188 protein-coding genes, 3 tRNA genes and 3 pseudogenes (1 of these 194 cut by a window edge) are annotated in these 206,226 nt (G+C 70.6%); 104 read left to right on the forward strand and 90 right to left on the reverse strand.

Translation table 11 applies throughout. The features are described from left to right. Nucleotides 1-513: the 5' portion of a DoxX family protein gene (locus tag AB0J80_RS23255; protein ID WP_364708329.1), read on the reverse strand. Its footprint begins 63 nt before the window's first position; 513 of the gene's 576 nt are visible here — the first part of the coding sequence; its start codon is at nt 511-513; the stop codon falls past the left edge of the window. 118 nt (nt 514-631) lie between these two features. Between AB0J80_RS23255 and AB0J80_RS23260 the strand changes: the two genes are divergently transcribed. Then, a complete protein-coding gene (locus tag AB0J80_RS23260) occupies nt 632-1,072 on the forward strand; it encodes an N-acetyltransferase (RefSeq protein WP_364708785.1) in 441 nt (146 codons plus the stop codon). Here AB0J80_RS23260 and AB0J80_RS23265 read toward each other — a convergent pair. Further along, a complete protein-coding gene (locus AB0J80_RS23265; protein WP_364708332.1) occupies nt 1,069-2,271 on the reverse strand; it encodes an ATP-binding protein in 1,203 nt (400 codons plus the stop codon). The genes AB0J80_RS23260 and AB0J80_RS23265 overlap by 4 nt on opposite strands. Nucleotides 2,272-2,362: 91 nt before the next feature. Further along, nucleotides 2,363-3,058: a hypothetical protein gene (locus tag AB0J80_RS23270; protein ID WP_364708335.1), complete on the reverse strand. Its 696-nt coding sequence runs from the start codon at nt 3,056-3,058 to the stop codon at nt 2,363-2,365. Between the two features lie 152 nt (nt 3,059-3,210). Between AB0J80_RS23270 and AB0J80_RS23275 the strand changes: the two genes are divergently transcribed. Further along, complete coding sequence (locus AB0J80_RS23275) at nt 3,211-3,912, forward strand: A24 family peptidase (protein WP_364708337.1); 702 nt, start codon at nt 3,211-3,213, stop codon at nt 3,910-3,912. Here the strand turns inward: AB0J80_RS23275 and AB0J80_RS23280 are convergent. The 5 genes from AB0J80_RS23280 to AB0J80_RS23300 all read right to left on the reverse strand — a co-directional run bounded on the left by AB0J80_RS23280 (nt 3,909) and on the right by AB0J80_RS23300 (nt 11,213). Continuing rightward, the gene (locus tag AB0J80_RS23280; RefSeq protein WP_364708340.1) at nt 3,909-7,070 is read right to left on the reverse strand and encodes a UvrD-helicase domain-containing protein; all 3,162 of its coding nucleotides are present in this window, start codon (nt 7,068-7,070) and stop codon (nt 3,909-3,911) included. The two genes, AB0J80_RS23275 and AB0J80_RS23280, sit on opposite strands and share 4 nt — an antisense overlap. Before the next feature lie 161 nt (nt 7,071-7,231). Then, entirely contained in the window at nt 7,232-8,656 is a 1,425-nt protein-coding gene (locus AB0J80_RS23285) for a metallophosphoesterase (RefSeq protein ID WP_364708343.1), read from the reverse strand. Next, nucleotides 8,653-8,904, reverse strand: coding sequence for a MoaD/ThiS family protein (locus AB0J80_RS23290; protein ID WP_364708346.1), 252 nt, complete (start codon nt 8,902-8,904; stop codon nt 8,653-8,655). The genes AB0J80_RS23285 and AB0J80_RS23290 overlap by 4 nt, the downstream gene beginning before the upstream one ends. A gap of 81 nt (nt 8,905-8,985) precedes the next feature. After that, nucleotides 8,986-10,002: a GTP 3',8-cyclase MoaA gene (gene moaA / locus AB0J80_RS23295; protein WP_364708787.1), complete on the reverse strand. Its 1,017-nt coding sequence runs from the start codon at nt 10,000-10,002 to the stop codon at nt 8,986-8,988. 329 nt (nt 10,003-10,331) lie between these two features. After that, nucleotides 10,332-11,213, reverse strand: coding sequence for a fructosamine kinase family protein (locus tag AB0J80_RS23300; RefSeq protein WP_364708348.1), 882 nt, complete (start codon nt 11,211-11,213; stop codon nt 10,332-10,334). Nucleotides 11,214-11,284: 71 nt separating this feature from the next. On the opposite strand from AB0J80_RS23300, the gene AB0J80_RS23305 reads away from it, so the two are divergent. After that, on the forward strand, nt 11,285-11,773 hold the full coding sequence (locus tag AB0J80_RS23305; protein WP_364708351.1) for a GNAT family N-acetyltransferase: 489 nt from the start codon (nt 11,285-11,287) through the stop codon (nt 11,771-11,773). A 170-nt stretch (nt 11,774-11,943) separates the two neighbouring features. Then, on the forward strand, nt 11,944-13,323 hold the full coding sequence (locus AB0J80_RS23310) for a DUF4192 domain-containing protein (protein ID WP_364708353.1): 1,380 nt from the start codon (nt 11,944-11,946) through the stop codon (nt 13,321-13,323). A 200-nt stretch (nt 13,324-13,523) separates the two neighbouring features. On the opposite strand, the gene AB0J80_RS23315 is transcribed toward AB0J80_RS23310, so the two are convergent. Continuing rightward, nucleotides 13,524-14,405: an AraC family transcriptional regulator gene (locus tag AB0J80_RS23315; protein WP_364708356.1), complete on the reverse strand. Its 882-nt coding sequence runs from the start codon at nt 14,403-14,405 to the stop codon at nt 13,524-13,526. A 261-nt stretch (nt 14,406-14,666) separates the two neighbouring features. On the opposite strand from AB0J80_RS23315, the gene AB0J80_RS23320 reads away from it, so the two are divergent. Next, nucleotides 14,667-15,782: a serine hydrolase domain-containing protein gene (locus tag AB0J80_RS23320; protein WP_364708358.1), complete on the forward strand. Its 1,116-nt coding sequence runs from the start codon at nt 14,667-14,669 to the stop codon at nt 15,780-15,782. A 65-nt stretch (nt 15,783-15,847) separates the two neighbouring features. Here the strand turns inward: AB0J80_RS23320 and fdhD are convergent, their stop codons facing one another. Further along, nucleotides 15,848-16,675 (reverse strand): formate dehydrogenase accessory sulfurtransferase FdhD, encoded by an 828-nt coding sequence (gene fdhD / locus AB0J80_RS23325; RefSeq protein ID WP_364708361.1) that lies wholly within the window; start codon nt 16,673-16,675, stop codon nt 15,848-15,850. 319 nt (nt 16,676-16,994) lie between these two features. On the opposite strand from fdhD, the gene AB0J80_RS23330 reads away from it, so the two are divergent. From AB0J80_RS23330 to AB0J80_RS23340, 3 genes are all read left to right on the forward strand, one after another. Further along, entirely contained in the window at nt 16,995-17,594 is a 600-nt protein-coding gene (locus tag AB0J80_RS23330) for an NTP transferase domain-containing protein (protein WP_364708364.1), read from the forward strand. After that, on the forward strand, nt 17,582-17,854 hold the full coding sequence (locus AB0J80_RS23335) for a DUF6457 domain-containing protein (RefSeq protein WP_364708367.1): 273 nt from the start codon (nt 17,582-17,584) through the stop codon (nt 17,852-17,854). The genes AB0J80_RS23330 and AB0J80_RS23335 overlap by 13 nt, the downstream gene beginning before the upstream one ends. A 146-nt stretch (nt 17,855-18,000) precedes the next feature. Continuing rightward, complete coding sequence (locus AB0J80_RS23340; protein ID WP_364708369.1) at nt 18,001-19,089, forward strand: hypothetical protein; 1,089 nt, start codon at nt 18,001-18,003, stop codon at nt 19,087-19,089. On the opposite strand, the gene AB0J80_RS23345 is transcribed toward AB0J80_RS23340, so the two are convergent. Together AB0J80_RS23345 and AB0J80_RS23350 are read right to left on the reverse strand one after the other, a co-directional pair. Then, nucleotides 19,086-20,942 carry a beta-propeller domain-containing protein gene (locus AB0J80_RS23345; RefSeq protein WP_364708372.1) on the reverse strand — a complete coding sequence of 619 codons (1,857 nt, stop codon included), beginning with the start codon at nt 20,940-20,942 and terminating at the stop codon, nt 19,086-19,088. The two genes, AB0J80_RS23340 and AB0J80_RS23345, sit on opposite strands and share 4 nt — an antisense overlap. 36 nt (nt 20,943-20,978) lie before the next feature. After that, complete coding sequence (locus AB0J80_RS23350) at nt 20,979-21,437, reverse strand: Lrp/AsnC family transcriptional regulator (protein ID WP_364708375.1); 459 nt, start codon at nt 21,435-21,437, stop codon at nt 20,979-20,981. 67 nt (nt 21,438-21,504) lie between these two features. Here AB0J80_RS23350 and ddaH point away from each other — a divergent pair, with 67 nt between their 5' ends. After that, nucleotides 21,505-22,332 (forward strand): dimethylargininase, encoded by an 828-nt coding sequence (ddaH, locus tag AB0J80_RS23355; protein ID WP_364708378.1) that lies wholly within the window; start codon nt 21,505-21,507, stop codon nt 22,330-22,332. 43 nt (nt 22,333-22,375) lie between these two features. Further along, complete coding sequence (locus tag AB0J80_RS23360) at nt 22,376-22,945, forward strand: bacterial proteasome activator family protein (RefSeq protein WP_364708381.1); 570 nt, start codon at nt 22,376-22,378, stop codon at nt 22,943-22,945. Here the strand turns inward: AB0J80_RS23360 and AB0J80_RS23365 are convergent. From AB0J80_RS23365 to AB0J80_RS23380, 4 genes are all read right to left on the reverse strand, one after another. Next, a complete protein-coding gene (locus tag AB0J80_RS23365) occupies nt 22,940-23,749 on the reverse strand; it encodes an HAD family hydrolase (protein WP_364708384.1) in 810 nt (269 codons plus the stop codon). The genes AB0J80_RS23360 and AB0J80_RS23365 overlap by 6 nt on opposite strands. After that, on the reverse strand, nt 23,749-24,561 hold the full coding sequence (locus AB0J80_RS23370) for an HAD-IIB family hydrolase (protein WP_364708387.1): 813 nt from the start codon (nt 24,559-24,561) through the stop codon (nt 23,749-23,751). The genes AB0J80_RS23365 and AB0J80_RS23370 overlap by 1 nt, the downstream gene beginning before the upstream one ends. A 108-nt stretch (nt 24,562-24,669) precedes the next feature. Then, a complete protein-coding gene (gene serS / locus AB0J80_RS23375; protein WP_364708390.1) occupies nt 24,670-25,932 on the reverse strand; it encodes a serine--tRNA ligase in 1,263 nt (420 codons plus the stop codon). A 48-nt stretch (nt 25,933-25,980) separates the two neighbouring features. Further along, nucleotides 25,981-26,667, reverse strand: coding sequence for a hypothetical protein (locus AB0J80_RS23380; protein ID WP_364708393.1), 687 nt, complete (start codon nt 26,665-26,667; stop codon nt 25,981-25,983). A 66-nt stretch (nt 26,668-26,733) separates the two neighbouring features. Here AB0J80_RS23380 and AB0J80_RS23385 point away from each other — a divergent pair, with 66 nt between their 5' ends. The 3 genes from AB0J80_RS23385 to AB0J80_RS23395 are packed head-to-tail and all read left to right on the forward strand — an operon-like array spanning nt 26,734 to nt 28,363. Then, entirely contained in the window at nt 26,734-27,162 is a 429-nt protein-coding gene (locus AB0J80_RS23385) for an OsmC family protein (RefSeq protein WP_364708395.1), read from the forward strand. Nucleotides 27,163-27,211: 49 nt separating this feature from the next. Continuing rightward, nucleotides 27,212-27,574 carry a metallopeptidase family protein gene (locus AB0J80_RS23390; protein ID WP_364708398.1) on the forward strand — a complete coding sequence of 121 codons (363 nt, stop codon included), beginning with the start codon at nt 27,212-27,214 and terminating at the stop codon, nt 27,572-27,574. A gap of 54 nt (nt 27,575-27,628) precedes the next feature. After that, entirely contained in the window at nt 27,629-28,363 is a 735-nt protein-coding gene (locus AB0J80_RS23395; protein WP_364708401.1) for an AIM24 family protein, read from the forward strand. A gap of 156 nt (nt 28,364-28,519) precedes the next feature. On the opposite strand, the gene pheA is transcribed toward AB0J80_RS23395, so the two are convergent. The 5 genes from pheA to AB0J80_RS23420 form a co-directional block, all read right to left on the reverse strand. After that, a complete protein-coding gene (pheA, locus tag AB0J80_RS23400) occupies nt 28,520-29,476 on the reverse strand; it encodes a prephenate dehydratase (protein ID WP_364708404.1) in 957 nt (318 codons plus the stop codon). Between the two features lie 24 nt (nt 29,477-29,500). Further along, nucleotides 29,501-30,112, reverse strand: coding sequence for a hypothetical protein (locus AB0J80_RS23405; RefSeq protein WP_364708407.1), 612 nt, complete (start codon nt 30,110-30,112; stop codon nt 29,501-29,503). A 111-nt stretch (nt 30,113-30,223) separates the two neighbouring features. Continuing rightward, entirely contained in the window at nt 30,224-30,613 is a 390-nt protein-coding gene (locus AB0J80_RS23410) for an ACT domain-containing protein (RefSeq protein ID WP_364708410.1), read from the reverse strand. Between the two features lie 65 nt (nt 30,614-30,678). Then, nucleotides 30,679-31,149 carry a hypothetical protein gene (locus tag AB0J80_RS23415; protein ID WP_364708413.1) on the reverse strand — a complete coding sequence of 157 codons (471 nt, stop codon included), beginning with the start codon at nt 31,147-31,149 and terminating at the stop codon, nt 30,679-30,681. A 122-nt stretch (nt 31,150-31,271) separates the two neighbouring features. Continuing rightward, on the reverse strand, nt 31,272-32,009 hold the full coding sequence (locus tag AB0J80_RS23420; RefSeq protein ID WP_364708789.1) for a hypothetical protein: 738 nt from the start codon (nt 32,007-32,009) through the stop codon (nt 31,272-31,274). Nucleotides 32,010-32,335: 326 nt separating this feature from the next. On the opposite strand from AB0J80_RS23420, the gene AB0J80_RS23425 reads away from it, so the two are divergent. Beyond that, nucleotides 32,336-33,532, forward strand: a complete 1,197-nt coding sequence (locus tag AB0J80_RS23425) for an arginine deiminase (RefSeq protein ID WP_364708416.1) — start codon at nt 32,336-32,338, stop codon at nt 33,530-33,532. Nucleotides 33,533-34,064: 532 nt separating this feature from the next. On the opposite strand, the gene AB0J80_RS23430 is transcribed toward AB0J80_RS23425, so the two are convergent. Next, the gene (locus tag AB0J80_RS23430) at nt 34,065-34,952 is read right to left on the reverse strand and encodes a DUF5926 family protein (protein WP_364708419.1); all 888 of its coding nucleotides are present in this window, start codon (nt 34,950-34,952) and stop codon (nt 34,065-34,067) included. A 151-nt stretch (nt 34,953-35,103) separates the two neighbouring features. Here AB0J80_RS23430 and AB0J80_RS23435 point away from each other — a divergent pair, with 151 nt between their 5' ends. Next, entirely contained in the window at nt 35,104-35,742 is a 639-nt protein-coding gene (locus AB0J80_RS23435; protein WP_364708421.1) for a hypothetical protein, read from the forward strand. 35 nt (nt 35,743-35,777) lie between these two features. Here the strand turns inward: AB0J80_RS23435 and AB0J80_RS23440 are convergent, their stop codons facing one another. The 9 genes from AB0J80_RS23440 to AB0J80_RS23480 form a co-directional block, all read right to left on the reverse strand. Then, nucleotides 35,778-37,172 carry an ATP-binding protein gene (locus tag AB0J80_RS23440; protein ID WP_364708424.1) on the reverse strand — a complete coding sequence of 465 codons (1,395 nt, stop codon included), beginning with the start codon at nt 37,170-37,172 and terminating at the stop codon, nt 35,778-35,780. An 85-nt stretch (nt 37,173-37,257) separates the two neighbouring features. Continuing rightward, nucleotides 37,258-38,058, reverse strand: a complete 801-nt coding sequence (locus tag AB0J80_RS23445) for a glycerophosphodiester phosphodiesterase family protein (RefSeq protein ID WP_364708427.1) — start codon at nt 38,056-38,058, stop codon at nt 37,258-37,260. Then, nucleotides 38,055-38,390, reverse strand: a complete 336-nt coding sequence (locus tag AB0J80_RS23450; RefSeq protein ID WP_364708429.1) for a rhodanese-like domain-containing protein — start codon at nt 38,388-38,390, stop codon at nt 38,055-38,057. The genes AB0J80_RS23445 and AB0J80_RS23450 overlap by 4 nt, the downstream gene beginning before the upstream one ends. A gap of 15 nt (nt 38,391-38,405) precedes the next feature. Continuing rightward, nucleotides 38,406-39,599: an LCP family protein gene (locus AB0J80_RS23455; RefSeq protein WP_364708432.1), complete on the reverse strand. Its 1,194-nt coding sequence runs from the start codon at nt 39,597-39,599 to the stop codon at nt 38,406-38,408. A 161-nt stretch (nt 39,600-39,760) separates the two neighbouring features. Then, on the reverse strand, nt 39,761-41,050 hold the full coding sequence (locus AB0J80_RS23460) for an LCP family protein (protein ID WP_364708435.1): 1,290 nt from the start codon (nt 41,048-41,050) through the stop codon (nt 39,761-39,763). A 188-nt stretch (nt 41,051-41,238) separates the two neighbouring features. Beyond that, entirely contained in the window at nt 41,239-42,204 is a 966-nt protein-coding gene (locus AB0J80_RS23465; RefSeq protein WP_364708439.1) for an NAD-dependent epimerase/dehydratase family protein, read from the reverse strand. Nucleotides 42,205-42,275: 71 nt separating this feature from the next. After that, on the reverse strand, nt 42,276-43,943 hold the full coding sequence (locus AB0J80_RS23470; protein ID WP_364708792.1) for a cation acetate symporter: 1,668 nt from the start codon (nt 43,941-43,943) through the stop codon (nt 42,276-42,278). Further along, nucleotides 43,943-44,317, reverse strand: a complete 375-nt coding sequence (locus AB0J80_RS23475; RefSeq protein ID WP_364708442.1) for a DUF485 domain-containing protein — start codon at nt 44,315-44,317, stop codon at nt 43,943-43,945. The genes AB0J80_RS23470 and AB0J80_RS23475 overlap by 1 nt, the downstream gene beginning before the upstream one ends. A 108-nt stretch (nt 44,318-44,425) precedes the next feature. Beyond that, on the reverse strand, nt 44,426-45,013 hold the full coding sequence (locus tag AB0J80_RS23480; RefSeq protein WP_364708794.1) for a flavin reductase family protein: 588 nt from the start codon (nt 45,011-45,013) through the stop codon (nt 44,426-44,428). Between the two features lie 106 nt (nt 45,014-45,119). Between AB0J80_RS23480 and trpS the strand changes: the two genes are divergently transcribed. Beyond that, nucleotides 45,120-46,145, forward strand: coding sequence for a tryptophan--tRNA ligase (gene trpS, locus AB0J80_RS23485; RefSeq protein WP_364708445.1), 1,026 nt, complete (start codon nt 45,120-45,122; stop codon nt 46,143-46,145). Here trpS and AB0J80_RS23490 read toward each other — a convergent pair. From AB0J80_RS23490 to AB0J80_RS23545, 12 genes are all read right to left on the reverse strand, one after another. Further along, the gene (locus AB0J80_RS23490; RefSeq protein WP_364708796.1) at nt 46,139-47,731 is read right to left on the reverse strand and encodes an ABC transporter permease; all 1,593 of its coding nucleotides are present in this window, start codon (nt 47,729-47,731) and stop codon (nt 46,139-46,141) included. The two genes, trpS and AB0J80_RS23490, sit on opposite strands and share 7 nt — an antisense overlap. Further along, nucleotides 47,728-48,504, reverse strand: a complete 777-nt coding sequence (locus AB0J80_RS23495; protein WP_364708448.1) for an ABC transporter ATP-binding protein — start codon at nt 48,502-48,504, stop codon at nt 47,728-47,730. The genes AB0J80_RS23490 and AB0J80_RS23495 overlap by 4 nt, the downstream gene beginning before the upstream one ends. Nucleotides 48,505-48,596: 92 nt before the next feature. Then, the gene (locus AB0J80_RS23500; protein ID WP_364708450.1) at nt 48,597-49,358 is read right to left on the reverse strand and encodes a hypothetical protein; all 762 of its coding nucleotides are present in this window, start codon (nt 49,356-49,358) and stop codon (nt 48,597-48,599) included. A 92-nt stretch (nt 49,359-49,450) separates the two neighbouring features. Then, entirely contained in the window at nt 49,451-51,076 is a 1,626-nt protein-coding gene (locus tag AB0J80_RS23505; protein WP_364708453.1) for a cation acetate symporter, read from the reverse strand. Further along, nucleotides 51,073-51,480, reverse strand: coding sequence for a hypothetical protein (locus AB0J80_RS23510; RefSeq protein ID WP_364708455.1), 408 nt, complete (start codon nt 51,478-51,480; stop codon nt 51,073-51,075). The genes AB0J80_RS23505 and AB0J80_RS23510 overlap by 4 nt, the downstream gene beginning before the upstream one ends. A 45-nt stretch (nt 51,481-51,525) precedes the next feature. Continuing rightward, entirely contained in the window at nt 51,526-53,184 is a 1,659-nt protein-coding gene (locus AB0J80_RS23515) for a DUF4173 domain-containing protein (RefSeq protein ID WP_364708458.1), read from the reverse strand. 15 nt (nt 53,185-53,199) lie between these two features. Continuing rightward, nucleotides 53,200-54,258: an ATP-binding protein gene (locus AB0J80_RS23520; protein WP_364708462.1), complete on the reverse strand. Its 1,059-nt coding sequence runs from the start codon at nt 54,256-54,258 to the stop codon at nt 53,200-53,202. After that, nucleotides 54,255-54,953: a response regulator transcription factor gene (locus AB0J80_RS23525; protein WP_364708465.1), complete on the reverse strand. Its 699-nt coding sequence runs from the start codon at nt 54,951-54,953 to the stop codon at nt 54,255-54,257. Before AB0J80_RS23525 ends, AB0J80_RS23520 begins: the two co-directional genes overlap by 4 nt. Nucleotides 54,954-55,368: 415 nt before the next feature. Then, complete coding sequence (locus tag AB0J80_RS23530) at nt 55,369-56,109, reverse strand: LytTR family DNA-binding domain-containing protein (protein WP_364708468.1); 741 nt, start codon at nt 56,107-56,109, stop codon at nt 55,369-55,371. 37 nt (nt 56,110-56,146) lie between these two features. Further along, nucleotides 56,147-57,358 carry a histidine kinase gene (locus AB0J80_RS23535; protein ID WP_364708470.1) on the reverse strand — a complete coding sequence of 404 codons (1,212 nt, stop codon included), beginning with the start codon at nt 57,356-57,358 and terminating at the stop codon, nt 56,147-56,149. 48 nt (nt 57,359-57,406) lie between these two features. Then, nucleotides 57,407-58,966, reverse strand: coding sequence for a sugar transferase (locus AB0J80_RS23540; protein ID WP_364708798.1), 1,560 nt, complete (start codon nt 58,964-58,966; stop codon nt 57,407-57,409). A 195-nt stretch (nt 58,967-59,161) separates the two neighbouring features. Then, on the reverse strand, nt 59,162-60,022 hold the full coding sequence (locus AB0J80_RS23545) for a DNA-formamidopyrimidine glycosylase family protein (protein WP_364708473.1): 861 nt from the start codon (nt 60,020-60,022) through the stop codon (nt 59,162-59,164). 25 nt (nt 60,023-60,047) lie between these two features. Here AB0J80_RS23545 and AB0J80_RS23550 point away from each other — a divergent pair, with 25 nt between their 5' ends. Next, the gene (locus AB0J80_RS23550) at nt 60,048-61,235 is read left to right on the forward strand and encodes a glycosyltransferase family 4 protein (protein ID WP_364708476.1); all 1,188 of its coding nucleotides are present in this window, start codon (nt 60,048-60,050) and stop codon (nt 61,233-61,235) included. A gap of 14 nt (nt 61,236-61,249) precedes the next feature. Here AB0J80_RS23550 and AB0J80_RS23555 read toward each other — a convergent pair whose 3' ends face one another. The 3 genes from AB0J80_RS23555 to AB0J80_RS23565 form a co-directional block, all read right to left on the reverse strand. Then, nucleotides 61,250-61,957, reverse strand: coding sequence for a CDP-alcohol phosphatidyltransferase family protein (locus AB0J80_RS23555; RefSeq protein ID WP_364708801.1), 708 nt, complete (start codon nt 61,955-61,957; stop codon nt 61,250-61,252). A 226-nt stretch (nt 61,958-62,183) separates the two neighbouring features. After that, on the reverse strand, nt 62,184-63,245 hold the full coding sequence (locus AB0J80_RS23560; protein ID WP_364708479.1) for an iron-containing alcohol dehydrogenase family protein: 1,062 nt from the start codon (nt 63,243-63,245) through the stop codon (nt 62,184-62,186). Continuing rightward, nucleotides 63,233-63,964: a phosphocholine cytidylyltransferase family protein gene (locus tag AB0J80_RS23565; RefSeq protein WP_364708482.1), complete on the reverse strand. Its 732-nt coding sequence runs from the start codon at nt 63,962-63,964 to the stop codon at nt 63,233-63,235. The genes AB0J80_RS23560 and AB0J80_RS23565 overlap by 13 nt, the downstream gene beginning before the upstream one ends. A gap of 258 nt (nt 63,965-64,222) precedes the next feature. Here AB0J80_RS23565 and AB0J80_RS23570 point away from each other — a divergent pair, with 258 nt between their 5' ends. The 3 genes from AB0J80_RS23570 (at nt 64,223) to eccB (ending at nt 68,300) form a co-directional block, all read left to right on the forward strand. Beyond that, a complete protein-coding gene (locus AB0J80_RS23570; protein ID WP_364708485.1) occupies nt 64,223-65,317 on the forward strand; it encodes a PLP-dependent aminotransferase family protein in 1,095 nt (364 codons plus the stop codon). A 318-nt stretch (nt 65,318-65,635) separates the two neighbouring features. Then, a complete protein-coding gene (locus tag AB0J80_RS23575) occupies nt 65,636-66,781 on the forward strand; it encodes a magnesium and cobalt transport protein CorA (RefSeq protein ID WP_364708487.1) in 1,146 nt (381 codons plus the stop codon). A 67-nt stretch (nt 66,782-66,848) separates the two neighbouring features. After that, nucleotides 66,849-68,300: a type VII secretion protein EccB gene (gene eccB, locus AB0J80_RS23580; protein WP_364708489.1), complete on the forward strand. Its 1,452-nt coding sequence runs from the start codon at nt 66,849-66,851 to the stop codon at nt 68,298-68,300. Between the two features lie 67 nt (nt 68,301-68,367). Here the strand turns inward: eccB and AB0J80_RS23585 are convergent, their stop codons facing one another. After that, nucleotides 68,368-69,087 (reverse strand): hypothetical protein, encoded by a 720-nt coding sequence (locus AB0J80_RS23585; protein WP_364708491.1) that lies wholly within the window; start codon nt 69,085-69,087, stop codon nt 68,368-68,370. A gap of 128 nt (nt 69,088-69,215) precedes the next feature. Here AB0J80_RS23585 and AB0J80_RS23590 point away from each other — a divergent pair, with 128 nt between their 5' ends. Together AB0J80_RS23590 and AB0J80_RS23595 are read left to right on the forward strand one after the other, a co-directional pair. Continuing rightward, complete coding sequence (locus AB0J80_RS23590; RefSeq protein WP_364708493.1) at nt 69,216-69,746, forward strand: peptidylprolyl isomerase; 531 nt, start codon at nt 69,216-69,218, stop codon at nt 69,744-69,746. 26 nt (nt 69,747-69,772) lie between these two features. Further along, nucleotides 69,773-70,684 carry a rhomboid family intramembrane serine protease gene (locus AB0J80_RS23595; protein WP_364708495.1) on the forward strand — a complete coding sequence of 304 codons (912 nt, stop codon included), beginning with the start codon at nt 69,773-69,775 and terminating at the stop codon, nt 70,682-70,684. On the opposite strand, the gene AB0J80_RS23600 is transcribed toward AB0J80_RS23595, so the two are convergent. Continuing rightward, nucleotides 70,657-71,352 carry a VC0807 family protein gene (locus tag AB0J80_RS23600; protein ID WP_364708497.1) on the reverse strand — a complete coding sequence of 232 codons (696 nt, stop codon included), beginning with the start codon at nt 71,350-71,352 and terminating at the stop codon, nt 70,657-70,659. The two genes, AB0J80_RS23595 and AB0J80_RS23600, sit on opposite strands and share 28 nt — an antisense overlap. A gap of 104 nt (nt 71,353-71,456) precedes the next feature. Between AB0J80_RS23600 and AB0J80_RS23605 the strand changes: the two genes are divergently transcribed. After that, nucleotides 71,457-72,227: a PaaX family transcriptional regulator C-terminal domain-containing protein gene (locus tag AB0J80_RS23605; RefSeq protein WP_364708499.1), complete on the forward strand. Its 771-nt coding sequence runs from the start codon at nt 71,457-71,459 to the stop codon at nt 72,225-72,227. Nucleotides 72,228-72,234: 7 nt separating this feature from the next. On the opposite strand, the gene AB0J80_RS23610 is transcribed toward AB0J80_RS23605, so the two are convergent. Continuing rightward, on the reverse strand, nt 72,235-72,657 hold the full coding sequence (locus tag AB0J80_RS23610) for a PH domain-containing protein (protein WP_364708500.1): 423 nt from the start codon (nt 72,655-72,657) through the stop codon (nt 72,235-72,237). A gap of 22 nt (nt 72,658-72,679) precedes the next feature. Between AB0J80_RS23610 and AB0J80_RS23615 the strand changes: the two genes are divergently transcribed. Both AB0J80_RS23615 and AB0J80_RS23620 read left to right on the forward strand, forming a co-directional pair. Continuing rightward, entirely contained in the window at nt 72,680-73,810 is a 1,131-nt protein-coding gene (locus AB0J80_RS23615; protein WP_364708502.1) for an acetyl-CoA C-acyltransferase, read from the forward strand. A 58-nt stretch (nt 73,811-73,868) separates the two neighbouring features. Then, entirely contained in the window at nt 73,869-74,315 is a 447-nt protein-coding gene (locus AB0J80_RS23620; protein ID WP_364708504.1) for a hypothetical protein, read from the forward strand. On the opposite strand, the gene AB0J80_RS23625 is transcribed toward AB0J80_RS23620, so the two are convergent. Both AB0J80_RS23625 and AB0J80_RS23630 read right to left on the reverse strand, forming a co-directional pair. Beyond that, the gene (locus AB0J80_RS23625; RefSeq protein ID WP_364708505.1) at nt 74,312-75,187 is read right to left on the reverse strand and encodes a transketolase; all 876 of its coding nucleotides are present in this window, start codon (nt 75,185-75,187) and stop codon (nt 74,312-74,314) included. The genes AB0J80_RS23620 and AB0J80_RS23625 overlap by 4 nt on opposite strands. Nucleotides 75,188-75,189: 2 nt before the next feature. Continuing rightward, nucleotides 75,190-75,867 (reverse strand): transketolase, encoded by a 678-nt coding sequence (locus AB0J80_RS23630; protein ID WP_364708507.1) that lies wholly within the window; start codon nt 75,865-75,867, stop codon nt 75,190-75,192. Nucleotides 75,868-75,915: 48 nt separating this feature from the next. Between AB0J80_RS23630 and soxR (AB0J80_RS23635) the strand changes: the two genes are divergently transcribed. The 5 genes from soxR (AB0J80_RS23635) (at nt 75,916) to AB0J80_RS23655 (ending at nt 80,891) form a co-directional block, all read left to right on the forward strand. Next, a complete protein-coding gene (soxR, locus tag AB0J80_RS23635) occupies nt 75,916-76,356 on the forward strand; it encodes a redox-sensitive transcriptional activator SoxR (RefSeq protein ID WP_364708508.1) in 441 nt (146 codons plus the stop codon). A 163-nt stretch (nt 76,357-76,519) separates the two neighbouring features. Beyond that, a complete protein-coding gene (locus AB0J80_RS23640; protein WP_364708510.1) occupies nt 76,520-77,032 on the forward strand; it encodes a SigE family RNA polymerase sigma factor in 513 nt (170 codons plus the stop codon). Then, complete coding sequence (locus tag AB0J80_RS23645; protein WP_364708512.1) at nt 77,025-77,867, forward strand: hypothetical protein; 843 nt, start codon at nt 77,025-77,027, stop codon at nt 77,865-77,867. Before AB0J80_RS23640 ends, AB0J80_RS23645 begins: the two co-directional genes overlap by 8 nt. A gap of 32 nt (nt 77,868-77,899) precedes the next feature. Beyond that, nucleotides 77,900-78,577 (forward strand): hypothetical protein, encoded by a 678-nt coding sequence (locus tag AB0J80_RS23650; protein ID WP_364708514.1) that lies wholly within the window; start codon nt 77,900-77,902, stop codon nt 78,575-78,577. Nucleotides 78,578-78,650: 73 nt separating this feature from the next. Continuing rightward, complete coding sequence (locus AB0J80_RS23655) at nt 78,651-80,891, forward strand: molybdopterin oxidoreductase family protein (protein WP_364708515.1); 2,241 nt, start codon at nt 78,651-78,653, stop codon at nt 80,889-80,891. Here AB0J80_RS23655 and AB0J80_RS23660 read toward each other — a convergent pair. From AB0J80_RS23660 to AB0J80_RS23670, 3 genes are all read right to left on the reverse strand, one after another. Continuing rightward, nucleotides 80,883-81,287, reverse strand: a complete 405-nt coding sequence (locus AB0J80_RS23660; protein WP_364708516.1) for a hypothetical protein — start codon at nt 81,285-81,287, stop codon at nt 80,883-80,885. The genes AB0J80_RS23655 and AB0J80_RS23660 overlap by 9 nt on opposite strands. 10 nt (nt 81,288-81,297) lie before the next feature. Next, nucleotides 81,298-81,867, reverse strand: coding sequence for a hypothetical protein (locus AB0J80_RS23665; RefSeq protein WP_364708517.1), 570 nt, complete (start codon nt 81,865-81,867; stop codon nt 81,298-81,300). Nucleotides 81,868-82,330: 463 nt separating this feature from the next. Next, on the reverse strand, nt 82,331-83,698 hold the full coding sequence (locus AB0J80_RS23670; protein ID WP_364708519.1) for a hypothetical protein: 1,368 nt from the start codon (nt 83,696-83,698) through the stop codon (nt 82,331-82,333). Between the two features lie 252 nt (nt 83,699-83,950). Here AB0J80_RS23670 and AB0J80_RS23675 point away from each other — a divergent pair, with 252 nt between their 5' ends. Continuing rightward, entirely contained in the window at nt 83,951-84,451 is a 501-nt protein-coding gene (locus AB0J80_RS23675; RefSeq protein WP_364708521.1) for a DUF4913 domain-containing protein, read from the forward strand. A 111-nt stretch (nt 84,452-84,562) separates the two neighbouring features. Continuing rightward, complete coding sequence (locus AB0J80_RS23680; protein WP_364708522.1) at nt 84,563-84,916, forward strand: STAS domain-containing protein; 354 nt, start codon at nt 84,563-84,565, stop codon at nt 84,914-84,916. A 13-nt stretch (nt 84,917-84,929) separates the two neighbouring features. Here AB0J80_RS23680 and AB0J80_RS23685 read toward each other — a convergent pair whose 3' ends face one another. Beyond that, the gene (locus AB0J80_RS23685; protein ID WP_364708525.1) at nt 84,930-86,186 is read right to left on the reverse strand and encodes a PP2C family protein-serine/threonine phosphatase; all 1,257 of its coding nucleotides are present in this window, start codon (nt 86,184-86,186) and stop codon (nt 84,930-84,932) included. A 357-nt stretch (nt 86,187-86,543) separates the two neighbouring features. On the opposite strand from AB0J80_RS23685, the gene AB0J80_RS23690 reads away from it, so the two are divergent. Beyond that, nucleotides 86,544-86,786 carry a hypothetical protein gene (locus AB0J80_RS23690; protein ID WP_364708528.1) on the forward strand — a complete coding sequence of 81 codons (243 nt, stop codon included), beginning with the start codon at nt 86,544-86,546 and terminating at the stop codon, nt 86,784-86,786. Then, nucleotides 86,783-90,643 (forward strand): tetratricopeptide repeat protein, encoded by a 3,861-nt coding sequence (locus AB0J80_RS23695; protein WP_364708531.1) that lies wholly within the window; start codon nt 86,783-86,785, stop codon nt 90,641-90,643. The genes AB0J80_RS23690 and AB0J80_RS23695 overlap by 4 nt, the downstream gene beginning before the upstream one ends. A gap of 358 nt (nt 90,644-91,001) precedes the next feature. On the opposite strand, the gene AB0J80_RS23700 is transcribed toward AB0J80_RS23695, so the two are convergent. After that, a tRNA-Ser gene (locus AB0J80_RS23700) sits at nt 91,002-91,092 on the reverse strand. Between the two features lie 525 nt (nt 91,093-91,617). Between AB0J80_RS23700 and AB0J80_RS23705 the strand changes: the two genes are divergently transcribed. After that, nucleotides 91,618-91,713, forward strand: a complete 96-nt coding sequence (locus AB0J80_RS23705; protein ID WP_364708803.1) for an RICIN domain-containing protein — start codon at nt 91,618-91,620, stop codon at nt 91,711-91,713. A 28-nt stretch (nt 91,714-91,741) separates the two neighbouring features. After that, entirely contained in the window at nt 91,742-92,716 is a 975-nt protein-coding gene (locus AB0J80_RS23710; protein WP_364708534.1) for an NAD(P)H-quinone oxidoreductase, read from the forward strand. Between the two features lie 13 nt (nt 92,717-92,729). On the opposite strand, the gene AB0J80_RS23715 is transcribed toward AB0J80_RS23710, so the two are convergent. From AB0J80_RS23715 to soxR (AB0J80_RS23725), 3 genes are all read right to left on the reverse strand, one after another. Continuing rightward, entirely contained in the window at nt 92,730-93,161 is a 432-nt protein-coding gene (locus AB0J80_RS23715) for a GNAT family N-acetyltransferase (RefSeq protein WP_364708537.1), read from the reverse strand. Between the two features lie 29 nt (nt 93,162-93,190). After that, the gene (locus AB0J80_RS23720) at nt 93,191-93,886 is read right to left on the reverse strand and encodes a hypothetical protein (protein WP_364708538.1); all 696 of its coding nucleotides are present in this window, start codon (nt 93,884-93,886) and stop codon (nt 93,191-93,193) included. A gap of 112 nt (nt 93,887-93,998) precedes the next feature. Continuing rightward, nucleotides 93,999-94,430 (reverse strand): redox-sensitive transcriptional activator SoxR, encoded by a 432-nt coding sequence (soxR, locus tag AB0J80_RS23725; RefSeq protein WP_364708541.1) that lies wholly within the window; start codon nt 94,428-94,430, stop codon nt 93,999-94,001. Nucleotides 94,431-94,488: 58 nt separating this feature from the next. On the opposite strand from soxR (AB0J80_RS23725), the gene AB0J80_RS23730 reads away from it, so the two are divergent. Then, the gene (locus tag AB0J80_RS23730) at nt 94,489-95,019 is read left to right on the forward strand and encodes an NAD(P)H-dependent oxidoreductase (RefSeq protein ID WP_364708544.1); all 531 of its coding nucleotides are present in this window, start codon (nt 94,489-94,491) and stop codon (nt 95,017-95,019) included. 3 nt (nt 95,020-95,022) lie between these two features. Further along, nucleotides 95,023-95,619, forward strand: a complete 597-nt coding sequence (locus AB0J80_RS23735) for a hypothetical protein (protein WP_364708547.1) — start codon at nt 95,023-95,025, stop codon at nt 95,617-95,619. Here AB0J80_RS23735 and AB0J80_RS23740 read toward each other — a convergent pair whose 3' ends face one another. From AB0J80_RS23740 to AB0J80_RS23750, 3 genes are read right to left on the reverse strand one after another with little or no spacing between them, the layout of a single operon-like run. Continuing rightward, nucleotides 95,620-96,714 (reverse strand): acyl-CoA dehydrogenase family protein, encoded by a 1,095-nt coding sequence (locus tag AB0J80_RS23740; protein ID WP_364708549.1) that lies wholly within the window; start codon nt 96,712-96,714, stop codon nt 95,620-95,622. It abuts the gene before it with no gap. 11 nt (nt 96,715-96,725) lie between these two features. After that, nucleotides 96,726-97,910 (reverse strand): sigma-70 family RNA polymerase sigma factor, encoded by a 1,185-nt coding sequence (locus AB0J80_RS23745; protein WP_364708806.1) that lies wholly within the window; start codon nt 97,908-97,910, stop codon nt 96,726-96,728. Further along, complete coding sequence (locus tag AB0J80_RS23750) at nt 97,898-98,239, reverse strand: YciI family protein (RefSeq protein ID WP_364708808.1); 342 nt, start codon at nt 98,237-98,239, stop codon at nt 97,898-97,900. Before AB0J80_RS23750 ends, AB0J80_RS23745 begins: the two co-directional genes overlap by 13 nt. 278 nt (nt 98,240-98,517) lie before the next feature. Here AB0J80_RS23750 and AB0J80_RS23755 point away from each other — a divergent pair, with 278 nt between their 5' ends. The 3 genes from AB0J80_RS23755 to AB0J80_RS23765 all read left to right on the forward strand — a co-directional run bounded on the left by AB0J80_RS23755 (nt 98,518) and on the right by AB0J80_RS23765 (nt 100,815). Then, complete coding sequence (locus AB0J80_RS23755) at nt 98,518-99,321, forward strand: NlpC/P60 family protein (protein WP_364708552.1); 804 nt, start codon at nt 98,518-98,520, stop codon at nt 99,319-99,321. Nucleotides 99,322-99,335: 14 nt separating this feature from the next. Continuing rightward, nucleotides 99,336-99,992, forward strand: a complete 657-nt coding sequence (locus AB0J80_RS23760) for a GNAT family protein (RefSeq protein ID WP_364708555.1) — start codon at nt 99,336-99,338, stop codon at nt 99,990-99,992. 292 nt (nt 99,993-100,284) lie between these two features. After that, nucleotides 100,285-100,815 (forward strand): YbhB/YbcL family Raf kinase inhibitor-like protein, encoded by a 531-nt coding sequence (locus tag AB0J80_RS23765; RefSeq protein ID WP_364708558.1) that lies wholly within the window; start codon nt 100,285-100,287, stop codon nt 100,813-100,815. A gap of 57 nt (nt 100,816-100,872) precedes the next feature. On the opposite strand, the gene AB0J80_RS23770 is transcribed toward AB0J80_RS23765, so the two are convergent. Further along, complete coding sequence (locus AB0J80_RS23770; RefSeq protein ID WP_364708559.1) at nt 100,873-101,586, reverse strand: class I SAM-dependent methyltransferase; 714 nt, start codon at nt 101,584-101,586, stop codon at nt 100,873-100,875. 667 nt (nt 101,587-102,253) lie between these two features. Between AB0J80_RS23770 and AB0J80_RS23775 the strand changes: the two genes are divergently transcribed. Next, complete coding sequence (locus AB0J80_RS23775; protein ID WP_364708561.1) at nt 102,254-103,828, forward strand: hypothetical protein; 1,575 nt, start codon at nt 102,254-102,256, stop codon at nt 103,826-103,828. 35 nt (nt 103,829-103,863) lie between these two features. On the opposite strand, the gene AB0J80_RS23780 is transcribed toward AB0J80_RS23775, so the two are convergent. Next, nucleotides 103,864-104,586, reverse strand: a complete 723-nt coding sequence (locus tag AB0J80_RS23780) for a hypothetical protein (protein WP_364708811.1) — start codon at nt 104,584-104,586, stop codon at nt 103,864-103,866. 390 nt (nt 104,587-104,976) lie between these two features. Between AB0J80_RS23780 and AB0J80_RS23785 the strand changes: the two genes are divergently transcribed. After that, nucleotides 104,977-106,581: a peptide deformylase gene (locus tag AB0J80_RS23785; protein ID WP_364708563.1), complete on the forward strand. Its 1,605-nt coding sequence runs from the start codon at nt 104,977-104,979 to the stop codon at nt 106,579-106,581. Between the two features lie 36 nt (nt 106,582-106,617). On the opposite strand, the gene AB0J80_RS23790 is transcribed toward AB0J80_RS23785, so the two are convergent. Next, nucleotides 106,618-107,730, reverse strand: coding sequence for a globin domain-containing protein (locus AB0J80_RS23790; protein WP_364708565.1), 1,113 nt, complete (start codon nt 107,728-107,730; stop codon nt 106,618-106,620). Nucleotides 107,731-107,952: 222 nt separating this feature from the next. Next, complete coding sequence (locus AB0J80_RS23795; protein ID WP_364708567.1) at nt 107,953-109,158, reverse strand: hypothetical protein; 1,206 nt, start codon at nt 109,156-109,158, stop codon at nt 107,953-107,955. Between the two features lie 652 nt (nt 109,159-109,810). Between AB0J80_RS23795 and AB0J80_RS23800 the strand changes: the two genes are divergently transcribed. Next, nucleotides 109,811-109,901: transfer RNA gene (locus AB0J80_RS23800), tRNA-Ser, on the forward strand. A gap of 36 nt (nt 109,902-109,937) precedes the next feature. Then, a tRNA-Arg gene (locus AB0J80_RS23805) sits at nt 109,938-110,010 on the forward strand. A gap of 738 nt (nt 110,011-110,748) precedes the next feature. On the opposite strand, the gene AB0J80_RS23810 is transcribed toward AB0J80_RS23805, so the two are convergent. Both AB0J80_RS23810 and AB0J80_RS23815 read right to left on the reverse strand, forming a co-directional pair. Then, nucleotides 110,749-113,322, reverse strand: coding sequence for a BTAD domain-containing putative transcriptional regulator (locus AB0J80_RS23810; protein WP_364708814.1), 2,574 nt, complete (start codon nt 113,320-113,322; stop codon nt 110,749-110,751). A gap of 75 nt (nt 113,323-113,397) precedes the next feature. After that, a pseudogene (locus tag AB0J80_RS23815) lies at nt 113,398-113,553 on the reverse strand (helix-turn-helix domain-containing protein); the annotation flags it as partial. A 257-nt stretch (nt 113,554-113,810) separates the two neighbouring features. Between AB0J80_RS23815 and gntA the strand changes: the two are divergent. The 6 genes from gntA to AB0J80_RS23845 all read left to right on the forward strand — a co-directional run bounded on the left by gntA (nt 113,811) and on the right by AB0J80_RS23845 (nt 118,296). Continuing rightward, nucleotides 113,811-114,515 (forward strand): guanitoxin biosynthesis heme-dependent pre-guanitoxin N-hydroxylase GntA, encoded by a 705-nt coding sequence (gntA, locus tag AB0J80_RS23820; RefSeq protein ID WP_364708569.1) that lies wholly within the window; start codon nt 113,811-113,813, stop codon nt 114,513-114,515. Between the two features lie 23 nt (nt 114,516-114,538). Continuing rightward, entirely contained in the window at nt 114,539-115,009 is a 471-nt protein-coding gene (locus AB0J80_RS23825; protein WP_364708571.1) for a GNAT family N-acetyltransferase, read from the forward strand. 96 nt (nt 115,010-115,105) lie between these two features. After that, nucleotides 115,106-115,879, forward strand: a complete 774-nt coding sequence (locus AB0J80_RS23830; RefSeq protein ID WP_364708574.1) for an SDR family NAD(P)-dependent oxidoreductase — start codon at nt 115,106-115,108, stop codon at nt 115,877-115,879. Further along, the gene (locus AB0J80_RS23835) at nt 115,879-116,913 is read left to right on the forward strand and encodes a hypothetical protein (RefSeq protein ID WP_364708577.1); all 1,035 of its coding nucleotides are present in this window, start codon (nt 115,879-115,881) and stop codon (nt 116,911-116,913) included. The genes AB0J80_RS23830 and AB0J80_RS23835 overlap by 1 nt, the downstream gene beginning before the upstream one ends. A gap of 12 nt (nt 116,914-116,925) precedes the next feature. Continuing rightward, nucleotides 116,926-117,546, forward strand: coding sequence for a LysE family translocator (locus tag AB0J80_RS23840; protein WP_364708579.1), 621 nt, complete (start codon nt 116,926-116,928; stop codon nt 117,544-117,546). Between the two features lie 39 nt (nt 117,547-117,585). Then, the gene (locus AB0J80_RS23845) at nt 117,586-118,296 is read left to right on the forward strand and encodes an MOSC domain-containing protein (RefSeq protein WP_364708582.1); all 711 of its coding nucleotides are present in this window, start codon (nt 117,586-117,588) and stop codon (nt 118,294-118,296) included. Nucleotides 118,297-118,488: 192 nt separating this feature from the next. Here AB0J80_RS23845 and AB0J80_RS23850 read toward each other — a convergent pair whose 3' ends face one another. Beyond that, a complete protein-coding gene (locus AB0J80_RS23850; RefSeq protein ID WP_364708585.1) occupies nt 118,489-119,226 on the reverse strand; it encodes a PIG-L deacetylase family protein in 738 nt (245 codons plus the stop codon). Nucleotides 119,227-119,778: 552 nt separating this feature from the next. Between AB0J80_RS23850 and AB0J80_RS23855 the strand changes: the two genes are divergently transcribed. The 16 genes from AB0J80_RS23855 to AB0J80_RS23930 are packed head-to-tail and all read left to right on the forward strand — an operon-like array spanning nt 119,779 to nt 144,277. Continuing rightward, nucleotides 119,779-121,506, forward strand: coding sequence for a GNAT family N-acetyltransferase (locus tag AB0J80_RS23855; protein ID WP_364708587.1), 1,728 nt, complete (start codon nt 119,779-119,781; stop codon nt 121,504-121,506). Next, the gene (locus tag AB0J80_RS23860; RefSeq protein WP_364708589.1) at nt 121,503-122,747 is read left to right on the forward strand and encodes an aspartate aminotransferase family protein; all 1,245 of its coding nucleotides are present in this window, start codon (nt 121,503-121,505) and stop codon (nt 122,745-122,747) included. The genes AB0J80_RS23855 and AB0J80_RS23860 overlap by 4 nt, the downstream gene beginning before the upstream one ends. Further along, nucleotides 122,744-123,949: a Coenzyme F420 hydrogenase/dehydrogenase, beta subunit C-terminal domain gene (locus tag AB0J80_RS23865; protein WP_364708592.1), complete on the forward strand. Its 1,206-nt coding sequence runs from the start codon at nt 122,744-122,746 to the stop codon at nt 123,947-123,949. The genes AB0J80_RS23860 and AB0J80_RS23865 overlap by 4 nt, the downstream gene beginning before the upstream one ends. Nucleotides 123,950-123,957: 8 nt before the next feature. After that, on the forward strand, nt 123,958-124,971 hold the full coding sequence (locus AB0J80_RS23870) for a zinc-binding alcohol dehydrogenase (RefSeq protein WP_364708594.1): 1,014 nt from the start codon (nt 123,958-123,960) through the stop codon (nt 124,969-124,971). Continuing rightward, nucleotides 124,968-126,824, forward strand: a complete 1,857-nt coding sequence (locus AB0J80_RS23875; RefSeq protein ID WP_364708597.1) for a non-ribosomal peptide synthetase — start codon at nt 124,968-124,970, stop codon at nt 126,822-126,824. The genes AB0J80_RS23870 and AB0J80_RS23875 overlap by 4 nt, the downstream gene beginning before the upstream one ends. Then, a complete protein-coding gene (locus AB0J80_RS23880) occupies nt 126,821-131,380 on the forward strand; it encodes a beta-ketoacyl synthase N-terminal-like domain-containing protein (RefSeq protein ID WP_364708600.1) in 4,560 nt (1,519 codons plus the stop codon). The genes AB0J80_RS23875 and AB0J80_RS23880 overlap by 4 nt, the downstream gene beginning before the upstream one ends. Then, nucleotides 131,377-132,423 carry a MupA/Atu3671 family FMN-dependent luciferase-like monooxygenase gene (locus AB0J80_RS23885; RefSeq protein WP_364708602.1) on the forward strand — a complete coding sequence of 349 codons (1,047 nt, stop codon included), beginning with the start codon at nt 131,377-131,379 and terminating at the stop codon, nt 132,421-132,423. The genes AB0J80_RS23880 and AB0J80_RS23885 overlap by 4 nt, the downstream gene beginning before the upstream one ends. Then, nucleotides 132,420-133,736, forward strand: coding sequence for a condensation domain-containing protein (locus AB0J80_RS23890; RefSeq protein ID WP_364708604.1), 1,317 nt, complete (start codon nt 132,420-132,422; stop codon nt 133,734-133,736). Before AB0J80_RS23885 ends, AB0J80_RS23890 begins: the two co-directional genes overlap by 4 nt. Continuing rightward, the gene (locus AB0J80_RS23895; RefSeq protein ID WP_364708607.1) at nt 133,733-134,653 is read left to right on the forward strand and encodes a hypothetical protein; all 921 of its coding nucleotides are present in this window, start codon (nt 133,733-133,735) and stop codon (nt 134,651-134,653) included. Before AB0J80_RS23890 ends, AB0J80_RS23895 begins: the two co-directional genes overlap by 4 nt. Beyond that, nucleotides 134,653-138,729, forward strand: coding sequence for an amino acid adenylation domain-containing protein (locus AB0J80_RS23900; protein WP_364708610.1), 4,077 nt, complete (start codon nt 134,653-134,655; stop codon nt 138,727-138,729). Before AB0J80_RS23895 ends, AB0J80_RS23900 begins: the two co-directional genes overlap by 1 nt. Beyond that, nucleotides 138,726-139,841, forward strand: coding sequence for an acyl-CoA dehydrogenase family protein (locus AB0J80_RS23905; protein WP_364708613.1), 1,116 nt, complete (start codon nt 138,726-138,728; stop codon nt 139,839-139,841). The genes AB0J80_RS23900 and AB0J80_RS23905 overlap by 4 nt, the downstream gene beginning before the upstream one ends. A gap of 16 nt (nt 139,842-139,857) precedes the next feature. After that, the gene (locus tag AB0J80_RS23910; protein WP_364708615.1) at nt 139,858-140,502 is read left to right on the forward strand and encodes an FMN-binding negative transcriptional regulator; all 645 of its coding nucleotides are present in this window, start codon (nt 139,858-139,860) and stop codon (nt 140,500-140,502) included. Continuing rightward, nucleotides 140,499-140,765, forward strand: a complete 267-nt coding sequence (locus AB0J80_RS23915; protein ID WP_364708618.1) for a phosphopantetheine-binding protein — start codon at nt 140,499-140,501, stop codon at nt 140,763-140,765. Before AB0J80_RS23910 ends, AB0J80_RS23915 begins: the two co-directional genes overlap by 4 nt. A 34-nt stretch (nt 140,766-140,799) precedes the next feature. Next, nucleotides 140,800-142,731, forward strand: coding sequence for a carbamoyltransferase C-terminal domain-containing protein (locus tag AB0J80_RS23920; protein ID WP_364708621.1), 1,932 nt, complete (start codon nt 140,800-140,802; stop codon nt 142,729-142,731). Further along, a complete protein-coding gene (locus AB0J80_RS23925) occupies nt 142,728-143,774 on the forward strand; it encodes a methyltransferase (protein ID WP_364708624.1) in 1,047 nt (348 codons plus the stop codon). The genes AB0J80_RS23920 and AB0J80_RS23925 overlap by 4 nt, the downstream gene beginning before the upstream one ends. Then, on the forward strand, nt 143,771-144,277 hold the full coding sequence (locus AB0J80_RS23930; protein WP_364708627.1) for a flavin reductase family protein: 507 nt from the start codon (nt 143,771-143,773) through the stop codon (nt 144,275-144,277). Before AB0J80_RS23925 ends, AB0J80_RS23930 begins: the two co-directional genes overlap by 4 nt. Before the next feature lie 18 nt (nt 144,278-144,295). On the opposite strand, the pseudogene AB0J80_RS23935 reads toward AB0J80_RS23930, so the two are convergent. Then, a pseudogene (locus AB0J80_RS23935) lies at nt 144,296-144,761 on the reverse strand (transposase); the annotation flags it as partial. 430 nt (nt 144,762-145,191) lie between these two features. Here AB0J80_RS23935 and AB0J80_RS23940 point away from each other — a divergent pair. The 6 genes from AB0J80_RS23940 to AB0J80_RS23965 all read left to right on the forward strand — a co-directional run bounded on the left by AB0J80_RS23940 (nt 145,192) and on the right by AB0J80_RS23965 (nt 154,348). Beyond that, nucleotides 145,192-145,506 (forward strand): type VII secretion target, encoded by a 315-nt coding sequence (locus tag AB0J80_RS23940; protein ID WP_364708630.1) that lies wholly within the window; start codon nt 145,192-145,194, stop codon nt 145,504-145,506. A gap of 5 nt (nt 145,507-145,511) precedes the next feature. Further along, complete coding sequence (locus AB0J80_RS23945; RefSeq protein WP_364708633.1) at nt 145,512-147,923, forward strand: DUF6571 family protein; 2,412 nt, start codon at nt 145,512-145,514, stop codon at nt 147,921-147,923. Then, nucleotides 147,920-148,609 carry a hypothetical protein gene (locus AB0J80_RS23950; RefSeq protein WP_364708635.1) on the forward strand — a complete coding sequence of 230 codons (690 nt, stop codon included), beginning with the start codon at nt 147,920-147,922 and terminating at the stop codon, nt 148,607-148,609. Before AB0J80_RS23945 ends, AB0J80_RS23950 begins: the two co-directional genes overlap by 4 nt. A gap of 394 nt (nt 148,610-149,003) precedes the next feature. Beyond that, nucleotides 149,004-149,687: a hypothetical protein gene (locus tag AB0J80_RS23955; protein WP_364708638.1), complete on the forward strand. Its 684-nt coding sequence runs from the start codon at nt 149,004-149,006 to the stop codon at nt 149,685-149,687. A gap of 230 nt (nt 149,688-149,917) precedes the next feature. Then, nucleotides 149,918-153,013, forward strand: coding sequence for a DUF3427 domain-containing protein (locus AB0J80_RS23960; RefSeq protein WP_364708641.1), 3,096 nt, complete (start codon nt 149,918-149,920; stop codon nt 153,011-153,013). 309 nt (nt 153,014-153,322) lie between these two features. Further along, a complete protein-coding gene (locus tag AB0J80_RS23965; protein WP_364708644.1) occupies nt 153,323-154,348 on the forward strand; it encodes a beta family protein in 1,026 nt (341 codons plus the stop codon). Between the two features lie 446 nt (nt 154,349-154,794). Here the strand turns inward: AB0J80_RS23965 and AB0J80_RS23970 are convergent, their stop codons facing one another. Beyond that, entirely contained in the window at nt 154,795-154,965 is a 171-nt protein-coding gene (locus AB0J80_RS23970; protein WP_364708647.1) for a hypothetical protein, read from the reverse strand. A gap of 350 nt (nt 154,966-155,315) precedes the next feature. Between AB0J80_RS23970 and AB0J80_RS23975 the strand changes: the two genes are divergently transcribed. Continuing rightward, nucleotides 155,316-156,131 (forward strand): hypothetical protein, encoded by an 816-nt coding sequence (locus AB0J80_RS23975; RefSeq protein ID WP_364708649.1) that lies wholly within the window; start codon nt 155,316-155,318, stop codon nt 156,129-156,131. 45 nt (nt 156,132-156,176) lie between these two features. Here AB0J80_RS23975 and AB0J80_RS23980 read toward each other — a convergent pair whose 3' ends face one another. The 3 genes from AB0J80_RS23980 to AB0J80_RS23990 form a co-directional block, all read right to left on the reverse strand. Then, entirely contained in the window at nt 156,177-156,974 is a 798-nt protein-coding gene (locus AB0J80_RS23980) for a CAP domain-containing protein (protein ID WP_364708652.1), read from the reverse strand. A 182-nt stretch (nt 156,975-157,156) separates the two neighbouring features. Further along, entirely contained in the window at nt 157,157-157,747 is a 591-nt protein-coding gene (locus AB0J80_RS23985) for a VOC family protein (RefSeq protein WP_364708654.1), read from the reverse strand. Between the two features lie 30 nt (nt 157,748-157,777). Beyond that, entirely contained in the window at nt 157,778-160,399 is a 2,622-nt protein-coding gene (locus tag AB0J80_RS23990; protein WP_364708657.1) for a tetratricopeptide repeat protein, read from the reverse strand. 154 nt (nt 160,400-160,553) lie between these two features. Between AB0J80_RS23990 and AB0J80_RS23995 the strand changes: the two genes are divergently transcribed. Further along, on the forward strand, nt 160,554-160,820 hold the full coding sequence (locus AB0J80_RS23995; protein WP_364708660.1) for a hypothetical protein: 267 nt from the start codon (nt 160,554-160,556) through the stop codon (nt 160,818-160,820). Continuing rightward, complete coding sequence (locus tag AB0J80_RS24000; RefSeq protein WP_364708663.1) at nt 160,820-163,426, forward strand: S8 family serine peptidase; 2,607 nt, start codon at nt 160,820-160,822, stop codon at nt 163,424-163,426. The genes AB0J80_RS23995 and AB0J80_RS24000 overlap by 1 nt, the downstream gene beginning before the upstream one ends. A gap of 3 nt (nt 163,427-163,429) precedes the next feature. On the opposite strand, the gene AB0J80_RS24005 is transcribed toward AB0J80_RS24000, so the two are convergent. Both AB0J80_RS24005 and AB0J80_RS24010 read right to left on the reverse strand, forming a co-directional pair. After that, the gene (locus AB0J80_RS24005; RefSeq protein WP_364708666.1) at nt 163,430-164,347 is read right to left on the reverse strand and encodes a hypothetical protein; all 918 of its coding nucleotides are present in this window, start codon (nt 164,345-164,347) and stop codon (nt 163,430-163,432) included. Beyond that, nucleotides 164,344-164,802, reverse strand: a complete 459-nt coding sequence (locus tag AB0J80_RS24010) for a hypothetical protein (protein ID WP_364708668.1) — start codon at nt 164,800-164,802, stop codon at nt 164,344-164,346. The genes AB0J80_RS24005 and AB0J80_RS24010 overlap by 4 nt, the downstream gene beginning before the upstream one ends. A gap of 349 nt (nt 164,803-165,151) precedes the next feature. Between AB0J80_RS24010 and AB0J80_RS24015 the strand changes: the two genes are divergently transcribed. Both AB0J80_RS24015 and AB0J80_RS24020 read left to right on the forward strand, forming a co-directional pair. Beyond that, entirely contained in the window at nt 165,152-166,549 is a 1,398-nt protein-coding gene (locus tag AB0J80_RS24015; RefSeq protein ID WP_364708671.1) for a protein adenylyltransferase SelO, read from the forward strand. Next, on the forward strand, nt 166,549-167,265 hold the full coding sequence (locus AB0J80_RS24020; RefSeq protein ID WP_364708674.1) for a spermidine synthase: 717 nt from the start codon (nt 166,549-166,551) through the stop codon (nt 167,263-167,265). Before AB0J80_RS24015 ends, AB0J80_RS24020 begins: the two co-directional genes overlap by 1 nt. A 23-nt stretch (nt 167,266-167,288) precedes the next feature. On the opposite strand, the gene AB0J80_RS24025 is transcribed toward AB0J80_RS24020, so the two are convergent. Further along, entirely contained in the window at nt 167,289-169,517 is a 2,229-nt protein-coding gene (locus tag AB0J80_RS24025) for an MMPL family transporter (protein ID WP_364708676.1), read from the reverse strand. Nucleotides 169,518-169,892: 375 nt separating this feature from the next. On the opposite strand from AB0J80_RS24025, the gene AB0J80_RS24030 reads away from it, so the two are divergent. From AB0J80_RS24030 to AB0J80_RS24040, 3 genes are read left to right on the forward strand one after another with little or no spacing between them, the layout of a single operon-like run. Next, nucleotides 169,893-171,683 (forward strand): phosphatidylglycerol lysyltransferase domain-containing protein, encoded by a 1,791-nt coding sequence (locus AB0J80_RS24030; RefSeq protein ID WP_364708679.1) that lies wholly within the window; start codon nt 169,893-169,895, stop codon nt 171,681-171,683. Beyond that, nucleotides 171,680-172,339: a hypothetical protein gene (locus AB0J80_RS24035; protein ID WP_364708682.1), complete on the forward strand. Its 660-nt coding sequence runs from the start codon at nt 171,680-171,682 to the stop codon at nt 172,337-172,339. The genes AB0J80_RS24030 and AB0J80_RS24035 overlap by 4 nt, the downstream gene beginning before the upstream one ends. Continuing rightward, nucleotides 172,336-173,373, forward strand: a complete 1,038-nt coding sequence (locus AB0J80_RS24040) for an alpha/beta fold hydrolase (RefSeq protein WP_364708685.1) — start codon at nt 172,336-172,338, stop codon at nt 173,371-173,373. Before AB0J80_RS24035 ends, AB0J80_RS24040 begins: the two co-directional genes overlap by 4 nt. Nucleotides 173,374-173,375: 2 nt before the next feature. Here the strand turns inward: AB0J80_RS24040 and AB0J80_RS24045 are convergent, their stop codons facing one another. Continuing rightward, nucleotides 173,376-175,280, reverse strand: coding sequence for a nucleoside-diphosphate sugar epimerase/dehydratase (locus AB0J80_RS24045; protein WP_364708687.1), 1,905 nt, complete (start codon nt 175,278-175,280; stop codon nt 173,376-173,378). Between the two features lie 143 nt (nt 175,281-175,423). On the opposite strand from AB0J80_RS24045, the gene AB0J80_RS24050 reads away from it, so the two are divergent. Then, nucleotides 175,424-176,959, forward strand: coding sequence for a polysaccharide biosynthesis tyrosine autokinase (locus tag AB0J80_RS24050; protein ID WP_364708689.1), 1,536 nt, complete (start codon nt 175,424-175,426; stop codon nt 176,957-176,959). On the opposite strand, the gene AB0J80_RS24055 is transcribed toward AB0J80_RS24050, so the two are convergent. Further along, the gene (locus tag AB0J80_RS24055; RefSeq protein ID WP_364708690.1) at nt 176,931-177,533 is read right to left on the reverse strand and encodes a low molecular weight phosphatase family protein; all 603 of its coding nucleotides are present in this window, start codon (nt 177,531-177,533) and stop codon (nt 176,931-176,933) included. The genes AB0J80_RS24050 and AB0J80_RS24055 overlap by 29 nt on opposite strands. 123 nt (nt 177,534-177,656) lie before the next feature. Between AB0J80_RS24055 and AB0J80_RS24060 the strand changes: the two genes are divergently transcribed. From AB0J80_RS24060 to AB0J80_RS24115, 12 genes are all read left to right on the forward strand, one after another. Beyond that, nucleotides 177,657-177,896 (forward strand): acyl carrier protein, encoded by a 240-nt coding sequence (locus AB0J80_RS24060; RefSeq protein WP_364708693.1) that lies wholly within the window; start codon nt 177,657-177,659, stop codon nt 177,894-177,896. Nucleotides 177,897-177,918: 22 nt separating this feature from the next. After that, entirely contained in the window at nt 177,919-178,647 is a 729-nt protein-coding gene (locus AB0J80_RS24065) for an SDR family oxidoreductase (protein ID WP_364708817.1), read from the forward strand. A 1-nt stretch (nt 178,648) separates the two neighbouring features. After that, entirely contained in the window at nt 178,649-180,043 is a 1,395-nt protein-coding gene (locus tag AB0J80_RS24070) for an AMP-binding protein (RefSeq protein WP_364708696.1), read from the forward strand. After that, the gene (locus tag AB0J80_RS24075) at nt 180,040-181,125 is read left to right on the forward strand and encodes an acyl-protein synthetase (protein ID WP_364708699.1); all 1,086 of its coding nucleotides are present in this window, start codon (nt 180,040-180,042) and stop codon (nt 181,123-181,125) included. The genes AB0J80_RS24070 and AB0J80_RS24075 overlap by 4 nt, the downstream gene beginning before the upstream one ends. Next, nucleotides 181,122-182,390 carry an acyl-CoA reductase gene (locus AB0J80_RS24080; protein ID WP_364708702.1) on the forward strand — a complete coding sequence of 423 codons (1,269 nt, stop codon included), beginning with the start codon at nt 181,122-181,124 and terminating at the stop codon, nt 182,388-182,390. Before AB0J80_RS24075 ends, AB0J80_RS24080 begins: the two co-directional genes overlap by 4 nt. Then, entirely contained in the window at nt 182,387-183,043 is a 657-nt protein-coding gene (locus tag AB0J80_RS24085) for an acetyltransferase (protein ID WP_364708705.1), read from the forward strand. The genes AB0J80_RS24080 and AB0J80_RS24085 overlap by 4 nt, the downstream gene beginning before the upstream one ends. After that, nucleotides 183,043-183,462 (forward strand): 4'-phosphopantetheinyl transferase superfamily protein, encoded by a 420-nt coding sequence (locus AB0J80_RS24090; RefSeq protein ID WP_364708708.1) that lies wholly within the window; start codon nt 183,043-183,045, stop codon nt 183,460-183,462. The genes AB0J80_RS24085 and AB0J80_RS24090 overlap by 1 nt, the downstream gene beginning before the upstream one ends. 36 nt (nt 183,463-183,498) lie before the next feature. Further along, nucleotides 183,499-184,695: an aminotransferase class I/II-fold pyridoxal phosphate-dependent enzyme gene (locus AB0J80_RS24095; protein ID WP_364708711.1), complete on the forward strand. Its 1,197-nt coding sequence runs from the start codon at nt 183,499-183,501 to the stop codon at nt 184,693-184,695. Further along, the gene (locus tag AB0J80_RS24100; RefSeq protein WP_364708714.1) at nt 184,692-185,369 is read left to right on the forward strand and encodes a sugar transferase; all 678 of its coding nucleotides are present in this window, start codon (nt 184,692-184,694) and stop codon (nt 185,367-185,369) included. The genes AB0J80_RS24095 and AB0J80_RS24100 overlap by 4 nt, the downstream gene beginning before the upstream one ends. Nucleotides 185,370-185,405: 36 nt before the next feature. Next, nucleotides 185,406-186,467: an NAD-dependent epimerase/dehydratase family protein gene (locus tag AB0J80_RS24105; RefSeq protein WP_364708716.1), complete on the forward strand. Its 1,062-nt coding sequence runs from the start codon at nt 185,406-185,408 to the stop codon at nt 186,465-186,467. A gap of 64 nt (nt 186,468-186,531) precedes the next feature. Beyond that, nucleotides 186,532-187,785, forward strand: coding sequence for an oligosaccharide flippase family protein (locus AB0J80_RS24110; RefSeq protein WP_364708719.1), 1,254 nt, complete (start codon nt 186,532-186,534; stop codon nt 187,783-187,785). Continuing rightward, nucleotides 187,782-188,999: a glycosyltransferase gene (locus AB0J80_RS24115; RefSeq protein WP_364708722.1), complete on the forward strand. Its 1,218-nt coding sequence runs from the start codon at nt 187,782-187,784 to the stop codon at nt 188,997-188,999. The genes AB0J80_RS24110 and AB0J80_RS24115 overlap by 4 nt, the downstream gene beginning before the upstream one ends. Here AB0J80_RS24115 and AB0J80_RS24120 read toward each other — a convergent pair. Both AB0J80_RS24120 and AB0J80_RS24125 read right to left on the reverse strand, forming a co-directional pair. Further along, the gene (locus AB0J80_RS24120) at nt 188,989-190,293 is read right to left on the reverse strand and encodes a glycosyltransferase (RefSeq protein WP_364708724.1); all 1,305 of its coding nucleotides are present in this window, start codon (nt 190,291-190,293) and stop codon (nt 188,989-188,991) included. The genes AB0J80_RS24115 and AB0J80_RS24120 overlap by 11 nt on opposite strands. After that, entirely contained in the window at nt 190,278-191,861 is a 1,584-nt protein-coding gene (locus AB0J80_RS24125) for a hypothetical protein (protein ID WP_364708727.1), read from the reverse strand. Before AB0J80_RS24125 ends, AB0J80_RS24120 begins: the two co-directional genes overlap by 16 nt. 377 nt (nt 191,862-192,238) lie before the next feature. Between AB0J80_RS24125 and AB0J80_RS24130 the strand changes: the two genes are divergently transcribed. Beyond that, nucleotides 192,239-193,990 (forward strand): DUF4012 domain-containing protein, encoded by a 1,752-nt coding sequence (locus tag AB0J80_RS24130; RefSeq protein WP_364708729.1) that lies wholly within the window; start codon nt 192,239-192,241, stop codon nt 193,988-193,990. A 53-nt stretch (nt 193,991-194,043) separates the two neighbouring features. Then, nucleotides 194,044-194,673, forward strand: coding sequence for a hypothetical protein (locus AB0J80_RS24135; protein WP_364708732.1), 630 nt, complete (start codon nt 194,044-194,046; stop codon nt 194,671-194,673). A gap of 54 nt (nt 194,674-194,727) precedes the next feature. Here AB0J80_RS24135 and AB0J80_RS24140 read toward each other — a convergent pair whose 3' ends face one another. Then, nucleotides 194,728-195,501 carry a CPBP family intramembrane glutamic endopeptidase gene (locus AB0J80_RS24140; RefSeq protein ID WP_364708735.1) on the reverse strand — a complete coding sequence of 258 codons (774 nt, stop codon included), beginning with the start codon at nt 195,499-195,501 and terminating at the stop codon, nt 194,728-194,730. Further along, nucleotides 195,498-196,112 carry a DNA mismatch repair protein MutL gene (locus tag AB0J80_RS24145; protein WP_364708738.1) on the reverse strand — a complete coding sequence of 205 codons (615 nt, stop codon included), beginning with the start codon at nt 196,110-196,112 and terminating at the stop codon, nt 195,498-195,500. Before AB0J80_RS24145 ends, AB0J80_RS24140 begins: the two co-directional genes overlap by 4 nt. Before the next feature lie 36 nt (nt 196,113-196,148). On the opposite strand from AB0J80_RS24145, the gene AB0J80_RS24150 reads away from it, so the two are divergent. From AB0J80_RS24150 to AB0J80_RS24180, 7 genes are all read left to right on the forward strand, one after another. After that, nucleotides 196,149-196,835 (forward strand): response regulator transcription factor, encoded by a 687-nt coding sequence (locus tag AB0J80_RS24150; RefSeq protein ID WP_364708741.1) that lies wholly within the window; start codon nt 196,149-196,151, stop codon nt 196,833-196,835. Next, a complete protein-coding gene (locus tag AB0J80_RS24155) occupies nt 196,832-198,139 on the forward strand; it encodes a HAMP domain-containing sensor histidine kinase (protein ID WP_364708744.1) in 1,308 nt (435 codons plus the stop codon). Before AB0J80_RS24150 ends, AB0J80_RS24155 begins: the two co-directional genes overlap by 4 nt. Before the next feature lie 83 nt (nt 198,140-198,222). Beyond that, the gene (locus AB0J80_RS24160) at nt 198,223-199,035 is read left to right on the forward strand and encodes a lytic polysaccharide monooxygenase (RefSeq protein WP_364708747.1); all 813 of its coding nucleotides are present in this window, start codon (nt 198,223-198,225) and stop codon (nt 199,033-199,035) included. A gap of 74 nt (nt 199,036-199,109) precedes the next feature. Beyond that, nucleotides 199,110-199,613 carry a DUF305 domain-containing protein gene (locus AB0J80_RS24165; protein WP_364708820.1) on the forward strand — a complete coding sequence of 168 codons (504 nt, stop codon included), beginning with the start codon at nt 199,110-199,112 and terminating at the stop codon, nt 199,611-199,613. Between the two features lie 208 nt (nt 199,614-199,821). Continuing rightward, the gene (locus AB0J80_RS24170; protein ID WP_364708750.1) at nt 199,822-200,823 is read left to right on the forward strand and encodes a methyl-accepting chemotaxis protein; all 1,002 of its coding nucleotides are present in this window, start codon (nt 199,822-199,824) and stop codon (nt 200,821-200,823) included. 189 nt (nt 200,824-201,012) lie between these two features. Beyond that, on the forward strand, nt 201,013-202,260 hold the full coding sequence (locus AB0J80_RS24175; protein ID WP_364708753.1) for an MFS transporter: 1,248 nt from the start codon (nt 201,013-201,015) through the stop codon (nt 202,258-202,260). A 58-nt stretch (nt 202,261-202,318) separates the two neighbouring features. Continuing rightward, nucleotides 202,319-203,152, forward strand: a complete 834-nt coding sequence (locus AB0J80_RS24180) for a phosphoribosylaminoimidazolesuccinocarboxamide synthase (protein WP_364708755.1) — start codon at nt 202,319-202,321, stop codon at nt 203,150-203,152. A gap of 1 nt (nt 203,153) precedes the next feature. Here the strand turns inward: AB0J80_RS24180 and AB0J80_RS24185 are convergent, their stop codons facing one another. The 7 genes from AB0J80_RS24185 to AB0J80_RS24215 form a co-directional block, all read right to left on the reverse strand. Next, complete coding sequence (locus AB0J80_RS24185) at nt 203,154-203,321, reverse strand: hypothetical protein (RefSeq protein ID WP_364708757.1); 168 nt, start codon at nt 203,319-203,321, stop codon at nt 203,154-203,156. A gap of 13 nt (nt 203,322-203,334) precedes the next feature. Further along, a complete protein-coding gene (locus AB0J80_RS24190) occupies nt 203,335-203,613 on the reverse strand; it encodes a DUF3040 domain-containing protein (protein WP_364708760.1) in 279 nt (92 codons plus the stop codon). A gap of 74 nt (nt 203,614-203,687) precedes the next feature. After that, nucleotides 203,688-204,311 carry a malonic semialdehyde reductase gene (locus tag AB0J80_RS24195; RefSeq protein WP_364708763.1) on the reverse strand — a complete coding sequence of 208 codons (624 nt, stop codon included), beginning with the start codon at nt 204,309-204,311 and terminating at the stop codon, nt 203,688-203,690. A 74-nt stretch (nt 204,312-204,385) separates the two neighbouring features. Then, complete coding sequence (locus AB0J80_RS24200) at nt 204,386-204,736, reverse strand: helix-turn-helix domain-containing protein (RefSeq protein WP_364708766.1); 351 nt, start codon at nt 204,734-204,736, stop codon at nt 204,386-204,388. Continuing rightward, nucleotides 204,733-205,290, reverse strand: coding sequence for a hypothetical protein (locus AB0J80_RS24205; RefSeq protein ID WP_364708769.1), 558 nt, complete (start codon nt 205,288-205,290; stop codon nt 204,733-204,735). The genes AB0J80_RS24200 and AB0J80_RS24205 overlap by 4 nt, the downstream gene beginning before the upstream one ends. Beyond that, complete coding sequence (locus AB0J80_RS24210; protein ID WP_364708772.1) at nt 205,227-205,421, reverse strand: hypothetical protein; 195 nt, start codon at nt 205,419-205,421, stop codon at nt 205,227-205,229. Before AB0J80_RS24210 ends, AB0J80_RS24205 begins: the two co-directional genes overlap by 64 nt. Then, a complete protein-coding gene (locus AB0J80_RS24215; RefSeq protein WP_364708775.1) occupies nt 205,418-205,744 on the reverse strand; it encodes a hypothetical protein in 327 nt (108 codons plus the stop codon). The genes AB0J80_RS24210 and AB0J80_RS24215 overlap by 4 nt, the downstream gene beginning before the upstream one ends. Nucleotides 205,745-206,061: 317 nt before the next feature. Here AB0J80_RS24215 and AB0J80_RS24220 point away from each other — a divergent pair. Continuing rightward, nucleotides 206,062-206,226: pseudogene (locus AB0J80_RS24220) on the forward strand (helix-turn-helix domain-containing protein); the annotation flags it as partial.

The raw sequence follows: 206,226 nt of genomic DNA on the forward strand, positions 1-206,226 counted from the left end.
GGTCCGGACGGCCCGGCGGGCGGACCGCTGCGAACGGTCGACCGCACGGCTCACGGACCGCTGGGAGCGGTCGAGCGCGTGACTGGTCCGGTACCGCAGGCCCGGCTTGCCCTCGGTGTCCACCGCCGCCAGCAGCAGACCGCCCAGCAGGCCCAGGTTCTTGAGGAACTGCGTCTCGTGCTGACCGCGGTCGGGCTGCGGCATGGTCCAGAACGAGTGTCCCGCGACCGTGGTCGGCACCAGCCCGGCGGCGAGGACCGCGGCGGCCGGCCGGGTCATCCGGCCGGTGGCCAGCATCAGCCCGGCGGCGACGTCGCTCGCGGCCTTCAGCCTGACCAGGGATCGCGCGTCGCTCGGCAGGCGGGGATCCAGCTTCTCGATCATCGGGCCGACCTTGTCGGTCACCCGCTTCGCGGTGGCGACCTTCGAGTCGGGGTTGAGGACGATGCGGGCTCCGCTGACGACGAAGATCGCACCGAGCATGGCGCGGGCTGCGGCACGTACGGGCTTCATAGCCTCGTTATACCCGCGTCGCCCGATCTCCACCCGGTGGAAAGTCCGTAGTGTGCGACCGGTGGAGACTCCGTTCGGTGGTGAAACCCGTGCCGAGCGCCCGGGCGACGACAGCGCGATCCGGGCGGTGCTGACCGCGGCCTTCGAGACGGACGCCGAGGCGCGGCTGGTCGACGCGCTGCGAGACAGCGCCGCGTGGCTGCCCGCCCTGTCGGTCGTGGCCGAGGAGGACGGCCGGATCGTCGCCCACGCGCTGCTCAGCCGCATCGCCGTCGGCGCGGACCCGGCACTCGCCCTCGGCCCGGTCGCGGTGCTGCCCGCCGAGCAGCGGCGCGGGCTGGGCGCGGCGGTCATCCGGGACGTTCTGCGGCGGGCGGCCGACGCCGGCGAGCGGCTGGTGCTCGTGCTCGGCGATCCCGCCTACTACCGGCGGTTCGGGTTCGTGCCGGCCACACCGTACGGAATCACCAGCCCCTGGTCCGGCCTCGGCGACGCCTGGCAGATGCTGGCCCTGGCCGGCACCGAGGCGCACTACCCCGGCCCCTGGCATGCTTTCTAGGGCTGAGTGCGCAGGTAGCGTCCGAAGTGGGGCACGGTGAAGGCGACCGTCCCGCGCTCGCCGGAGTAGATCAGGCCCTTCTTGATCAGCGCGTCCCGGGCCGGGGACAGGCTCGCGGGCCGCCGGCCGAGCGCCGTCGCGATCTCCGAGGTCGGCACGGCCGCGTCCATGTCGTTGTCCGCCTCCCCGGACAGCGAGGCCATCGCGCGCATGTACTCGCGCTCGGCCGGCGTCGCCCGCTCGAAGCGCGAGCCGAAGAATCCCACGGCCAGCTCGGCCTCGGCCTCCGGGGCGGCGACCCGCACGTCCTCCGCGGTCACCGGCGAGGTGGGTGCGTGGTCCCAGGTCGCTTTCCCGTACGCCTGCACGAAGTACGGATACCCGCCCGACTTCTCGTAGAGCAGGTCGAGCGCCTTCGCCTCGTACTCGACGTCCTCGCGCGCCGCGGGAGCGCACAGCGCGAGGTCCGCCGCGATGCGGTCGAGCCGGTCGATGCGCTGGTAGCGGAAGAGCCGCTCGGAGTAGGACTTCGCCGCGGACAGCACCGCCGGCAGGTGCGGCAGGCCGGCGCCGACCACGATCAGCGGCGCACCCAGCTGCGACAGCTCGTGGCAGGCGGCGCAGAGCGCGGACACGTCCGCCGGGCCGAGGTCCTGCATCTCGTCGATGAACAGGGCGATGCCTGTGCCGACGTCGGTGGCCAGCGAGGCGGTATCGGTGAACAACTCGACGAGGTCGATCTCGATGTCGCCGGAGTCGGCGCGCCCGCGGGCCGGCGGCACGTCGATGCCGGGCGTCCAGCGGTCGCGGAGCTTGGCGTTCGCGTCGTTGGCGCGCAGGGCGAACGCCTTGAGCACGCCGAGCACCTCGTCGACCCGGTCGGGGTTGCGGTGATGCGGGGTGAGCTCGCGGATCGCCATGTGCAGGGCAGCCGAGACGGGGCGGCGCAGCGACTGGTCGGGGCGCGCCTCGATCTTGCCGGTGCCCCAGAGCCTCCCGATGGCGGCCGAGCGCAGGGTGTTGAGCAGGACGGTCTTGCCGACGCCGCGCAGGCCGGTCAGCACCAGGCTGCGTTCCGGGCGCCCGCGGGCCACCCGCTCCAGGACGACGTCGAAGGCGTCCAGCTCGCGGCCGCGTCCGGCCAGCTCGGGTGGGCGCTGGCCGGCGCCGGGCGCGTACGGGTTCCGGACCGGATCCACGGATAGCACCGTATCGGGCTGTCTAGCCCAAAAGCTAGAGTCCGGTATTCAAGCCTCGTATATCCAACTCTAGGGCTGACGCTAGAGAGCGCTAGTCGGCGCCATACTCCTTGAGGCAGAGCACGAAGTCGAGGCTGTCCAGCTCGCTGTCATAGAAGTACCACTTGGTGTACTTCGGAACCTTGCTGCACTTGTCCTCGGCGTCCGCCTCGCCCGAGGTCCGGCCGTCGACCCGCTTGAGCACCTGGAAGGTGCCCGTGGTGCACACCACGATCTTCAGGTCGGGGCTGTCGTCGGCGTTGCCCTGGTTACGGACGCACTGCCCCTTCTTGACGAAGCGGGCGTCCTCGCTCGTCTGCGGCTCCGGAGCGGCCACCTGGTTGGTCGCGGTCGTGGCCGGCACGGTCGGTCCCCCGCTGCGGTCCTTCGTCGAACTCTGCTTCGACACCAGCAGTGCGGTCGTGCCGAGCCCACCGCAGATCAGCAGGGTCAGCACGACGACCAGGACGACGATCGGCGTGTTCCGCCGCTTCGGCGGCACGGGCATCGGCGGCTGCTGCCACGGCGGCGGGTTGTTCAGCGGCGCGGCCGGATAGGGCGGGGGCGTGTACGACGACCCGGTCGGCGGCACCGACATCGGCTGCCCACCCCACGCGGACTCCGGGGCCGGCGACGCGGCCGTCGCGGCATCACCCCAGGGATCGGCGGGCTCGGTGTACGGCTCGTCGGACCCCGGCGGGCCCCCGTTCGGCCAGCCCTGGCCGGGGTACGGGCCGTTCTGCGACATCGGGTTCCTCCAGGCGGGATTCGCTGTACGCCACCGTAGCGTGCAGCCTCGCCGGTATCTCTCCCGGAATCGCGCCGACCAGCGCCCAACCCGTCCACCTGTCGGCAACCGGACGCGCCGGATCGGCGCCGACCCGGATACCGTTCCCGCCCATGTCCCTCTCGGTGGCCGCCTGCGCGGCCGTTTTCGGCGGTGCCGCAGCCGCCTTCCTCCCCCGCGTCGCCCACCGCCTCGCGGTCCCGCGTGGCACCCCCGCCCGGTCCGCTTGCGCTCACTGCGCCGAGCCCATCCCCGATTGGGTACGCGCGGGAGCCGCCTGCACCTGCACGGGGCGGCCGCTGTGGATCGTGACGACGGGTGCGCTGGCGACCGGCCTGCTCGGCGCCGCCCTGGGACCGTCTCCCCTGCTGCTCGTCCTGCTGCCGGCGACCGTGCTCGGCCTGCTGCTCGCCGTGATCGACGTCCAGTGCCTGCGTCTGCCCGACCTCCTGGTCGCCGCGCTGGCAGCCGGCACGGTCCTCCCGCTGACCGTCGGCGCCCTGCTCGCCGGGGAGCCGGGGCGGCTCGGCCGGGCCGTCGTGGTGGCGGTCGGCGGCGGGACGGCGTACCTGATCCTCGCTCTGCTTCCCGGCCGCGGCCTCGGCCTGGGCGACGTGAAGCTGGCGACCGTGCTGGGATTCGTCCTCGGCTTCGCGGGCTGGCCCGCGGCGGTCGCGGGCCTGGTCGCGCCGCACCTCATCAACGGACCGGTGGCCGTCGTCCTGCTGCTCGGGCGGCGCGCGAACCGCCGCACCGCGCTCCCGCTCGGCCCCGCCCTGCTGGCCGGAGCCGTGATCGGCCTGGCTGTGGGCTAAAGAAGGCGCAGCTGACGATCCTTGGGGCGGGAGGGAACGGTGTCGCCCATCCGCTCGAAGAGGCCGGCGTCGATCGCGTCCAGGAACGGCGACGGCGACTGCTCCCGCTCGCTGCCGTGCCGGAACCGCCGGGCCGCGTGGCTGACGTAGAGCCGGTCCTGCGCGCGGGTCAGCCCGACGAAGAACAGCCGGCGCTCCTCGGCGACGTCGTCGTCGGAGGGCGAGGCGCCCGGCCAGCGCAGTGGCAGCAGGCCGTCCTCGCAGCCGACCAGGAACACGACCGGGAACTCGAGCCCCTTCGCCGCATGCAGCGTCAGCAGGTTGACCGCCTCGGCGCGCGGGTCCAGCGCGTCGACCTCGGCCCCGGTCGCGATCTCCTGCAGGAACCGCGGAAGGTCGTCGCCGATCCGCTGGGCCAGCGGCATGAGCAGGTCGGCCGCCGTCCAGATGTCCTCGGGGGCGAGCTGCTCGGCGTCGAGGGTGGGAGCGGCGTACCGCTGGGCGAGGACCTGGGCGCCGAGCTTGACCCGGGCCGCCAGCGACCCGCCCAGGCCGTCCGCGTGCCGCAGCTCCCGGGCCAGCACCTGCACCCCGGGACGGTCGCGCAGGCGGTTGTGGGACCGCTTCTGCACCGGTACGCCCGCCCGCGACAGTGCGTCCACCACGGCTTGCGCTTGTGAGTCCGTACGGTAAAGAACCGCCACGTCCGAGAAGGACAGCGTGCCGGGCGCCACCGCGCGCGAGTCCACCCGGCCGGAGTCCAGCGAGCGATGCGACAACCCGCCGACCAGCTCGTCCACGGTCCGCACCACGAAGTCGGCCTCGTCCGCGACGCTCGCCGCGAAGTACCGCCCCACCAGCGGCGACTCGGGATTGACCCGGGCCGGATCCAGCCGCCGCCCGCTGACCAGCGAGCTCGGCGCGATGGCCTGCACGGCCGCCGCGAGAATCGGCGCCGACGACCGGTAGTTGCGGGTCAGCCGCACCAGCCGCGCATCGGTGAAGTCCTCGGCGAAGCGCAGGAAGTACCCGACGTCCGCGCCGCGGAACGAGTAGATCGCCTGGTCCGGGTCGCCGATCGCGCACAGGTTGCCGTCCGCGGGGCTGAGCAGGCGCAGCAGCTCGTACTGGGTGTCGTCGACGTCCTGGTACTCGTCCACGAAGATCCACTGCCACTGGCGACGGTACTTCTCCACCAGCGAGGGGTCGTCGCGCAGCAACGCCACCGGCAGCGTGAGCAGGTCGTCCAGGTCGACCAGATCCTGCTGGCGCAGCAGCTTCGTGTAGCCCGCGTCGTCGTCCCCGGCCTGCTCCCGCGCGGCGGCCCGCTCGGCGTCGTCGGCGATCCGCCACCCGGCGCCCAGCCCGGCCGCCTTCGCGTTCTCCTTCAGGATGGTCAGCCCGACCGCGTGGAAAGTGCCGACGGTGATGTCCTCGGCCGCCTCCCCCATCAGCGCGTCCAGCCGCGCCCGCATCTCCTCCGCGGCCCGCCGGGTGAAGGTGATCGCCAGGCAGCGGTGCGGAAAGACACTCATCTCCGCACACAGGTACGCGATCCGGTGCGTCAGCGTCCGGGTCTTCCCGGTGCCGGGCCCGGCGACGATGAGCAACGGCCCGCCCGGCGCCGACGCGGCAACCCGCTGCATGGCGTCCAGACGGTCGAGCAGCCCGGTGCCGACCTCCTCCATGCCGGCGAGCATCGGCTCGAACGGCTCGTGCGGCGACGGCGGCGGCTGGATCGGCGGGGCCGCCTTCTTCACCGGCTCCTTGACCTTGCGGACCGGAGCCCGCCCGATCGCCGGCTCCGTCCGCCGCTGCTGCGGCACGGGCACCGGCATCATGTCGAACAGCGTCTCGGCCTGCGGTGCGCTCTGCTTGTTCCGCAGCTCCCCCGGCTCGAAGAGGGTGATGACGCCGTACTCGCCGTCGTACCCGGGCACCCGCCGCACGTCCCCCCGACGCAGCCGGCCGATCGCCTCCTTCAGGCTGTCCCCGCCGTGCTGCCCGATCGCATCGAGCGGCACGGTGCGGAGAATGTCCAGCTCCGCACCGAGACTCGCGACCAGGTGGTGCAGCTGCCCCTCGACGGTCTTCGACTTCGGCCCGACCCCGTTGATCTCCCCCAGGATCTCGGCGAGCTGAATGAGATGCTCCACGCTCTGCGCCCGCGCCTGCGGCGCGTCACGGTCCGCGAGATCCTCGACCCGGCTCAGCACCCCCACGGTCAGCGGCTTGCCGCACTCCGGGCACCGCCCACCGGCCTCCCGGGTACGGGCAGGCTCCCAGTTCACGCCGCACGCCCGATGCCCGTCGGCGTGGTACTTGCCCTCCTCGGGGAAGAACTCGATCGTGCCGGCGAGAGTGGAACCGTCCTTGACCGCGAAGTAGTCCGGCGTACCCGTGAAAAGCGTGGCCTCCCGCCCGAGCGCGCCGGGCGAATGGGCGTCCGAGTTCGACACCAGCCTGTACCGGTCGAGGCTCGACACCCGCCAGTTCATCTCCGGATCGGACGAAAGCCCGGTCTCGACAGCGGTGATGTGCCCGGCGAGATCGGCGTAACAGTCCGCGATGGCGTCGAAGCCGCTCTTCGAGCCGAGCGCGGAGAACCACGGCGTCCAGATGTGCGCCGGCACCAGGTAACCGTCGGGACTGGCCTCCAGCACGATCTCGAGCAGGTCGCGCGAGTCGAGCCCCAGAATGGGCCGCCCATCGGCGGTCAGGTTCCCGACCCGCCCCAGCGCAGTGTTGAATCGCGCGGCCGCATCCAGGTCGGGCAGGTAGATCAGGTGGTGCACCTTGCGCGTACGGTCGTCCCGCTTGTAGATCGTGGAGATCTCGACACTGAGCATGAACCGGGCGGCCGGGCTCGCCTGAAGCGAACCGGGCAACCGCTGGGTGACGTCCCTCTCGGCGTCGGCGCTGAGCCGGAACAGCCCGGGCTCGCCGGCGGGCCGCAGGCTCTCCCGCAGATGGTCGAACCACGCGGGATGGGTGAAGTCGCCGGTGCCCAGCAGTGCGATGCCCTTGCGGCGGGCCCACCAGGCCAGGTTGGGGAGGGTGAGGTCACGGCTGCAGGCACGCGAATACCGGGAGTGGATGTGCAGATCCGCGACGTACGTGTCCGCGGCAACCGAGGACCCTGCGCTGTCCGAGGGCACGCTGCATCCTGTCACGTACGCGCCGCGCGTCAGAAGCCGCCACGCGCGAAGTGACATAACCGATCCGCGATTGAATCCTGGGGAGGTGGTCGGGGTGGCTCGGCCGATTCACTTCCAAGAGGTACGTAGCCCGCTGGGGTCGCTCCTGTGGTCGCTCTCGGTCAGGCGGTGCGGAGATCGATGACCGAGACCTGGGGTGGCGCACCGACCCGAACCGGCGGTCCCCAGAACCCGGCACCGTTGGTGACGTACACGGGCACGCCGTCGACCTTGCCGAGCCCGCTCACGACCGGCTGTTCCAGCTTGACCACCAGGTTGAACGGAGCCATCTGCCCCCCGTGCGTGTGCCCGGAGACCTGCAGGTCGACCCCGTAGGGAGCGGCATCCCGGGCAGCGATGGGCTGATGCGCCATCAGCACCACGGGCCGCGCCGGATCCCGGTCCCCGAGCGCCCGCTTGAAGTCCGGCCCGTCCCCGACGTCAGCCCCGCCGAGATCATTGACCCCCGCAAGGTCGAGCGCCCCGATCTCGAGCCGCTCGTTGCGCAGCGGCCGAACCCCCAGGCGACCGACCTCGGTGACCCACTCCTGGAACCCGGAGTAGTACTCGTGGTTCCCGGTGACGAAGTAAGCACCCCGCCGAGACGTGATGCCGGCCAGCGGAGCCGCGAACCGGCCGAGCTCGGCCACGCTGCCGTCGACGAGGTCGCCGACCACGCAGACGATGTCCGCGTCGACGGAGTTGATGAGGTTCACGATCCGCTCGGTGTGCCGTACCCCGGTCAGAGGTCCGAGGTGAATGTCGGAAACCACGGCGAGCCGGGTCCCGTCCATGGCCCGGGGGAGCTTGGCGAGCGGAATCTGCACCCGATCGAGCCGAGGACCGCTCAGTGCGGTCTTCACGCCGTACCCGGTGATGCCCGCGGCAGTGAGACCGGCGAAGATCGCGGCACCCCGAGCGAGCAGAAGCCGCCGCTCCACACCCGGCGAACCGGTGGCGCTCGGACCGACCTGGCTGTGGTCCCCTGCCACGCCGCCCGACTCACTGGGGGCCGGACTGTCTGTGCTTCGGTCGGCTGCAACGTCGCGCGGTGCTGTGCCGGTCGGGGTGTCTGGGCCTCGGTCGGCTGCGACACCGCGCGGCGCGTCAACGAAGGAGGCGTGGCCGTCCATGCCCGCGCCGGTGCCGGTGGAGGACGTGGCGGCATCATCGGCTTTCGCGCCGGCGTAACCGGTGGGTGCCGCACTTCGGGACTCCGCGTCGGCGCTTCTCGCGGCGGGCTTGGAGCGGGCGCGGATCCAGAGGTTCGCGGCGAGCCGCGGAAGCTCCAGCACCGCCAGCGTGACCAGAAGGTAGAACATCAGCGCGAGCCACAGGTATCCAGGCCAGGCCAGCCACTTCGCGTACCCGGTGCGGGTGCCGATGAGGGTCGCCGGGACCAGGATCGCCAGCACCACCATGGCCATCCCGCCCAGGCGCCGCGCCAGGCCGGGGCGGAGCGGGTCGCGGACGAGGCGCTTCCACAGGTACAGGTGGATCAGGCCGATGATGACGATGATCAGCCCGACGAACCCGAACAAGCTCAACCTCCTGCGAACGGTGGCAGGACGTCCACGGTCGCCCCGGCGGTCAGCTCCGCCTGCCGATCATGGCAGCTGAGCCCGTCCACCAAGAAGCTCGCGGCCTTGAGGACGACGGCGAGCCGCTCCCCGTGCCTCGCGACGAGCACGGCACTGAGCTCGTCGAGCGACGAGGCCGCGACGAACTCCTCCCGCACGCCACCGGCAGCCGCTCGGGCGCCCGCGAAGTACCGGACCTGGAGCACGTCAATCACCCACCGATCGCAGCCCGTAGTGGCGGCCGCGCTGATCCGCGGAGTCAGGCGCGGTTGTGGTGGGTTGTGTCGGCACGTGGTTCACCCGCCGATCGCGGACATCGGCCGGGCCGGCTGCAGGAACGTGGGGTCGTCGATGCCGTGGCCGGCCTTCTTGCCCCACATCGCGGCGCGCCACGCGTCCGCGACCTCGTCGTCCGAGGCGCCGCTGCGCAACAGTCCCCGCAGATCCGACTCGCCGGTGGCGAAGAGGCAGTTCCGCACCTGCCCGTCCGCCGTGAGGCGAGTGCGGTCGCAGTCGCCGCAGAAGGGCCTGGTCACGCTGCCGATGACGCCCACGCGCGCGGGTTGACCGGCCGCGTCCACATACCCGGGGACGAGCCAGGTCTCGGCGGGCGCGGTTCCACGTGAAACAGGATCAGGCAGCAGGCCGTACCGCTCGAGCGACGTCAGGATGGCCGCAGCGGTCACCATCTCGTGCCGGTCCCACTTGTGCTGGGCGTCGAGGGGCATCTGCTCGATGAACCTCAGCTCGTACCCATGATCCAGGGCGAACTGCAACAGAGCCGGCGCCTCGTCGTCGTTGATGCCTCGCATCAGCACGGTATTGATCTTCACGGGCGTGAGCCCGGCCGAAGCCGCACCGGCCAGCCCCTTGAGTACATCGGCGTGCCGGTCCCGGTGGGTGAGCTGCTGGAACCGCGACGCGGACAAGGTATCGAGCGAGACGTTCACCCGATCGAGCCCGGCGTCCCGCAGCGGCTGTGCCATCCGCTCGAGCCCGATCCCGTTCGTGGTGATGGACAGCTTCGGCCGCGGCTCGAGGGCGGCCGCCGCGGCGACGATCGTCACCAGCCCGCGCCGGATGAGCGGCTCACCCCCGGTGAACCGCACCTCGGTGACACCCAGCCGCTCGACCGCAACCCGGATGAGCCGCACCACCTCGTCGTCGGTGAGCTGCTGCTCCCGCGGCATCCAGGCAAGCCCTTCCTCAGGCATGCAGTAGGTGCACCGAAGGTTGCAGCGGTCGGTCAACGACACCCGAAGATCGGTCGCAACTCTCCCGAACCGGTCAGCAAGCACTCCATCCGCGCGCAGGGAATCCCGCGTCGGCACGGTGGGCAGGGCTAGCTCGGTCACTGGTCGAACCTAGCGCTTGGATACGACAATCGCCGGTTCGCGTACCGCACTGCAATACAGCCCACGCCGTATCGGTACCCCGCGCTGCCCAACCGGCTACTCACCCTCGCCTCTCCGGGCATGCCCCTCCTCGACCCCACTTCACCGCTTAGCTGCCGGCCGGCCGGCCGGCCGGCGGGCGAGCCGGCGTCGACGACGTCGACATCGCCGCTCTGCCGGCGTCGTCAGGGGCACGCACGGCGTCCTCGAGCGCGGCCCGAGCCCGGTCGGCCAGCCGCACGCCTGACCTACCTCCCCAGGACCGCGTCAGCCGCCGCCCGCACAGCGCCTCGGTACGCCTCCCCGAACGCCGCCGTGTGAACGAGCAGCAGGTGAAGCTGGTGCACCGCCACCCGCTCCCGCCACCCATCGCCCAGCGGCCACACCTCCTGATACGCCGAGATGATCGTGTCCAGATACGGCGCCCCACCGAAGAGCGCCAACTGCGCCAAGTCCGTCTCCCGGTGCCCGCCGTGCGCGGCAGGATCCACCAGCCAGGCTCGCCCGTCGGCGCCCCAGAGCACGTTCCCCGGCCACAGGTCGCCGTGGATCCGCGCAGGCGCCTCCTCCCCGCCGTACGTCTCGATCCCCGACAGGATCCGGTCGACGAGCGCGACGTCGGCCGGCGAGAGCGCGCCGCGGTCCGCCGAGATCCTCAGGTACGGCCTCAGCCGCCGTTCCGCGAACCACGCGCCCCACGGCCCGGACGACGGCGTGTTGTCCTGTGGCAGAGGCCCGATGAACCCCGTCCACTCCGCCCCGAAGCTCGAAGCCCCCGCGCGGTGCACCTCCGCCAGCTCTCGCCCGAACCGCTCGGCCGCCGCTGGGCCGGCCGCACCCGGTTCTACCCACTGAAGGGCCAGCAGCTCGTCGAGCGCCACGAACACCTCCGGGACCGGCACGGCACCCGCGTCCCGCAGCCATCGCAGCCCGGCCGCCTCGGTGGCGAAGAAGCCTTCCGGCGGCTTGCCCACCGGCCAGGTCTTGGCGAACAGCGAGAAGCCATCGTCCAAGGTCAGGCGCGATGCGCGGCAGACATCACCTCCTCCGACGGGCGTCTCACGGATACGTTGGTGCGTGAGAAATGTCGGGAGATGCTGCGGGTGCGCGCGCAGATACGGCAGATCCACCGCCTTATCTTCCACTTCGGGTTACGGCGTGCCCGATTCGGAGTCAAAATGTCGGCATGACACCTGTCGCTGTGCGTTCGTACCGGCCGAGCGACCACAGTTCCGGCCGCCGTCTGTGGGCTGAACTGACGGCGCAGCACAACCGGATGTACGGCGACGCGTCCGACGACGGTGGGGCCGGCTTCGAGGAATACCTCACCCGCCTCGACCTCGGCGGCTTGTGGGTTGCCGACCACGCGGACGACGGTGTGATCGGTCTGGTCGGCCTCATCATGCGCGGGCGCGCGGGCGAGGTGGAGCCCGTCGTCGTGACGGCCAGCCACCGCCACAAGGGAGTGGGCCGCAAGCTGCTGCGGCACGTCGCGCAGGAAGCCAAGAAGCGCAACATGCAGTCGCTGACGATCTCCCCCGCCTCCCGCAACGTGGATGCCATCCGGAGCTTGCACGCGGCCGGCTATGACGTGGTGTCGTCGATCGAGCTGACGATGGACCTGGACCGCCACGCACACGAGTGGCAGCAGGACGGTCTCGAACTGCACGAACTCCAATTCCGCTCCTGATACTCGTGCCGAAGCCGATCCGTCGCCGGCCCGGCGGCGGGTCGCGCTGCTGACAGAGGCAGCGTTCCACGGGCCGGGGGCCGCCCGGCGGTTATCCACATCGCGGCGTCATCCACAGGGCCGGGCTTTCGGCACGCGGCGGCCGGCCGTCATCGGCCACCGTGCTCGGCATGACGAAACTCAAGGTCCGGACGCCCGCCGACCTCATCTCCGCCGTGCCCTACCTGATCGGCTTCCACCCGGAGAACAGCCTCGTCGTCGCGGCGGTCAAGGGCTCCCACCTGGCCTTCGTGGCCCGCATCGACCTGCCGGAGCCCGGCGTCCCCGAGCTCGAGGCACGAGCGCCGATACTGCACCTCGCCACCCTGGTCGCCGAGCAGCAACCCGAAGGCATCACCCTCATCGGGTACGGCCGGCCGGCTCGCGTCACGCCCTCGCTCCTCGACCTGTCGAGTGCCCTGACCAAGGCCGGGCTGCGGATCGTCGACGAGTTCCGAGTGGCCGACGGCAGGTACTGGTCCTTCCTGTGCACCAAAGCCTCCTGTTGCCCCGAGGAGGGGACGCCCTGCGACCCGCCGGACAGCGTGCTGGCGGCCGAGGCGACCTACGCCGGGGCGGTCGCCCTGCCCAGCCGCAGCGATCTGGAGGCACAGCTGGCGCCCGTCACCGGTGACCAGCGCGAGGGGATGAACGAAGCTCAGACACGAGCTCTGGACCGGTTGGTCAAGCTCATCCCGAGCGAAGACGACGTGGCGCGCCCGTCCGCGGAGCCGGAACCCATCGGCCCGTTGCTGTCCGGGCGGCGCATGAGTCGGTGCAAACCCGAGGTTCTGCGAGCCGGCCGTGTCGCCGTCCGCGAGGCGGAGCGCCGCTACCGGTCCGGCGGGCGGCTGACGAACGACGAAGTCGCCTGGTTGGGGCTTCTGCTCGTCGCCACGGACGTCCGCGACTACGCCTGGGTTCGCATGGGCACCGACGACTGGCAGGTCGCCTTCTGGTCCGACGTCGTGCGCCGGGTCGAACCTGAGTACGTGGCCCCACCGGCGTCCCTGCTCGCCTTCATCGCCTGGCGCACCGGCCGGAGCGCCCTGGCTTCCATCGCGGTGGACCGAGCCCTCGAGGCGGATCGGGACTACGCGCTGGCGCACATGATCAACGCGGCCCTGTTCTCTGCGATCCCTCCGTCAGCAGTCGACGGATGGCCTACGCCCATCGGCGGCTGGGAAAGTCTCAGCGGTGAAACCTCGCCAGGCGAGGGCGGCGTGCAAAGCAGATGTACAAGCAACGGAACCGCAGATGATTCGGCCGAAGTGAAGGAACTCGGTGCACCTGGCGCCGCGGGCGTGGAGGGGGCCGGTACGCCGGGCGCGGCCGCGGTGCAGAAGGACAGTGCACCCGGCTCGGGAGAGGAAGAGGCCGGTGCACGGAGCACCATCGAGCTGAAGCGGCCTGGCAGACGAGGCGTGGCCAAGGGCAAGGCCGGCGGTCGACCGGGTGTGAGGGACGCCGGCCGAAGCAAGCGTCCCCCGTTCCCCCACCACCGAGCATGAGGACCACTGGGTCGGGTGGCCGACGGCTGACCGCATTCCGGAGCCACGGGCAGGGGGTCGAACTGTCGCTGGACCTCTACGGACACCTCGACCGCGAGAAGACCGTGCCCCGACAGCCGGGGAAAGTCGTGGCTACGAGATTCTGATCGCCACTCTGCGGCTGGCGTCTGAATGACACTTCCGGGAACAGGTACCAGCGTTCATCCTTCGGAGTTCCCGCTGCTCCGCTCGACCGGGATCCACAGTTGGGAGTCGGTCTCCGCGCCGACCTCCACCGGCTGTGTCCGCAGGAGCTCTGGACCTGTCCTGCTCGTGTACGGGTTCGAGGGGAACCATTGCGTGAACACGTCTCGCCACAGTTGCTGGAGGGCGCTCGGGTAGGGTCCGTGGTTGTCGAAGACGGCCCAGGTCCCGGCCGGTACGTCGAGGGCGTCGAGCTCCTCGGCGGCCGTCTCGGGACCCGTCACCACGCCGATCCAATAGTTCGCCTCGGCGCCCTCTTCCCGGCTGTCGGTCAGGTAGACCACCGCCGACAGAATCCCGTCCGGCTCCTGGCCGGCCAGTTCCTTCATCCGCGCGATCACCGGCTTGTCCAGGGCCTGCAGGTGCGCCGCGGCGGCCGCGTTGAGCCCCTCCGGCACGAGCGGAAGGCGGGCCTTCTTGCCGAGGACCCGGAACGACTCCTTCTCCACGATCCGGTAGCGCATGGTCGTGCTCCCCTCGACGACCACACGAAACGACATGCGCGGCTGCGCGGTGAGCACCGCGCCCGTGCGCCGGGCCTCACCCGGCCCGATGCCATGCACCGACCGGAAGGCCCGGGCGAACGCCTCGCCCGAGCTGTACCCGTACCGGACCGCAATGTCGAGCAGCGTCAGCTCCCCGGCCAGCACCTCCGCCCCGGCGAGGGTCATCCGCCGGCGCCGCACGTAGACCGGGAGCGGCATCCCGGAAAGCGCGGAGAACAGTCGCCGGAAGTGGTACTCCGACACCGCGGCGATCCGGGCCACCTCCGCCATGTCGACCTCCCGGTCGAGACATGCCTCCAGATGGTCCAGCGCCTTGTTCAGCCGCTCCAGCACGCCTGTCCGTCCTTCCTGCCCCTGCGTCTTCACCGCCGTACGCGGCCGCAGAGCCACAGCGGCCGACACCCGAACCCAAGCGGGAATCGCTCGCCGCGCCCGACGCCTCGGCGATCATCCGCGCGGCGGTCTGGCCGACGGCCCGACCGTGCGCCGTCATGTCCCGCGTTGGAGTAGAGAAGATGTGGTCGCTCCCGGCCCGATAAAACCCGTGCGGGTATGGTCGGGCGGAATCCGTGACCTGGCATGAGGCTTACGCTCATGACTGATGTTAAAGGGTTCTGCGAGTCGCGGTTCGAGGCTGTCCGGGCGGCCCTCGTAGCCTTGCTCAGCAAGGGCGAGGTGGGTGCCTCGGCGGCCGTCTACGTCGACGGCGAGCCGGTGGTCGACATCTGGGGCGGGTACGCCGATGCGAACCGCTCCGTAGCGTGGGAGCGCGACACCATCACGGGCGTGAACTCGACGACCAAGAACATGACCGCCCTGTGCGCGCTGATCCTGGCCGACCGAGGCGAGCTCGATCTGTCGGCGCCGGTCGCCGCCTACTGGCCCGAGTTCGCCGCGGCCGGCAAGGAGAACGTGCTCGTGCGGCACGCGCTGTCGCACACCGCGGGACTGCCGAACCTGTCCGGGCCGACGATCGTCGAAGAGCTCTACGACTGGGAGAGCGTGACGGCAGGGCTGGCCGCGCAGGCGCCCGAATGGGAGCCGGGAACGGCCGCCGGCTACCACGCACTCACCTTCGGCTTCATCGTGGGTGAGATCGTCCGCCGCATCACCGGCCGCAGTCTCGGCGAGTTCTTCGCCGAAGAGGTGGCCAAGCCGCTCGGCGCGGACTTTCACATCGGGCTCCCCACCGAGCATGACCACCGGGTCGCACCGCTCATCCCGCCGCCGTCACTGACCGACGAGTACGCCGCCAGCGCACCCGTCGGACCGGACAGCACCCGCCGGGAGAACACCGGCGTGGCGATCCGGGTCAAGGACGCCAACTCCCCGGCCTGGCGTCGTGCGCAGATCCCCGCGGTCAACGGCTTCGGCAACGCCCGCTCGGTCGCCCTGGTGCAGTCGGTATTGGCGAACCAGGGATCGGCCGGCGGCGTGTGGGTGCTGTCTCCCGAGGGTTGCGAGCCCGCGTGGCAGGACGTGTTCCGAGGCGAGGACCGCGTGTTGGGCACCCCGATGTGTTGGACGGCGGGCTTCGGTAAGTTCGGGAATACCTTCGGCTGGGGCGGCTGGGGCGGCTCGCTGGTCGCCAGCGACCCCGACTCACGTATGACGGTGGCCTACGTCATGAACCAGATGATCGACCGCGACCATCAGGACGATAACCGCGGCATGGAGATCATCATGGCCGCCTACAGCGGACTGCACTGACACGCTGCCGCCAGAGGTGCCAAAGCGCGGGCGACCGATTAATGGGCGCCGAAGAAAGAAGGAACTCAGACCGTGACTCGCTGCGACCCGGTGTACACGTTCATCGACCGGCCGCGCAGGAAGCCGACGAGCGTCATGCCCGCCTCGTCCGCCAGCTCCGCCGCGAGCGTGCTCGGTGCGGAGACCGCCGCGAGCAGCGGAATCCCGGCCATCCAGGCCTTCTGGGTGAGTTCGAAGCTGGCGCGCCCCGACACGAGAAGCACGTGCCCGGTCAGCGGCAGCCTGTCCTCACGAACCGCCCAGCCGACGACCTTGTCGACCGCGTTGTGCCGCCCGACGTCCTCGCGGAGCACGACCAGCTCACCGTCCGCCGTGAAAAGGCCGGCTGCGTGCAGTCCACCCGTACGGTCGAACGTCCGCTGAGCGGCCCGCAACTTGTCGGGAAGCTCGGCCAGCGTCCGGGCCTCAACCCCCGACTCGTCGGCCGCCACGTCGAACGGCGACCGGGTACGGACCGCGTCGATGCTCGCCTTCCCGCACACCCCGCACGAGCTCGTCGTGTAGAAGTTCCGGCTCGGGTCCGTGACCGGCGGCGGGACATGCGACCCGAGCACCACGTCGACCACGTTGTACGTGTTCGGCGTGTCCGTGCCGGCGCACAACTGCGCGGTGACGACATCGGACGCGGTGCGGATCACGCCCTCGCTGAGCAGGAAGCCCATCGCCAAGTCGATGTCCTGCCCCGGCGTGCGCATGGTCACGGCGAGCGGTTCCTTACGCAGCCGGATCTCCAGCGGCTCCTCCGCCGCCAGGTCGTCGGGCCGGCGGCGCGGTCCGGCGGTCCCGTCCAGGTCGATCCTCACCACGGGTCGCCGATGCATCGTCCGCGCCATACCGCCAGCGTAGGCCCGTTCCCGAGAAACGCTCGCCGGGCCGACCCGGCCATGGCCTCGTCGAAGCGCGGCCCGCCCACGATGGGACAGGCCCCGCCGCCCGCAGCCACCGCGACGCGCCACGGGCCACGCGCCACGGGCCACGGATCACACGCCACGCCCAGCGAAGGCACGTGCGTGCCACGGCACACCAGGCCGCCCACTCCCGAGCCCCGAACCCACCTCTCGACGCCCGCACTAATCGGGGCGAAACGGTGTTCTCCGGGCTGTCGGGCTCCGCACAGTCACGCTCGAGGGCTCGGCGGGATACGGTACGTACGTGGGGGGATTCGCGGCGGTGGTGTTGGCCGGCGGTGCGGCGCGTCGGATGGGTGGGGCGGACAAGGCTGCCATCCCGGTGGCCGGGCAGTCGATGCTGACCCGGGTGCTTGCCGCCGTGCATGACGCCAACCCCCAGGTCGTCGTCGGCCGGGTGCCTCCCGGCCTGCCCGTTCAGGTGGCTTCCACGAGTGAGGAGCCGCGCGGCGGGGGTCCGGTGGCTGCCACCGCGGCGGGGCTGGCCCTGGTGCCCGAGGACGTCAGCTTCACGGCGCTGCTCGCGGCGGATCTGCCGCTGCTGACCGGCGAGGCGATCGACGTGCTGCGGCTCACGGTCGAGTCGGCGCCGCTGCAGGGTGCGGTCTACCGCGACGCCGAGGGGCGGCGGCAGACGCTCTGCGGGGTGTGGCGTACGGCCGCCCTGCGTGAGGCCATCCGCAAGCTGGCCGAGGAGCGCGGGGACCTGCGCGGTGCCTCCATGCACGCGCTGCTCGAGCACCTGCGCTTCATCGAGGTCTCGTGGCGCCGGCCGGGGCCGCCGCCGTGGTTCGACTGCGACACCGATGACGACCTGCGGACCGCGGAGGAATGGGCCCGGTGAACGTTCTCGACGAGTGGATCAGGGCGGCCTCGGCCGAGCTGGGGCTGGACGCGGATGACGTGCCGCGCGGGGCGGTGCTGGACGTGGCTCGCGATGTCGCGCACAACGTCGTGCGCCCGGGGGCGCCTGTCTCGGCGTACTTGATGGGGCTGGCTGTGGGTCGCGGGGCGGACCCGGCGGATGCCGCGGCCCGGCTCAGCGACCTGGCACTGAAGTGGGCATCCACCGGCGGCACGGAAGAGGAAAGCCGGCGGCACTGAGGAGGAGAGCCGGCAGCACCGCAGAGGAAAGCGGCGGCGCTGAAGATCAGAACTAGCCGGCGGCGGCCGGCGGAACGGTCGGGAATGAGACGCGGCCGTTGCGCGGCCCGGTCGCTCGATAGGGTGGCGGGGCGGAGGTGACGATCATGACGGCGGAGAACACTGCTGACCAGCCCGAGGGCGTCCTGCTCGACGAGCCGACCACGGCCGACCTGCGGGCCAAGGTGACCGAGGCGTGGCGGGAGTTCGCCGCGGCGCTGGCCACGCTGCTGCCCACCCTCAGTTCCGGCGCGCATGTCGACCTCACCCTCGATCCGACGGCGTCGGGCACCGGCGACGCGGTGTACTCGGTGAGCATCCGTGTGCTGCCCGACGGGGTCATCGAGGCGCTGGCCGTCGGCAACGCCGGCCTTCCCGAGGGCTTCCGCATGGATCGTGCCTCGGTCGCCGACCTGGTTGCGCTGGGCTGGTCGCCGCCGGGGGTGCTGCCCGGCTCGCGGGACTCGTTCGGCCTGCGGACCACCACCGATGCGGCGAAGCAGCTGGCCACCGTCGTCTCGCGGACGCTGCGGGACGTGTACGGGGCGCCGCATCCCGCCTTCCTCGTCTACCTCGTGCACGACGAGGAGGACGAGCCGATCGAGACGGCGCCGCTGGCCACCGCGCGGCACGAGCCCTCGATCGACGAGGAGCTGAACCTCGACGACCTCGACGAGGACGGGGTGCTGTCCGAGGCGCTGGCCCAGGCCGCCGACGAGGTCGTTCCGCTGGAGGAGCGGGTGCGCACGGTCGTCGCGACGATGTCGAAGACCACCGTCGACCAGCTGCAGGTGGACACCGACGGTGACATCGGGATCCGGGCGGGGTCGGCGATGGTGTTCGTCCGGGTGCGGGACAATCCGCCGCTGGTCGACGTCTTCTCGCCGATCCTGACCGAGGTCGAGCCGACCGAGCAGCTCTACGTGAAGCTGTCCGAGCTCACCAACCGCATGCCGATCGGCCGGCTCTACTGCGCGCAGGACACCGTCTGGGCGTCGATCCCCGTTTTCGGCCGCAACTTCCAGGCCACGCACCTCATGCTGGCCGTCCAGGTCATGACCGGGCTTGCCGACGAGCTCGACGACCGGCTGCACGGCGAGTTCGGCGGCAAGCGCTTCTTCGGTGAGGGCGACAAGCCGGCCCCGGCCAAGGACGCGAAGGACGGCGACGACCACCGCACCGGCATGTACCTCTAGCTGGTCGGCAACCAGGCCAGCCGGTCCATCGTGGACAGGTTCGACGCCTGGAGCCCACCCTCGGACAGCGTCCACAGCACGTCACCGATGACCAGCGACCGCCGGACGGCCGACTGCTTCAGCGTGGCGATCTCCTTGACGCCGGAATCGCTCACCTGCAGCGCCGCCGCGCCGTCGGTGGTCGGCCTGCCCTCGGTGGGCGAGTACGCCGTCACGGGCACGACCAGCAGCTTCGTGGCGGGCCACCACAGCAGCGCGTGCGGGTCCCACTCGGCCTCCGACGAGCCGCCCGGGATCTTGTGCTGGGCCAGCCGCCGCGGCTCGGCCGGGTTCGACACGTCGAAGAGCGACACCTGCGTACCCTGCACCCGGCCGTTGGCGTCCGCCTCCTGGCCGACGCCGATGAGCCTGCCGTCGCCGGCCGGCTGGAGGTGGGCCGAGTAGCCGGTGATCTTCAGTTCGCCGGTGACCTTGGGCTTCGCCGGGTCGCTGAGGTCGACGCTGTACAGCGGGTCGGTCTGCCGGAACGTCACCACGTACCCGCGGGGGCCGATGAAGCGGACCGAGTAGATCTGCTCGCCCTTGCCGAGGCCGTCGACCACCCCGGTCTGCTTCAGCTTGTCGCCGTCCGGGCGGAGCACGCGTACGGCCGACTGCCCGGTGCCCTGGTTCGTCGTGGCTACCCGCAGGTGACCGTTCCATTCGGACAGCGCGTACTGGTTGATGAGGAAGCCGGGCACCGTGCCGGCCGCCGCGTACACGGGAGGCTGGTTGCCCGTGAGGGTGAAGCGGTAGAGGTCGGTCTCCTGCCGGACCGGCATCGCCGCCCGGCCCTTGAACATGTCGAGCCGCCAGCGTTGGTCGCTGGCCAGGTAGAGGCTGCTCGCGGTGGCGTAGACGGTGTCGCTGTCGGCGACCACCGTCACCGGGGTGCCGTCGCCGAGCTCCGGCTTGCTCAGGTCGAACGTCAGGACGCTGACCAGCGAGGCGCCGGAGAAGTCGGTCGGACGGCTGACCCGCCCGCAGTCGGCCCGGCCCTTCTGCGTCGTCCCGCCGGTGGTGACCTCCCAGGACGGCAGCCAGGCGCCGACGTCGGCCCGGTCGATGGCCGCACGGTTGAGGTCGACCCGGTCGTCGTCCTCGCGCCCGATGGGGTCGGGGAAGGTGATGCGCGGGGAGGTCCGCAGCACGATCCGTGCGGTGCCGTCGGTGAGGCGGGCGTCGACCAGATCGCCTTCGCCCTTGTAGCGGCTGATGATCCGTGGCTGGCCGGACAGGTCGACGGAGATCACCTGTGGGTCGTTCGTGACCGGCATCCGCTTGTACGTGACGTAACGGCCCATGCCGCCGGGGACGAGGACGAGCGCCACGTTTCCGGAGAGCAGCAGTTCGACGGGGCCCCCGGAGGCCTGGATGGGCAGAGCCAGCTTGCCGGTCTGCCGGCGGGTGGCCGCGTCCACCACGCGCAGGGTGCCGTTGTCGACCGTCACGATCCGGCGCCCGTCGGTCTTCACGATGTCCGGCTCGTCGGCGTCCGCTTCGTGGTTGTTCGTCCCGGAGTAAGCCGGCCCGGGAGGAGGGGCTGCCGCCTTGGCGCTGTCGGCGAGCGTGCGGGCCCCGCCGACGGCGACAGCTTCGGGCATCGCCCCGCTGCCCGGGAAACCGTACGGGCCGACGCTCGCCTTCGCCGCCCGCTTGAGATCCGCCTCGAGCTGCTGGCAGGAGTCGAAGGCGACGAGGCGCATCGGCCCCGGCGCGGGCGGAGGCGGGGTGGGACGGGGCGAATCGGCCGTGCACCCGGCGAGCGGCAACGTGGCGGCGATGGCGGCGCAGAGGACCAGACGGCGTGACATGGGGGTGGGACGCGGCGCGGCGGTCCCGGGTTCCGGCTAATTCGTCGCGGGCACCGGTGTGGGCATCTCGACGAGCCGGGACAGCACCACCATGCTGCGCGTGGAGGTGACGAACGGCTCCGCCCGCAGCCGCTCGAGGGCCTGCTCGAGGTGCCCGATGTCGGCGGCGCGCAGGTGCACGAGCGCGTCAGCCTGCCCCGACACCGTGTACGCACCGACGACCTCGGGATGCCGCCGGGTGGCGACGGTGATCTGCGCGGGAGTGGTGCGCCCGGTGCAGAAGAGCTCGACAAAGGCCTCCGTGGTCCAGCCGACGGCGGAGGGCTCGATGACGGTCGTGAATCCCTTGATGACCCCGCTGGATCGAAGCCGGTCGACGCGGCGCTTCACCGCCGGCGCGGACAGGGAGACCTTGGCGCCGATCTCCGCGTACGACGCGCGGGCATCGGCGACCAGCATTGCAATGATTCGCTTGTCTACGGCGTCCATGTGCAACGATTCGCCTCCGACGAGCAAGAGATTGAGCTGTTTCGGCCGTCCCAGCGTACCTACCCTTTACCTCATGAGCCACACGGAGCGCTTGCCGCGAATCAGGACATACCTCATGTGTGCCCCGGAACACTTCACGGTCGAGTACGCCATCAACCCCTGGATGGACGTCACCGTGCCGGTCGACCCGGAGCTCGCGGTCAAGCAGTGGCAGATCCTCCGTGACACCCTCACCGACCTCGGCCACACCGTCCACGTCCTGGAGCCGGTGCCGGGCCTGCCCGACATGGTGTACGCCGCCAACGGCGCGTTCTCGGTCGACGGCAAGGTCTACGGCGCTCGCTTCAAGCACCCCCAGCGGGCCGACGAGGCAGCCGCCCACAAGGCGTTCTATGCGGGTGGCCCCTGGACCTTCGCCGACCCGGTGCACGTCAACGAGGGCGAGGGCGACTTCGCCTACCTGCCCGCAGCGTACGGCGGTCTGATCCTCGCCGGTCACGGTTTCCGCACCGACCCGGCCGCGCACGCCGAGGCGCAGGAGGTCCTGGGCCGCCCGGTGATCTCGCTGAAGCTGGTCGACCCGGCGTTCTACCACCTCGACGTCGCCCTCGCGGCGCTGGACGACGAGAACGTCACCTACTACCCGGGCGCCTTCTCGGAGTCCTCGCAGCGCGTCCTCGCCCAGCTCTTCCCCGACGCGGTCATCGCCGACCGCGCCGACGCGGAGGCCTTCGGCCTCAACCTGGTGAGCGACGGCAAGCACGTCGTTCTCAACACCGAGGCGACGGCGCTGGGTGAGAAGATCCGCGCCGCCGGTTACACCCCGGTGCACGTCGACCTGAGCGAGCTCAAGCTCGGCGGCGGCAGCGTCAAGTGCGTGGTGGCCGAGCTACGCCCCTAGGGTCAGTGCGGCGTCGTGGTGCGTGCGAGGCAAGATGGATCGCATGACCGACGAGACCCGCACCGCAGACAAGCAGGACGACGGCTCCGTCATCGTGGTGGGCCCGGACGGCCGCCCGATGGGCACGGTGGAGTCCGACGGCACGATGAAGGCCGAGGAGCCGGGCAATCTCATCGAGCAGCCCGCCAAGGTCATGCGCATCGGCAGCATGATCAAGCAGCTGCTGGAGGAGGTCCGCGCCGCTCCCCTGGACGAGGCGAGCCGGGGCCGGCTGCGGGAGATCCACCAGCGTTCGATCAAGGAGCTGGAGGACGGCCTCGCGCCGGAGCTGCAGGAGGAGCTGGAGCGCCTCTCGCTGCCGTTCGACTCGGAGACCCCGCCGAGCGAGGCCGAGCTGCGCATCGCCCAGGCTCAGCTCGTCGGCTGGCTGGAGGGCCTGTTCCACGGCATCCAGGCGGCCCTGGTCGCCCAGCAGATGGCCGCCCGGCTGCAGCTCGAGCAGATGCGCGGCGGGCAGGGACGCCCGGCGCTGCCGATGGGGCCCAACGGCGTCATCCCCGGCATGCCGGGTGCGGGCGGCGACGGCACCGGCCGCACCGGCCAGTACCTATAGCCGGAACAGCTCCTCGAGGTACGCCGCTACGCCGTCCTCGTCGTTGGTGAGCCCGACCTCGTCGGCGACCTCCTTGACGGCGGGGTGGGCGTTGCCCATCGCCACGGAACGGCCTGCCCACGCCAGCAGGGGCAGGTCGTTCGGCATGTCCCCGAAGGCCACGACCTGCGCCGCCTCGACGCCTTCGCGCTCGCAGAGCCACGCCAGCCCGGCCGCCTTGGTGACGCCGGCGGCCGAGATCTCCACGAGCGCGGAGGTGGACGAGTGCGTGGCCTCGGCCAGCTCGCCGAGGGTGTGGCTGACCAGCTCGGCGAACTCGTCCGGACCGTGGTTCGCCGACCGGGCCAGCAGCTTCACCGCCGGCACCGACGTGAGTTCCTCGGGCGTGGTGAGCATCCGTACGGCCTGGTGCTTCACGTCCCAGTGCAGCGGCCACTTCTCCTCGTACCAGAAGCTTCTGCCGTCCTCGACCTCCACCGCGAGGGCGACGTCGGGGACGGCCTCGCGCAGCCGCTTGGTGACGTCGAGCAGCAGGTCGACGGAGAGCGGGGCGGCCCGGAGGATCTCGTCGGTGTCGGGGTCGTAGACCACGGCGCCGTTGGCGCAGACCGCCGGCAGCGGCTCGGCCATCTGGTCGTAGAGCTGGCGCAGCCAGCGCACCGGGCGGCCGGTGACGAGGACGGTCGGCACGCCGCGGCGGTGCAACCGGTCGAGGACGTCGATGGTACGGGGGCTGAGCGTGCCGTCGCCGCGGATCAGGGTGCCGTCGATGTCCGAGGCGACGAGGCGGAATGGCGCATGCATCACCTCGACAGTAGCCGGTCGAGGTACACCGCCACCCCGTCCTGATCATTGGTGAGCGTCACCTCGTCGGCGGCCTTCAGGACCGTCGGGTGCGCGTTGGCCACGGCGACCCGGCTCCAGCCCGCCCAGGCGAACATGGGCAGGTCGTTGGGCATGTCGCCGAAGACCAGCACGTCCGCCGGGTCGACGCCGACCGCCTGCGCGACCACGGCGAGGCCGGTGCCCTTGTCGACCTCGGGCGGACAGATCTCGACGTAATTGAGGCCGGCCTGGGTGACCGTTGCCACATCCACCGGGATGATGCGCTGCGCGGCGGCGAGCAGGTCGTCGACGTCGCGCTCGAAGGACCGGGCGAATGCCTTGATCACGTCGCCGGTGAGGCACTCGGCGCGGGTCCGGGGCTCGACCGTCACCGGGTAGCGCCAGGTCGGGTCGTAGTCGCCCCAGAGCGGGGCATCGTCGTGCTCCAGCGCCTCGACCATGACCGAGAGCGGGCCGACCTCGGCCTCCAGGTTCTCCAGGGCGATCTCGAGGTCCCGGCCGGGCACGCGCGCGCTCCGGAGCAGCGCCGACTCGTTCTGGTCGATGACCCAGCCGCCCTGGGCCAGCACGAGGAAGTCGGCGGCGCGGATGTCGTTGCGGGTCAGCTCGGTGAGGCGGGGCCCGCGGCCGGTGGCGCCGACGATGCGGATGCCGGCGGCCCGCACCCGGTGCAACACCTCGTGGGTGTACGCGGACACGGTGTCGTCGCTGCGCACGAGCGTGCCGTCGAGGTCGGTCGCGATGAGCTTCGGCAGACCGGGCTTGGCCATCTGAACCTCCGAGGGTGCGGCAACCCCCGCGGAGGGCGGAAGGAAAACGTTACACCGGCCCGGCTACCAGCTGCTATGACTTCCGGTAGCCGGACGGTGTATTAACCGTTAGCGAACAGGTTCGAGGATGTCTCGGCCGCCGAGATAGGGCTGGAGCGCCTTGGGCACGCGCACCGAACCGTCGGGCTGCTGGTGGTTCTCCAGGATCGGGATCAGCCAGCGGGTCGTGGCCAGCGTGCCGTTGAGCGTCGCCGCGGTCTGCGGGCGGCCGTCGGCGTCCCGGTAGCGGACGTTGAGCCGGCGCGCCTGGAACGTGGTGCAGTTCGACGTCGACGTCACCTCGCGGTAGCGGCCCTGCGACGGCACCCAGGCCTCGCAGTCGAACTTCCGCGCGGCGCTCGAACCGAGGTCGCCGGCGGCGACGTCGATCACCCGGTAGGGCACCTCGACCTTGGCGAGCATCTCCTCCTCCATGGCGAGCAGCTTCAGGTGCTCCGCCTCGGCCTCCTCGGGCTTGCAGAAGGAGAACATCTCCACCTTGTCGAACTGGTGGACCCGCAGGATGCCCCGGACGTCCTTGCCGTGCGACCCGGCCTCCCGGCGGTAGCACGACGACCAGCCCGCGAACCGCTCAGGCCCGCCGTCCAGGTCGAGGATCTCGTTCGAGTGGTACGCCGCCAGCGGCACCTCCGACGTACCGACGAGGTACAGGTCGTCGGCCTCCAGCCGGTAGACCTCGCTCGCGTGGCTGCCGAGGAAGCCGGTGCCCTCCATCGCCTCGGGGCGCACGAGCGACGGGGTGATCGACGGGGTGAAGCCGTGCTCCACCGCCTGGGCGATCGCCATCTGCAGCATGCCGAGCTGCAGCAGCGCCCCGACGCCGGTGAGGAAGTAGAACCGCGAGCCCGACACCTTCGCGCCGCGCTCGGTGTCGATCGCGCCGAGCGCCTCGCCGAGCTCCAGGTGGTCCCGCGGCTTCTCGATCTCCGGCCGCTCGCCCACCTCACGCAGCACGACGAAGTCGTCCTCGCCGCCGGGCGGCACGCCGTCCTGCACCGCGTTCGGCACGGCCAGGTGAGCGCGGCGCAACGCCTCGTCGGCTTCCGTCGTGGCGGTCTCCAGCGCCTTCACCTCAGCGGCGAGCTCCTTGGTGCGCGTCAGCAGCGCCGCCCGCTCGTCGCCGGATGCCTTCGCGACCTGCTTGCCGAGGGACTTCTGCTCGGCGCGTACCGCCTCGAACCGCTGGGTGGCCGCCCGCCGCTCCTCGTCGGCGCGCAGCAGCTCGTCCACCTTCTCCGGGGACTCGCCGCGCAGCCGCTGGCTGGCACGGAACAGCTCGGGGTCTTCGCGAAGCAGTCGCAGGTCAATCACGATTGATGAGCCTACCGGCGGCGGTGTCCGGTCTTCACCTCGATATGCCTAGGTGGGCTTGTCCCGGTTCTCCTCGGACGCGCTCCACGGCTGCGCCGGCGTGACGCTCAGCTCGAAGGGCGCGTCGGGCGGCTCTTCCTCCTCCTCGGCCGCCGGCCGCCGCCAGGACCACGCCGCCGGCGCCTCGGGGTCCCGGCGGCCGGCCAGATACAGGGCGAGCAGGACCAGGACGATGCCGACGGCGGCGCACCAGGGACCCCGGCCCATCGTGATCTCGATCTGGTCGTCGTCGAGGCCGCTGACGTCCAGCTGCCCCGCGATCCAGGAAGTCTCGTCCAGCGAGGACCACATCGCCGCGACGATGGCCAGCATGACACCGCCGGTGCTCAAGGCGGTCAGGCGGGCGTAGCCGCGCCCCGGCGCGGGGCCGAAGAGGGTGAGCACGACGCCGGCCGCCAGCAGGAAGAACCCGACCAGGTACGCCGCGCCCCACCCGTCGAGCTCCGCGACGCTGGCTCCGAACGTACGGGAACCGGTCTGGATGTCCCGGAACACCGTGGCGTCGATCTTGGTGACCTGCCATTCCGACACCAGCGACGCGAAGAGGGCCAGCGCGCCCAGGGCGGCGGCGAGCGGCACGATCCGCCGGTCGGTCGCCAGGCCGGTCAGGAAGCCCGCCCGGCGCGACGGCGGCGGCTCGGGCCCGAACTCGACCACGGCTGGGGACTCGGACATCCACCCATCATCGCCCGGCCGCCGTCCACCGGCCAGCTTCGCCGGGAATGGACTAGCGTCACGGGTATGCCTATTCGCACTGCTTCCGCCCGCTGGTCGGGCAACCTCACCGAGGGCTCCGGCACCGTCAAGACCGGAAAGGGCGGGTACGAGGGGAACTACTCCTTCAAGTCCCGCTTCGAAGAGGGCGAGGGGACCAACCCCGAGGAGCTCATCGGCGCCGCGCACGCCGGCTGCTTCTCGATGGCGTTCTCGAAGGCGCTCGCCGACGAGGGCTTCACCCCGGACTCGGTCGACACCACCGCCAAGGTCCACCTGGACAAGACCGACGCCGGCTTCAGCGTCACCCGCATCGACCTGGAGACCGTCGGCAACGTTCCGGGCGTGGACGCCGACACCTTCCAGAAGATCGCCGAGGCCGCCAAGGAGAACTGCCCGATCTCGCGCCTGCTCTCGCCGGGCGCGCAGATCACCCTGAACGCCACGCTCTCCTGACCCACGCGCCGCCCGCGTGCTCCACCCGCTCCCAGGCGGGTGGAGCACAATGGGCGGCGTGCCGGTCGAGATGAGCCGTGAACGCTTCGAGGAACTGGTCGGCGAGGCCCTCGACGAGGTGCCCCCCGAGCTGCTGAAGATGATGAGCAACGTGGTGATCCTGGTCGAGGATCTGCCCCCGGACGGCACGCTGGACCTGCTCGGGCTCTACGAGGGCACCGACCTGACCCGCCGCGGCTGGGACTACGCCGGAGTGCTGCCCGACCGGATCACCATCTACCGGCTCCCCACCCTCGCGGTCTGTGACACCGAGACCGACGTCATCGACGAGGTCGCCATCACGGTGGTGCACGAGATCGCCCACCACTTCGGCATCGATGACCAGCGACTTCACGAGCTGGGTTGGGGTTGAGACCTTGCCGCGAGGCCTTACTCTCTGCTGAGTCATCGCCTACAGGAGGACCTCATGCGCAGCGATCTGTTCTCGGCCGACAACCTCGAGAAGGAGTCGACCCAGCCGGGCCTGCGGCTCCAGAATTCCAAGCTGCTCAAGGCGGAGCTGAACGGCGAGTTCATGGCCCGCGTCGGCTCGATGGTCGCGTACCAGGGCCAGGTCCAGTTCGAGGCGCTCGGCTCCGGCGGCCTCGGCAAGTTCCTCAAGCAGAAGCTGACCGGTGAGGGCGTACCCCTCATGAAGGTCAGCGGCCGCGGCGACGTCTTCCTCGCGGAGAACGCCGCCGACATCCACCTCATCGACCTCGAGCCGGGCGACGGCCTCTCCATCAACGGCGCGAACGTCCTCGCCTTCGACTCGACCCTCAACTACGACATCAAGATGGTCCAGGGCGCCGGCGCGCTCTCCAACGCGGGCCTCTTCAACTGCGTCTTCACCGGCTACGGCCGCATCGCCGTGACCACCAAGGGGAGCCCGGTGGTGCTGACCGTCGACCAGCCCACCTACGTGGACCCGCAGGCGGCGATCTGCTGGTCGGCCAACCTGCAGACCGGCTACCACCGCGCCGAGCAGCTCGGCATCGGCACGCTGCTGGGCCGCACCACCGGCGAGCGCTTCACGATGAGCTTCGCCGGTCAGGGCTTCGTCGTGGTCCAGCCGTCGGAGGAGCCGCCGGGCGGTCTCGCCGGCGTCGCGCACGGCCAGCAGCAGCAGGGCGGCATCTTGGGGAACCTGCTGGGCAACTAGGTCAAGATCAAGATCAGAAGATCGATGTCGTAGCTCGGTGGGTGGTGCAGACCGCAACTCCCGTCGAGGCCGGGCCGGGGCCCAGCATTCGCTGGCCCTGGCCCTTCATTCTGCGTGAGTCGCCGGCCCGCCTCGCTTCGCATCGGCGCGGAGAACTCAGTAGGGCTCGCCGGTGCGGAGGCGGGTCAGCCAGGCGGCGCTGTCGGCGAAGTCGTCGTTGGTCAGGCCCGGTTGCGACGGCGGCGGCTCTTCCTGGGCCTTCTTGGACCAGCGGTGCCGCGGATACGAGCCGAGGAACCGCACCTCCGCGCAGATCCGGCGCAGGCCCTGCAGGGCCTCCCCCAGCCGCGGCTCGGCGACGTGCCCGGTGCAGTCGAGGAAGAACACGTACACCCCGAGCTGCTCGCCGGTCGGCCGGGACTCGATGCGGGACAGGTTGATCCCCCGGACCGCGAGCTCGGTGAGGACCGACAGCAGCGCACCCACCCGGTCGTGCGCGATCATGACCGCCAGCGACGTCACGTCGTCGCCGGTCGGCGGCGCGGGCGGGCCCGGGCGGGACAGCAACGCGAACCGCGTCACGGCGTCGGCGTGATCGGCGATCTTCTCGGCCAGCACGGTCAGGTTGTTCCGGGGCACCCCGATCGGCGCGCAGATCGCAGCGTCGTACTCCCCCGCCGCGGCGGCGAGGGCGGCGGTCGCGTTCGACAGCACGTCGACCACGACGGCGTCGGGGACATTGGTCCGCAACCAGTTCCGGCACTGCGCGGACGCCTGCGGGTGGGCCGCCACCGTACGCACCGCCGCGAGGGGTGTCAGCGAGGCCGAGGCCAGCACGAACTCGACCGGAAGCACCACCTCCCGGGTGATGACCAGCGGGCTGCCGGTGCCGAGCTCGTCCAGGGTGACCGGCACGGCCCCGCCCACCGAGTTCTCCAGCGGTACGAGCGCGGCGTCGGCCTCCCCGGCGCGGACCGCCTCCAGCGCCTCGGGGACGCTGCGGGCCGGCGTACGGATGCCTCGCTCGGCGGCGGGAATCGTCCGCAACGCCTGCTCGGTGAAGGTTCCCTCGGGTCCCAGATAGACGAAGCGGGTGGGTGGCGTACCGGGCATGCACCCACCCTAAGGCCCGGCCGGTCAGTCGCCGCAGGCGCGGACCCGGATCCCGGCCGGTGCGTCACTCCGCACCTTCTGGCTGCACACGTCGGTGCCGGCCTCGATGAGCTTCAGGGTGGCCGGCGCGCCGGTGGTCACCACGAACAGCGGCTCGTACTTGTCCTCGCTGTCCCGCGCCACGATCTCGATCGTGGCGAATTGCCACGTGCCCGAGCAAAATGGCCCGTCGATGACCTTCAGTTCCCGGTCCGGGATCCCGGCGGTCCCCTTGACCTTCGCGATGATCTGCGCCGCGGTCGGTCCGCCCGTGCACTTCGGCGCCGGAGACGGCCCGACCGTCGTAGGCGTGGTGGTCGCGGGCCGGGTCGTGGCGGTGGGCGGCGTGTACGGAAGGGTCGGCAGCGTCGCGGTGGGCAGCACCCCGGGCGGAACCACGCCGGTCGGCATCGTGGTCGGCACGGTCGGCACCACGGGCGGATAGCCGGCCCCCGACGTGGACGGGACGGCACTGCCGGTCACCCCGGGCGGCGCCGTCAACGGCGGCTCCGGGGGCGCCCCGCATCCCGCGGGGACCAGCAACCCACCGGTGGCCAGCAGCAGCCCGCAGACCCGGCGGCGAGAATCGCGCAGCACGGCCTCATGGTATGGCGTCCACAGTCGGACAATCGTCTCGATTCAGCCGCATCCACTCCGCGGCCGAGCACGGCCGGCGCATGGTCCGCGCAGTGATCGACGAGCTGGGCCTCAGGCAGTGACGCGGTGGCCGGCGGCCGTCAGCGTGTCCATCGCCTCGGTCAGGCGCACCTGCGGCACCAGCAGATAGTCCGTGTCGTACGTCGAGAAGGCGAAGATGTTCACTCGTGCGTCCGCGAGCGGCCCGGCCAGCGACGCCAGCACGCCCGTCAGGGCCAGGTCGAGCGGTCCCACGACGCGCAGGCAGCGCCAGCCGGCCTCGACCGTAGCGCCCTCGGGTGCGCGGTCGGCGGGGCAGATGACGGAGAGCTCGTCGGACGACCACGTCACGGAGATGACGCCCTTGTCGTCCGGACCGTTGCTCAGTGAAGCAGGCAGGGTTGATCCGGCTGGCAGCCGGCACACCGCGTACTCCTCCGGGAGCAGGTCTAGATCGAGCATGAGGGAACACTACGGTCCAGACCCGGTTCACCCCAATGGGTTACCGGTGCGGTGATCGCCACACGTCAGTAGCGGATGGCCGAGAAGAACGTCAGTGACGCGACGACCCGGGCGTTCTCGAGGATCGGGGTGGCGATCGCGTCGACCGTCACGTGCCGCTCCTCCTTGGGCGGCTGGATGCGCATCAGTCCGCGCGCCAGCCGCTCCGAGGTCAGGGCCAGCAGGGGCGGGATCTTCTCGATCTCCTGCTCCGTCAGGTCGCCGCCGCCCGCGGTGAAGTCGATGAGGCGCAGGGCCCCCTCGCCGCCGAGCAGGGGGCGGCCGACCACGTCGGCTCCCTTGCCGAGGCCGAGCAGGTCGCTGGCCGACGGGGACACGGCGACGATGGTGGAACTCACGTCGATCACCAGACACGGCTCGACGGCCTGCCAGACCGTCGCGGCCCACCGGTCGATGTTCGAGACGAACTCCGATTCGACCGGCGTACGCGCCTGGGGCACGAACGCTCCCGAGAGTGAGAGCTCGACGTGCGCCACCCGCACCTCCCTGTTGTCCGTGCCGTCCGGCTGGCTCGAATCCGGCCGGACCCTCCTTCGAGTGTCCGGCCGGTGTCGCTCGCGTCAAGCCTCGACGGCGAGCGGAGCACCCGAAAGGAACGTTACCGGCGGGTCGCCCGCTTGTCAGCGGCCGTTTGGTCGCCGCCGTACCACCGGTAGTCGCCGGTCGGCCGGTAAGGGGCGTTGGCCCAGGTCGCAGGGTGCTGCGCGACAGCTGAGAGTTTGCTGGCGGTGGCCGGCGAGATGCGCGCACCACCGGCGATGAGGAGCCGGTCGAGCTCCTTGTGGGTGGCGACCAGACAGTCCTTCGGCAGGCCGTGGACGCTGATGACGCCGGAGCCCACGAAGGCCAGCACGGGCGTCACCGGCACGGTCAGGCCGACGGCGGAGCTCATGGCACGGCCGGCGCGCTTGGCGTCGCGGCGGGCCTCGGCGACGTACGCGGGCCGCTTGCCGTTGATCTGCACCACGTCACCGGCGATCAGGACGCGGGCCCGGCCGTGGTCGGCGACCGTCACGGCGTAGACGCCGCCGGGGCCGATGGCGAGGAACCCGGCCCGGTCGTCGCTCGGGTCGTGCTCGTAGCCCAGCGAGTCCGTCCGCGGCCAGTCCACGATGTGCCAGGCGGGTCCGAGGCGGTCGAGGCGGGTCAGTGCGCGAGCACCGGCGGCCTCGAGACGACGGGCGTCACGTTCGGCGCGGCGGCGGCGGGCCCATTCGACGGGGCTGGGGCGTACCGGCTCGAGCGCCGTGGGCGGGGCGGTGCGGCGAGGGTCGATGGCGGGGGCTTGGGGGCGGTGAGGCACGGGCAGGGCGGGGCGTGCGGGGAAGACAGTCACTGCGACCTCCGGCAAAAGGTCCATCGGGCTCTCTTTCCACTACGGTAAGTGTCTGACCCGGTACAGAAGCAAGCCATCACACCGGAAAGAAAGCGGAATGAGTGGGGATGAATGCCGCATTCACGCACAAGCTCTTTTTCCGTATGGTGCATCACGCGACCTAGAGCTCCCCTGGGATCCGATCCGTCCTCGGTCAAGTTAGCGTGCCCTTAGCTGAAGCGCATCCATGTCCCGGATATCGGCGCAACGTCACAGCCCAGATGCGGACAGTGGGGACAAAATCGGCTCGCGAGGCCATCCAGCCGGTTAGGTCATAGGCTCAAGCCGTGCCTCCTTACGTGGACAGTGAAGTCGCCCGGCTCGCCACCGTCATGCTGCACCGCCCCGGCGCCGAGCTAGCGAGGCTGACTCCGAGGAACAACGACTCCCTGCTCTTCGACGGCATCCCCTGGGTCGGGCGGGCCCAGGAGGAGCACGACCGGTTCGCCCAGGCGCTGCGCGACCGCGGCGTCGAGGTGCTCTACCTCGGGGAGCTCCTCGAGCAGACCCTCGAGGTGCCCGAGGCGCGCGCCGAGCTCACCGAGGGCGTCCTGGCGGGACCCCGCCTCGGCGACAGCCTCCGCGAACGCGTCGCCGCCCACCTCGCCGACCTCGGGCCGCGCGAGCTCGCCCACGTCCTGATGGCCGGCCTGGCCCACGAAGAGGTCAAGCCCGGTCCCGGGAAGGCGGGCGGCCTGGTCTACGAGCTGATGGACCGGCACGACTTCGTCATCGACCCGCTGCCCAACCTGCTGTTCACCCGCGACTCGTCGGTCTGGGTACGCGACCGGGTGGCGGTCACCAGCCTCGCCATGCCCGCCCGGGCCCGGGAGACCACGCTGACCCGCGCGATCTACACCCACCACCCGCGCTTCGCGGGCACGGAACTGCTCTACACCCCCGGCCTCGAACACGTGGAAGGCGGCGACGTCCTGCTGCTCGCCCCCAACGTCCTGGCGATCGGGGTCGGCGAACGCACCACCCCGGCCGGCGCCGAACGGCTGGCGCGCCGGGTCTTCGCGGCCGGCCTGGCCCACACGATCCTCGCGGTGCCGATCGCTCAGGAACGCGCCACGATGCACCTCGACACGGTGTGCACGATGGTCGACACGGATGCCGTCGTCATGTACCCGAACGTCGCCGACACGCTGCAGGCGTATCCGGTCACCGCAGGCCCCGACGGCGAACCCGCGGTGGGCCCGGCAGCTCCGTTCCTGGTCGCCGCGGCGGAGGCGATGGGCATCGACCGCCTGCGCATCATCGACACGGGCCTCGACCCGGTGACCGCCGAACGCGAACAGTGGGACGACGGCAACAACACCCTGGCACTGGCACCGCGGCTCTGCGTGGCCTACGAACGCAACGTGGAGACCAACGCCCAGCTGGAGCGCGCCGGCATCGAGGTCATCGCCATCAGCGGCTCGGAGCTCGGCTCCGGCCGAGGCGGCCCCCGCTGCATGTCCTGCCCGGTGGAGCGGTCTTAGATCTTTTTTATAACTACGGGCACAGCACCGCCCCGTGACGCACGCCAGGGCGGTGCCGTCCCGGCCTTGCCGCGCCGCCATCCGGGCTGGATCGGTGGTCCGTCGCGGCGCTCCGAAGCCGGCTGAGCCGAGCCGTTGACCGCAAGCCGACCCAACCGACCCGACCGACCCACCCGGCCGGGCTCAACCGATCGGGCTCAACCGCCCGGGTCCAATCGCCCGGGTCCAATCGCCCGGGTCCAATCGCCCGGGTCCAATCGCCCGGGTCCAATCGCCCGGGTCCAATCGCCCGGGTCCAACCGCCCGGGCCCAACCGACGGGCCCGACTGACCCGGCCCGACCGACCCGACCGACCCGACCGACCCGGCCGACCCGGCCGACCCGGCCCGACCGAGGCGACTCAACCGGGCCGCTGAACCGGGCCGACCCACGCGGGCGGCTTTGCTGAGTTGGCCGGGGCGACGTTGGTGGGTGGCGGGACTTGGCCGGATCAGCTCGGCCGACGCTTCTCCAGCCGGGTCGGGGGGCTGGGTCAGCGGAGGGTGAGTTGGCGGCCTACCAGGCCCTGCTTGGCGCGGCGGGCGGCGCTGTCGAGGGGTCCCGTCTCGGCGAGGGTGTCCGTGTAGCGCTTGGCGAAGTCGGCCAGCGGCGCCTCCCAGTCGGCGCCTTCCGGCTCGCCGGGGACGTCCCACACGGGAACCAGCAGCCCGTGGGCGCGGAACATGCCGGCGAACTTGGTGTCCTCGCCGAGCAGCAGGTCGCCGGCCGCCGACAGCCGGGCGAGGGCGTCCAGCGCCGCGTCCTCGGCCTCGGGCAGGACCCAGCGGACGTGGGCCTTGTCCGGCACCCGGCACCAGTACGCCGCGTGCGCCGCCGACAACCGCACCGTCGGGTAGATCGACGCGTTCGCCCGCTCGAGCGACGCCTTCACGTTGGCGTCCTCGGCCTGCTCGGCGTCGAGCCAGTACTCGAAGCCGTCGTGCATCTCGATCTCGAGCGGCCCGTCGACGAGGATGTCCTGCAGCCGGGGGCCCTCGCCGGGCAGGGCGGGCACCGCCACGGTCGCGCCCGGCTGGGTCCGCAGCGCGCAGAGAACGGCCTCGGCGATGTCGCGGGACACGTCTCCGGACTGGATGTGGCGCTGGAGGCCGACGAAGACGCGGCCGTCCTGGCGGGTCATCGCGGGCCAGGCCATCGGGAGGACCGTGGAGAGGGTGACCGGGCGGTCGCCGTACTCCTCGACGATCTCCGGCTTGAGGGTCAGCGGCGCGGAGGCGGCCGGGACCAGTTCGCGCAGGGCGATCCACTCGGTCTCGTCGGCCAGGCCCTCGAACGGCCGGGCGACGAAGATGTCACGCACCTTCTGGCGCTTGGGCGCCGCGTCGGCGGCGGCTCGGGGGTTCTTTCGACGCTTGCTCACGGCGACCCAGCCTAGGCGCTGCCCCCCGGATCCGCGGTACGCGGCCCGCGTGTCCACATTGAGGGACTCGTCTGCCTGCCAGTAACCCTGAGACACCACAGGCCATGACACGGTGGTGCCGGCGTACGGGTGATCTCGTACGCTGCCGCGCGTGGGTGACTTCCTCGAGGCGACGCTGGCCCGTGTGCCGGACGGATTCGACCTGCCGGAGCCGCTGCGCCTGCTCTTCGCCTGGGTCGACGAGCAGGGTTTCGTGGTGAAAGGGCACGACGGGGATCTGTACGGCTCGTTGAGCGACAACGGCTGGGTGGGCACCTCGATCGAGTTACGTGGCTACACCGCCGAGCAGACCCTGTCGTACGCACGGTCCTGGTTCGACGAGTCGGTCCCGGATGCGGCCGCACGGTTGTGGCCGTTCGCGCAGACCGGCGGCGAGGGCTCGATGGCCGCGCTGTGGCGCGACGGTCAGGGGCGCGTCAGGATCGTTCATCTCGGTTCGGGCAGCGGTTCGCTGATGACGTGTGTGCTCGCCGACGATGCGGTCGACTTTCTCCGGCTGCTGGCGATCGGGTACCGGGAGATCTGCTGGAACGAGGAGTTCGGCGCGCCGCCCGAGCCGTGGGATGCCGACCACGAGATCGTCAACGCGCCCTATCGGGACTGGCTGCATCGCACCTTCGGTGTCACCGCCCCGGCGACCGGGCTGGACATCGTGTCGGAGCCCGCCGAGATGGGCGACGAGGACACCACGGACCCGTTCTGCCGCTGGGTCGACAACAAGGACGTTTGAGACGGTCACCGGCTCAGGACCGGCGCGTCCGGCCGTCAGGCGCGGGGAAGCCGGACCTCCGCCACCGTGCCGCCGCCTTCGCGCGGGCGTAGCGACACCCAGCCCTGCTGCCGTTCGACGATCCGCCGGACCAGGTAGAGGCCGAGCCCGGCGCCCGGGTGACGCCCGTTGTCGCCCTGCCAGTAGCGCTCGAAGGCGCGCTCGACGTGCTCCGGCTGCACGCCGATCCCCCGGTCCGCCACCCGGAACGTCACCGTGGTCTCGTCGGCCGCGGCCGTCACGGTCACCTCGGTCTCGGCGGGTGAGTACTTGTCGGCGTTGGTGGCCAGCTCCGTGAGGATCGTGGCGAGCGAGTCGCGGTCGCCGAACGCCTTCGGGAGGTCGCCCGGCAGGTCGTCGAGCACCAGTCGGCGGCGCAGGTCGGCGGGGAGTTCCCCGGCCGCCGCGCGCAACGCGTCCACCAGGTCGAACGGTCCGGGCGGGGGGCCGGTCACCTCGCCGTCGTCGCTGGTCGCCGTGAGCAGCCGGTCCACCAGGCGGGCCAGTTCGCCGGCCCGGGCGCCGATCACGCGTACGGCTTCCCGGCGTCCGTCCTCGCCGAGGGAGTCCCAGTGGTTCGTCAGCGTGTCGGCGTACCCCTTGATGGCGGTGACCGGGGTACGCAGCTCGTGGCTGGTGACCGCGACGAAGAGGTCGCGGTCCTCGTGGCGGCGGTCCTGGTCGGTGGAGTCGCGGAACGTCACGACGCGCATGGCGGGCGTGCGGGGCAGGTCGCCGGCCGTGACCTTCAGCCGCCGGCCGGTGGGGAGGCGGTGCACCAGGACCTGGCCGGGCGGTGGGACGGGGAAGGGCAGCCTCTGGTGCAGCGCCTCGGCGGCCGTACGCCCGGTGAGCCGTTCGGCGGCCGGGTTCCACAGTTGGACGACGCCGTCGCGGTCCACCACGGCCAGACCGTCCGCGAGGGCCGCCACGACCGGACCGTCGCCGTGCACGGGTAGGCCCGCCTGGGTGCCGTACATGTGGCCGGCGGTCGCGGCGAGCAGCTTGAGCACCGCCTCGTGGTCGGGAGTGGGACCGGCGTCCGAGCCGTAGGAGACATGCAGCGATCCGACGGTAACTCCGCCGACGGCGCAGCGTGCTCCGAGCGCGCGCTGCCCCTCGATGTGGCCGGAGAACACGTCGTCGCTCCAGGCGATGGTTCCGTGCGGGACGCGGCGGCCGAGGACCACGGCGCAGGTGCCGGTCGCGGCGATGATCCTGCTGTGACCGGGGCTGTACTCCGCGAAGCCCGCGCCCTGGACGCCGAGCACGTCCTGGGTGAGCCGGACGAGGTCGTTCAGCACGGCGAGCCCGGTCTCGCCCGCGTTGACCCGGTCGAGGAGCGCGAGTTGCCCCCGGGTCAGCGCGGCGTAGTCGGGTCCGTCCGGCATGTCTGCGAGTCTGCCTCGCTTCCGCCCGTTTGGGCAGGGCGCCAGGTGTGGATCTTGCCGATATTCGGGTGGAGAGTGTTCGGTGTCACACGCCCGGTGCGTTCTGGAGCCGGTCGATCACGAATCCGGGGCGGTCGGTGATGATCCCGTCCGCCCCCTGCGCGAGCACGAGGTCGAGGTCGTGCTCCTCGTTGACGGTCCACACGTACGTCTGCAGTCCGGCCGTGCGCAGGCTGGGCACGAGGCCGGGCCGGGAGCGGACCAGGCCGATGCCCGGACCGGCGATCCGCGCGCCGAACGGCAGCCGTCCGCGTCCCACCCCGGGCGGCAGGATCTCCAGCAGGTACACGGTCGGGATGCCGGGCGCCTGGGCACGGATGCGGCGCAATGCGAGCGCTGCGAAGGACATGACGGTCACCTGTACGGGCACGTCCGGCCCGGGCTCGGCCAGCCCGTGCCGGCGCAGCGTACGCACCAGCCGGCGCTCGACCTCGGCGCCGTAGCGTGACGGGTGCTTGGTCTCGATGAGTAACCGGACCTGCCGCCCGCTGCCGCGCAGCGCCTCCAGCAGCCGGTCGAGCGTCAGCAGCCGGGTGTGGTCGCCCACGGACTCGTCCAGCTCGGCCGCCGAGGCGTGCCAGGAACCGAAGTCGAGCGCGTCGAGCTCGGCGAGGGTCTTGGCGCTGACCCGCCCGCGGCCGTTGCTGGTCCGGTCGAGCCGCCGGTCGTGGACGCACACGAGGTGCCCGTCGCGGGTAAGCCGGACGTCGCACTCCACGCCGTCGGCACCCTCGTCGAGCGCCCGCAGGTACGCGGCGAGGGTGTGTTCGGGCAGCGCGTCCGCGCCGCCGCGGTGAGCGAAGACCAGGGGACGCGCGGGTCTCACAGGACGCGGGCCGGCTGCCCGTTCTCGCTGACGATCTCGCGCCCCTCACCGGCCCAGGCCTGCATGCCGCCGTCGAGGTTGCGCACGTTGTCCCAGCCGTTGCCCATGAGGTACGAGACGACCTGCCCGGAGCGCCCGCCGCCGCGGCACACGACGACGACCTCGGTGTCGTTCGGGATCTCGGCGATGCGCGCCGGGACCTCCATCATCGGCATGTGGTGGGCATCCGGCGCGTGACCGGCCTGCCATTCGTCGGGCTCGCGCACGTCGAGCAGGTAGGCCGAGGGCTCGACCTGGGCGGGCGTCACGCTGGGTACCTGTGGTCCGAACACGCCCCCAGAGTAGAACTACTTCTCGGTGGACACGACGTCCGGGTTGGCCAGGATGAACTCGGCGAGCTTGTCCTGCTTGACCGCCTTGTACATCTCCATGCTCTTGGGCGTGATGGTCTCCCGGCCGTTGCCGTTGCCGGCGAACGTGCCGTTGTTGGTCCGCAGCAGCACCATGTCGTTGGCCGCGACGCCCTTGAGCCCGAAGATGAAGTCGGCCACCGGAACGCCGCCGGTGTCCAGCACGAACGCCTTGCCCGCCGCCTTGATCAAGTTGTTGACCTTGAGCGGGTTGCTCAGCACGCCGCTGCTCGCCGCCTTCTTGGCCATCGCCTTGATGAGCTGCCGCTGGTGCTTCTGGCGGTCGTAGTCGCCGTTCTTGAGGCCGTACCGCTGCCGGGCGAAGTCGAGGGCCTCCCAGCCCTCCATGTCGCGGCAGCCCTTCTCGTACCAGATCTCCTTGTGGGTGCCGGCGGTCTTGCGCGCCTCGGCCAGGTACATCGGCTTGCCGTTGACGAGCTGCATGTGGTGCGACTTGACCCGCTGGTCGACGCACATGTGGACGCCGTTGAGCGCGTCGATCACGCTCTTGAAGCCGTTGAAGTCGATGATCGCGGCGCCGTCGAAGGTCATCCCCGTGTTGGCCTTGATGGTCTGCGCCATCAGCTGCGCGCCGCCGGCCCAGCCGCCGCCGTTCTGGGCGCCGTGGAAGAAGACCTCGGTCGCCTTGGCGACGCCGCCGGCGTACTTCGCCTTGGGGAACGCCGGGACCTGCATCTCGGTGTCGCGCGGGATGGAGACCAGGTACGCCTGGTCGTGGCTCGCCGGGATGTGCAGTGCCATGATCGTGTCGGACCGCAGGTCGTCCACGGCCCAGCGCTTGCGCGCGTCGACGCCCATGAGCAGGATGTCGACCGGCCCCTTGATGTCGCCGCCGCCCTCGGCCGAGTTCTTCTTCGTGCCGCCGAGCAGGTCGCCCTCGGTCACCGAGTTGGTCGCGTTGCTCACCAGCCACTTGGTGCCGACGACGCCGGCGCCGCTGGCGATCATCAGCAGCGCACCGAGGATGATCGTGAGCTTCGTCCAGAGCGGGCTCTTGCGCTTCCGGGGCTTCGGCGGCGTCGCGACGATCGGCGGACGGTTGTTCCGCTGGGGGCCACGACTGCCGTTCCGATCCGGCGACGACGGGCGCCGGGTGGTCTGGACGGTCACGTGCTCTCCAAGCGGTAGGGGTCAACGGCGGAAGTCACTGTACGTTCAACTTCGATCTCGTGCGAGGCCTCATCTGTTTCAGAGGGATACACGCACCGTTAACCACCACGGCGCGGGTGGCGATTACCGCCGACCCGCGCCGTTTGCCTGATTCTGCAGAGTCAGCCGCCCGACTGGTTCGACGACTTGGTGATGTTCGCCGCCATCCACTCGCCCATCTTGTCGGCAGCCATCGCGTCGTACATAGCCAAAGCCTTCTCCTTATCCGCCACCACGACGCTCTGACCGGCGATGGTCTCGCTGCCCTTGTTGGGGCTCGTGATGAAGGTGAGGTTCTCGCCCCGCAGGTTGCGGAACTGCAGCGCCATGTCGGTGAGGGAGAAGTCCTGGTCGGCGGTGATCGCCTTGGTGACCGACTTGAGGAAGTCGTTGAGCTTCGCGGGGTTGGTCAGCGTGCCACCGCTGGCCGCCTTGTCCATCAGCGCCTTCAGGAACTCCTGCTGGTGCTGCATCCGGGCGAAGTCACCGCGGGCGAACTGCTTGCGCTGGCGGATCCAGTCGAGAGCCTCCGCCCCGTTCATGTGCATCGTGCCCTTGGTGAACTTCCGGTGCGGCTTGTGGATCGAGGTGATCGACTGCTCCACCTTGAGGTCCACGCCGCCCAGCGCGTCGGTGACCTCTTTGAAGCCGCCGAAGTCGATCGCCAGCACGTGGTCCAGGTGCACGTCGGTCATGCACTCGACGGTCCGCACGGCGCGCGGCAGGCCGCCGAAGGCGAACGCGGCGTTGATCTTGTTGCGGCTGCCGTTGCTGCACTCGGCGTCGTTGGCCGACGGGATGTTCACCCACAGGTCTCGCGGGATCGACACGAGCTGCGCCGACTTGTGGTCCTCGGGGATGTGCATCACGATCAGCGTGTCCGCGCGCCAGGCGTTCTGCGACTCCTTGGTCGCGTCCGGGTCCCGCGAGTCGCTGCCGACCAGCAGGATGTTCAGCGCGCCCTCGACCTCCTTGACCGGCCGGCCGTTCGTGAGGTCCGAGAACGCGTCCGTGCGCTTCAGGTCGTCGTTGAGCCCGTTGGCGTACCCGTAGAGCGAGATCCCCGCGATCAGGCCGATGACGAGGACCGCGGCGCCGGCCACCAGGGCGATGCGGCCCCAGTGCGGCTTGCGCTTGCCCTTGTACGAGCGGCCACCCGGCCTGCCCCCGGGTCCCCGCGGCGGTCCCGACGGGCCACCCGGTCCGCCACCCGCGCCCCGCGGCGGCCAGTCCTCGGCTCCGTCGCTGTACGCGCGTCCGGCGGGCCGGTCGGTGCCGCCGTACGCGCGACCGCCGGCGGGACGCTCACCGTAGGCGCGGCCACCCGAGGGGCGCTCGCCGTAGGTGCGGCCCGAGCCGGGACGGCTGGTGCCCACGCGGCCGGAGGAGCCGGGTACCGAGGCACGGTTCATGGCGCCCGGCATACCCACCGGGCCCGGCACCGAAGCCCGGCCGGCGGGGCTACCCCAAGGGGACGAAGTCGCAGACATGGCTTCAGGTTACGTACCGGCATCCAGGCAAAGCGTGCATCGACACCGGCCCGGCACGAACGGAGGAGACAATTACCGTTCGTGAAACGTTCACTACCGTGGCGAATTACTCACTTCGCGAAGAAGTCGATCGTGCGGCGCAGGCCCTCCTCCGGCCCGACCTGCGGCTCGTAGCCCAGCAGGGTGCGGGCCAGCGTGAGGTCGGGGCGGCGCTTCTCCGGGTCGTCGGCCGTACGCTCGATCAGCTCGATGCGCGAGTCGCTGCCGGCCAGCTTCACGATCAGCTCGGCCAGCTGGAGCATGGTCATCTCGTGCTCGGTGCCGCAGTTGATCGGGCCGGTCTCCGTGGAGTCGAGCAGCAGCAGGATCCCGCGGACCAGGTCGTCGACGTACGTGATCGAGCGGGTCTGCGTGCCGGTGCCGTGCACGGTGATCGGGGCGTTGCGCAGCGCCTGCGAGATGAAGGTCGGGATGGCGCGGCCGTCGTCGGGCCGCATGCGCGGACCGTACGTGTTGAAGATGCGCACGATGGCAGTGTCGAGCCCGTGGAAGCGGTGGTACGCCATCGTCGCCGCCTCGGAGAACCGCTTCGCCTCGTCGTAGACGGCACGCACGCCGATCGGGTTGACGTTGCCCCAGTAGCTCTCCGGCTGCGGGTGCACGGCCGGGTCCCCGTACGCCTCGGAGGTGGAGGCCATCAGGAAGCGGGCGGCGTCCGCGACGGCCCGGTCGAGCAGCGTCAGCGTGCCCGCCGAGCCGACCTTCAGGATCTCCACCGGGAGCTTCGCGAAGTCGGTGGGGCTCGCGGGCGACGCCATGTGCAGGATGGCGTCGAAGCGCTCGGCCATCGCCGGGTGGGCCGGCAGGCCGTCGGTCACATCCGCCTCGATCAGCGTGAACCGCGGCTCCGAGGCGAGGTGGGCGACGTTGTCGGCCGTACCCGTCACGAAGTTGTCGATGGCGACGACCGTGCAGCCGCGGGCGAGCAGGGCGTCGACCACGTGGGACGGCACGAAGCCGGCTCCGCCGCTGACCAGAATCCGATGTCCCTCGCCGAACCGCTGCTGCACCGCCATGAGGGTCACTGTAGGCGACGGGGGCCGACCCGGAACTTCCGGATCGGCCCCCACCCTCTCACCGGCGGTGCTCAGTGCGCTCCGTGGCCGGTCAGCGACCGGACCTCGAGCTCGGCGTACTTGTCGGCGTCGGTCTCCTTGGACAGCACCGTGCCGATCCAGCCGCAGAGGAAGCCGATCGGGATGGAGATGATGCCCGGGTTGCTCAGCGGGAACCAGTGCCAGTCCGAGTCGGGGAACATCGCCGTGGGCGAGCCCGAGACGACCGGCGAGAAGAACACCAGGAACACCGCGGCGACGAGGCCGCCGTAGATGGACCACAGCGCCCCGGACGTGTTGAACCGCTTCCAGAACAGGCTGTAGAGGATCGCGGGCAGGTTGGCCGAGGCCGCCACCGCGAACGCCAGCGCGACCAGGAACGCCACGTTGAGGCTCTGCGCGAAGATCGACAAGACGATCGCGATGGCGCCGATGACGAAGGCGGAGATCCGGGCGACCCGGACCTCGTCCCGCTCGCCGGCCTGGCCGCGCTTGATGACGCTGGCGTAGAAGTCGTGCGCCACGCTCGACGACGACGCCAGGGTCAGGCCGGCCACCACCGCGAGGATCGTGGCGAAGGCAACCGCTGCGATGATCGCCAGCAGCACCGCGCCGCCGGTGTCGCCGCCGAGGTAGGTGATGCCGAGCTGCTGGGCGAGCTGCGGCGCCGCCGTGTTGCCCGCCTTGTCCTGGGCGGTGATCGCCTGCCCGCCCACCATGGCCGCCGCGCCGAAACCGAGGGCCAGGGTGAACAGGTAGAAGGTGCCGATGATGCCGATGGCCCAGAGCACGCTCTTACGGGCGATCCGGCTCGTCGGGACCGTGTAGAAGCGGGTGAGGATGTGTGGCAGGCCGGCCGTGCCCAGCACCAGGGCGATGCCCAGCGAGAGCAGGTCCATCTTGCTGTAGAAGGTCTTCGCGGCGTCGCCGGCCGTCTCGACGCCGTACCGGAGACCGGGTTCGAGGAACGCCGAGCCCTTGCCGGACCGCTCCGCTGCGTCGCCCAGCAGCGACGACAGGTTGAACTTGTAGTGCGCCAGCACGAGCAGGGTCATCACCAGGGCGCCGGTCATCAGCAGGAACGCCTTGACGATCTGGACGTACGTGGTGCCCTTCATGCCGCCGACCACGACGTACACGATCATGAGCGCGCCGACCAGGATGATCGTGGCGATCTTGGCGGTGTCGGCGTCCATGCCCAGGAAGGTGGTGCCGGGCTTGATGCCCAGCAGCAGCGACACGAGCGCGCCGGCGCCGACCATCTGCGCGATCAGGTAGAAGATCGACACGACGATGGTGGAGACGCTCGCGGCGGTCCGTACCGGGCGCTGCCGCATCCGGAACGCCAGCACGTCGGCCATCGTGTAGCGGCCCGAGTTGCGCAGGAACTCCGCGACCAGCAGCAGCGCGACCAGCCACGCCACGAGGAAGCCGATCGAGTAGAGGAAGCCGTCGTAGCCGTACAGGGCGATGAGGCCGGCGATGCCGAGGAAGGACGCCGCCGACATGTAGTCGCCGCCGATCGCCATGCCGTTCTGGAAGCCGGAGAACTGCCGGCCGCCGGCGTAGAAGTCGGTGGCGGTCTTGGTCTGCCGGCTGGCCCAGATGGTGATCGCGAGGGTGATCGCCACGAAGACCAGGAAAAGCGTGATCGTCAGGGTCCGGCTGGTCGAAGTGGTGGCCTCGGCCGCTACGTTGATCACTTCGCCGCCTCCGTGTCGGTCGTGGTGGCCTCCTGCGGCTCACGGGCCGCGGGTACGGCCGTGCCGGCCAGGTCGGCGCCGATCTTGTCGGCGACCGGGTCGAGCTCCTTCGCGGCGTAGCGCGAGTAGTACCAGGCGATCAGGAACGTCGACACGAACTGGAGGAGGCCGAGCACCAGCGCGACGTTGATGTTGCCGACGAGCTTCACGGACATGAAACCGCGGGCGTACGCGGACAGCAGGACGTACAGCGCGTACCAGAGGAAGAACGCGACGGTCATGGGGAAGACGAAGTTGCGCAGCTTGCGGCGCAACCCGGCGAATTCAGCGGACTGCTGGACCTCGACATACCTGTCGTTCGGGGTCGTCAACGGGCTCACCACCTTCGTTAGGGCGGGTCTCCCGGGCACCGTACGAAGCAGTGGCGTCGATCACTGGCCGCCGGTCAGCGGCTGCGCCGAGCGGCAGTCAGCGTGCGCTCATCGGTCGAACTTCCGGTAACGCCCCCGGAAGTGCATCAGCGGTGTGGGCTCCCCCGGACCGGCGACAACGCTCTCGATCGTCGCCTCGACGAGCAGCGCCCACCCGTACGGTCGCTCGCCGTCGAGCCGGCACCCGGCCCACGTGCCGGCGTGCGCGGGAACCGGCCCGTAGTCGGTGTCGACCCAGTCACCGCTGGCGAAGAGGCCGCCCGGGGCCGGCATGAGCCCGGCGAACCGGTCGGCGAGCTGCTGGTCGCCGGGGGCCAGCGGGGTGACGGCGAAGCGCTCGGCGGTGGCGGCGGCGTCCCAGAAGTCGCTCTCCTCGTCGACGAGGCCGAGCACCCGGCCCGGATCGCCGTCGGCGACCAGCACCGAGGAGACGGTGAGCCCGGCCGGTCCCGGAGCGGTCCACAGCGTGACGGGAGCGGCCAGCCGGCCTCGCAGCCGCCGCACCGGGGACCTGTCCTGCTCCGGCGTGGCGAACGGGTCGGACGAGTGGATGTGCCCACCGAACTCTGGATTCACGTGAAACATTCTGCCGCCATCGCGGGTACGCTCGGTGGCATGAGTACCGCGCGCGTGCAGGGCTGGTGGCTGTCCTAGGGACGGCTACCCCATCGCGCTCGGGCCGTCCGTTCGGACGGCCCGTTCTTCGTTTCCCGGGGCCGTCCGCGACCCTGAGGAGACTGAGATGATCACCACCGCCATCCCGCTCGAGGAGCGGATCGCCGCCGCACCCGGAGACTTCCGGGTGCTGACCGGGGACCGGCCCACCGGGCCGCTGCACCTCGGCCACTATTTCGGTACGTTGCGCAACCGCGTGGAGCTGCAGCGCCGCGGCGTCGACATGGTCGTCATCGTCGCCGACTACCAGGTCCTCACCGACCGCGACGTCGCCGACCGGCTGACCGAGACCGTCGACGGCCTGCTGCTCGACTACCTGGCCGCGGGGCTGGACCCGGACCGGACGACGGTCTTCGCGCACAGTGCCGTGCCCGCGCTCAACCAGCTGCTGCTGCCGTTCCTCAGCCTGGTCAGCGTGCCCGAGCTGCAGCGCAACCCCACGGTGAAGGACGAGATCGCGCATTCGCGGCAGAGCTCGGTCAGCGGCCTGATGTTCACCTACCCGGTGCACCAGGCCGCGGACATCCTGTTCTGCAAGGGCAACCTGGTGCCGGTCGGGCAGGACCAGATGCCGCACGTCGAGGTCACGCGTACGGTCGCCCGGCGCTTCAACGAGCGGTACGGGCCCGTCTTCCCCGTACCGGAAGGGCTGCTGAGCGCGGCTCCGGTGCTGGCCGGGACCGACGGGCGGAAGATGAGCAAGAGCAGGGGGAACGCGATCGCGCTGTCCGCCACGCCGGACGAGACCGCGCGGCTGGTCAAGGGTGCGACGACCGATGCGGACCGGCACATCACGTACGAGCCGGAGCGGCGGCCGGGGGTGTCGGGGCTGGTCCATCTCGCGGCACTGTGTATGGACCGGGATCCGCACGACGTCGCGGCCGAGATCGGGAACGCGGGCGCCGCCGCGCTCAAGCGGACCGTCACGGAGGCCGTCAACGAGTTCCTCGCGCCGATGCGGGAGCGGCGGGCGGCGTACGCGAAAGACCTCGGTCAGGTCCGAGAGGTGCTGCGGAGGGGCAACGCCCGGGCCAACGCGATGGCGGACCAGACCCTGGGCGAGGTGCGGGAGGCGATGGGCACGGTCTACTGAGCGGCGCTCACCGTGGCGAGCAGCTCGGGTGCCCGCCTGTCCAGCATCGGGCCGGCCAGGCGGAGCCCGAGGGCGAACGCGGCCGCGCCGTACCCCACCCCGACCGGCAGGCCGATCCACAGCCAGACGTCCCCGAGCAGCAGCGCGCCGAGCTGCAGCGGCGCGGTGAGCAGGGCCGCGCCGAGGAGGGCACCGAAGCTCAGCAGGCCCTTGGCGAGGCCGCCGCCCGACGACATCGCGAACGGGTTGACGGTGTCCGGCAGGGCGTACGCCGCGCGGACCGAGGTCGGCAGCACGATCGCCAGGCCGGTCCCGTACGCCGCCACGAGCGTGCCCACCAGCGCCGGGATGCTGTGCGGCCGGCCCGTCACCAGCCCGACGACGACCGCGATCACGAGCAGCGCGGGTCCGGCGTATGCGGAGAACCCGGCGACCCGGGACGCCAGCTCGACGCGCCCCGGCACCCCGGCCACGACGTCGGCCGCGTAGGCGCTGCCGTCGAAACCGAACTGGTTGGCCAGGTTGACGGCCGCCAACGCGCCGACGAGCAGGAGCATGCCGGTCGGGGCGGCCGCCGAGCCGCTGGCCGCCCCCACGAACGCCGGAAGGAAGACGCCCACCACCCCGAACGTGATCAGGCTGGCCCGCCGGTGGGTCTCGCGCCACCAGTACCGGGCCTCGCGCGCGGCGATGGCGCCGAAGCGGTTCCGGGGCAGCCAGCGGGGAACAAGCTGAGCCACGGGACCACGACTGGTCGCCGCGCGCTGCCGGGGACGCGCGTTCGCCGCCGGGCCGAGCATGGCGCGCTCCACGGTCGTGGACCACCACCACAGCAGCAGACCGATCGAGGCCAGCACCAGCGCCAGCTTGACCGGCACGGCCCACGCCCGTCCGGTGGCAAGGTCGACACCGATGCTGTACGGCGCGCCGAAGGGCGTCCACGCGACCACGTCCGCGACCCGCCCGACCCGGCCCCAGTCCGCGTGCTGCGCCCCGGCCAGCGCCGCCAGCTGCAGCGGCCCGAGCAGGGCGGCGGTGGCGGCGAGCAGCACGGTGGCGAGGTCGCGGGCCCGCCGGCTGCGCAGCGCGGTGGCGAAGGCGCTCGTCACCGCCCGGCTCACCGCGACGCAGAGCAGCAGGCCGGTCGTCACGCCCACCAGCTCGACCAGGGCCGCGGCGACCCCGCCGAGCCGGGCCGCCGCGTGGACCATGCCGAGGGTTCCGGCGAACGTCGCCACCGCCGGCACGCCGGCCAGCGCGGCCACGAACAAACCCTTGATCAACGTACGGCGGGGAAGCGGCAGCAGGGCGAACCGGGCCGGGTCGAGCGACTCGTCCACCCCGAAGAACACGAGCGGCAGGAACAGCCAGCCCAGGACGATCACCCCGCCGCCCAGGGGCAGGAGGACCTCCGCGGCGCGTTGCTCGTCCAGCAGGCCGGGGAGGCTGAAGGCCGCGTACCCGACGACGGCCCAGGACAGGGCCATCAGGGCGCCGAGCACGAACAGGACCACCCGCCAGGTCTGGGACCGCAGGCCGTTGGCGGTGAGGCGGAGTTTCAGGCGTACGAAGTGGCGGGCGCTCACAGCCACGCGAGCTCCGAGCCGGTCGATGTGCGCCCGCCGACCACCTCGACGAACACGTCCTCCAGCGACCGCTCGCCGCGGACCTGCGCCAGCGTGCCGTGCACCCGGATGGTGCCCTCGGCCATGATCGCGACATGGCTGCACAGCCGCTCGACGACCGCCATGACGTGGCTCGAGAAGACGACCGTGCCGCCCCCGGCGACGTACCGGTGCAGGATGTCGCGGATCAGCGCGGCCGAGACCGGGTCGACGGCCTCGAACGGCTCGTCCAGCACCAGCAGCCGCGGCGCGTGCAGCATGGCGCAGGCGAGACCGATCTTCTTCTTCATGCCGGCCGAGTAGTCCACGACCAGCGTGCGGTTGGTCGCGCCGAGCTCGAGGACGTCCATCAGCTCGGCACTGCGCCGGTCGACCACGTCCGCGTCCATGCCGCGCAGGAGTCCGTGGTACGCCAGCAGCTCCGTGCCGGTGAGACGGTCGAAGAGGCGTACGCCGTCCGGCAGCACCCCGATCCGGGACTTCGCCGCGGTCGGGTCGGCCCACACGTCGTACCCGAGGATCCGGGCCTGCCCCGCGTCGGGCCGCAGCAGGCCGACGGCCATGGAGAGCGTCGTGGTCTTGCCCGCGCCGTTCGGGCCGAGCAGGCCGAAGAAGGAGCCGGCGGGGACATCCAGGTCGATCCCGGCAACGGCGACCTTCGCGTCGAACCGCTTGAAGAGACCCTGCAGCGCGAGCGCCGGATCGGCGCTGGAGCGCTGGTGGGGCACGGACATGCCGCGCAACCTACCGGTACGAGGCGGCCCGGGCCACCCCCGTGGGAGGCCCGGGCCGCTGATGTGGGAGGTGGATGGGGTAGTTGGACGGGTTAACCGACCCGTTCGATCACGGCACGGCGAATGAGGAATTTGCCCGCCTCGCGGACCTGCTCGAAGGCGGCGTTGTTCAGCAGGACGCAGCTGCCCGAGGTGCTGGCGACCTTGACCGTGGTGCTCTTGTTGTTGTCCAGGTTGGTCACCTTGAGGGTGGTCCCGATGGGGAAGGTGCCGCTGGACGCGGCCGGCGCGCCGCCCTCGCCGGAGAGGGTGACCGTCGAGCCCTTGCAGACGACCTCACCGGCGCCGCCCTGCGCCGGGGGCTGCGCCTGGCCCTGCCCCTGGCCTTGTCCCTGGCCCTGCGCGGGCGGCTGGGCCTGACCCTGTCCCTGTCCTTGGCCTTGTCCCTGACCCTGCGCGGGCGGCTGCGCCTGGCCTTGGCCTTGGCCCTGCGCCGGGGGCTTGGCCTGGCCCTGACCCTGGCCCTGCGCCGGGGGCTTGGCCTGGCCCTGGCCCTGCGCCGGAGGCCGCGCCTGGACGTCGGCGGTGCAGCCGGCGGCCGCTCGCCGCTGGTTGATCAAGTCCACGACAGCCTGCCGGTTCGCGATCCGGGCCTCGGAGAGCGCGTCGGGGTTGGCCTTCTGCCCGGCGATGAAGGTGAGGTTGTTCTGGAGGGCGGTGTCGAGGCCGGCGCAGCTCTCGCCCGCGCTGCTCATACCCGTGCTGACGGCGAAAGCGCCGCCGGCGAGGGCTGCGGCCGCGACGCCGATCAGCACCTTGCGGGTCCGGCCGGTCATCCTGCTTCTCCGGTACATGCACCGCTCCTTCGTATCGACGAACTGCCCCGTTGCAGCATCGTTATCTACGGAGGGTGGGCCCCGAAGGGTTCAGAAAACTTTCCTAAAAATCAGAGCCGTAGCGACTCGGGTGCGTGCAGCCGCAGCATCGTCGCGCCGATATCCGGGGGTATACGGCGCTTTGTCACCAGCGATCCGGCCACCATCACCGCGAAAGCGAGCGGCACTGTCCACGCGGCAGGCTGGCCGATGAGCTGGGCCGGCCAACCCGTCAGCGGCGGGCCCATGACGGTGAGTAACACTGCGCCCATCGCCGCTCCCCCGCCCGTCACGATGCCGGCCGCCGCCCCGACGTCGGTCAGGCCCCGCCACCAGATGCCCAGCACGAGCAGCGGGCAGAAGCTGGATGCCGCCACCGCGAAGGCCAGCCCGACCACGCGCGAGACGTCCATGTTCGCCACATACACCGACAAAGCCATCGGTACGGCCGCAGCCAGCACCGTCGCCACCCGGAAGTCGCGTACCGACCCGCCCCGCTCGGCGTGCAGCACGTCGGTGAAGACCACGCCCGCCACGCTGGTCAGCAGGCCGGACGACGTGGACAGGAAGGCGGCCAGGGCACCCGCGGTCACCAGGGCGCCGAGGAACTGGCCCAGGTGACCGCCGCCGAGCGCCGCCTCCGGCAGCATCAGCACCACCGCGTCCGTACGCCCCGTCATCAGCAGCTGCGGCGTGTAGATGCGCCCGAGCACCCCGTACAGGGTCGGCAGCAGGTAGAAGAGCCCGACCAGCGCGAGCACGACCAGGGTGGTGCGCCGCGCCGACGCGCCGTCGGGATTGGTGTAGAAGCGGACCAGGACGTGCGGCAGCCCCATCGTGCCCAGGAACGTCGCCAGGATCAGCGAGTACGTGGCGAAGAGGCCGGTGTCGCCGCCCGGCAGCAGCCACGCCGCGTCCCGGTTGTCGTCGACCGTGCTGACCTCGGGCACCCGCTCGCCGGCCGCGAAGGTCAGCTCGTCGCCGGCCCGCACCGTGACGGTGCCGTCCAGCACGGCGTCCTGCTCGACGACGACGGTGGTCACGGCGGAGAAGACCGGGCCGGCCGGGGGCGTGACGGCCGGTCGCCCGTCCGACTGCCACTGCAGGGCCAGGAAGATGACGGGTACGGCCAGAGCCGTCAGCTTGAGCCAGTACTGGAAGGCCTGCACGAAGGTGATCGCCCGCATCCCGCCCAGCGCGACGTTCGCGGTGACGACGAGGCCGACCAGCAGCGCGCCCCACTCGTACCGCCCGCCGGTCACGGTCGTGAACGTGAGGCCGGCGCCCTGCAGCTGCGGCACCAGGTAGAGGCAGCCGATGAAGACGACGAAGACGGTCGCCAGCCTCCGCAGCAGGGGCGACCGCAGGCGCACCTGGCAGAAGTCCGGCAGCGTGAACGCCCCCGACCGTCGTAGCGGCGCCGCGACGAACAGCAGCAGGGCCAGGTAGCCGGCGGCGAACCCGACCGGATACCAGAGGACGTCGACGCCGTACCGCAGGATCAGCCCGGCGACGCCGAGGAAGGACGCCGCGGACAGGTACTCCCCGCTGATCGCGGCGGCGTTCCACGACGGGCTGACCGACCGGGAGGCGACGAGGAAGTCCGAGGTCGTCCGGGCGAACCGCAGGCCGTACGCGCCGATGCCGACCGTGACCAGCACGACCACGACCAGCCCGGGGACGACGTACGGGTTCACGCTTCCGGCCTGCGGATGACGGCCGTGAAGTCCTGCTCGTTGCGCTCGGCCCAGTGCACGTACGCCCACCCCACCCCGACGAGGAACGGGAAGGACAGGACGCCGAGCAGCAGCCACGGCAGGTTGATCCCGAGCACCTTGACCCGGCCCACCGCGGGCGCCACGGCGAAGAGCAGCGGCAGCGCGCCCAGCCCCGCCGCGACCACCAGGCTCAGCCGCACGGCGAGCGCGAGCTGGGCCCGCACCAGGCCCTTGACCAGCGCCTCCCCGACCGGCGTCTGCTCCGCCAGGTCGGCACGCGCCGGGTCCGCGGGCCGTCGCCGGGCCGCGGCCTCGCCCAGCACGACGCGGGTGCGCGAGGGCGGAGGACCCGTCCTGCCCACGGCCCCGGTCTCGTCGGTCATGACCGGCAGTCTCGCCGGTCAGGCGGCAAAGTCAAGGCGGGGCGGTCAGCGTGGTGTCGAGGAGAGGGTCGGGCAGTCGGAGCGGTGCGCGGGCGGGTTCCCGGCGAGCACGTCCCGGGCCCGCGCCCGGGCGAGGTTCGCGCCCCGCCAGTCGTCCGGATCCACCTCCAGGTCCTCGGAGATCGACTCCAGTGCGCAGTCCCGCTGGTAGCCGCGCAACCGGTCCAGGGCCGGCACCGCATCGGCCGACAGCTCCGACAGGTACGCCGTGTCGATGTGCCCGGTCTGCTGGTAGCGCGTCACGTTCCGGTCCGCGATGAGGTGGTCGGGATTCGCCGCGGCCAGCCCCAGCAGGGCGAGCACACCGGCCGCCACGACGGTCCGCGGCAGCCACGCCGCCTTCAGCCGCACGCCGGCACCGAGCACCAGCAGGAACACCACGCCGAGCCACACCTCGCAGACCGCGACCAGCACCCGCAGGCGAGTCAGCCCGTACGTGTCGGCATAGACGTCCATGCGGTGCAGTGCCGACGCCACGATCACGAGGGTGAGCACGGCCAGCGCCCCGAGCACCGCGCGGATCAGCGCCCGGTCGGCGGGCGCCTCCCGTGGAGCCCACCGGGCGGCTCCGGCGAGGACGAGCAGGGTCAGACCGGTGACGATCAGCAGCTGCCAGAAGCCGCCACGGGCGTACTCGGCGTAGGTCAGGCCGTCGGTGTCGAGGACGTGTTCCGACCCTCCGAACAGGACTGTCAACTGGATGCCGACGAAGAGCGCGAAGAGCAGCACCAGCAGCGTCAACGGCACAGCCCACTCGAAGCGGCCGACCCGCCGGCGGCCGCCACCATCCAGACCGGACAGATCCGGCGGGGCCGCTCGCAGGAAGGCGGCAGCGCCCAGGACGCCGACCGTCACGGTGAAGACGAAGATCCAGCGGACGACGGTGCCGGCGTCGACGTCGGGCACGACGGCGCTCACGATGTCGGCGAACGCCGCGTCCGCCGAGGCGAACAGCGAACCGAACACCAGAAGCAGAACCGCCGACACCACCGCGGTGGCGGCGATCCGCGCTCCGTTGCCGCCGTTGTGGCGGGCGGTGGTCGCCCCGCGAGCGAGCCAGGGCAACGCCCGCAGCCCGGCGAACGGTGTCAGCAGGCCCGCCAGCAGCATGCCCCGGGTCGACCGGCCGCCCGCGACGGCGAGGGCACCGGTGACCAGCGACGTGGCGAAACAGAGCAGGAAGAGCCACCCGGCGGCCCGGAAGGTGCCGACGGAGAGCAGCGCGACGGTCGCCGCCGACCAGCCGAAACGGGCCTTGTCCGGCGGCTGGGGCCGCCAGTCCACCAGGGGGCGGGGCGCGGTCGGCGACAGCCTGTCCGGCACGGCCCGCGCGACGACCAGCGCGATCACGCCCGTGACGGCGGTGACCGCCCATCCGATGCCGGGGCGGTCCAGCGGGATGCTCAGCGCCGCCACGACCGCGGCCACCAGGACGGCGGCGACGGTGGCGACCGAGGCCGGGCGACCGGGGCCGGGCCAGCGGCGGCCGAAGACCGACGTGTCGGCCCAGGGCCCGAACAGCGGCGCGACCGCGGGAGCTCCCAGCGGCGGGCGGTAAGGCGGCGGTGGGCTGAGCACGGTCGCGGGACCCGGCGCGGACGGCCGAGCCGGCCGGTCCGGCGGCGGAGGACTGGTCGTGGGCATGGCTTCTCTCCTGCCTCAGGCCGGTTGAAGAGGAAGGGTCACGTGGATGTGGCAGCCGGGCCGGCGCTTCCCGCCGGCCTCCCCCGCGGCGGAGGGGTCGGCCACGGCGATCGTGCCGTGGTGGAGCTGGACCACCCAGTGGGCGATGGCCAGGCCCAGGCCCGTGCCGCCGTCCTGGGCCCGCTCGCCGCGAGTGAAGCGTTCGAAGACACGTTCCCGGTCAGCGAGCGGGATGCCCTCGCCCTCGTCGGCCACGGCGATGCGGACGTGGTCGTCGTGGCGTTCCGCGCGGACCGTCACCGTGCCCCCGGGCGGGCTGTGGCGCGACGCGTTGTCGAGGAGGTTGGCGAAGACCTGGTGCAGGCGCTCGCGATCGCCGGTCAGGTGGATCCGGGGCGTGGTCACCGTGAAGCGGACGTCGTGCCCGGCACCGTCGGCGGTGACGCGAGCCTCGCGGACCACCTCCTCGAGGAAGGCGGCGAGGTCGATGGAGGTCCGGGCCAGCGGCACCACGCCGGCGTCCAGCCGGGAGAGGTCGAGCAGCTCGGTGACGAGGCGACCGAGGCGCTGGGTCTGCGCCAGGGCTGTACGCATGGTCTCCGGCTCCGCGTCCGAGACGCCGTCGACGACGTTCTCCAGCACGCTGCGGAGGGCCGTGATCGGCGTCCGCAGCTCGTGCGAGACGTTCGCGATCAGCTCGCGGCGCTGCCGGTCGGCGGCGGCCAGGTCGGCGGCCATCTGGTTGAACGCCTCGGCCAGCTCCCCGACCTCGTCGCGCGAGGTGGCGCGCACTCGCCGGGTGTAGTCGCCACGGGCCATGGCCTTGGCGGCGACGGTCATCTCGCGCAGCGGCACCGTTGCGCCGTGCGCCATGACCTGCAGCGTGATGAGGCCGAGGGCCACCGCGATCGCGAACCAGGACAGCTCGACCCGGATCCAGTCGAGGCTCCACCAGAAGATCAGCAGTCCCACCCCGCCGGCCAGGCCGAGCGCCAGGGACAGCTTCGCCTTGATCGAGCGCACCGGGTCGAGGGGTCTCGGCAGCCAGCCGAGGAGCCTGGTCAGCAGCCTCACCGGGCCACCTCGAGGGCGTACCCGACGCCGTGCACCGTACGGATGAGGTCGGCGCCGAGCTTGCGCCGCAGGCCCTTGATGTGGCTGTCGACGGTCCGGGTGCCGGAGGCGTCGGCCCAGCCCCAGACGTCGGCGAGCAGGCGCTCGCGGGGCAGCACCGTGCGCGGCCGGGCGGCGAGGTGCACGAGCAGGTCGAACTCGGTCGGCGTCAGATGGGCCTCACGGCCGGCCCGGTGCACCCGGCGCTCCGCGACGTTGATCTCGAGGTCCCCGAGGCGCAGCAGGTCGGGCTCGGGCGCGGGGACGCGGCTCGCCCGGCGCAGCAGGGCGTGCACCCGGGCGGTCAGCTCCCGCATCGAGAACGGCTTGGTGAGGTAGTCGTCCGCGCCGACCGCGAGGCCGACCAGCAGGTCCGTCTCGTCGTCGCGGGCGGTGAGCATCAGCACCGGCACGGGCCGCTCGGCCTGGATGCGCCGGCAGACCTCCAGCCCGTCGAAGCCCGGGAGCATGACGTCGAGGACGACGGCGTCGGGCCGGATCCGGCGGGCGGCCTCCACGGCGCCGGGCCCGTCGGCGGCCAGCGCCACCTCGAACCCCTCGGCGCGCAGCCGCGCGGCGACCGCTTCGGCGATCGTGCGCTCGTCCTCCACCACCAGCACCCGGCGTGCGGGTGACGTTCCCGTGCTGCCAGTCATCTCGCTGCCCTCCAGCACCGCATCCTGCTCAGCGGGCGCAAGGCCGGCGCACCCCCGTGGGCGCCGATCTCCCTGCGCGGAGGCAGCCTATTGACCGGGCGTGCAGGCGCGGGGGTGGAGTTGTGGACAACTTGTGAAGATCAGCGGGGGCCGGATCCCCCCGGTCGCCCTCCCCGATGTGGTCGACCTGCCGGGAGGAAGTGCGCGACCGTCCGTGGATGAGACGAGAACGGCAGGGGGCTCGCCTACTTCGCCACCCCACCGGAACCAGGCGTCCTGGTCGGCACCGCCGGCGGTGGCATGGGCAAGCCCACCCGGCTGCTCGGGGACGGCTGGTGGGTTGTGGAATAGCGAATGCCAGCCTGTGGATAACTCTGGGGACAACGCTGTGGACCTGTGGAAAAGCCTGTGGATGTCAGCGCGTCCAGTCGTTCTTCGCGGCGCGGATCAGCTTGTCCTTGAGCTCCCGGGTGTGGCGGCGGCTGACCGGTAGCTCCGTGCCGTCGATCGTCACCACGTACCCCGACTGGGTGAGCCGCAGCTCCGTGACCAGCCGCAACTGGACCAGGTACGACCTGTGGATACGGACGAAGCCGGCGTCCGCCCAGCGTTCGGCCAGCGTGGCCAGCGAGACCCGGACGAGGTGGGAGGCGTCCGCGGTGTGCAGGCGGGCGTAGTCGCCCTGCGCCTCCACCCAGCGCACCGACGAACGCGGCAGCATCCTGGTCGTGCCCGCCAGCTCCACCGGGATGCTCGGCTCCTCGGCGCGCTTCGCGGGGGCCGGCGGTGCCGCGCGCAGGCCGGCGACCCGGCGCAGCGACTCGGCCAGGCGCTCGGCGCGGACCGGCTTGCGGACGTAGTCGGTGACGCCCAGGTCGAAGGCGTCCACCGCGCCGTCGTCGTACGCGGTGACGAACACGATCGCGGGCGGGCGCGCGAACCGCCGCAGGATCCGCGCGAGCTCCATGCCGTCCAGCCCGGGCATCCGGATGTCCAGGAAGACGGCGTCGACCTCGGTGTCCCGCAGCACCCGGAGCGCCTCGGTGGCATCGCCCGCCCGGTGCACGTAGGCGACCCGGCCGTCGGCGTTCAACAGGTACGCGAGCTCGTCCAGCGCCGGCGGCTCGTCATCCACAGCCAGCACGACGAGGCTCACGCGCGGCCGTCCCGGCGGTCACGGGCGGGCGCGCCGCTCACGCCCGTACCCCTGGGTGGAATTTCGGCACCCGCATGCTCACCTTCGTCCCCGCCCCCGGTGCCGTCTCCACCACCAGGCCGAAATGGTCGCCGAACACCGAGCGCAGCCGCTCGTCCACGTTGGAGAGGCCCACGTGCCGGCCGGCGTCGTCGCCCGTGCCGTTCGCCGCCTCCGCCACGCCCTCGGCGAGCGCCGCCGGGTCCATGCCCACGCCGTCGTCCTCGACCGTGATGTGGCATTCGGCACCGGCGTCCCGCGCCTCGATGCTCACCATACCGACGCCCGGTTTGCGGGACAGGCCGTGCCGGACGGCGTTCTCCACCAGCGGCTGCAGGCAGAGGAACGGCAGGCCGACCGGCAGCACCTCGGGCGCGATCTGGAGCCGGACCTGCAGCCGGTCGCCGAAGCGGGCCCGTTCGATGGTCAGGTAGCGGTCGATCGAGCGCAGCTCCTCCGCGAGCGTGGTGAAGTCGCCGTGCGCGCGGAACGAGTAGCGGGTGAACTCGGCGAACTCGAGGATGAGCTCGCGGGCGCGTTCGGGGTCCGTGCGCACGAACGAGGCGATCGCGGTGAGGGCGTTGTAGATGAAGTGCGGGCTGATCTGGGCGCGCAGCGCGCGTACCTCCGCGCGGGCGAGGCGCTCGCGGGACGAGTCCAGCTCGGCGAGCGCGACCTGCGAGCCGGCCCACCGGGCGGTCTCCATGGTGGCCTGCACCAGCCCGGGCGCCGGCTGGTCGTCCGCCACCGCCACCAGCGCGCCGAGCGCCTGCCCGTCGGCGCCGGTCAGCGGCGTCACCACCGCGCCTCGCACCACACAGTCCACCCGGTCGCACGGCAGGTCGCCGGCACCGAGAACGATCGACCGGTTGCTGGTGACCGCTCGCCGCGCCGCCGCCACCAACTGGTCGGTGTGGTGGCTGCCCCGGCCGTCGGAGGCGAGGCAGGCGGTGCCGTCGCTGACCACCAGGCCGGCCGCGCCGACCAGCCGGCGCAGATGCCGCACGGCCTTGCCGGCCGAGGCGGTGGTCAGTCCACCGCGCAGCGGCTCGGCGGCGAGGGAGGCGGCGTGCAGCACCTCGTACGTGGCGCGCTGGCCGGCCGTGGCGATCCCCCGCCGGGCGCGCAGCCGCAGCACCGCCACCACGGCACCGACCAGGGCGGCGAGCACGGCGACGACGGCTAGGACGCTCCCGGCCTGACCACTCACGCACGCATCCTGACCGGAACGGGAGCCGAACGCCAGGACGGCCGGAGGCTAATAAGCGCCCTTGCGCTTCAAAACCACCCAGATCGTGCGCCACATGATGCTGAGGTCGTAGGTCAGCGACCAGTTGTCCACGTAGTAGAGGTCGAGCCGGACCGCCTCGTCCCACGACAGGTCCGAGCGGCCGGACACCTGCCACAGGCCGGTGATGCCGGGGCGGACCAGCAGCCGGCGCCGCACGTCGCCCAGGTAGTCGCCGTCGTCGGCGGGCAGCGGGCGCGGCCCCACCAGCGACATCTCGCCCTTCAGCACGTTGATCAGCTGCGGCAGCTCGTCCAGCGACGTGGCCCGCAGCTTGTTGCCGAAGGAGAAGATCCGCGGGTCGTTCTTCATCTTGAAGAGCATGCCGTCGGAGTCGTTGAGCTCCTCGAGGCTGGCCTTGCGCTCCTCGGCGTCGACGTACATGGTCCGGAACTTCCAGACCTTGAACGTGCGGCCCTCGTGACCGACCCGGGGCTGGCGGAAGAAGACCGGGCCCGGGTCGGACATCCGGATGCCGATCGCGATGACCGCCAGCACCGGCGCCAGCAGCACCAGGCCGAAGAATGCGACCACGCGGTCCAGCAGGTTCTTGGCGAGCCAGCCGGGGCCGGAGAGCGTGGGCTCCTCGACGTGCAGCAGCGGCAGGCCCTCGATCGGGCGGATGTGCACGCGCGGGCCGGCGATGTCGGTGAGCTGCGGCGCGACCACCAGGTCGACGCCGGTGCCCTCGAGCTGCCAGGCGAGGCGGCGCAGCTCCCCCGGCTCCGCGCTGGCCGAGCCGCACACCGCGATCGTGTCGGCGCCGACCTCACGGACGAGGGTCAGGACGTCACGGGCCGCGTACACGGGAACCGGGGTCTCGATGCCCCGGGCGGACGCGTAGCCGTCGGTGATGGAGATGGCGACGGGGATGAGGCCGGCGGCGGGGCTGCGGGTGACCGCGGTGTAGACCTCCAGCGCCTCCGGAAGGGTGCCCATGAGGATCATCCGGTGCGCGCCGTAGCCGGTCTTCTTGCGGCTCACGTGCAGGATCTGCCGGGCCGAGTAGCGGCAGAAGAGGATGAAGATCAGGGCCGCGGTGGTGACGTAGGCGATGGTCACACGCGAGAGCTGGGTCTTCGTGGCGAACGACAGCAGGGACACGCAGGCCACGACCGTGACGAAGCCGCGGACGACCCGCTTGAACTCCTCGCTGCCCAGCCCCAGGTAGCGCCGGTCGTAGCTGCCGTTGCCCCACAGGATGATCAGCCAGCCGAGCGGCAGGCCGACGAACGCGACCACGAGGAAGATGGTCCGCTGGCCCTGGAAACCGGAGATGGCCTTCTCGATGAAGGTGACGGCCAGCCAGCTGGCGAGCATCGCGGAGAGCAGATCGAGGAGGACCAGGATCGCCGTGTACGGCCGGTGCCAGGTGGACAGCCGCCGGTGGGAACGGGTCCAGGCGGAGCGGGGCACGCCGTTACTGGGCGGCGGCTCCTGCTGCCACTCGAAGCTGTCGTACGGCATGCCGCTCCGGCTCTTGCTGCTACTGGTCGCCGGGCGATGGAGGCTCGTGGTCACCTCGCCTATGTCCTCCCGCATCACGTACCGCCCACACCGAGAACATTACGCACCGCCACGACCCCCGGGGCTCCGGCAAGGTCGCCGATCCCTGCGCGCCGCGGACGAAGCGTGGGACCGGGCCACTATACCGATGGAACGACACAGAAGAAGGGGACGTTGTGGGCGCTTTCCCCCGTGAGACCGCCTACCTACTCTGCGTTACTACCGGATCAACTTGGACAGCCGTCGATCGGCCAGGGGCTTACCACCCGTCTGACAGGTGGCGCAGTACTGAAGGCTCTTGTCGGCGAACGACACCTCCCGCACGGTGTCGCCGCAGACCGGGCACGGCAGGCCGGTGCGGGCGTGCACCCGCATCCCGGCGCGCTTCTCGCCCTTCAGCTCCGCCGCCTTCTGGCCCACCGACCGCGCGACGGCGTCGGTCTCCACCTGCCGCGTCGCCTCGTACAGGGTGGTGAGCTGCTCGTCGGTCAGTTTGCCGGTCAGTGCGAACGGCGACATCTTCGCCACGTGCAGGATCTCGTCCGAGTAGGCGTTGCCGATGCCGGCGAGCACCTCCTGGTCGGTCAGCACGCCCTTGATCTGCCCGTTGCGGCTGCGGATCCGCTCGGCGAACTGGTCCCGGTCGACCTCCAGCGCGTCCGGCCCCAACCGGGACACGCCCGGCACCTCGGCGGGATCGCGCACCAGGTACGCGGCCAGCGACTTCTGGGTGCCGGCCTCGGTCAGGTCGAAGCCGGAGCCGTCGTCCAGGCGTACCCGTAGAGCGATCGGGCCGCTGCCCGGCTTGAGCGGGGCGGGCGACTTGAAGGTGTCGCGGTAGTGCAGCCAGCCCGCGCGGGCCAGATGCACCACGAGATGCAGGTCGTCGCCGAACGAGACGTCCAGGAACTTGCCGTGCCGGCCGGCGCCGGTCACCGCCAGACCCGCCACCGCGCTGGGCGCCGGGTCGTACGTCTTCAGCGCGCTGAACGAGGACACCTCGAAGCGCTCCACGGTATGGCCGACCGCACGCTCCCGCAGGTACGCGGCGAGCGCCTCGACCTCGGGCAACTCAGGCACGCCCCCAACGGTAGCGTTTGTCGCCGTGAAGGTCGTCGTTGCGCACAACCGGTATCGCGAGGCCATCCCCTCGGGGGAGAACGTCATCGTCGACACCGAGATCGCCCAGCTCACCGCGGCGGGCGTCGAGGTGCTGCCGTTCCAGCGCGCCTCGGACTCCATCGCGGACCTGCCGGCGACCCAGAAGGTGCTGCTGCCGGTGTCTCCGATCTTCGGCCGGGCGGCGCAACGGGACCTCGCCGAGCTGCTGCGCCGCGAGCGGCCGGACGTGCTGCACCTGCACAACCCGTACCCGTTGCTCTCACCCTGGGTGGTGCGGACCGCGCACGCCCACGGGGTTCCCGTCGTGCAGACGGTGCACAACTACCGCCAGGTCTGCTCGTCCGGGCTCTACTTCCGCGACGGGCACAACTGCACGGACTGCCGGGGGAAGGTGCTCGGCTGGCCGGCGATCCAGCACAAGTGCTACCGGGGATCGGCGGCCCAGAGCGCGCTGATGGCGACCACGCTGGCCGTACACCGTTCGACCTGGCGTTCGGTGGACCGCTACATCGCGCTCACCGGGCGGATCGCCGCCCACCTCAAGGACTACGGCATTGCGGACGACCGCATCGTCGTCAAACCCAACGCGCTGCCGGACCCGGGCGAGCCGGCCCCGCTGGGCGACGGTTTCCTGTACGGCGCCCGCCTGTCGCCGGAGAAGGGTCTGGCGCTGCTCCTCGACGCCTGGCGGCGGCACCCGGACGGCGCCCTGGGCCCGCTGCGCATCGCCGGGGACGGGGAGCTGCGCCCGCTGGCGGAGAAGGCCGCTGCCGAACGCGCCGACGTGACCTACCTCGGCCCCCTGGACCGGAACGGCATGGCGACCGCCCGGCGTGACTCCGCGGTCGTGCTCGCCGTGCCGACCTGGAACGACGTGCTGCCCACGGTGATCATCGAGGCCATGGCGTCGGGCCGGCCGGTGCTCGGTACGGACGTCGGCGGAATCCCGTACATGCTCGGGCTCGACGGCTCCGAGGCCCCCGCGGGGTGGGCGGTGCGGCCGGACGCCGCCACTCTCGCCGCCGCCCTGCCGGTCGCCCGCGCGGAAGCCACCCGCTTCGCGCCGGCCGCCCGCGACCGCTACCTGCGCGCCTTCCACCCGGATGTGGTCACCCGGCAGCTCATCGACATCTACGAGGGGCTGAAGGTAGACAACCGTCGACGCGTCTGACAGGTGACGCGGTTTCAGCCGCGCAGGGCCTGGCGCCCGGAGAAGGCGATGCTCGCGGCCAGGAAAGCGCCGTTGATCAGCGTGAACGCGCCGATGACGAAGATCATCCACTGGGGAGCGACCGTGAGCACCACGGCGGCGAGAGCGATCACCGCGCCGTAGTCGCGGACCAGCTTGACCACGCGCACCGGGAAGGAGCGGCTGGTCACCATGCTGGCCGCCTGCGAGCCGGTCTGCATCACCGACGTGACCAGGTTGACCATCCAGGTGCCGGCGAACGCCGCCAGCAGCCAGGCCGGGGTAGCGGGAACCTGTGCCTCCGCCGTCGCCGACAGGGCGGCTACCAGGGCGATCTGCGCGGCCACGTCGCAGAGCACGTCGACGCGTCCGCCGGCCGGGCTGGTCTGGCCCGTCACCCGGGCGAGCTGGCCGTCGGCGCAGTCCAGGGCGTACGCGAACTGCCAGCCGACCAGGGCGAGCAGGCCGACCGGCCAGGCCCAGACGCGGTCCTCGGCCACCGGGCCCGCCGCCGCCACGACGATGAACGACACCAGGCAGCTCAGCCCGAGGTTGGCGACGGTCAGCACGGTCGGGGCGAGGCGGCGCTTGTGCGCGAACACCGCGATCCGGGCGCCGATGCGCTGGCTGACCGCCTCGCTGAAGAGCCCGCCGCCGCGGTTGACGGCGTAGTAGTCGGCGGCTGTCGGTGCCGCACCCGCCACCGTGGTGGCGTTCGGTCCGCCCGGTGCGGAGCCGGCGTCGGCCCCTTGGAAGGGCGTGCCGGCGCCGTGACCGGCTTGGCCCGGCGTGCCGGACCCGGAGCCGGGGTGATTGCCGCCCTGGCCCGGACCACCGACGTTGCCGTCGCGGCCCAGAACCCGGCCCGGTCCCGAGCTTTCGGCCGGTCCGCGGCCGGGGATCGGGGCGGACCGGGCGGTGCCCCGGGGGTCAGCGGCCGGCGACGGCATCGACATACTCGGCCAGCTTCCTGCGGATCTCTTCCGGGGACATGGCGAGGTGCTCGAGGATCGTGTAGCGGTCCGGCCGGGTCTTCGGCGCGAACTCCACCACCTCGACGAACTGGTCCGGCTCGAGGCCGACGTCGGCCGGGGTGCGGGGCAGCTGGTGGCGGGCCAGGCACTCCGACATCTGCGTGAAGCGCCGCTCGTCGCCGCGCAGGAACGTGCAGAACAGCGCGCCCATGCCGGCGAGCTCGCCGTGGGACGCCGTGCCCGGGAAGAGCGAGTCGGTGGCGTGCATGATCTCGTGGCAGCCGCCGCTGGACGGCCGGCTGCTGCCGCACACCGCCATGGCGAGACCGCTGGAGATGAGCGCCTCCGCGAGCACGGTGACGAACGCGTCGTCGGTCATGTCGCCCGGCATCGTGAGGACCGCCTCGGCGCCCATGCGGGCCAGTGACGCGGCGAGGCCGTCGACCGGCTCGCCTCGCACCTCGCGGCCCAGCTCCCAGTCGGCGAGGGCGCTGATGTTGCTGATCACGTCGCCGATGCCGGCGCGGTTGACCCGTTCCGGGCCGTTCTCGACGAAGTCCAGGTCGACGATCACCGCGATGGGGATGTGGACGCCGTAGGAGCCCTTGATGCCGTCGTTGATGAGGCTGGCGACCGGTGACGCCACGCCGTCGTTGGCCAGGCTGGTGGCGACGGAGACCATCGGCAGGGCGAAGCGGGTGGCCGCGTATTTCGCCGTATCGACCGTTTTGCCGCCGCCGATGGCCACCACCGCGTCGTAGGCCCGGGACCGGAGCTTGGCGCCGAGCTCGATCGCCGCGTCGAGGGTGCCCCCGGCCGTCATGTAGACGTCGGCCGAGCCCAGTGACGGGCGGATGAGGTCGGCGATCTTCTCGCCCTGGCCCGGGCCGACCACGACCGCGACGTCGCCGCCGGAGGAGATGCGGCCGTCGGCGAGGATGGCGCCGAGGTCGGTCACCGCGCCCCGGCGGACGTCGATGTGCAGCGGGGTCTGGACGCTGCGGGCTAGTAACGGCATGCGATGTCCCTGGCCTTGGTCAGGTCGTCGTGGTTGTCCACCTCGACCCAGGGGATGTCGCCGATGGTCGCCGCGCGGATCTCGCCGCCGCGGTTCGCGTACTCCTGGTAGCCGTCCTCGTAGTAGAGGTTGGGGTCGCGCTCGAAGGTGGTCTTGAGCGCGTCGGCGAGCTCGGCCGCGGCGGACGCCTCGATGATGGTGGCGCCGATGTACTCGCCGAAGGCGTCGGCGGGGTCCATCAGCTTCGTGATCTTCGTGAGCCGGCCATCTTCCGAGAAGATCGTCTTCATCTCCTCGTCAGCCAGCTTCTTCACATTGTCGACAGCGAGGAGAATGCCGGGACCACGGTTGGCGAGGAGGGTCTGCTCGACGCTCACCGGATGCACCGTGTCGCCGTTGACCAGCAGCGCACCCTGCGCGAAGTGATCACGCGCGAGCCACAGCGAGTACGCGTTGTTCCACTCCTCGGCCTTGTCGTTGTGCACGAGGGTGATGGAGACGCCGTACTTCTGCTCGAACGCGTCCTTGCGCTCCTCGACCGCGTTCGCGCAGTAGCCGACGACGATCGTGACGTCGGTGAGGCCGGCCGCCGCCAGGTTGCGCAGCGAGATGTCCATGATCGTGGTCTCCCCGTCCACGGGGACGAGCGCCTTCGGCAGCGTGTCCGTGTACGGACGCAGCCTGCGTCCGGCGCCGGCGGCGAGTACCAGACCGATCATGGGGTGGTTCCTTCCGAGTCGAGGGGGGTGCCTGCCGAGGATAGCGGTGCCTTCATATACCGAGAGTGTGCAGGACCGCAGAGCCATCCTCGGTGATCCGGTGAATGATCGCGCCGGGGTCGGGAAAAGCTTGCGTTGCGGGCAGCGCCGCTGGAAGAAAATGCGGCCGTCGTCGTCCCCGACGAGAGCAGCGGCGACCGGCCGGGGGTCATGGGGCACGAGCAAAAACCCCATAGAGCCTGCTCGTAAGCTTGTGCCATGACCGCTGAGCAGCTGATCTCATTCGCAAGAGGCGCACCCTCCCTGGACATCATCGACGTCGCCGGCCTCAAGGCGGCGGCCGCCCGGGCCTTCGACGCCGATCCGGCCGGGGTGACCGCCTACGGCACGTCCGTCGGCTACATCCCGCTGCGAAAGTGGATCGCGGAGAAGCACGGGGTCGCCCCCGAGCAGGTCATCGTCACCAACGGCTCGCTGCAGGCCGACGCCTTCCTCTTCAACCACCTGATCCAGGCCGGCGACGACGTGGTGGTCGAGAAGCCCACGTATGACCGCACCCTGCTGAGCCTGCAGAACCTGGGCGGCAAGGTGCACCAGGTGACCATCCAGCCGGACGGGATCGACGTCGACGAGCTGCGGGAGCTGCTGCAGAACGGCCTGCGCCCCAAGCTCGCGCACATCATCCCGAACTACCAGAACCCGGCCGGTGTGACGCTGTCCCTGGAGAAGCGGCGGGCGCTGCTGGACCTGGCCGCCGAGTACGGCTTCACGATCTTCGAGGACGACCCTTACGTCGACATCCGCTTCCGGGGCGAGGCGCTGCCGTCGATGCTGTCGATGGACGAGAACAACACGGTCGTGCATGCGTCGAGCTTCACCAAGACGGTGTGCCCGGGTGTGCGCGTCGGCTACCTGGTCGGTCCGGCGGCGTTCATCGACGCGATCGCGAAGAAGGCCACCAACCTGTACATCTCGCCCGGCATGGTCTCCGAGGCGATCGTGCACCAGTTCTGCGTCTCGGGCGACATCGACCGGTCCATCCAGACCGTCAGCACCGCTCTCGCCGAGCGTGCACGGGTTCTCTCGGCGTCGATTCGTCAGCACATCCCGGGCGCGACCTTCACCGAGCCGGACGGCGGCTACTTCCTCTGGGTCGACCTGCCCGAGCAGGTCGACGTGGATGCGCTCTTCCCGGTGGCCATGAAGAAGGGCGTCGCCATCGTCAAGGGCAGCGACTTCCTGCTCGACGGCGGCAAGCACTCCGTACGCCTGGCCTTCTCGGCCGTGACGGTGGACCAGATCGACGAGGGTGTGCGCCGCCTGGCCGAGGCGATCGCGGAGACGCGCGCCTGATACCTGGCCGAGTGTCGGGTTTCCGACAATGTGAGTTGAACGCCGGTTCTGGGTTTCCGCCCGGACCGGCGTTCGGCCCACAATGCTTGCGTCGCGCTGCATGGACATGCGGTGCGACGTGTGGACACCCACCCCGCCCCCCGGCGCCGGGCGGGCCGCTCGCACCCTTCACCCCCCCGAAATGCGGCCGGTCCGTCCGGCGCCACCCCGCCTTCGCCGAAGGCATGCGCGGCGTAGGGACTGGGCAACCTCACGGGCGTAACCTCGTGCGGGCCCATCACCGAGGCCCGGGCATCAGCACCCCTGGGGGAGGCAGTCATGAGCGAGAGCAGCGTGCGCCGCGGCCGGCCGGCCGGCGTGAACAGGTCGCTGTCGCGAGCCTGGACCGCCCCCGTGCGCGCCATGAACCGCTTCCTCGGCACGACCGACGGGGAGACCCCTGGCAGCGAGGGCGAGGAGTTTCACGGCAGCGCCGTCGTCGACTGCGGGGTCTACGTCGACGGCAAGCGCGAACCCGGCGACTTCTCCCCCGACGAGGCCCTGCGCGAGGCGTGCAGCCAGGAGAACGCGTTCGTCTGGCTGGGCCTGCACGAGCCCACCCAGGCCGAGATGTCCGCCATCGCCCGCACCTACAACCTGCACGAGCTCGCCGTGGAGGACGCGGTCAAGGCCGAGCAGCGGCCCAAGCTCGAGCAGTTCGGCGCCGTGCACTTCCTCGTGCTGCGGACCGCGCGCTACGTCCCGCACAGTGAGCTGACCGAGACGTCGCAGATCGTCGAGACCGGCCAGATGATGATCTTCGTGGGCGAACGCTTCGTGATCACGGTCCGGCACGGGGACGCGACCCGGCTCGCTCCGGTACGGGCGGACATGGAGGACCGTGGCGACCTGCTCACCCAGGGGCCCTGGGCGGTCGCGTACGCGGTCACCGACCGGGTGGTGGACGCGTACATGGCGGTGGCCGACCAGGTGGAGGCGGACCTCGACATCATCGAGGAGGGCGCGTTCTCCCGCGACACCGGCAGCCCGGTGCAGGCGATCTATCAGATGAAGCGCGAGATCGTGGAGTTCCGGCGGGCCGTGGTGCCGCTGCAGCGCCCGCTCGCCACCATCACGGCGCCGCAGAGCCGGCTGGTGCCCAAGGAGATCCGGCGGTACTTCCGCGACGTGCAGGACCACCTCACCCGTACGGTGGAGCAGGTCTCCTCCTACGACGACCTGCTGAACTCGATCCTGCAGGCGCGCCTGGCGCAGGTCACCGTCGACCAGAACAACGACATGCGCAAGATCGCCGCCTGGGCCGGTATCTCCGCCGTCTGGACGGCCATCGCGGGCGTGTACGGCATGAACTTCCTGCACATGCCCGAGACCCAGTGGCAGTACGGCTACCCGGGCGTGATCACCGTCATGCTTCTGATCTCCGTGCTGCTCTACCGCGCCTTCCGGCGTAACGGCTGGTTGTAGCCCGCCCCCCAACCCCGGGCACCGCCCTTTACAGTGGGGCCTGTCCACCGGCGGGAAGGGAAGTCGCGTGCCGTCTCGGCAGGATCAGCTGCACTCCTACCAGTACGCGCAGCAGCGTGTGGTGGCTGCGCTGGTCTCGCACGACCCCGACCCGCACCGGTCACCGCTGCGACGGGCCGGCACGACCGTCCTGGTCAGCCTCGTCGTGGCGGCGCTCGCGGTCGGCGGCGCCGCGGTCTACGGCCTGCTCAAGGGAAGCAGCACGGTGAAGGCCCGCGACCCGGCCGTGGTGTTCCTCGAGAAGGGCACCGGCGCCCGCTACGTCTACCTGAAGTCCGACGACAAGCTGCACCCGGTGCTGAACTACACCTCCGGTCTGCTGATCGCCGACGCACCAGCACCTGAGCTGCAGAACGCCTCCCGGGAGAGCCTCGCCAAGGTGCCGCTCGGCGATCCGATGGGCATCCCGGACGCCCCCGACTCGCTGCCACCGGCCGACGGCGGCCTGCTGAAGAGTCTGTGGACGGTCTGCTCCCAGGCGCCGCAGGGCGGCACCGAGTCGGACCGGCCGCAGAGCGTGGTGTCGATCGGCGAGGGGGTACGCGGCGGCACCGTGCTGCCCGTCCCGCAGGCCGACACCCCGCCCGACCAGCTGCGGGGCCTGCTCGTCACCGACCCGGCCGACCGGACGTTCCTGGTCTACAACAACAAGCGGTTCCTCATCCCCGCCGGCCGGCTCACGCAGATCCGCACCTTCTTCGGGTGGAACCAGGCGGCGCTGCCGGTAGCCCCGGCGTGGCTCAACGCGGTGCCGATCGGCCCGGACCTGAAGCCGCCGGCGATCCCGGACTTCGGCGACAAGTCGGCAGAGGTCCCCGACTTCGAGGTCGGCCAGGTGCTGCAGGTCACCGGCAACGCCGCCGACCAATGGGGGGTCGTGCTCAGCGACGGCGTCGCCGACGTCACCGCCGTGCAGGCGAACCTCCTGCGGGCCGACCCGGAGGCGTACGACGACCAGAAGATCGAGCTGACCCGCTACGGCAACCTGCCCCGCTCGAAGACGCAGCTCGTGGCGGACGCGACCGCCGCGGGCCTGCCTCCCGCGGTTCCGGTGCTGCTCAACGGCCCGGACAGCGTCTGCCTCACGTACGACGGGGGTGCGAACGGCGCCGTCAGCGTGCGGACCGGCGCGGAGCTTCCGATCGGCACCGCGGTCACCGGCGAGCCGGCCGCGCCCGGGTCGGTGCAGGCCGACCGCGTCCACGTGCCGCGGGGCAAGGGTGCCGTGGTCGTCGCCGCCGCGTCCCCGACCGCGCCGGCGAGCAGCGGCACGGTCAGCATCATCACCGACACCGGGCGCAGCTACCCGCTGGCGAACCGCGAGGTTCTGGCCAAGCTCGGCTACGGGGGCGTGCAACCCCAGGCCATCCCGGGTCAGCTGGTCGAGCTGCTACCGCTCGGTCCCGCGCTGGATCCGGTACGCGCCCGCCAGGCGAACGCGGCGCAGAAGAACCCCTGACCAACGCGGAACGGCGAGCGGACCCCCGCGTGGGGAGCCCGCCCGCCGTACGGTCTGCAACCGGGGGTCAGCTCTTGTTCTTGCCGTTGGCCATCCGGGCCACCTCGGGGCTGTGCAGCGCCGAGGAGGTCTGGTCGCCCTCAGGGATCAGCGCCGGGTCGGAACCGACGGCACCCACGGCCGGCTCGGTGCTCCCGGCCGGCGTCACGAAGCCGGACGGGCCGGACAGGTCGGCCGGCTCGAACGCCGCGTCCTCGGCCCCGGCCGGGGTCGAGGTGCTCACCGGAGTGGGGTCGTACTCGTCCCACTGGTCGCTGCGGCGCTTGCGCATGACGTACGCACCCGCGGCGCCGATCGCGGCACCGGCGAGGGCGATCTTCATGAGCTTGCCGCCCTTGCTGCTCTTCTTGCGGCTCACGGCCTTGTCGGCCCGCTTCTCGAGCTTCTTGGCGCTCTTCCGGCTCGCCTTGGCGGCTTCCTTGTTCGCCTTGGCGGCCTTCTTGTTGACCTTGGCCGCCTTCTTGCCCGAGTCCTTCACGGTGTCGCTCGCCGCGGCCACGAGCGGGCCGAGGGTGGCGACAGCGCTGTCCCAGCCGCTGGAGGCGGCATCCTTGGCCTTGCCGGCCGCCGGCTGCACACGATCCTTCGCGGCGGCGAACTTGGGCCCCACGGTCGCGCTGGTCTCCTGCGCGGCGAGCGAGACCGCACGCTTAAGGTGATCCACGCTCTGGCCGAGCTCGCTCTTCATCCTCGCGTTGCGGTTCTTCCGTCGCATAGTTGCGAACACCAGTGCACCTCCTGTGGTTCTCTCCCGGGTCCATGCTGCCCTCTTGGGTACCCCCGCGCACCCCGTTCCGACACATGGGGGAGGATCCGAACTGCAAAGAAGTTTGTCCAACGCCGATAGGAGTACCCGTGGCTGAGACGCTCTACGCCACCCTGCACACCAACCACGGTGCGATCCGGCTCCAGCTCTTCCCGGACCACGCCCCGGCCACCGTGCGCAACTTCGTGGAGCTCGCGGAGGGCACCAAGGACTACGTCGACCCGCGGACCGGCCAGAAGGGCAGCGGCCCGTACTACGACGGGACCATCTCGCACCGGGTCATCGCCAACTTCATGATCCAGATGGGCGACCCGACCGGCACCGGCCGCGGCGGCCCGGGCTTCCAGTTCGCCGACGAGTTCCACCCGGAGCTGCAGTTCGACCGCCCGTACCTGCTCGCCATGGCGAACGCGGGCCCGGGCACCAACGGCTCGCAGTTCTTCATCACCGTGAGCCCGACCCCGCACCTGAACCGGCGTCACACGATCTTCGGCCAGGTGGCCGACGAGGGGTCGGCCAAGGTCGTCGACTCGATCGCGACCACCCCGACCGGCCCCGGCGACCGCCCCCGCGAGGACGTGGTCATCGAGCGCGTGGAGATCGAGCGGGTCAACGGCTGACAAGGTCCCACGGGTACCTTTGATGCATGAGTGAGTCTCCGGTGACGGCGCCGGTCTGCTACCGACACCCTTCGAAGGAGACCTACGTCCGGTGCACCCGCTGTGAGCGGCCGATCTGCCCGGACTGCATGAACGAGGCCTCGGTCGGGCACCAGTGCCCGGAGTGCGTCGCCCAGGGGCGGCGCACGCAACGGCCGGCCCGCACCGCCTTCGGGGGGAGCGCGGCCGGCCGGGCCGGGACCGCCACCAAGGTCCTCATCGGCGTCAACGTCGCCGTCATGATCCTGTCGATCCTGTCCGGTGGCGCGAACGCCGTCGCCGGCGGCGGGTGGGGCGGCCTGCTCGGCTCCGGCACGCCGCTCACCCAGTGGGGCGCCGTCCTCGGCAGCGACAGTTACACCGTGCTCGGTCCCCTGCACGGCATCGCCGGCGGCGGCGAGTGGTATCGCCTGGTCACCGCGATGTTCCTGCACTATGGCGTGCTGCATCTGCTGATGAACATGTACGCGCTGTGGATCCTCGGCCGCGATCTCGAACGCGTGCTCGGCCCGCTGCGCTTCGTCGGCCTCTACCTGCTGGCCGGCCTCGGCGGCAACGTCGCCGCGTACGTCTTCTCCGCCCCCAACCAGTACACGGCCGGCGCCTCGACGGCGGTGTTCGGCCTGATGTCGGCCGTCTTCGTGCTGCTCAAGCGCCTCAACCTCAGCGTCGCGCCGATCCTGCCGGTGATCGTCATCAACGTGGTCTTCACCTTCGCGGTCAGCGGCATCTCCGTCGCCGGCCACCTCGGCGGCCTGGTCACGGGCGCGATCGTGGGGGCCGTCCTCGCGTACGCGCCGCGGGACAAGCGCAACCTCGTCCAGGGCGTCGGCCTCGCCGCCGTGTTCCTGATCCTGGTGGCGCTGGCGGTCTACCGCACGACGACGCTGCTCGGCTGAGCGGCGACGCGGGCCAGCCCCGCCGCGCGAGCCCGCCTGCCGACCACGATCGAGAAGCCGACCAGCCCGGCGAGGAACACCCACGGCAGGATCGCCGCGACCGCGTTCGCCGCGGCGAAGCTCATCGTGTACGCGGCCAGCACCCGCAAAGCGCCCTCGACCAGGAACCCGATCCCCCACACGGCGGTGATGAGGTACTGGGAACGGCGGAACTCGTGATGCCGCCACAGCCCGGACCAGTGGCGGGCGCCCTCGGCGGTGCCGTCGGTGGCGAACTTCGCGCCGAAGTAGAACATCAGCGGCCGGGGGAACACCAGCGACAGCAGGCAGGCCGCGCCGAACCCGGCGGTGACGGCCGAGTCCTTGGCGACGAGCAGCCGCGGGTCACTGCCACCGATGAAGGTGGCCGCCGACGAGAGCAGCAGGAACAGCAGGATGACGACGGAAGCCCCGCTCAGCGTGCGGGCGCGTACCCAGGTGATGACCATCATCGTCGCGGGTCCCACGCCGGAGGCCAGGTATGCGAGCCGGTCGTCGGCGCCGAGCCGCCGGGCGATGTGGAACGCCACCAGGGCGAGTCCGATGTCGAAGACGGCGGTCAGGAGAAGACTCAGGGCCAGGGCGCGACCGCCGGCCGTGCGGGTGGTGTGATCGGGTTCGTTCGGCACGGCGTCACCCTCGATCTATGACAGGAAGGCTCACGTACGTGAGCAGAAACCTAACACCAGTGGTACCTTCCGGGCCATCCCCGCGGAGCACGCGGGTCGGTCTGGTGCCGTTCCTCTTCGGCGTGACCGGCGCCGACGAGCTGGCCGGCGTCGTTCTCGTGCGCCTGCTCGGCGATCTGGGCGTCGGCGCCGCGGCCGCCCGCGCGCAGCTCGCCCGCATGCGGATCGACGGTCAGCTGGCGGCGTCGCATCGCGGCCGTCAGGCGCACTACCGCCTCGCGGGACCGTTCGCCGCGTCATTCCGCCACGTGCGGGACGCGTCGGGCGGTGGTGCGCCGCGCTGGGACGGGCACTTCCACGCCCTGCTCTACCAGGTGCCCGAGGCGCAGCGGGCCTACCGGGATCGGCTGCGGCGCATGGCCCAGCTGGTCGGCTACGGGCTGATGCAGCAGGGGGTGCTGATCGCGGTCCGCGACCTGACCGGCGAGCTCGGCGCCGTCATCGCCGAGTGCCCGGCCGGCTGCCGGGTGCAGGCCGCCACCATCGCCCTGCCCGCGGCCGACGCCGCGGAGGTCGCCCGCGCAGCGTGGGACCTGGAGGCGGTGGCGGCAACATTCCGAGGCCACATCGGTACGCTCTCCGCCGCCCTGGCGGCCGAAGGCAGCCCTCCGCCCACCGCGGCGACGCTCGCCCGGTTCGCCGAGGTGCTCAACGCGGTCTACGTCGACCTCATCCGCGATCCACGGCTGCCCGCCGCACTGCTCCCGCCGGACTGGCCCCGGCCGGAGCTCGACCGGCTGATGGGCCGGGTCCGGGAGCGGTTCCTGCCGGCCGCTTCCCGCTACGCGCGGTCGGTCATGGCCGAGGCCGAGTGACCGGCCTTCAGAGCGACGCGCTTGCGCGCAGCTCGTCGAGGGCGCGGGCCACGTCCTCCGGGTCGGTGCCCAGCTCGTGCACGCTGAACAGGTGCAGGCTCTCCCCCGCGTCGATCTCGAGCAGCTCACTGCGGATCCCGCGGCGCGCGCGGCGGTCCACGCGGATCCGCTCGATCCGGGACCACGGAAGGTGACGCCGGGCGGCGAAGCCCACCACGAGCGTGACGCCGCTCGGGTCCGCCGAGAGCCGGACCGGGCGGATGAGGTCCCGCAACGCCCACAGCCCCAGTGCCGTCGCGCCCACGACGGCGACCACCCACTGCACCGGATCGTCGCGCCCGAATGCGAGGACCAGCACGACCAGCGCGACCGCGCCGAGGAGCTTCGTCACGGGCAGGGCGGGCTTCACCCGCCACTGGAGAGACGCCATCAGCACAACGTACCTTCGGTGTATGCGAGATGCGGTGATCGTCGGTGCGGTGCGGACTCCGGTGGGACGGCGTGGCGGCGGGCTGGCCGGCGTCCACCCGACGGATCTGGCGGCCGGGGTGTTGCAGGCAGTGCGGGACCGAGCCGGGTTCGACCCGGCCGACGTGGAGGACGTCTTCTGGGGCTGCGTCTCCCAGGTCGGCGAGCAGTCGTGGAACATCGGGCGTAACGCCGTGCTCGGGGCCGGCTGGCCGGAGTCGGTGCCCGCCACGACGATGGACCGGCAGTGCGGCTCGAGCCAGCAGGCGCTGCACTTCGCCGCGGCGACCGTGTTGTCCGGGCAGGCCGACCTGGTGGTGGCCGGCGGCGTCGAGTCGATGAGCCGCGTACCGATGGGCTCCAGCGCCGCCGAGCAGGACCCGTACGGCGAGGGCGTCCGGCAGCGCTACGGCACCAGCACCTTCAACCAGGGTGTCGGCGCCGAGATGATCGCCGAGCGCTGGGGCTTCTCGCGGCAGCAGCTCGACGAGTACGCGCTGGCCAGCCATGCCGCAGCGGCCGAGGCACAGGACGCCGGCGAGTTCGACACCGAGATCGCCGCGGTCGGTGACGTCTCCCGTGACGAGGGCATTCGCCGCGACACCACGCTCGAGAAGCTCGGCGGGCTGAAGACGCCGTTCAAGGCGGACGGTGTCGTCACCGCCGGTTCCGCTTCGCAGATCTCCGACGGTGCCGCCGCGCTCGCCGTGACCACCTCACGCTGGGCGGCCGCGCACGGCCTGCGGCCGCTGGCGCGGATCCACACCGCGGTGGTCGCCGCCGACGATCCGGTGATCATGCTGACCGCGCCCATCCCGGCCACCGCGAAGGCGCTCGCCAAGGCGGGACTCACCCTCGACGAGATCGGGGTGTACGAGGTGAACGAGGCGTTCGCGCCCGTACCGCTGGCCTGGCTGGCGGAGACCGGCGCCGACCCGGCCCGCCTCAACCCGCGCGGCGGGGCGATCGCCCTCGGCCATCCGCTGGGTGCGTCCGGGGCGCGGATCATGACGACGATGTTGCACCACATGCGACAGAACGGGGTCCGTTACGGCCTGCAGACCATGTGCGAGGGCGGCGGAATGGCCAACGCCACGGTGGTCGAGCTTTTGTAATTCGATATTCATCGTGAGGCGGCCGCTGCTTCCCCTTGGCAGCACCGTTAAACGTCACATGGACGTGTTCTCCCGTACGTTCCTTCCCGCCGCCGCGGAGGCCGGAGTGGCCATCGCCACCGTGAGCCGGCACATGCCGATCTTCCGCCGCTGCGTGGAACCGGACGACGCCACCGTGCTCGTCACCCGGTGCAGCAGCCCGGACCGCCCGATGGCCGGCGAGTTCCTGCTGCTGCTGACCTACCGGCGGCTGGTCATCACCCAGGAGACCCGGGTGCTGCACCGGCTGCGGCTGCACCTCAACGCCAACCTGCGCCACCTGAGCGACGTGACCTGGAACCCGGACCTGCGGCAGTCCGCCGTCGAGGTCGCGGCGACGGCCGTCGACGGCGTCCGCGAGCGTTTCCGGGTCCGCGTCGGCGAGCCGGATCGGGTCTGGCACTTCGACGCCCTGCTCAAGCACGTGTTCCGCGAGCGCCGCGCCGGCCTGCCGGTCGCCGCCTAACGGCCCGCCAGGAAAGCCCCGATCGACTCCCGCAGACCGGTCGGGTCCAGACCGTGCCACCGGGCGTGGTCGGCCGGTGATCCGTACCGTCGCACTTCGGCGCGGCGCACTCCCAGATGCAGTTCCCGATGCGGTACGGCCGACAGCGCCGCGGAGACCACCCGGCTCGAAGTACCCGCGAGGTACGGCTCGACGACGACGACCTCCTCGGTGACCAGCTCGCGCAGGCGGTTGGTGTCCAGCGGCCGCGGGGTGTTCGTGTAGGCGACCGTGACGTCCAGCCCGGCCGCCAGCACCGGGTCGAGCATCGGCCCGACCGCCAGCACCACCGCCCCGCCCACCGGCCCGCGCCGGACCACCTTGAGGTCCGTCCCCGGGTAGGCCTGCCGGTTCTGCTGCGAGGACAGCCGCACGTAGACCCGGTCGTCGTGCCGGGCCGCGGCCCGCAGCAGCTCCGGAACCTCGTCCCGGTGCCCGGGTACGTGCACCGTCCAGCCCACGAGCGTGTCGAGCAGCGCGACGTCCCCGGGCGACTGGTGGGTGTAGCCCTCGGCGGACGCGTCGTACGAGGCGCCGATGCTGACCAGCACCGCCCCGGCGTCCTGGTGGCCCAGGTCCAGCTTGATCTGCTCGTACGCCCGGTCGATCACGAAGGGTGCGTACGAGTGCACGTACGGCCGCATCCCGGTCAGCGCGAGACCGCCCGCGACGCCGGTCATCAGCTGCTCCCGGATCCCCACGTTGATGACCCGGTCGGGGTGCCGCCGGGCCGCCGGTGCGAAGGCGTCGGCCGAGATGTCGGCGAGCACCAGGGCCGTCCGCGGGTCGTCGGCCAGGATCGCCGTGGTGGTGGCGACGAACGTCTCCCGCATGATCAGTTTCCCTTCGGCTCGACGGTGGCGATGACGAGGTGCGGCCGGTCGCGGGGCTGCAACGCCGCCTCGATCTCGGCGTGGTCGCGACCGTCCACGATGGAGACGGTCCATCCGGCGAAGCGGCTTGCGATGCCGCCGGGCCAGCCGTGGGTGGCCGACCGGTTGTCGATGACGACGGCGGTCAGGGGCAGCCCGGTCGCTCCCACGTAGGCGATGGCCTCGTGGTTCGATCCCTCGTCCAGCTCCGCGTCGCCGAGGAGCACGAACGTGTGCGCTTCGGCGTACCCCTGAGCCCGCAGGCCCAGCGCCGTGCCGACGGCGAGTCCGAGACCGTGACCCAGCGACCCGGTCCCGATCTCCACGCCGGGGATCAGCACCCGGTCGGGGTGGTGCCCGAGCCGGCTGGTGCTGCCGCCGAGGTCGTCGAGCCACTCGACCGGGAAGAACCCCTTGGCCGCGAGCACGGCGTAGTAGGCGGCGGGACCGTGCCCCTTGGAGAGCAGGAACCGGTCGCGGTCGGGCGCGTCGGCGGTCTCCGGCGAGACTCGCAGAATGCGGTCGTAGAGGACCCACAACACATCGAGCGTCGAGTACGCGCTGGGAGCGTGCTTGGCGTCCCCGGTGATCCGGGTGAGCAGCGCGCCCAGCAGATCTGGCTTCACGGCTGTCGTGGTCATACCCTCACCCTGCAACCTGAAGTTCACTTCAACTCAAGGACGGCGAGTGTGGAGCTCCTCACCATCGGCGACATGGCGGCCCGCAGCGGCGTGGCCCCGTCGGCGCTGCGCTACTACGAGCGCGAGGGCCTGATCCGCTCGACCCGCACCAGCGGCAACCAGCGCCGGTACGAGCGGCACGAGCTGCGCCGGCTGGCGTTCATCCGGATCGCCCAGCAGGTCGGGGTCTCGCTGGAGGAGGTACGCGACGCCCTGGCCGCGCTGCCCGAGAACCGCACGCCGACCAAGGCGGACTGGGCCCGGCTCTCCGCGCGGTGGCGGCGCAAGCTCGAGGAGCGCATCACCCTGATGGAGCGGCTGCGCGACCAGCTGACCGGGTGCATCGGCTGCGGCTGCCTGTCGCTGCAGCGGTGCAACCTGATCAACCCGAAGGACCGGCTGGCGGCGCGCGGCGAGGGTCCGCAGATGCTGCTGAACCCGCCGGCCTGAGTTCTCGGGCAACCGAGTGCCCCGTCCGGGCGTCATGAGGGCATGCCACGAGCGCACGAGAAAAAAGCCGATCACGATGCAACCGGGGGCACCGCCCGGGCGTCACCCCTGCGAATCCGGCCACCGGGGCCGGAGCCGGCGAGCCTCGGGGGAGACCTGATCGATGCGGGACGCGGAAGAGTTCGACGCCTTCTACGCCGGCTCGTCACGCCGTGTCCTCGGGCAGGTCTACGCCATGACCGGCAACCGGGCGGAGGCGGAGGACGCGGTCGCCGAGGCGTACCTGAAGGCCTGGGACCGCTGGGAGACCGTGCGCGACGCGGACAGCCCGGAGGCCTGGGTACGCCGCGTCGCCTCGCGCAACGCGGTGAGCGCCTGGCGCAAGGCGGTCAACCGGATCCGGGCGCACCACCGCGACGCCGCCGACCAGGAGATCGACGGGCTCGGCCCGGACCACGTGGCGCTGGTGCACGCGCTGCGCCAGATCCCGCCCGACCAGCGCCGGGTGATCGTCCTGCACCACCTCGTCGGCCTGAGCGTCGGCGAGATCGCCGCGGAGGTGGGCGCGCCGACCGGCACGGTCAAGGCCCGCCTGGCCCGCGGCCGCCGCGCGATGGCCGCCCATCTGTCCGACACCGACGACTACACCACGGGGAGGGTGAACCACGATGCCTAGCGACGACCTCGGCCGCGACCTCGGCACACTCGCGGAGTACGGCGAACGTACGGGACGCCTCGCCCCCGCGGCGGCCGTCCGGGCCCGCGCCGACCGCCGGCGTCGCAGCCGGCAGGTGGCCAGCGGAGCCCTCGCCTTCCTCGTCGTGGGAGGGGTGGGCGTCGGGATCGCGCTGAGCCGCCAGACGCACCGCGCCGCACCTCCGGCCACGCATCCCTCGACGATCATGGCCGCACCCACCACCACGAGGCCGACCTCACCACCGCGCTCGTCCCCGCCTTCCACACCCCCTTCTTCGTCTCGTTCCTCCCCGCCGTCGTCCTCGACCACCAGCAAGCCGGCTTCCGCTTCGGTCTTCTCCGGCGAACGGGAGGTTCTGCTGCTGCCGGAGAACAGCGAAGCCACTGTGGCGGTCGACGAGAACGAGCGGGCCGCACTGTCCGAGGACTTCGGCGACCGTGCCCTGTTCGTGCTGAAGAAGGTCTCCGGGGACCGGTACTGGATCCAGACGGCCCGCCTGCGCGTCGGCGGCGAGGCGTCGTGCCTGGAAGCCGCCGCCACCTCGGGCGAGGCGGTCCCGGTCACCGCGGCGGCCTGTGACGCCGCACAGAAGCGCCAGCTGTGGCGCTTCCGCAAGGTCGGCGAGACCGACGGGAAACCGAAGTACACCATCCGGACCGGCACGGACATCTACCTCGTGCAGGACCCGGACGGCCAGTTGGCCGACGGCGGCACCGGCATCGTCGCCATCGGCATCGGGGAGGGTACCCCCGACATCGACACGCCCTTCCTGCTGCCGGACCGGGGCAAGGCATCCCTGCCTGCCCTCGACTGATCAATCGCACCTCGACAAGACAGGAGAAGACCGTGCGTATCACCCCTCGATTTGCCCGCGTTTCTGCCGTTTCCGCCGTCCTGGCCGGCGTCCTGCTGACCCAGCAGGCGTGCGGCGGGCAGACCTCCGCCGCGACGCCGTCGACGGGGTCCCCCGGGCCCTCGGCGACCGCCGCGACCGGAATCGGAGCCGGGTCCGGCTCGCCCGCGAAAACCGCGGCGAAGACCTCGGCGAAGGCCCCGGCCCGGGGGACAGCCGGCGTCTTCAGCGGCACCAGGGAGGTGTGGCTGCTCCCGGTGGCCACGGAAGGCACCTTGGCGGTCAGCAAGTCGAACCGCGTGGAGCTCTCCGACCAGTTCGGCGACCGCGCCCTCTTCGTCCTGACGAAGGTGGAGGGCGACCGCTACTGGATCCGGACCGCCCGGCTGCGGACCGGCGGTGAGGCGTCGTGCCTGCAGGCGAACAAGGACAAGACGGTGACGGCGGCGGCGTGCGACGCCGCGCGAAGCGACCAGCTGTTCCGCTTCCGCAAGACCGGTACCAGCGAGAACAAGCCCAAGTACACGATCCGTACGAACGGCGACATCTACCTGATCGTCACCCGTGACGGCGGGGTGCGGGCCGAGCACATCGGCGAGGGCACCCCCGACATCGACACGCCGTTCCTGCTGCCGGACCGTGGCAAGGCGTCGATGCCGGCCCTCGACTGAGCCACCCGCAGCGGCAATACTGGCGGGTAACAAGCGAGGGTCGCGGTGCTGCGGCCGGAAGGCTGGTGACTCCGTGGCTGGTGACACGACGCGTACGGCGTATCGGACGTGCCCCTTGTGCGAGGCGGCCTGCGGGCTCGAGCTCACCGTGACCGGCGACCGGGTCGTCGCGGCGCGCGGGGATCGCGACCACGTGTTCAGCCACGGCTTCATCTGCCCGAAGGGTGCCACCTTCGGACAGCTCACCGCCGACCCCGACCGGCTGCGGCGCCCGATGCTGCGGCGCGGCGACCGCCACGAGGAGGTCGGCTGGGACGAGGCGTTCGCGGCGATCGAGGCGGGGCTGCGGCCGGTCATCGAGCGCCACGGCCCCGACGCGGTCGCTTTCTACCTGGGCAACCCCAATGTCCACACCATGGCGGGCGGCCTCTACCTCGCGCCGCTGCTGCGGGCCGTGGGCAGCCGCAACATCTTCTCGGCGAGCACCGTCGACCAGATGCCCAAGCACGTCTCCTGCGGCTATCTGTACGGCAACCCGCTCGCCATTCCCGTGCCGGACGTCGACCGTACGGACTTCCTGCTGATGCTGGGCGCCAACCCGTGGGAGTCCAACGGCAGCCTTGCCACCGCGGCCGACTTCCCGGGGCGGCTCAAGGCCGTCCAGGCCCGTGGCGGCCGGTTCGTGGTGGTCGACCCGCGCCGCACCCGTACGGCCGAGCACGCCGACGAGCACCTGTTCATCCGGCCCGGCACCGACGCGTACCTGTTGTTCGGGATCGTCCACACCCTGTTCGAGGAGAACCTGGTCGACCTCGGCGCGCTCACCGGCCACGTGACGGGCGTCGACCAGGTCCGGGACCTGGCTCGCGCGTTCTCGCCGGAGACGGTGACGGGCGTCTGTGCCGTACCGGCGGAACGGATCCGCGGTCTCGCCCGAGAGTTCGCCGCGGCCCCGACCGCCGCGGTGTACGGCCGGATCGGCACGTGCACGGTCGAGTTCGGCACCCTGACCAGCTGGCTCGTCGACGTCGTCAACGTGCTGACCGGCAACCTCGACCGGCCGGGCGGCGTCATGTTCCCGCTGCCGGCGCACCTGCGTCCGCAGACCCGCCCCGGCGGCAAGGGTTTCCGCGTGGGCCGGTGGCACAGCCGCGTCCGGGGCCTGCCCGAGGTCAAGGGCGAGCTGCCGGTGGCCACCCTGGCCGACGAGATCGAGACGCCCGGCGAAGGACAGGTCCGCGCGTTCGTCACCGTGGCCGGCAACCCGGTGCTGTCGACGCCGAACAGCGGTCGGCTCGACCGGGCCCTCGGCGGGCTCGACTTCATGGTCAGCGTCGACCCGTACCTCAACGAGACCACCCGGCACGCGCACGTCGTGCTCCCGCCGACCGATGCGGCCCGCAAGGGACACTACGACTTCTCGTTCCTGGCGCTCGCCGTCCGCAACTTCGCGGCGTACTCGCCGCCGGCGCTGCCACCGGACCCCGGCGGCATGGACGAGTGCGACATCCTCGCGCGGCTCACCCTCATCGCCACGGGCGGCGGCGCGGGCGCGGACCCGGCCGTGCTGCACGACCGGATGCTCGAAGAAGCCCTGCAGCGGGTCTCCGCCGCCACCGGCCACCCCGCCGCCGACCTGCGGCCGCTCGTGAACGGCGACCACCCGGCCGAGCGGCTGCTCGACGTCGCGCTGCGTACCGGTGCCTATGGCGATCTTTTCGGAGCGCAACCCGGCGGTCTGAGCCTGGCCCGGCTCCTGGAGAACCCGCACGGCATCGACCTCGGGCCGCTGCAGCCGCGCATCCCGTCCGTGCTGAGGACGCCGAGCGGCACGGTCGAGCTCTGCGCCGCACCGATCGTGTCCGACGTGGACCGGCTGCGCGCCGCGCTCGACCGGCAGCGCGACGACCTCGTGCTGGTGGGGCGCCGGCATCTGCGGTCGAACAACAGCTGGATGCACAACGTCCCGGCCCTGATCAAAGGCCGGGACCGGTGCACCCTGCAGATCCACCCGATGGACGCGGAACGGCTCGCCCTCACCGACGGCGACGACGCCTCCGTGACGTCCCGCGCGGGTTCCGTCTCGGCCCGGGTGGAGGTCACGGACCGGGTGATGCCCGGGGTGGTGAGCCTGCCGCACGGCTGGGGTCACGACCTGCCCGGCACGCGTCTGTCGGTGGCGGCGACGCGGCCCGGGGTCAACAGCAACGTGCTGACCGACGAGCTCGCCACGGATGTGCTGTCGGGCAACAGCGTGCTGAACGGTATCCCGGTGGCCGTGAAGGCCACCGGGTCCGCTACCTCGTCATCGTGAGCAGGTGACGCCCTTCAGCGGCGAGGAGCTCACCGCGAACTGCGGGGTGGCCTGCGGCATGACCTCGATCCGGTAGTCGTGGGTGCCCGTGCCCGTGCAGTCGTACGTCACCCGGTAGTCGCGGCCCACGTCCGTCGCCACCTTCCGGGCGACCTCCTCCCACCCGAACCACCGGCTGCGCTCGATCTTCACGAGGATCGTGTCGGTCCCGCAGCCGCGCCGGATCACCGCACGGCCGCTGCCGCTGACGATGTCGACGGACTCGGTGGCGCGGCCGGCGACCAGCTTGCAGTTGGGGTTCGGCTGGTCGGGGCCGGCGGCGTAGGCCGCCCCCGGCACCAGCGACCCGGCGATGGCGGCCAGCGCCGCCGCAGCGATCATTCGTCGAGTGTTCACGCCGCCCACCTCAGATGACTCGCACATAGGAGGACGTCCGGACACTGCTGCCGTTGGTCACGATGACCCGCGTCTCGAGCATGGTGATCTTGCCGTCGCTCGCGGCCGAGAAGGTCTCGTCGGCGACGGAGATCCGGCACTCCTCCTCCTTCTTGCACGTGTGCTTGAGGGTGACGCTCATCTCCTCGCGGTTCCCGCTGCACGTGATGCTGCCGCTGACGTCCGGCTTGCCGCCGGAGACCCCGCCGCCCACGGTGCCCGAGCAGGAGAGACGCTTGCCCTCGGCCCGGAACTGCAGCTCCACGTGAATCTGCGGAGTGATCTTCCCGTGCCCGGCCGGACCGCAGTCGTAGGCGTTCCCGGTGCCGATCGCCGTGACGGTCACCGCGTTGCTCCGGCTGCGGATCTTCGTGCTGTTGTTCCGCGCCTCCAGATACGTCTTCTGCGAATCCGAGGCACTGCTCTTGAAACAGCCGGAGTGGCCCACCGGACCATCGGCGGCCAGCGCCGCGGAGGGCGCCACCATGGCGCCGAACGCCACTGCCGGAATAATGACAGCGGACAGCATTCTCTTGTTCACGTAACTCCCCAGTTGAACACCCTGAACGGACTTTCCGCTGCTCATCAGGGCGCGCAGAAGCGCGCCGGCAGCGTGGAAAGCCGTGGGACGAAACCCCGTTGATTCCCCGTTGCCCATCCATTCACGAGGTGAATGATCTTGGCGTCGACAGCGTAACAGCACTTTGGCGATCGTGAATACCCGGGAGTAACGCTCCACAATGGGCACTTCTCGTGCCGGGCCACTCGTGCGCCTCGACGCGACGGACGAGGAACGCGAGCAGCTCTACCGCACGTGGGCCGGCTGTCTGCTCGAGCACGGCGGCGCGAAGTACCGCGACTTCCGGATGGTGATCAAACAGCGGGGGGTGCCCTCCGACCCGGTGCGCGCAAGCGAGGGGCTACAAGCTGACCGCGCCCGATCCGGAGACCGGCCAGTTCGGGCTGACCGAGATCGGTCCCCAGGGTGACTGAGTCAAGGGGCCCTACGCCGTCGGTCCGCCCTTCTTCTTCTGCTGGTGCCCGGTGTGGTGCTTCTTGCGGTGGTCGCCCGTACCGTAACCGGCGTAGACCCGCTCGCTGTAGGACTCCACCCTGCCCCCGGCGCGCGCTATGTCGCCGAGGGTCTTCTCGGCCTTGTCCCCGGACGCCATGAAATCCTTGACCCGCCCGTCGCTGCCGAACTGGATGCCGAGGGTGCTGTGGCTGGGATCGTGGCTGCGGTAGACATGGGTGACCGAGTCACCGACCGTCGCGCGCGCTTCGAGCTTGTAGGGAGCATTGTTCAGGTAGGCCCAGTTCCTGTCGCTACTGAGCCGCAGGTCGGGCTCGGCACGCGTCTCGGGGATGTGCGTGTTCGGGTGCGCTACGGTGCTCGCGTACACGTCACCGCTGGTGGTGGGCCGCCTGATGGCCGTCGACTGCGCCGCGGCGCTGCTTTCCGGCAGATAGTCGGCCGGGTTGGCCCCGGGAAGGTAGTTGGTCGGCCGCTCCGCCTCATTGGACCAGCCGGAGACACCCGTGCCGTCCGACGCCGGTGAGTTGGAACGGTTCGTGTCGGAGCCGGCCTTGGACCCGGAGCGCGTGGAAGGGGCGCGGGACGACTCCGAATACTCCGTGGACGTGTACGGCGAGTCGTCGACCGTGGGAGCGCCGCCGTACCCACCGTAGTAGCCGGGCCTGTCTTGGTTCCGCGTGCTCGGCTCGTCACCGTAGAGCTTGTTCTTCCACGTCGCGACCCCGTCGGTCACGGTCGGCACGGCGCTGCTCGAACCGTACTGGCTCTGCCACTGACCGTCCCGGCGGCGGCCGGGATGGGCGCTGTTGGTCTCGTGCGCGCCTTCCCTGAGGTAGAGGCTGTCCATCTGCCCGGCGACCCGTTCGAGGTCGGGATCGCCCTGCTGGTTGCCCGGCCAGAGCCTCTCGGCGTACTGCGCCAGTGCGATGGACGTCGACTCGCACTTGTCGCAGGAACCCTTGTCCCCGACCGTGCGCTGCGAAACCCGGTACGGAGGGGGTAGCGGCTGAGTCAGGCCGAGACCGCGCCAGTCGCCTTCCCGCAAGGACCGCAACGTCTTGAAGTGGTGGTCCGCGGCCGCCGACTCGGCCTCCGCCCTGGCCATGTCGTTCTGCGGGTGCGGTAGTTTGCTGGCCCGGCTGCCCCTTGTCTCCACCTGACCGCTGACCTCGATCGGGGTCACGAAAACCATCGGATCGCGATGCTTGTCGTAGTGGTAGAACGCGACGAATGCCGCCTTGCTGGCTGCCTTGTACCGATTGCCGAGCTCGTTGCGGATCTGCATCTCTCTCAGCACGTCGGCGGTGGGTTGACTGTATTCGTTGGTCCTTGGCATCAGTGTCCCCTTGCAAACCTGGCCGACTGTCGCCGGCGTCCGCTCCAGCTCGCCCCTTCCCAGCTCGCTGCTTCCGGACCGGACCAACGGGTCGCGCGCAGCGCCGGTTCACGAACTACGGAGCAGCGGACGGAAGGCCGTGTCCTTTGTCCCTTCGGGCACCTATCGCCCGGCATTTCGCTTTCTTGAACCGACTGCCCCGCTGCCCCGTTCAAGGGGTCGCGGTACGCACACAGGTCGGAGGACACGTCCATGGCACCCAGCGCGGAGTTCATGGCATTCGTGAGCGGCTCCGGGGTGGACCGGCCGAGCCCGGTACCGCCCGTGCAGCAGGAAGGCGGATCGGTGGGGCCGCCACCGCCGCCGGGCAGCGCCGGAGCCGAGGGCTCCGAACCCGCGTTCATCCTCTACCACGGTGGGGCCCGTTACGAGGAGATGCTGAAGAGCCTGGCCGACTGGGTGGACAACGTGCTGATCCCGGCCTACGCGCGCGAGGTGACCTCCGGGGCGATGTGGTGCACACAGTGGTGGCGGCACCCGGAAGCCGTCGCCCACCTGCACGCACTCTTCCTGGCGTGGCAGTCGATGACCGGCACCGACAGCGACATGGATGGAGCGGCGAACTGGCACGGAAACCACCTGGGCCCCGTCATGGGATCGTTGCGCGATCCGTCCGGGCCCTTCGCCGGCTGCAAGCCGGGGCGCCACCGCGACCAGCTTCCCGTACCGGTCGACGTCCTGCCCGCGACGTGAGTCTGCCCGAGTCTCGCTGTTCACCTCGTGCAGGGATTGCCATCCTGCATATTGGTGAGACAACGTCGACTGCTGGCGGTCGATCGGGTGAGCGGAGCTTCGGAGGTAAGGGTGAACCTGCGGTTGGCGGCCCGGGCCGGTCGGGCCTGCACTGTGGTGGAGGTCGGCGGTGAGGTCGACATGGAGACCGCGGCCCAGCTGCATGACTTCCTCCAGGAAGCCGCTGATGGAGGCGCTGTGCGGGTGGTGGTGGACTGCACCGACGTGACGTTCATGGACTCCAGCGGCCTGGGCGTCCTGATGGTGTGGTTCAAGGAGCTGCGTGGCAAGGGCGGGCGGTTGTGTGTGGCCGCCGTCCGGCAGCCCGTCGAGTACGTGTTGCGGGTGTCGGCGGTGGACCAGGTGGTGGAGGTGTACGACACGGTGGACGCCGCCGAGGCAGCCATGCCGCCGGTGGCATCCTGAGCGAGGTCGCGGGTCAACGGCGGTCGGCTGACGTCGCGGCGGCGACGTCGGCGCCCGCGTGGGCGCGGCGTGGGCGTCCGTGATCTCCGTGCCAGTCGATGATCAGCAGCGTGGCGTCGTCGGCAAGGACCGGGCCGGCCACGGCGAGGACGGCGTCGGCCAGGGCACGCGCCGCCTCCCGGGGGTGCAGGGCAGCCAGCGAGCGGAGCTGGGCAAGCAGATCCAGACGGGCAGCGCTGCGTTCCCGCATGCCGTCGGTGACGACGACCAGGCGGTCGCCGGGCCGCAAGGTGACGTCACCGGCGCGGCAAGGAGCCTCGGGGAACATCCCGAGCGGGAAGTTGCGAGGCAGGTCGAGCGGCTGGGGGTCGCCGTCACGGACAAGCAACGGCGGCACGTGCCCCGCGTTGATGAGTGCGCATGTTCCGGTGGTCAGGTCCAAGCGCCCGAGGACCGCGGTGATGAAGGCGCCACGGGTCGGGGTGTGCTGAGCGACCGCGGCGCCGGCTTTGTCGGCCTGTTCAGTCAGGCTGTGCCCGGCCCGGCGGGAGTTGCGCAGGCTTGCCACGCCGAGAGTGGCGATCAACGCGCTGGCTACCCCGTGCCCCATGGCATCGGTGACACTGAAGTGCAGGCTGTCACGGGCGACGCTGTAATCGAAGGTGTCCCCGCCGATGCTCGCCGATGGCTCGAGCCAGCCGGAGAGGGTGAACGAGCCGCCTTCGCAGGTGAAGGCGCTGGGCAGGAGCCGGCGTTGGATCTCGGCGGAGAGCGTGAACGCGGTGGTGCGCTGACCCCACTCGAACAGGTCGGTGTGGCGCCGGTTGGCGATGATCACGAACGCGAGCGCATGCGCGGTGCGGGCAATTTCGCCGAGCGCCTGCTCTGTCGGTGCGGCGCGCAAGCCGATCTCCAGCAGGCCGATGACCTCCCCGCGCTCGGTGACCGGCGCCATCACCGTCCAGCCGGTGTCGCCGGCGACCACCTGCAGCGCCTGGGTTCGTAGCGCCTGCTCCTGAGGACCGCCGTCGAACGGCACCAAGGTCGCGACCTCACGGCCGTCGCGGCGACCGGCCTCGGCGGACTCGAAGGGGACGTGCGCCAGCCGGACCAGGGCCCGCCCACTGAGGTCGGCGATGAGGAACGAGACACTGCGCGCATGCAGCGCCGCGCTGAGTTCGCGGGTGACGGCTTCGACGGCCTGCACGGGTGTGGCGGCCTCGGCTGCCGCCAGCATCCCGGCCACCGTTTCCTCGACCGTGGGCTCCATGTCGGCAGCATACGGACATCAGGACCGGTGCCGACCACAACGGGTGCACACATCGGAAGCGGAGGGCGTGGGATTCGAACCCACGGAGTCGCGGAACGCCTCACCGGTTTCAAGACCGGCCGCGACGAGGCTCTGAACTGCTGAAACACTGAGACGGTCGCTCACGTTGCCGCGCCACGGTCGCACACCATTGCTCAGCCTTCTGCAAATCGGCACAAACGGTGCCCGTCAGTCGGGGTTGGTCGATTGCACCGGGGCCTGTCCGTCCCCTGTCACTCTCGGGTGTTCATGCCATGTTGCCTGATTGATCGCTGTGTCATCGTGGTGGCACGTTGTGTCGTGTGACCGGGGGTGGGGATGGCTCGGCTCGGGGTGGCGGTGAACCCGGCGGTGGGAGTGGAGCCGGCTGCGTTGGCGAAGGCGTGGGCTGGTGATGAGGAGGCCGCCGCGGTGGGAACCGCCGCGTTGCAGTCGTCCGCGTCGGGTTCATTTTTTGTGCAAGACCATCCAGCGGTGGACATGACGGAGTTCGAGCTGGCCGAGACGGTGTCCGGTGATGACCGGGTGGCGGTGGTCCGGGTCCGCCGGAGCACCAGATGAATCCCAGGGATGATCTCGCACCGACCATGTTGATTCATGTGTCCGAGCGGTCATGCAACTCTGACGGGTCTTTCGTTGCCCGGGTGTCTTTCCCGGACGGAACGGTGCACGAGGTCACCGTGGTGGATCCTGCGGTGGAGGGTGACGAGGAACGGCTGGCCTGGTACTTCGAAGAGCATCTGCGGTTTCCGTTCCTGGATCAGGACTGGCACGACGATGCCGAGCGGCGCCTGCGGGACTACGGGCAGCGGCTCTTCGGTCAGCTTTTCGGCGGCGACGCGGCGGGTGACTACCGGATGCTGGCCCGGCAGGGTTTCGACGGCTGCCGGCTGCAAGTGACCGGGTCAGCAGCGTTTCACCGGCTGCATTGGGAAGCTCTCTATGACCCTCAGTTGCCGGTGCCGACCGTGCTGCGGCTGTCGGTGACCCGCCGGGTCGACTCGGCCCCTCCCGGGTTCGTGTTACCTCCGGAGCGTCCGACGCTGAACATCTTGGTGGTCACCGCTCGGCCGGACGGGCGTACCGATGTCGGGTACCGGACGATCTCGCGGCCGCTGCTCGACGGGTTACGCACAGCGGACCGACCGGTGGTTGTGGACTTGGTACGGCCGGGCACCTGGTCGGCGGTGGTTCAGCAGCTGAGGGCCGCGACCAAGCTGCACGGGTCGGGCTACTACCAGGTGGTCCACTTCGATGTGCACGGAGCGGTGACTGGGTTCGCCGAGCTGGAGGTGGGCCGGTCAGCGCAGCGGTACCTGTTCGGGTCCGGCCAGCCTGCGAGCTTTGAGGGTGAGCGGGCGTTCCTGTTCTTCGAGACTCCGGTCGAGGGTAAGGCTGAGCCGGTGTCGGCGCAGCAGGTGGCTGATCTGCTGGCGGAGCACCGGGTGCCGGTTGCGGTGCTGAATGCGTGTCAGTCGGCGAAGGAACCGGCCAGCGAGGCCAGTCTGGCGCAGCGGCTGGTCGCCGCCGGGGTGCCGGTGACGGTGGGCATGGCGTACTCGGTGACGGTGTCGGCGGCACAGATCGCGATGCCGCTGCTGTATTCCGGGCTCGCCCGGGGCGATGACCCCGTCACGGCCATGCAGACCGCCCGTCGGTCGTTGTTCGACGATAAGGCTCGCCGGGCGTACTTCGACCAGAGCCTGGAGTTGGAGGACTGGGTCCTGCCGGTGGTCTTCGCTCAGCGCGAGGTCCGGTTGCGGCTGGCGGAGATGTCGGTGGAGCAGCAGGCCCGCTTCTTCGAGCGGGAGGCGCTGGTCGGCGACGAACCGGTCACCGAGTACGGGTTCGTCGGCCGCGACCTCGACATCCAGGCGATCGAGCGGCGGCTGCTGATCCGCGAGGACCGCAACATGTTGTTGGTCAAGGGCATGGCCGGTGCCGGGAAGTCGACCCTTTTGCAGCATCTGGGCTGGTGGTGGCTGCGTACCGGGCTGGTGGAGAGGGTGTTCCGGTTCAGCTACGAGGACCGGGCCTGGACCCTCGACCAGATGATCCACGAGATTGCCGCGACCCTGCTGGACAAGGTGGAGCAGGCGAAGCTGGAGATGCTACCCGCCGCCGCCCAACCGGAACGGATCGCGCAGCTGCTACGGGCCCGGCGCTACCTCCTGATCCTGGACAACACCGAGTCGATCACCGCAACGCCGGCGGCGATCCCGCACGCCCTACCGGAACCGGAACGCGAACGCCTCGCCAAGTTCCTAGCTCGGCTGCGTGGCGGCAAGACCCTCGTACTGTTCGGCTCACGGGAGGACGAACCGTGGATCGGCCCCACCACCTTCACCGACAACGTTCATCCGCTGCCCGGCCTTGACGCTCAGGCCGCATCACAGCTGATCGACGCTATCCTCACCCGCCACGGCGGTACGCATCACTTCACCGACAAAGATCAACGCGCGGCGCTGGAGGAGCTGACCACCCTGCTCGGCGGATACCCTCTCCCGCTGACCGTGGTCCTGCCTGCCCTGTCCACACACACCCCAGCGCAAGTCCTCGCCGAGTTGCGGCAGGGCGGCACCGATGCGGACCCGATCGGGTTGATCAGCCAGGCGATCGAGTACAGCCACGGCAAACTCGACCCCACCACCCAGAACTCCCTGCTGCTGCTGGCTCCATTTACGGCCAGCATTCCCACCATGGCCCTCAGCGCCTACCAGCAACTCCTCGCCGTCCACGACGTAGTCAAACACCTTGGGGCGATCGATCTTTCTGCCGCGGTCGCCGAACTTGTCCGGGTCGGCCTGGCCGCACCCCACCCCCAGCTAACCGACTGGGTGCAGATCCTGCCGGTATTGCCGTACTTCTTACGGACCCGGATCCAGCAGCACCCCGACCTGCAGGACGCCGCCCAGCAGGCGCACTACGGGCTGTACCTGGCTCTCGGACGGCAAATCCAGCAGATGCTCATCTCGAACGAGCCGCAACAACGTGCGGGCGGGAAGGTAGCCGCACGCACCGAATACGCCAACCTCGCCAATGCCCTTGACCACGGACTGCGCACCAGGCAATCCATTTGGCCGATCATCGGCGCAGTCGAGGAGTACCTGGATCAGACGAAGCAGCAGGACAGCCGACGACACCTCCTGGACACCGCCATCGCCGCCGACCGCGGGTCCGACCGCGACGATCTGCGATGGGAGCTCGCCGGTCTGCAGGATTTGGCGGGCAGGGTCGCGCAGGAACAGCGGCGGTTCGAGCAGGCCGAAGCCCACTACAGGCAAGCCCTCGACCTCGCCTTGGAGTTCGGCGACCGGCAGAACGCCGCCAGCACCTACCACCGGCTCGGCGTGGTCGCGCAGGAACAGCGGCGGTTCGAGCAGGCCGAAACCCACTACCGGCAAGCCCTCGACCTCGCCTTGGAGGCCGGCGACCGGCACGGCACCGCCGGCACCTACCACCAGCTCGGCAGGGCGGCGCAGGAGCAGGAGCGGTTCGAGCAGGCCGAGGCCCACTATCGGCAAGCCCTCGACACCTTCCTGGAATTCGGTGACCGGCACAGCGCCGCCGGCACCCACCACCAACTCGGCACGGTCGCCCAGCTACAGGGACGGTTCGAGCAGGCCGAAGCCCACTACCGGCAAGCCCTCGACCTCGCCTTGGAGTTCAGCGACCGGTACGGCGCCGCCGGCACCTACCACCAGCTCGGCAATCTCGCGGAGGAGCAGGGGCGGTTCGAGCAGGCCGAAGCCCACTACCGGCAAGCCCTCGACCTCAGGCTGCAGCTCGGCGACCGGTACCGCAACGCCGGCACCTACCACCAGCTCGGCATAGTCGCGCAACAGCAGGGGCGGTTCGAGCAGGCCGAGGCCCACTACCGGCAAGCCCTCGACACCTTCCTGGAGTTCGGTGACCGGCACGGGTCCATCCTCACCTACCACCAGCTCGGCATAGTCGAGCAGGAGCAGGGGAGGTTCGAGCAGGCCGAAGCCCACTATCGGCAAGCCCTCGACCTCTACTTGGAGTTCGGTGACCGGCGCGGCACCGCACGCACCTACCACCAGCTCGGCATAGTCGAGCAGGAGCAGGGGCGGTTCGAGCAGGCCGAGGCCCACTACCGGCAAGCCCTCGACACCTTCCTGGAGTTCGGTGACCGGCACGGTTCCATCCTCACCTACCACCAGCTCGGCACGGTCGCACAGGAGCAGCGGCGGTACGACGAAGCTGCAGCGGCGTTGGTCAAAGCGGCTGCCTTGTGTAGTGAGCTTTACGACGTCTGGCCCAATGAAACATTGACCGTCCTGCGTGACGTTCGGCGAGGCCTGGACCCAGAGGACTTCCAGCACATCCTCCAGACCACCATGAGCGGCGACCTCCTCAACGCCCTCAACGCTGCGATCGACGATGGGGCCGAGTAGCTATTGGCATCCCAGAAGAGCAGCACCGTACCGGTATTCAAGTCCGTGCGCTGCAACGCTTTGACCTGCAAGACAGCGCAGAACGGCCGTTCGCTGTCGCGAGCGCGTCGAAGCGTGAACGTGCTGTTGAAGGTGTATGCCGAGTGCATCGAGGGGCAGGACGAGGCGGCACGGCGCCGCATCGCGAAGGCCCTCGGCGAGCCCGACGACAAGGCGCCTCACCAGGGCTAAGGTCTCGGCAACTTTGTCGCGCATATGTCGGGGCGAGCGAGATCGAGTGAGACTGAGGTTCCTTTACCGAGAAGCTCCGGCGACCTGCATCCATGCGGGTCGCTGAGGCTTCTTGCTATTCATGATCTGGCGGAGGGCGTGGGATTCGAACCCACGGAGACGCGGAACGCCTCACCGGTTTTCAAGACCGGCGCCATCGGCCACTAGGCGAGCCCTCCCGGCAACGGCACTCAGTCTGCCAGATCGCCGCACGTGCGGCGGATCGGACACGGGCGCTGGTGATGCCGCCCTCACTTCGCCGGTGCGAACGACGCGGGGCCTGGCGGCGCGCCCCCGCGCCGGCCAGGCCCCTGTCCCGCGGGACCCGTGCAGTGTCGACGAGCGTGGATGCCTAGGACAACGGCGGCAAGGAAGCTTTAAGGAAGACTGGCCGAACGGATGTAATCGGACCGGTTTTCGTTATGTTACCTAGCCGCCCTCGAACAGAGCTTATTTTAAGCCTCTTAAAAGGCGTCTGAGCAGCTAAAACACCAGTGGTGCGAGCGCGCTGCCGTTGACAACAGATCGACAGGAGTGTTAATTCTTCGCTGCTTTACCTGTCCCGGCTCGAGGGAGACTCGGAGCCGCCAACGGCACCACCGACGGGTCGACGGTGCATCTGTGGGGCGGCTACGACACCGTGGCGACGCAGAAGTGGCAGGTTCTCCGGGGGCGCGATCGTCAACGCCGCGTCCGGGACGTGCCTGGATGTCAGGGACAACAACTTAGCCGACGGTGCGAAGCTGCAGATCTGGGTCTGCACCGGCGCCGCGAACCAGCGGTGGACCGTGCCCGCTTAGTGTCACACCTGTCGGGCAAGCTTCACGCATGCACGCCATCGTGATCGAGCAGCCGAGCGGACCCGAGGCCCTCGTCTGGACCGAGGTTCCGGATCCCGAGCCGGGCCCGGGAGAGGTCGTCATCGAGGTCACCGCCGCGGCGGTCAACCGCGCCGACGTCATGCAGCGGCTGGGCCACTATCCGCCGCCTGCGGGCGCACCGCCCTATCCCGGGCTGGAATGCTCCGGGGTGATCGCGGCGCTCGGGTCCGAGGTCACCGAACACCATGTCGGTGAGCGGGTCTGCGCCCTGTTGGCCGGCGGCGGCTATGCCGAGCGGGTGGCCGTGCCGGCCGGCCAGCTCCTCCCGGTGCCGCACGGCATGTCGCTGCAGGAGGCGGCCGCGTTGCCCGAGGTGGCCTGCACCGTCTGGTCGAACGTGGTGGACATCGCCCGGCTGCGTCAGGGTCACACAATGCTGGTGCACGGCGGTGGCGGCGGCATCGGCACGTTCGCGATCCAGCTGGGCAAGGCGCTGGGTGCGACCGTCATCGTGACCGCGCGCGAGCGCAAGCACGAGCAGTTGCTGGCCCTCGGCGCGGATCTCGCCGTCGACTACACGTCCGACGACTTCGTGGCGGCGACCCTCGATTTCACCGAGGGGCACGGCGCCGACGTGATCCTCGACATCATCGGCGCGAAGTATCTGGCGCGGAACATCGCCGCGCTGGCCACGGACGGCCGCATCGTCACCATCGGTATGCAGGGTGGCCGCAAGGGCGAGCTCGACTTCGGTGCCCTCATGGCCAAGCGCGGCTCCGTCGCGGCGACCACGCTGCGGGCGCGCCCGGCGAAGGACAAGGCCCGCATCGTCCGCGGCGTGCAGAGCCAGGTGTGGCCGCTGGTCGACGCCGGCGCGGTGCGTCCGATCATCGACCGCACGGTCCCGATGGCCGACGCCGCCGAGGCGCACCGCCTGATGGAGGCGAGCGATCACCTGGGCAAGATCGTGCTGCTGCCCTGAGCGGGCTGCGGCATCACGAAAACGCCGGCTGCCGCACCATGAAGACGTCGATCGGGTCCTCGGCCTCGACGGCGAACCCGTGCCGCTCGTAGAGTCGCCGGGCGGCGCTGCCCTGCAGCACGTTCAGCCGCACGGGTACGCCGTGGGCGTCCGTACGGTCCAGCAACGTCCGCAGGACGGCCGAGCCGAGCCCCCGGCCCTGCAGGCCGGGGGCCAGATAGAAGTGCGAGAGCCACCAGCCGTCCTCGGCCGGGTGCAAGGTCACGCAGCCCGCGAAGGCGTCCGCGGCCAGGATGACGGACGTGTGCTGCGGGGAGAAGGAGTCCCGGAGGCGTTGGCGGACCCGGTGCTCGTCGAACCGGCCCAGCCGTTCCAGGTCGGCGCGAAGCACCGTGGCGCGCAGCTCCGCGATCACGTCGACGTCCGCCGGCTCCGCCGCACGCAACTTCCAGCCTTGGACTCCCAAAGTGCCTCTCAGACCTGGACGGTGGTGATGCCGGAGAATACCCGGAGCGTCCATGAGCAGTTCGAGGCCGTGCTGACCGTGAAGAAGCCGAGCCGTCCGCCCTCGTGCCCGTTCAGCGTGAGGGAACCGGACTGCTTGTCGGCCCCCACATACTCGTAGCCGCTCGTCTTGCCCTCCCAGGTCAGGTAGAGGAACGAGAAGTCCGGTTCGGCGCAGCTCCAGGAGACGATCGCCTTGAAGTCGACGGTCGGCACCTTGAGGGTCGGGCTCGTCCAGGCGGTGGAGTCGTCGGTCCACCTGGCGATCTCCTTGGAGCGGCGCTGGATGACCTGCACGGCGTCGAGGCGGGCGGCGTTCTTGCGGGTCTTGGTGCCGGCGAAGACGGCCTTCCACGTGCCGGTCGTCTCGGCGGTGAAGCGGCGGGTGAAGGCACCGGCGTCGGTCGAGGTCGTGAAGCCCTTGTACGTGTACGGGGCGGTGCCGGTCTTCCGGAAGTAGAAGTCCACCCGGGAGCGGTTGCCGGTGGCGCCGATCCAGACGCGCCCGGTCAGGGTCACGGTCGCCCCCTTGGCGACGGGTTCCGGCGCCGCGTTGAAGGTCATCTTGACGGCCGCGGGCGCGGCGTGGGCGGCCGTACCCGGGCCGGCGACGAGGGTGACCACCGTCGTGAGCAGGGCCAGGACGAGGGACGATGTGCGACGCATGTGGCGGGCGCCTTTCGGATCTTTCGGACTCAACACCCGAATCTTGGCATCCGCGTGCATCGGGAGCGAGGGGCGGCGAAAAGTCCACTGAGTCCGGTTCGCCCGAATGGCGTCAGTCGCTGATCAACCGGCGTGGTCCGGCGCCCAGTCGGCCCAGGCGGTCGCCCGGGTTGATCAGCGGGCAGCGGTCGATCGACATGCAGCCGCAGCCCACGCAGCCGGTGAAGTCGTTGCGCAGCTGCTCGAGGTGGCGCATGCGACGGTCGATCTCCTCCTGCCAGCACTGCGACACCCGCGCCCAGTCCTCGCGGGTCGGGGTGCGGTTGTCGGGCAGCAACGCCAGCACGGCCGCGACCTCCTTCAGTGGGATGCCGACCCGCTGGGCGATCCGGATGAACGCCACCCGGCGCAGCGCGTCCCGGCGGTAGCGGCGCTGGTTACCGGCGGTACGCGTACTGGTGATCAGGCCCTGGCGCTCGAAGAAGTGCAGCGCCGAGACACTCACGCCGCTGCGGGCGGCGAGCTGTCCCACGGTGAGCTCCATCGCGTCGTCCCCTCGCCGGCTTGACCTCAACATTAGTTGGGGTTTTAGCGTCCCCGGCATGGACATCACGCCGCTGCGCACCGCAGTCATCGTCGGCAGTACCCGTGAGGGCCGGTTCGGGCCCACCGTGGCGGCCTGGATCGCCGCCGAGATCGGCCGGCGCGCCGACCTCGTGGCCGAGATCGTCGACCCGGTCGACGGCACCGACACCGTCACCAAACAGCTCGGGGAGGCCGACGCGTTCGTGGTCGTCACCCCGGAGTACAACCACAGCTACCCCGCGCCGCTCAAGGCGGTCATCGACAACCACTATGCCGAGTGGCGGGCGAAGCCGGTCGGGTTCGTCGCGTACGGCGGGTTGTCGGGTGGTCTGCGCGCCGTGGAGCACCTGCGTCCGGTCTTCGCCGAGCTGCACGCCATGACCGTGCGCGACACCGTCAGCTTCCACGGCGGCCGGGAGCGCTTCGACTCCGCCGGACGGCCCCTCGATCCGGAGAGCCTCGCCGCCGCGCAGCGGATGCTGGACCGGGTGTCGTGGTGGGGCCACACGCTGCGGGAAGCGCGCGCCGTCCGCCCGTACGGGAACTGAGCCATGCGCATGCCCGACCCGGCTCGGAAGGACGCCGTCACCGTGCTCGCCGGCGAATGGCAGGCCGGCGACAAGGGGGCCGCCGCTGAGGCGGTCATCTCCGCCTGGCGGGAGAAGCCGTGGCCGGACGGACTCCTCGCCCTCTCGCTCTTCGTCGACGCCGACGGAGACCGTGTTCTGCACTACTCACAGTGGACCGTCGACGACCCGCCGCTGGACCTGCCGGGTGCGTCCGCGTACCGGCTCTACCGGGGCGGCCGCACCGCCGAGGGGCGGACGCCGGGCGCGATCGTGATCGTCCGCGTCGACACCGACGGCCCGGACATCGCCCGCACCTGGGTCGACGCGGTGTTCGACGCCCTGGACGCGGATGCGGGCCTGCCGTCCGGCGGCATCGGCGGGTTCTTCCACGTCAGCACGGACGGCACGAAGGTGCTCAACTACGCGGAGTGGGAGAGCGCCGAGGCGCACCGCGAGGCCCTGGCTGCCAACAACGGCGGGGTCGCGAGCGGCCCGCTGTGGACCAAGGTCCGGTCCATGCCCGGCGTGCACCCGCGCAGCGTCACCCGCTATCACCTGTACGCGACGCTGAGCCGCTGATCAGAGCCGCGAGGTCGGCACGTCACCGAGCCCCAGCAGCACCGCGCCGACCGTCTCGGTGACTTCGCTGGACACCATGGCGTGTTGCGTGGCGACGTGGACGTCCCGGAAATGGCGCTGCAGCGGACTGGAGTCGTAGACGGCGCTGCCCCCGGCGGCGTGATAGACGAGGTCGACCGCGCGTGCGGCGTTGCGGGTCGCGGTGGAGATCGCGAGCCGCAACGCCGCACGTCGTGGGGCGTCCGGACCGGCCGACTTCACCGAGCTCATCAGGTACGCGAGAGCCGAGCCGTGCAGGGCCGTGGCTTCGGCGACGGCGACGCGTACGGCCGGTTTCGTGGCGATCGGGTCACCGGTGAGCGGGTTGCGCTTGGTCCGGGCCAGCTCGCCGAAGTCCTCGATCGCCGCCCGCGCGATGCCCAGTGCCACCGCGCCGATGCCGAGCGCCAGCAGCGACAGGGGCGGGAACGCGTACAGCGGACCGGGGTGAGCCGGCGGCTCGGCGAGGGAGAAGGTGCGCTCGGTCGGCACGAACACGTCGTCGACCGAGAAGTCGTGGCTGCCGGTGCCGCGGAGCCCCGCCACGTCCCAGGTGTCGTGAATGGACACCTCGGCGGCGTCCAGCACGGCCAGCCGTACCCCCGCAGGGGTGACGACCCCGCCCACGAGCCAGGTCGCATGGTGGCAGGCGCTCGCGAACGACCATCGCCCGCTCACCCGGTAGCCGCCCTCGGCCGGGGTCGCCCGTCCCAGCGGCGCGGCCACGCCGGCGATGAGGAAACGCGGGTCGCGCAGCAGCTCCGCGGCCGTGGCCGGCGGCAGGTGACCGAGCGCCATCGACGTCGCCCCGCCGATCATCGCGCACCATCCCGTCGAGCCGTCGGCGCGCCCGAGCTCCTCGAAGATCTCCACGAGGGTGCCCGGGTCCGCCTCCAGGCCGCCGTGCTCCCTGGGCGCCGCCAGCCGGAAGACGCCGAGCCCGGCGAGCTTCTCCACCAGCGCCGGCGGCACGCCACGGTCCCGCTCGATGAGCGGTGCCAGCTCGCGGATCGCGGGGGACAGGGCGCGGATGTCGTCGATCAGTGAGGTCGGCATGACGCCGAGTATCACCGATGGGCTTCCGCAAGCAGATGGGCACGCTCCACCTCGTTGTCGGTGAGCTGCGCCGCCCGCTTGTAGGCGTCGCGGGCCTCGTCGGCACGGCCCAGCCGCGCGAGCAGGTCCGCACGCACCGCGTGGAACACGTGGTAGCGGTCCAGCGCCAGCGCTTCGACGATCTTCAGCGCGGGCGCCGGCCCCGCGACCTCGGCCACCGCGACCGCACGGTTCAGCGCCACGACCGGTGTCGGCGTCAGGGCCATGAGCTGGTCGTACAGCTGCAGGATCGCCGGCCAGTCGGTGGCCTCGGCACGTGCCGCGGCGCTGTGCACCGCGTTGATCGCCGCCTGCAGCTGGTACGGCCCCGGCCGCCCCCGCCGTACGCACGCCCGCACGAGCTCCTGCCCCTCGGCGACGAGCGCGGCGTCCCACCGCGACCGGTCCTGGTCGGCGAGCCGCACCAGCGACCCGTCCACAGTGGTCCGCGCGGGGCGACGCGCGCTGATGAGCAGCTGCAACGCCAGCAGGCCGGCGACCTCGGGCTCGTCCGGCATGAGGGCGGCCAGCATGCGGCTCAACCGGACGGCCTCCGCGCACAGGTCGTCGCGGACGAGGTCGGGGCCGCTGCCGGCCGCGTACCCGGCATTGAAGATCAGGTAGAGGACGGCCAGGACCGGCGGCAACCGGTCCGGCAGCTTGGCCTGCTCGGGCACCCGGTACGGGATGCCCGCGTCCCGGATCTTGGCCTTCGCCCGGACGATCCGCTGGGCCATGGTCGCCTCGGGCACGAGGAACGCCCGGGCGATCTCCGGCGTGGTCAGCCCGCCCAGGAGCCGCAGCGTCAGGGCGACCTGCGCCTCGCGCCCCAGCGCAGGGTGGCAGCAGGTGAAGATGAGTCGCAAGAGGTCCGTCTCCTCGCTCGCAGGCTCCGGCGCGTGCAGCCGGGCCGCTTCCGCCTCCTTCGCCCCACGGGCGCTCTCCCGGCGCAAATGGTCGACGGCGCGGCGGCGGGCCGTGGTGATGATCCAGCCGGCCGGGCTCGGCGGCATGCCGTCGCTCGGCCAGCGGTCCGCCGCGACGGTGAACGCCTCCTGCACCGCCTCCTCGGCGAGGTCGAGGTCGCCGAGGAGCCGGGTCAGGACGGCCACCGCGCGGCCGTACTCCGCGCGGTAGACCTCGCTCAGCTCGCGAATGGCCGCACCTCGACCGGGAGCGTGGTGATCGCGGCCATCCGCTCGCCCCAGCGCAGCGCGGCGTCGAGGTCGGGCGCCTGGATGACGGTGAAGCCGCCGATGTGTTCCTTGCCCTCGGTGAACGGGCCGTCGGTCAGCAGCACATCGCCGTCCTTGGCGCGGATCACGGTCGCGGTGTCGGGCGGGCAGAGGCCCGCCGTGAAGACGAAAGCTCCGGTGTCGTGCAATTCCCGGTTGAGCGCTGCGAGGCCCTCCATGATCGGTCCCAGGACCTCCGGCGGCGGCGTCGGTCCGTCCGGCTGGTACACGCTGAGCAGGTAAGTCTTCATCTTTCGCTCCTCTCGACTTGCTTCTCACGCCTTACACGAACGCGACCCCTGAGAATCGACACCGGCCCGGGATTAATTTTTTCTGTTCCGCAGAACACCACCGCGAATGTGTGTTGGCATGGTCGGCGGAATTAATGAAAACGCCCGGGTTCCCATTGTCGCCGTTCAACGGATGACAGCCGGCGCGGCGGTGCGTTCCGTCGTGCTCGCAGCGGGATGCGCGTGAGTGCCCCGGGCCTAGTTCGGAGGCTCTGCTGTCCCGTCCGTCCACCGGCCGCGTGCTGGCCGCCGGCGCCCTGGCGCTGGCCGTGAGTGCACCGGTCCTCGAACCCGTCACCCCCTCTGACCTGCCCCATCTTTCCTTCTCCGCGACCGCGGCCCAGGCCGCGACGCCGATTCTCGAGGCCCGCACCCGGCCCCGGGTGGCGTCCCGGGCCGCGGTCCGCCGGTCCGTCACCCGGCCTGCCGCGACAGCGCTGCGTGCGGCTCAGCGCCAGGTTCTGGCCGTACGGAGTGAGGAGGAGTCCCGCCGAGCCGACGAGGCACGACTCCTCGCCGAGCGCATGGCCGCCGTGGAACGGCAGGTCGCCGCCGAACGCCGTGCCCGAGCCGTGGCCGCGAGCCCCGCCCGAGCGGTGGCCGCGAGGCCCGCCCGAGCCGTGGCCGCGAGGCCCGCCCGAGCCCGTCCCGTCGTGCGCAAGCGGGTCGTCCGCCGCGCGGTCACGGTCCGTCCCCGGGCCACCGGTGCACGGGCCCGCATGGCGTCGGTGATCGCCTTCGCCCGGGCGCAGGTCGGCAAGCGCTACTCCCGCGGCGGGGAGGGGCCGAACTCGTTCGACTGCTCCGGCTTCACCAAGCGTGCGTACGCCCGTGCGGGGCTGCGGCTGCCGCACTCGTCCGGCGGCCAGGCGGCCCGGGCGCGGGTCGTCTCGCGTGCCGCCGCACGCCCCGGCGACCTGGTCGTGGGAGCCGGCCACGTAGGCATCTACATGGGCCGCGGCATGATGATCGACGCCGGGAACCCCCGGACCGGGGTGGTGTACCGGCGGCTCTACGCGGGGCTGCACATCGAGAGGTTCTGATCCAGAATCGCTGCATGATCGCCGACCATTGGCCGCTGTTCGGGCTGCGGCTGCGTACGCCGCGGCTCGAACTGCGTCTTCCCGACCTCGATGACCTGGCCCGGCTCGGCGACGTCGCCGCCGCCGGCGTGCACGACCCCGCGGTGATGCCGTTCGTCGTGACCTGGACGGACACCACGCCGCAGGAGCGGGCGCGCAACACCATCAAATGGCAGTGGACCCAGTGGGGGAGCTGGTCACCGCAGAGATGGACGCTGCAGCTCGTGGTGGTCGCCGATGGCGAGATCATCGGTACGCAGGACATCGGTGCCGCCGACTTCGCGACCTCGCGGGTCGTCGGTACGGGTTCCTGGCTCGGGCTGGCGTACCAGGGCAGGGGCTACGGCACCGAGATGCGGGCGGCGGTCCTGGACCTGGCCTTCACCGGGCTGGGCGCCGAGTACGCGACCTCGGAGGCGTTCGAGGACAACGCCGCCTCGTACGCGGTCTCCCGCAAGCTGGGTTACGCCGACAACGGCATCGAGTGGCACGTGGTCCGCGGTGAGCGGATCCGCGGGCGTCGCCTGGTTCTCGACCGGGACGCCTGGGCGGCGGCCCGGACGACCGAGGTGGAGATCACCGGCCTGGAGCCCTGCCTGCCGCTGTTCGGGCTGGGGCCGGACACACCCTGAACGGCAGTCGGCGCCTGTCCGAGGGGACAGGCGCCGACTTGCTGGCCGCGGCTGCTGCGCTCAGCGACCGATCACCACCGGGCACGGGGATCTCCGCCTCTCGAACCCGGTCGGATGTCTGACACAACTATCGCCCCGGTCAAGCCCCGCGACGCGCACCAGCTGTGCGTTTTCCTCCGAACCCGGCCCCGGGGTTATCGAGTTCGAAAGCTATGCGACATCTCACCCGGTTACTTTCACCTCATACGGGCAGTCTGGACCGCGGAGTCCGCACAGCTGGAAGGACAACAGCATGAGCTTGGAGCGCGCAGAGGCGCCGGATCCGTACGACATCCTGCCGCGGGTGCCCTCCTTCACGGTGACCAGCACGGACGTGGTCGACGGGCAGCCGCTCGACGAGCTGTACGTGCATCCCAGCGTGGGTGGCAAGAACCTTTCCCCGCAGCTCGCCTGGTCCGGCTTCCCGGCCGAGACCCGGGGCTTCGTGGTGACCTGCTTCGACCCGGACGCACCGACCGGCAGCGGCTTCTGGCACTGGGTGGTGGTGAACCTGCCGGCCTCGGTGACCGAGCTGCCGCGCGGCGTCGACCCGCTGCCGGACGGTGCCTTCACCATCCGCACCGACTACGGCGAGGCCGGCTACGGCGGTGCCGCCCCGCCCCCGGGTGACCGCCCGCACCGGTACGTCTTCGCGGTGCACGCCCTGGACGTGGACCGCCTGGAGGTCGGTGAGGACGCGACTCCCGCGTACGTCGGCTTCAACCTGGCTTTCCACACCCTCGCGCGGGCGACGATCCGCCCGACGTACCAGGTGAGGGGCTGACATGACGAAAGCCCGCCGGGTCCTTGCGGTACCGGCGGGCTTTCTGATGCTTCTGGGTCAGCCGGGAACCTTGGCGACGACGAAGACCGACTGGCCGAACGGCGGCTTCACGACCTTCTCGGCGGCCTTGGTGACCGGCAGCACGACCGAGTCGTAGATCTTCACCATCGGGCCCTCCTTCGGGGCCAGCTTGAAGATGCTCGTCGCGGTGTAGTAGCCGATGAGGCCCAGCGCGTTCGCGTAGTGCAGCTTCTCGATGGTCAGGCCGGCCTCGGTCATGGCGGCACGCATCGTCTTCTTGGTGTAGCGGCGGATGTGGCCGGTCGCGATGTCGACCTGGCTCATGGCGAACATGAACGCCGGGACGATCAGGATGATCCGTCCGCCCGGGCGGACCAGCTCCGCCATGCTCCGCAGCGCGCCGACGTGGTCCTCGATGTGCTCGAGCACGTTGTACGAGACCGCGGCGCTGTACTCACCCGCGGCGTCGGACGCCGGGAGCAGCATCTGGCGCACGTCGATGTTGGTGTGGTCCGACAGGCGCTCCTTGAGCTGCACCAGCCGGTCCGGGTCCGCCTCGGTGGCGGTGAAGTGCGGAACGTGCTCCGCCCACTCCAGGGCGTAGTCGCCGAGACCGCTGCCGATCTCGATCGGGTTCTCCCCCAGGTACGGGAGAGCGAGCTCGACGAACCATCGACGGTGGTTCACGGCCATGGCGAGGCCTTCGAGCACTTCGGACTGGATCCGCTGGTCTCCAGTGATGTCTGCCATAAGTAAGGTTCCCTCGTCTTGCCGATCCGAGCTGACAGCGGGACCGGAAGAGTTAAGCATCCGGTGCGCTCAACCGAAAGTTGAGCGGGGGGTGACCGCTCCAATTTTGCCTGATTGAGACATTGACCCGGGGGTACCCGGGATCGTTACCCATCATGCACCACAGGCGTGAGGCACCGGTAAAACGCGCGCACATATCGGGTCGATCACGCCTCGGCCGCCCGTCACAACACCGTTACCAACCTCCGTTAGGCTCGCCGATGCTATGACGATTACGGGTATTGACTCGACCGGCCAGTCACCCGGCGGGAACGTTCTGCCACCGGACCGCGAGGCCGCCGCCGAAGACCTGGACGCGGAGCTGCTCGCCCTCGAAAACGAGGTCGCTGCCGCGCCGATCTCAGTCATACCCGCAGATCGCGAGGCGGAAGAGACGGCTTCGGAGCCGGCTCCCCGGCGCCGCCGGTGGTGGCGTTCTCTCACGTGGCGAGACGCGGTCGCGATCGCCACCTTCATCGGGGTAGCGATCTTCATCACGGCGCCGTTGTGGCTCAATCTTGATCATGAGTTGCGCGACGATCCGCAGGACCAAGCATTCTTTGAGTGGATGCTGGCACACGGTGCACGCGTGCTCACGGATGGCGCTTATCCGTTCTTCTCGGATCGCATGAATTACCCCGATGGGGTGAACATGATGGCCAACACCTCGGTGCTGGCCGTTTCGCTGCCGATGACGCCCGTCACTGTCCTCTTCGGGCCCCATGTGGCGTTCAACGCGTTCGTCACTCTCGCCTTGGCCCTCACCGGCATCTCGTGGTATCTGGTGCTCTCCCGGCAGTTCGTCAGCTCGCGGCTGGCGGCCTGGGTCGGTGCGCTCTTCGCCACGTTCGCCCCGAGCATGATCTCGCACGCCGGCGGCCACCCCAACATCGTCTCCCAGTTCCTCGTGCCCCTGATCATCTGGCGCACGCTGGCGCTGCGGACCCCCGGTCGCGCCGTACGCAACGGTCTGATCCTCGCCGGCCTGCTCGTCTGGCAGGCGTTCATCAACCTCGAGATCCTCTTCATGACCGCGGTCGGGCTGGGCATCTTCTGCGCGGTGATGGCCGTCGTCCGGCGCAAGCGCGGCAGCCGCGGCGAGGTTCCGGCCTTCCTGCGCGCGCTGGGCGTGGCCGCCACGGTGACGCTGGCCGTGCTGGCGTACCCGCTCTGCGTCCAGTTCTTCGGTCCGCAGAGCTACCACGGCCTGTCCGAGTACGTCCGGTCCTTCGGCACCGACCTCGCGTCGTTCACCGCGTACGCGCAGCGCTCCATCGCCGGGAACAGCGTGACCGCCGGCCGCCTCGCGCAGAATGCCGCCGAGGAGAACGCGTTCTTCGGCTGGGGCCTGATCATCCTCTTCTTCGGCCTGGTGGCCTGGATGCGCCGCAACGCGGCCGTGGTCACGCTGGCCGGCGTCGCACTGCTCTTCGGCGCCCTGGCGCTCGGCCCGCGGGTCCACCTCAACGGCGTCGACACCGGCGTCAACGGACTGTGGGCGCTGCTGCACAGCGTGCCCGTCCTGAACTCGGCCGTGCCCACCCGCTGGGCGATGGCCATCGCACCGGTCATCGGCATCGTGCTCGCCCTGGGCTGCCAGAAGGCCTCGGACCTGATGAAGGCGCAGCCGTCCGCCCGCGGACCGGTCCGGGTCGCGATGATCACGGCGGTGGCGATGGCCCTGGTGCCGCTCGCCCCGACGCCGCTGCCGACGGTTCCCATGGAGCCGGTGCCCGAGTTCGTCACGTCGGGCGCTTGGCGGCAGTACGTCGACGACAACCACACGCTGGTCGCCCTGCCCCTGCCGGACCCCGCCTACCCCGACCCGATGCGGTGGAGCGCGTACACCCGGCAGGACATGCGGATCGCGAGCGCGTACGCGTTGCTCCCTGCCCGGAACCCGCTCGACCCGACCGACCGCACGGCGCTGTTCTCGCCGCCGTGGCGGCCGACCAGCGGACTGGTGACGTCGATCAAGCAGGGGAACCCCACCCCGGAGATCACCGAGACCCGGCGCGAGATGACGCTGGCCGACCTCCGCTTCTGGAAGGCCGGAGTGGTGGTGCTCACGCCGCAGGAGCGCGACATCGAGATGCTCCGGGTGATGTCCGAGCTGCTGGGCTTCCAGCCGACCTGGACCGGCGGCGCCTGGGTGTGGGACGTCCGCGCGCTCGTCGACGACCCCAAGGCGACGCTGAGCTGAGTTCGGTGAAGCGGGGTCGGTCGCCGGTCCCGCGGTCAGTGCTGCTGGATGCAGCAGCCCATGCAGACCTTGGGATTCGGCAGGGTGAACGCCAGGCAGCAGGTCTTGCGCTGCACGTCCAGCTTCCCGCCCGGCCCGGGGACCAGCTCGATGAGATCCTCGACGCCCAGGGTGCCGAGCAGGACGCCGATGTTCTCCGCCGACGATCCCGGCAGGACGTCCGCGGAGCGCAGCACGGCATAGGCGACCCCGGAGGCCAGCGACCCCAGCAGGGTGCGCTTGCCCAGCCGGACCCGGCCGTGGATAGCGTCCAGCAGGGGAGTCAGGTGCTGGTCCAGCAGCGAGCTGCGCAGCTCCGCCAGCAGGGCCGCCTCGGTAGGGACCACCCGGACCCCCGCGCGGCCGCTCAGGGCCAGCGGGTCGGACGGCAGCACCGCGACCGTCACGTCCGGGTGCATGCCCACCGTGACCAGCGGCCGCGGGTCGTTGAAGTGCATCAGCACGTCAGTGCCGGTCAGCAGCGGCACCCGGCGGGCCGACGCCCAGCCCAGCACCGCCGGAAGGGCCAGCCAGTACGTGTACGCCTTCCACGCCAGGGCCGCGGCGGCGTGCGGCTGGGCCCGCCAGCGCTGCTTCGACGACTCGAGCAGCACGTCCAGGGCGCTGCCGGTCAGCTCCGCCGCCGGCATCCAGCCGGTCGTGTCCCGTACGAGAAGGTCGGGAGCCAGACCCGGCAGCTCGGTGGAGGTGCCGAACATGGCGCGCAGCGTCGCGGTGATCGGCGCGAGGGGCGGCTCGGCGAAGGCCGAGTGGCCCGAGAAGGGCCGATCGAGGGTGGTGGTCACCGGCGGCCGCCAGCCCGCGGGAAGCAGGAGCTCTGCTGGGTCACTGCTTCACCTCGCCATCGCCGTCGTCGGGGGACTCACACCGTACCCGGTTAAGGCTAGCCTAACCATGCCTGCGGGACGCCGGGATGTGGGGACCCAGACAGGTAATTCCTGCACGAATACCCCGAGCAAGGGTGACCTAACGGAGCGTTGCGACGTTGCCGGTTTCGTCAAGGTATCTGTCGGCAACGCGCTACAAGCCCCATGCGGACACCGGAAGACATGGACACTGAAATTCCTGTCGCAAAGGGGACATCCGTGATGACCACCTCGCCTGTCGAGAGGGCCGCCGACCAGTTCGTGGCGGCGCTTGCGCAATGGCGGGTCGAGCGCGGCATGACGAAGAAGCAGCTCGCCGCCCGGATGGGCTTCGACCCGTCCTACGTCAGCCACGTCGAAGGACGCCGGCACAAACCCACCGAGGACTTCGCCCGGCGAGCCGAGGCCGTCCTGGCCGCCGGCGGCGTCATCTGGCAGAAATTCCAGGAGTACGACGAACTACGGCACGCCCGCGGCGCCACATTGCACCGCGACCCGCCCGTACCCGTCCAGTGGCTGCCCCCCGGCACCGGGCTCATCGTCGAACGGGAGATCGCCGAGCTCACGTACACCAAGGGCGCCTACCGGTGCCGGATCCGGCGCGCCCTCTACAACGCCGGCGTCGAGCCCGTGACCCGCTACCTCGTCAAGATCGCCGTGGACCGCTACCCCCACGACCCGGCCGGCTCCAACCAGCACCACCGCCGGCACCCGCTCAGCTTCGACGAGATGGACCTGCACGCCGTCGCCGGCGAGGGCGACGCGGCCGAACCGATGCACTGGCGCCTCAAGCTCGACCGGGACGCCGCCAAGGAGGTGTGGCTGCTCTTCGCGAACGACCACGGCCAGTTCCCGCTCTACCCCGGCGAGCGGACGACGATCGACTACGCGTACACGGTCGACGAGGAGAAGTGGGGACACTGGTTCCAGCGGGCGGTGCGCCTGCCCACCCGCAACCTCACCGTACGGCTGGACTTCCCCGTCGAGTTCGAACCCCAGGTCTGGGGCGTCGAGACCTCCCTGGCGGCCGAGGTGCCGGTCCGGACCCCCCTCGAACGACACAACGACGACCAGCGTGCGGTCTTCGAATGGTCGACCGACGCGCCCCTGCTCAACGCCCGCTACCGCCTCGAATGGCGGTTCCGCGGGCCGACCGCCCCGCACACCGGCGACGAAGGCGTCCCACGACCCCGACCGGCGGCGGAGAACCTGCCGTCGACCCCCTTGGCCCCGGCCGCGGCCCGCCCCCCAGCGGAGCCCAACGGCCACGAGCTGAGAGCGAGCCAGCGGATGCGTGGAATAGGAATCGTCCAACGCGGCGCGGACCTGCTGCGCCAGCGCGCCCGGCACTTCCAGCTGCCCCGGGAGGAGGCACACGCCCGCGAGGCCGTCGCCGCCCTCCGAGCCACCCTGGGCCGGCTCGAAGCCGTACACGACTTCAGCAAGGGAGTCGGGCTGGCCGCGCCCCAGATCGGCCTGGCGGTTGCCGCCGCCGTGGTACGCCCACCGGAGCGCGGCGCGGAGCCCGTCGTCCTGCTCAACCCCCGCATCGTCGACGAGTCCGGGGAGACCGACGAACAGTACGAGGGCTGTCTCTCGTTCTTCGACTACCGGGGTCTGGTGATCAGGCCCCTGCGTGTGGACGTGGAACACGCCCGCTACGACGGCACCCGGGTCATCACCTCCTTCGAACAGGCGATGGCACGCCTGGTCGGCCACGAGATCGACCACCTCGAGGGCAGGTTGTACGTGGACCGGATGGCCGCGGACGCCGCTCTCGTGCCGGTCGAGGAGTACGGGCAGACCGGCCGCCCGTGGAGCTACTGATCTGATCTGTCACGTGTCGTCGGCTGCGGCTGCGGGTCACATGTCGGAGAAGCTGTCGTACTTGATGCGGAGCGAGGGGACCTGCAGCTCGGCGAGGGTCTTGAGGGTCGCCTTGACCATCGGGCCGGAGCCGGAGACGAAGAAGTCGTGCTCGTTCCAGGGGCCGTACCGTGCGACGACGTCCGAGATGTTGCCCTGCTCCCCGGGGAAGGTCGGGTCATCGCTGCACGCGGTGACCACCGACAGCCACGGGTAGCGGGCCGCCAACCGGTTCAGCTCCGCCAGGTCGTACAGGTCGTCCCGGGTCCTGGCGCCGAAGAAGACGTGCACCCAGCGCGTCCGGTTGTACCGGGTCAGCTCCTCGAGCAGCGACTTGACCGGAGCGAGCCCGGTGCCACCGGCGACGAACACCGCATCCCGCGTCGACCGCCGGTCCAGGTTCATCGACCCCATCGGCGCGGCCAGCCGGATCATGTCCCCGACCTCCAGCCGCCGCACCAGCGCACTCGACACCCAGCCGGCTCCGACCGCGCGTACGTGGAACTCCAGGGTGTTGTCGCGCCGAGGAGCGTTCGCAGGCGAATACGTGCGCCACAGTCGCGGCTGGAAGCGCGGGCACTCCAGGCTCAGATACTGGCCCGCCCGGTACTCCAGCGGCTGCATCGGCAACACGGTGAAGACGGCGATGTCGTTGGCGCGGCGCTCGTGCGAGACGACCTCGGCATACCAGTACGGCGGGTTCGTGTCCGCCTCCGCGCCGGCCAGCATCTTCGAGGCGATGACCGCGTACGCGTCCGCCCACGCCTGGTCGTACTCGACCCCCCACTGCTCCCCGGCGAAATGCCGCATGGCCTCGATCAACGCGCCCCCGACCACCTCGTAGTGCTCCGGTTCCACGTGGAACTTGCGGTGATCACGACCCAGCGCCCTGAGATAGTCGTCGAACTTCTCCGGATCCTCGAGCGTCTGCACCGCGGTCACGATCGCGTTGAGCAGTCGAGCCCGCTGCACGTCCATGTGAACCGGGAAAAGATCCCGAAGGTTGGGGTGCGACAGGAACATGCGGGCGTAGAAATAGCCGGCGACCTTGTCCTGGTGCTCCTCGACGAGGCTCCAGCTCTCCTTGAGCAAACGTGCGAGGTCTCCCATGTGCCTAGGGTGGGCAGCGCGGGAGGTTACGCATCGCACCCAAGGTGCGACTTAGACCGCACAATTGCCGACAGTCGGCGCGTCGCTTGCCCATAAAGGTCCGGATGTGCGTGTGGTTGGGCCACCCGATCGGGGTACGCCGGCAGTCCAGACTTCGCTCCCGTTCATGCGGGGTCCGCTCATGCCGGTCCGGAGGTGGCGGTTCGTCGGCGCTTCGGCCGGTTAGTGGGAGGTCGCGGTCCGGTAGAAGAGCGTGGCTCTCGCGCCCATGGTCTCGGCGGCGGCTCGGCTCGTCAGTACGGCGGCGAGCAGGCTGGCGCCCGGGAAGAACCGATTGGCCGCGCGCAGCACCGCCCAGCCACCCGCGTGAGCCACGACCATCCGGCCCAGGCGCCACGCGGCATCGGTCAGCCCGGCGCCCTCGTGGCTGTGCTCGCGGGTAGCGGCCAACGCCACCTCGGCGTCCTCGCGTTCGGGGTGCACGCGGGTCAGCACCAGCAGATCAACCGCGCGAGCCGGATCTGCCGGGTCGACGCCATAGGCAGCGGCCACATGCAGAGCCAGCTCCGCCTGCGTCAACGCCGCGGCGCCGAGCAGAGCGAGCGGAGCGTACGACCCCGCCACCGCGGCGAAGACACTGTTCACGCTGCCGAACCGGGTGAACTGCTTCACCGCCAGACGAGCGATCGCGTCCGGTGTGGCGGACGGGTACGCCTCGCGCGTGCGTTCCGCCCACTCGGCGGCACGCGGACCGATCGTCTGCACGGCGGCGACGGCGAGGAGCTCGGGTGAGTGGGCGGGATCGGCGATGATGCGCGCCCAGGCTTCGAAGCGGGCTGCCGCGAGGGTGCGCCTCCGGGCTTCAACGGACTCGGTGTCCGTCGATGCGTCGGTCCTTGGCGAGAGGGTCGGCTCTACGGGGACGACAGCCCCCGGCTGCCCCGGGGCCGTAGCCGGGGGCTCGGCAGCAGGGGTTGTCGCCCCGGCCTGCCCTCCGGACGCGAGCGAGCCGGTCCGCGCCTCGTCGGCGCCCGCGGCCGCCCTATGGCTGCCGGTCTCGTCCGTACGCCCAGGCTCGGCAGTACCGGTCTGTGCGGCGGAGGCCTCATCGGCGCGCTTGGCGCTTCCCGCGGGCTTGGCGACCTCCGCGGGCGGTCCAGTGCTGATCTGTGCGCCAGTGCTTGTGTTAGCGGCAGCCGCGCTATCGCCGTGCTTAGCGGTTGCGGCGGCCTTTTCCTCCGGAGTCGGGGTCGGCTCGTCCGGAACGGTGGTCATATCCGGCTCGACCACAGCCGGCGCCAGTTCCGACGCCGCCGCCTTGATGGCTCTCTTCAGCGGCGCGGTCTTCTTGGCCGCTGCCGCCCGCTTCGCGGCCTTCTTGGCGGGAGCCGCCTCAGCCGGCGAACTCTTCGCCGCCGGCGCCTTCACTGGTGAAGTGTTTTTCACCGGTGGCGCCTCGGCCGGCACGATGTCCCCGGTCGAAGTGGAGTGCCTCGCTGGCGTGGCCTTGGTTGGCGTGGTGCCCCCCGCCTGAGTGGCGTCCCTCGCTGGCGCCCCCTTGGTCGGCGCGGTGTCCCTCGGGGGAGTCGCCTTCTTGGCGGGCGTCGCCTTTGCGGGCGTGGCCTTCGTCACTGAGGGCTGGGGCTTGGCGGGGGCTGCCTTCTTCGCTGGTGCCTTCTTGCCGGCGGTCGCCTTCCGCGCAGGCCGGGGTGACCCGTTGACTTGGGTGGACGCATCTGCGGTTGGTGGCGGTGTGCCCGTACCTGAAGATTTCGGGTTTTTGTCCGAAGCCGGCGGCCGGAATGTCACCGGGGGTGGCGTCCTGCGGGGCCGGCCTTCCGGCGCCGAGGAGGATTCGGGCTGGTCAGACGTGCTGAACGCGGGTCGGGGAGCCCGCGGGCGACGCGGCTGCGGCTGCTTGTCCTCCATGCCGTCGCAGCCTAGCCTGGCTGCCGGGGTTTCACCTGTTGGAGGCGGGTGTGGTCGATCAATTTCCGCCACGCCGCGCCGAGGGGAACCTCTTTGCCGGGCCCTCAGGCGGTCCGGTATCCTCGACGGTCGGTGGCCTGAAGGCCACCGGGGAGACTTCGCCTAGTCTGGTCTATGGCGCCGCACTGCTAATGCGGTTGGGGGCTTATACCCCCTCCCGGGTTCGAATCCCGGAGTCTCCGCGTGTTGAGCCGGTGTGTATGCTGGCAACGCACCGAGCGCCCGTAGCTCAATGGATAGAGCATCTGACTACGGATCAGAAGGTTAGGGGTTCGAGTCCCTTCGGGCGCGCAAGTGATCAAGGCCGTGACTTGCGGAAACGCAAGCCACGGCCTTCTTCGTTCCCACTTTGGCTCGGATCGTCCCACGTCGTGAACCGTGGTGCTTGCGGGGCTGCTGTCGAAAAGCTGTTCGACGGGCCGCTTTTCCAGAGTGGATAGCTCGAAGTCGTGCCGTTCCTACGGTGGGATGACTCGCCGCGCGAGCTGTAACCGGCGATGGAACAGGGCCAGCGGGACGAGCGTCAGTCCGCGCCGATCGTCAGTGTGGATCTCAGCCCCGGCGGATTCGCCGAGGATATCCTGGACGACCAGGGGGAACCCGGACCCCGTGCCACCGACGATCAAGTAGCTCAGCCTCGCCTCGCCCGCACAGATGATCAGTGAGCACCTCCAACTATTGCGTTCAACGCTCGCCAACTAACGTGCTCAGTCACACAGGTATGAGTGCGACCGTTAGTTGGCCAGCCGGTACATCGCTGGCCTTGTCCGTTGGAGGAAACCGGGACGGTGGGTTGGCCCGTGTGGCGACGGTTAGTTGGCCACATCGTTAGTGGGTTCGTCGGCGGCTCGCGGGCGGTCAGCCCGCTGTGGGTGTTGCGGCCGGTTCGTCGGCGAAGGTGTCAGAGGTGGCTGATGTTGTCGGTCCACGGGTCGGTCAGTGCCAGTCCGGATGTCTTACCGTGACCGCGTTGAGGACGTCGATCAAGCGCACCATCGACGTCCTCAACGAGCTCATCGTCGCTATCGGTCAGGGCCGTCGGCCCGTGGCTGCGCGCGTGTTCTCGAGGCCGGAGAGCCTCTTCCGCACCGCATCGCCATCAGGGTGCTCCAGCTCGTCCAGGATCGTGAGGGCCTGCTCCCACGAATCCTTTGCGCCGGCGACGTCGCCCATTGCCATCATGGTGTTCCCGAGATGGTGCCGGCTGTCCGCCTCAGCGTAGCGGTTGCCCGCGTCCCGGTTCCTTCGGATCGCCTGGCGATAGCATTCGATCGCTTCGGGCAGATTGCCGAGCTGGTGGTTGATGTAGCCGAGGCTGTCCCAGGTCGCCGCCTCGCCGGATGGGTTGCCCAGTTCCTGCAACAGCGTGAGGGCGCGGCTGCAGTGTTCCTTTGCCGATTCGTACTGCTCGAGCATGGCGAGCGACCATCCGACGTTGTTGAGCGAGACCGCGTGCGCCAGCCGATCATGCGCGATCTCGGCCAGCATGAGGGCGGCCCTGTCGTGCCCGAGGGCTTCGCTGTGGCGATTCTGCCGTTCGAAGACCCGGGCGAGGGCCAGATGCGCCTGCGCTTGGTCACCGGTCGAACCAACCTCACAGGCCAGGTCCAAAGCACTCTTGCTGTGGGTGTATGCCTCGTCGTAGTGGCCCAGCCATGCCTGCGCCAGCCCGATACCACGATGCGCCTGCCCCTCGGCGTTCTTGTCGTCCAGCCGCCGGGCCGCGCCGAGAGCGAGGCGCTGGGTGGCGTCCTGGTCGCGCCAATGACCCTGGCGGTTGAAGTACTCCATCAGAGACTGGGCTATTCCGCACAGCAACGCGTCGTAGCCGTCCTCGTCGGCCCTGCGGACGACGTCGAGCAGCACCGCGTGCTCGGCGATGAACCACTCCAGCGCCTCCCGGTCGGAGGTGATCCGCGCGGGACGGACGTCCGTTCCGTCGTCCGGGGCCGCATCGGGATGTGGCTCGAGGAACGCGGCCGCCGTACGCGCGGAGGCGACGTAGTACGTGAGTAGTCGGCGAACCGCCGCATCCCGCTCCTGCGGGGTGTCCACGGCCCGGACCAGGTCCAATGCATAGGCGAACAACAGCTCGTGGAACGAGAAACGGTTCGGCTTGTGCTCGCTGATCAAGTGAGCGTCCTTCAGCTCGTTGAGCAGCATCCGCACCTCGGACGGGTTCGCTCCGGTCACGTGTGCCACGGCCATTTCGTCGATGTCCGGGCCGGGTGACAACCCGAGCAGGCGGAACAGCCTCGCCGCCTCTGGGCTGAGGGACTTGTAGGCCCACAAGAGGACGCTGTGGACGTCCGCTGTTGCATCGGTGCTCACCAGGTTGTCGAGGAGGCCGCTCGCCTGGTCAAGCTCGTCGGCGAGCTTCCGCAGATCAAGGTGCCGGTAAGTCGCCGCACGCGCGGCGACGAGGGCGAGTGCGAGGGGCAACCCGGCGCATCGGGCGATGAGCCTGTCGACCGCCTCGTCGTCCGCGGCGACCGGGGAGGAGCTCAGCCGACTCGACAGCATGGTCCGGGCCTGCTCGGCGGACAAAGGCTCCACGGCTATCGGATGGGCACCTTCGACGGCCACCAGGCTGGACAGTGCGCGGCGGCTCGTGACCACCACCATGCACCCGGATGAGCCGGGCAATAGGGGCCGCACCTGCTCGACGTCCCGGGCGTTGTCCAGAACGACGAGCATTCGACGGCCGGCGACACAACTGCGGTACAGCGCCGACTGCGCCTCAAGGCTGAGGGGGATGCTTTGCGGCGGCACCTGGAACGCGTCCAGGAACATCCGGGTGGCCTCCTCCGGCTTCACCACAACGCCGCTGGGCTCGAATCCCCGCAGATTGACGTAGAGCTGTCCGTCGGGGAAGTGCTTCGCGACATCGTGTGCCCAATGCACCGCCAGGGACGTCTTTCCCGCCCCCGCGGCACCCCACAGGACGCACAGACCGGCCTCGTTGTGCGTACGGGACATCACCAAGGCGTCGGAGAGCTGCCGCATCTCCCGGTGGCGCCCGGTGAACCCGCGGACGTCGAACGGTAGTTGAGCAGGAGTAACCATGTACCTGCGCGGCGTCGAGATGACCGGCACGGTGGGCGGGGTGGCAAGAAAAGCCGGCGGCTCCGGCGGCCGCGGGACGTCGAGGCCGCCGCGCAGGATCGCCTGATGCAACTGTTGCAGTTCGGAACCCGGCTCAATGCCGAGTTCGTCCACCAGGCGACTGCGGATGGTGGCGTAGCAGTCCAACGCCTCAGCGGTGCGTCCGGCCGCGTGCTGAGCCCGGATCAACATCGCCGCAATGCTTTCGACCAACGGATAGTCGTATGACAGCCCGGTGAGCTCCACGATGACCGACTGCGGGTCACCGATCGTCAGCTCCACGCCGGCCCATGCGACCACCGCTTCCAGTCGCTCCAGCGACCAGGAGTCCCGGATGCGCTCCGCCCAGGCGCCGGTGAGGCCGGCAAGCGGCTGACCGCGCCACAGGGAGATCGCGTCGCGGAGTAGCCGCCGCGCCTCGACGGGCGTGCATTGCCGGTCGCCGGCTTCCTTGACCAATCGACGGAAGCGATGCAGATCGATGTCGTCCGAGTGCATCTCGAGTCGGTAGCCACCGAAGCCGAGAGAGAGCTGTGCGGGTTCGCCAGACCCGGTGTCGAGACGTTCCAGCAGCCGCCGGATGCGAGTGATGTGGCTGTGCAGAGTGCGCCGCGCTCGGGTCGGAGGGCACTCCCCCCACACACGCTCCACGAGTGTGTCAACCGACACAGTCCGATCGGCCTCCACGGCCAGTGCGGCCAGGACGGTGCACTGCTGCGGTCTTCCCATCGACAGGGGCCGACCGTGTGACCTGCCCTCTACCGGTCCAAGAAGTATCAAGCTCACAGTGTCCCCCGCGCGTTCGTCCCGAGATTAAATGCGTTGCTCAGGACTCCGGTCACCCCGGTCGACGACGCTGTCAACTTCCCGTCAACAAATCACTCTACATCACTGATCATGCTGGTTCGGGACTGGACTGGACGGGGCGGGCCGATGCGTGTCCATGTCCCTTTCGCGGTGGGAGCAACGACACTTACGGGGGTTCCATGGGTCGACCGGATGAGATCGTCCACGAACCAAACTCTCCGACAACAATGTTCAAGGATTGGATTTCCGGTACGGACTTCAGCTGCCTGGGCGGCCGGGCCGCAGTGCGCCGTGAACAGCTGACCTGCGTCGAGCTGAGAACCATGTCCGATATGGACAGCACTCGCCGGTTGCACGGCCAGCTTGTCGAATTCGTTCGGGCCAGGCGTCCGGAAGAAACCGACTTCGGCTCCTTCGCTGCCATCTTCGAAGAGCCGCAGCGGCAGAGCGAAGAGGAATTCGAGAAGGCCCTATGGGGTCAACTCGAAATGTTGCACGACGTGGATCGAGAGAAGTATGAGTGGGCGAGAGGTGTTTCCAGCGACCCCCACTCGCCCCGATTTGCGTACAGTGTGGCCGGCCATCCCTTCTTCGTCGTCGGACTGCATTCGCAGGCATCCCGGATTTCTCGCCGGTTTCCCTACCCGGTGCTGGTCTTCAATTCTCACCTGCAATTCGACCGGCTGAAGCAGAGCGGGCTGTACGCCTCCCTGCAGACAAAAATCAGGGCCCGAGAGCTTCGCATTCAGGGATCTGTCAACCCTAACCTCTCCGACTTCGGGCAGAATCCGGAGTCCGTTCAGTACTCGGGACGTGCGAACCCCGAACGATGGCGGTGTCCGTGGTCGGGTGGTTCGGTCGGCATCGAGGAGGCCGGTCAATGAGTACGTATACCAACCCTTCAGTTGTGGATATCGACACGTACGCGACGCCGGACTCCCTGTCGGTGCGGCGTGCGCGCCGCGCTGACGCCGCAGCTCTGCACAACCTGTCCGCGCCGTTCGTGGTGCGCGGTAGGCTCCGTTGCCGCAAGATCGACGAATTCGCGAGACGGTCCGACGACTTCCTCGTCGTCGAGGAACTAGGCCAGATACGAGCGTGCGTCGGCGTGCAGCGCTTCGGTGCCGAGTGTGTCCTCGACAACCTGTGTGTGCACACCGGTAGTCAGGGCCGGCGGATCGGCAGCCTTCTGGTGAAGTGCGCCGTGCAGGAGGCCCGCCGAATGTCGGCCAGAGCGCTGTATGCGGCCTCGAGCCCGTCGAACGCCTGGTTCATTGCGCACGGCTTCGATTCCGTCGAGCAGGTGGAGGGACCGCGGCTCTGGGTGGACCAGTTGGACCCGGCGCGCAACTCGGTGGTCTACCGCCGCTGGATCTGACGTTCGCGGTCCGCCGCGGTGAAGCGGAGGACATCGCTTCACCCGAAATCTGATCGGAGGGCGGACAGGCCCTCGAATGAGGCACTTGGAGCAGTGATGACGAATTTGGCCTCGGCAATAGTGACCGGCGCATCGTCGGGATTCGGCAGTGCCATCGTCCATCGGTTGGTCAAATCGGGACGGCCCGTCGTGGCTTTGGCCCGCCGGACGGACCGGCTCTTGGAGCTGGCGGACGCTCTGGGTCACGACATGGTTCTTCCCCGCACCGTAGACGTCCGCGATCATGAGGCGGTCACTCGAGCTCTCAGCGAGCTGCCCGAGCCGTTTGCCTCGGTAGGCCTACTCGTCAACAACGCCGGCTTGTCGAAGGGTTTCGGACCGATCCAGGATGCGGATTTGCAGCACTGGCGCGAGATGATCGAGACGAACGTCATGGGCCTGTTGCATTGTGTCCGCGCCACCCTGCCGACAATGATCACCGCCGGCCGTGGCCACGTGGTGAACATCGGCTCCATCGCGGCCGTTTATCCGTATGTGGGTGGCAACGTCTACGGGGGGACCAAGGCGTTCGTCCACCAGCTCAGCCAAAACCTGCGTACCGATCTGGAAGGCAGCGGTATCCGGGTCAGTTGCATCGCGCCGGGAATGGCCCGCACAGAATTCGCCTTGACCCGGTTCGACGGTGATCAGGACCGCGCGGACGCGCTGTACGACGGCGTCGAACCACTGACGCCGGAAGACATCGCCGAAGCCGTCGATTGGTGTATCTCCCAGCCCGCGAGAGTGAACGTCAGCTTCATAGAGCTGATGCCGACAAATCAGCCGTTCGGGCTCGGCTTTCGCAAGCCATCTGAAAGGAATGAGCGGTAATGCACAAGGCCGTATGGAGCGTCAATGATTGGGACCCGCTGGAGGAGATCATCCTCGGTACCGCGGTGGGTCTCACGCCTCCCCCCGTCGACGTGTCGCTCCGGCACTTCTTCGAACCACCGGCGAACGCCGCGGACGAGCGGATCGACGCCGGCGCGCTGCAGCGCGTGGTGGACGAGACAGAGGAGGACTTCGCGCAGCTGACCGAGACGCTCACGGCGGCCGGCGTGCGCGTGCGCCGCCCGGAGCACCCTGCCTCAAACCAGCGTTATGCCACCCCGCAGTGGGACTCCGTCGCCATGCATGCCTTGATGCCGCGCGACTGTCTGCTGGTGGTGGGCGACCGCATCATGGAAGCGCCGATGCCGATGCGCTCCCGCTTCTTCGAGACCGCCCCATTCCGTCCTCTGCTGCGGGAGTACTCGGACGCCGGTGCCTCCTGGTTCGCCGCGCCGAAGCCCCTGCTGACCGACGAGACCTACATCTACCAGCCGGGCAAGTCGGTGGTGGCGGATCTGGAGCCGTTGTTCGACGCGGCCAACGTCCTCAAGTGCGGGCGGGACATCTTCTTCAACGTCAGCAACACGGGGAACCGGCGTGGTGCGGCGTGGCTGCGGCGACAACTGTCCCCCGACTTCCGGGTGCACGAGATGTCCATCTGCTCCGACCATGTCGGGACCACGCTGCACATCCTGCGGCCCGGGTTGCTCCTGGCCAACTCCGCGCGGCTCTCTCCGGAGACGATTCCCGCGCCACTGCGGTCCTGGAAGACCATCTGGGTGGACACCCCGGAGGACGACGGATACGCCTTCGACTGGCCGCGAGCTTCCGTCTGGGTCGGCATGAACATTCTGGCGCTCGGACCCGACACGGTGGTCGTCCCGGCCAACCAGACCAGGGTGATGAAGCAGCTCGAGGACGCCGGCATCACCGTGGTGCCGACGACCTTCCGGCATGGTCGTACCTTCGGCGGGGGTCTGCACTGTTGCTCGCTCGACATCCGCCGTCGCGGTGACCTCGGCAGCTACCTCTGACAGGATGGCACGTTGACGCTCACCGTTCTCTCATCGTTCGTACTGACGGCGTTCCTGCTGAACCTGAGCCCTGGTCCGTCGATCCTTTACGTGATGTCGCGTAGCGTGGTCAACGGACGCGCCGCCGGAGTTTTCGCCGCCTTAGGGCTCGCCAGCGGAAGCGCGATGTGGGCGCTGTTGACGGCGATCGGCGTGTCCGCGTTGATCGCCTCGTCCCGGCCGGCATTCGTGACGCTGCAGATTGCGGGTGCCGCATACCTGCTCTATCTCGGGATCACGGGGCTGCGGGATCAGCCATTCACTGTGACGACTGACAAGGCGGCCAGGGTCTCCGGTCTGCGGAGTTATCTGCAGGGGTTCGTGGTCGAGGCCACGAACCCGAAGACCGTCACGTTCTTCCTGGCTCTGGTGCCACAGGTGATCGTGACTCTCCACCATCCGGGGTTACCGGTCCTGATCGGGTTCTGCCTGATCGTCCCGCTGACGGCGCTACCCATCGACGTCACCGTCGGGGTCACCGGGGGAACCCTGGCGACCAAGCTCGCGGCCCGCCCGCGAGCGGGACGTGCGCTCAACTACCTGTCGAGCGCCGTCCTGATCGGACTGGCCAGCTTGGTGCTGTTCGACGTGTGAGCCGGGCGGGCGGCAGCCCGGCCTTTGAAGGAGTGTCACGTGCCCTATCTCGACGCCACGGTTGAAGCGCTCTACCGGTATCCCGTGAAGTCCATGCTCGGAGAACTGGTCGACGAGATCCGATTCGACAGCCGTGGGCCATTGGGCGACCGGGAGTGGGCTGTCACCTACGCGGACGGACGGGTAGGCAGCGGTAAGACCTGGAAACACGTTCGCCGCCTCGACGGACTGCTCGAATACACGGCGCGTACGCGTGACGGCCGGGTGGAGGTGCACACCCCGGACGGTGCCGTGCTGCTTGCCGGGAGCCCGGAGCTGGACGCGAGGCTTACCGCTTTGGCCGGCGAGCCGGTGCGCGCCCTCCGCGAGACCGCAACTCCGCACGTCGACATCGGCGCGGTGCATCTGATCTCGCGTTCCTCGCTGGCCGCTCTGGCCACCGAGGTGCCGAATGGCACCGCCGTCCCGGTTGCGCGATTCCGACCCAACCTCGTGGTCGACGGGGCTTGGGAGGACGGTGCCGAGGAAGGATGGGTCGGCCGCAAGCTGCTGATCGGGGGCAGCACGACACTCGAGATAACGGAACTCACCGAGCGATGCGTAATGGTCACGCTGCCGCAGTCTGGCCTCCCCAGGGACAAGGAGGTTCTGCGGGTCCTGGCCGGAGCCAGGAGATCGAACTTCGGGGTGTACGCGAAGGTCGTCAGCGGCGGCCGGGTGGCCCGCGGGGACCGGATCCGAGCGAGCTGACACGCATCGTCGCCCGAGCCGTCGCCGACCACCCGCGCCCCGACCTGATCGGGATTCCGCCATCATCGCCGTATCGCACGCCCCGAGCATCGCCGCAGCAGAACCAGATAGTCATTCGAAATGGCCATGTCTACTTCCGTGGCACCTTGACCTCGGAATGCGGGTAGAACTCTGGACTGATGAGACGACTGCTCACCCGGCGAAACGCACGGCCTCGAAGGCGACGGCGAACCGGCAACCCAGGCGGCTGCCTGCTTGCCGCGCGAGTTCTTCGAGAAATTCCTCGTGGTCGAAATTCATGTCGCCCAATCCACGCAGGTATTCCTCGTGTGCTCGCAGCGACGCCAGCCCCAGATCCAGGGTTTCTGTCACGTCAACGCCGTGTCGGGCCGACGGCGAATAGGCGGCCCACACCTGGCGTACGCCGTTCCACGGCTCGAGTTCTTCCTCCGCGAGGTCGGGGAAGACCCACCGGTTGCCGGCGTCGCGGACGGCGTCGAGCAGCGCCCGGCCAGCGGCGATGTGGTCGGCCTGGTTGAGCTCCTCCCCGTCCCAGGTGTCGCGGAAGTTGTTGGTGATCACAATGTCCGGTCGATGCCGGCGGATTTGCCGCGTGATCGCGCGACGCAGGGGAAGCCCATATTCGAGGATGCCATCAGGCAGGCCCAGGAATTCGACGGTTTCCACGCCCACCACGGCGGCGGACGCGATCTGCTCACGCTCACGGATCTGCTTCGCGCGGGGCGGGGCGATACCGTCGATCCCGGCCTCACCGCTGGTGAGTAGACAGTACACAATGTTCTTCCCCTGTGCGGTCCAGCGGGCGATCGCCGAAGCGGCGCCGTACTCGAGGTCGTCGGGATGGGCTACCACGGCCAGGGCGGTCTGCCAATCCTCCGGCAACGCGGCGAGCGGCGGGGTGTCGGACATTCGGACTCCTCGGGGTAAGGCTGATGACGAAAAGCGATGAATACCATCAGGTGTGCGCCGGAAGATAGCAAGTAATATCCTACTAAAATGGTGGGTTGAGTAGTTGCTGTCCCAGGTGCTGAAACACTGCGCGCGCGCCTGACCTGCGCTTAAAGACAAGATCACCCTTGATTGCCCGTCGTCACTTGACGGTGCTGCTCACGATCAATGAAGCTTTCCTCGGGTCGAGCCGCAAGCGGTCGGCCCGAGCGGGGCTTTCCGGCGGCAAGCCGGCTGTTGGGGCGCCCCCACGGGGGGTTCCATCCGACTCAATGGCGGCGGGTCAACGCCTGATCGCCGGGTCTTTCGGCACGCGCATTTCATCTTCGGCGTGTCGATCGGGGGCATCCTCCCGCGCACATCGTCGCGTGCATGCGACCGCAGCCGATGTGTCGAGCATCACTTTGCTCGATTCTGCCATGAGACAGACGGGAATGTGCTTTGTCCGAAGGGCAAGAGAAGTGGTCGGATGTGGTCGTCCGAGGTGGCCTGGACATTTCTTCGGCCGACACGGTGACCGTTCCCGGGGACAAGTCGATCAGCCACCGGGCGCTGCTCAGCTGCCTCGTCGCCGACCACGACGTGCGCCTGGCCGGGATCAATCCCGGCGGGGCCGTCCGGGCCCTGTTCGAGCCGCTGCAACAGCTGGGCCTCGACATCGTCCAGGCCGACGGCGAGCGCGTGGTGCGCCGCGCCTCCGCCGGTGAGCCGATGCCCCGCCTCTACGTCGGCGGCTCCAGCGCCGCGGCGCGGCTGCTCATCGGCCTCCTGACCGGCCTCGGCCGGACGGCGGTGGTCGACGGTGATGCGATCCTGCGTCGGCGGCCGATGGACTGGCTGGTGGATCCCCTGCGCGAGCTCGGCGCCCGGATCGAGTACCTCGGTGCGGAAGGCTGCCTCCCGCTAGCCGTACACGGGCCGGTCGACCGGGGCGGCACCGTCGATTTGCGGGTCGGAAGCGCCCAGGCACGCGCTGGCGTCGTCCTCGCCGTGGTCGCCGCCGGGCTCCCCGCCACCGTCCGCTATCCCGTCCTCAGCCGCGACCACACCGAGCGCATGCTCGCGTCGTTCGGCGCAGGCCTCGCCTGGAACGACCGGGAGCTCGTGCACCGTCCGGCCCCGGTGATCGTCCCGCACCGGATCGAGGTGCCGGGCGATCCCTCGCTCGCGGCGTACCCGGCCGCGGCCCATCTGCTCCGCCGCGGCGCCGGGCCCCTTCGGCTCACCGGCATCGGCCTCAACCCCACCCGGCTCGGGTTCTTCGACGTCCTGCGCGAGGCGGGGGCGGGCATCCGGTACGAGGACCGGGTCCTGTGCCACGGCGAGCCCGTGGGAACGATCGTGGTGGACGGCGGCCCGCAGCGGCTGCGTCCCGTCGCCGTCGACGACCCGCACACCCTGCACGCCCTCATCGACGAGGTGCCGTTGCTCGCCGCGGTCGCGGCCACGGTGCCCGGCACCTCCCGGATCGGCTGCGCCGGCGAGCTCAGCTTCAAGGAGACCGACCGCCTCGTCACGACGGCCGAGATGCTGCGGCCGTTCGGCGCCGAGGTCACGGCGGACGCGGCAACGGTCACGGTGACGGGCGGCGGGCCGCTGCGCCCGGCCCCGACGGACAGCTTCGGCGACCACCGCATCGCCATGGCGGCGGCCACGCTCGCGGCCGGCCTCGGTGGAACGAGCAGGGTCCGCGGCGGCACCTGCCACGAGACGTCCTTTCCCGAGTTCATCGAGGTTCTGGCGAAGATGGGAGTCGACGTGACCGCCGACGCCGGCGCGACCACTCTGCGCGGTCTGCGGGAGTCGGACTATCCCGAGGTGATCGGCCAGCTCGAACGATGGTGGGACGGCCGGCCGGTCACGGCCATGCTGCCCCGCCTGTTCTTCCGGCACTTCGCGGACACCAGTGTGGTGGCGGAACAGGATGGGCGCGTCGCCGGATTCCTGATCGGCATCCTGTCGCCGAGCGTTCCCGGCGAGGCGCACGCACACTTCATCGGCGTGGACCCGGCCCTGCGCGGTGCCGGCCTCGGCCGCCGGCTGTACGAGTGGTACTTCGCGCTGGCCCGGCAGCACGGTCGTCGCACCGTGACCGCGGTGACCTCCGTCGGCAACACCGACTCGCAGGCGTTCCACCGGGCGCTCGGCTTCGAGCCCGTAGCAGCCCCCGGCGGCGGCACTGTGTGGGCCGACTGGGACGGCCCGGGCCACGACCGCGTACGGCTGGAGCGAGCGCTGTGACCGGCGTGGAGGCCGTCTCGACGCGGCCCGGTCCCGGAACCTCGTTCGTTCGGGCCACCGGACCGTGGCTCATCGACGCCGCCGGGCTCGACCACTTCGATGCCACCTCGGGCAGCGGCGCAGCCACGCTCGGGCACCAGCACCCGGCCGTGATCTCCGAGGTCACCGCGCAGCTGGGCGCGCTCGTGCACACCGGATGCAAGCTCGGCTCGGCCGCGCGGGAGCGCTTCGTGGCCGCGCTGGGCGCGATCCTGCCGTACGCCGACCCTGCCGTACTCCCGACCGCCACGGGTGGCGAGGCGGTCGAAGCCGCCCTCAAGGTGGCGCGGGCCGCGACCGGCGGCCGTGCCGTCGTCGGCTTTCGGTACGGCTATCACGGCAAGACCGCCGGGGCGCTCGCGCTCACCTGGCGGCAGTCCTTCAAGGACTTCTCGGCGCCGCCCGACCCTTCGGTGCTGCGCGCCGAGCTGCCCGATCCGCGCGGGCCGGTGGATCTACCGGCTGCGCTGGACGGCTTCGACCGCGTGCTCGAGCAGGCCGCTGAGCTCGGCGGGCTGGCTGCGGTCGTACTGGAGCCGGTTCAGGTGACCGAGGGCGTCCTGGCGGTGCCGCCCGAACTGCTCGACGCCCTGGCGATCCGTACCCGCGCGGCCGGCGGCCTCTTCGTGCTCGACGAGATCTACACGGGCCTGGGCCGCTGCGGGCAGATGTTCTACGGCGACCTCATGACCTCCCCGCCCGACCTCACCCTGCTCGGCAAGACACTCGGCAACGGGTTCCCGATTGCCGCCGTCACGGGGGAGCGCCGCATCCTCGACGTCCTGCCGTCAGGCGTACAGACCTCGACGTTCTCCGGACATCCGGTCTCCTGCGCCGCGGCCACCGCGGTGATCGAGACCGTGCTCGCGGCGGACGTGCCGGCGCGGGCGGCGGATCTCGGCGAGCGCCTCGCCGAGGACCTGGCCAAGCTCGCGGCGCGCCACCCCTGGCTGCGCGGGGTGCGGACGGTCGGCGCGCTCGCCGCGATGGACTGCGCCGACGGCGACGTCCCCGGATCTCGGCTCGCGACCGCGGTGGCCCAGGGAGCGGCGGACCGCCGGCTCCTGTTGTTCACCGGGGGACCCGAGGGCGCCACCATCAAGATCGTCCCGCCGGTGCTGCTGGCCGAAACCGAGTATCACCAGCTACTGGAGCGGCTGGCCGGCGCGCTCCTGGCCGCGGAACGGGACGGAATCGCATGAGCTTCGCCGACCTGAGCGCCGTCGTGCTCGAGCCGGGCCTCTGCACGGCGTGCGGCGCCTGCAGCCTCGCCTGCCCGGCCGACGTCATCGGTTTCGAAGGGCTCGAACCTGTCGCGGCACCGAACTGGACCGCCGCGGACTGCGGTTCCTGCACCGACTGCCTCGATGCGTGCCCGGGCGCCGATCCGGGCACGCCCGAGGCGGAGGTCCGCCTCTTCGGGCGTACGCGGACCGACGCCGAGCGGTGGCTCGGCGTCTACACGGAAGTGCTCGGCGGCCGCTCCGCCCGGCCCGAGGTCTTCGCCGCCTCGGCCAGCGGTGGGAGCATCACCGCGCTGCTGCAGGCGACCGCGGCCGAGCTCGGGGTGACGGTCTTCCTCACCATGGGCCGCGACGCGGCCTCACCGTGGCGGGCCGCACCGTCGCTGACCGAGGACTCGGCCCACCTCGTGGAGACCGCCCAGTCCACCTATCAGCTCGCGCCCTACCTGAACGAGCTGCGCACGGTGTACCGGGACGCCCCCTCCGCGCGGGTGGCCATGACCGGCACGGCCTGCCACATCCAAGCCATGCGCAAGCTCCAGGCGATGGACACGCCGATCGGACGCTGGGCGCGCGACCACGTGGTCTTCCTGATCGAGCCCGCGTGCTCGTCGAGCACCCGGCCCGAGGGCACGGTGTCCATCGTGGAGACGCTGGCACGGCTGCCGCTCGAGTCGGTGACCCGGCTGCGCTACCGCGAGGGCGAGTATCCCGGAGCGGTGCGGATCAGGACCGCGGACGGCGCCGAACATGAAGTGGAATTCTGGCGTGCGGTAAGAGACCTCGCTCGCAACAAGACGCACCGCTGTCTCTCCTGCGGTGACTGGGTGTCGGGGCTGGCCGACGTGAGCGTGAGTGACGGTGACCCGAACATCTTCGCAGCGAGCCTCGGCGAGGGCAGGGCGGCCAAGCACGGCCGCGTCTTCGTACGTACGCAGACCGGGGCGCGCGTGGTCGCCGCGGCCGCCGAGCAGGGCCTGTTCGAACACTGGCCGATCGATCTCAGCGGACTCAACCTGGGACTCGAGCGCAAGCGGCACCGCCGCACCGACTACGAACGTTCCGGCAAGCCCATCCCGCTCGGCCCGATCCCCGGCTACCACGAGCAGATCGAGGTCATCTCGGACGAGCGCCTCATCAGCCCGGGCGGCGCCGAATGAGCGGGCACATGCTGATCGCCGACGGCACGCACGGCCTGCGAGCTGTGCCCGTCCAGGACCGCCGACCCGCCGCCGGACAGCTGCTCATCGCCACCGAGTGCAGCCTGATCAGCCCGGGCACTGAGCTGCACTACCTCGACCGCGGACTGCGCACCGGCGAACGGCACCCGCTCGGCTACTGCGCAGCCGGAACCGTGCTGGAAGCCGGCCCGGCGGTGCCCGGCTTCCGCCCCGGTGATCGGGTCATCGCGATGGGCTGGGGTCACGCCGTGCACGCCGACCGGATCCTCGTGCCGTACCGGCTCTGCCGGCCGGTGCCGCGCGGCGTCGACCTAACGGACGCCGTGCTCGCCAACCTCGCCGCCACCGCGGTGCACGCGGCGGACCGCTCAGGTCTGCGGCGCGGCGACGACGTGCTCGTCGTCGGGGCCGGGCTGATCGGCCAGCTCGTCGCCCAGGTGGCGGCCGAGCGGGCCGCGCACGTGACGCTGGTCGATACCCGGCCGGACCGGCTGCGGTCCGCTGCCGCACTGGGCTTCACCGTGCACACGGCCGCGGCGCTCGCCGCGGGCGAGCTCACCGGTGGCGCGCCGCCCGTGGGCGAGCGGCGTGCATTTCTCTGCCTCAGCGGAGAGGCGAGCGAGTCGGTCACCGCGGCCGCGCGCTGGGCGACAGCTGCCGGCGGCCGCCCGGTGCTCGTCGGCGTCGGGCGCTTCCGCGCGACCGTGGACTTCAGCGTCGAGCTGGGCAACCTTGATGTGCGGTACGCCGCCCGCTGCGGCACCGGATACCGAGACGACGAGTACGCCCACGGCCGCCGCGACCTGGACCCGCCACCCGGCGAGGCGACGGTGGAGACCAACCTGCAACGGGCACTCGACCTGATCGCCGCCGGGTGGATCCGCCCGGCGCGGATGGCGCTCGAGACCATGCCCGTCGGGGACGCGGAGTGCGCCTACGGTCTGCTGCGGTCGCGCCCGGACCTGGTGTCGGTGCGGTTCACGTACGGCGGCCGCCTATGAGCGCCGCCGAGCGGACGCTGACCGCCCGCTTCGCCGCCCAGGTCGCCGCCGGCCCGGACCGCCCCGCGGTGGTCACGCCCGAGCACCGGTGGACGTACCGCGAGCTCGACGCGCACGCCGACCGGGTGGCGGGCGCTCTCGCCGGGGCGGGCGTACGTCAGGGCGGCCGGTGCGGCTTGCTGTTCCGGCACGGGGCGCCGATGGTGCCCGCCGTGCTGGGGGCGATGCGAGCCGGCCTCGCGTACGTCCCGCTCGACGCGGCCTATCCGGCCGACCGGCTCGAGCTCATGCTCGCGGATTCGGGCGCGGAGGTGCTGCTCACCGACGCCGCCGACGCGGACCTCGCCGTCCGGCTGGCCGACGGGCGGCCGGTCCTCGACGTCACCGGCGACCTCCCAGTCGCGCCCGGGCCGCCGCTGCGGGTCCGGCCGGAGGATCCGGCGTACGTGCTGTACACATCCGGTTCGACTGGGCGTCCCAAGCCGGTCGTTCAGCTGCACCGCAACGTCGTGCACCACGCCGACGCGTGGATCGGCGGGCTGGGCGTCACCGCGGCCGACCGGCTGAGCCTGCAGTCGGCGTACAGCTGGGACTCGGCGGTGCAGGACATGTTCGCAGCCCTGCTCTCCGGCGCCGCGCTTTACCCGGTCGACCTCAAGGCCCTGGGCGTGGCCGGGCTGGTCGACTGGATGCTGACCGAGCGGATCAGTGTCTACCACTCGACGCTGCCGATCTTCCGGGCCGTGTGCCGCGTGCTCGCCGACCGCGACGCGGTCATGCCGTCGGTACGGATGCTGGCTCTCGGCGGCGACCACATCCACCGCGAGGACCTTGCCGCCTACCGTCGCTGGTTCGCCGACGACTGCCGGCTGGCGAGCGCCTACGGGTCCACCGAATGTTCGTGCGCCCTGCTGCGCGTGGTCGACAAGGCCTACGAGCCACCCACCGGCGTTCTGCCGCTGGGTGCGCCCGTGCCCGAGACCATTGTGGAGTTGCTGGGGGGCGCAGACGTCGGCGAGTTGATCGTTCGCAGCCCCTACCTGGCACCGGGCCACGGCCGGCCGGCGCCGGACGACGACCCGGACAGCTACCGCACGGGCGACCTCGGCCGGCGACTTCCCGATGGCAGCGTGGTGCTCGAGGGCCGAGCCGACTTCCAGATCAAGATCTCCGGGATCAGGGTCGAGGCCGGTGAGGTGGAGAGCGCGCTCACCGCGCATCCGGCGATCCGCGAAGCCGTGGTGGGCACGTTTGCGGACGCCTTCGGGGAGAGGCAACTGGCCGCGTATCTGGTCGCGGAGCCGGGCGCTACCGTGGAGGCCGTCCGGGCACATCTGACCGCTCGGCTGCCGGCCCACGCGGTGCCCACCGCATATGTCTTCCTCGACGCGCTGCCGCTCACCGTCAACCACAAGATCGACCGGGCGGCGCTGCCCGATCCCGGCGTGGCACGTGCCCGCCTGGCGACCGCATACGCCCGACCGGACGGCGCGGCAGAGCGCGCCATCGCCGGAGCGTGGGCCGAGATCCTCGGTACCGACGCGGTCGGCGCCGACGACAACTTCTTCGACCGGGGCGGCACGTCGCTGCGCATGGCGGCGCTGCACGAGCGACTGACGCGGCTGTTCGATCGCCCTGTCCGCATGGTCGACCTCTACCGGGCCCCGACCGTACGCGGCATGGCGCGGCTGGTCGGCGAGCACGGCCCGGCCCTGTCCGCCGTCACCACAGCGGCCCGCCGCGGCGCCGCCCGCCGGGAGGCGTACGCCGCAACCGCCGCCCGGGTCGCCCGCCGCGGCCGCCCCCAGCCGCCACCGCGCGGACTACCCGCCTCACCGAGGGAGGACCGATGACCGACGCTGTCACCGACGGCCGGATCGCCGTGATCGGACTGCACTGCCGGTTCCCCGGCGCGGACGGCCACGAGCAGTTCTGGGCCAACCTGCGCGCCGGCGTCGAGTCGGTCGCCGAACCCGGCGACGCCGACCTGGAGGCGGCCGGCGTGCCGGACCGCCTGCGGCGCGATCCCCGTTACGTCAACCGCGCCGCCGTGGTCGAGGACGCCGACGCGTTCGACGCGTCCTTCTTCTACCTCAGCTCCCGCGAGGCCGAGCGGATGGACCCGCAGCTGCGGCTCTTCCTGCAGTCGGCGTGGTCGGCGCTGGAGCATAGCGGGCACGACTCCGAGTCCTACCCGGGCCGCATCGGCGTCTTCGCGGGCTCCCTGGCCAGCACCTACCTGCTCGGCAACGTGCTGACCGGCGAACAGGGCTTCGCCGGTGACCTCGACCGGATGCGCGGCGACCTGGCCACGCTCATGGGCAACGACCCGAACTACCTGGCCACCCGGACGTCGTACCACCTCAACCTGACGGGCCCGAGCATCAGCGTGCAGACGGCGTGCTCGACATCGCTGGTCGCGGTGCACGTGGCGGCGCAGAGCCTGCTCGCGGGCGAGTGCGACGTGGCGTTGGCCGGCGGGGTGGCGGTGCGCTTCCCGCAGCAGGCCGGCTACCTGGCCGAACCGGACGCCATCACCTCGACCGGCGGCCGGGTGAGGCCGTTCGACGCCGACGCCGACGGCACGATCTTCGGCAACGGGGTGGGCACGGTGGTGCTCAAGCGCCTCGACGACGCGATCGCCGACGGGGACACGGTCTGGGCGGTGGTGCTCGGCTCGGCCGTCGGCAACGACGGCGCCGACCGGGCCGGCTTCTCCGCCCCCGGCGTGTCCGGGCAGGCCGCGACGCTCGCCGAGGCGCTCTCGGTGGCAGGTGTGGACCCGGCGACAGTCGGCTACGTGGAAGCGCACGGCACCGGAACGAGGATGGGCGACCCCATCGAGTTCGAGGCGCTGCGCCAGGCGTACGGCGAACCCCAGGGGGTGCCCTGTGCCCTTGGCTCCGTCAAGGGCAACATCGGGCACCTCAGCGTCGCGGCCGGCATCGCCGGGTTCCTCAAGACGGTCCTCATGCTGCATCACGGCGAGCTCGTGCCTACGCTGCACTTCCGCCGTTGGAACCCCGAGTGCGGCGCCGAGGAGAGCCGGTTCTGGGTGCCGGTCGAGCCCGCGCCGTGGCCCGGGCAAAACGGCGTCGTCCGGCGGGCCGCGGTCACGTCGACCGGCATGGGCGGCACCACGGCGCACGTCGTGCTGGAGCAGAGCCCCGCCGCGGCCCCGCGCGCGGACGGCCGTCCCCTGACGCTGCTGCCGGTCTCGGCGAAGTCGCCGGCCGCTCTCGAGACGGCACGGCGACGGCTCGCCGACCACCTGCGTACGACCGGGGTCGCGATCGCCGACGCCGGGTACACGCTCGCCACCGGCCGGCGCACCTTCAACTACCGCACAGTGGCGGTGGCCGCAGACCGGGACAGTGCGGCCGCTGCGCTCGAGGGCACCGACCCACGCCACGCCCATCACGACTCCGGCCAGCCGACCGACCGCCCGGTCGTCTTCATGTTCCCCGGCCAGGGCACTCAGTACGCCGGAATGGGCCGCGACTGGTACCGGCACGAGCCCGAGTTCCGGGCCGCCCTGGACGAGTGTGCCGCCGTCCTCGCGCCCGATCTGGACCTGCGAGCCCTGCTCTTCGGTTCCGACGGCGAGCCCGCCGACCTGAGCCGCACCCGACTCACGCAGCCGGCCGTCTTCGCCGTCTCCTACGCGCTCGCCCGGCAATGGCTGGCCTGGGGCGTCCGGCCGGCCGCGATGATCGGTCACAGCGTCGGCGAGTACGTGGCGGCCTGTCTCGCCGGCGTCTTCACGCTGCCCGACGCGCTGCGGCTGGTGGCCGCGCGCGGCGGGCTCGTCGACGGGCTGCCTGGCGGCCAGATGGCGGCCGTGATGCTGGCACCCGAGGAGCTCGCGCCGTACCTGCACGCCGACGTGTCCCTGGCGGCGGTGAACGAGCCGGGAATGTGCACCGTCGCCGGCCCCGCCCCGGCGATGCGCGAGCTGCTCGCGGCGCTCTCCGCCGACGGCATCGCGGCCCGCAAGGTGCCCACCTCGCACGCCTTCCACTCAGCCATGATGGACCCGGCGATCGAGCCGCTGGCAGAACTCGTGGCCGCGGTGCCCCGGGCGCGGCCCACGATCCCGTTCGTCTCCAACGTCACCGGCACCTGGATCCGTGACGACGAGGCCGTCTCGCCGGCGTACTGGGCCCGGCACCTGCGCCAGCCCGTGCTCTTCGCGGCCGGGCTGAGCACGCTGTTCGCCGAGCCCGACCACGTCTTCCTCGAGGTCGGGCCGGGGCAGACGCTCGCCAACTTCGCGCGCCGGCACCCCGACCGCGAGACCGGGGTGACCGTGGTCAGCTCCGGGGGCCGCACGCGCGACCCGGCCGCCGACCACGAGGCCCTGCTGCTCGCCCTGGGCCGGCTCTGGGCCGCCGGTCTGCCGGTCGACTGGGCCGGTTTCCACGCCGGTCAGGCACGTGGACGGGTCCCGCTCCCCACGTACCCGTTCGAGGGGACCCGCTACTGGATCGAGCCCGGCCGCGGCGTCTTGACCTCCGCCACCGCGGCGCCCGGCAAGCTGCCGCTGGAGCGATGGTTCTCCGTGCCGGTCTGGAAGCAGGTCTACGGTACGGCTGAGAATCCGGACAGTCCCGCCGAACCGGTGCTGCTCTTCGCCGACCCCGACGGCGTGGCGGACACGCTCGCCGGCGACGCGCCCGTCATCCGGGTGCGCGCCGCTCAGGCGTTCCGGCGGACGGCGGACGGGGACTACGAGGTCCGGCCGGACTCGGAGGAGGACGCCGCTGCGCTGGTGGGCGACCTCATCGCCGGGGACCGGCTGCCCGGGCGGGTGCTGCACTGCTGGTCGGCGGCCCCCCTGCCGGGTGAGCCGGGCGTCGAGCGGTTCGAACAGGTCCAGCGGCTCGGCCTCTACAGCCTCATCGCGCTGGTGAAGGCGTTCAACCGGCACGACGTCACGACGCCGGTCGCGCTCGACGTGGTGAGCGCCGGGGCGTACGCGGTCACCGATGCGGAGCCCGACCCGGTCGCCGAGCGCGTGACGCTCGCCGTCGCCGCCAAGGTGATCGGCCAGGAGATCGGCCACCTGCGCTGCCGGCACGTCGATCTGCCCGTGCAGCCGGACGCGCGCTCGCTGCGTACGCTCGCGGCGGAGCTGGGCCGCCGCCGGCGCCCGGCGGTCGCGGTGGCGGTCCGCGGGGGCACCCGGTGGGAGATGGACCTCGAACCGCTGCGGGTGGACTGGGACGCGCCGCGGACCGACCGGCTGCGCCGCGGCGGCGTCTACCTGATCACCGGTGGCCTCGGCGAGATCGGCACGACCATCGGGGAGATGCTGGCGCGGGAGTACGGCGCGCGCCTCGCGTTGCTCAACCGCGACCCGCTGCCCGAGCGCGTCGACTGGGACGAGTGGCTGGACAGCCGCCCCGATGACGACGAGACCGCGATGCGGATCCGCCGGGTGCGCCGGCTGGAGAAGGCCGGTGCCGAGATCCTGCTGGTCACCGCAGACATCGCCGACGAGAGGGCCACCCGCTCGGCCGTCGAGCAGGTCGAGGCGCACTTCGGTGCCCTGCACGGCGTCGTCCACGCGGCCGGCCTACCCGGCGAGAAGTGGGACCGGGCCGTCACGGCGGCCAGCGTCCAGCAGTGCGGCTGGCACTTCACGGCCAAGGCGCATGGCCAGATCGTGCTGGAACGAGTGCTGGCCGGGCGCGACCTGGACTTCTGCCTGCTTCTGTCCTCGCTGGCCGGCGTGCTGGGCGGCCTGCGCCTGCTAGGGTACGGCGCCGCCAACCACTTCATGGACGCCGCGGCGCAGCGTGCCAACCGGCACCGCGACCGGACGGTCTGGCTGAGCGTCGGTTGGGACGTCTGGCAGCACCACCAGGACGAGAAGCGGGCGCTGTCGGCGATCGGCCGCAGCATGGACGACAAGGCGATCCAGCCCGAGGAGGGTCTCGAGGCGATCCGTCGGCTGCTCGGGCTCACAGACGTGTCTCACGTCGCCGTGTCCACGTGGGACCTCGGGCACCGGCTCGACCAGTGGGTGCGGCGCGAGCCGGACGCACGGCCGCGGGAGGCGCCCGAGGCCGACGCCGGCGGCGACCTGGCCGAGATGGTGCATCGCATGGTGGCCGACGCAGTCGGAGATCCTCAGCTGCCGGCCGGCGCCGACATCTTCGAGCACGGCGGTGACTCACTGCTCATCGTCCGGCTGCTGTCGGAGATACGCACCGTGTTCGGGGTGGATGTCCCGCTGGCCGACGTGCTCACGCATCCGACCGCGGCCGCGCTCGCCGACCAGGTCGCCGCACGCAAGGCCGCGGCAGAGCCGGACTCCGAGGTGGACTCACTGCTCGCCGAGCTGTCCCACCTGCCGGCCGAGGAGATCGAACAGCTCCTGGCCCAGACCGAGGGAAACCGATGATGGACTTCAGCCTGATCTTCTTCTCCGGCGACGAGAAGAACAGATACCGCTTCGTGCTGGACGCCGCGCGTTTCGCCGACGAGAACAACTTCCACGCCGTCTGGACCCCGGAACGCCACTTCCACCGGTTCGGCGGCCTCTATCCCAACCCCTCCGTGCTCGGGGCAGCGCTCGCCATGTCGACGCAGCGGCTGCGGATCCGCGCCGGCAGCGTGATCCTGCCGCTGCACAGCCCCATCCGCGTCGCCGAGGAGTGGGCGGTCGTGGACAACCTCTCCCGCGGTCGGGCCGGCATCGCACTCGCCACCGGCTTCAGCCCGGTGGACTTCGCGTTGCGCCCGGAGAACTGGGGCGATCGGCGGCAGATCACGTTCGACGCGGTCACCACGCTGCGCGAGCTGTGGGAAGGCAATCCGGTCTACGTTCGCGACGGCCTGGGCAACCAGGTCGAGGTCGAGTTGCATCCACAGCCCGTGCAGGCCGAGCTGCCGCTGTGGCTGACCTGCACCAAGAGCCGGGATACGTTCGAGACGGCGGGCCGGCTCGGCTGCAATGTGCTGACCGGGCTCATCGACATGACCACCGAGGAGCTGGAGGAGAAGCTCGAGCTCTACTACAAGACGCTCGCCGAGCACGGGCACGACAAGGACTCCACGACGGTCACGCTGATGCTGCACACGTTCGTGGGTAAGGACCTGGACGAGGTGCGTGAGGTGGTCCGGGAGCCGTTTACGGCGTACCTGCGCTCGTTCTTCAAGGTCATCGACTCGCAGAAGCGCAACCTGGCGCCCGGCGCGGGCGTGCGTGACATCTCCGAGGGTGACCAGGACGCGCTCATCAAGTTCGCGTTCGACAAGTACTTCGAGAAGGGCGCCCTGCTCGGTACGCCCGCGTCGTGTGCCTCCGTCGTCGAGCGGTTCGCAGGCATGGGCGTCACCGAGATCGCCTGCCTCATCGACTTCGGGATCGAGGAGAACTTGGTGTTGGACAGCCTCCAGCACCTGGCGCGCCTCGCCCAGCAGTACGCGGGTGCCGGGCGATGACCGACCTGAGCTCGCGGCTCGCCGCGCTCACCCCCGAGCAGCGGGAGCGGCTGCGCCGGCTGGCCGGCGCAGCCCGGGACGCGGCGCCGGTCACCGACGCGCCGCTCACCCCGGGGCAACGCCGGCTGTGGGACACCCAGCTGGCCTATCCGGGACTGCCGGTGGATGTGGTCTGCCAGGCCGTGCGCCTGGACGGTCCGGTCGACCTCGATCGGCTCGCCGCCGGGCTGGCCGCGTTCACGGCCCGGCACCCCGTGCTGCGCACCACCTTCGCGGTGGTGGACGGGGAGCCGCGGCAGACCGTGCACACCGGCCTCACCGCCGACATCAGGCGGGCCTCGTGCCCCGGCGGCGACGAGCAGGCGTACGCGATGGCCCGCGAGCTGGCCCGGGAACCGTTCGACCTCGCCCGGGGACCACTCCTGCGCGCCGTTCTCGCCGAGGCCGGTCCGGATCGGTCCTGGCTGCTGCTCGCCGTGCACAATCTCGTGTTCGACGCCTGGTCGTTCGAGCTGCTACTGGACCAGCTGGCCGAGCCCCCGACGGGCGACCCGCCGCCCGGCTTCGTCACCGTCGCGCGCCGCCGGGACGCGTGGGTCGCCGGTCCCGCGGGCCGGGAGGCGGCCGCCCACTGGGCTGCGGTCGCGGCGGATCCGCCGCCGCCCGTGTTCCCGGTCGGGCCCGAGCGCACCGGAATCGGCCGGCGCCGGGAGTTCACCCTCCCCGCCGATGTCGGCACGGCGCTGACCGCCGTGGCCCGCGCCGAGGGATGCACGCCCTTCGCCGCGTGGTGCGCGGTGCTGTGGTCTCTGCTGTCTGAGTGGAGTGGAAACCCCGACGTCCTGTTCGGCACGTTCACGGCGAACCGCGGGGAGGCCGGCACCGACGAGGTAGCCGGATACCTGCTCAACGTCGTCCCCGTACGGCTGCGCGATCCGGGATCCGGCTCGTTCCGCGATCGCGTACGCGGTGCCGCCGGTCCTGTCCGCGACGTCCAGCGGCACGGCGCGTACCCGGCCGAGTTGATCGGACTGCCCCCGTTCGAGGTGGCGTTCGTCTTCGAGAATCTGGGCGACGCCGGGCGCACCATCCAGGGCGCCCGGGTGACCACGGCGGACGTCGACAAGGGCACCGCCCGCTACGACGTGACCGTCTCAGTCTTCGCCTCCGCACAGGAGGGCCGCTTGCACGGCTGGATCGAGTACGACACCGGCCGGCTGGATGACGCGACCGCGGACCGCCTCGCCACCCGCTTCGCCGAACTGGCGGTGGCGGCCGCCGTTGACGCCGACCCGGGCGGGGTGCCGGCATGACCACGCAGGCCTACCTCAGCGGCGCCGCCTACGAGCTGGGCGAGCATGCCGGTGCGGCGGCCGACCTCGACGAGCTGCTCGCCGACCCGGAGGCCGCCGCCAGGCTGCTTGCGCCCGAGGCCGGCTTCGCGACCTACCACTCCTCGGAGGCGGACGTCACCGAGCTGATGGCGGTCGCAGCCGGCAAGACGCTCGCGGCAACCAGGGTCCCCGGAACCGAGATCGACGCGGTGGTGCTCGCCACGGATTCCCTGCCCCGTGGCCGGGCCGCGCATCGCGACGTCGTCGACCTGCTGGCCCGGCTGAGCCTGAGCAACGCCGTGGCGTTCACGGTCGGCCTCATGGACTGCGCGACCGCCGTGGTGGCCGTGTCGACGGCCGCGTCGATGGTGCGCGACGGCAGCTGCCGGTCCGTCCTCGTCCTCACCGGCGACCTCGCCGACCGGGCGACCGGAGGCAGCCGGCTGGTGGCCGGTGGCGCCGCCGTGGCCAGCGACGCGGCCGCCGCCGTACTGGTGTCCTCCGCCGTACCCGGCCGGCCGGTGCTGGCCTCGGCCCGGCACCTGAGCCCGGCGCTGGCCCGTCCGGGCGTGCCGCCCGCTCAGCAGCTCGGCCTGCGGGTGCGCGCGCACCGGGAGCTCATGCAGCGGCTCGCCGACGCGAGCCCGATCCCGCCCACGGCGGTCACCGCCGTCCATCCCAGCAACTTCGCCCGTAACGTCATCGGTCTCTACCTGGCCGACGTCGGCTTCCGCCCGGAGCAGCTGCGCCTGGGCAACGTCTCGCGGGTGGCGCACTGCCTGGGCAGCGACCCGATCGTCAACCTGGCCGACGATCCCGGCGGCGCCGGCCCCGCCATCCTGCTCGGCTCGGGGGTGGCCCACCTCGCGGCGGTCTTGCTCGGGGAGGCGGCCTGATGTCCGGTATGGACCTGCTGACCCGGCTTCGCGACCGGGGTGTGCACTTGCGCGTCGAGGAAGGCCGGCTGCGCTACACCGGGCCGGCGGGCGCACTCACCGAGGAGCTACGGACCGAGGTGGCGCTGCAACGCGCCGACCTGATCGAATTGCTCACGGCCGACGACGCCTGGTCGGCCCCGCCCGACCCGGCGCGGCGGCACGAAACCTTCCCGCTCACTGACCTGCAGCAGGCGTACCTCGTGGGGGAGCAGGACTTTTACGCTCACCGGGCGCCGGCGCTCTTCTACCACGAGTACCACCTCGATGAGGTCGACGCGGACCGCCTGGAGAGCGCGCTGCGCCGGCTGTCGGACGCGTACGACCTGCTGCGGCTCGCCGTGACGGCCGACGGTGAGCAGCGCTTCCGCCCCGGGCGTGATCCCGGGCCGCTGCTGCTGCGGGCCCGAGCCGACGACATGGCGGCGTTGCGCGCGAGCGTTCCCGACGACCTGCCGCCGCTGTCGGCCGGGCGGCCGTACCTGATCCGGCTGGTGGAGCTGCCCGGCGGCTGGCGGCTACAGGTGGCGCTCCGGCTGATCGCCTTCGACGGCGTCACCACCCAGTTGTTCTTCCGGGAGCTCGCTGCCGCGTACCGCAATCCCGGACACGAACTCAGGTCCGGCGACTTCACCTTCGCGGACTACGTCCGCGCTGTGCACACGTCTCGCCGGGGCACCCGCTACCGGGAGTCGCTCCACTACTGGCAGGATTCCCTCGACCGGTTGCCCGGTTCCCCGGCGCTGCCGGTGGCGCCCGCCGCGAAGCCGGCTGAGGGCGAGATGCTGCTGCGGCTGACCACCCGGCTCGCACCAGAGGTCTGGCGTCGGCTGCGCGTGCGCTCCGCGGCTGCCGGCCTGCCGGTCGGCTCGGTGCTGTTCGCGCTCTTCGCCGAGGCCCTCCAGCGCTGGTCCGACGCCGACCCGGCGGCCGTGACGGTCCTGGCCGGGCACCGCCCGCACGGCCGGCAGGGCATCGCCTCGGTCTGGGGCAACTGCAGCACGACCGTGCCCGTCGAGCTCCCGCCGGCCGGCGGATCGTTTCGGGTCCGGGCGGCGGCCGCCCGCACCCGGCTGCATGCCGACCTACAGCATTCGGCCGTCTCCGGCGTCGAGGTGACCCGGCTGCGGCGTCGGCGTACGGCGTCCGGGGGCGAGCTCCCGGTCGTCTTCACCAGCGGTCTCGACCTGGTGCCCGGGGATCCCGGCTTCCTGCTGGACCTGCCCGGCGCGCGCCTGGCGCACAGTTCGGTGAGCACACCCCAGGTCCTGCTCGACCACCAGGTGTACGCGGAGGGCGACGAGCTCGTCTGCAACTTCGACCACGCGCCCGGCAACTACCCGCCGGGCATGATCGACGACCTGGCCGCCTACCACCGTGCTCGGTTGCACCGGCTTGCCGAGGACCCGCAGGCCTGGGACGATCCCGAGCCACCCCCGCTGCCCCGGGCGCAGCTCACCGACCGATGCCGGGCGAACGACACGACGCTAGCCCTGCCCGCGGGTGCCCTGCACGGCCCGGCCCTGGCGATGGCCGTGGCACATCCGGAGCGGGTCGCGGTGCGGTCGGCCGGCCGTACGCTCGACTTCGCCACCCTGGACCGGGAGTCGGCCGCGCTGGCGGCCCGGCTGCGCACAGCCGGCCTGCGGCGGGGCGACCTGGTCGCGGTGTTGCTGCCGAAGGGCTGGACCCAGGTGGTCGCGGTGCTCGGCATCACGCGGGCCGGAGGCGCCTATCTGCCGGTCGACGCGCGCTGGCCCGACGCCCGGGTGGCGACGGTGCTCACGCACAGTCGGACGGCCCTGGCGGTCACCGACGGCACCCGCCCGGTGCCCGGTGGCGTGCCAGTCGTGACGCTCGCCGAGCCCTGCGACGCTGCGCCGGAGGCCCCCGCGGATCCGGAGGTCGAGCCCGGACAGACGGCGTACGTCATCTACACCTCGGGCTCAACCGGCACGCCAAAGGGCGTCCGCATGGCACACGAGGCTACCGCGAACACCCTGCTCGACCTCGCCGCGCGGTTCGGGCTAGGCCCCGAGGACGCGGTGCTGGCCGTCTCGGCGCTCGGCTTCGACCTCTCGGTCTTCGACGTCTTCGGTGTGCTGGGTGCGGGCGGGACGGTGGTCCTGCCGCCGGACAGCCCCGTTCCCGACCCGGCGGCCTGGGCCGCGTGTGTGCGCGAGAACGGTGTGACCGTCTGGAATTCGGTGCCCGCGCTGCTCGACCTGCTGCTGGAGTACCTCGGCGACCGGGCCTCGATCGAGCTGGCGGGGCTGCGACTGGTGATGCTCAGCGGCGACTGGTTCCCGCTGCCGCTGCTGCAGCGGCTGCGCACAGTGCTGCCGAACGCGCGGGTCGTCTCCCTGGGCGGCGCCACGGAGGCCGCGATCTGGTCGAACTGGTTCGACACCGCGGACCAACCGGCCGACTGGACCAGCGTCCCGTACGGGTATCCGCTGGCGAACCAGAGCCTGCACGTCCTCGACCGCCGGCTGGCGGACGCGCCCACCTGGGTGCCCGGCGACCTCTATCTCGGCGGCGCGGGCGTCGCCCTGGGCTACCTCAACGACCCGGAGCGGACCGCAGAGGCTTTCCTGCGGCATCCGCGGACGGGGGAGCGGCTCTACCGCACCGGCGACCGGGCCCGTTACCGCCCGGGCGGCATCGTGGAGTTCCTCGGCCGGCGCGACACCCAGGTGAAGATTGGCGGCTTCCGCATCGAACTCGGCGAGATCGAGGCCCAGCTGCTCGCCTGCCCCGGGGTGGAGGGCGCGGTCGCGGTGGTGGCGGACGGCCAGCGCCTCGCCGCGTTCGTGTCCGGGCCGGCAGCCGCCGATCCGGAGCAACTGCGCCCGCGGCTGGCCGAGCGGCTGCCGTCGTACATGGTGCCGGGTTTCCTCGGCGGCGCCGACGCTTTCCCGCTCAGCGGCAACGGCAAGGTCGACCGCAAGGCCCTGGCCGCGCGGGTGGACCGGGACGCCGACCGGCCGGCCCGGCCGGGCGATCGCCCGCTGCACACCGCGTCGGAGCGGCGCCTCGCTGCGATCTGGTCGGATCTGCTGGGCGTGGCGGTGGGTACGGCGGACGCCGACTTCTTCGCGCTCGGCGGAGACTCGCTGCTCGCCGTGCGCCTGTTCCGGGCCATCGAGCAGGCGTTCGGGCGGCAGCTGCCGCTGTCGTCGCTGTTCCGGCACGGCACCGTCGCGGCGCAGGCCGGGCTGCTCGCCGCCGCCGAAGGAGCGGCCGACCCGGTGCTGGCGCCGCTGAGCCACGGAACCGGACCGCGGATCGTCCTCGTGCACCCTGTCGGTGGCAACGTCCTCTGCTATCAGGAGCTCGTCCGCGTGCTGCGGTCCGAGCTCGACGGTGAGCCCGACGTCTACGGCCTGCGCGCGGTGGGCCTGCGCCCGGGGGAGCGGACCGCGGCGACCTTCGCCGACCTGGTCGAGGGATATCTGGCCGAGATCACCGCGGCGCTGCCGGATGGGCCGCTGCACCTGGCCGGCTGGTCGATGGGCGGCACGATCTGCCTCGCCCTCGCCGAACGGCTGCGCGAGCTGGGTCGACCGCCGGCTTCGGTGGTCCTCGTCGACAGCTTCACCGGCGGCGGCGGGCCGGGCGCGGACGCCGCCGACCGGACCGCTGCGTTCCTCGCGGACCTGTGCGGCGGCGTGCTGCCCGGTCCCGGTTTGCCGGCCGGCCTGGGAGCCGCGCAGCGCGCGTTGCACGAGGGCGGTCTGCTGCCCTCCATGGTCGACGACGCCTCACTGGAGCGGCTGTACGCGGTCTACGAGAACAATGCGCGCCTGCTCGAGGCGGCCACTCCCGCGCCGTGGCCGCCGCGCTGCGTGCTGGTACGGGCAGGCACCCGCCGGGATGCCTTCCCGGGCCTGCTGCCGGTCGACGAGGTCGTCCCGGGCACCCCCGCCGAGCGCATCGATCTCGACGGCGAGGACCACTACTCGGTGATGCGCGGCGCCGGCGCCCGGCGAGTGGCCGTGATCGTCGCTGAGGCCGTTCGGAAAGGAGAGCGATGACCTTCCTCGACCGTGAGCGCGCCGCGCTCGACGCGGCCCTTCCCGGCCTCGACACCGAGCTCACGGCGCTGGGTGTGGCTGCGGAGGCGCGTGACTCCGGCGTCGTGGAACTGTTCCGCAAGGCGGGCGGCGGCAACCTGCTGATCCCCGCTGCGCTGGGCGGGCTGGGCGCCTCCGCGCTGACGGCGGTCCGTGTGCAGCGCGCGCTCGGCAGCCGCTCGCCGTCGCTCGCCGTCGGCGGCACCATGCACCACTACAAGGTGGCGTGGCTGGCCGGCGAGGTACGCGAGCCGGCGAAGCTCGACCTGTTGCGCCAGGTGGCCCAGCAGCGGTGGCTGGTCGCGTCCTGCGGTGCCGAGGGAAGCCGCGGGCTCTTCAACCCCGGCATCGAGGTGCGTGGTGCGCCGGGCGCCGGGCTGATTGTCAGCGGCACCAAGCGGCCCTGCTCGCTGGTGTGGTCGATGGGTGTGCTGTCGATGCTCCTGGCCACGCCGGCCGACGGCCCATACGCGGGCGATCTGGTCAACGTGCTGGTGCAGGCCGACGACCCCGGAATCACCCGGTCTGCGCTGTGGGGCAGCCCGGTGCTCGCCGCGGCGCAGACCGACGAGATCCGGCTGACCGACGTGCCCGTGCCGCCGGAGCGGGTGATCCGGCTGGGTCGGCCGGGCAGCGCGATCCCGCTCGTCACGGCGTCGCTGGTGTGGTTCGAGGTGCTGATCACGGCCGCGTATCTGGGCGCGGCGAGCGGGCTCGTCGAACGCGCGCTCGACGGCCGGCGCGGCCGTCCCGAGGACCGCTCCGCCGCCGCGGGCGCGCTGGAAGCGGTCGCGGCCGCGGTGGAGGGCGCCGCCGCGGGCATCGACCGTGGTGAACTCGACGAGGCGGCGCTCGGGCGGGCGCTGTTCGTCCGCTACGCCGCACAGCGGGCGATCGCCGAGAGCACCGACCGCGCCCTCGACCTGCTCGGCGGCGGCGTATTCGCGTCCGGCCCGGAAGCCCTGCACCTGCTGGGGGCGAGCCGCGGCCTCGCGTTCCATCCGCCGGCCGAGGCCGCCATGCGCGACTCCCTGGCCGATCACCTGACGCTCGGCGGCCTTGCGCTCGCCTGACCCCTCTGGAGAACCGATGTACGTTCCACCTCTCTACCGGCCGCCCGACGTCGCCGCCCAGCACGAGCTGATCACCGAGAACCCGTTCGGCCTCCTGGTCGTGGCAGGCGGCGGAGCGCTGTCCGGTGTGCACCTGCCGTTCGTCCTGGACCGCGAACAGGGCCCGTACGGCCGGCTGCGCGGCCATCTGTCGCGCGCCAATCCGGTCGCGGCCGCGCTGGCGGAGGGCACTGAGGTGATGGCGGTCTTCACCGGACCGCACTCGTACATCTGCCCCGACGACTACGCCTCCGAGCCGCACTTCCCGACCTGGAACTACGCTGCCGTGCACGCTTACGGGCGGCCCCGGGTACTGGCCGGTGCCGAGGCCGACCGGCAGCTCGTCGACCTCATCGCCGACCAGGAGGGCCGCCTCGCGCCCAAGGAACCCTGGACCCTCGACCGGGTGCCGGACGAGCTGTACCAGCAGTTCCGTTCGATGATCGTGGTGTTCGAGCTGCCGTTGGACCGGCTGGAAGGCATCTTCAAGTACGGGCAGAACAAGGAACGCGACGACCTCTGCGCCCAGGTGCGCGCGTTCCGCAGACGTGGGACCGACAGCGCGCACCGGTTCGCCGACCGGCTGGCCGGCCACAACGACATCTCGGGGGCCCGTTCGTGAGCGCTGGCGTGGAGGCCCGCATCGTCGCCGTCTGGCGTGAGCTGTTCGACGACCCCGGGCTGGTCGTCGCGTCGCACGACAACTTCTTCACGCTCGGCGCCTCCTCGCTGCTGGCCCTGCGACTGGCCGAGCGCCTGAGCGCCGAGTTCGGTGTGACCGTCGACCTGCTCGTGCTCATCGAGGACGCCACACCCGCCGCGCTGGCCCGCTACGTCGAGGAGACGCTGGCGGCGCAGTCCTCGCTCGAAGCCGGTGAGCTGTGACCGCGGTGGCCACCGTCTCCCGAAAGGAAACCCCATGATCATTCTGGGCCTGCACTTCGGCCACGACGCGGCGGCCACCGTCGTGCGCGACGGCCGAGTCGTCTCCTACGTCCTGCGCGAGCGGTTCACCCGCGTCAAGCACGCCGTCTCCCTGGACCTCGCCACGGTGGAACGGGCCCTGGAGACGGCGGGGCTGCGGGTCGCCGAGGTCGACGCCGTCGCCGTCTGCTCCACCCAGGGCGTCGAGCTGATCGTGGACGATCCCGGGCGGCTGCGGGTGCTGCCCGGCGGCACCGACCCGTTCGGCAGGCCCTGCGCCCTGAGCGACGCCGACATCGCCGGGCGGGGTGTGGCCACCATGCTGGAGTTGCTGTACGACGACGCGCTGTCGCGTACATGGCTCGGGCGGTCGTACGCCAAGCTCTTCCCCGAGCACGTCGGCCGGTCGCGGGAGGACTTCGCGCCGGTGCCGTGGATCGACACGTTCGCCGACCGTCCGCAGTGGAGCACCGGCCGAACCCTGGCCGCGCTCGCCGCCGCCCCCGCCGAGATCTCCGAGGATCTGCGCTACGGGTTCCACGTCCCGGTCCGGGTCGAGATCGACGGGCACGCCCTGCCCGGGTACGCCGTGCACCACCACCTCGCCCACGCAGCGAGCGGCTACTACACGTCGGGCTACCGCGAAGCCGCCGTGTTGACCCACGACGGCTACTCCGACGGCCACGGCTACCACAGCGGGATGTACTACCTGGGTGCCGGCGAGGCGCTGTATCCGCTGGCGCCGCATCACCTGAACCTCGGCGGGCTCTACGACCGGGTCGGCGTGGCACTGGGGCTCGGCCTGGTCGGTCCCGCCGGCAAGCTGATGGGCCTCGCCGCATACGGGCGGCCGCGGTTCTTCGACTCGCGTTTCGTGGGCAACTTCACCGACCTGGCGGGCCGGTTCAACACCGACCCGGTGACCGCGTGGCTGCTGCACTGCCGGAAGGAGGCGACCCGGCTCGGGTATGACCTCGGGCCGTACGGCGATCCTGCGCACGCCACTGCCCCGGTCAACGCCGACGTCGCGGCCAGCACCCAGAAGCTGTTCGAGGAGGTCCGGCTCGAGGCGGTGCGCTCGCTGGACCGGATGCTCGGCTCGGCCGGGCGTACGGTGCGCGACCTGTGCCTGTCCGGCGGCACCGCGCTCAACTGCCCGTCGAACTCCGACATCGCGGAGAACGGGCCCTTCGGCCGCGTCTTCGTCGAGCCGGCCTGCGACGACGGGGGCATCGCGGTGGGCGCGGCGCTGGCCGTCCACCACTCGCTACTCGGCAACCCGCTGCGCGGCGACAGGGAGAGATTTCCGAGCCCGTACCTGGGGCCGGTGTATCCCGCCGGTGAGATCCGCGCCGCGCTGGACGCCGCGGCGGGCGACATCGAGGTGGAGGAGTGCGCGGACCCGGCCGCCCGGGCCGCCGAAGACCTCGCCGCCGACCTGGTGATCGGCTGGTACGAGGCCGGCAGCGAGGCGGGTCCGCGGGCACTCGGCCACCGGTCGATCCTGGCCGACCCGCGCCCGACCGCCAACTGGCCGCGGGTCAACCGGATCAAGGGCCGGGAGCAGTGGCGGCCGTTCGCGCCGGCGGTCCTGGCGGAGCACGCCGCCGACTACTTCGCCGGGCTGCCGCTCCCCTCGCCGTACATGCTGTTCAACGCGCGGGTGCGCAGTACCGCCATCCCGGCGGTCACCCATGTCGACGGCACCGCGCGGATCCAGACCGTTGACGGGGGTTGCGGCGGGTACCACCGCGTCCTCTCGGTCTTCCACGAGCTGACCGGCGTGCCGGTCGTGCTCAACACCTCGTTCAACGGGCCGGGCGAGCCGATCGTCGAACGGCCCGAGGAGGCCGTGGCCTTCTTCGCCAAGAGCGAGCTGGACGCGCTCTACATCGGCGGCTTCCGCATCACCAGGAGGATGGCGTGAGCAACGTTCCTGTCTTCGACTCCGGGCACGGCGCACGGTTGCGCGAGGGCCTGCGCGGCCTGTACGACCGCCGGTACGACCTGTTCCATCGGGCGTTCGCGCTCGGGCTGCCCGTCACCACGGCCGAGCTCGACGGGCTCGGCCCGGCCCTTGAGGCCTGCGGGCTCGCCCAGCGCAAGGACGACGAATGGCGCTGCGGCTACCGCATCGCGCGGATGGCCGACGACTTCCTGGTCACCGACCCGCCCGCCTACTCCGGCCGCGACCGGGTGCTCTATCTCTCGGACAACGAGTCGCTGCTGCTTGCCCGGACGCTGCCGCGCTGCGACGGGTTGCGGGTGCTCGACCTCGGCTCGGGCAGCGGTGTGCAGGCGGTTGCGGCGCGCCGACGCGGCGCCCGGTCGGTCACCTCGATCGACATCTCGCCGCGTGCGGTCGCGATGACCCGGTTCAACCTCGCGCTCAACGGGCTGCCTGACGACGACGTGCAGCTGACCGGGCTCACCGAGCATGCGCCTGCAGAGCCGTACGACGTGCTGATCAACAATCCGCCGTTCGTGCCCGTCCCGCCGGACACCGCGTTCATGACCAGCGGTGCGGGCGGCGTCGACGGGCTCGACTTCGTGCGGCTGCTGGTTCGCAGCCTGCCTCGGCTGGTGCACGACCGGTCGACGGTGTGCCTGGTCTCGTTGTCGCCCGGCACCCGACACCTGTCCGAGCTGGAGACGCTTCTGCTCGACTACGCGGCCGGGCGGCCCATGCGGCTGCGTACCCGGCGGGTGTTCGACGAGCCGTCGCCGATCGCCGACAGTCTCGCCCCGTTCGAGGGATACGCGGACTTGGACCGGTGGGCGGGTGAGCTCGCCGACCGCGGCCACACGCATCTGCACAACCTGCTGGTCACGCTCGAGCCCGCCGGCCGCGCCTCGATGAGCCGCGAAGCGCTCTCTCCGCCGGTCGAGCTGCACCCGGGCAACCTTGGCAGCACCGACTGGGCGGGGCTGTACGCGGAGATCCGCCTGGCCCTCACCATGGCCCAATGAACGAACCCGGGCGGGCGGCCTTCCGGCGCACGGTGGGCGCCTTTCCGACGGGCGTCACGCTCGTCACGGCGCTGACGCCGGCGGGGCCGTGGGGCATGACGGTCAGCGCGTTCACCTCGGTGTCGCTCGACCCTCTGCTCGTGCTCGTGTCATTGGCCGCCGGGTGCCGGCTCGGCGCGGCGATCACCGACTCCGGCATGTTCGCCGTCAGCGTGCTGCCCAGCGGCGCCACCGAGGTCGCCCGCCGGTTCGCCGCGAAGGTCCGTCCCGGCGGGTGGCCGGCGTTCCGAGATCTCGGCGCGACGGCGGCGCCGGTCAGTGGATGCCCGATGCTGGAGTCTGCGCCGGCCCGGTTCGACTGCCGGGTGCACGCCGTGTACCCGGCGGGTGACCACGAGCTGCTGCTAGGCGAGGTCGTTTGGTTCGACGGCTCGGACGGCGACCCGCTCGTCTTCGCGCACAGCCGCTATGCGGCACTCGAGGCCCCGCGGCCCGTTCACTAGACCGTGTTTGGTAAGTGGTCATAGCCATTGGCTGATGGCGGCGATGGGTGACGGTGGCTTCGTAGCGGACGGCGAGGGTTTGTCGTATCGGGTGGCCATGGCGCGGTGTTGTTTGAGCAGGTTGATGCCGCACTCGACGGCGTGGCGCTGCCGGTAGACGAGTGGGTCGAAGGCGGGTGGTCGGCCGCCTTTCGATCCGCGGGCTTTGCGGTGGGCGTCCTGATCGACCTTGCTCGGGATGCAAGGCTTGATCCCGCGAGCGCGCAAATGGCCGCGGTTGGTCCTACTGGTGTACGCCTTGTCCGCCAGCACCCGCTCCGGGCGGGTCCGCGGCCGGCCGCCACCGACCCGCCGTACCCGGATCTTGCGCAGGACCGGGATGAACTGCGCGCTGACTTGCGGTGATCACGATAGCGACAGGTTTGCGGCCCTGTTCGCAGGCCAGGTGAGTCTTGCTGGTCAGCCCGCCACGGGACCGGCCCAGTGCGTGATCGGCGGGCTCGGTCTGCAGTTGCCCGCCGGGAGGCCGCTTCTGCCGGTGGCCGTCGCGGCGGGCACCGGCCGCGTGCTGGTGTGCCCGGCTGATGGAATCGTTTGCGGGCCTACCAACGCGGACGTGCCGTACTTCGACCGCTGCTCTGCCTGCCGCCCAGGAGCATGCACCCGCAGCGCTGCCCCGTGGTGGCAGTACCCACCAACTCAGGCAAGTCCTCCGTGACCGAGTTGGGCTGTGGTTGCGACGCCCAGCCGGCCTCCGGTGAGATCGCCGGCCCTTCCCTACCTGAGCCCATTCGAATACGAAGCAGTCCGAAGCAGTCCGAAACCGGTCCGGACCAGCACGTGGATCCGCCTAGCTAAGATCAACTCAGCGACGATCTTCGTCGGAACGGGTCAAGCCCAAGGGGAGGGCGCCGGTGCAACCGGGGGGTTTCGAGGTTGATGTCGAAGCGTTGCGCGGTATCGGTAGGAATGTGGTGCGGGTCGCGGAGACGCTGCGGGAGGCGGTGAAGGCGGCCGGCTCTGGTCTGGCGCCCGCTGGACAGTCGGGCTCTGCGGCCGCTGCTGCTGCGCAGGCTGCTGAAAAGGTGTGGCTTGCCGATTTGCGGCGGCTCACCGCCCAGGTCGAGGAGTGCGGTAAGAGCTTGGTTACCGCGGCGCACGACTATCGGGGCACCGACGAGGCGAATGCTCACGGGGTGCGCCGCAGCGGGGCGGGGCTGGGCCGTTGAGTGGCATGACGTTGCAGGATGTGCTCGGGTTCGACGCGGGGCCGTGGCATTCCGCGGCCGATGCGTGGCATCGGCTGGCCCAGAGTGTTGATGACGCTTCCGACGAGTTGATCAGTGGTACCCGTGATCTGGGAGTGGCGTGGTCGCGGGGCGCCGGCTCGGTCGCTGCTGCGGAGAAGGTCGCCAGCCTGCGGGGGGAGGTGAGTAACACGTATCTGCCGGCGAAGCGTATGGGCGATGTGCTTGCTGAGCACGCGTACGCGATGGTCGCCCTGCGGAATCTGGCTGACGGGGTTGTCGCTTCGGCTCGGCAGGCCGGGTACACCGTGGATGTTGCGGCCGGCACGATCACCGCGCCTGCGTCCGCGTACATGGGTGGAAACCTGGATCAGACCGGCCGGGAGACGGGCGAGCTGCTGAACGAGCTGCGCACGATCGTGGAGCGGGCGCAGGCGCAGGATGCGTCGACGGCCACCGTCATCAACGGCAATGTGCCGTCGGTTCAGTACGGTTTCGGGGCCGCCCCGCCGGACAAGATTTCCCGGGCCGAGGAGCTGGCGAAGAAGATCAAGGATCCGACGTACCAACCGACCGCTGCGGAGCTCGACGAGCTGCGCGACCTGGTCAAGGCATACGGCAAGGACAAGATTTTCGCGTACGAGTTCCTCCACGAGCTCGGGCCCAAGGGTCTGCTGGAGCTCAGCGGCACGCTGGCGACGTTGCAGCTCGACCATCCCGGCAAAGATGCCGACGGCATGCTGTTCAACCGCCACACCGCCGACGACGTACGGGATCTGCAGAGCGGTCTGGGTGAGATGCTCGGCAGCGCGACCCACGCGACCGGCACCGAGACCGGCCCGCGCGGCGAGCAGTACGTGCCTGGCGAGTACGAATTGTCGAGCCAGTGGGTGTCCGACTTGATGGTCGCCGGGCGCAGCAAGATGGACATAGGCGATCCCTCCAGCCCGGCGCGGTACGTCGAGGACGTCTACGGCTACCAGTTGCTGGGCCCGCTGCTGCACAACGGCGACTACGACGCCCGGTTCCTTTCCACCGTCGGCGGGGACATCACCGACTTCGAGATGTCGCAGGGCAAGAACAGCGCCCTGTGGACGGAGGCGCGTGGCGAGAACCTGCGCCTGGACTGGACGCAGGGCCACGACGACAACACTGTGGCGGCCGGCTACGACCCGATGAACGGCCTGATGGATGCCCTGTCCCGCAATGGTGACGCGGCACGGGACCTGCTCACCGGCGTCACCAGCTACAACGGCGACGGCCCCGACGGCGGTCGGCTGCCCCGGCTGGACTACCTGCTCACCGACCGGGACTGGAGCGCGACCGCGGACGTTCCCGGCGGCCCGGGCTGGACAGCCGAGCTGATGGAGCACGGCGGGGATTACAAGAACGGCGCCCTCGACAAGTTCGGCGTCGCGCTCGAGCGCGCCACGACCGATCAACCCGGGCCGGAGGCGCGACGCATCGTCGAGTCGATCATCTACGAGACCAACGTCGACGAGCAGGCCATGGGCTACGCCAACGGCGAAACCCCGGGCCACGGCAAGACCGGCGACTTTGCGACCAACGACGTGATCAAACCGCAGCTTCGCGGCTCGATGGCCAACATCATGTCGGCGTACATCGGCGACGTGAACCTCAACATCGCCGACGGGCACCCCGTACCCGACCAGCACGTCAACGTCGATAGGAACCATCTGGTGCGGTTCCTGGCCGACCTCGGCAAGGACCCGGGCGCGCACGACACCATCGCCAAGGCCGAGGCGGCGTACGCCACGGGCCAGTACAGCGACATCCTGTCCGGCAAGCAGAATCCGCACGACGACCTCAGCGGCAACCTGCGTGCGATGGAGAATGTCGCCCATCGCCACGGCAGTGTGCTGGGCGCTCTCGACTTCGGGGCGGCCGAGGCCCATCACGCGACCAGCGCCGAGCTTGACGAGAAGTACAACCAGGGCGTCGAGGACCGGTACAAGATCGTCGGCCGGGTGGTCGACGAGGTCATGGGAAAGGCGACCGCGAAGATCCCGGTACCTGTGGTCGGCGACCTGGCCAACGAGTTCGTCAGCGACCTGATGACCAAGGCCGAGGAACAGGCGAAGGTCGACAACCACGGCCAGGCGACCTATGAGGTCGGCGCGATGCTCGGCGCCGGCCGTACGACCACGGTTGACCTCACCGAGCTGGCCCTCTACCACAGCGGCAAACTCGAAGACCTGCCGCTCAGCTTCAGCGAGAACGGGGCCTTGAAACCGGTGAGCCAGTGGACCGATCAGGATTATCTTGCCTGGCAGCGCTACAAAGCCGAGCACGGCCAGAGCACGGTGGGTAACGCCGCTACACACGCGGGGGAGTTCTATCAAAGCGGCTACGAGTGGGCGGGAGACATCCTCAAATGAGAACCGGTGCGGGCTCGTCGTGGCCCAACCTGCTCGCCCGGACGGTCGTCACCGTGACGGTGGGTCTTGCTGTGGCGAGTTGCACCGACAATCGGCCAGCGGACAAGGCCACACCGTCGGCCACCTCGAGCAGCGCCGCCCGCTCTTCCATGACCTTCGAGGAGGCCTACCGGCGAGTGCCGATGAACGGCACTAATGATCTACCGATCACCTGGGACTTGGCGGGGGCGCCCCACACCGATGAGATCCTCGCCGCCCGGCGGGGCCTCGCGTTCAGCTATTGGCTGGGCCAGGCGACCGACTGGGCGCCGCTCATCCCGATCGGACGGTTCATCTACACCGAGGAACACTACGAGAAATTTCTGGCGCCGTTCGCGAAATCCTCCTCGAACGACAACCCGCTCATCGGTCCGATCTGGGTCAAAGTCATGGGCGTCGAGCAGAACGGCCCGGATCAGTCGACGGTGACGTTCTGCACGGATCTCGGCTACTGGCACAATGCTGAGGCGAAGGACAGGGCTCAGGTCCGCAAGGAGCGGGCGAACCTCGAGTCCTACGTGATGAAAAACGTCAAAAGCGGCGACGGCGAGCAGCATTGGCGCGTCGACAGGCAGATCGACAAAGATGGGAGCCGCAAGGCGAGGTACGGGGGGCAGTGCACGGAATGGGCACAGCACAAACGCTGACGTGGCGATGGCGGCAACCCGTGAGGTGACGAGGCCGCGCGGCGAAGTCGGTTTCGTCGGACGTCCGAGATGCCGTGCGGCAGACCGTGGCCCTGCCGAAGGAGCTGCCTGCCGGGCTTTGCGAAGTTGTCGTCACCGAGGTCCTGCACGGCCGGCGATCCACAACCATGTGGTCATGGGGCGGTCGATTCTGCTCTTTGCCCGCACACGCGCCGACGACCGCGCATTCTGGTCTCTCGGGCCCGCCCGGTATGTGCAGCACGAGGGCGAGCGGCCGATGAAACTAGAGACCCCGCTTTCGGGCGTCCTCTTCGCCGCGTTCGCAGCCGCCGTCGCCTGACTGCGTTGGTCAGCCCGCTCACCTCGACCACCTAGATTTGAAGGACAGTTCCGAGTGAGAACCGATGCCGGCTCGTCCGGGCTGAAGGTGTTCGCAGTGCCGGTCGTCGCCGTGACAGCGGGTCTTATGACGGCTAGTTGCACCGACGACCAACCCGTAGCCAAGTCCACCCCGCCGGCGTCCTCGAGCAGCGCCGCTGGGCCGTCCATGACCTTCGACGAAGCCTATCGGCGAGTGCCCATGAACGGCACCAAAGATCTCCGCATCACCTGGGACCTTTCAGGGGCGCCGGACACCGACGAGGTCCTCGCGGCCCGCCGGAGCCTCGCGTTCATGTACTGGGAGGGTCAGGCGACGGACTGGACGCCGATCATCCCTGTCGGACGGTTTGTCTTCACCGAGGGATACTACGAGAAGTTTCTTGCGCCGTTCGCGAATTCCTCGGCGGTCGAGGACCCATTGGCCGGTCCCATTTGGGTCAAATTCATGGGGGTCGAGGAAAACGGCGCCGACCAGTCAACCGTAACGTTCTGTACGGATATCGGCTATTGGCTTCGTGCCAAGGACAATACTCAGGTCCGCAAGAACCGAGCGAACCTCGAGTCGTACGTTGTGAAGAGCGTGGAGAGCGGCGAGGGTGAACGTCGCTGGCGGGGCGACAGGTGGATCAACAACGATGGGAGCCGCAAGGCGAAGTACGGTGCGCGATGCACTCAATGGGCCCAGCACAAACGCTGAGGAAAACCTGGATCGTGCAAATAATGTCACGTTGAGAGTCCGGCTGCGCGTCGGCGGCTAACGATCCTGGCGAGTGGTTCACCGGCGGGGGTATTGGGCGAGCATGCCCTCAGCGAAGGACTGCAGCGGCCTTCTCGTCCAGGCGATCCCGGCAACCGGTGAGGTGACGTGGCCACCCGGCAGGGTGGTTTCATCGGAGATCCGGCAAGCCGTGCGGCAGACTGTGGCCCGTGCCGAACGAGCTGCCTGCTGGGCTTTACGAAGTTGTCGTCACCGAGGCCCTGCATGGCCGGCTGGCGCAGTTGGACGCGGACATCGTCAAGCGCAACGGCCTCCGCTCAGCCGATGCGGCCGATCGTATTGCTCAGCTTATTGCGCGCCAGGTCGAACGCGCTCTCGAGGCAGTACCGGAGAAGGATCGCATCGCGACCGGGGTGGAAGTGGCGCGCCGGCTACTCGATGAACTCGGCGCACGTCTGCCACGAACCGACGCGGGACTCGAAGCGCCGCTGCCGCCCGGCGAGATCCTGGCGGCCGTTGGTGAGCGGCGGCCCGACGGGTCCGTTCGGGTCGCGCAACGTCCGCTCATTCCCTTGCTCGACACGACGCTGCTCACCAATGCGCCGGGGGAGCCGAGAGTTGGCAGCCAGGTCCTGACGGAAATCGAGTCGGCCGACTCGATCGACGTTGTCATGGCCTTCATTCGTCGCAGCGGCCTCCTGCCCCTGCTTGCCGCCTTGCGCGAGCATTGTGCCCGCGGCAAGCCGCTACGCGTTCTGACCACCACCTACACCGGCTCCACCGAGGCCAAGGCGCTGGACGCGCTCGTCGAGCTCGGCGCCGACATTCGGGTTTCCTACGACCAGTCCACCACACGCCTGCACGCGAAGGCCTGGCTTTTCCACCGGCATACCGCGTTCAGCACCGCGTACGTCGGATCCTCCAACCTGACGCACTCGGCCCAGGTGGCGGGGTTGGAGTGGAATGTCCGCGTATCCGCCGCCCGCAACCCGGACGTCATCGACAAGGTCTCCGCCGTCTTCGAAAGCTACTGGCAAGGCGGCGACTTCATTGAGTACGTGCCGGCCGACTTCGTCGCGGCGCTTGATCGCATGCGCCGATCCGGCGTGGACGACGCCGAGGTGCTGAGCCCGGTCGAGGTGCGACTCGAACCATTCCAGGAACGCCTGCTCGAACTCATCGAGGTGTCGCGGGCCAATGGGCATCACCGCAATCTGCTGGTGTCGGCAACTGGCACCGGCAAGACCGTCATGGCGGCCGTGGACTATGCCCAACTCCGTCAACGGCTGCCTCGGGCGCGCCTGCTCTTCGTCGCCCACCGCGAGGAGATCCTGGACCAGAGTCGTCGAACGTTCCGTCAGGTGCTGGCCGACCACACCTTCGGCGAAATGTGGGTCGGGGGCGCCCGTCCCACGGCATTCGACCACGTGTTCGCCTCGGTGCAGAGCCTGGCGGCGGGCCGGTCTGAGCACCTGGCGCCGGACCATTTTGACGTCGTGATCGTGGATGAGTTTCATCATGCGGCGGCCCCGTCGTACCGGTTTCTCATGGAGGACCTCGAGCCGCAGGAACTGCTGGGACTGACGGCAACCCCGGAACGGGCCGACGGCCTGCCGATCCTGCACTGGTTCGGTGACCGCATCGCGGCAGAGTTGCGCCTGTGGGATGCCATCGAACAACACCGGCTCGTGCCCTTCGCGTACTACGGCATCCACGACGGCGTCGACCTCAGCGACGTGCCATGGCGCCGCGGTCGCGGCTACGACGAGACCGCGCTGACCGAGGTCTACACCAGTGACAAAGTATGGGCGCGGTTCGTTTTCCGCCAGCTTGAGCGGCACGTCGACGATCTTTCCGCCATCCGATGCCTGGGGTTCTGCGTCAGCGTGGCGCACGCCCGCTACATGGCGGCGCGCTTCCAGGAATTGGGCCTGGCGGCGGTGGCGGTCTGGGGCGACACCCCTGACGCGGACCGCCGGTCGGCGCTCCGGAACCTGCGTGACGGAAAGGTGCAGGTGGTCTTCTCGGTCGACCTCTTCAATGAGGGCGTCGACGTGCCCAGCGTGGACACCGTCCTCATGCTGCGGCCGACCGAGAGCGCGACGCTCTTCCTGCAGCAACTCGGGCGCGGCCTGCGGACCGCCCGCGGCAAGACGATGTGTGCGGTGCTCGACTTCGTGGGCGCGCACCGCCGCGAGTTCCGCTTCGACCTGCGATATCGGGCGCTCCTGGGCGGAAGTCGGCGCGATCTCGAACGGGCCGTCAAAGACAACTTTCCCTACCTGCCTGCCGGCTGTCACATGGAGCTCGACCGGGTGGCGAGCGAGATCGTGCTGCGAAACATCCGGGAAGCGATCCCGTCGCAGTGGCCGGCCAAGGTGGAGGAACTGCGGCGGCTGGCAAGCGGGCCGGATCCCGTCACGTTGGCCGAATACCTGCGGGAAACAGGCCTCGAGGTCGCCGATGTCTACGCCGGCAACCGCGGTTGGTCGGCGATGCGCGAGGCCGCGGGCCTGCCGGTGGCTCCCGCCGGGGCGCAGGAACAGGCGCTCCGACGCGGAATCGCCCGGATGCTCCACGTCGATGACCTGCAACGATTGGAACAGTACAAGTCCCTTCTGCGGAGCAGGAGTACGCCTCGGGTCGACGCCATGAGTGAGGAAGCGAGGCGCCTGGCACGGATGCTCGTCGCCAATCTCGCCGATCAAGGGCTCAAGAGCCATACGTCTCTGCAAGCGGCCATCGACCTCGTGTGGGCTCACGAACAGGTCATCGCCGAACTCAATGAGGTGTTGGACGTCCTGGGTGATACGCAAACCCATGTGCACCATCAGCCGCTGGCCGGCATCCCGCTCCAGGTGCACGCCCAGTACACCCGCATCGAGATCCTCGCGGCGATCGGGGAGGGAGCCGACGCCAAGACACCGCAGTGGCGCGAAGGGGTATACGACGCGAAGGCCGCCGGCGCGGACCTCCTCGTCTTCACGCTCGACAAGACCAGTGGCGACTTCTCACCGACGACCCGCTATCGGGACTACGCGATCAGCCGCGACCTCATTCACTGGGAAAGCCAGTCCATGACACGCGCCGAGAGCCCGACCGGCAGGCGATACCGCAACCACGTCGCAATGGGGCGGTCGATTCTGCTCTTTGCCCGCACGCGCGCCGACGACCGCGCATTCTGGTTCCTCGGGCCCGCCCGGTATGTGCGGCACGAGGGTGAGCGGCCGATGGCCGTGACCTGGAAACTAGAGACCCCGCTGTCGGGCGACCTCTTCGCCGCGTTCGCGGCTGCCGTCGCCTGAGGTGCGTTCGCCAGCTTGCTCAAGCTCGACCGCCGTCATCCTCGGGGTACTGCCATCTCGTCTCGCTCCTTGCCCTGACCCCAGCCACCGTCGCCTGACGGAAAGAAGCCATCCCACGCCGGCCTGACCGGAACCGTCGGATGACGACTTCGTCGACGGATCTGCCGCGAGTCGCGGGCTGACTCTGCCGAGGGGCGGGCCGAACGACTTCGACGGGGCACTGTCGACTACCCAGGGTTGCCGAGGGGATACCTGGCGTGCACGCTTGAGAGAAAGGCTTGAATGTCTGCGGGGTGCAGCTTGGTCTACATGCCCATACTCAAGGGACGCGAAGGCGAGCTCAAAGCCATCGCTCACCTGCCAGAGACGGTGGCGTCAAGTATCTTCCCCATCCTCGAGGTGGCGCCCGCAACCGGCGACCCGATCAGAGATGCGTACGCGTTCAGCGCGAAGGCCCGCGACTCGGTTCCCTCGAACATGGCAGTTGCCATCGACGTCGACTATCTGGGCGATCCGGACGACGGGCCGCGCGGCCCGCTCCGCGACATCGCAGAAGACTTCGCTTTCTGGGGTATTCCCATCCGACCGGTACTGCACCTGCACGACTCCGGCCGGCGGCTGGCAGAGGCTCGAGAGACGACGGAGCTGCACTCGGGTCAGGCGGTGATTCGGCTCGGCGGCGACGCGGCCGATCCCGATGACGAGGAAGCGGAGACCAAGATCACCGAGCTGTGCCGGAGAGCGGGAACCACGATCGAGCAGTCGACTCTGGTTCTCGACTTCTTTGAGGTGCGCTCGGCGCGCGACCTGCTCAGGGTCGAGCCACTGGTCAGGAAGTGCGTTGCCTGGGCGAGGCGCTTTCCCTGGGAGTCCATCACGGTCTCATCCGGCGCAATGCCCAAGACATTCACGGACCTGCCGACGAATACTGCCACTCCGCTCATCAGAAGCGATCTGGCTCTCTGGAAGCGTCTAGAGGAACCCGATATCGGCTTCGGTGACTACGGCATCGCCCATCCGGCAATGGTTGTCGGAGGACGGGCCCCACTCCCCAGCCTCAGGTATACCGACGACGAGGTGTGGTGGATATACCGATGGGCGCGAGACAACGACGGCAACAAGGCCATGTACGACCTTTGCTCGTCCTTGACCGAAGCAGACCATTGGCCCGCCGAGGGTGCCGGCTACTCCTGGGGTGATGGCGAGATCGCGCGGTGCGCCGAAGGCTTCGGCGGCCCGGGAAACCCCATGCTGTGGCGTGCTTGGGGCACTGCCCATCACTTGACTCACGTGATCAGAGCGCTCGGCACCGCGCAGGGAGGACTCACCCGCTGACTCGCGCAGCGAGCCTGCCCACTGTGACGGGTCGATGCACGACCGATGGCGGCTGAGCGTGGCCCTTACGACATGACCAAAGAGCGGGCGATGCGTCGGTCAGCAGGGCGACTCGAGGTCTCCGACGTCTTGGTCGGTCACTTGGATCGCGTACGTCGTAGATGCCGGAGAGGGAGACGAGCTCAGCGTCGAGTCGAACGCGACGGTGACCAACACCCTTGTGCCGGCTTCCTCCTTGACCAGGCAGGATATTCCGCGCTGGAAAGCGAGCGACGGAGCAACCTCCGGGGATATCGCCGGCGAGGCGTTGCGCCAGCCGCTCCCCGTGAGTTCATCCCAGTAGGGCTTCGGATCTCGGACTCCGCCAGGGTGCTCCGGTAGCGCTGACCGGCGTGCGGGGCGATCGGGTGGCCTGAGTTGTTTGGTTCCGCCGGAGAATGTTCCGGTCACTGCGTGGATGCCGGTTTGGCGCCCAGGATCGGAAGCTGCCCCAGTACGGCCACGCGCTCCTTCTCGTGATCGGAACAGCTCCGGTCCGCGGTGCAGCCGGAGAGGAAGCAAACAGCGAGCATGACGACCGCCGTCGGTCCGGCGGCGCCGAGGATCCGGGTGATCATGGCTCGCAGTATGGGCCACCGCGCGGCGGCCGTGGGCGCGTATGAGAGCCGACCGAGATGCCGAGGTGGCCCTGGGTGAGTTCGAATGGCCGGCCCGGCGGACAGCCGGTCTGCTCGCCGCACGCGTACGTAGATCGAAATCTCCGTGCGTACACGGACGCGCAGGCCGGGAAGATCCTGCATGATTCTGACCCGGACGCGGCGTCAGGGGAACTGGCAGCGTGGTGACCTTGCAAAACGGGAGCGGTGGGAACGTTGACCGATCTTGGAGCGCGCGTCGCCGCGATCTTGTTCGGGCAGCGGCCGCGACGAAGGGTAGGACATTGAGTCAGCATCAACCGTGGCGCTTGGTGGGGGTTCTCCTGGGGTTGGCCGGGCTCCTCCTGGCCGGGGTCGCCGTCGTGGCCTTCCTTCTGTTCCGGGGCGATTCTGCGTTGCCGGACCGGAACGGTGACGTGGCGGCGGGTCCGCGGAGTCAGGAGCCGACGGCGACCCAGCCGGTGGACGAGCAGGCCGATACGGCCATCGGAGAGAACACCGATACATCGGGAAGTGAGCCGGAGGCCAGCGAGGACGCCGGGACGGAGGCCGCCTCGACCGAGCTGGCGCCGTCCGCCGCGGATCTACCCTCCGAAGGGCTGGGCATGGGACATGTCGGGCGCGAGGGGGTGCTCGAGGTCAAGCCCGAGGACGCCGAGGCGCCTGGCCAGGATCTGCCGGACAACTACTATTCCGCCCGGAACCTGGTCGGCGGGTATGCGGTCGGCGTGCCTACCGTCTATGAGGTGTACACGGTGGGGCCGACCACGTACGTCGAGTCGGATGACACGATGATCGAGGCGAACTTCGAGGTGCACAGCTACGAGAGTGTGGACCCGTGGGCCCGGCTGACCCAGGACGAGAAGCTGTTCGCCAAGGAGCACGCCGAGGATCAGTACAAGAAGCTGAAGATGAACAAGCGTTGGACGTATCGGGGCAAGCCCGCCGTCATGTGGGAGTTCACGTGGACGCGCAACGGTGAGCGCGCCCATGCTCGGCAGATCGCTTTCCGGGACGGGCCGCGGACGTACACCGTGCTCTATCGCAGTGCTGACACCTGGTGGCTGACCGGGGGTTCGCAGTTCTATCCGCCCCAGTTCGAGCAGGCGTTCACCACGCTGCACTGAACGAACGCGGAGGGTGGCCCGGGGCGGGCCACCCTCCGCGCGCCGTCAGTTGACGAAGTCCTGGGTGAACCAGACCTTGCCGCTGCCGTCTCGGGTGACGGCGAGTCCGACCCGGGTGAAGCCGGGGTTGAGCAGGTTCCGGCGGTGTCCGTCGTCGGGGGCCTTCTCGGCCAGCATGAGGTCGGTCAGGCCGTTCGCCGCGGCGATGATCTCGGTGTTGTTGTTGCCGGCGTTGCCCTGGCCGATGTTCTCGCCGGCGGAGCGCCATGAGACGCCGGCCGCGGTGAACCGGTCGCCGAGGTCTGCCTCGCCGGGACACCGGTGCGACAGGCCGCAGCCGCCGGCCATCAGGGCATTGTGGGCTTCCGAGGCTCGGGTGAGCTCCGGGCTGAGGGTCAACGGCTGCAGGCCTTCGGCCGTACGCGCGGCGTTGATGTGCTGCAGCGCGGCCTCGATGACCGCGTCGCCGGCCGGTGGCTGGGTTGGTGGCGTGGTCGTCGGTGGCGTGGTGGTGGGTGCGGTGGTCGCCGGGGGCCGGGTGGCCGGCTTCGTGGTGGGCTCGGTGGTCGGCGGGCTCGTCGAGGGCTTCGTCGGGGCCGCGGTGGTGGGAGCCGTGCTTGCGGGGGCGCTCGCGGAGGGTCTGGGGCGCGGCCAGTGCCTGCCGCGGCCGGGGTGGCCGGCTGCCGTGGCGGCCTGGCCGAGCTGGGGGACGGCATGGCTGACGCCGTGGGGGCGGTGGACGGTCTGTGCGGAGGCGACGCCGGCGATGCCGGCGCCGAGTACGCCGAGCGCGCAGGTGGTCAGCACGATCAAACGGGTCCGCTTGCGGTGGCGGGTGGGCACAGTGGTCCTCGTCGGTCGGGCGGGCGGGGGCCCGCGGGACCGTTCCGGTGGCTGGAACGGGCGCCGGTCGAGCGCGCTTCGACCCTGGTCCATAAGGAGGCGCCGGGGGGCGCGGTTGAGGAATCCGTAAAGGCCGATTTACCAAAACCTAATGATTCGCCTCCGGGGACGCCGGATGGCGGCTACTTGGGCGGTTCGGTGCCCGCCTGCTCACTGACCAGCCACTCGGCGTACCAGTCGGGCCAGTTCTCGTCGGCCTGCCCGGTCCGCCGCTCGTGCTCGCCGTGAGCGGCCTCCGCCCGGCGGAGGGCGGCGGCGAGGTCACTCACCGACGTGAAGGTCGTCGCGCCGGTGTCGATGCGGCCGGGCAGCCGGGTGGTCACCTCCTGCAGCACCCAGCCGTTGCCGTCCGGATCGCTGAACGTCGCGAGCGAGTTGTAGGGGGCCCCGTCCGGTGCGGGGCCGTCGGCGCGGCCCTCCGGCGTGCGGTGGAAGATCTCTCCGATGTGGATGCCACGTGCGGCGAGCTCCTGGCGGGCCGCTTCGATGTCGGAGACGACCAGGTACAGGCCTTGCGCCGAGCCGGGTGGTGGCGCTGCCGGGCCGGTGGCGAAATGGATGGAGCAGCCGGATCCCGGTGGCGTGAACTGGATCGCCCGGGCCCCGCCCAGGACGAAGTCGGCGTCGAGACGCCATCCGAGGCCGGCGTAGAAGGCCTTGGCCCGGTCGAGATCGCTGACAGGGAGGGTGACCACTTCGAGCTTCGTGTCCATGCGGCCTCCTCAGGCTCGAGGACCACCGTTTCACACCGGCCGGTCGGCTTTCCAGCGCCCGAGAAGATCGGCTGCTTCCCGCGTACGGGAATGGTCGGGTCCCTGGATCTCCCGCATGGCCGCGACGGTTGCGGCCAGGTCCTGGATCGCGCCGGCCGGGTCGCCGGACCGGTGGCGCAGCTCCGCGAGCTGCTGACGGACCCGCAGCGAGCGTGGGTGAGCGGGCCCGAAGACCTCCTCGACCACGTGCTGGAGCCGCGCCAGCTCCGTGCGTCCCTCCGCCGGTGCGCCGGCCAGGCCCTTCCAATACGCGAGGTTCACGCGAAACGTCACAGTGGTCGGATGCCGCGAACCGAGCGCCCGCTCCGCGTCCGAGGCCGCCACGGTGAACTCCTGCACCGCCGGGTCGAGCTGACCGGCGAGGCCACGCCAGTAGGCCAGGTTGTGCCGGGCCGTCAGCGTTTCGTGGTGCAGGGCGCCCGCCACGGCGGTGAAGCCCTCGGCCGCCGCCTCGTAGGTCGCGACGGCGCCGTCGGGGTCGCCGGCTTCGCCGATCCACCGGCCCGCGTCGGACATCGTGCCGAGCACCTCCGGGTGCCGGGGCCCGAGATGGTCGCGAAGGTCGTCGATGAGGGCTGTCAAGCCGTCGCGCGCGCCGGCTGCGTCGCCGGAGAGGCCGCGGCACACCATGGCGTAGCGCCGGGCTGCCAGGGCCAGCCGGTGATCGGCGCCCAGGGCCGCCTCGGCGGCGGTGGCCAGTGCGAGCATGTCGTGCACCGCGGCCTCGGCGGCGCCCACCTCGAAGCGTTGCCGGGCCTCGTGCAGCCGGATGCGGAGGGTGTCCGGGTCATCGGTTCCGAGTAACCGCTCGGCTTCCCGGCGCAGGGGTGCCAGCACCGCGTGGGCGCCGGCCGGATCGCCGAGGTCGCCGACCGACCGCGCCACCTCCATCCGGAGGAAGAGGACGTCGCGGTCCGAGCGGGCCTGGCGGAGCAGGTTCTCGGCCGTGTCGCGAGCCGCCGCCGCACGGCCGACGGTTGCGAGGTGCTCCGGCAATCTTCGGAGCACCGGGTGCATCCCGCCTTCGAACAGGTGGCCGTCGAACGCCCGGCGAACGGCGTTCGTTCCGTCGTACATGGCGGCGGCCAGGCCGGGGTCGCCGTCGGCGGTGGCCCAGATCTCCTCCAGCGAGTCCGCGGCCGCCCGGGCCAGCAGGGCCGCCTGCTCAGCGGGGACGGCCTCGCGGACTGCGCGCTGCACCAGCGCGTGCATCGTCACGACGCCGTGGTGGTGGTCGAGCAGGCTGAGCCGGTGCAGCGCGCGCAGGGCAAGGAGCGCGTCGCGGGTGCTGCCGCCGATCCAGGCACAGGCGGCGTCGCTCAGCAGGACGGCTTCGGGCGTACCGGTAGGGGCCAGGACCGCCGCGAGCTGGAGCATCCGGGAGACGGTTCCGGGCGGGGCGAGGGTTGCGGCCCGCCCGGCGGCGAGCCGCCAGGTGGTGGCGACGGTACGGTCATGGCCGTCCGCGGGCGACGACGGCGGGAACAGGTCGGCCAGCCGCTCCCGATCGTCCTCGACAAGCCGCCGGTACGCGGACACGTCCGTGCCGGTGTCGATCAGATACGCGGCGGCCTGCGACAACGCGAGCGGGAAGTGCCCGAGTGCCGTGGCCAGCGCCGCGAGCTCGGCGTCGGCGGGTTCGCCACGGCCGACCGCCGGGTCCACCGACAACCGGTCGCGCAGGTAGTCCTCGGCCTCCGCCGCCGCGAACATGCCGACCGGGATGACGCGCACCGACGGCCGGATCACCATGGCGTCGCGGCGCCGGGTCGTGACGATGCTGCGGCCACGCTCCCCGGCCGGCCAGAGACCGTCCAGCTCGGCCGGGTCGTCGACGTCGTCGAGCACGATCAGCCAGGGCCGGTCCGCCGCGCGCAGCCACGCCATCAGCAGGTCCGCCTGGGTCTCCTCGTCGTGGCCGTGCCCGTCCGCGGCCGCCGGGGAAGCGGGCCGGTCCAGCGCGCCGCTGGCGATCGCCCGCCACACCCGGGCGTACGCGGTCAGCACGGACTGGCGCGCGGCGGCCGGCACCCAGGCGACCAGCCCGCCGCCCGCGCGGAAGCGGTGGAACGCGGCCGCCGCCAGCTGGGTCTTGCCCGCCCCGCCGGGTCCGGTCAGCAGCACCTGCCGCACCCCGTCGTCCCGCAACGCCTCGTCGATCACCGAGCTCAGCGCCGGCCGGTCGCGAAGGGACGCCGCGTCGCTGGGCGGCCGACCGACGACGAGGTCGGCCTTGGTCGTGGAAGGCGCGGGCACCGTACGGTGGTCCTGCGCCGCACGCCACAGCCGGCGCCACGCCTCGACGGGCCGGCCCGGCGGCATCCCGGCGGCGACGCCACCACCGGCCGCCTCGATCGTCCGAACGAGAGCGAGAACCTGGTCGAAGTCCCGCGGGACCGAGCGGCCGTTCAGCCACTCGCCGAGGCGGCGGGCGTTGACGGTGACGCGGCGCCCGGACGGTAGCGGCGCCGACGTGGCGCGGCGGGCCAGCGTCTCGTCCGACATGTCGGGCAGCCGGCGGCGCAGGCGGACGAGCTCCGCGGTGAAGGCGACGCGGGGATCGGCGGGGTGCTGCTGCGATCCCGATGCCATCACGCGATTCTAGGCGGACGGTCACCGGACCGGGCCGCACCGGGGACCCGCAATAGGGGGTCTGAGCTGCTCGAACGTCGACATTGGGGGTCCCGGGATCCGGGAACATCCCTACCGTCGGACCGCCAGACACCCCCGCGTGAGAGGCGAAACCATGGTGCGAAAGCTGCGGCAGCAGGACCTCGACCGTCTGATCCGATCCCACCGCAACCTGCGGCTCTCCCTGGTGGTGGCCCTGCTCGTGGTCATCCCCCTCTTCCTCGGGCTGGCGGCCGCCGGCGCGCCCGCGGTGCTGCTGAGCCCGGTCGCCGGGGTGGCGATCGGGTTCCTGCTGCTGATGCCCCAGCGGCGGTTGCTGAAAGAGCTGGGACTGACCAATGTGGAGGCGAAGCAGATCCTCGCGGAGGCCAGGAAGCGATGATGCGTCTCATGACGGTCGCGGCGATGCTGGCCACGACGATGGTGCCCACGCCGGCCCGAGCGGCGGAACACACCGGCCGCTACCTGGTCACCGTGAGAAGCGACCGGCGCGCGCCGGTCGACGCCGTGGCCGCCAGGATGCGCGGGACCGGCGTACGGGTGAAGCGGGTGCTGCAGCGCGCACTCCCCGCCTTCAGCGCCGAGCTGACCCCCGCCGCCGCGGCCCGGCTGCGCCGTGATCCCGACGTCGCGACGGTGAGCCCGGTCCGCCCGGTCCATGCCACCGACACCCAGACCGGAGCCACCTGGGGCATCGACCGCGTCGACCAGCGCGCACTCCCGCTCGACGGGGCGTACACCTGGACCGGCGGCGGCTCCGGGGTGACCGTCTACATCGTCGACACCGGCGTCAGCACCACCCACACCGAACTGACCGGGCGGAGCACCGCGGGCGTCAGCACGGTCGACGACCCGTTCGGCACCACCGACTGCAACGGCCACGGTACGCACGTGGCAGGAACCGTGGCCGGCTCCCACTACGGCGTGGCGAAGAAGGCGAAAGTCGTGGGCGTACGCGTGCTCGACTGCCAGGGCAACGGCACGGACGAGTCGGTCGCCGCCGGCCTCGACTGGGTGATCGCCCACCACACCGGCGGCCCGGCGGTCGTCAACCTGAGCCTCGGCGGCGACCCGTCCACCGTCCTCGACCAGGCGATCACCGCCACGCTGGCCGACGGCATCACCGTGGTCACCGCGGCCGGCAACGACAGCGCGGACGCCTGCGGGATCAGCCCGGCGCGCGTCCCGGCCGCCCTCACCGTCGGCGCAACGACCCGGACGGACACGCTCGCCGGCTTCTCCAACCGCGGACCCTGCGTCGACATCCTCGCCCCCGGCGACGACATCACGTCCGCCGCCGTCTGGTCCGACACCGCCACCACGACGATGTCCGGCACGTCGATGGCCACCCCGCACGTCGCCGGCGCCGCCGCCCTGCTCCTCGGCCGCGAACCGGCGCTGAGCCCGGCCATCGTCGCCGCCCGGCTCACGTCGCTGGCAACGCCGCGCGCGATCACCGGTGTCCCGGGCGACACCGCGAACCTCCTGCTGACGACGCTGACCACGCCGCTGCCCCTGACCGCTCCGGGAACGGTACGGCTGCCCGACGCGCTCACCGGGCGGGCGTACCGGGTGGCCCTGGGGGCGACGGGCGGGCTGGGCCCGTACACGTGGAAGGTCTCGGCGGGCGCGCCACCGGCGGGCCTGACCCTGAGCAGCGCGGGGTTGATCTCCGGCACGCCACCGGCGGCCGGCGCGCCCGTCACCTTCACCGCACAGGTACGGGACAGCGCGGGCCGCACCGCCACCTCCTCGGTGACGCTCGCGGTCCGAACCCCCGCCCTCCCCGCGGTGAACGAGTCGGTGCCGGTGGTGCGCGCCCCCGGCGGCGGCCAGCTGTCCACCGACGCAGGCTCGCTCTCGCTGAGCGGCGACGGCCGATATGCCGCGTTCACCACGTCCGCGCCGGTGGTCACCGCCGACACCGACGGCCAGGCCGACGTGTACGTCACCGACCTGTCCACCGCGACGACCACCCTGGTCAGCAGCGGCGGCAACGGCGAAAGCTGGGCCCCGGACATCTCGGCGGACGGCCGCTGGATCGCCTTCACCTCGACGGCACGGCTGTCCACAGCCGACACCAACGACACGGCCGACGTCTACCTGACGGACCGCACCACCGGCACGACCAAGCTGATCAGCCGCCCACCGGGAGGAAACGCGGCCGGGCACAGCGGTACGCCCTCGGTCAGCGCCGACGGCACCAGGGTCGCGTACGTGTCCTCCGAGCCGGCCCTGTGGGGCGGGACCGGCTATGCCATCACCGACCAGATCCTGGTCGCGACCGTGGCAACCGGAGTCCAGACGCTCGCCAGCAAGAACCGCTCCGGCGCCCCGGGCAACAGCGCCAGCTCCCGGCCCGTGCTGTCCGGCGACGGGAGGTACGTGGGGTTCACGTCCAGCGCCGCGGACCTCAGCGCTGCCACGGGGGCGTCGCCGTACTCGGCCCACGCGTACCGCCGGGACCTGACGGCGGGCAGCACGCGGATGGTGTCGGCATGGCCGGACGGGCGAGCCGACTCGTGGGGTGAGCTGCTCGACCTGTCCAGCGACGGCCGGTACGCGCTCTTCACGTCCTGGGACCAGGTGGCGGGGAACGTGGGCTCGTACACGACGCAGGCGTACTGGCGAGATCTGACCACGGGCAGCACGGTGGTGGCGAGCCGCGACCCGGGCGCCGGCTCGACCGCGGACCGGGTGGCCGACGGCCGGTTGTCCCGCGACGGGCTGCGGGCGATTGTGGTGGTGGAGCGGAGTGCCGACGGTCGCCGGAGTGTGCTGTCGGTGCCGGGCTTCACGGGTGCGTCGGTGCGGCTCGGGGGGTGGTATGCGCCGCTGCCCGGAGATCTGCTGAACACGCGGCGAGCGTGGGACGGCGCGGTGCTGTCCCGGGACGGCAGTTATGCGGCGCTGGCGACGACCGCCGGGTCGGCGGTGCCGGGGTATCAGGACGGGCCGCTCGTTCCCCGCCTCACCCGCTTGCGCTGACGTTCATGCACTGAGCGGACCGGGAGCGTTCTGCCAGGGTAGTGACTCCGGTATGCGGTTCCACCACCACCGGTCCGCCGCGCCGGGCCGGCCGGGAGACTCGGCCGGCCCGGCGCCGGTCGCCGCCGCCAACGCCTGGCCCCCGTCGTCTCGGGTGGCTTCGGCGAATCGGCGGTCCACCTCGGCCGCGGCGCGACCGATCTCGTCCCGGGCCCTCGCCGGCAGTTCGGTGATGGTGGAGGCCAGCTTGTCGCGGGTCTCCAGATCCTCGCGGTAGTACTCGGCTGGGTACCACCCGTCCGGTGGCCAGCCCCCGACGAGCCGGGTGACCATGTCCTCCCACGCACCGAGCCGATTGGTCGCGGATCGGATCGCCATGGCGGCGGCATCGTCCGTTGGGGTGTCGGCAGCATTGAGCCGCGCCAGCACGTGATCGGTGACCGGCGTCGGCATCCGGTAGCTTCGGATCACCTCGGGAATGGCCGATATGGGGAGTCCCGGAAGTGCCGCCAATGGTTTTTCGACGGCGTCGATGCGCAGAGTGGAGAAGTCGTCGGCGTCTTCTTCGTAGATGCGGGCACGGGTCCGGACTCCGTCGGGACCGACCAGCCAGTACGCGCTGGGCGGCTCGGGGACCGCCTGATAACCGACGACCGTGCGGAGGCTGTTGGCCAGCCAGGCGGCGGCTACCGGCTCGGGTGGCGGGGTATGCACGGCCTGAGTCAGATAGATGTCGAGGTGCCAGTGCAGCTCACCGGTGACGGGGGTGACCGTGCAACTGACCGGCGCCGACCAGTTGCGATCGTCGTCGTCTTCGGCGCCTACGTCCACCGACTCCACCGGAAGCGACAGCAGATCGGCGAGGGCCGCCGCCAGCCGGTCGCGGTCCAGCCGGCCGTAGATCAAGAAGCCGTAACTCACGGTTGATAAGTCCCGTCGTAGATCGCTTTGGCCTTGGCCACCGCTTCGGGATTGCCGGTGAAACGCGGGTTTCTGCTCAGTTGGGGGGCGGCGGACAGGTCACCGCCGGCCCGGACGATCTGCTGGAGCGCCGCGTACTCGTTGCGGTCGAGCCTCACCATACCGGTGCCGGATGAGGGGAAAACCGTGCCGCTGGGCTCGACGCCATAGGAGCGGCCATTGATCTCATACCGCTGTGTCCGCTCGTTCCAGGTGGCGTGACCGGCGGCAATCGCCTGGACGTCCTGCGTAGCGACGTCTTCGTAACCGCGCAGGTAGACGGTGTTGCTCGGCTTGATCTCCCCGTTCCGGGCTCCGTTGATGGTGTGCCGTCGGTGGGGCGGGTTCAGGTTCCGGCCCCGGGCGCTGCCTGTGACGGAGTCGGAGGTTGGCCATGGTGGCCCGCTACTGCTCACCACCGGCCGGGGTGGGGAGCTCGCGGCCGCACCAGCACGTCCGAGCTGAGCCTCCGCCTCCACCTCGTCTTGTGCCCGGGCGATGCCGGACGGCGTCCCGCCGCTGGCGCCACGGGGCCGTGCCGGACTCCCGTCGCCGCTCTCCGATGGCGGCCGTTTCCCGGACCCGCCGTCGCCGCCGTGCGGGTGCGGCCTCGACGCCACAGTCACGACCGCCGATCGAGCTGATCCACGACGGCAGTGTACGGGCGACGCACCAGCATTCGCTGATGTGAATGGATGTTCGGTCGTCAGGTCGGGTGACGGCGGCGCGGACCGTTTTGCCGCTTCGGCACGTACGCTGGGTGGGGTGACCCTTGCCCCGCCGCCCGGTGTCGTCCTCGGCGATCGCTTTGCTCGCGAGCTGCCCGAGATGGCCGTCTCCTGGCAGGCCGACGACGCCCCCGAGCCTCGCCTGCTCGTCCTAGACGAGGAACTCGCCGCCGAGCTCGGCCTCGACGCGGACTGGCTGCGTACCCCCGATGGCCTGGGCTTTCTTCTCGGCGCCAAGCTTCCCGAGTCCGCTTCTCCGGTCGCTCAGGCCTATGCCGGGCATCAGTTCGGCTCGTTCGTTCCCCGGCTCGGTGACGGCCGCGCGCTGCTGCTCGGCGAGGTGACCGATCGCGAGGGCCGGGTGCGGGATCTGCATCTCAAGGGCTCCGGGCGGACGCCCTTCGCCCGTGGGGGTGACGGGCTGGCCGCGGTCGGTCCGATGCTGCGGGAGTACGTCGTCAGCCGGGCCATGCACGCGCTGGGCATCCCCACCACCCGTTCCCTGGCCGTGGTGGCGACGGGACGCACCGTGTACCGCGAGACGCCGCTGCCGGGGGCCGTGCTCGCCCGGGTTGCCGCGAGTCATCTGCGGGTCGGCAGTTTTCAGTACGCGCGGGCGAGTGGCGACGGGGATCTGCTGCGGCGCCTCGCCGATCATGCGATCAGCCGGCATCATCCGGAGGCGGCCGGGGCTCAGCGGCCGTACCTGGGGCTTCTCGAGGCGGTGGTCTCCGCTCAGGCGGCGCTTGTCGCTCGGTGGATGCTCGTGGGGTTCGTGCACGGGGTCATGAACACCGACAACATGACGATCTCCGGGGAGACGATCGACTACGGGCCCTGCGCGTTCATGGAGGCCTTCGACCCGGCCACCGTCTACAGCTCCATCGATCATGCCGGGCGGTACGCCTACGGCAACCAGCCTCTGGTGGCGGAGTGGAACCTGGCCCGGCTGGCGGAGGCCTTGCTCCCGCTGATCGACGATGATGTGGATGCCGCCATGGCGGTGCTCGGGCGGTTCCGGGGTGAGTACAACGCGGTGTCGTCGGCCGGGATGTGGGCGAAGCTGGGGCTGACCGGCGACGTGGACCGGGCGTTGGTCGACGAGCTGCTGACTCTGCTGCACGAGAACCGGGTCGACTACACGTCGTTCTTCCGGGGCCTGTCCGCGGTGGCTCGCGGTGAGCCGGGGGATGTGCGGTTCGCCGGGTGGTCGGCGCGGTGGCGGGCTCTGGGTCCGGACGCTGACGCGATGGACCGGGTCAATCCGATCTACATTCCGCGCAATCATCTGGTGGAGGAGGCGCTGGCGGGCGGCGACGTCGAGACGTTGGTGCGGGCGGTGAGTGCTCCTTTCGAGGAGCGGCCCGGGCTCGAGCGGTATGCCGCCGCGGCTCCCGAGGACTTCGGCGTCTACCGCACGTTCTGCGGCACCTGATGAGCGCGCGGTTCGCGGAGCTCGCCTTCCGGGAGACCCCGATGGGGGAGCTGAGTCTGCGTCGGCGCCGGGATCCGATGCTCAAAATCGATGTGTACGAGGTGAAGCTCGGCGACGAGTTCCTCATGTCGAGCCTGTTCACCGTCGCCGAGGTGGAGCTGGCCCGGCTGGGACTGGCGGAGCTGGACGCCGGCGGTGGCCTGGACGTGGTCGTCGGCGGGCTCGGGCTGGGGTACACGGCCGACGCCGTGCTGGCCGATCCCCGGGTGCGGTCGTTGCTGGTGGTGGACGCGCTCGACGAGGTCATCTCGTGGCATCAGCGGCGGTTGCTGCCGTTCGCTGAGGCGGTCGTCACGGATTCCCGTAGCCGTCTGTTGCACGCCGACTTCTTCGCACTCACCGCGGACCCCGCCGGTTACGGGCCCGTGCACGCGGTGCTCGCCGACATCGACCACAGTCCTCGCCACCTCCTGCATCCCGGGCATGCGGACTTCTACACCGTCGAGGGCCTGCGCCGGTTGGCCGCCCGGTTGCATCCCGGCGGCGTGTTCGGCCTGTGGTCGAACGATCCGCCCGACGACGCCTTCACCGCTCTGCTGGGCGAGGTTTTCGCTAGCGCTCGTGCGGAGGTGGTCGCCTTCGACAATCCGTTGCAGGGGCGGCTTTCGACGAACACGGTCTATCTCGCACGTACGGAACCGGCCGGGAGCAGCTGACTCCCGGCCGGTCCCGCCCCCGATCAGTGCACGCCTACCAGCTCGCCGGTCGGCTCGCCCTCCTCCGTCGCCGGCGAGGCGGGGCCCCGGCCGCCGGCCGAGTGCTTCCCGCGTCCCCGCAGCAGCCGCGGCGCCCACCAGTTCGCGGGGCCGAGGAGTGTCATGAGGGAGGGGAGCACCACGCCGCGGATCAGCGTCGCGTCGAGCAGGATCGCCGCCGCGAGGCCCACGCCGAGCTGCTTCATGTCGATGGTGGACAGTGTCGCGAAGATCGAGAAGACGGCCACCATGACGATCGCGGCGCTGGTCACCACGCCCGCCGAGCCGGTGATGCCCTCCGCGACCGCCTCGCGGTTCCCGACGCCGCGCAGGACCGCCTCGCGGATCCGGCTGACCACGAAGACGTGATAGTCCATCGAGAGGCCGAACAGGACCACGAACAGGAACAGCGGCAGCCAGGTGACGATCGCTCCGATCGAGGTGAAGCCCAGCGCGCCCTCGGCCCAGGTGTTCTGGAAGACCAGGACCAGCAGGCCGTACGCCGCCGCGGCCGACAGCAGGTTGAGCAGGATCGAGGTGAGGGCCACCACCACGGACCGGAAGGTCCACGCCATCACCAGGAACGTCAGCAGGAGCACGAAGCCGACGACGATCGGGAGCTTGTGCCAGATGTGTGAGGCATAGTCCTTGCTGGCCGCGACGTCGCCGCCGACCGCGTACGAGGCGCCGTTCAGCCCGCCCAGCGCGGCCGGGACCAGGTCGTCGCGGAGCCGCTCCAGGGACTGGACGGCCTCCTCGCTGCGGGAGGTGAACGGGGTGGCCACGTACAGGATGGAGACGCGCTTGCCGGGCGAGACCTCGATGTCCGGGCCGGTCTGTTCCTGAGGCGCGAACAGCCGGTCGCCCTGGGTGCTGTCCGCCAGGCGGGTCAGGGCCGCCTTGACGGCGGTCGCCTGGTCGGCCGGGGCCTCGACGGCCACGATGTGCCGGGTGCCGTTGCTCGGGTAGGCCGCCGCCAGCCGGTCGTACGCCTGCATGGCCGGGGTCGTCCGCGGCAGGTCCTCGGTGCCGGGCAGCTTGAGCTGCATGCCCAGCGCGGGCGCCGCCAGGGCGAGCAGTACGCCGACGCTGACCAGCAGGGTGGGCAGCGGGCGGCGCAGGGCGGGGCGGAGCACGGTCGACCAGAAGCGGCTGGGCGAGGTCTGGCCGTCGGCGCTGGTACGCCGGGCGGCGAGACGCCACAGCAGCGGCACCCGCGGCCGGTCGACCCAGCGGCCCAGCTTCGCCAGCAGGGCGGGCAGCACGGTCAGCGAGCCGATCACCGCTACGGCCACGACGAGGATCGAGCCCACGGCCAGCGAGGAGAAGATGGCGTCGTTGGCGAGGAAGAGGCCGGCCATGGAGATGATCACTGCCGTACCGGAGACGACGACCGCGTGGCCGGACGTCTCCGCCGCGATCTCCACCGCGTCTACGTGACCGCGTCCCTTGGCGCGTTCCTCTCGCTCGCGGCGGACGTAGAACAGCGAGTAGTCGACGCCGACGGCCATGCCGATGAGCAGGATGACGCTGGAGGCCGCGTCGTCGGCCGGGACCAGGTGCGACGCCAGCGTGGAGAGGCCGATGGCGGCGGCCACCGAGGACAGGGCCAGCAGCACCGGGATGCCGGCGGCGATGAGGGCGCCGAACGCGATCGCCAGGATCGCCAGGGTCACCGGCAGGCTCAGCCACTCGGCGCGCTTGAAGTCCTTGCCCAGGGTGTCGTCGAGGGCCTTGCCGATGGACGGGCCGCCGACCTGCTCGACCCGCAGGGCGGGATATTGCTGCTGCACTTCCGCGGTGGCGGCGCGCAGCGGCTCGATCCGGTCGGAGGCGGTCGCCGGGTCGCCGCTCATCGTGATGGGTACGAGCAGCGCGGTGCCGTCGGTGGCCGGGATCGCCTCGCCGATCTTCGCCACCCCGGGTACGGTCCGGAGCCGGTCCGCAGCCGCCTTGGCCGCGTCGTCGGCGGCGCGCTTGTCGAGCGTGCCGGAGCGGGCGGTGATCAGGACGTTGTCGACGGCGGGTTCGTCGGCGAACGCGCCGTGCTCGATGATGACGCTGGCGCGGCCGGACTCGCCCACCGCCATGTCCTCCGCCGTGGCCTCGTTCAGCCCGGCGGCGTTGCCACCGACGAAGCACACCGCGACGAACACGATCCACAGCGCTATCGCGCGCCATGGGTGTTCGGCGCTCCATCGCGCCACTCTCACCGTGACCGGTCGCCTTCGCATTGCTGTCCCCCTTGATTGCTGTGTCGAACCTGAAACTAGGCAGGGAGCGAGCTGTCAACATCCGGGTCCGACCCGCGCTCGCCCCCGATCTCGCCGGGCGGGCGGCCAGGGTCGGCACCGGCGTACGGATGGGGCGAAACGGCGGTATCGGATAGGTCGCCTCTCCACGACCCTGAGGGGCCTCAGGGTTCATCCCGGCATCGGTCGAAAGTTGTAGGGGCCTTGCGCGAGGTCCCTACCGTCGGCCGACGCCAGGACGCGGCGGCACAAGCAGGATGGGTTCGCTGCTTGACGGGGAGGGTGACGATGTCGGTGAACGCGCGAGGCGCCACGGCGACGGCGGAGCGTAGTGCGGTGCGTGGCTCCGCCAATCCGGTTCCGTGGCGGCCGCCGCCGTCGCGGGCCGTGGTGGCGCGGGCCGTGCAGGTGGTGGGCCTGTTCGATGCGGTGACCGCGATCCTGCCGTCCTGGCATCACCGGATGTCCGCGCTGGCCCACATCATGCCGACCTTCGGCATGGTCACCGCGCGGACCGCGATCGCCGTGGTCGGCCTGCTCCTGGTGTATCTGGGTGCGGGGCTGCGGCGCGGCAAGCGACGGGCCTGGCAGCTGACCACTGTGCTGTGTGCGTTCAGCGTGGTGCTGCACCTGGCCAAGGCGACGCCGGCTCCCGCGCTGGTCGCTGCGGTGCTGCTGGGAGTGCTCGTGGTCGAGCGGGACCGCTTCTACGCCCGGGGCGACCTGAGGAACCGGTGGGGAGCGCTCGGGGTGTGCGCCGGCTTCCTCCTCGCCGGGTTCGGGCTCGGGTTCGCGGAGATCGCCCTGCGGGCCGGCCAGATCACCGACCACGCCGGCCCGGCCCGGTGGGCGGAGCACGTCCTGCTCGGCATGGTCGGGGTCACCGGCCCGCTGCACTTCGACCGCGTCGCCACGACGGCCACTGTGGACTGGACCACCGGCGCCTTCGGGCTGCTCGGGTTCGCCGCGGGCGCGGTGGTGCTGCTGCGGCCGGGCACCCGGCGGTCGTCCTGGGAGCCCGACGACGAGCAGCAGGTGCGTACGCTGCTCGCCCGGCACGGCGCCGGAGACTCGCTCGGCTACTTCGCCCTGCGGCCCGACAAGTCGTTCATCTGGGCGCCGTCGCGGCGCGCGGCCGTGGCGTACCGGGTGGTCAACGGGGTCAGTCTCGCCTCCGGTGACCCGGTGGGCATCCCCTCGGCGTGGCCGGAGGCGATCGCGGCCTGGCTGGCCGACTGCGACGCGCACGGCTGGACTCCGGCGGTGCTGGCCTGCGGTACGGCCGGTGGCACGGCGTACCAGCGCTTCGGGCTCGACGCGATCGAGCTGGGCGACGAGGCGATCCTCGACGTGCCCGGGTTCACGCTGCAGGGGCGCAGCATGCGGACGGTGCGGCAGGCGGTCGGCCGCATGCGCCGCGCCGGGTACACCTGCGAGGTCGTCCGGCGGCGGGACCTGGACGGCGCCGCGCTCGCCGAGGCCCGGCACTGTGCGGTGGCCTTCCGGCAGGACGCGGTGGAACGCGGCTTCTCCATGGCGTTGTCGCGGTTCGGCGACACCGCCGACGGCGACTGCGTGCTCGTGCTCTGCCGCGACGCCGAGGGTCGCATGCGCGGACTGCTGCAGTTCGTGCCGTGGGGCGATTCCGGACTGTCCCTGGACCTCATGCGCGGCGACCGCAGCGCCGACAACGGCCTCACCGAGCTGATGATCGTCAGCGCGGTGGAGGCGGCGGCCGCCCTGGGCGTCGAGCGGATCTCGCTGAACTTCGCGGTGCTGCGCTCGGTCCTCGCCCGTGCCGAGCAGCTGGGCGCCGGGCCTGTCGTCCGCGTCTGGGCCCGGCTGCTGCGGGCCATGTCCGGGCTCTGGCAGATCGACTCGCTGTACCGGGCCAACGCCAAGTACCAGCCGACCTGGCAGCCCCGGTTCCTCTGCTTCCCGTCCGGCCGGGACCTGCCCCGGATCGCGGTCGCCGCGCTCAGCGCCGAGGCGTTCCTGCCGTCGCGGCGGCGCCGGCTCGCGGAGCCGGCCCTGACCGCGGAGCCGGCCCTCATCGCGGAACCGACCCTAGTCGCGCAGCCGGCGTCACTCGCGGGGCCGGCGTCAATCGCGGAGCCGGCACCATGAGCCTGACCGGCATCCCGCTGATCGTGCTCGCCGCCGGCCTGTCGGTGGTCGCGCTCGTCGCGACGGTACGCACGTGGTCCCGCGGCGGACGGCGGCGACGGGTCTTCACGCGTACGGTCGCATTGGTCTGTGCCGAAGTTCTCGTGGTCGTCACGGTCGGGTTGATCGAGAACAGGAACCAGACGTTCTACCCGTCCTGGGGAGACCTGGCGGGCGACCGGACGGAGAAGGTCGCCGTCGTGTCGTCGCCGGCCCCCGACGACCGCCGGCCCGGGGCAGGCGTGGTGGTGCCGGCCGGATACGCCGAACGGCCGCAGGTCTCGTTCCCCGTGATCGTCGTCCTCTGCCGTTCGGCCGAGGTGGAGGAGGTGCGAGCGGCGGCCCGGCAGCTCCCGGACGTGGTCACCGTCGCGCTCACGCCGCGGACGGCCACCGACGTCGACCAGTTGGTCGACCGGCTACCGCGGCTCGCCCGCGTGGCCGCCCACGGCAGGGCGCTGGTCACGGATCGACCGCACCGGGACCTCGCCCAACGGCTCGCCACGGCCGACCCGGCTCTGACCACTGTGGTCACCGCCGAGCACGGATGGGGCGCCGCGCTCGCCGAGGCCGCCGACCGGCTTCCGGCGCCGCTCGTGACGCCGGTGCGGCCATGACCATCGACTCCCCGGCCACGGTCGCGCTGGGAGCCGCGGCGGTCCTCCTCGCCACGCTGGCGCTCGCCTTCTTCTGGGACCGCCGCGGGGTGTTCGGCCGTACGGTGCTCGCCGCGCTGGTCGTCGTGATGCTGGCGGCGACGTGTGCCGTGCAGATCAACCGGCTGACCGTGGCGTACCCGTCGTGGTCCGCCCTCGTCGACGAGCCGGCGCGCGGGGCGTCACTGTCGGCGGGCGTCGCACGCCGGCCCGGCGGCGGCCGGCTTCTGACGGTCACCGTGCCCGGCCGGGCCAGCGGCCTGACCCTCACGATGGGCGTCTACCTGCCCGCCGCCTACGACAGCCCGGCCGGTGCGAACCGGCGGTTCCCGGTCATCGAGGTGTTCCACGGCTTTCCGGGCTCGCCCAGCACCTGGATCCGCCGCCTGGACGTCGTCCGGCACCTGGACAGCGAGATGGCGGCCGGGCGGATGGCCCCGACCGTCGTGCTGTTCCCGTACCAGACACCGCGCCGGATGCTGGACACCGAGTGCACCGATCTCGTCGGCGGGCCCCGGACCGAGACGTTCCTGACCACCGACGTCGCCGCGTACGCGGTGCAGCACCTGCGGGTCCGCGCCGACGCCGCCGCCTGGGGGTTGATCGGGTACTCGTCCGGCGGCTTCTGCGCGATGAACCTGGCGCTGCGGCACCCCGAGCGTTACGCGGCCGCGGCGTCGCTGTCCGGCGACAGCCGTCCGGCGATCACGATCGGCGACGGCAGCGAGCACACCACCAACAACGTCGCGTGGCGGCTGCGGCACCTGCCCCCGCCCCGGGTGGCGTTGTACGTGGCCTGGGCCGCCGACGACACGGAGTCGCGCGACGGTTCCCGGGACGTCGTCCGCCTGGCCCGGCCACCGCTCAACGTGACGGCCGTCGAGCTGCCCCGCGGCGGGCACAGCCCCACGCTCTGGCGGCGGATGGCGTCGCCGGCCTTCGACTGGTTGTCGGGGCACCTGGCCCGCAGCATCCCGGGTGGCAGCGCTTCCTGACGTCAGGACGCCGACGGCTCCCGGGTTCCGGCCAGCCGCAGTTCGGTACGGATCTGCTGGGCGGCCTGCTCGTGGCGGGGCAGCTTCGGCGGTCCGGCCGTACCGGTGCGGTCGCCGCACAGCTCGGCGAGCCGCCCGGTCAGCACGTCCGCCGGTGCGTCGGCGTCGAGGACCCGCACAAGGCCGGGATCCAGGGGCGGCACCTCCACGTGCGAGATGAGCGGGTGCAGCGGGCGCCGGTCGATCTCATCGGCCCCGAACAGCTCCTCGTGCAGCTTCTCGCCCGGGCGCAGGCTGGAGTACTCGATATCGATGGGAGCGGCCGCCAGCTGGGCCATCTGCTCGGCCACCTCGGCGATGCGTACCGGCTTGCCCATCTCGAGCACGAGCGCCTCGCCGCCACGCCCGATCGCCGCCGCACCGATGACCAGGTGCACGGCCTCCTGCGTGGTCATGAAGTAGCGGGTCACATCGGGATGGGTGACAGTGATCGGGCCACCGGCGGCGATCTGCGCGGTGAAGGCGGTGAGAACCGACCCGCGGCTGCCCAGCACGTTGCCGAACCGGACACTGAGAAACGTGCCACCGGTCCGCGCGGCCGTGTACGCGGTCAGCCGCTCGGTGATCCGCTTCGAGTACCCCAGAACGCTCACGGGGTTGGCGGCCTTGTCGGTGGAGATGTTGACGAAGCGCTCGACACCGGCGGCGGCTTCGAGCACGGCCAGCGTGCCCCAGATGTTGGTCTTGACCGCCTCGCCGGGATACCGCTGGAGCAGCGGCAGGTGCTTCAGCGCCGCGGCGTGGAAGACCACCTGCGGACGTCGGGTCTCGAAGATCTTCCGAATGCGGTCGGTGTCGCGCAGGTCCGCCAGGATGACCGCCGGATCGTCGAGGGAGGCCCGGCGATCCAGCGACAACTGCACCGCGTGCAGCGCCGACTCGTCCCGGTCGAGCATCATCAGCTCCGCGGGCCCATAGCGGTCGATCTGCCGGCAGAGCTCGGAGCCGATGGACCCGCCGGCGCCGGTGACGAGGACGCGCTTGCCGGCCAGATACCCGGCGATCGAGTCGACATCGGTGTCGATCTGATGCCGGCCGAGCAGGTCGGTGATCTGCACGTCCCGGACGTCCGTGACGCTCACCCGGTTGTCGAGCAGCTCGCCGACCGGCGGCACCACCTTGAATGTGGCGCCGGCCGCGAGGGTGATCCGGCGTACCTCCCGGACGAGCTCGGCGTCGGCGTTGGCGACGGCCAGCACGAGGGTGGACGCGCCGGTGCGGGCCAGAGCGGCCGGGATGTGCTCGCGCCCGCCCAGGACGGGCACGCCGTACGCCCGCAGGTGACGCTTGAGCGGGTCGTCGTCGATCAGCCCGGCGGGGATGTACCTGCTGCGCGGATTGAAGAGCATGGAGCGCAGCAGCGAGTAGCCGGCGGCTCCCGCGCCGAACAGCAGTACGGGCGTGGCGAGCGCGGCGTCCGGGCGCTGGGAACGCTCCCGCTGCAGGCGGCGCAGGTAGCGCACAGCGAGCATCAGCACCAGCGCCAGCATCCCGCCGACGATGGGGGCGCTCGCGGGCAGTGGGCGGTGTGGCAGGACGAGGTCGAGGAGCAGAATCGCGGCGGCCGACTGGACGACTGTCAGAAAGACGGCGCGGACCTCCTCGAAGGAGGCGTACCGATAGCGGCCTCGGTAGAGGAACTGTATGTGCCCGATTCCCGCGTTCAGTCCGACGGCGAGCAGCACCACGACCATCGTGGCGGCAAACTGGTCTCGGGTCAGCGAGAACTCGTATCGGGTCAGAACCGCCGCCACGAGGCCGGCCGCCCACGCCGCACTGTCGACCGACAACGGAACCCACGGGCGGAACCGGGCCGGCGCGGATCCACCGGAATCTTGTGCGCGCACGGGTAGCGCCTCCGTCCATCCAGTTGCCCGATGGTGTGGGCGAGGAATGTGCGTTCGACCTACGCAGTGCCGAAGCCGTCGCGTTAGCCCGAGACTAGAGGCGTATTTCTGTCTTGGGGTGAAAGTTACCGATGTTGCACCCTTTGACCTTCTTGACCGCTATATCTTGTTTGGTACGCACAGCGTTGAGGAGGTCCAGCGTGGATCTGCGCGACTACATCCGCGTTGCCCGCAAGCGTTGGTGGATGGTGGCAGTCGCTCTCGCGGTGAGCGTGGGCGTCATGGCGCTCATCACGATGCAGACCGTCCCGAAGTACGCGACCTCGGTGACGTTTTTCATCACCACCCCCAACACCGGGGTGGCCGACGCCTACCAAGGTGGTCTCTTCTCTCAGCAGCGGGTCAAGTCATACGCCAACCTGCTCACGGGCGACCGCCTGGCCAACGCTGTCGCAAGCCGACCGGATCTGGGACTGACCGCCGACGAAGTCCGTGACCGCATCACGGCTCAGGCGGTGCCGGAGACGGTGCTGCTGGAGGCCGTCGCAACTGACAGCTCCAAGCGTCGGTCGCTGTTGATCGCTGCCGAATTGGCCACCCAGTTCAAACGGCTGGTGGAGTCGCTGGAGACGCCGCCGGGCATGCGTTCCTCCTCGGTGAAGGTAGAGGTGGTCGCCGGACCGGAGCTGGACGAGGTGCCCGTCTCGCCCCGCCCGGTACGCAACCTCGCCCTCGCCGGCCTTCTGGGGCTCATCGTGGGTGCCGGCGCCGCTGTGCTGCGGGAGATGCTGGACACCACGGTGAAGACCAGCGAGGCGCTGCATGAGCTGGCCTCGGCCCCCGTTCTTGCCGGTGTGCCGTTCGACGCCGATGCGAAGGCCGGCCCCTTGATGCTGGCGGTCGGCGGTCACTCCGCCCGTGCCGAGGCGCTCCGCCAGCTTCGCACCAACCTGCAGTACGTCGACGTCGACCGCCCGGTCAAGACACTGGTGGTGACGAGCGCCGTACCCGGCGAGGGCAAGTCGTCGACGGCCTGCGGCCTCGCTGTCCTCTTCGCCGAGGCCGGCCAGCAGGTCCTGATCATCGACGCCGACCTCCGGCGGCCGCGCATCGCCGACTACTTCGGTGTCGAAGGCGGAGTGGGGCTGACCACCGTCCTCGCCGGCAAAGCCTCAGTGGATGACGTGGTCCAGCGGTACGGCACCGACCTGTGGGTGCTGCCCAGCGGCTTCCTCCCGCCCAACCCCAGCGAACTCCTCGGTTCCCAGCACATGGCGAACCTGCTCGACGACCTGCGCGGACGTTTCGACATGATCATCGTCGACTGTCCGCCGTTGCTGCCTGTGACCGACGGTGCGGTCGTAGCGGCGCGCGCCGACGGCGCGTTGCTACTGGCACGGTCGAGGAAGACGACCAGCACCCAGGTGACCTCCGCGGTCCGCGCCCTGGAATCCGTCGATGCCCGACTCCTCGGCTGTGTGTTCAACATGGTCGCTGCGAAGGGCCCCGAGGCCTACTACTACGACGAGTACTCGTCGAAGAACTCCGGTGGCAACCGGCGAGCCTCCCGGGCGGCCGCGAGGACCGAGCGGAGCGCCCGGATGGCGGACATCATGGCCTGCGGAGACCCCGAACACAGGGACGCGGCTCCTACGGTGTCAGCTGCATCGGCAGGATGAGGCCGGTCATGGAGTCAACTACGGTCTGGATCGCGCCGGCGCAGCGTCGGAAAACCTGCACGGGTGATCGCACCGGGTCGGCGAGCTCGTCATCCTCGGGCGCAGGCACCGGGACCCCGGCACGCACGACGGACAGCTCTTCAATCATCGTCGCCAGCCGGTCCCGCGGGGTTCGAAGCCCCATCAGGCTCACCGTCGACAGGCCGGCGGCGTACCGGCCGAACTGCGGAATGGTGAAGGTCCGGCGTACCGCCACGGGGTCGAACGCGACACAGGCCGACCGCTGCGCCCGGGTGGCCGTCAGGATGAGATCGGCACGGGCCACCATGCTGCTCGTGAGCCGCCGGCTGCTGAACTGGAGATCCTCGACTCCGTACTCGGCGAGGACCTCGGCGGCCAGCGGATGCATGGGCAGGTTGCTCCACGCGTGGGTGCCCGCGCTGGCAACTTCGACCCCGTCCCCGGCCCGGCCGAACCGTTCGGCGAGCGTGTGCCGGGTCAGCCGTTCCGCCATGGGAGACCGGCAGAGGTTGGCATGGCAGACGAAGAGGATCCGGATCGGTTCGTCGGTCATGGTGATCGCTCCTCGTTGGGATTACTCGGGCCACGCGCTCTCTACGGTCCCGGAACCGATCCGTCGCGGTCGGCCGGAGGAGGAAGTTCGCCCTTTCGAGGGTCTGAGATCGGAGCTGATGGCGTGTCAACCCACAAGTTGAAGAAAGTGTTCGTCGAGACGCTGGGCCTCGGCGCTCAGGTCGACTGGAACGGCCTCAGGTACCGAAGGGTCGAGCAGTGGGACTCGGTGGCCCATATGTATCTCGTCGGTGAGATTGAGCAGGTGTTCGACGTCATGCTCGAGACCCAGGACGTTCTCGCCATGGACAGCTTCGCGGCCGCCACGAACATCCTGGCCCGGCATGGGGTGAACTTTGACTGACCTGTTGGGCTTGGTCGGCAAGGTGGCGCTGGTGACCGGATCCACCCGCGGGATCGGGTGGCGCACCGCTGAGCTGCTCGCCGCGCACGGCGCCACCGTCGTCGTCAATGGCAGCCGTGACGAGGGCGCGGTCGAGACAAGGGTCAAGGAGCTCACCGCGTGCTACGGGACCGCGGCGTTCGGCGTCGTCTGCGACGCCGCCCAGCCTGAACAGGTCCGAGCCGCCTACCAGCGCGTCTTCAAGGCGTACGGGAGGCTCGACGTGCTGGTCAACAACGCCGGCGTGCTTCAGGACGCGTTGGTCGGGATGGTCTCCGACGAGCTGGTGGAGCATAGCTTCCGGGTCAACACCTTCGGCGCCGTCCACCACCTGCAGGCGGCCGCCCGGCTCATGCGACGCCGCGGCGAAGGCTCGATCATCAACCTGAGCTCCATCATCGGTACGCACGGCAACGCGGGCCAGATCGTCTACTCGTCGACGAAAGCCGCGCTGCTGGGCCTGACCAGGTCGGCGGCCAAGGAGCTGGCGCCGCATGGCATCCGGGTCAACGCGGTGGCGCCGGGCTTCATCGACACCGACATGACGCGAGCGCTCCCGACCGACGTCTTCGAGTCGCGCGCGGCAAGCATCGCCATGGGGCGCGTCGGCAGCCCGGACGACGTGGCGCGGGCGATCCTGTTCTTCGCCTCCGGGCTGGCCGGCTACGTCACCGGGCAGGTGCTCGGGGTCGACGGCGGAATGATCGTCTGACATGTTCCTCCGCCACTTCGACGACCACCCGGCCCTGGTCGACGCCGCCACAGGCACCCTGGTCACCTACGCGGAGCTGCAGACCCGAGTCTCGACGTGCCGGGAGTGGCTCGGCGACGCCGACTCGAGCCTCATGTTCCTCTTCGCCGACAACTCAGTGCGCACGATCGTTGCGTACCTCGCCGGTCTGCATTACGGCCACGCTGTCGCCCTGCTGGACCCGGGCCTGCGCTCCGACCTCGCCGCACGGCTGATCGACACGTACCATCCTCGGTTCATCGTGGGGCGAGACCCTGGCCTTGCCCCCGACTATCGCTGCGTGACGGACGGCGTGGCGAGGCGTACGGCCACCGCCGTGGCGATCAGTCCGGAACTCGCTGTCCTGCTGAGTACCTCGGGGAGCACCGGAAGCCCCAAGCTGGTCAGGTTGTCGCGTGGCAACCTCATGGCGAGCGCTGAGGCGGTGGCTGCCTCCCTTTCCCTCACCCGTGACGAACGACCCGTCACCAGCCTTCCGCTGCACTACAGCTACGGCATGTCGGTGCTCAACTCGCATCTTCAGACCGGCGCCACCATTGTGGTGGCAGAGCCGGACCTGCTGGCCCCGCGCTTCTGGGACACTGTCAGTGACCATCGGGTCACCTCGATGTCGGGGGTGCCCTTCACCTTCCGAACCCTGCGCCGGATCGGCTTCGAGTCGATGGACCTGCCGGCGCTGACCACCCTCACCCAGGCGGGTGGTCGCCTGGACGAGCGGTTGGTGACCGAGTTCGACGCCCTCATGCGCGCGCGTGGGGGCCGCTTCTACGTCATGTACGGGCAGACCGAAGCGTCCCCCCGGATCACATGCCTGCCTCCGCACCGGCTGGCCGACAAGCGGGGCTCCGTCGGCGTGGCCCTGCCGGGGACTCGAGTGCTCATCCGTACCGCGGACGACAGCCCCGCCCCGCCCGGGGTCGCCGGCGCCGTTCTCTGCACAGGCCCGCACGTCATGATGGGCTACGCCGAAAGCCGGGCTGACCTGGCCCTGGGCGACGTACAAGGCGACACCCTCGACACCGGCGACGTCGGATACCTCGACGACGAGGGCTTCCTGTTCCTCACCGGCCGGACGAAGCGGATCGCCAAGGTGTCAGGGGTGCGGGTCAGTCTGGACGAGATCGAGGTTCTGCTCGGTGACCATGGCCCGTCCGCGGCGCTGCCGGGCATGACGGAGGACGTCGTCATTCACTGCGCCTGGGGCGACGAGGCAACGTTCGCCGCCGTACGCCGCGAGCTCTGCGGCAAGCTACGACTACCGTCCCGGGCGTTCACCTTCGTCCGGGTCGAAAATCTGCCCCTGCTCGCGAACGGCAAGACCGACTACCGTGCGCTCGAGGCCGGAGTACCGGCATGAGCCTCGACGAGCTCTTCGAGCGACCGCAGTACAGCCTCGAGCAGTCGTGCAAAGAGCGGCTGCTCGTCACCGAGCTGCGTCGCCTCACCGAGCACCACCGGCGGGGCTGTGCCGCGTACGCCCGGATCCTCGCCACTCTGCCGCCCACCGGCGGGGAAGGTCTGGCCGGAGTTCCGTACCTTCCGGTCTCGCTGTTCAAGAGCCACCGGCTGGTGAGCATCCCGGACGCCGAAGTGTTCAAGGTGATGACGTCTAGTGGCACCACCGGGCAGGCGGTCAGTAGCGTCGTCGTGGATCGCGCCACCGCGGAACGGCAGAGCCGGGCCCTTACCACGATCATGGCTACGGTGCTCGGGCCCCGGCGGCTGCCGATGATCATCATCGACGCCCCGAACGTCGTCCGGGACCGCCGGCGGTTCAATGCCCGCGCGGCCGGGGTGCTCGGCATGGCGTCCCTGGGTCGCAGGCACTTCTACGCCCTCGACGACGACATGCAGCTGGACCGCGACGGCCTGCGTGACTTCCTCCGCCGCCATGACGGCGAACCGCTGCTGATCTTCGGTTTCACCTACATGGTGTGGCGCTATCTGCTCCAACGACTGGACGTGGGGGAGGCGGACCTGAGCGGCGCCACGCTGATTCACAGCGGCGGGTGGAAGGCGCTGCAGGACCAAGCGGTGGACAACGGGACCTTCAAGCGAGTGCTGGGCGAGGTCACCGGGCTGCGCCGGGTGCACAACTTCTACGGCATGGTCGAGCAGGTCGGCAGTGTCTTCCTCGAGGGGCCGGACGGCTTCCTGCACCCGCCGAACTTCGCCGACGTCATCATCCGGGACCCGGCCACGTGGCAGGAGGCTCCCGACGGCACCGTCGGGGTCATCGAGGTGCTCAGCGCCCTGCCCCTGAGCTATCCGGGCCATGCTCTGCTGACCGAGGATCTCGGCGTCGTCCACGGTGTAGGAGATCCCGCTCAGGGCTGGGGCGGCAGACGTCTCGAGGTCGTAGGTCGCGTTCCCCGGGCCGAACTGCGAGGCTGCAGCGACGTGCATGCCCGGGTAGCCGAGGCGGTGCCGGCGGCATGACTGTTCTTGCCGACGTGGGGCGTCCGACCGTGCGTCAGGTGGTGCCGGACGGCAAGCGTGTCACCGTCGACGACGTGGTCGCCCGGGTACTCTCTGCGCCGACCTCCGTTCCGTTCGCCGACGAGGCGATCGCGTTCTGCACGGCATTCGGCGAGCGTCTGCGACGGGTGTCCCGCGGTCGGCCGGAGACGCAGGCGCTGGCTTACTGGATGCGGGCGGCCGAGCTCCGCCGGCTGCGTTCGGCATTCGCCGCTCTCGGCGACGACCGTACGATGCTGGTTCCACGTGGAACGGTCTTCCACATCCCGCCGGCGAACGTGGACACCGTCTTCGTCTACTCCTGGGTGCTGTCCCTGCTGGTGGGCAACCGCAACATCATCCGGCTGCCACGGCGCGCCGGAGACCAGGCGGCCTTGATCACCCAGGTTCTCGGCGACCTGATCGAGGACGGCTCTCACCCGGGAATCCAGGCGGCCAACGCCATGATCACGTATGAACCGGACCCGGCCGTCACCGAGGCCCTGTCGGCCGCGTGCGACCTGCGCGTCATCTGGGGCGGCGACGCCACCGTGACCGAGGTCCGGCGCAGCCCGCTGCCGCCGAGGGCCACCGAGCTGACCTTCCCCGACCGGTTCTCGCTTGCGGCGCTGGATGCCCGCGGCTACCTGGCGCTCGCCAGGGACGAGCGGCAGGGACTGGTGGAGCGCTTCTTCGCCGACGCGTACGCCTTCGACCAACTCGGCTGCTCCTCCCCGCGCCTGGTGGTGTGGATCGGCGGTGTGACCGAGTCGGACCTCGCCGCCACCGACTTCTTCACCCGGCTCGCCCGCACGGCACAGAACCGCGGATATGGCATCGATGCCGCCGCGGCGATAGCAAGGCTCGGGTTCCTGCATCGTGCGGTGATTGACCGGCCGGTGGTCTCCACTCGCTTTCACGGCAACCACGTCGCGGTGTTGCGGCTGGACTCGTGCGCCGGGATCCGGGGGGAGTTCTGCGGCGGTGGAGTCTTCTTCGAGTTGCGGCTCGATGCACTGTCGGACCTCGCGGAGGTGATCACGCCCCGGGATCAGACCCTCGTTCAGTTCGGTTTCGACCGCGAGGAACTCATGGCACTCGTACGGGATCTCAACGGCCGAGGGATCGACCGCATCGTGCCGGTCGGCGAGGCGCTGACCTTCGATCGCGTCTGGGACGGCCAGGACCTGGTGCAGGCGTTCGCCCGCCGTACCACGGTGGACCTGGAACGGATGCACCTGACATGAAGCTCGTCATCGTCGGCGCCGGCGGGTTCGGCCGCGAGGTCTACCACTATGCCGGGAACGTCGCCATGGTCACCGGTACCCACCGGGTGCTCGGCTTCGCCGACGACAACCCCCGCGCCCTGGACGGGTTCGATCTGCCGGTCGACGTGCTGGGCGGCGCGGGGTCGGTCGGGTTCGATGCAGAGACGGCCTTCGTCATCGCGGTGGGCGACCCTGTGGTACGACGTCGGCTGGCCACCGTGGTCGCCAAGAGGGGAGGTCGGCTCGCCACCCTCGTGCATCCGACGGCTTACGTCGCCCGTGACGCCCGGCTCGGCGCCGGCTGCGTGGTCTGCCCGTTCGCTTTTGTGGGGACCGGAGCCGCGGTGGGTGCGAACACCGTGCTGAATACGTACGCCTCCATCGGCCACGACGCGGTCGTCGGCGACAACTGTGTGTTTTCGCCGTACGCGGTGGTGAACGGCGCTGTCGACTTAGGGTCGGATGTGTTCTTGGGAACGCACTCCGCCGTTCTGCCCCGAGTCCGGGTGGGCTGCGGCTCGAAGATCAGTGCGGGCGCGGTGGTGCACCGGGAGGTACCTGTGGGGGCCCTTGCGGCGGGCAACCCGGCCCGTGCCCGCGTGTTGTTCGCTCCCGAGACGGAGGACGTCTGATGCGCGACGACGTTCAACGGCTGCTGGCCGGTCTGGACATCGGGCCGGGAACCGATATCGGGGTGGGCGTCGACGTGGAGGAAGTGGCCCGGTGGCGGCGGCCGGCACCGGGCCTGTTCACGGAAGCCGAGCACGCCCACTGTCGTCAGCTGGCCCGGCCGGCGGAGAGCTACGCCGGCCGATGGTGTGCCAAGGAGGCCGTCCTCAAGGCCCTGTCGCCATTTCTGGCGGTGTCGCCCCGGGACATCGAGATCCGCCCTGGACCCGGCGGAATGCCCGAACCGCACCTCATCTCTGCGGCCGGTGCCGGATGGACAGGCCGGCTCCGGGTCAGCATCGCGCACACCTCTACCGTGGCTGTCGCCGTGGCGATCGCTGTCCCGCTAACCGTCGCCGGAGGCGTGATAAATCGCCATTAACCCTCCCCATGGGCAAGGTCGCGGCAGTATGCGGCCATGGGTAGTGGAGTGGTTCCCGCGTCTGTCCGGGTGGAGCAGCGGCCGCAGAGCGGCCCCCGCCCAAGCGGCCGGATCCACCTGTCCGCGCCCGACGTCGGACCCTTGGAAGAGCGCTACCTGATGGCAGCTCTGCGGTCCGGCTGGGTCGCGCCGGTCGGGCCGGACGTCGAGGCGTTCGAGCGCGAGCTCGCCGATCGGGTAGGTGTCAAGTACGCCGTAGCGGTCAACTCCGGAACAGCTGCCCTGCACCTGGGACTCCGCAGCATCGGCGCCGCCGCGGGAACCATCGTCGTGATCCCGACACTCACGTTCGTGGCCACAGCCAACGCCGCCGTCTACGCCGGTGCGGAACCCGTGTTCGTGGACACCGACCCGGAGACGGGCAATGTCGACGTAGCTCTGGTCGACGATCTCCTGCGTACGCTGCAGGCCGAGGGACGCGCGGTGAGTGCTGTCGTGCCGGTTGACCTCTTCGGCCGCTGCGCCGACTACGCGTCCCTGTTGCCGTTGTGCGCAGAGCATGGCGTACCGGTGGTGGAGGACGCGGCAGAGGCGCTCGGTGCCATGTACCGGGGCCGTCCGGCCGGGACCTTCGGCCGGGCAGCGGCGCTGTCCTTCAACGGCAACAAGGTCATGACAACGTCGGGCGGCGGAGCGATGCTCTGCGACGACGCCGACGTCGCTGGGCGAGCCCGGCACCTGGCCTGCCAGGCGCGCGAGCCAGGCGCCCACTGGCGGCACACCGACGTCGGTTACAACTACGGACTCAGCAACCTGCTAGCCGCGTTGGGCAGGGCACAGCTCCAGCGCCTGGACAGCATGTTGGACCGCAGACGTCACCTTCGAAAGCGTTACGCCGAGCTGCTCGCCCCAGTGAAGGGGGTACACATTCTCGGCGACGGTGACGAGGGCGCGAATTGCTGGCTCACCACCGTGGTGGTCGACCCTGAGGCGACCGGCTGGCGTGCCACCCAGCTGGCCGCTTTTCTGGCCGCCAATGACATCGAAACCCGGCCCGTGTTCACCCCGATGCATCTCCAGCCGGCCTTCGCCGGCGCACGCAGCCTGCTGACCGGAGCGGCGGAACGGCTTGCGGAGAACGGCATAGTGCTGCCCAGCGGATCGGCGCTGACTGATTCGCAGGTTGACAGGGTCGTGGAGATCATCGGTGACTTCCTGCGGAGGCAACGGTGACCCGCAGGCAGCACCGGCTCAAGCGGCTGATCGACATATCGGGCGCGGCCCTGGTGCTGGCGGTGACGAGTCCGGCGCTGCTCATCGTCGCCGTGACGGTGGCGGTCACGCTCGGCCGGCCGGTGTTGTTCCGGCAGACCCGCCCTGGCCTGCACGGCAGACCCTTCCGGTTGGTCAAATTCCGTACGATGAGACCGGTCGACGAACGTCGTGGGCTGGTCAGCGAGAACGACCGGTTGACCACCGCCGGCCGGATTCTGCGGGCCACCAGCCTCGATGAGCTGCCGACGATGTGGAACGTGCTGTGCGGGCACATGAGTCTGGTGGGGCCTCGCCCGTTGCTGATGGCCTATCTGGACCGCTACACGCCCGAACAGGCCCGGCGGCATGAGGTCCGGCCAGGAGTTACCGGCCTGGCGCAGGTCCGCGGTCGCAACGCCATCAGCTGGGACCGCAAGTTCGCTCTCGACGTCTGGTACGTCGACCATCGTAACCTCGCGCTGGACCTGCGGATCCTGGCCGCCACCGTAGGCGCCGTCATCCGTCGCACGGGCGTCGCCGCCCAGGGCGAGGCGACAGCACCTGAGTTCCTCGGTCTCCGGGAGACGGCAGGCCTCACCGGTCCTGGCGCCGCTGAACATCCACGAGGCGACCTCAAAACCACAACTGCATGACCGGTCGACCGGGCCCGTTCGGGTCGGCATCCCATCGTGTCAATCCGTACCGCCGTACAGGTGGTCGCCTGCCTGCGGGAGCGCGACCTGCTCGGCGGCGACGACCAGCCCCGAGGACTTGATATGAAGATTGTGATCACGGGAGGTGCCGGCTTCATCGGTGCCAATCTCTGCCGGGAACTTCTTCGACGCCCGGAGGTCACGGAGGTCGTCGCTTTCGACGACTTGAGCACCGGCAGCTCCAGCAACCTCGCCGGCATCCCCGTCGAGCTGGTTGAGGGAAGCATTCTGGACCGGCGTTCGGTGGCCGACGTGGTCTCCGGCGCCCATGCGGTGGTCCACCTTGCAGCCAGGCCGTCCGTGCCGCGCTCGCTCGCCGATCCGGTGACCACGCACAACGTCAACACGACGGGCACACTTCATGTGTTGGAGGCCTGCCGAGAGTGCGGAGCGAATGTCGTAACGGCGTCGTCCTCTTCGGTCTACGGATCCGTCGACCATCTACCGAAGCACGAGAATCTGCCGACCCGCCCGCAGAGCCCGTACGCCGCCAGCAAGCTGGCTGCTGAGGCATACACGTTGGCGTATGCCGCGTCGTTCCGGCTACCCGCATTGGCATTCCGGTTCTTCAACGTGTACGGACCTTTGCAGAAGGCCGGTCATCCCTACGCCGCCGTCATCCCCGCCTTCATCGATGCGGTCATGCGAAGAACCCCCCTGCGGATCAACGGAGACGGTCGCCAGTCGCGCGACTTCACCTATGTCGGTTCCGTGGTAGATGTATTGGCCGATGCGGCGGTGCGCCGGGTGACCTCCCGTACGCCGGTAAACCTGGCCTTCGGCACCCGGGTCTCGATTCTGGAGCTCATCGACATGCTGTCCACCTTGATGGGCGAGCAGCCGGAGATTTCCCTGGCGCCGGCACGCATCGGCGACGTCCGAGCCTCCCAGGCGTCCGGCGTGCGCCTGTCGGAGCTGTTCCCGCAGAGCACTCCCGTTCCGCTGGAGGATGGGCTGGTTCGGACCATCGAATGGTTCCGTAGCCTCCCCGCGTACGCGGAGGCCAGATTGAACGCGCAGATCGTCGCTGCTTCCTGAAATGCCGGCACCCTTGAAGGCGGCGGAGTCCGGCCAGGTTCCCGGGCGCAGCGTAGCGGCCGGGGTGGCGTGGTCCTTCAGCGGCAACGCTGTCTACGCAGCGACGCAGCTGCTGGTCGCTGTCGTCATCGCTCGGCTGGGCGACAACGTGATGCTGGGTCAGTATGCGCTGGGCCTCGCCGTCGCCGCGCCCATGGTGTTGCTGGCGAGCCTGTCGCTCCGGACCGTTCTCGTGACGGACAGCAGCGAGAAGCATCCTGTCCGCGAGTACGTCCTCCTCCGTGCAGTCGGCATGTGCGCTGCTCTTTGTCTCGTCGGTGCCGTCGCACTGGCTGTCTATTGGCCGGACTCGGCTGCGGTGGTGGTCGTTCTCGTCGGCACTGCCAAAGCAGTGGACGGAATGACCGACCTGTTCGTCGGTGTACTGCAGCGACGCGAAATGATGCGAGAGGTAGCGGTGTCGTGGATGGTGAACGGGACCTTGACGGCCCTGTTCATGACGGTTCTCCTCAGCCGGGACCACGGCATCGTCTCCGCCGTCGGAGGCTCAGTGCTGGCATCCCTGTGCTCGCTGGCATATTGCATACACACTGTGTGGCGTCCGTCCTACGGGCCGGCATGGTGGCGTGCGGCTGGGCGGACGCTGACCGAAGTTCGGTCGTTGGCTCCGGGACTCACGAGTCTGGCGCGAACCGCGGCACCGCTGGGCGCGGCCTCCTGTGTCACGTCTCTGACGGCCAACGTTCCGCGGTATGTCGTGGGGCACAGCGAGGGAGCAGGAGGCCTGGGCGTCTTCTCTGCGGTCGGGTATGCAGCACTGGCGGCGAATGTCGCCATCATGGCCGTTGCCCAGACGGTGTTGCCCAGAATGGCACGGCTGCACGCGTCCGGCCGGCTGTGCGAGCTTCGCCGGCTCGTTGCCCGGCTGCTGGCGGGTGCCGGAGTGTTCTCCGTTCTTGCCACCGCCGGATGTCTCGTGCTGGGCGGCCGAGCTCTGGAGCTGCTCTACGGGTCGGGTTACCGGTCCTACGGTCCCGTCTTGGCGCTGCTCATCCTTGCTGTGGGTGTGGGCGCCGCCTGCTTCTTCCTCGACGCCGGGCTGTCCGCCGGCCACCGGTTCCGTAGTCAGCTCGTGGTGAACATTCTGGCGCTCGGCATGACGCTGGTGTCGGCCTCCTCCCTGACCGCCCTGTACGGACTGAGTGGCGCGGCGTGGTCAGTGGTCATCTCCATCCTCTTCCAGTGCCTGGTGAAGGCAGCGTTGTTCCGTCGAGCCGTGTCGCCGCACCGCGCGGCGGCTGGGAAGGTTCCCCGTTGAGACTCGTCGTTGCCTCGGAGCACAGGTTCGAGAGAACGCCCGATGGCTGCGTCTGGGCCGTCGCAGGTGCTGACTACTCCTTCTGGAGGCGTTACCTGTCCGCGTTCGACGAGGTGCGCCTGGCCGTCCGGGTGCGCGACTGCGCGTCGGTGCCGCCGACCGCCTCACGAGTGGACGGACCCGGCATCGAGGTCTGGGGGCTGCCGAACTATGTCGGTTCCCGTCAGTTCCTGTCGAAGCGCAGCGTCGTCCGGCGCGCGTTGCACGATGCCGCCGCTCCCGGAGACGGGGTGCTGCTGAGACTGCCCTCGGCCATCGGCGGCATTCTCGCGCGGCATCGGGAGAGGGCTGGACTTCCGTACGTGCTGGAGGTCGTGGGAGACCCGTACGACGTCTTCTCGAGGGGCGCGATATCGCATCCGCTCCGGGCCGCCTTGCGGCAGTACTTCTCCAGAGCTCTCCGCAGCCATTGCCGCTATGCCTCCGGCGTGGCGTACGTGACGGGGCGGACCTTGCAGGCGCGCTATCCGGCGTCTATGTCAGCCGTCGTCGCGGAGTATTCGAGCATCGAGCTTCCACGCAGTGCCTTCGTCGATGCGGCTCGGGCGTCGAACGAACGTGGTTGTCCTTCACGCCTGATATCGATCGGTTCCCTCGAGCAGCCGTACAAGGGTATCGACGTACTATTGTCCGCGATCGCCCTGCTCAGGGCACGTGGCGAGATGGTGACGCTGACGCATGTGGGAGATGGCCGCCTTCGACGGCGGCTCGAACAGCTCGCGGAACGCCTCGGTATCGCGGACGGCGTAACGTTTGTCGGTGCCGTGCCCGGGGGCGCTCCGGTGCGGGACCATCTGCGGGCGGCTGACCTCTTCGTGCTGCCGTCCAGGGCCGAAGGTCTTCCTCGCGCCTTGATCGAGGCCATGGCACTGGGACTGCCTGCGATCGGGTCCACGGCCGGAGGAACGCCGGAACTGCTGCCGGACTGTCGTCTCGTTCGCCCCGGCGACGTCTCAGGGCTTGCGGCAGCGATTGCCCGGCTCATCCGGGATCCCGCCGCGATGGAGCGTGACTCGGCCAGAAACCTCAGTCGCGCCGGCGCGTACGCGAGTTCGGTCCTCGAAATGCGGCGAGCCAACTACTACGAATCTGTCCGTGCAGTTTTCGAGTCGGTTCTGTCGGTACGGGCGAATACTCCAGACGCTACTGTCTGAGCGATTTGACGCAATCTTCGTCGACACCTGCGCCGCCCGCGACGGGGCCGCCGGCACTCGCCTCGATGGTCGGCCTTCCCCGGCACCACACGCGCGCTGCGCCGGCGATGAAGCCGGGTCTGCGGGCCGCCTGGGTGCGCCGCAGCAGCACGACGTGCTCTATGACGTCGGCGAGTGCGGCGGCCAGGACACGTCGGTCGAACCGGCGGACCATTCTTTCCCTCGCCCGTGCGCCTCGTGCCGGCAGTTCCCCGGCGAGGAATGCGCGGTGTGCCTTGTCGAGTGCGGCCAGCAAAGCGTCCGGGTCACCGGGCGGCACGACCCAGCCGCAGTGCGGGTCGACCGTCTCAGGAAGCGCCCCTGCATCGCTGACGATGCAGGGAATCCCCATGGCGCTGGCCTCGACGGCGGCCCCGTGGTTCTCGGACAGTGAAGGGCTGACACTCACGTCCGCTGCGTCGTACATCCGCCGTACATCTGACACCGACGACAACCAGACGACGGTGTGATTCCCCGCCAGGCGGAACCGCGCGATCAACTCCTGCCGGTAAGCCTCACCGGCGGCGTCGAAACCGCCGCCGACGATCAGGAGCCGGGCGCCCGGGTGCCGCGTGGAGAAGCCCTGCCAGGCCTCCAGCAGCACGTCGTGGCCTTTGATTCCGCGACCTCGATGAACGCTGCGCTTCGGCGCATAGGCATAAGCCACCATGACGGCGACGAAGGCGTCGGCAGCGATGCCCAGCGCCGCCCGGGACTCCGTGCGCCTGCGGCGGTCCGGCGGAGTGAAGCGAGACACGTCGACGCCGTACGGAATCGGTGGAGTTCTTTCGGCAGGGAGGCCGAGCGCGCGGTATCGCAGTGCCGTGTGCTCACTGCCTGCGACGGTTACGTGGTCAAGCCGCGCCAAGGCGCGCTCCGCGGTGCGGATGATCAGCGAGTCCAGGTAGAGCGGCCCGGCAACCATGTGGATCCGGGGCACTCGCAGGCCGATGCTGCACAGCCTGGCCGCCAGGGCGGACGCGTAGAGGTGATAGTGCAGCGCGTCGGGAGCCGCAGCGGCAATCTGCCGCCGTAGCCGCCACAGTCCGGCCAACATGCGTGGCCCCGGGCGGAAGCTGAAGGAGAACGCGCTCTCCAGCACCGGAACCCCCAGGCTGTCGAGTGTGGTTCGCAGCCGGCCCGGACCGGGCGGAAGTACGACTGTGACGCGATGACCTCGAGTACGCAATTCCTCGATGTGCGGCAGAGTCCAGAGTCCGCCGTTCGCCGTCTTCAGTATCAGCAGCACGTGCATGAACGCCTCCGCTCTCCGGGCTGCGGGGTCGGCCAGGCCCGCGCGACGACGACGACCAGCACCAGCGGCAGGACATGTTTGAGGGAGAACCACACCAGGTTGTCGGCGTCCCAGGACAGCACGCTGAGGGTCGCCACGGTCAACGACGCTGACAGCATCTTCGGGGCCGTGCGCCCACCGTTCAAGGCCTGTCCGCAGTACCGCCGAGCCGTGCGGACGAGCATGCCGAGAACCACGAACGAGAACAGACCTCCGGGGGCGCCGAAGTTGAGGATGGCCTCGCCGGTGATGCCATAGACCCGCGACGACCGCACGCCCGCGTCGTACGCACCGTTGCCGTACAGCGCGTCCGTGCCGACGGCGACCTTCCCCCGCGGTCGTTCGGGTATCAGCCCTTGCGGCACGAGCAGCATCGGTGCGGCGATGTAGGTGACCCCCATGGCGGGTTTGACCTGTCCGGACCGGACCCCTTCCAGGACGGTCGCCTGGACGTCGGCCCGGCCGAGATCGCCCAGGAGCACCGTCGGGACGCCTCGTCCGGTGCGATGGGACACCTCCGCGACCGTCCGCTGCCCGTTGAGGATTTCCAGGACCTGGATACCGGCACCTTTGTAGAGCCCGTAGGCATACATGAACACCGCGAAGCCGGCGATGAACCCGAGCAACGTTCTCCGGGACAGCCGGAGGACGAGATAGTGGATCAGGATGACGCCGACGAGTACCGGCCACACGGTGTTGTTGCGGCTTCCGCGCACTCCGGAGACGGCGAACTGCACGACGGCGAAGGTAAGCCACAGGAAAAGCAGAGCGATCGGTCGGCGGGCGAGAACCTGCCGCCAGCGCACGACCGCGACGGCGAATGTCAGCAGCGGAAAGGACTCGGCCACGATGAGCATCCAGCCCCAGCCGGCCAATTCCGTCCGGTTGCTCGTCATGGTCGTGATGAAGCCCTGCACACCCCCGAACATCATCACTTCCACTATGAAGGCGGTCACCCCCATCGTGACGGCCGTGATCCCGACACGTTGAAAGACTCTTTCGTTAAGTTGCCGTGCCGGGCGTCGACGGACTGAACGGGCGCGCATCGACAAGATCGCCCGGTATGCAGCCAGGCCGACCGCGTTGAGCGTTGCCATAGCGCCCAGGCTGTTGCGCCACCCATCGCTGGGAAAGGACTCCCACATCCAGAAGTCGAGCAGCACGTGCAGGATCGGCGCCGCATAGAAGAAATGGATGCCGATCAATGAAACAAGCGCTTGCGGATCGAGTACGTCGCAGCGGCGGCGCAGCCAGTCCAGGACATCTGGGCCGAGCAGAACAGCGCAGATGGTGACGGGTGCAAGGAACCAATGGCGCAGGCGTGGGTCGAGTGTCGCCAGGATGGCGCTCACCATCGCGAAGAGGAGTGCCGCCGTCATCATGGTGCCGCGGCTCGCTACCCGCCCTGTGGGGACGGCGATGCTCGGCGTCGTCCTCCCCTGCGGCGAACTCGTCCGGCTGTCCCGGACGTGGTTGACGGAATCGCGGCTGCGGTCGGCGCGTTCCTGAACGGCCAGCCCGTAGATCATGTGGCCTGCTTCGGCGTCCTGGGTACGCACACGAGCCTATTCAAAGCAGAACTGGGCGTTCGCAGCACGAGAACCCAGGTATTTCACTACCGGCGTGCTTCGCGGCCGACCCGCTCTTGGGCTGCCAAGGAGGCGGGCGGCTGGCACGGCTCGTCAAGCATCGACCTTCTGCGTCGCGCGATTGGCGGAGCGGATTCATTTCGCCGGTGGAAAGCGTTCGCCCAACCTAGGCTGCGGTTGGCCGCTCACCTTGTGCGGACGAAGACCGGAAGGCCATTCACATGCGCGAAGGCGAGCGCTCACCCGCTCCCGAGCGGCCCCAGGGGGAGGGCGTCCGGCGTGGCCGCGTACCGCGCGTCCGGCTTCGCTCGATCCTGATGTGCGCAACCGCCGTCCTCAGCGTCGCCGGTGCCGGTACGGCTTGGGTGGGCGTCCGGGGTACGACCGCCAGGGACCACCTCCTGCGTGCGTCGGCGCTTGTCCAGCAACTCCGGCAGCAGCTTGAGGACGTCAACCCGTCGTCGCCCCGGACGCTCGCGGCGCTGCAGCGGGAAACGAGGGCCGCCCGCGCGGAGGTCGACGATCCGGCCTGGCGGATCGCTGTCCGGGCACCGGGCGTGGGCGACGAGCTGACCGCCGTTCGTACCGTCGCGGCCGCGATGGACGACCTTGCTCACGATGGTCTCCCGCCGCTGGTCGAAACGGCCGGGGTGGTCGGCGTCGGCCTGCTGGTGCCGGAAGGCGGACGTATCGATCTCGCACCGCTCCAGCACGCCGCACCCCAGGTGGCCGCTGCGGACGTCGCGATGCGCCGCGCCCGCGACCGGGTCGCCGCCATCGACCAGGACGGCCTGATCGCTCCGGTACGGACCGCGGTCGCCGACCTGGTGGCAGATCTCGACCGCGCCGCGGACACCGTAGAGGTCGCTGCGCGCAGCGCCGCCCTGTTGCCGCCCATGCTTGGTGTCGACGGCGCCCGCACGTACCTCATGCTGTTCCAGAACTCGGCCGAGGTGCGCGCCACCGGCGGCATGCCCGGCGTGTACGTCGTCATCCGCGCCGACCATGGCCGGCTCACCATCGCCGACCAGGGTACGGCCGCCGCCGACATTCGGACCTTCAAGCGTCCGGTGCTCGACCTCTCCGCGACCGATCGCGCGCTCTACAGCGACCGCCTCGGCACGTACCCGGCGGACGTCAACCTCACCCCGAACTTCGCCACGGCCGCCGAGCTCGCCCGGGAGATGTACCGCCGGCGCTCCGGCCGTACCGTCGACGGGGTCCTGGCGACCGACCCGGTCGCTCTGTCCTATTTGCTGGGAGCGATCGGACCGGTTCCGGTTCCCGGGGGTACGGCGCTGACCGCGCGCAACGCGGTGCCGGTGCTGCTGTCGGAGAACTATGCCGAGGACATCTCCGCCGAGAAGCAGGACCAGTATTTCGCCGCCGCGGCCGAGGCGGTGTTCCAAGCCGTGGTGCAGCGGTCCCTCGACCCCGCCAAGGTGCTCGCCGCCCTGGCCCGGGCGGCCGGAGAGCGCCGCCTGCTCGTGTGGAGCTCGCGGCCGGCCGAGAACGAGTTGCTCGACGGCACGGTGCTGACCGGGGTCATGCCGTTGACCGACGGCGCCCGGCCGACCGTGGGCGTGTTCCTCAACGACGGCAGCGGTGCCAAGCTCGGCTACTACCTGACCCAGAAGGCGGAGCTCTCGGTCGTTGCGGGTTGTCGGGGCGATGGGCGGCGGGAGCTGAAGTTGCGGGTGACGCTGGGCTCGAAGGCGCCGCGTTCGGGGCTGCCGCCGTACGTGCTGGGCCTGGGGCTGGCCGGCGACCCGTACACGATCCGCACCATGGTCTCGGTGTACAGCTCGACCGGCGGCGCCATCGCCGACATGCGACTGAACGGCGCCGAACAGCACTTCAGCACCGGCCTCGACCGGCGCCGGTCCGTGGGCATCGTGAACGTCGACCTGCCGCCCGGCGCGAGCCGGACCCTGGACGTGACACTGCTGACCGGGGTGCCCGCGGACGGCGATGGCGACGTCGTGACGCCGGACCTGTGGACGACGCCCGGCGTGAACAAGTGGGCGCGCTCTGTCCGTTCCGCTGACGGGTGTCCGCAAAGCCGGTAATTTCGGACCAGAAGATCGTTCATGAGGGCTCCAGTGACTTCTCGGGGGAGAACGTGCGCGCCTATCGGTTCCTTGGTCTGCTGATCGCTACGGCGACGGCTCTGCTCATCAGTCCGGCCGCGGCGCACGCGGAGCCCTACCCCGCCGAACCGCCGGCATCGTCCGTGTCGGAGGGCACGGTGTCGGCCGGCGATCCGATCACCTTCTCGGGCAGGGGCTTCCTTCCCGGCGAGACCATCGCGATCGAGGTGAACTACGGACCGGCGGACTCGACCGCCGCGTACGGAACCCGCGGATCCGGCGGGTTCGTGCTCGCCTCGCTGCCGCGCATGAAGGACTTCCAGGTGACCGCATCCGAGGACGGGACGTTCAGCACGCAGGTCCAGCTGACCCGCAGCGGCACCGTGACCCTGCAGGCGACCGGCCTGACGTCGGGCGTGACCGTCAGTGAGGTCATCCAGGTCGTAGCCGTCGACGACGGCGACAACAACAGCGGCGGTGGCGGCGAGGACCAGGACAGCGACGACACCACCTCCGCCAACGGCGGCGGCGGCAATGCCCTGCCGACCACCGGCATGTCCGGGCGGGTGCTGGCGTTCGCGCTGTATGGCGGCGGCGCGCTGCTGCTCGTCGGCCTTGCGCTCGTCTGGTTCGCCCGCAACCGGCGGCGGGGCCTCACGTGATGCGGTGAACCCACGACGGCCGGTCCCCCAGGGGGCCGGCCGTTTTTCGTCGGGTCAGAGCCAGGACAGCCACGCCTTGGGCAGCGCGGTGTAGCCGACGAAGGCGGCGATGTCGAGGAGGGCGTGCGCCACGATGAGTGGCATGACCCGGCCCTTGCGCAGGAAGAAGAGCGAGAAGACCACGCCCATCACCGCGTTGCCGACGAACGCCCCGAAGCCCTGGTAGAGGTGGTACGACCCCCGCAGGACGGCGCTGGTGGCGACCACCCAGCCCACCCGCCAGCCGAAGGAGCGCAACCGGGTCATGAGGTAGCCGACCACGACCACCTCCTCCAGGATCGCGTTCTGCATCGCCGCGATGATCAGGACCGGGATCGTCCACCAGAGATGTCTCAGGGCCGCCGGGACGATCTGCGCGTTCAGCCCGAGCTGGGCCGCCGCGAACACGAGCAGCAGGCCCGGGATGCCGATGGCCGCGGCGAGTGCCGCCCCCCAGGCCAGGTCGGGACCCGGCCGGCCCGGATCCAGACCCAGGGTGCGGACGGGTGCCAGCCGGTCGCGGTGCAGCAGATACAGCGCCAGCATCACGGGTACGAGCGCGAAGAAGATCCCGAGCAGCTGGTACGTGAGGTCGAGGTACGGCCGCGGCGACTGGGAGGGGTTCAGGGTCGCCGTCTGCTGGGACAGCGGCTTGCCGGCGGTGAGCTTGGCGATCAGGGACACCACCGCGTACACCGCCGACTGCCCGAGGGAGAGCAGCAGCACGACGACGATCTCGAAGCCGGCCTCCCGGCGGGTGGCCGGGCGGCGGTCGACCTCCACCGTCACGAGCCGATCTCACTGACCTCGGCGAACGGCTTGGTGTCCTTCCAGACCACGTGCACGATGAAGCTGTGGTTGACCTCGTTGAAGTAGACCGCGAGGTTGTCCGGGGAGTTCTGCACGGTCGCCACCGCGTAGCCGTCGTTGGGCGTCGCCGTCACGAGCTTGATGATGCCGTCCGATCCGCGGATCACGGTCTGGCCGCCGTCCACCCGGAACGACCGTAGGTAGCTGCGGTTGCCGTCGCTGTCCGTGGTGACCGTCCAGCCGTCCTCGGTCGTGGTGGTCGTCGTGATCTTGCTGGGCGACGGCGGTGGCGTGGCCGTGGTCTTCGCGGGCGGCGGTGACGTCTTCGAGCGCGACGGGCTTCGGGCTGCGTCCGGAGACTTCGTCGCGGCGGGGGACGTCGGGCCGGCGGTCGGGGGCGGCGGAGCGACGGGTGCGGGGGTCGGCGTGATCTGCTCCGAGTCGCGCAGCTGCTCGACCGAGACCAGCGCACTCTCGTCCGCCGTGGCGGTGCGCAGCACGGGCAGCATCGCCACCGACGCCAGCGCCACGCTGGTCAGCGTGGCCGCGCACCAGCCCAGCAGCGGGAACCAGCTTCCGGGAGATCGCACGTGGCCATCGTCTCACCTCCCCCTATGGTTGTGCCCATGGCGTTGATCCTGCTGGTCGAGGACGACCGCAACATCACCGCGGCGCTGACCCGGGCGCTGACGGACGCCGGGCACGTCGTCCGTCCGGTCGGGCAGGCCACCGAGGCGCTCAAGATCCTTACCGAGGAGCGGCCGGAGCTGGTGATCCTGGATCTCGGGCTGCCCGACATCGACGGCACCGACGCGCTGCGGATGATGCGGCAGGTGTCCGAGGTGCCGGTCATCGTTGCCACCGCCCGGCGCTCCGAGGCGGACATCATCAGCCTGCTCAGCGCCGGCGCCGACGACTATGTGACGAAGCCGTTCTCGAGCGGGCACATCCTGGCGCGGATCGCCGCCGTGTTACGGCGTACCCGGGCCGCGGTCGACACCGCACCCAGCGTGATCACCGTCGGGGAGCTGGAGATCAATCCCCGGCAGCGGCGGGCCGCGCTGCGCGGTCAGCCGCTGCAGCTCACCCGCCGCGAGTTCGACGTCCTCACCTACCTCGCCGAACGGGTCGGGCAGGTGGTCAGCCGGCGTGAGCTGCTCACCGAGGTCTGGAACCAGTCCCGCATCGGCGAGGAGCAGACCATCGACGTGCACATCTCCTGGCTGCGGCGCAAGCTCGGGGAGACGGCGGCGGCGCCGCGCTTCCTGCACACCGTACGCGGGGTCGGCGTGATGATGGTCGATCCGCGGTGAGATGGGAGCTGAACCGGCTGGCGCTCGCCATCACCTCGATGGTGGCGCTGGCGTTCCTGGTGCCGCTGATCTACGCGACCGGGAAGATCGCCCACGACCGGGCCATCGGCGACGCCCGCCAGCAGGCCGCCGCGATGGTGGCCGCGCTGGCCGTGAACTCCGACCCGCAGCTGCTGACCAGCGCGGTGGCCAGCACGGTCGCCGGCAGCGCGGGGCGGCTCGCCGTGCACCTGCCCGGCATCGCCCCGGTCGGTACGACCCACGTGAGCGATGCCGATGTCGAGCAGGCGAACCTGTACCGCCGGCCGGTGACCGCGGAGACCACGGGCGGGATCGCGTACCTGCAGCCCAGCGTGCTCAGCGACGGCCGGTCCGTGGTCATCGAGGTTTACGTGCCCGACAGGGACATGCGCGAGGGGGTGTGGCCCGCCTGGCTCGCGCTCGGCGCCCTCGCCGTGGTGCTCGTCGCGGGCTCGGTGCTCTTCGCCGACCGGCTCGGCGGCCGCCTGGTCCGCGCCACCCGGCAGTTGGCCGGCTCCAGCCGCCGCCTCGGCGCCGGTGACCTCGCCGCGCGCGTCGAGCCGTCCGGGCCGCCCGAGCTGCGCGACGCCGCCACCGCCTTCAACACGATGGCCGCCGACCTGCGCCGGCTGCTCGACGCCGAACGGGAGCTGGCCGCGGACCTCTCGCACCGGCTGCGTACCCCGTTGACGGCGCTGCGGCTGGATGCCGAGACCATGCCGCCCGGGCCGATCGCCGACCGGATGCGGCAGGCCTGCGACATGCTCGACGAGGAGCTCGAGGCGATCATCGCCGGGGCGCGGCTGGGCGTCGAGGCGCGCAACAACGAACAGGCCGACCTGGTCGAGGTGCTGGCGGACCGGCTCGCCTTCTGGTCGGCGCTGGCCGAGGACCAGTTCCGGCCCTGGGAGGTCGTCGGCGGCGACGTCCCGGTCCTGGTGCCGCTGCCGCGCAGCGAGGTGATCCTGGCCGTGGACTCGCTGCTCGGCAACGTCTTCGCGCACACCCCCGAGGGGGTGGCCTTCCGGGTCACCGTGTCGCCGGCCGGGCTGCTCGTCGACGACGCCGGTCCCGGTGTCGCCGATCCGGCCGCCGCGGTGCAGCGGGGCGTGAGCGGGGCCGGATCGACCGGACTCGGCCTGGACATCGTGCGCCGGGTGGCCGAGGCCGCGGGCGGGCGGTTGGAGATCTCGCGGGGGCCGCTCGGCGGGGCGCGGATCGGGCTGCTGCTTCCCGTACGCGAAAGACCGGTCCCGGGTCGGCGGCGGCATGCGGCTTCATGAGGCTTTCCGGAGTCTTTAAGGCTCCGTTATGGAAGGCCTCGATAGCTTTCCCCGCGTCAACCCAACGACGTGAGGAGACGAAGATGCGTAGGTCGATCGCATACCCGCTGGTGGCACTCGGAGCGGTGGGGTCGACCTTGGCGGTCACGTCACCGGCCCTCGCCCACGGCTACGTCTCCGCTCCGCCCAGCCGCCAGGCCCTCTGCGCGTCGGGTGCGGTGAAGGACTGCGGCGCGATCCAGTTCGAGCCGCAGAGCGTCGAGGCACCCAAGGGGCAGAAGTCCTGCAACGGCGGGGTGGCGCAGTGGTCGGTGCTCGCCGACGAGAGCCGCAACTGGCCGGCGAAGGCGGTCGGCAAGAACGTGACCTTCACCTGGGTCATGACGGCCCGCCACCGCACCAGCAACTGGGAGTACTTCATCGGCGGCAAGAAGGTCGCCACCGTCGACGGCGGCAACGCCCAGCCGGACGCCGTCGTGACGCACAACGTCGACCTCAGCGCCTTCCCGGGTAAGCAGACGGTGCTCGCGGTCTGGAACATCGGCGACACCGCGAACGCCTTCTACAGCTGCATCGACCTCAACGTGGGCGGCGGCGCCGGCGACACGCCGACCACCGCTCCCACCACCCGGCCGCCGGCCACCACGCCGACCACGGCCCCGACCACCGCTCCGACCACCCAGCCGCCGACCGAGCCGACGACAGAGCCGACCACCGCCGCGCCGACCACGGCCGCGCCGGGCGGAGCCGCCGGCGAGTGGGCGCCGGGCGTCGCGTACAAGACGGGTGACGAGGTGACCTACCAGGGCAAGAAGTACAAGTGCCGGCAGGGACACTCCTCGCTGCGCAGCTGGGAGCCCTCGATCTACACCCTCGCCCTCTGGCTGCCGCTGTGAGGCGCCTGGTCGTCGTCCTCTCCGCGGCCCTGCTGCTCGGGGCCTGCGGCACGGCACCGGACACCCCGGCGCAGGTGTCGACCGACGCCAAGGCGGTGGTGCAGGCGGAGGGCAAGTTCAACAGCACCGACGTCATGTACCTGCAGATGATGGTGGCGCACCACGAGCAGGGCCTGGAGATGGTCCGCCTCGCCGAGAAGGCCGCGCAGCGCGACGAGATCAAGACCCTCGCCCAGGCGGTCGACGCCACCCAGTCGGACGAGGTCGCGATGATGAAGGAATGGCTCACCGAGTGGAAGAAACCCACCACGGTGGATCACGCGCCCAGCGCGCACGCCGACCACGGCGGCCTGCCGGCGACCGGTGACGAGGAGATCGCGGCGCTGAAGAAGGCGAAGGGCGCGGCGTTCGAGACGGCGTTCCTCAACCTCTTCGTCGCCCACCAGCACAACGCGGTCGAGATGGCTCAGCTCGAGCGGAAGGACGGCGTCAACACCGAGGCCAAGGCCTTCGCCGAACGGGTCAAGGAGAGCCGCACCGACCAGATCAAGCAGATGCTCACGCTGATGAACAGCTGACCGGCATTCCCCGGCTGGAAGTCGCCGTCCAGTCGCCGGTCCCCGAATACGGGCACCCCGGTCTCCCCCTTCAAGACCGTCGAGCCCGGCGCCTCCGGCCGGCCCGTTCGCGGGCCGGCCGGAGTGTGTGTTGCATTACGGGTGCTTCATAAACTGCGCACCCCTGGTGCCGATCAAAGGGGTCAGTCGGAACTCCGGGGGAGTAATCATGGTCGTGGTCATCGGCGCCGTCGCCGCAGTCGTAGGTCTGATCGTCGGGTTCGTGGTCGCGCGAAGCACGCGCCGCCAGGACCCCAGCTTCGAGGTGCTCGAGAAGGCCGCGGCCGGTGATCTCACCGTACGCGTGGACGAGGACGACCTCACCCCCGCCGGCGAGAACCTGAACCGCCTCCTCGACCGCTTCACCGAGGTCGTACGCCTGTCGGAGGCGACGAACGCCAAGCTGGTCGGCGCCACCGAGCGCCTGCACACGCTCGTCGGCGAGATGGCCACCGGTGCCCACAGCTCGGTGACGACGGCGGGCGAGATCCTCCGCGCCTCGCAGGAGGTCTCGGAGAACATCGCCACCCTGGCCGCCGGCGCCGAGCAGATGGGCGCCAGCATCCAGGAGATCTCGCGCAGCGCCTCCGAGGCGGTCACCGTCGCGGCCGACGCGATGGAGGTCTCCGGCGACGCCAGCCGCACGATGACCAAGCTCGGCGACTCGTCCGCCCAGATCGGCGACGTGGTCCGCGTGATCACCGCGATCGCGGAGCAGACCAACCTGCTCGCCCTGAACGCCACCATCGAGGCCGCCCGCGCCGGCGAGATGGGCAAGGGCTTCGCGGTCGTCGCCAGCGAGGTCAAGGACCTCGCCCAGGAGACCGCCAAGGCCACCGACTCGATCACCACCCAGGTCGGCACGATCCAGTCGGACACCACCGGCGTGGTCGACTCGATCACCCAGATCGGCGAGGTCATCGGCAAGGTCAACGGCTACCAGACCACGATCGCCTCGGCGGTCGAGGAGCAGCACGCGACGGCCGAGCAGATGACGCACAGCATCGCGGCCGCGGGCGCCCGGGCGGCGCAGATCGCCGAGGCCATGACCCGGGTCGCCGAGGTGCGCGCCGAGGCCAAGGTCACCGTCGACCAGGCCGACGAGGTGGCCCGCGAGCTGCGCGAGGCCGGCATGGAGCTGGCGAACGCCCTGCGGACCCTCCGCGTCTGACCCCTACCACTTCCTGGCGGCGCCCGGACCCGGCTTTCCCGCCGGAGCCGGGCGCCGCAACCGTTGCGGTTGCGGTTGCGGTGTTCCGGGCCGGACCCCCGAAGGAGCCCAGAAGCGCTTCCCGATAGGGCGGATGGCGCCGAGATACGGCGCCACTTTCCTTGTGGAGGTGCCGCCACCGTGGCTCCGATGTTCGCACCGCTCCGGGAGCGCAACTACCGCCTCTGGGCCGCCGCCGACGTGGTGTCGACGGCCGGCACGTGGATGCAGGTGCTGGGGCTCAACTGGGTGGTCCTCTCGGCCACGGGCTCGGCCGCCACGATGGGCGTCGTCGTGATGCTCCAGGCGCTGCCGGTCCTGCTCCTGGGCAGCTGGGGCGGCGCCCTCGCCGACCGCCTCCCGGCCCGTCCGGCGCTGATCGTCTTCCAGTCCCTGCGGGCGCTGCTGGCCCTCGCCCTCGTCGTCGACACCGGCCACCTGTGGCCCGTCTACGCGGTGGCCCTGGCCTCCGGCGTGATCAGCTCCGTCGAGGGCCCGTGCCTGGGCCGCTTCGGCTCCGCCCTGGTGCCGCCGTCCGCGCTGGGCTCGGCGCTGGCGCTGGGCTCGGTGCTCAGCTCGGCGGGCCGCATCGTCGGCATGTCCCTGGGTGGCATCCTGGTCGGCGTCACCGGCGCGGCCTCGCTCTTCGCGATCAACGCGGGCACGTACGTCGCGGTGATCGCGGCGCTGGCGGTCATGCGTACGGGCTCGATGCGCACCCTGGCGGCGTCGGCCCCGGGAGAGGGCGGCGTCCGCGCCGGCCTGCGCTACCTCGCCGGCCAGCCGGTCGTCCTGGTGATCCTCGCCCTCTCGTTCATCCTCGGCTCCCTCGGCCGCAACTACCAGGTCACCATGGCCGCCATGGTGGCCGGTCCACTGCACGGCGGCTCGGCCTCCTACGGCATGCTCTCGACCGTCTTCGCCGTGGGCGCGGTGGCCGGCGGCCTCCTCCTGGCCGGCAGCGGCCGCTCGACGCTGCGGATCCTGCTCGCCTCGGGCGTCACCATCAGCCTGCTGCAGCTCGCCGCCGGCCTGGCCCCGAACGTCCTCGGCTTCGCGGCCCTGATCCTTCCGATCGCCGCCGGAGCCGTCATCTTCGACACGGTCATCTCGACGCGGGTGCAGCTCGACACCCGCGAGGACATGCGAGGCCGCGTCCTCGCCACCCTCGGCGTGGTGTCGTCCCTCTCCGGCATCGTGGGCGCCCCGCTGATCGGCTGGCTGTGCGACGCCCTGGGTGCCCGCGGCGCGCTGGTCCTGGCCGGTGTGGTGACCTCCGCGGCGGCGATCGGCGGCGGATACCTGCTGGCCCGCTTGAAGGGCCGGACGCTGTCGGTGCGTACGTTCGCCGCATTCCTGCCGGTCCCCGGGCGCCGCACGGCGGACCAGCTCGCCTGACGTTCCCGGCGGTCGGATAGCGTGAGCGCGTTCGGCGGAATCGGCGCTAGGGGAACACGTGGAGCTGTTGCACTCGGGCAAGGTCAGGGACGTCTACGCCGACGGTGACGACATCCTGCTCGTCGCCACGGACCGCGTCTCCATCTATGACGTGGTGCTGCCCACCGACATCCCGGACAAGGGCAAGATCCTCACCCAGCTGTCGCTGTGGTGGTTCGAGCAGCTCGCCGACGTCGTGCCGAACCACGTCATCTCGGCGACCGACGTGCCCACCGAGTGGGCCGGGCGCGCGGTGCGGTGCGAGCGGCTCGAGATGGTCATGGTCGAGTGCATCGCCCGCGGCTATCTGGCCGGGTCCGGGCTCAAGGAGTACGAGAAGAGCGGCGCCGTCTCGGGGGTAGCGCTGCCGCCCGGCCTCATCGAGGCGTCGAAGCTGCCCGAGCCCGTGTTCACCCCCACGACGAAGGTCGCGCCCGGCGAGGGGCACGACGAGTTCATCACGTACGAGGACGTCGAGGGTTCCGTCGGCGCCGACGTCGCCGCCGAGCTGCGGCGGATCACGCTGGAGGTGTACCGGCGGGGTTCGGAGATCGCGGCGCGTCAGGGGATCATCATCGCCGACACGAAGATCGAGCTGGGCTTCTCGGGCGGGTCGCTGAAGCTCGCCGACGAGCTGCTCACGCCCGACTCGTCGCGGTTCTGGGCCGCCGACGAGTGGCAGCCCGGCGGCACCCCGCGCTACCTCGACAAGCAGTATCTGCGCGACTGGTCGGCGAAGTCGGACTGGGACCGCACCGCGCCCGGGCCGGAGATCCCCGACGAGGTCGTCGAGGCCACCCGCAACCGCTACGTCGAGGTCTACGAGCGCCTCACCGGCGACCGCTGGCGCTGACCTAGCTGCCCTGGGTCTCGCCGGTCGTTGCGGAGTCGGCGGTACGGGCGTCGTCGTCCGTCGCCGAGTCGTCGTCGACCGGTGTCTCTCCCGCGGCTCGCAGGGCCTCGTCGTTGCGGACGATCTCCGCGGCTTCCTCGCTGCTCGGCCGGGCGTCGGGGTCCGTCATGGCGTGTCTCCGATCAGAGCGGGGCGCCGGGCCGGTGGGTCGGCGTCGTCGGGAGGGCGGCACCCGGACCGGTCCGGGTCCGCATCAGGTGGGTGCCGTACGCGCCCGCGATCACTGCGACGACCACCCCGGTCCAGCCGCCGAGGATGATGCACAGCGGCGCGACCGCCCAGAGCAGGACGCCGAGCCGGATCGTCGGGCGCGTGCCGGCGACCTTCTCGAGCCGGCGGGCGAAGGCCGGGTCGTCGGCGCGCAGGTGCGAGACGATGGCGTCGAAAGCGGGGTCGGGCATCGTGTCCACCTTTTGCGGGGCGATTGCCGACGGGCTCTACCCCTGCACCGCGCCGTCCAAACCCGACCGGCGCGTCAGGCGTACTGGACGGCGTGTTCGTGCGCGAGGCGAGGCAGGCGCGGGAACCACGCGTTCTCGCCGGGGTGGCCGATGTTGACGACGAGCAGCGTCTTGAACCGCCCGTCGGGGAAGAAGTCCTTGTCGATCGCCTCCCCGTCGAAGCCGGCCATGGGCCCCGCGACGAGCCCTTCCGCCCGTACCGCGAGAAGGAAGTAGCCGATCTGCAGGTCGGCGCTGAACCGGCCCATCTCGTCGCGCCTGGCCGGGGCGTCCGCGAGGACGTCCCGCAGGGCGGGGTTGACCGGGAAGATCTCGGGGATGTGCTCGTGGAAGTCGGTGTCCACCGCCAGGACGGCGCTGACCGGGGCGGATTCGGTCTTGGTCCGGTTCCCCTCGCTCATGTGCCCGACCAGCCGGGCCTTGGCCTCCGGCGTACGCACGAAAAGCACCCGCAGCGGCTGCGTGTTCGCAGCGGTCGGCGGCCACTTCGCCAGCTCCCAGACGGCGGCGAGCTCCTCGTCGCTGACCGGGGTGTCGGCGAAGGTGTTGGCGGTGCGGGCATCGGTGAAGAGCAGCGAACGGCCGGTCTCGTCGAGGCGGGGCAGGCGGCTCGCAGGCGCTACAGAAGTCGTATCCACTTCTAAAAAGCTAGCGGCTTCGCATCGTAAAGTCTCGTGACGTGATGCTGTCGACATCGGGGAATAACGGGCCCTCAGCTGGGCAGGTGTTCCTCGGCCCAGCGCGAGATCTGCTCGAGCGCCGGCATGAGCGCCAGGCCGCGCTCGGTCAGGGCGTAGGAGACGGTCACCGGTGGGCCGGGTTCCACCGTACGGCTGATCAGGCCCGCCTCGGTCAGGGACACGAGCCGGTTGGAGAGCACGGAGTCGCTGATCCCCTCGATGGCCCGCGACATCTCCCGGAACCCGGCCGGTCCGCTGCTCAGCGAGCCCAGCACGGCCGCGTTCCACCGCTTGCCGAGGAACTGGAACGCACGCGTCAGCGCTGCGTCGCCGCGGGAGCATTCCTCACCGCTGACGTGCGCACGCTGCTGCGCCGTGGTCACCCGGCAAACGTAACACCGGCGCGCTCGCCCGGGATCAGGCGAGAACGGTCGAGGTCCTTGAGGTGCGCCGACCAGAGCGCGTCGAGCGCCGCGTCGGCCGGTGGGCGGACGCGCTGGCCGGAGGCGAAGATGTGGTTCCAGTTGTGCCCCGGCACGCCGTGCAGCAGCTCGGCGAAGGGCAGGCGGTCGGCGGCCGGCAGCACCCGGTCCCACCGCACCTCGGAGTAGTAGGTGACCTTGCGAGGGTCGCCGGCCCAGTGCGGCGCCGGGAAGATGACGCCGTCGGCGAGGCGGCCGCTCGCGACGATGCCCCGCTCGCTCTTCTGGCGCAGCAGGAACACCCGGTCGCCCGCGGCCGCACCGGACCGGCGGGATCCGAAGCTCCACCGGCCCTGGACGCCGCGACCTGCGGCGGTCGCCTCGATGTCGCGGCGGTAGTTGGTGGGGAAATAGCCGGTGTCGCTGCCGTCCCAGGTCAGGATGAAGGTGGTCAGCGCTTGTCCAGGGTGAGTTCGGGTTCGCGGTGCCGGGGCCAGGCGGCCTTGCTGCCGCACGCGTCGCAGCTGAGCTGCTCACCGCAGTGCGAGCACCAGTCGTTGGTGCGTCGCAGGTACCAGCCGAGCGCCACGCCGGCGAGCAGGCTGGCCAGGCCGACCAGCGCGGCCAGGGCGACGGCTCCGGTCATCGGGCCGGACCACCGAACACCGACGCGCCGTCGCCACCGCTGCGGGGGCGACGGAACGCCAGCGCGTTCTCCTGTGGACGGTCCAGTGCCGGGTCCTCGTCGGCGCGGGAGGTCACATAGGAGGCGGTGAAGGTGTCCACACCGGTGCCGAGGTTGGTGCCCGGGCGGTAGGTGACCGTCACGGCACGCGGCGATGCGGCCTCGATCACGCCCGCGCGCCAGCCGTCGCGGTAGACCCAGACCGGGTCCGCCTTGTGGTAGCTGTCGGCCGGCGCGATCTCCGCCGGGTCACGCTGCGGTGGGGCGATGGTGGGGGTCGACATCGAGAGTCTCCTCCGATCCCGGGAACGACTCGGTCGTCGGTGCTCCATCGGCGATCGCCGAGCTGTGACGCCGACCGTCACGCTGAAAAGGACATACCTTTCAGCACGCTGTGTCAGCAGCCAACCAACCGCCTGTCAGATATCATGCTCGGGATCAAGTGCGTCCGCAAGGCCGGATGCACGTGCATCCGCTACGTGCGTGCCGGTGGGGGCTGGCCGAACGTTCGGTTTTCCGCCGGGCGATCTCACCCTTAGGATGCATTGGGCAACGGAGCTGCAACTTGCAGTTTCGAGGGACGAATCGGACGAGGAGCCAGGTGAGCACGGGTACGCAGGAGGAGGCGCCGAACAGCGGCCCCACCGTGCTGCGCATCCTCCTGGGCGCATAGCTCCGCCGCCTCCGCGAGGGCAAGGGCATCACCCGTGAGGACGCCGGCTACGAGATCCGCGCCTCCGGCTCGAAGATCAGCCGCATGGAGCTC

Origin of the sequence: Actinoplanes sp. NPDC049548, assembly GCF_040676695.1 — a bacterium.
In the GTDB taxonomy this organism is placed as follows: Bacteria; Actinomycetota; Actinomycetes; order Mycobacteriales; family Micromonosporaceae; genus Actinoplanes.

What these genes read in the sequence shown, in the direction of transcription:
- AB0J80_RS23270 (WP_364708335.1), bottom strand. Translation starts at nt 3,058, where the DNA reads ATGTCGCAGAACGGCCCGTACCCCGGCCAGGGCTGGCCGAACGGGGGC.
- AB0J80_RS23275 (WP_364708337.1), top strand. Translation starts at nt 3,211, where the DNA reads ATGTCCCTCTCGGTGGCCGCCTGCGCGGCCGTTTTCGGCGGTGCCGCA.
- AB0J80_RS23310 (WP_364708353.1), top strand. Translation starts at nt 11,944, where the DNA reads ATGACGAAACTCAAGGTCCGGACGCCCGCCGACCTCATCTCCGCCGTG.
- AB0J80_RS23320 (WP_364708358.1), top strand. Translation starts at nt 14,667, where the DNA reads ATGACTGATGTTAAAGGGTTCTGCGAGTCGCGGTTCGAGGCTGTCCGG.
- fdhD (WP_364708361.1), bottom strand. Translation starts at nt 16,675, where the DNA reads ATGGCGCGGACGATGCATCGGCGACCCGTGGTGAGGATCGACCTGGAC.
- AB0J80_RS23335 (WP_364708367.1), top strand. Translation starts at nt 17,582, where the DNA reads ATGGGCCCGGTGAACGTTCTCGACGAGTGGATCAGGGCGGCCTCGGCC.
- AB0J80_RS23340 (WP_364708369.1), top strand. Translation starts at nt 18,001, where the DNA reads ATGACGGCGGAGAACACTGCTGACCAGCCCGAGGGCGTCCTGCTCGAC.
- AB0J80_RS23345 (WP_364708372.1), bottom strand. Translation starts at nt 20,942, where the DNA reads ATGTCACGCCGTCTGGTCCTCTGCGCCGCCATCGCCGCCACGTTGCCG.
- ddaH (WP_364708378.1), top strand. Translation starts at nt 21,505, where the DNA reads ATGAGCCACACGGAGCGCTTGCCGCGAATCAGGACATACCTCATGTGT.
- AB0J80_RS23360 (WP_364708381.1), top strand. Translation starts at nt 22,376, where the DNA reads ATGACCGACGAGACCCGCACCGCAGACAAGCAGGACGACGGCTCCGTC.
- AB0J80_RS23365 (WP_364708384.1), bottom strand. Translation starts at nt 23,749, where the DNA reads ATGCATGCGCCATTCCGCCTCGTCGCCTCGGACATCGACGGCACCCTG.
- AB0J80_RS23370 (WP_364708387.1), bottom strand. Translation starts at nt 24,561, where the DNA reads ATGGCCAAGCCCGGTCTGCCGAAGCTCATCGCGACCGACCTCGACGGC.
- AB0J80_RS23380 (WP_364708393.1), bottom strand. Translation starts at nt 26,667, where the DNA reads ATGTCCGAGTCCCCAGCCGTGGTCGAGTTCGGGCCCGAGCCGCCGCCG.
- AB0J80_RS23385 (WP_364708395.1), top strand. Translation starts at nt 26,734, where the DNA reads ATGCCTATTCGCACTGCTTCCGCCCGCTGGTCGGGCAACCTCACCGAG.
- AB0J80_RS23390 (WP_364708398.1), top strand. Translation starts at nt 27,212, where the DNA reads ATGGGCGGCGTGCCGGTCGAGATGAGCCGTGAACGCTTCGAGGAACTG.
- AB0J80_RS23395 (WP_364708401.1), top strand. Translation starts at nt 27,629, where the DNA reads ATGCGCAGCGATCTGTTCTCGGCCGACAACCTCGAGAAGGAGTCGACC.
- pheA (WP_364708404.1), bottom strand. Translation starts at nt 29,476, where the DNA reads ATGCCCGGTACGCCACCCACCCGCTTCGTCTATCTGGGACCCGAGGGA.
- AB0J80_RS23410 (WP_364708410.1), bottom strand. Translation starts at nt 30,613, where the DNA reads ATGCTCGATCTAGACCTGCTCCCGGAGGAGTACGCGGTGTGCCGGCTG.
- AB0J80_RS23440 (WP_364708424.1), bottom strand. Translation starts at nt 37,172, where the DNA reads ATGCCGGACGGACCCGACTACGCCGCGCTGACCCGGGGGCAACTCGCG.
- AB0J80_RS23460 (WP_364708435.1), bottom strand. Translation starts at nt 41,050, where the DNA reads ATGAACCGTGCCTCGGTACCCGGCTCCTCCGGCCGCGTGGGCACCAGC.
- AB0J80_RS23465 (WP_364708439.1), bottom strand. Translation starts at nt 42,204, where the DNA reads ATGGCGGTGCAGCAGCGGTTCGGCGAGGGACATCGGATTCTGGTCAGC.
- trpS (WP_364708445.1), top strand. Translation starts at nt 45,120, where the DNA reads ATGATCACCACCGCCATCCCGCTCGAGGAGCGGATCGCCGCCGCACCC.
- AB0J80_RS23495 (WP_364708448.1), bottom strand. Translation starts at nt 48,504, where the DNA reads ATGTCCGTGCCCCACCAGCGCTCCAGCGCCGATCCGGCGCTCGCGCTG.
- AB0J80_RS23500 (WP_364708450.1), bottom strand. Translation starts at nt 49,358, where the DNA reads ATGTACCGGAGAAGCAGGATGACCGGCCGGACCCGCAAGGTGCTGATC.
- AB0J80_RS23510 (WP_364708455.1), bottom strand. Translation starts at nt 51,480, where the DNA reads ATGACCGACGAGACCGGGGCCGTGGGCAGGACGGGTCCTCCGCCCTCG.
- AB0J80_RS23515 (WP_364708458.1), bottom strand. Translation starts at nt 53,184, where the DNA reads ATGCCCACGACCAGTCCTCCGCCGCCGGACCGGCCGGCTCGGCCGTCC.
- AB0J80_RS23525 (WP_364708465.1), bottom strand. Translation starts at nt 54,953, where the DNA reads ATGACTGGCAGCACGGGAACGTCACCCGCACGCCGGGTGCTGGTGGTG.
- AB0J80_RS23560 (WP_364708479.1), bottom strand. Translation starts at nt 63,245, where the DNA reads ATGCCGTTACTAGCCCGCAGCGTCCAGACCCCGCTGCACATCGACGTC.
- AB0J80_RS23565 (WP_364708482.1), bottom strand. Translation starts at nt 63,964, where the DNA reads ATGATCGGTCTGGTACTCGCCGCCGGCGCCGGACGCAGGCTGCGTCCG.
- AB0J80_RS23570 (WP_364708485.1), top strand. Translation starts at nt 64,223, where the DNA reads ATGACCGCTGAGCAGCTGATCTCATTCGCAAGAGGCGCACCCTCCCTG.
- AB0J80_RS23575 (WP_364708487.1), top strand. Translation starts at nt 65,636, where the DNA reads ATGAGCGAGAGCAGCGTGCGCCGCGGCCGGCCGGCCGGCGTGAACAGG.
- AB0J80_RS23595 (WP_364708495.1), top strand. Translation starts at nt 69,773, where the DNA reads ATGAGTGAGTCTCCGGTGACGGCGCCGGTCTGCTACCGACACCCTTCG.
- AB0J80_RS23610 (WP_364708500.1), bottom strand. Translation starts at nt 72,657, where the DNA reads ATGGCGTCTCTCCAGTGGCGGGTGAAGCCCGCCCTGCCCGTGACGAAG.
- AB0J80_RS23615 (WP_364708502.1), top strand. Translation starts at nt 72,680, where the DNA reads ATGCGAGATGCGGTGATCGTCGGTGCGGTGCGGACTCCGGTGGGACGG.
- AB0J80_RS23620 (WP_364708504.1), top strand. Translation starts at nt 73,869, where the DNA reads ATGGACGTGTTCTCCCGTACGTTCCTTCCCGCCGCCGCGGAGGCCGGA.
- AB0J80_RS23625 (WP_364708505.1), bottom strand. Translation starts at nt 75,187, where the DNA reads ATGCGGGAGACGTTCGTCGCCACCACCACGGCGATCCTGGCCGACGAC.
- AB0J80_RS23630 (WP_364708507.1), bottom strand. Translation starts at nt 75,867, where the DNA reads ATGACCACGACAGCCGTGAAGCCAGATCTGCTGGGCGCGCTGCTCACC.
- AB0J80_RS23640 (WP_364708510.1), top strand. Translation starts at nt 76,520, where the DNA reads ATGCGGGACGCGGAAGAGTTCGACGCCTTCTACGCCGGCTCGTCACGC.
- AB0J80_RS23645 (WP_364708512.1), top strand. Translation starts at nt 77,025, where the DNA reads ATGCCTAGCGACGACCTCGGCCGCGACCTCGGCACACTCGCGGAGTAC.
- AB0J80_RS23670 (WP_364708519.1), bottom strand. Translation starts at nt 83,698, where the DNA reads ATGCCAAGGACCAACGAATACAGTCAACCCACCGCCGACGTGCTGAGA.
- AB0J80_RS23675 (WP_364708521.1), top strand. Translation starts at nt 83,951, where the DNA reads ATGGCACCCAGCGCGGAGTTCATGGCATTCGTGAGCGGCTCCGGGGTG.
- AB0J80_RS23685 (WP_364708525.1), bottom strand. Translation starts at nt 86,186, where the DNA reads ATGGAGCCCACGGTCGAGGAAACGGTGGCCGGGATGCTGGCGGCAGCC.
- AB0J80_RS23690 (WP_364708528.1), top strand. Translation starts at nt 86,544, where the DNA reads ATGGCTCGGCTCGGGGTGGCGGTGAACCCGGCGGTGGGAGTGGAGCCG.
- AB0J80_RS23695 (WP_364708531.1), top strand. Translation starts at nt 86,783, where the DNA reads ATGAATCCCAGGGATGATCTCGCACCGACCATGTTGATTCATGTGTCC.
- AB0J80_RS23710 (WP_364708534.1), top strand. Translation starts at nt 91,742, where the DNA reads ATGCACGCCATCGTGATCGAGCAGCCGAGCGGACCCGAGGCCCTCGTC.
- AB0J80_RS23720 (WP_364708538.1), bottom strand. Translation starts at nt 93,886, where the DNA reads ATGCGTCGCACATCGTCCCTCGTCCTGGCCCTGCTCACGACGGTGGTC.
- soxR (WP_364708541.1), bottom strand. Translation starts at nt 94,430, where the DNA reads ATGGAGCTCACCGTGGGACAGCTCGCCGCCCGCAGCGGCGTGAGTGTC.
- AB0J80_RS23730 (WP_364708544.1), top strand. Translation starts at nt 94,489, where the DNA reads ATGGACATCACGCCGCTGCGCACCGCAGTCATCGTCGGCAGTACCCGT.
- AB0J80_RS23735 (WP_364708547.1), top strand. Translation starts at nt 95,023, where the DNA reads ATGCGCATGCCCGACCCGGCTCGGAAGGACGCCGTCACCGTGCTCGCC.
- AB0J80_RS23740 (WP_364708549.1), bottom strand. Translation starts at nt 96,714, where the DNA reads ATGCCGACCTCACTGATCGACGACATCCGCGCCCTGTCCCCCGCGATC.
- AB0J80_RS23750 (WP_364708808.1), bottom strand. Translation starts at nt 98,239, where the DNA reads ATGAAGACTTACCTGCTCAGCGTGTACCAGCCGGACGGACCGACGCCG.
- AB0J80_RS23760 (WP_364708555.1), top strand. Translation starts at nt 99,336, where the DNA reads ATGATCGCCGACCATTGGCCGCTGTTCGGGCTGCGGCTGCGTACGCCG.
- AB0J80_RS23765 (WP_364708558.1), top strand. Translation starts at nt 100,285, where the DNA reads ATGAGCTTGGAGCGCGCAGAGGCGCCGGATCCGTACGACATCCTGCCG.
- AB0J80_RS23770 (WP_364708559.1), bottom strand. Translation starts at nt 101,586, where the DNA reads ATGGCAGACATCACTGGAGACCAGCGGATCCAGTCCGAAGTGCTCGAA.
- AB0J80_RS23775 (WP_364708561.1), top strand. Translation starts at nt 102,254, where the DNA reads ATGAATTACCCCGATGGGGTGAACATGATGGCCAACACCTCGGTGCTG.
- AB0J80_RS23780 (WP_364708811.1), bottom strand. Translation starts at nt 104,586, where the DNA reads ATGTTCGGCACCTCCACCGAGCTGCCGGGTCTGGCTCCCGACCTTCTC.
- AB0J80_RS23785 (WP_364708563.1), top strand. Translation starts at nt 104,977, where the DNA reads ATGACCACCTCGCCTGTCGAGAGGGCCGCCGACCAGTTCGTGGCGGCG.
- AB0J80_RS23790 (WP_364708565.1), bottom strand. Translation starts at nt 107,730, where the DNA reads ATGGGAGACCTCGCACGTTTGCTCAAGGAGAGCTGGAGCCTCGTCGAG.
- AB0J80_RS23810 (WP_364708814.1), bottom strand. Translation starts at nt 113,322, where the DNA reads ATGCACTCGGACGACATCGATCTGCATCGCTTCCGTCGATTGGTCAAG.
- gntA (WP_364708569.1), top strand. Translation starts at nt 113,811, where the DNA reads ATGGGTCGACCGGATGAGATCGTCCACGAACCAAACTCTCCGACAACA.
- AB0J80_RS23830 (WP_364708574.1), top strand. Translation starts at nt 115,106, where the DNA reads ATGACGAATTTGGCCTCGGCAATAGTGACCGGCGCATCGTCGGGATTC.
- AB0J80_RS23835 (WP_364708577.1), top strand. Translation starts at nt 115,879, where the DNA reads ATGCACAAGGCCGTATGGAGCGTCAATGATTGGGACCCGCTGGAGGAG.
- AB0J80_RS23850 (WP_364708585.1), bottom strand. Translation starts at nt 119,226, where the DNA reads ATGTCCGACACCCCGCCGCTCGCCGCGTTGCCGGAGGATTGGCAGACC.
- AB0J80_RS23865 (WP_364708592.1), top strand. Translation starts at nt 122,744, where the DNA reads ATGAGCTTCGCCGACCTGAGCGCCGTCGTGCTCGAGCCGGGCCTCTGC.
- AB0J80_RS23870 (WP_364708594.1), top strand. Translation starts at nt 123,958, where the DNA reads ATGCTGATCGCCGACGGCACGCACGGCCTGCGAGCTGTGCCCGTCCAG.
- AB0J80_RS23875 (WP_364708597.1), top strand. Translation starts at nt 124,968, where the DNA reads ATGAGCGCCGCCGAGCGGACGCTGACCGCCCGCTTCGCCGCCCAGGTC.
- AB0J80_RS23880 (WP_364708600.1), top strand. Translation starts at nt 126,821, where the DNA reads ATGACCGACGCTGTCACCGACGGCCGGATCGCCGTGATCGGACTGCAC.
- AB0J80_RS23885 (WP_364708602.1), top strand. Translation starts at nt 131,377, where the DNA reads ATGATGGACTTCAGCCTGATCTTCTTCTCCGGCGACGAGAAGAACAGA.
- AB0J80_RS23890 (WP_364708604.1), top strand. Translation starts at nt 132,420, where the DNA reads ATGACCGACCTGAGCTCGCGGCTCGCCGCGCTCACCCCCGAGCAGCGG.
- AB0J80_RS23895 (WP_364708607.1), top strand. Translation starts at nt 133,733, where the DNA reads ATGACCACGCAGGCCTACCTCAGCGGCGCCGCCTACGAGCTGGGCGAG.
- AB0J80_RS23900 (WP_364708610.1), top strand. Translation starts at nt 134,653, where the DNA reads ATGTCCGGTATGGACCTGCTGACCCGGCTTCGCGACCGGGGTGTGCAC.
- AB0J80_RS23905 (WP_364708613.1), top strand. Translation starts at nt 138,726, where the DNA reads ATGACCTTCCTCGACCGTGAGCGCGCCGCGCTCGACGCGGCCCTTCCC.
- AB0J80_RS23910 (WP_364708615.1), top strand. Translation starts at nt 139,858, where the DNA reads ATGTACGTTCCACCTCTCTACCGGCCGCCCGACGTCGCCGCCCAGCAC.
- AB0J80_RS23920 (WP_364708621.1), top strand. Translation starts at nt 140,800, where the DNA reads ATGATCATTCTGGGCCTGCACTTCGGCCACGACGCGGCGGCCACCGTC.
- AB0J80_RS23930 (WP_364708627.1), top strand. Translation starts at nt 143,771, where the DNA reads ATGAACGAACCCGGGCGGGCGGCCTTCCGGCGCACGGTGGGCGCCTTT.
- AB0J80_RS23945 (WP_364708633.1), top strand. Translation starts at nt 145,512, where the DNA reads ATGACGTTGCAGGATGTGCTCGGGTTCGACGCGGGGCCGTGGCATTCC.
- AB0J80_RS23950 (WP_364708635.1), top strand. Translation starts at nt 147,920, where the DNA reads ATGAGAACCGGTGCGGGCTCGTCGTGGCCCAACCTGCTCGCCCGGACG.
- AB0J80_RS23965 (WP_364708644.1), top strand. Translation starts at nt 153,323, where the DNA reads ATGCCCATACTCAAGGGACGCGAAGGCGAGCTCAAAGCCATCGCTCAC.
- AB0J80_RS23970 (WP_364708647.1), bottom strand. Translation starts at nt 154,965, where the DNA reads ATGATCACCCGGATCCTCGGCGCCGCCGGACCGACGGCGGTCGTCATG.
- AB0J80_RS23985 (WP_364708654.1), bottom strand. Translation starts at nt 157,747, where the DNA reads ATGGACACGAAGCTCGAAGTGGTCACCCTCCCTGTCAGCGATCTCGAC.
- AB0J80_RS23990 (WP_364708657.1), bottom strand. Translation starts at nt 160,399, where the DNA reads ATGGCATCGGGATCGCAGCAGCACCCCGCCGATCCCCGCGTCGCCTTC.
- AB0J80_RS23995 (WP_364708660.1), top strand. Translation starts at nt 160,554, where the DNA reads ATGGTGCGAAAGCTGCGGCAGCAGGACCTCGACCGTCTGATCCGATCC.
- AB0J80_RS24000 (WP_364708663.1), top strand. Translation starts at nt 160,820, where the DNA reads ATGCGTCTCATGACGGTCGCGGCGATGCTGGCCACGACGATGGTGCCC.
- AB0J80_RS24020 (WP_364708674.1), top strand. Translation starts at nt 166,549, where the DNA reads ATGAGCGCGCGGTTCGCGGAGCTCGCCTTCCGGGAGACCCCGATGGGG.
- AB0J80_RS24035 (WP_364708682.1), top strand. Translation starts at nt 171,680, where the DNA reads ATGAGCCTGACCGGCATCCCGCTGATCGTGCTCGCCGCCGGCCTGTCG.
- AB0J80_RS24040 (WP_364708685.1), top strand. Translation starts at nt 172,336, where the DNA reads ATGACCATCGACTCCCCGGCCACGGTCGCGCTGGGAGCCGCGGCGGTC.
- AB0J80_RS24055 (WP_364708690.1), bottom strand. Translation starts at nt 177,533, where the DNA reads ATGACCGACGAACCGATCCGGATCCTCTTCGTCTGCCATGCCAACCTC.
- AB0J80_RS24070 (WP_364708696.1), top strand. Translation starts at nt 178,649, where the DNA reads ATGTTCCTCCGCCACTTCGACGACCACCCGGCCCTGGTCGACGCCGCC.
- AB0J80_RS24075 (WP_364708699.1), top strand. Translation starts at nt 180,040, where the DNA reads ATGAGCCTCGACGAGCTCTTCGAGCGACCGCAGTACAGCCTCGAGCAG.
- AB0J80_RS24080 (WP_364708702.1), top strand. Translation starts at nt 181,122, where the DNA reads ATGACTGTTCTTGCCGACGTGGGGCGTCCGACCGTGCGTCAGGTGGTG.
- AB0J80_RS24085 (WP_364708705.1), top strand. Translation starts at nt 182,387, where the DNA reads ATGAAGCTCGTCATCGTCGGCGCCGGCGGGTTCGGCCGCGAGGTCTAC.
- AB0J80_RS24090 (WP_364708708.1), top strand. Translation starts at nt 183,043, where the DNA reads ATGCGCGACGACGTTCAACGGCTGCTGGCCGGTCTGGACATCGGGCCG.
- AB0J80_RS24095 (WP_364708711.1), top strand. Translation starts at nt 183,499, where the DNA reads ATGGGTAGTGGAGTGGTTCCCGCGTCTGTCCGGGTGGAGCAGCGGCCG.
- AB0J80_RS24120 (WP_364708724.1), bottom strand. Translation starts at nt 190,293, where the DNA reads ATGCACGTGCTGCTGATACTGAAGACGGCGAACGGCGGACTCTGGACT.
- AB0J80_RS24125 (WP_364708727.1), bottom strand. Translation starts at nt 191,861, where the DNA reads ATGATCTACGGGCTGGCCGTTCAGGAACGCGCCGACCGCAGCCGCGAT.
- AB0J80_RS24130 (WP_364708729.1), top strand. Translation starts at nt 192,239, where the DNA reads ATGTGCGCAACCGCCGTCCTCAGCGTCGCCGGTGCCGGTACGGCTTGG.
- AB0J80_RS24150 (WP_364708741.1), top strand. Translation starts at nt 196,149, where the DNA reads ATGGCGTTGATCCTGCTGGTCGAGGACGACCGCAACATCACCGCGGCG.
- AB0J80_RS24160 (WP_364708747.1), top strand. Translation starts at nt 198,223, where the DNA reads ATGCGTAGGTCGATCGCATACCCGCTGGTGGCACTCGGAGCGGTGGGG.
- AB0J80_RS24170 (WP_364708750.1), top strand. Translation starts at nt 199,822, where the DNA reads ATGGTCGTGGTCATCGGCGCCGTCGCCGCAGTCGTAGGTCTGATCGTC.
- AB0J80_RS24175 (WP_364708753.1), top strand. Translation starts at nt 201,013, where the DNA reads ATGTTCGCACCGCTCCGGGAGCGCAACTACCGCCTCTGGGCCGCCGCC.
- AB0J80_RS24185 (WP_364708757.1), bottom strand. Translation starts at nt 203,321, where the DNA reads ATGACGGACCCCGACGCCCGGCCGAGCAGCGAGGAAGCCGCGGAGATC.
- AB0J80_RS24190 (WP_364708760.1), bottom strand. Translation starts at nt 203,613, where the DNA reads ATGCCCGACCCCGCTTTCGACGCCATCGTCTCGCACCTGCGCGCCGAC.
- AB0J80_RS24210 (WP_364708772.1), bottom strand. Translation starts at nt 205,421, where the DNA reads ATGACCGGAGCCGTCGCCCTGGCCGCGCTGGTCGGCCTGGCCAGCCTG.
- AB0J80_RS24215 (WP_364708775.1), bottom strand. Translation starts at nt 205,744, where the DNA reads ATGTCGACCCCCACCATCGCCCCACCGCAGCGTGACCCGGCGGAGATC.